The organism is Psychrobacter sp. CX97 (assembly GCF_057396285.1).
The window spans coordinates 1-219,533 of sequence record NZ_JBXYJE010000005.1 but is presented as its reverse complement, the minus strand read 5'-3'; the positions used below and the strand labels follow the sequence as shown (position 1 = coordinate 219,533).

General features: G+C 41.4%; 174 protein-coding genes, 2 tRNA genes, 1 rRNA gene and 2 pseudogenes. 94 read left to right on the top strand and 85 right to left on the bottom strand.

Going from position 1 to position 219,533, the window contains the following annotated elements; genetic code table 11:
• The 3 genes from AC2SLL_RS06055 to AC2SLL_RS06045 form a co-directional block, all read right to left on the bottom strand.
• On the bottom strand, window positions 1–1,046 hold a 1,046-nt coding region (locus AC2SLL_RS06055), incomplete at its 3' end, for a cadherin-like domain-containing protein (RefSeq protein ID WP_486530787.1).
• A 292-nt stretch (window positions 1,047–1,338) separates the two neighbouring features.
• The gene (locus AC2SLL_RS06050; RefSeq protein ID WP_486530786.1) at window positions 1,339–2,433 is read right to left on the bottom strand and encodes an NAD(P)-dependent alcohol dehydrogenase; all 1,095 of its coding nucleotides are present in this window, start codon (window positions 2,431–2,433) and stop codon (window positions 1,339–1,341) included.
• 184 nt (window positions 2,434–2,617) lie between these two features.
• Window positions 2,618–3,487, bottom strand: a complete 870-nt coding sequence (locus AC2SLL_RS06045; RefSeq protein WP_486530785.1) for an NRDE family protein — start codon at window positions 3,485–3,487, stop codon at window positions 2,618–2,620.
• A 677-nt stretch (window positions 3,488–4,164) separates the two neighbouring features.
• On the opposite strand from AC2SLL_RS06045, the gene urtA reads away from it, so the two are divergent.
• The 9 genes from urtA (at window position 4,165) to AC2SLL_RS06000 (ending at window position 15,065) form a co-directional block, all read left to right on the top strand.
• Window positions 4,165–5,520 (top strand): urea ABC transporter substrate-binding protein, encoded by a 1,356-nt coding sequence (gene urtA / locus AC2SLL_RS06040; protein ID WP_486530784.1) that lies wholly within the window; start codon window positions 4,165–4,167, stop codon window positions 5,518–5,520.
• 192 nt (window positions 5,521–5,712) lie between these two features.
• Window positions 5,713–7,695: an urea ABC transporter permease subunit UrtB gene (gene urtB / locus AC2SLL_RS06035; RefSeq protein ID WP_486530783.1), complete on the top strand. Its 1,983-nt coding sequence runs from the start codon at window positions 5,713–5,715 to the stop codon at window positions 7,693–7,695.
• 10 nt (window positions 7,696–7,705) lie between these two features.
• Window positions 7,706–8,773 carry an urea ABC transporter permease subunit UrtC gene (gene urtC, locus AC2SLL_RS06030; RefSeq protein WP_486530782.1) on the top strand — a complete coding sequence of 356 codons (1,068 nt, stop codon included), beginning with the start codon at window positions 7,706–7,708 and terminating at the stop codon, window positions 8,771–8,773.
• Window positions 8,774–8,775: 2 nt separating this feature from the next.
• Complete coding sequence (gene urtD, locus AC2SLL_RS06025; protein WP_486530781.1) at window positions 8,776–9,762, top strand: urea ABC transporter ATP-binding protein UrtD; 987 nt, start codon at window positions 8,776–8,778, stop codon at window positions 9,760–9,762.
• Window positions 9,763–9,873: 111 nt separating this feature from the next.
• Entirely contained in the window at window positions 9,874–10,572 is a 699-nt protein-coding gene (urtE, locus tag AC2SLL_RS06020; protein ID WP_486530780.1) for an urea ABC transporter ATP-binding subunit UrtE, read from the top strand.
• A gap of 215 nt (window positions 10,573–10,787) precedes the next feature.
• On the top strand, window positions 10,788–11,669 hold the full coding sequence (lgt, locus tag AC2SLL_RS06015) for a prolipoprotein diacylglyceryl transferase (RefSeq protein ID WP_486530779.1): 882 nt from the start codon (window positions 10,788–10,790) through the stop codon (window positions 11,667–11,669).
• A 71-nt stretch (window positions 11,670–11,740) separates the two neighbouring features.
• Complete coding sequence (locus tag AC2SLL_RS06010; RefSeq protein ID WP_486530778.1) at window positions 11,741–12,601, top strand: thymidylate synthase; 861 nt, start codon at window positions 11,741–11,743, stop codon at window positions 12,599–12,601.
• A gap of 79 nt (window positions 12,602–12,680) precedes the next feature.
• Window positions 12,681–13,262 carry a dihydrofolate reductase gene (locus tag AC2SLL_RS06005; RefSeq protein ID WP_486530777.1) on the top strand — a complete coding sequence of 194 codons (582 nt, stop codon included), beginning with the start codon at window positions 12,681–12,683 and terminating at the stop codon, window positions 13,260–13,262.
• Window positions 13,263–13,511: 249 nt separating this feature from the next.
• The gene (locus tag AC2SLL_RS06000) at window positions 13,512–15,065 is read left to right on the top strand and encodes a phospholipase D family protein (RefSeq protein ID WP_486530775.1); all 1,554 of its coding nucleotides are present in this window, start codon (window positions 13,512–13,514) and stop codon (window positions 15,063–15,065) included.
• Between the two features lie 119 nt (window positions 15,066–15,184).
• On the opposite strand, the gene AC2SLL_RS05995 is transcribed toward AC2SLL_RS06000, so the two are convergent.
• The gene (locus tag AC2SLL_RS05995) at window positions 15,185–16,198 is read right to left on the bottom strand and encodes a helix-turn-helix transcriptional regulator (RefSeq protein ID WP_486530774.1); all 1,014 of its coding nucleotides are present in this window, start codon (window positions 16,196–16,198) and stop codon (window positions 15,185–15,187) included.
• 245 nt (window positions 16,199–16,443) lie between these two features.
• Between AC2SLL_RS05995 and AC2SLL_RS05990 the strand changes: the two are divergent.
• From AC2SLL_RS05990 to AC2SLL_RS05980, 3 genes and pseudogenes are all read left to right on the top strand, one after another.
• Window positions 16,444–16,948: pseudogene (locus tag AC2SLL_RS05990) on the top strand (iron chelate uptake ABC transporter family permease subunit); the annotation flags it as partial.
• A gap of 12 nt (window positions 16,949–16,960) precedes the next feature.
• Window positions 16,961–17,467 carry a TonB-dependent receptor domain-containing protein gene (locus tag AC2SLL_RS05985; RefSeq protein ID WP_486530792.1) on the top strand — a complete coding sequence of 169 codons (507 nt, stop codon included), beginning with the start codon at window positions 16,961–16,963 and terminating at the stop codon, window positions 17,465–17,467.
• Window positions 17,468–17,544: 77 nt separating this feature from the next.
• Entirely contained in the window at window positions 17,545–17,853 is a 309-nt protein-coding gene (locus AC2SLL_RS05980) for a cupin domain-containing protein (protein ID WP_486530773.1), read from the top strand.
• A 35-nt stretch (window positions 17,854–17,888) separates the two neighbouring features.
• On the opposite strand, the gene AC2SLL_RS05975 is transcribed toward AC2SLL_RS05980, so the two are convergent.
• From AC2SLL_RS05975 to lnt, 4 genes are all read right to left on the bottom strand, one after another.
• Entirely contained in the window at window positions 17,889–18,677 is a 789-nt protein-coding gene (locus AC2SLL_RS05975) for a class I SAM-dependent methyltransferase (RefSeq protein WP_486530772.1), read from the bottom strand.
• Between the two features lie 200 nt (window positions 18,678–18,877).
• Entirely contained in the window at window positions 18,878–20,731 is a 1,854-nt protein-coding gene (locus tag AC2SLL_RS05970; RefSeq protein ID WP_486530771.1) for an aminopeptidase P family protein, read from the bottom strand.
• Between the two features lie 551 nt (window positions 20,732–21,282).
• Entirely contained in the window at window positions 21,283–21,723 is a 441-nt protein-coding gene (locus tag AC2SLL_RS05965; protein ID WP_486530770.1) for a hypothetical protein, read from the bottom strand.
• Between the two features lie 537 nt (window positions 21,724–22,260).
• Window positions 22,261–23,838 carry an apolipoprotein N-acyltransferase gene (lnt, locus tag AC2SLL_RS05960; RefSeq protein ID WP_486530769.1) on the bottom strand — a complete coding sequence of 526 codons (1,578 nt, stop codon included), beginning with the start codon at window positions 23,836–23,838 and terminating at the stop codon, window positions 22,261–22,263.
• Window positions 23,839–24,437: 599 nt separating this feature from the next.
• On the opposite strand from lnt, the gene recG reads away from it, so the two are divergent.
• The 4 genes from recG to AC2SLL_RS05940 all read left to right on the top strand — a co-directional run bounded on the left by recG (window position 24,438) and on the right by AC2SLL_RS05940 (window position 29,255).
• Entirely contained in the window at window positions 24,438–26,651 is a 2,214-nt protein-coding gene (recG, locus tag AC2SLL_RS05955; protein WP_486530768.1) for an ATP-dependent DNA helicase RecG, read from the top strand.
• Between the two features lie 666 nt (window positions 26,652–27,317).
• Window positions 27,318–28,187, top strand: a complete 870-nt coding sequence (locus tag AC2SLL_RS05950) for a bile acid:sodium symporter family protein (protein ID WP_486530767.1) — start codon at window positions 27,318–27,320, stop codon at window positions 28,185–28,187.
• Between the two features lie 251 nt (window positions 28,188–28,438).
• The gene (locus AC2SLL_RS05945; RefSeq protein ID WP_486530766.1) at window positions 28,439–28,660 is read left to right on the top strand and encodes a hypothetical protein; all 222 of its coding nucleotides are present in this window, start codon (window positions 28,439–28,441) and stop codon (window positions 28,658–28,660) included.
• A gap of 331 nt (window positions 28,661–28,991) precedes the next feature.
• Window positions 28,992–29,255, top strand: a complete 264-nt coding sequence (locus AC2SLL_RS05940) for an alkaline phosphatase (RefSeq protein WP_486530791.1) — start codon at window positions 28,992–28,994, stop codon at window positions 29,253–29,255.
• Window positions 29,256–29,441: 186 nt separating this feature from the next.
• On the opposite strand, the gene AC2SLL_RS05935 is transcribed toward AC2SLL_RS05940, so the two are convergent.
• A complete protein-coding gene (locus tag AC2SLL_RS05935) occupies window positions 29,442–30,359 on the bottom strand; it encodes a DJ-1/PfpI family protein (RefSeq protein WP_486530765.1) in 918 nt (305 codons plus the stop codon).
• A 713-nt stretch (window positions 30,360–31,072) separates the two neighbouring features.
• Window positions 31,073–32,167 (bottom strand): PTS sugar transporter subunit IIC, encoded by a 1,095-nt coding sequence (locus AC2SLL_RS05930; protein WP_486530764.1) that lies wholly within the window; start codon window positions 32,165–32,167, stop codon window positions 31,073–31,075.
• A 360-nt stretch (window positions 32,168–32,527) separates the two neighbouring features.
• Between AC2SLL_RS05930 and AC2SLL_RS05925 the strand changes: the two genes are divergently transcribed.
• Window positions 32,528–33,346, top strand: coding sequence for a Cof-type HAD-IIB family hydrolase (locus AC2SLL_RS05925; RefSeq protein ID WP_486530763.1), 819 nt, complete (start codon window positions 32,528–32,530; stop codon window positions 33,344–33,346).
• A 366-nt stretch (window positions 33,347–33,712) separates the two neighbouring features.
• Complete coding sequence (locus AC2SLL_RS05920) at window positions 33,713–34,591, top strand: alpha/beta fold hydrolase (RefSeq protein WP_486530762.1); 879 nt, start codon at window positions 33,713–33,715, stop codon at window positions 34,589–34,591.
• A gap of 164 nt (window positions 34,592–34,755) precedes the next feature.
• Here the strand turns inward: AC2SLL_RS05920 and AC2SLL_RS05915 are convergent, their stop codons facing one another.
• The gene (locus tag AC2SLL_RS05915; RefSeq protein WP_486530761.1) at window positions 34,756–34,920 is read right to left on the bottom strand and encodes a hypothetical protein; all 165 of its coding nucleotides are present in this window, start codon (window positions 34,918–34,920) and stop codon (window positions 34,756–34,758) included.
• 70 nt (window positions 34,921–34,990) lie between these two features.
• Window positions 34,991–35,872, bottom strand: a complete 882-nt coding sequence (locus AC2SLL_RS05910) for a bile acid:sodium symporter family protein (RefSeq protein ID WP_486530760.1) — start codon at window positions 35,870–35,872, stop codon at window positions 34,991–34,993.
• A 3-nt stretch (window positions 35,873–35,875) separates the two neighbouring features.
• Between AC2SLL_RS05910 and AC2SLL_RS05905 the strand changes: the two genes are divergently transcribed.
• Complete coding sequence (locus AC2SLL_RS05905; protein ID WP_486530759.1) at window positions 35,876–36,013, top strand: hypothetical protein; 138 nt, start codon at window positions 35,876–35,878, stop codon at window positions 36,011–36,013.
• Between the two features lie 489 nt (window positions 36,014–36,502).
• Here AC2SLL_RS05905 and AC2SLL_RS05900 read toward each other — a convergent pair whose 3' ends face one another.
• Window positions 36,503–37,186: a hypothetical protein gene (locus AC2SLL_RS05900; protein ID WP_486530758.1), complete on the bottom strand. Its 684-nt coding sequence runs from the start codon at window positions 37,184–37,186 to the stop codon at window positions 36,503–36,505.
• A gap of 605 nt (window positions 37,187–37,791) precedes the next feature.
• Here AC2SLL_RS05900 and AC2SLL_RS05895 point away from each other — a divergent pair.
• The 3 genes from AC2SLL_RS05895 to AC2SLL_RS05885 all read left to right on the top strand — a co-directional run bounded on the left by AC2SLL_RS05895 (window position 37,792) and on the right by AC2SLL_RS05885 (window position 44,322).
• Window positions 37,792–39,132 carry an efflux RND transporter periplasmic adaptor subunit gene (locus AC2SLL_RS05895; RefSeq protein WP_486530757.1) on the top strand — a complete coding sequence of 447 codons (1,341 nt, stop codon included), beginning with the start codon at window positions 37,792–37,794 and terminating at the stop codon, window positions 39,130–39,132.
• A gap of 219 nt (window positions 39,133–39,351) precedes the next feature.
• Window positions 39,352–42,447, top strand: a complete 3,096-nt coding sequence (locus AC2SLL_RS05890; RefSeq protein WP_486530756.1) for an efflux RND transporter permease subunit — start codon at window positions 39,352–39,354, stop codon at window positions 42,445–42,447.
• A gap of 153 nt (window positions 42,448–42,600) precedes the next feature.
• A complete protein-coding gene (locus AC2SLL_RS05885; RefSeq protein WP_486530755.1) occupies window positions 42,601–44,322 on the top strand; it encodes a formate--tetrahydrofolate ligase in 1,722 nt (573 codons plus the stop codon).
• 177 nt (window positions 44,323–44,499) lie between these two features.
• On the opposite strand, the gene AC2SLL_RS05880 is transcribed toward AC2SLL_RS05885, so the two are convergent.
• The 5 genes from AC2SLL_RS05880 to AC2SLL_RS05860 form a co-directional block, all read right to left on the bottom strand.
• Complete coding sequence (locus AC2SLL_RS05880; RefSeq protein ID WP_486530754.1) at window positions 44,500–45,660, bottom strand: MalY/PatB family protein; 1,161 nt, start codon at window positions 45,658–45,660, stop codon at window positions 44,500–44,502.
• A 315-nt stretch (window positions 45,661–45,975) separates the two neighbouring features.
• Window positions 45,976–47,592 (bottom strand): type I restriction-modification system subunit M, encoded by a 1,617-nt coding sequence (locus tag AC2SLL_RS05875; RefSeq protein ID WP_486530753.1) that lies wholly within the window; start codon window positions 47,590–47,592, stop codon window positions 45,976–45,978.
• Window positions 47,593–47,600: 8 nt separating this feature from the next.
• The gene (locus AC2SLL_RS05870; RefSeq protein WP_486530752.1) at window positions 47,601–48,821 is read right to left on the bottom strand and encodes an AAA family ATPase; all 1,221 of its coding nucleotides are present in this window, start codon (window positions 48,819–48,821) and stop codon (window positions 47,601–47,603) included.
• A 9-nt stretch (window positions 48,822–48,830) separates the two neighbouring features.
• Window positions 48,831–50,093: a restriction endonuclease subunit S gene (locus AC2SLL_RS05865; protein ID WP_486530751.1), complete on the bottom strand. Its 1,263-nt coding sequence runs from the start codon at window positions 50,091–50,093 to the stop codon at window positions 48,831–48,833.
• Window positions 50,083–53,094 (bottom strand): type I restriction endonuclease subunit R, encoded by a 3,012-nt coding sequence (locus AC2SLL_RS05860; RefSeq protein ID WP_486530750.1) that lies wholly within the window; start codon window positions 53,092–53,094, stop codon window positions 50,083–50,085. The genes AC2SLL_RS05865 and AC2SLL_RS05860 overlap by 11 nt, the downstream gene beginning before the upstream one ends.
• Before the next feature lie 91 nt (window positions 53,095–53,185).
• On the opposite strand from AC2SLL_RS05860, the gene AC2SLL_RS05855 reads away from it, so the two are divergent.
• Window positions 53,186–53,326 (top strand): hypothetical protein, encoded by a 141-nt coding sequence (locus AC2SLL_RS05855; RefSeq protein ID WP_486530749.1) that lies wholly within the window; start codon window positions 53,186–53,188, stop codon window positions 53,324–53,326.
• 159 nt (window positions 53,327–53,485) lie between these two features.
• Here AC2SLL_RS05855 and AC2SLL_RS05850 read toward each other — a convergent pair whose 3' ends face one another.
• Together AC2SLL_RS05850 and AC2SLL_RS05845 are read right to left on the bottom strand one after the other, a co-directional pair.
• A complete protein-coding gene (locus tag AC2SLL_RS05850) occupies window positions 53,486–53,818 on the bottom strand; it encodes a hypothetical protein (protein WP_486530748.1) in 333 nt (110 codons plus the stop codon).
• A gap of 97 nt (window positions 53,819–53,915) precedes the next feature.
• Window positions 53,916–54,728, bottom strand: coding sequence for a crotonase/enoyl-CoA hydratase family protein (locus AC2SLL_RS05845; RefSeq protein ID WP_486530747.1), 813 nt, complete (start codon window positions 54,726–54,728; stop codon window positions 53,916–53,918).
• Window positions 54,729–55,053: 325 nt separating this feature from the next.
• Between AC2SLL_RS05845 and rlmF the strand changes: the two genes are divergently transcribed.
• Window positions 55,054–56,052, top strand: coding sequence for a 23S rRNA (adenine(1618)-N(6))-methyltransferase RlmF (gene rlmF, locus AC2SLL_RS05840; protein ID WP_486530746.1), 999 nt, complete (start codon window positions 55,054–55,056; stop codon window positions 56,050–56,052).
• A gap of 66 nt (window positions 56,053–56,118) precedes the next feature.
• Here rlmF and AC2SLL_RS05835 read toward each other — a convergent pair whose 3' ends face one another.
• From AC2SLL_RS05835 to dnaA, 5 genes are all read right to left on the bottom strand, one after another.
• On the bottom strand, window positions 56,119–56,754 hold the full coding sequence (locus tag AC2SLL_RS05835) for a manganese efflux pump MntP (protein WP_486530745.1): 636 nt from the start codon (window positions 56,752–56,754) through the stop codon (window positions 56,119–56,121).
• Between the two features lie 154 nt (window positions 56,755–56,908).
• The gene (gene gyrB, locus AC2SLL_RS05830) at window positions 56,909–59,548 is read right to left on the bottom strand and encodes a DNA topoisomerase (ATP-hydrolyzing) subunit B (RefSeq protein WP_486530744.1); all 2,640 of its coding nucleotides are present in this window, start codon (window positions 59,546–59,548) and stop codon (window positions 56,909–56,911) included.
• A gap of 333 nt (window positions 59,549–59,881) precedes the next feature.
• Entirely contained in the window at window positions 59,882–61,312 is a 1,431-nt protein-coding gene (gene recF / locus AC2SLL_RS05825) for a DNA replication/repair protein RecF (RefSeq protein ID WP_486530743.1), read from the bottom strand.
• A gap of 295 nt (window positions 61,313–61,607) precedes the next feature.
• A complete protein-coding gene (gene dnaN, locus AC2SLL_RS05820; protein ID WP_486530742.1) occupies window positions 61,608–62,783 on the bottom strand; it encodes a DNA polymerase III subunit beta in 1,176 nt (391 codons plus the stop codon).
• Window positions 62,784–63,087: 304 nt separating this feature from the next.
• Window positions 63,088–64,518 (bottom strand): chromosomal replication initiator protein DnaA, encoded by a 1,431-nt coding sequence (gene dnaA, locus AC2SLL_RS05815; protein WP_486530741.1) that lies wholly within the window; start codon window positions 64,516–64,518, stop codon window positions 63,088–63,090.
• Between the two features lie 945 nt (window positions 64,519–65,463).
• Here dnaA and rpmH point away from each other — a divergent pair.
• The 16 genes from rpmH (at window position 65,464) to AC2SLL_RS05735 (ending at window position 83,301) form a co-directional block, all read left to right on the top strand.
• On the top strand, window positions 65,464–65,598 hold the full coding sequence (rpmH, locus tag AC2SLL_RS05810) for a 50S ribosomal protein L34 (protein ID WP_007394757.1): 135 nt from the start codon (window positions 65,464–65,466) through the stop codon (window positions 65,596–65,598).
• A 205-nt stretch (window positions 65,599–65,803) separates the two neighbouring features.
• Window positions 65,804–66,187 carry a ribonuclease P protein component gene (gene rnpA, locus AC2SLL_RS05805; RefSeq protein ID WP_486530740.1) on the top strand — a complete coding sequence of 128 codons (384 nt, stop codon included), beginning with the start codon at window positions 65,804–65,806 and terminating at the stop codon, window positions 66,185–66,187.
• A gap of 132 nt (window positions 66,188–66,319) precedes the next feature.
• A complete protein-coding gene (gene yidD / locus AC2SLL_RS05800) occupies window positions 66,320–66,730 on the top strand; it encodes a membrane protein insertion efficiency factor YidD (protein ID WP_486530739.1) in 411 nt (136 codons plus the stop codon).
• Window positions 66,731–67,016: 286 nt separating this feature from the next.
• Entirely contained in the window at window positions 67,017–68,711 is a 1,695-nt protein-coding gene (gene yidC, locus AC2SLL_RS05795) for a membrane protein insertase YidC (RefSeq protein WP_486530738.1), read from the top strand.
• A 600-nt stretch (window positions 68,712–69,311) separates the two neighbouring features.
• Window positions 69,312–70,718, top strand: a complete 1,407-nt coding sequence (gene mnmE / locus AC2SLL_RS05790) for a tRNA uridine-5-carboxymethylaminomethyl(34) synthesis GTPase MnmE (RefSeq protein ID WP_486530737.1) — start codon at window positions 69,312–69,314, stop codon at window positions 70,716–70,718.
• A 114-nt stretch (window positions 70,719–70,832) separates the two neighbouring features.
• The gene (nrdR, locus tag AC2SLL_RS05785) at window positions 70,833–71,291 is read left to right on the top strand and encodes a transcriptional regulator NrdR (protein ID WP_486530736.1); all 459 of its coding nucleotides are present in this window, start codon (window positions 70,833–70,835) and stop codon (window positions 71,289–71,291) included.
• A 159-nt stretch (window positions 71,292–71,450) separates the two neighbouring features.
• The gene (gene ribD, locus AC2SLL_RS05780) at window positions 71,451–72,536 is read left to right on the top strand and encodes a bifunctional diaminohydroxyphosphoribosylaminopyrimidine deaminase/5-amino-6-(5-phosphoribosylamino)uracil reductase RibD (RefSeq protein ID WP_486530735.1); all 1,086 of its coding nucleotides are present in this window, start codon (window positions 71,451–71,453) and stop codon (window positions 72,534–72,536) included.
• Window positions 72,537–72,959: 423 nt separating this feature from the next.
• Window positions 72,960–73,565, top strand: a complete 606-nt coding sequence (locus AC2SLL_RS05775; RefSeq protein WP_486530734.1) for a riboflavin synthase — start codon at window positions 72,960–72,962, stop codon at window positions 73,563–73,565.
• Between the two features lie 309 nt (window positions 73,566–73,874).
• Window positions 73,875–74,924: a methionyl-tRNA formyltransferase gene (gene fmt / locus AC2SLL_RS05770; RefSeq protein ID WP_486530733.1), complete on the top strand. Its 1,050-nt coding sequence runs from the start codon at window positions 73,875–73,877 to the stop codon at window positions 74,922–74,924.
• Window positions 74,925–74,978: 54 nt separating this feature from the next.
• On the top strand, window positions 74,979–76,511 hold the full coding sequence (locus AC2SLL_RS05765) for a transcription antitermination factor NusB (RefSeq protein ID WP_486530732.1): 1,533 nt from the start codon (window positions 74,979–74,981) through the stop codon (window positions 76,509–76,511).
• Window positions 76,501–76,812 carry a hypothetical protein gene (locus AC2SLL_RS05760; protein ID WP_486530731.1) on the top strand — a complete coding sequence of 104 codons (312 nt, stop codon included), beginning with the start codon at window positions 76,501–76,503 and terminating at the stop codon, window positions 76,810–76,812. The genes AC2SLL_RS05765 and AC2SLL_RS05760 overlap by 11 nt, the downstream gene beginning before the upstream one ends.
• Window positions 76,813–77,053: 241 nt before the next feature.
• Window positions 77,054–78,499 carry a threonine synthase gene (thrC, locus tag AC2SLL_RS05755; RefSeq protein ID WP_486530730.1) on the top strand — a complete coding sequence of 482 codons (1,446 nt, stop codon included), beginning with the start codon at window positions 77,054–77,056 and terminating at the stop codon, window positions 78,497–78,499.
• Window positions 78,500–78,547: 48 nt separating this feature from the next.
• Entirely contained in the window at window positions 78,548–79,666 is a 1,119-nt protein-coding gene (locus AC2SLL_RS05750) for a LysM peptidoglycan-binding domain-containing protein (protein ID WP_486530729.1), read from the top strand.
• A 46-nt stretch (window positions 79,667–79,712) separates the two neighbouring features.
• Window positions 79,713–81,047, top strand: coding sequence for a DNA-processing protein DprA (gene dprA, locus AC2SLL_RS05745; RefSeq protein ID WP_486530728.1), 1,335 nt, complete (start codon window positions 79,713–79,715; stop codon window positions 81,045–81,047).
• 113 nt (window positions 81,048–81,160) lie between these two features.
• Window positions 81,161–81,805, top strand: a complete 645-nt coding sequence (locus tag AC2SLL_RS05740) for an L-threonylcarbamoyladenylate synthase (RefSeq protein ID WP_486530727.1) — start codon at window positions 81,161–81,163, stop codon at window positions 81,803–81,805.
• A gap of 521 nt (window positions 81,806–82,326) precedes the next feature.
• Window positions 82,327–83,301: a TIGR01777 family oxidoreductase gene (locus AC2SLL_RS05735; protein ID WP_486530726.1), complete on the top strand. Its 975-nt coding sequence runs from the start codon at window positions 82,327–82,329 to the stop codon at window positions 83,299–83,301.
• Between the two features lie 163 nt (window positions 83,302–83,464).
• Here the strand turns inward: AC2SLL_RS05735 and AC2SLL_RS05730 are convergent, their stop codons facing one another.
• Window positions 83,465–84,844, bottom strand: a complete 1,380-nt coding sequence (locus AC2SLL_RS05730) for an efflux RND transporter periplasmic adaptor subunit (RefSeq protein ID WP_486530725.1) — start codon at window positions 84,842–84,844, stop codon at window positions 83,465–83,467.
• A 375-nt stretch (window positions 84,845–85,219) separates the two neighbouring features.
• Here AC2SLL_RS05730 and grpE point away from each other — a divergent pair, with 375 nt between their 5' ends.
• Both grpE and dnaK read left to right on the top strand, forming a co-directional pair.
• Window positions 85,220–85,825 (top strand): nucleotide exchange factor GrpE, encoded by a 606-nt coding sequence (grpE, locus tag AC2SLL_RS05725; RefSeq protein WP_486530724.1) that lies wholly within the window; start codon window positions 85,220–85,222, stop codon window positions 85,823–85,825.
• A gap of 264 nt (window positions 85,826–86,089) precedes the next feature.
• Window positions 86,090–88,030 carry a molecular chaperone DnaK gene (gene dnaK, locus AC2SLL_RS05720; protein ID WP_486530723.1) on the top strand — a complete coding sequence of 647 codons (1,941 nt, stop codon included), beginning with the start codon at window positions 86,090–86,092 and terminating at the stop codon, window positions 88,028–88,030.
• A gap of 259 nt (window positions 88,031–88,289) precedes the next feature.
• On the opposite strand, the gene AC2SLL_RS05715 is transcribed toward dnaK, so the two are convergent.
• On the bottom strand, window positions 88,290–89,141 hold the full coding sequence (locus AC2SLL_RS05715) for a methyltransferase domain-containing protein (protein WP_486530722.1): 852 nt from the start codon (window positions 89,139–89,141) through the stop codon (window positions 88,290–88,292).
• A 312-nt stretch (window positions 89,142–89,453) separates the two neighbouring features.
• Entirely contained in the window at window positions 89,454–90,671 is a 1,218-nt protein-coding gene (locus tag AC2SLL_RS05710) for an 8-amino-7-oxononanoate synthase (protein ID WP_486530721.1), read from the bottom strand.
• A 310-nt stretch (window positions 90,672–90,981) separates the two neighbouring features.
• On the opposite strand from AC2SLL_RS05710, the gene AC2SLL_RS05705 reads away from it, so the two are divergent.
• From AC2SLL_RS05705 to AC2SLL_RS05680, 6 genes are all read left to right on the top strand, one after another.
• Window positions 90,982–91,563, top strand: a complete 582-nt coding sequence (locus AC2SLL_RS05705) for a porin family protein (RefSeq protein WP_486530720.1) — start codon at window positions 90,982–90,984, stop codon at window positions 91,561–91,563.
• Between the two features lie 351 nt (window positions 91,564–91,914).
• Window positions 91,915–92,466, top strand: coding sequence for a porin family protein (locus AC2SLL_RS05700; protein WP_486530719.1), 552 nt, complete (start codon window positions 91,915–91,917; stop codon window positions 92,464–92,466).
• A gap of 157 nt (window positions 92,467–92,623) precedes the next feature.
• The gene (locus tag AC2SLL_RS05695; RefSeq protein ID WP_486530790.1) at window positions 92,624–93,103 is read left to right on the top strand and encodes an NfeD family protein; all 480 of its coding nucleotides are present in this window, start codon (window positions 92,624–92,626) and stop codon (window positions 93,101–93,103) included.
• Between the two features lie 73 nt (window positions 93,104–93,176).
• On the top strand, window positions 93,177–94,031 hold the full coding sequence (locus AC2SLL_RS05690) for an SPFH domain-containing protein (RefSeq protein ID WP_486530718.1): 855 nt from the start codon (window positions 93,177–93,179) through the stop codon (window positions 94,029–94,031).
• 504 nt (window positions 94,032–94,535) lie between these two features.
• The gene (locus tag AC2SLL_RS05685) at window positions 94,536–96,194 is read left to right on the top strand and encodes an alpha-keto acid decarboxylase family protein (RefSeq protein WP_486530717.1); all 1,659 of its coding nucleotides are present in this window, start codon (window positions 94,536–94,538) and stop codon (window positions 96,192–96,194) included.
• A gap of 296 nt (window positions 96,195–96,490) precedes the next feature.
• Window positions 96,491–98,152: an alpha-keto acid decarboxylase family protein gene (locus AC2SLL_RS05680; protein WP_486530716.1), complete on the top strand. Its 1,662-nt coding sequence runs from the start codon at window positions 96,491–96,493 to the stop codon at window positions 98,150–98,152.
• A gap of 150 nt (window positions 98,153–98,302) precedes the next feature.
• On the opposite strand, the gene hemN is transcribed toward AC2SLL_RS05680, so the two are convergent.
• Window positions 98,303–99,889 (bottom strand): oxygen-independent coproporphyrinogen III oxidase, encoded by a 1,587-nt coding sequence (gene hemN, locus AC2SLL_RS05675; protein WP_486530715.1) that lies wholly within the window; start codon window positions 99,887–99,889, stop codon window positions 98,303–98,305.
• A 261-nt stretch (window positions 99,890–100,150) separates the two neighbouring features.
• Here hemN and AC2SLL_RS05670 point away from each other — a divergent pair, with 261 nt between their 5' ends.
• From AC2SLL_RS05670 to guaA, 3 genes are all read left to right on the top strand, one after another.
• Window positions 100,151–100,573, top strand: a complete 423-nt coding sequence (locus tag AC2SLL_RS05670; RefSeq protein ID WP_486530714.1) for an acyl-CoA thioesterase — start codon at window positions 100,151–100,153, stop codon at window positions 100,571–100,573.
• Between the two features lie 58 nt (window positions 100,574–100,631).
• Window positions 100,632–102,221, top strand: a complete 1,590-nt coding sequence (locus tag AC2SLL_RS05665; protein ID WP_486530713.1) for a YifB family Mg chelatase-like AAA ATPase — start codon at window positions 100,632–100,634, stop codon at window positions 102,219–102,221.
• Between the two features lie 567 nt (window positions 102,222–102,788).
• Complete coding sequence (guaA, locus tag AC2SLL_RS05660) at window positions 102,789–104,396, top strand: glutamine-hydrolyzing GMP synthase (RefSeq protein ID WP_486530712.1); 1,608 nt, start codon at window positions 102,789–102,791, stop codon at window positions 104,394–104,396.
• Between the two features lie 278 nt (window positions 104,397–104,674).
• On the opposite strand, the gene AC2SLL_RS05655 is transcribed toward guaA, so the two are convergent.
• Complete coding sequence (locus AC2SLL_RS05655; RefSeq protein ID WP_486530711.1) at window positions 104,675–104,956, bottom strand: hypothetical protein; 282 nt, start codon at window positions 104,954–104,956, stop codon at window positions 104,675–104,677.
• A gap of 695 nt (window positions 104,957–105,651) precedes the next feature.
• Between AC2SLL_RS05655 and AC2SLL_RS05650 the strand changes: the two genes are divergently transcribed.
• On the top strand, window positions 105,652–106,953 hold the full coding sequence (locus AC2SLL_RS05650) for an acetyl-CoA hydrolase/transferase family protein (RefSeq protein ID WP_486530710.1): 1,302 nt from the start codon (window positions 105,652–105,654) through the stop codon (window positions 106,951–106,953).
• Window positions 106,954–107,180: 227 nt separating this feature from the next.
• Here the strand turns inward: AC2SLL_RS05650 and AC2SLL_RS05645 are convergent, their stop codons facing one another.
• Entirely contained in the window at window positions 107,181–107,510 is a 330-nt protein-coding gene (locus AC2SLL_RS05645; RefSeq protein ID WP_486530709.1) for a hypothetical protein, read from the bottom strand.
• A 391-nt stretch (window positions 107,511–107,901) separates the two neighbouring features.
• On the opposite strand from AC2SLL_RS05645, the gene AC2SLL_RS05640 reads away from it, so the two are divergent.
• Window positions 107,902–109,452, top strand: a complete 1,551-nt coding sequence (locus tag AC2SLL_RS05640) for a helicase HerA-like domain-containing protein (protein WP_486530708.1) — start codon at window positions 107,902–107,904, stop codon at window positions 109,450–109,452.
• A gap of 58 nt (window positions 109,453–109,510) precedes the next feature.
• Here AC2SLL_RS05640 and AC2SLL_RS05635 read toward each other — a convergent pair whose 3' ends face one another.
• From AC2SLL_RS05635 to AC2SLL_RS05625, 3 genes are read right to left on the bottom strand one after another with little or no spacing between them, the layout of a single operon-like run.
• Window positions 109,511–110,110, bottom strand: coding sequence for a GDYXXLXY domain-containing protein (locus AC2SLL_RS05635; protein ID WP_486530707.1), 600 nt, complete (start codon window positions 110,108–110,110; stop codon window positions 109,511–109,513).
• Entirely contained in the window at window positions 110,107–111,366 is a 1,260-nt protein-coding gene (locus AC2SLL_RS05630) for a DUF4401 domain-containing protein (RefSeq protein ID WP_486530706.1), read from the bottom strand. Before AC2SLL_RS05630 ends, AC2SLL_RS05635 begins: the two co-directional genes overlap by 4 nt.
• A complete protein-coding gene (locus AC2SLL_RS05625) occupies window positions 111,359–112,579 on the bottom strand; it encodes a DUF2157 domain-containing protein (protein WP_486530705.1) in 1,221 nt (406 codons plus the stop codon). The genes AC2SLL_RS05630 and AC2SLL_RS05625 overlap by 8 nt, the downstream gene beginning before the upstream one ends.
• 463 nt (window positions 112,580–113,042) lie before the next feature.
• On the opposite strand from AC2SLL_RS05625, the gene AC2SLL_RS05620 reads away from it, so the two are divergent.
• Window positions 113,043–113,810 carry a YidX family protein gene (locus AC2SLL_RS05620; protein ID WP_486530704.1) on the top strand — a complete coding sequence of 256 codons (768 nt, stop codon included), beginning with the start codon at window positions 113,043–113,045 and terminating at the stop codon, window positions 113,808–113,810.
• 362 nt (window positions 113,811–114,172) lie between these two features.
• Window positions 114,173–115,708, top strand: a complete 1,536-nt coding sequence (locus AC2SLL_RS05615) for an alkaline phosphatase D family protein (protein WP_486530703.1) — start codon at window positions 114,173–114,175, stop codon at window positions 115,706–115,708.
• A gap of 14 nt (window positions 115,709–115,722) precedes the next feature.
• Here the strand turns inward: AC2SLL_RS05615 and AC2SLL_RS05610 are convergent, their stop codons facing one another.
• Window positions 115,723–116,007: a DUF2798 domain-containing protein gene (locus tag AC2SLL_RS05610; protein WP_486530702.1), complete on the bottom strand. Its 285-nt coding sequence runs from the start codon at window positions 116,005–116,007 to the stop codon at window positions 115,723–115,725.
• A 460-nt stretch (window positions 116,008–116,467) separates the two neighbouring features.
• On the opposite strand from AC2SLL_RS05610, the gene AC2SLL_RS05605 reads away from it, so the two are divergent.
• Entirely contained in the window at window positions 116,468–117,457 is a 990-nt protein-coding gene (locus AC2SLL_RS05605) for an alpha/beta fold hydrolase (RefSeq protein ID WP_486530701.1), read from the top strand.
• A gap of 158 nt (window positions 117,458–117,615) precedes the next feature.
• Here the strand turns inward: AC2SLL_RS05605 and AC2SLL_RS05600 are convergent, their stop codons facing one another.
• Complete coding sequence (locus tag AC2SLL_RS05600; RefSeq protein ID WP_486530700.1) at window positions 117,616–118,671, bottom strand: NAD(P)H-dependent flavin oxidoreductase; 1,056 nt, start codon at window positions 118,669–118,671, stop codon at window positions 117,616–117,618.
• Window positions 118,672–119,044: 373 nt separating this feature from the next.
• Between AC2SLL_RS05600 and AC2SLL_RS05595 the strand changes: the two genes are divergently transcribed.
• A complete protein-coding gene (locus AC2SLL_RS05595) occupies window positions 119,045–119,395 on the top strand; it encodes an AlbA family DNA-binding domain-containing protein (RefSeq protein WP_486530789.1) in 351 nt (116 codons plus the stop codon).
• Between the two features lie 155 nt (window positions 119,396–119,550).
• Here the strand turns inward: AC2SLL_RS05595 and AC2SLL_RS05590 are convergent, their stop codons facing one another.
• Window positions 119,551–120,420 (bottom strand): LysR family transcriptional regulator, encoded by an 870-nt coding sequence (locus AC2SLL_RS05590; RefSeq protein ID WP_486530699.1) that lies wholly within the window; start codon window positions 120,418–120,420, stop codon window positions 119,551–119,553.
• Between the two features lie 108 nt (window positions 120,421–120,528).
• On the opposite strand from AC2SLL_RS05590, the gene AC2SLL_RS05585 reads away from it, so the two are divergent.
• From AC2SLL_RS05585 to AC2SLL_RS05575, 3 genes are all read left to right on the top strand, one after another.
• The gene (locus tag AC2SLL_RS05585; RefSeq protein WP_114700921.1) at window positions 120,529–121,029 is read left to right on the top strand and encodes a lactoylglutathione lyase family protein; all 501 of its coding nucleotides are present in this window, start codon (window positions 120,529–120,531) and stop codon (window positions 121,027–121,029) included.
• A 424-nt stretch (window positions 121,030–121,453) separates the two neighbouring features.
• Window positions 121,454–122,536: an ATP-binding protein gene (locus tag AC2SLL_RS05580; protein WP_486530698.1), complete on the top strand. Its 1,083-nt coding sequence runs from the start codon at window positions 121,454–121,456 to the stop codon at window positions 122,534–122,536.
• Between the two features lie 431 nt (window positions 122,537–122,967).
• The gene (locus tag AC2SLL_RS05575; protein ID WP_486530697.1) at window positions 122,968–126,894 is read left to right on the top strand and encodes an ExeM/NucH family extracellular endonuclease; all 3,927 of its coding nucleotides are present in this window, start codon (window positions 122,968–122,970) and stop codon (window positions 126,892–126,894) included.
• A 365-nt stretch (window positions 126,895–127,259) separates the two neighbouring features.
• Here the strand turns inward: AC2SLL_RS05575 and AC2SLL_RS05570 are convergent, their stop codons facing one another.
• From AC2SLL_RS05570 to AC2SLL_RS05560, 3 genes are all read right to left on the bottom strand, one after another.
• Window positions 127,260–127,802: an acyl-CoA thioesterase gene (locus AC2SLL_RS05570; RefSeq protein ID WP_486530696.1), complete on the bottom strand. Its 543-nt coding sequence runs from the start codon at window positions 127,800–127,802 to the stop codon at window positions 127,260–127,262.
• Window positions 127,803–128,504: 702 nt separating this feature from the next.
• Window positions 128,505–129,521 carry a YheT family hydrolase gene (locus AC2SLL_RS05565; RefSeq protein WP_486530695.1) on the bottom strand — a complete coding sequence of 339 codons (1,017 nt, stop codon included), beginning with the start codon at window positions 129,519–129,521 and terminating at the stop codon, window positions 128,505–128,507.
• A gap of 196 nt (window positions 129,522–129,717) precedes the next feature.
• Complete coding sequence (locus AC2SLL_RS05560; RefSeq protein ID WP_486530694.1) at window positions 129,718–130,326, bottom strand: YigZ family protein; 609 nt, start codon at window positions 130,324–130,326, stop codon at window positions 129,718–129,720.
• Between the two features lie 274 nt (window positions 130,327–130,600).
• Between AC2SLL_RS05560 and AC2SLL_RS05555 the strand changes: the two genes are divergently transcribed.
• Window positions 130,601–131,305 (top strand): pseudouridine synthase, encoded by a 705-nt coding sequence (locus AC2SLL_RS05555; RefSeq protein WP_486530693.1) that lies wholly within the window; start codon window positions 130,601–130,603, stop codon window positions 131,303–131,305.
• A gap of 622 nt (window positions 131,306–131,927) precedes the next feature.
• Window positions 131,928–133,271: a thioredoxin fold domain-containing protein gene (locus tag AC2SLL_RS05550; RefSeq protein ID WP_486530692.1), complete on the top strand. Its 1,344-nt coding sequence runs from the start codon at window positions 131,928–131,930 to the stop codon at window positions 133,269–133,271.
• A 203-nt stretch (window positions 133,272–133,474) separates the two neighbouring features.
• On the opposite strand, the gene AC2SLL_RS05545 is transcribed toward AC2SLL_RS05550, so the two are convergent.
• Window positions 133,475–134,125, bottom strand: a complete 651-nt coding sequence (locus tag AC2SLL_RS05545; RefSeq protein WP_486530691.1) for a DUF2939 domain-containing protein — start codon at window positions 134,123–134,125, stop codon at window positions 133,475–133,477.
• A 334-nt stretch (window positions 134,126–134,459) separates the two neighbouring features.
• Here AC2SLL_RS05545 and dnaJ point away from each other — a divergent pair, with 334 nt between their 5' ends.
• Window positions 134,460–135,590 carry a molecular chaperone DnaJ gene (gene dnaJ / locus AC2SLL_RS05540; protein WP_486530690.1) on the top strand — a complete coding sequence of 377 codons (1,131 nt, stop codon included), beginning with the start codon at window positions 134,460–134,462 and terminating at the stop codon, window positions 135,588–135,590.
• A gap of 310 nt (window positions 135,591–135,900) precedes the next feature.
• Window positions 135,901–136,725 (top strand): 4-hydroxy-tetrahydrodipicolinate reductase, encoded by an 825-nt coding sequence (dapB, locus tag AC2SLL_RS05535; protein WP_486530689.1) that lies wholly within the window; start codon window positions 135,901–135,903, stop codon window positions 136,723–136,725.
• A gap of 314 nt (window positions 136,726–137,039) precedes the next feature.
• On the opposite strand, the gene def is transcribed toward dapB, so the two are convergent.
• From def to erpA, 6 genes are all read right to left on the bottom strand, one after another.
• A complete protein-coding gene (gene def, locus AC2SLL_RS05530) occupies window positions 137,040–137,570 on the bottom strand; it encodes a peptide deformylase (RefSeq protein ID WP_486530688.1) in 531 nt (176 codons plus the stop codon).
• A 503-nt stretch (window positions 137,571–138,073) separates the two neighbouring features.
• Entirely contained in the window at window positions 138,074–138,316 is a 243-nt protein-coding gene (locus AC2SLL_RS05525; RefSeq protein ID WP_486530687.1) for a GlsB/YeaQ/YmgE family stress response membrane protein, read from the bottom strand.
• A 436-nt stretch (window positions 138,317–138,752) separates the two neighbouring features.
• A complete protein-coding gene (mpl, locus tag AC2SLL_RS05520) occupies window positions 138,753–140,285 on the bottom strand; it encodes a UDP-N-acetylmuramate:L-alanyl-gamma-D-glutamyl-meso-diaminopimelate ligase (RefSeq protein ID WP_486530686.1) in 1,533 nt (510 codons plus the stop codon).
• Window positions 140,286–140,490: 205 nt separating this feature from the next.
• Complete coding sequence (locus AC2SLL_RS05515) at window positions 140,491–141,015, bottom strand: disulfide bond formation protein B (RefSeq protein ID WP_486530685.1); 525 nt, start codon at window positions 141,013–141,015, stop codon at window positions 140,491–140,493.
• A gap of 35 nt (window positions 141,016–141,050) precedes the next feature.
• Complete coding sequence (gene gshA / locus AC2SLL_RS05510) at window positions 141,051–142,628, bottom strand: glutamate--cysteine ligase (RefSeq protein WP_486530684.1); 1,578 nt, start codon at window positions 142,626–142,628, stop codon at window positions 141,051–141,053.
• A 387-nt stretch (window positions 142,629–143,015) separates the two neighbouring features.
• Complete coding sequence (erpA, locus tag AC2SLL_RS05505) at window positions 143,016–143,348, bottom strand: iron-sulfur cluster insertion protein ErpA (RefSeq protein ID WP_486530683.1); 333 nt, start codon at window positions 143,346–143,348, stop codon at window positions 143,016–143,018.
• Window positions 143,349–143,725: 377 nt separating this feature from the next.
• On the opposite strand from erpA, the gene AC2SLL_RS05500 reads away from it, so the two are divergent.
• The 6 genes from AC2SLL_RS05500 (at window position 143,726) to AC2SLL_RS05475 (ending at window position 149,151) form a co-directional block, all read left to right on the top strand.
• A complete protein-coding gene (locus AC2SLL_RS05500; RefSeq protein ID WP_486530682.1) occupies window positions 143,726–145,732 on the top strand; it encodes an ABC-F family ATP-binding cassette domain-containing protein in 2,007 nt (668 codons plus the stop codon).
• A gap of 92 nt (window positions 145,733–145,824) precedes the next feature.
• A complete protein-coding gene (locus AC2SLL_RS05495) occupies window positions 145,825–146,838 on the top strand; it encodes a DnaJ C-terminal domain-containing protein (RefSeq protein ID WP_486530681.1) in 1,014 nt (337 codons plus the stop codon).
• Window positions 146,839–146,923: 85 nt separating this feature from the next.
• Window positions 146,924–147,253: a chaperone modulator CbpM gene (locus AC2SLL_RS05490; RefSeq protein ID WP_486530680.1), complete on the top strand. Its 330-nt coding sequence runs from the start codon at window positions 146,924–146,926 to the stop codon at window positions 147,251–147,253.
• A gap of 186 nt (window positions 147,254–147,439) precedes the next feature.
• A complete protein-coding gene (locus AC2SLL_RS05485) occupies window positions 147,440–147,973 on the top strand; it encodes a DUF2058 domain-containing protein (RefSeq protein ID WP_486530679.1) in 534 nt (177 codons plus the stop codon).
• A 184-nt stretch (window positions 147,974–148,157) separates the two neighbouring features.
• Complete coding sequence (locus tag AC2SLL_RS05480; protein WP_486530788.1) at window positions 148,158–148,802, top strand: AzlC family ABC transporter permease; 645 nt, start codon at window positions 148,158–148,160, stop codon at window positions 148,800–148,802.
• Window positions 148,792–149,151, top strand: a complete 360-nt coding sequence (locus AC2SLL_RS05475) for an AzlD domain-containing protein (RefSeq protein WP_486530678.1) — start codon at window positions 148,792–148,794, stop codon at window positions 149,149–149,151. The genes AC2SLL_RS05480 and AC2SLL_RS05475 overlap by 11 nt, the downstream gene beginning before the upstream one ends.
• A gap of 318 nt (window positions 149,152–149,469) precedes the next feature.
• Here the strand turns inward: AC2SLL_RS05475 and sstT are convergent, their stop codons facing one another.
• The 3 genes from sstT to AC2SLL_RS05460 form a co-directional block, all read right to left on the bottom strand.
• Window positions 149,470–150,678, bottom strand: a complete 1,209-nt coding sequence (gene sstT / locus AC2SLL_RS05470; protein ID WP_486530677.1) for a serine/threonine transporter SstT — start codon at window positions 150,676–150,678, stop codon at window positions 149,470–149,472.
• A gap of 274 nt (window positions 150,679–150,952) precedes the next feature.
• A complete protein-coding gene (locus tag AC2SLL_RS05465) occupies window positions 150,953–151,534 on the bottom strand; it encodes a DNA polymerase III subunit chi (RefSeq protein ID WP_486530676.1) in 582 nt (193 codons plus the stop codon).
• Window positions 151,535–151,769: 235 nt separating this feature from the next.
• On the bottom strand, window positions 151,770–153,425 hold the full coding sequence (locus tag AC2SLL_RS05460; protein ID WP_486530675.1) for a leucyl aminopeptidase: 1,656 nt from the start codon (window positions 153,423–153,425) through the stop codon (window positions 151,770–151,772).
• Window positions 153,426–153,860: 435 nt separating this feature from the next.
• Here AC2SLL_RS05460 and AC2SLL_RS05455 point away from each other — a divergent pair, with 435 nt between their 5' ends.
• Entirely contained in the window at window positions 153,861–155,447 is a 1,587-nt protein-coding gene (locus AC2SLL_RS05455) for an LptF/LptG family permease (RefSeq protein ID WP_486530674.1), read from the top strand.
• Window positions 155,444–156,868 (top strand): LptF/LptG family permease, encoded by a 1,425-nt coding sequence (locus tag AC2SLL_RS05450; RefSeq protein WP_486530673.1) that lies wholly within the window; start codon window positions 155,444–155,446, stop codon window positions 156,866–156,868. The genes AC2SLL_RS05455 and AC2SLL_RS05450 overlap by 4 nt, the downstream gene beginning before the upstream one ends.
• A gap of 215 nt (window positions 156,869–157,083) precedes the next feature.
• On the opposite strand, the gene AC2SLL_RS05445 is transcribed toward AC2SLL_RS05450, so the two are convergent.
• The 5 genes from AC2SLL_RS05445 to AC2SLL_RS05425 all read right to left on the bottom strand — a co-directional run bounded on the left by AC2SLL_RS05445 (window position 157,084) and on the right by AC2SLL_RS05425 (window position 160,047).
• On the bottom strand, window positions 157,084–157,692 hold the full coding sequence (locus AC2SLL_RS05445; protein WP_486530672.1) for a class I SAM-dependent methyltransferase: 609 nt from the start codon (window positions 157,690–157,692) through the stop codon (window positions 157,084–157,086).
• A 45-nt stretch (window positions 157,693–157,737) separates the two neighbouring features.
• Window positions 157,738–158,430: a phosphoglycolate phosphatase gene (locus AC2SLL_RS05440; RefSeq protein ID WP_486530671.1), complete on the bottom strand. Its 693-nt coding sequence runs from the start codon at window positions 158,428–158,430 to the stop codon at window positions 157,738–157,740.
• A gap of 149 nt (window positions 158,431–158,579) precedes the next feature.
• Window positions 158,580–159,080 (bottom strand): DUF4385 domain-containing protein, encoded by a 501-nt coding sequence (locus tag AC2SLL_RS05435; RefSeq protein WP_486530670.1) that lies wholly within the window; start codon window positions 159,078–159,080, stop codon window positions 158,580–158,582.
• Between the two features lie 376 nt (window positions 159,081–159,456).
• A tRNA-Phe gene (locus AC2SLL_RS05430) sits at window positions 159,457–159,532 on the bottom strand.
• Between the two features lie 77 nt (window positions 159,533–159,609).
• Entirely contained in the window at window positions 159,610–160,047 is a 438-nt protein-coding gene (locus tag AC2SLL_RS05425) for a hypothetical protein (protein WP_486530669.1), read from the bottom strand.
• A 229-nt stretch (window positions 160,048–160,276) separates the two neighbouring features.
• On the opposite strand from AC2SLL_RS05425, the gene hisB reads away from it, so the two are divergent.
• The 6 genes from hisB (at window position 160,277) to AC2SLL_RS05395 (ending at window position 164,296) form a co-directional block, all read left to right on the top strand.
• Entirely contained in the window at window positions 160,277–160,903 is a 627-nt protein-coding gene (gene hisB, locus AC2SLL_RS05420; protein WP_486530668.1) for an imidazoleglycerol-phosphate dehydratase HisB, read from the top strand.
• A gap of 1 nt (window position 160,904) precedes the next feature.
• Window positions 160,905–161,540 (top strand): imidazole glycerol phosphate synthase subunit HisH, encoded by a 636-nt coding sequence (hisH, locus tag AC2SLL_RS05415; protein ID WP_486530667.1) that lies wholly within the window; start codon window positions 160,905–160,907, stop codon window positions 161,538–161,540.
• 887 nt (window positions 161,541–162,427) lie between these two features.
• Window positions 162,428–162,754, top strand: a complete 327-nt coding sequence (locus AC2SLL_RS05410; protein WP_486530666.1) for a hypothetical protein — start codon at window positions 162,428–162,430, stop codon at window positions 162,752–162,754.
• Window positions 162,755–162,821: 67 nt separating this feature from the next.
• Entirely contained in the window at window positions 162,822–163,487 is a 666-nt protein-coding gene (locus tag AC2SLL_RS05405; RefSeq protein ID WP_486530665.1) for an FMN-binding negative transcriptional regulator, read from the top strand.
• A 61-nt stretch (window positions 163,488–163,548) separates the two neighbouring features.
• Window positions 163,549–163,962 carry a PACE efflux transporter gene (locus tag AC2SLL_RS05400; protein WP_486530664.1) on the top strand — a complete coding sequence of 138 codons (414 nt, stop codon included), beginning with the start codon at window positions 163,549–163,551 and terminating at the stop codon, window positions 163,960–163,962.
• Between the two features lie 208 nt (window positions 163,963–164,170).
• Window positions 164,171–164,296, top strand: a complete 126-nt coding sequence (locus AC2SLL_RS05395) for a hypothetical protein (RefSeq protein ID WP_486530663.1) — start codon at window positions 164,171–164,173, stop codon at window positions 164,294–164,296.
• 120 nt (window positions 164,297–164,416) lie between these two features.
• Here the strand turns inward: AC2SLL_RS05395 and acnA are convergent, their stop codons facing one another.
• A complete protein-coding gene (acnA, locus tag AC2SLL_RS05390) occupies window positions 164,417–167,239 on the bottom strand; it encodes an aconitate hydratase AcnA (protein ID WP_486530662.1) in 2,823 nt (940 codons plus the stop codon).
• Between the two features lie 438 nt (window positions 167,240–167,677).
• Here acnA and AC2SLL_RS05385 point away from each other — a divergent pair, with 438 nt between their 5' ends.
• On the top strand, window positions 167,678–168,250 hold the full coding sequence (locus AC2SLL_RS05385; protein ID WP_486530661.1) for an O-acetyl-ADP-ribose deacetylase: 573 nt from the start codon (window positions 167,678–167,680) through the stop codon (window positions 168,248–168,250).
• A 190-nt stretch (window positions 168,251–168,440) separates the two neighbouring features.
• Here AC2SLL_RS05385 and AC2SLL_RS05380 read toward each other — a convergent pair whose 3' ends face one another.
• Together AC2SLL_RS05380 and AC2SLL_RS05375 are read right to left on the bottom strand one after the other, a co-directional pair.
• Window positions 168,441–168,803, bottom strand: a complete 363-nt coding sequence (locus AC2SLL_RS05380; RefSeq protein WP_486530660.1) for a DUF1622 domain-containing protein — start codon at window positions 168,801–168,803, stop codon at window positions 168,441–168,443.
• 157 nt (window positions 168,804–168,960) lie between these two features.
• Window positions 168,961–170,817: an amidohydrolase gene (locus AC2SLL_RS05375; protein ID WP_486530659.1), complete on the bottom strand. Its 1,857-nt coding sequence runs from the start codon at window positions 170,815–170,817 to the stop codon at window positions 168,961–168,963.
• Between the two features lie 788 nt (window positions 170,818–171,605).
• Between AC2SLL_RS05375 and AC2SLL_RS05370 the strand changes: the two genes are divergently transcribed.
• Window positions 171,606–173,213, top strand: coding sequence for a GMC oxidoreductase (locus AC2SLL_RS05370; RefSeq protein WP_486530658.1), 1,608 nt, complete (start codon window positions 171,606–171,608; stop codon window positions 173,211–173,213).
• Window positions 173,214–173,392: 179 nt separating this feature from the next.
• On the opposite strand, the gene AC2SLL_RS05365 is transcribed toward AC2SLL_RS05370, so the two are convergent.
• Together AC2SLL_RS05365 and trpB are read right to left on the bottom strand one after the other, a co-directional pair.
• Window positions 173,393–173,839 (bottom strand): hypothetical protein, encoded by a 447-nt coding sequence (locus AC2SLL_RS05365; RefSeq protein WP_486530657.1) that lies wholly within the window; start codon window positions 173,837–173,839, stop codon window positions 173,393–173,395.
• 423 nt (window positions 173,840–174,262) lie between these two features.
• Window positions 174,263–175,489, bottom strand: coding sequence for a tryptophan synthase subunit beta (trpB, locus tag AC2SLL_RS05360; RefSeq protein WP_486530656.1), 1,227 nt, complete (start codon window positions 175,487–175,489; stop codon window positions 174,263–174,265).
• Window positions 175,490–175,763: 274 nt separating this feature from the next.
• On the opposite strand from trpB, the gene AC2SLL_RS05355 reads away from it, so the two are divergent.
• The gene (locus AC2SLL_RS05355) at window positions 175,764–176,714 is read left to right on the top strand and encodes a LysR family transcriptional regulator (protein ID WP_486530655.1); all 951 of its coding nucleotides are present in this window, start codon (window positions 175,764–175,766) and stop codon (window positions 176,712–176,714) included.
• 268 nt (window positions 176,715–176,982) lie between these two features.
• Window positions 176,983–177,366 carry a nuclear transport factor 2 family protein gene (locus AC2SLL_RS05350; RefSeq protein ID WP_486530654.1) on the top strand — a complete coding sequence of 128 codons (384 nt, stop codon included), beginning with the start codon at window positions 176,983–176,985 and terminating at the stop codon, window positions 177,364–177,366.
• Window positions 177,367–177,424: 58 nt separating this feature from the next.
• Here AC2SLL_RS05350 and AC2SLL_RS05345 read toward each other — a convergent pair whose 3' ends face one another.
• The 6 genes from AC2SLL_RS05345 to AC2SLL_RS05320 form a co-directional block, all read right to left on the bottom strand.
• A complete protein-coding gene (locus tag AC2SLL_RS05345) occupies window positions 177,425–177,763 on the bottom strand; it encodes a Rieske (2Fe-2S) protein (protein WP_486530653.1) in 339 nt (112 codons plus the stop codon).
• 2 nt (window positions 177,764–177,765) lie between these two features.
• Window positions 177,766–178,617, bottom strand: a complete 852-nt coding sequence (locus tag AC2SLL_RS05340; RefSeq protein WP_486530652.1) for a dioxygenase family protein — start codon at window positions 178,615–178,617, stop codon at window positions 177,766–177,768.
• Window positions 178,618–178,814: 197 nt separating this feature from the next.
• Window positions 178,815–179,882 carry a maleylacetate reductase gene (locus AC2SLL_RS05335; RefSeq protein WP_486530651.1) on the bottom strand — a complete coding sequence of 356 codons (1,068 nt, stop codon included), beginning with the start codon at window positions 179,880–179,882 and terminating at the stop codon, window positions 178,815–178,817.
• 41 nt (window positions 179,883–179,923) lie between these two features.
• Complete coding sequence (locus tag AC2SLL_RS05330) at window positions 179,924–181,390, bottom strand: aldehyde dehydrogenase family protein (protein WP_486530650.1); 1,467 nt, start codon at window positions 181,388–181,390, stop codon at window positions 179,924–179,926.
• A gap of 60 nt (window positions 181,391–181,450) precedes the next feature.
• Window positions 181,451–182,446 (bottom strand): hydroxyquinol 1,2-dioxygenase, encoded by a 996-nt coding sequence (locus AC2SLL_RS05325; protein WP_486530649.1) that lies wholly within the window; start codon window positions 182,444–182,446, stop codon window positions 181,451–181,453.
• A 126-nt stretch (window positions 182,447–182,572) separates the two neighbouring features.
• The gene (locus AC2SLL_RS05320) at window positions 182,573–183,070 is read right to left on the bottom strand and encodes a cupin domain-containing protein (protein WP_486530648.1); all 498 of its coding nucleotides are present in this window, start codon (window positions 183,068–183,070) and stop codon (window positions 182,573–182,575) included.
• Between the two features lie 308 nt (window positions 183,071–183,378).
• On the opposite strand from AC2SLL_RS05320, the gene AC2SLL_RS05315 reads away from it, so the two are divergent.
• From AC2SLL_RS05315 to AC2SLL_RS05305, 3 genes are all read left to right on the top strand, one after another.
• A complete protein-coding gene (locus AC2SLL_RS05315; RefSeq protein WP_486530647.1) occupies window positions 183,379–184,638 on the top strand; it encodes an MFS transporter in 1,260 nt (419 codons plus the stop codon).
• 112 nt (window positions 184,639–184,750) lie between these two features.
• Entirely contained in the window at window positions 184,751–186,532 is a 1,782-nt protein-coding gene (locus AC2SLL_RS05310) for an arylsulfatase (protein WP_486530646.1), read from the top strand.
• Window positions 186,533–186,686: 154 nt separating this feature from the next.
• Window positions 186,687–187,742, top strand: a complete 1,056-nt coding sequence (locus AC2SLL_RS05305; protein ID WP_486530645.1) for a TRAP transporter substrate-binding protein — start codon at window positions 186,687–186,689, stop codon at window positions 187,740–187,742.
• A 46-nt stretch (window positions 187,743–187,788) separates the two neighbouring features.
• Here the strand turns inward: AC2SLL_RS05305 and AC2SLL_RS05300 are convergent, their stop codons facing one another.
• Together AC2SLL_RS05300 and AC2SLL_RS05295 are read right to left on the bottom strand one after the other, a co-directional pair.
• Window positions 187,789–187,923, bottom strand: coding sequence for a hypothetical protein (locus tag AC2SLL_RS05300; protein ID WP_486530644.1), 135 nt, complete (start codon window positions 187,921–187,923; stop codon window positions 187,789–187,791).
• Window positions 187,924–188,009: 86 nt separating this feature from the next.
• Window positions 188,010–188,207 (bottom strand): hypothetical protein, encoded by a 198-nt coding sequence (locus AC2SLL_RS05295; protein WP_486530643.1) that lies wholly within the window; start codon window positions 188,205–188,207, stop codon window positions 188,010–188,012.
• 277 nt (window positions 188,208–188,484) lie between these two features.
• On the opposite strand from AC2SLL_RS05295, the gene AC2SLL_RS05290 reads away from it, so the two are divergent.
• The 4 genes from AC2SLL_RS05290 to AC2SLL_RS05275 all read left to right on the top strand — a co-directional run bounded on the left by AC2SLL_RS05290 (window position 188,485) and on the right by AC2SLL_RS05275 (window position 191,911).
• Window positions 188,485–189,255: a lysozyme inhibitor LprI family protein gene (locus tag AC2SLL_RS05290; RefSeq protein ID WP_486530642.1), complete on the top strand. Its 771-nt coding sequence runs from the start codon at window positions 188,485–188,487 to the stop codon at window positions 189,253–189,255.
• A gap of 76 nt (window positions 189,256–189,331) precedes the next feature.
• Window positions 189,332–189,529, top strand: coding sequence for a hypothetical protein (locus AC2SLL_RS05285; protein ID WP_486530641.1), 198 nt, complete (start codon window positions 189,332–189,334; stop codon window positions 189,527–189,529).
• A 386-nt stretch (window positions 189,530–189,915) separates the two neighbouring features.
• Window positions 189,916–190,995: a hypothetical protein gene (locus tag AC2SLL_RS05280; RefSeq protein WP_486530640.1), complete on the top strand. Its 1,080-nt coding sequence runs from the start codon at window positions 189,916–189,918 to the stop codon at window positions 190,993–190,995.
• Between the two features lie 328 nt (window positions 190,996–191,323).
• Window positions 191,324–191,911 carry a sce7726 family protein gene (locus tag AC2SLL_RS05275; protein ID WP_486530639.1) on the top strand — a complete coding sequence of 196 codons (588 nt, stop codon included), beginning with the start codon at window positions 191,324–191,326 and terminating at the stop codon, window positions 191,909–191,911.
• On the opposite strand, the gene AC2SLL_RS05270 is transcribed toward AC2SLL_RS05275, so the two are convergent.
• The 3 genes from AC2SLL_RS05270 to AC2SLL_RS05260 form a co-directional block, all read right to left on the bottom strand.
• The gene (locus AC2SLL_RS05270; RefSeq protein ID WP_486530638.1) at window positions 191,874–192,911 is read right to left on the bottom strand and encodes a beta family protein; all 1,038 of its coding nucleotides are present in this window, start codon (window positions 192,909–192,911) and stop codon (window positions 191,874–191,876) included. The two genes, AC2SLL_RS05275 and AC2SLL_RS05270, sit on opposite strands and share 38 nt — an antisense overlap.
• A gap of 111 nt (window positions 192,912–193,022) precedes the next feature.
• A complete protein-coding gene (locus tag AC2SLL_RS05265) occupies window positions 193,023–195,740 on the bottom strand; it encodes an ABC transporter permease (RefSeq protein WP_486530637.1) in 2,718 nt (905 codons plus the stop codon).
• Window positions 195,741–195,830: 90 nt separating this feature from the next.
• Window positions 195,831–196,580: an SDR family oxidoreductase gene (locus AC2SLL_RS05260; protein WP_486530636.1), complete on the bottom strand. Its 750-nt coding sequence runs from the start codon at window positions 196,578–196,580 to the stop codon at window positions 195,831–195,833.
• A gap of 125 nt (window positions 196,581–196,705) precedes the next feature.
• Between AC2SLL_RS05260 and AC2SLL_RS05255 the strand changes: the two genes are divergently transcribed.
• Complete coding sequence (locus AC2SLL_RS05255; RefSeq protein WP_486530635.1) at window positions 196,706–197,065, top strand: VOC family protein; 360 nt, start codon at window positions 196,706–196,708, stop codon at window positions 197,063–197,065.
• A gap of 500 nt (window positions 197,066–197,565) precedes the next feature.
• On the opposite strand, the pseudogene AC2SLL_RS05250 reads toward AC2SLL_RS05255, so the two are convergent.
• The 14 genes and pseudogenes from AC2SLL_RS05250 to AC2SLL_RS05185 all read right to left on the bottom strand — a co-directional run.
• Window positions 197,566–197,919 (bottom strand): annotated as a pseudogene (locus AC2SLL_RS05250) (endonuclease domain-containing protein); the annotation flags it as partial.
• Window positions 197,920–198,254: 335 nt separating this feature from the next.
• Window positions 198,255–198,971, bottom strand: a complete 717-nt coding sequence (locus AC2SLL_RS05245; protein WP_486530634.1) for an ABC transporter ATP-binding protein — start codon at window positions 198,969–198,971, stop codon at window positions 198,255–198,257.
• Window positions 198,968–199,789: an arylesterase gene (locus tag AC2SLL_RS05240; RefSeq protein ID WP_486530633.1), complete on the bottom strand. Its 822-nt coding sequence runs from the start codon at window positions 199,787–199,789 to the stop codon at window positions 198,968–198,970. The genes AC2SLL_RS05245 and AC2SLL_RS05240 overlap by 4 nt, the downstream gene beginning before the upstream one ends.
• A gap of 301 nt (window positions 199,790–200,090) precedes the next feature.
• Window positions 200,091–201,392: a valine--pyruvate transaminase gene (locus AC2SLL_RS05235; RefSeq protein ID WP_486530632.1), complete on the bottom strand. Its 1,302-nt coding sequence runs from the start codon at window positions 201,390–201,392 to the stop codon at window positions 200,091–200,093.
• 160 nt (window positions 201,393–201,552) lie between these two features.
• Window positions 201,553–202,836, bottom strand: a complete 1,284-nt coding sequence (locus AC2SLL_RS05230) for an MFS transporter (RefSeq protein WP_486530631.1) — start codon at window positions 202,834–202,836, stop codon at window positions 201,553–201,555.
• A 464-nt stretch (window positions 202,837–203,300) separates the two neighbouring features.
• Window positions 203,301–203,555, bottom strand: coding sequence for a (Na+)-NQR maturation NqrM (nqrM, locus tag AC2SLL_RS05225; protein ID WP_486530630.1), 255 nt, complete (start codon window positions 203,553–203,555; stop codon window positions 203,301–203,303).
• A 259-nt stretch (window positions 203,556–203,814) separates the two neighbouring features.
• Window positions 203,815–205,320, bottom strand: coding sequence for a sodium:proton antiporter NhaD (gene nhaD / locus AC2SLL_RS05220; protein ID WP_486530629.1), 1,506 nt, complete (start codon window positions 205,318–205,320; stop codon window positions 203,815–203,817).
• 170 nt (window positions 205,321–205,490) lie between these two features.
• Entirely contained in the window at window positions 205,491–206,681 is a 1,191-nt protein-coding gene (locus AC2SLL_RS05215) for an FAD:protein FMN transferase (RefSeq protein WP_486530628.1), read from the bottom strand.
• 264 nt (window positions 206,682–206,945) lie between these two features.
• Complete coding sequence (gene nqrF / locus AC2SLL_RS05210) at window positions 206,946–208,184, bottom strand: NADH:ubiquinone reductase (Na(+)-transporting) subunit F (RefSeq protein ID WP_486530627.1); 1,239 nt, start codon at window positions 208,182–208,184, stop codon at window positions 206,946–206,948.
• A gap of 76 nt (window positions 208,185–208,260) precedes the next feature.
• Entirely contained in the window at window positions 208,261–208,869 is a 609-nt protein-coding gene (gene nqrE / locus AC2SLL_RS05205; RefSeq protein ID WP_486530626.1) for an NADH:ubiquinone reductase (Na(+)-transporting) subunit E, read from the bottom strand.
• Complete coding sequence (locus AC2SLL_RS05200; protein ID WP_486530625.1) at window positions 208,869–209,543, bottom strand: NADH:ubiquinone reductase (Na(+)-transporting) subunit D; 675 nt, start codon at window positions 209,541–209,543, stop codon at window positions 208,869–208,871. Before AC2SLL_RS05200 ends, nqrE begins: the two co-directional genes overlap by 1 nt.
• 1 nt (window position 209,544) lies before the next feature.
• The gene (locus tag AC2SLL_RS05195; RefSeq protein WP_486530624.1) at window positions 209,545–210,423 is read right to left on the bottom strand and encodes a Na(+)-translocating NADH-quinone reductase subunit C; all 879 of its coding nucleotides are present in this window, start codon (window positions 210,421–210,423) and stop codon (window positions 209,545–209,547) included.
• The gene (locus tag AC2SLL_RS05190; RefSeq protein ID WP_486530623.1) at window positions 210,407–211,639 is read right to left on the bottom strand and encodes an NADH:ubiquinone reductase (Na(+)-transporting) subunit B; all 1,233 of its coding nucleotides are present in this window, start codon (window positions 211,637–211,639) and stop codon (window positions 210,407–210,409) included. Before AC2SLL_RS05190 ends, AC2SLL_RS05195 begins: the two co-directional genes overlap by 17 nt.
• Before the next feature lie 5 nt (window positions 211,640–211,644).
• Window positions 211,645–213,009: a Na(+)-translocating NADH-quinone reductase subunit A gene (locus tag AC2SLL_RS05185; RefSeq protein ID WP_486530622.1), complete on the bottom strand. Its 1,365-nt coding sequence runs from the start codon at window positions 213,007–213,009 to the stop codon at window positions 211,645–211,647.
• A 433-nt stretch (window positions 213,010–213,442) separates the two neighbouring features.
• Between AC2SLL_RS05185 and hisA the strand changes: the two genes are divergently transcribed.
• The 4 genes from hisA to AC2SLL_RS05165 all read left to right on the top strand — a co-directional run bounded on the left by hisA (window position 213,443) and on the right by AC2SLL_RS05165 (window position 219,532).
• Window positions 213,443–214,222 carry a 1-(5-phosphoribosyl)-5-[(5-phosphoribosylamino)methylideneamino]imidazole-4-carboxamide isomerase gene (gene hisA / locus AC2SLL_RS05180; protein ID WP_486530621.1) on the top strand — a complete coding sequence of 260 codons (780 nt, stop codon included), beginning with the start codon at window positions 213,443–213,445 and terminating at the stop codon, window positions 214,220–214,222.
• A 322-nt stretch (window positions 214,223–214,544) separates the two neighbouring features.
• Complete coding sequence (locus AC2SLL_RS05175) at window positions 214,545–216,311, top strand: mechanosensitive ion channel domain-containing protein (protein WP_486530620.1); 1,767 nt, start codon at window positions 214,545–214,547, stop codon at window positions 216,309–216,311.
• Window positions 216,312–217,748: 1,437 nt separating this feature from the next.
• Window positions 217,749–219,285 (top strand): 16S ribosomal RNA (locus AC2SLL_RS05170).
• A 170-nt stretch (window positions 219,286–219,455) separates the two neighbouring features.
• Window positions 219,456–219,532 (top strand) — tRNA-Ile (locus tag AC2SLL_RS05165).
• Window position 219,533: the final 1 nt, after the last annotated feature.

Below are 219,533 nucleotides of genomic sequence, written 5' to 3'. Positions count from 1 at the left end.
ACCATGATAGTCGCTGTTTGAGTAATGGTTTCTGTGCCATCCGTGATGGTATAGGTAAAGCTATCGGTGCCATTAAAGTTAGCATTTGGTGTGTATTTGTAGCTACCATCCGCATTGACAACCACTGTACCATTGCTGGTTCCATCTGCTAAAGCAAAGGTAAGCTCATCGCCATCAACATCTGTGGCTGTTGCTAATTGACCTGTCGCGACGGTATCTTCCACCGCTTCAATACTGCTGTCTGCTGATACTGGCGCATCGTTGACACCCTCTATACTCACTGTTGCGGTTTGGGTTATCACGCCGCTTTGACCGTCATCAATGGTATAGGTAAAGCTATCAGTGCCATTAAAATCGGCATTTGGTGTATAAGTATAGCTACCATCCGCTTCAATCACGACGCTACCTTTGCTTGGGGCATCTGCTAGTGCGTAGGTTAGGCTGTCACCATCAGCGTCTGTCGCATCAGACAAACTACCTGTCGCTACGGTGTCCTCGACTGCATCAATGGCAGTGTCAGTTGATTCAGGAAGATTATTGCGAGGTCCACTTGAAGAAGATGAACTATTATTGTCTATTACTATTGCCCCCAAAGCTAAAGCACCTAGGCCACCTAATAAAGTTGTATTGCTAATTCCATTTATAACTATAGGCCCAGCTGTTGCCACACTATCTAACATTTGCGTTACTAAGGGTGTGTATGAGGATTCTGACGTGAGACCTGCTGTTTCTGCTATACCTTCTTCAATGGGAGCAAATTCAACGAAACCTACCCCAGTATCTGTGACTGTGCCAAGTTCAATATTTTCTACTGTATAAAAATCTTCAATAATTAAGAAATCTTCGCCAGTATCACTGGCAACAATTAAATCATTTCCTGACTTTTTGGCTTGCAACTTTGTCTCAGGTTGTCCTGTCTCAGCATTAATTAGAGATACCTGCATATCTTCTATGGCTATAAACTTTGAAGTCTGTTCGTGATTCAGCACAACTGAATAAGATTCTATGCCATTTTTTTTAATCATTAGTTGGGTCTGTTGAGCCATCGTCAGTTCTCTTAGGATTTATTTAATAGGTATTCACATTATGTGATTTTCAGTTAAAGGCTTTATGTAGTTACTGTTAAAGAATTTACTATATATAGTTACTCGAAGCAACATAACTGTAATAATTCTTAACATATATCCCCTATCCCTATCAATAAAAAAAAGACTAAGCAAATATTGATTAGCCTCTTTCGCTTTTATAGTCCCGTCCTGAAATAAGTTTACAAAAAAGGAGCTTATTAACGAACAAGCTTGAGAATAAGAAGGCTAAACGAATTTATTAGCCGTTACATTATGGCTTGATAGCCACTTTTAACACGCCATCTCGTTGATGCATAAATAAATCATAGGCCTCAACAATGTCATCTAACGCATAAGTATGAGTGACCATTTCAGACAAATCAATGCGACCTGATTCAATCACATTCATCAGACGGCGCATACGCTCTTTACCCCCCGGACACAGTGCGGTGCGAATAGTATGATCGCCAAGTCCTGCGGCAAAATGCGCCATAGGAATGGTCAAGTCCTCAGAATAGACGCCTAAGCTTGAAAATGTACCACCCGGCTTGAGTATCTTGAGCCCCTGCTCGAATGTCGACTGTAATCCCAATGCTTCGATACTACTGTCGACGCCGCGCCCCCCTGTTAGCTTCATCACTTCGTCTACGACGTCCACTTCTTTAAAGTTTAAAGTAATATCAGCGCCCATTTTTTTAGCCATTGCCAAGCGATCGTTATTACCATCGATGGCGATAATAGTCGACGCGCCTTTTAATTTAGCACCCGCTGTGGCACATAAGCCAATTGGCCCTTGGGCAAAAATAGCGACGATATCGCCTATTTGAATATTGGCATTTTCAGCGCCTTTAAAGCCCGTGGACATGATGTCAGGGCACATCAATACTTGCTCATCGGTTAAGCCATCAGGGACAGGGGCTAGGTTTGCTTGTGCGTCTGGCACTAGAACATATTCGGCTTGAGTACCATCGATGATATTACCAAAGCGCCAACCCCCAGTGGCCTTATAACCATGACAAGCACACGTACCATCTGGCTGAATATAACCGCCATCTTGAGAAGGAAAGCCATCTTGGCTCGCATAGGAGGTAAAGGTAGGGCAAATTGCACCTGCAACCACCCGTTGCCCCTCTTCGTAGCCCATCACCGCACTACCAAGCTTCTCAATAATGCCTACAGGCTCGTGACCGATGGTCAGACCCTGTGCCACAGGATACTCACCTTTAAAGATATGAATGTCGGTACCGCAAATGGTGGTTGTGGTAATTTTAATTAGAGCATCATTGGGGCCGACGTCTGGTATCTTTTTTTCAGTGATTTCAATTTTACCTGGCTCAACAAATATTAGGGATTTCATCATGCTCATGTGGTACTCCTTGTACTTAGATTGCTGTTTGTCTTATATAGGTTATCTCTCTTATAGAATATACCCTTAAAATATGACAAGCCAGTTTAAAACCATACTATTTTTATGGGTTTTGGTAACTCTATACTTTATCTTTCGCATCCAACAAAGCCATTAGCCCAGTCACGAGATTTAGGTACTATGATTAATTAGTATGATGCGGATATTCACGACTCTCTAACGTTAAGATTGAGGTATTATGAGCGTGTTGTTTATTTGTGTCGAAAGCTAGGTTAAAGCTGGGTACTAAATGTGAGGCTAAACTCATGGTCAGGAGGCTCTGAGTACGTGTACCATAATGACTCAATTCTGGGGTATCAATACAAATCGATGATAATGCTTTTTCAAGCGTCTCGGGCATACCCGTATGAGGTAATTGATCATCTGCGGCTTGCTGCGTATCAGACAGTACATTCCATGCCGCTGGTTTCCAGTAACTTTCCTCGCTATTTTTAAGCTCAAAGCTTTCGGCTATAAGCGGCAGCACTTCTTGGCGCACCCGCCCGCGTAAACGTTCACACTTATACCAACTGCTTTCTGGCTGACCATTTGATAGGATATGTAGTCCACTATAAAGAGAGGTTGGCGGATAACCTCGATTGTTGACCACAACCGCTTGGCGAATGTCCCCGATAATTAAATTAAATCCTGCGTAAGCTTGCAAGTCAATCTGACGAGCAAACTGCATAGGCGATAGCTCAGAGGTAAGAAAACCTGCTACTAATTCGCCCCGTGAGCGTTGGTCCTCAGTCGCCTGTACGCCATCACGAAAATTTAATACTGCGGCCCATCGTCCATTTTGGCTGACAAATTGATTGCCACTACTTTGATTTAGAGTCTGTTGATGATACCCAAGCCAAGTGCCACCACTTTTTTCATCTCGCCCAGCAAATATTGGCGCATCTTCCCATTGATGCGCTGGCGTGGTAGGACGCGCATAAAACTCATCTCGATTTGATAATAGCACCAATGGCATCTCATCAAATAACTGCCATGCTATTGCCACAATACACATGCGATCTCCTTTCTATAACTATTTTATAGCTCTCTCCATAACGTTCTTAGGGGAGACTGTTATTAAATGATCATTACCACAAAACTATTTACACACTCAATAGTATCTAGCTAATAAATAGCACCTACCTAAATAGCACCTACCTAAATAGTGTTCTTTAAAACGACATGATCATATTAAGGGGTATAGTACATATTATGACAACCCTGATTATTAAGACAGTCATCAGTGCTTAAAGCGAGTCCTAAAAGATTCTGTTTATAGTATTTATTTGTGGTATTAGATGCATTTGATAAAGCTGATCCTAATTTTCAAATATTTTTGCAAAATAGCTGTATTACTATTTTAGGAAATGCGCGACTCGGCTTTTTTTCAATAAATAACCAAACCAATGTCATAGTTAGTTACTATTTTTACACCCTAACATGATTAATCCATAGAAATCATAATCCATAAAATGTCCAATTTAGTGCAGATTTACTGTAAATCGTAAAATAAGTAACTATTTTGGTGCATGTTTGGTGCATGAATGCCCCTGTAAATTCTCCAAAGCATACATATTTTCATTAAATTCCACTTTTTTAAGGTTGGCACAGATATTGAACTATTCATAACAGTAAATCACAGCACGTTACATCTGTTTACAAGACCGTTATTTTGAATTTTTGGAGAAATAAATGTTTATATTACCCTCTTCTACTGCTGTAAATGCAGCCGCCACTTCTGACACTCTTTTTACCTCTCGTTTGTCACTACTTGCCGTTGCTATTGTCGGTAGCTTGAGCCTAATTGGTTGCCAAAAACCTGCTGAAACAGCTGCAGAGACCACACCAGCTGAAGCTTCGACAGAAACTACAGAAACCACCACCACACCAGCTGCAGATGGCGACACGATTAAAGTGGGTATCTTGCATTCTTTATCTGGCACCATGGCCATCTCTGAGACGTCTCTGAAAGATACTGCACTGATGACCATTGATGAAATCAATGCCAATGGCGGTGTGTTAGGTAAGCAGCTTGAAGCTGTGGTCGTTGATCCTGCTTCAGACTGGCCTTTATTTGCGGAAAAAGCCCGCCAGCTATTAACCCAAGATAAAGTAGACGTGATATTTGGTGGTTGGACGTCAGTATCTCGTAAGTCTGTGCTACCAGTCGTTGAAGAATTAAATGGCTTAATGTTCTACCCAGTACAATATGAAGGTCAAGAGCAATCTGAAAATATCTTCTATACGGGCGCAGCACCTAACCAGCAGGCAATTCCTGCTGTTGAATACCTAATGAGCCCTGAAGGCGGTAGTGCTGAACGTTTTGTACTTTTGGGTACCGATTATGTGTATCCGCGTACCACCAACCAGATTTTAAGAGCGTTTTTGAAATCTAAAGGTGTGGTAGATGAAGATATCATGGAAGAATATACTCCATTTGGCTTCAGCAACTATCAGACTATTGTCTCGAATGTTAAAAAATTCTCTACCGGTAAAAAGACAGCGGTTATCTCTACCATTAATGGTGATTCAAACGTGCCATTTTATCGTGAACTGGCTAACCAAGGTATCAAGGCTTCTGATATTCCTGTGATGGCATTCTCAGTAGGGGAAGAAGAACTACGTGGTATTGATACCAGCTTATTAGAAGGCCATTTGGCAGCATGGAACTACTTTATGTCTATCAAAAATCCTGTGAATAACGATTTTACCAATAAATATAAAAAGTACGCACTGGATCATAAGCTACCGAATGCGGACAAAGTGGTGACTAACGATCCAATGGAAGCCACTTATGTGGGTATCAACATGTGGAAGCAAGCGGTAGAGAAAGCGGGTACGACTGATGTTGATAAAGTACGTATTAGCATGGGTGGTCAAACGTTCGATGCGCCTTCAGGTTACACTTTGAAGATGGATGAGGAAAATCATCACTTATGGAAGCCGGTTATGATTGGTCAAATCCGTGCTGATGGACAGTTTGATGTGATTAATAAAACGCCAGAGGTAATTCGTGCTGAGCCTTGGAGTCAATACATTCCTAAATAAGGCTGACATAGCTTAGGGTTATTTTATAACCCCACATAAAGAAATATAAAAGATCACCTCCCTGCAGGATACTGCTTATTGGATAAAGGAACTAAAACGGCAACGTTGAGGTCAATATCTGGTAATTAGTATAAAAAGGTTAGACATCATTGCAGGGAATGTCGATTTTAAATCACTTTGGAGCCGTAAAAGATGCCATGCCCACCAATCCGCTCAGTGACCACACAGACAGCCTCTCTTAATACCGATAATATCAATAGCACTATTCAGAAATATAGTACGTTACTGATATCAAATCATGCAGAGACTTATAAACAAGGGTTAATAAAACGTCTTATGAACCTTTGTTTATGGGTGCCCACTGTATTAGTCACGTTAATTACTGCATTGATATTAGCACTTTTACTAGCATTGACGCCTGCTCAAGCTCAAACAGAAGCGACAAAGGCTATGAATACGGTTGCTGTATCCTCTGAGCATGCGACATCGCCTGATTCAACCTTACAAGATCAGAATGAACACTCACTGACTACCCCTGATACTGCCGCCCAAGATGCTTCAAGCACTCAAACGGCGGCGCAGCCAGCTAACTCTCAATCGGTCAATCCGCAATCGGTCAGTTCTCAATCGGTTAACCCTCAATCCGCTGCAGCCAAATCTGGTGATGCCATTGAGCAGTTTGTCGCCGCCGATTTTGCTCAGCGCCAAGCCATGTTAAACAGCTGGCCTGGAACCGCTGAAAGCTTAGATACGTTAGTTGAGCTTATTAGTAAAGATGAGCTGTATCAGGGCAACGGTGGACACACTTATTTGTTAAACAGTGAAGATCAACTGTTTACCTATCCTGACAAACAAGAAACTACTGATTGGCCTAGCGACTTATCCCAAGTGACCTTGACCAATACACTGCGCTCAGCATTGACCTTTGGTCAGGCTAAGGTCAAACTTGCATCTGACGATACCGCTCAGCGTTTAAAGGCAGTAGAGATTTTATCTGTCAATATAGATCAAGTTGACCCTGCGACCATCTCCGCCGCTGCTGCCAAAGAAGATAATGGTAAGGTGCAAGAGGCGCTTGCCGACCTGCAAGCCCGTATCAATTTTAGAGATGGCGATCTACCTACTAAAGTTGCGGCGGTAAATCAGCTTGCAGATAGCGACAGCCCTCAGGTATTGGTCGACCTTCAAGCTGCCCTTGCGGCAGACACTATAGACCCCGCTTTAAAAAGCGCCTTAGTTGCGGCTGAAAGCAGTGTCGCCAATCGCATTAAAATAAGTACTTGGACAGGTCATTTATTTACCGGTATGAGTACTGCCAGTATTTTGCTTTTAGCCGCTCTTGGTCTTGCCATTACCTTTGGGTTACTAGGTGTCATAAATATGGCACATGGTGAGCTTATTATGATTGGCGCTTACGCCACTTATGTGGTGCAAAATCTATTTCAATCCTATCTACCGGGCATGGCAGGCTGGTATTTAGTCGCAGCCATCCCTGTTGCCTTCTTAGTCAGTGCTGTTATTGGCATGATTATCGAGCGTATTGTCATTCGTCCCTTGTACGGCCGAGAGCTCGAAACCTTATTGGCGACCTTCGGTGTCAGTCTCATTCTGATGCAATTAGTGCGTATGGTTTTTGGCGCACAAAACGTGGAAGTGAGTAACGTTGACTGGTTAAGCGGTGCGTATCAGGTGTCCGCAAGCTTATCACTGCCTTATAACCGTATTGCTATTATCGGTTTTACCGTGATTGTATTGGCGCTACTGGTGTATTTGCTGAATAAAACCCGCTTTGGTTTGTTTGTCCGTGCCGTAACTCAAAACCGTCAAATGGCGCGCGCCGTAGGCATCCCTTCTGCCCGCATCGATATGCTCGCTTTTGGACTTGGTTCAGGGCTAGCAGGACTCGCTGGTTGCGCATTGGCACAAGTGGGTAACGTCGGCCCTGACTTAGGTCAGACTTATATAATCGATGCCTTTTTAGTGGTTGTCGTTGGCGGTGTTGGTCAAGTATGGGGCGCTGTATTGGCAGCTCTAGGCCTTGGTGTCAGCGGTACGATGCTTGAAATTGGCATTGGTGCTGTGATGGCTAAGATTGTGTTACTGGTTCTTGTGATTCTGTTTATTCAGAAACGTCCACAAGGTTTATTCGCCCTCAAAGGCCGCTTTGTGGATTAAGGAGAACCTCATGCGTATTACTCAACTGTTATCTGATTCACCACGAAACTCTATTCTTATTGGGCTCTGTTTCCTAGTACTGCTGATACTACCTTGGCTACATTTAATGCCAGAAACGTCAGCGTTGCACCTATCTGCCTACTGGATTACCCTGATTGGTAAGATCATGGCGCTTGCTATGGTAGCCTTAGCCTTAGACTTAGTGTGGGGCTATGCCGGTATCCTAAGCTTAGGTCATGGTCTTTATTTTGCCCTAGGCGGTTATGCCTTTGGGATGTACTTAACAAGGGAAACTGCTGGCGCGGGATTGCCTGACTTTATGCGGTTTTTAAGCTGGACGGAAATGCCGTGGTATTGGGCTGGAACGCAAAACTTCTGGTGGGCGATGGCGCTTGTGGTACTAGTCCCCGGTCTGATCGCTTTTATATTTGGTTTCTTTGCGTTTCGCTCAAAAATCAAAGGCGTTTACTTCTCCATCATTACTCAAGCCATGACCTATGCAGCAGCATTGCTATTCTTCCGTAACGAAACTGGCTTTGGGGGTAATAACGGCTTCACAGGATTTACCACGTTACTTGGCTATGATATTACCGCCGCCTCAACCAGAGCCATGCTTTGCTTTGCGACCGCTTTGGCACTACTGGTCTCATATGTCGGACTTCGCTATTTAATGAATCAACCTTATGGACGTGTACTTGGCGCCATTCGTGATAGTGAAAACCGCTTGCAATATCTGGGCTATCGTACGCTTTGGTACAAGCTATCTGCTTGGGTATTGTCTGCTGTGATTGCGGGTATCGCTGGGGCGCTATACGTCCCACAAGTAGGTATTATTAATCCAGGCGAGATGAACCCAGTTAACTCTATTGAGATGGCTGTTTGGGTTGCTGCTGGTGGTCGTGGAACCTTGATTGGTGCCATTGTTGGTGCTGGCGCTGTGAATGCTATCAAAACTTACTTTACGGTTGCCTACCCTGAATTTTGGTTACTTATCTTAGGTGGGCTATTTGTTGTCGTTACCTTATTTATGCCGAATGGCATTATTGGCCTACTCGACCGCTTTAAGAAGGAAAAATAATAATGCCAAAACAATCAATTGATTCAAACTTAGCGCAGCCTACAGCAACTGAAGGATTAGTCAAAACCCCTATTAAAGGGGCAACAGACTACAGTGAGAATAACCCTGTAGCTGTTAAACCCAATAGTGTAGAGCCTAAATTAACCAACAAGGCGACAACGACTACGCCTGTAACCACTAGCTTAGGTGAGGATTATGGGGATAGCGATGGCTTAGCGCATCCTAAACCTAAGTCAGGGCCTGATATGAGCCATGGTATTGCGCTCTATTTAGAAGAAGTCAGTGTCTGGTTTGACTCGTTTCGTGCTCTAAACAATTTATCGCTTTATATCGAAGAAGGTGAGCTGCGCTGCGTTATTGGACCTAATGGGGCGGGTAAAACCACCCTAATGGATGTCATTACAGGGAAAACTCGTCCCACTGAAGGCACGGCGTTTTTTGGTCAGGTTCATGATTTATCGAAGCTGTCTACCGAGCAAATTGCTGAAGCAGGCATTGGTCGTAAGTTTCAAAAACCAACAGTGTTTGAGAACTTTACCGTACTTGATAATTTAATGCTTGCAGCACCTAAAGACAAACGGGTTTCAAAAAGCTGGTTTACTAAAATTGATGCCGACACACAGAATACCCTTGATTCAACACTTGAACAAATCCGTTTAAAAGACATGCTCCATAAGCCAGCTGGGCTGTTATCTCATGGTCAAAAGCAGTGGCTAGAGATTGGCATGTTACTCATGCAAAGCCCTAAGCTTATCTTACTTGATGAGCCTGTCGCCGGCATGACTGACGCCGAAACGGAGCATACTGCTGAGCTGTGTCTACGTCTTAAGAAAAACCATACTCTTGTGGTGGTTGAACATGACATGACCTTTATTGATGCGATTAGTGAGAAGGTAACCGTACTGGCAAATGGGGCAATTTTAGCAGAAGGCACCTTGGCAGAAGTGCAAAACGATGACGCAGTTATTGAGACCTATCTTGGCAGATAGTCAATAGGGTCAGTGGCAGTAAAAACTATAGCTTAACAAGAGCTAACAATGCTACTGGAAACAATAACGGTATTAAAAAATCAGAATTTACACAAAAATTAGGGTGTTTATATGTTAGAAGTTAATGCCATAAATCAATACTACGGCGGCAGTCATATTCTACGTGATGTGACGCTTGCCGCCCCGATTGGGGAATGTAGTGTGGTACTTGGCCGTAACGGTGTTGGCAAGACCACGTTACTAAAATGCCTAATGGGTATTTTGCCAATAAAATCAGGCCAGATTTTATTAGACGGAAAAGACATCAGTAAGATGACACCTGAGCAGCGTGTGCGTGAGGGATTGGCGTATGTTCCGCAGGGCCGCGATATTTTTTCAACGTTAACGGTTGAGGAAAACATCCTTATTGGCATGGCAAAGTTTTCACAGCGCAAAGCAGGCAAAGTCCCAAAGCATCTATACGATATATTTCCAGTGCTTGATGAGATGAAGCATCGCCGTGGCGGTGATTTGTCCGGTGGTCAGCAGCAGCAGTTGGCTATTGCGCGTGCCCTCGCCTCCGAGCCTCGTATTCTCATTTTAGATGAGCCCACTGAAGGCATCCAGCCCTCTATTATTAAAGATATTGGCCGAGTCATTCGCAGTTTGGCGGATAAAGGCGATATGGCAATCGTCTTAGTTGAGCAGTTCTATGAATTTGCTGAAGAGCTTGCTGATAATTATACTGTGCTATCACGCGGCCAAGTTGTGGCTCAAGGCGCAGGCAATGTGATGGCTGAAAACAATATTCAAGAACTGGTGGCGATTTAAACTTAACTCTAAATCTACTACCTTAGCCGAGTCCTCCACGTACTCGGCTTTTTTGTATCTTGCTCAATCAAATAATAGTTCAGGGTCTGTTTTGATCCTTCAAGCATGGAAGTGGCTAGGACTAATTTGTGAATGATCAAACAGACTGTAATGCTCTATTGATTAAATTTTGCTATTATGACTCTCATCAAATAATACAACTATAGACACTTACTATGATGATTCATCCTCAATTTGATCCTGTCGCATTATCCATAGGTCCAGTACAAGTACATTGGTATGGATTTATGTATTTACTTGCCTTCGCAGCCGCGTATGGGCTTGCTTGGTATCGCAGTACTAAAAGAGAGGGATGGACTAGTGATATGGTGTCAGACCTTGTATTCTATGGCGCACTTGGTGTGATATTAGGGGGCCGTATTGGATATGTGCTGCTGTATCAGTTTGGCGAATTGCTGCAAAACCCGATGTATCTATTCAGAGTATGGGAAGGCGGTATGTCGTTCCATGGGGGCTTTGTGGGTGTGGCACTGGCCATGATATTTTTTGCACGTAAATACAAAAAGCCAATTTTCAACGTATTAGATTTTATTGTGCCTTGCGTACCTACTGGGCTGCTATTTGGCCGCTTTGGTAACTACATCAATGGCGAGCTTTGGGGGCGTGTCTCAGACGGTGGATACAGCTGGCTGACTTATTTTCCTCAAGCCGCTGCCTTTGATGCACAGCTGATTAATACTAACCCTGCCTTGCAATCCTTAATGACGCAAGTGAACGGCATTTATTTATTACCCCGTCATCCCTCACAGTTGTACGAAGCATTTGCGGAAGGCTTATTGACCTTTATTATTGTTTGGTGGTTTTCATCAAAACCTCGCCCGCGCATGGCAATATCGGCATTATTTATGCTTTGTTACGGCATCAGCCGTTTTGTAATTGAGTTTTTCCGCCAGCCAGATGCAGGTTACGAGCTGATATTTGGCTGGATGAGTAAAGGCCAGTTGTATACCTTACCGATGATTATCCTTGGTGTCGTATTAATGATCTTAGCCTATCGCCGTCAAGAATATGACTGGGGCAAATACGCAGCCGCGTAACCGGTATAATTTGCGTCTATTTCAATATCTTCAATACATTCACAACCACACTGATTAATATACTGATAACTATGATAACCTCAAAAAATGAAGCTGCTTACCTTGATTTAATTCGCTATGTGCGTGATCACGGCACCCCTAAAGGAGACAGAACGGGCACGGGTACGCTAAGTCATTTTGGTGCCCAAATTCGTTTTGATTTAAACGATGGCTTTCCTTTGCTGACCACCAAAAAAGTTCATATGAAATCTATTACCTATGAGCTGTTTTGGTTTTTAAATGGCGATACGCACGTTAAGTATTTGCAAGATAACGGTGTGCGTATTTGGAATGAGTGGTCTACCGCTGAGCAAACTGCTCGTTTTGGTCGCCCAGAAGGTGAGCTTGGCCCAATTTATGGTCACCAATGGCGTAATTATGGCGCCACAAAAAATGAGGATGGCCGTTATCGGCAAGATGGGGTTGACCAAATAAAAACGCTTATTGAGCAAATAAAAACCAATCCAAATTCGCGTCGTTTAATCGTTTCAGGCTGGAATCCAGCGGAAGCTAATCAAGTTGCGCTACCCCCTTGCCATACCCTTTTCCAATTTTTTGTGGCTGATGGAAAATTGTCTTGTCAATTATATCAGCGTTCAGCAGATTTATTCCTAGGTGTGCCGTTTAATATTGCGAGCTACTCTCTCCTTACTCATATGATTGCTCAAGTATGTGACTTAAAAGTTGGCGAATTTATTTGGACAGGTGGTGATTGTCACCTCTATCAAAACCATATTACTCAAGTCAACGAGCAGTTATCACGTACCGCTTATGATCTACCTAGCTTATGGTTAAACCCAGACGTGAAAGATATTTTTGACTTTAAATTTGAAGACATTCGAGTTGAAAACTATCAATCACATCCAGCCATTAAAGCACCCGTTGCCGTATAATTTTTAGCACCCTTAACGTTTAAGTATTGACTAAAAACAACTGCTTATAACCGCTTATTTATAATAAAAGGACCTTCTAATGAGCTATGCGCACACCCAAGTTGCCCAAATTGCTGCCATCAGCAATAACCGCTGTATTGGTAAAAACAATCGTCTTCCTTGGCATATTTCAGAGGACTTAAAACACTTTAAAGCGATGACCACAGCAGAAACTGATGCCTATGCCGATAGCGGTGTCAAAGGTATCGTCATTATGGGTCGTAAAACTTTTGAGTCGATGGGTGGCAAGCCTCTGCCAAAAAGGGTTAACTTTATCATCACTACTCAATTAGATTATGCCAAAGAAAACGGCCTAACTGAAAACGATAACTTTATTATTGTACATAATATGGATGATGCTCTCACTCAAGCGGCTAACGTAGCACATGGTTTGAAATTTACAACCATTTGGATCATTGGTGGTGAGAAGATTTTCAAAAACACTATGATGTATACCGACCGCATCGAGCTAACAGTGGTAGATACTGAGATTGAAAATGGAGACGCATTTTACCCAGAAATCCCAGAAGGTTTTGAGCTTGCCTCAGAGTCTGACTCTCATACTGATGACGATAACGGTTTGACTTATAAATTTGTCACTTATATGAAAATAAAATCATAAAGCATAGCTGATAGACTAAGCTGCTTTTTAATAGAGGCTTAATAGACGAATAAAGAAATAGAGCCTGCTGTAAACGTAGGCTTTTTTTGACCGTTTTATCAAACTATCAGGAGCTGGGGTAGCAACTTTTAACCATACTGACTGTTCTAAATACCTGCAAACAACATCCACCTTAACAACAATGACCTTTAAACAGCGTCCACCTATAAGATTCTTGATTCGTCTTTGTTTAGCCATAAAGGGCCCGCTATGTTAGTAAGCGTACTAAAAAAACTGCTGATTATAGTCATAGCTTTGTTAGGACTATTGGTGCTGCTGGCTCTACTGGGCTTAATGACTTATCAAGATCTACCTGATAATACTCAGCGCAAGGCCTCAGTCCACCTTCCTGTCGATCCTAATAGCACCATAGCTAAACAGATTCTGCCTGTCATAAATGAGCATCCTGGGCTAAGTGGTATCTACCTATTGGATAATAGTCATGAAGCCTTTTTGGCTCGGCTAGCACTCACAGCATCGGCTCAAGATACGTTAGATGTGCAATATTATATCTGGCACGACGATACCACTGGCCACCTGCTCATGCAAAGCCTATATCAAGCCGCTGAGCGTGGGGTGCGGGTGCGTCTATTGCTTGATGATAACAACACTGATGGTATGGATGAGTTGCTCTCTAAGGTCAATGCACACCCTAATATTGAAGTGCGTCTGTTCAACCCGTTTATGCAGCGCCGCTTTCGTACACTAGGTTACTTAAGTGACTTTTTTCGCCTAAATCGGCGGATGCATAATAAATCATTTACCGCAGACGGCTTAGTGACCATTGGGGGTGGTCGTAATGTAGGCGATGAATATTTTGGCTTTGGTAGTGGTGTCATGTTTGCTGACTTGGATATTCTGGCCGTTGGACCAGTTGCTAAAGATGTCGAGCAGGACTTTGATCAGTATTGGGTCAGTGAATCCTCTTATCCGGCTGAAAATATTATAAAAGATAAGACATTTGCCGCCTTTGATCCCAAACCTATTAACAATACTGAGACGAACACTTTTTTAAAAGAATTGGGACAATCTACGTTTGTAAAAAAATTGCGCGAGGGCTCACTGCCTCTAATATGGACAGAGACACAGCTGATCAGTGACTCTCCCGCCAAAGTATTACGACAGCCCAAAAAATCCGACTCACTTCTTACCAATATTATCCCTTTGATGCAGCAAACCCAAAATGAGTTGCTGATTATTTCTCCCTACTTTGTCCCCACCAAGCGTGGTAAAGATGTGTTTACTTCGCTGGCTAAAGATGGCAAACGGGTCGCTGTACTTACCAACTCTCTTGCAGCCACTGATGTCGTACCTGTCCATGCCGGTTATGCCAAATATCGAAAACCCTTGCTAGACTCTGGCGTATCGCTTTTTGAGCTAAAGCCGATGGCGACTGTTATTACCAAACACCATGGCGGCATGATCAAAAGTAGCGGTGCCAGCCTACATGCCAAGACCTTTATTATCGATACCAAAACCTTGTTTATTGGATCTTTTAATATCGACCCTCGCTCCGCTTCACTAAACACAGAGATGGGGTTTATATTCGATAGTCCAGATCTGGCAAGTTATCTGGCTGATAATATGAAGAAAAATCAGATGCAGTACAGCTATGTGGTTAGCAAAACCCCCCAAGGAAAACTGCACTGGGAAACTGAAGAGAACCATCAGATTGTTGAGTTTGATGATGAGCCTCACAGCTCTGCATGGTCCCGTATTGGGGTCTGGATATGTTCGTTGCTACCCATTGAGTGGTTATTATGAGGATGATATGAGACGATAAAAATCTAAAAACCGACCCCTTTTTATAATAAAAATAACCGTATAAAAAGACATCTTATGATTGCTATTTTTTTAGAGGGATTGCTTATTAGGTACTGTAACTACTTAGCTATATTAGTTTGACGATAATGGGACGGAGAAATACCATAGGTATCTTTAAATAATTGACTAAAATGCCCTGCTTGATACCCACACAGCTCAGCAACTATTTTTATATTAAGCATAGGCTGTAGTATTAGCAAATTCTGAGCTTGTCTTAAGCGATAATGAGTCAAGTACTCATGAATGCTTTGCCCTGTATAAGACTTAAAATATTGTTTTAGATACGAGGCATTTGTCCCTACCCTTAAAGCCAGCTCCCGGATAGTTAGTGGCTGAGAGTATTCTTTATGAATAATATCAAACGCTAACATCACAAACCTCTTTGATTTATTCGTTAAATCATTGCTCATTAAGACATGATCATTTATAGGCTTATGTGTCGGGTTAGACTCAATCATGCCAGCCAGCCAGTCTAAAGCTTTAGACTCTATACGCAACGAGTCGCTAAGTAACCTTGTTAGTGGCAATTGACTTATCTGCCATGCTAAATGTCTTAAAATAGGCGAGACAGTTATCCGGTCAAGTACATATCCATCTTTATAAGAAGCCAGGCTTAATAGCCATTTTGGTATTGACTGCTGTTCATTTAGCGATTCAATAAAGTAACTATCAAACTGTAAACTAACATAATGTAGAGGCTTATTTATAGCGTATAGAGTCTCTGCTTGATATTGAAAGCCATTCGTAATATTCAAATCTTTATGATAGATATGCTTAAAAGCTAGATTATTCTTATCTATTTCTTCTGGAGCAAACACAAAACATACCCCAATATAATCTGTTCTTTCAAATGGCGGATAGTAGAGGGGAGTGGATGTATAGGTCTGTTCACGAACCAATCGAAACCCTTGGCGAATTTGGTGCGTTTCTTTATTGACAGCAACGGGATTTACAGTAACTGGGGCAGTTCTAACGGCACTTCCCACGTCATTACTGTCATCGTAGGCACTTTCAACGACTGCGTTACCAATACTGTTAGTTACCCATAACAACTTATCATAATTTATAGTCATAATTTGTCACTCACTATCTTCAATTCACTCACTATCTTCAATTTACTCACTATCTTCAATATAGCCATCATCAATACAACCTAATACTCATTAGTATGTAATCTAGCGAAGGTCACTACAATGCAAAGCGAACCACATGCTAAAAACTTTTCCAATTGCGACATTCTTTTTTTCCGATTATTACATAATTAAAAAAAGGATAGTAGATAATAATCATTCTCACAAACCTTAATGCCGAATAATTAATGCTATTCCGATTATTGATTTTATTTTTCGCTCTCTGTGTTATCTCCTTAGTTATCGGTACTAATCAAATTGTATTGCCTGAGCTGTTTAACTTATCGGGTAATACTTGGCTCACGTTGACAGCCAGTAGAATACCCCGTTTAGCTGCCTTGATATTAATAGGCGTTGGGCTTGCGACTAGCGGCGTTATTTTACAGCACATAGTACACAATAAATTCGTAGAGCCTGCTACATCTGGCGGACTAGATGCAGCGAAACTGGGTATTTTAGTAGCTATTACCCAATACCAGTACTTTTAGCAAAATGTTGTTTTCTCTAACTTTTTGCTTTGTAGCTAGCCTACTGTTTATCGCCATCATTAAACGCATCAAGTTTAAAAACTCGGTTTTAATTCCTGTGCTCGGCTTGATGTATGGCAGTGTACTGAGCGCAATAGTAGAATTTTATGCCTATCAACATAATATTCTACAAAGCATGCAAGGGTGGCTGCTCGGTGATTTTTCACACACTTTAAGTGTGTTTGATATTCAAAAACCTTATGCTGATGTCAACCCAATAAGCAAAATATATGCGGTGGAGGGAGAGCAGCAAAACCGAGGTATTGAATGGGGTTTCTTTGGTGCACCATTGCCAAATGTGCGTTTGATGGGGGGTGTTACTTATATTGATGCCAGTCTGAACGGGGGCCTCAATCAAGGTAAACAACCCACAGGTGTACCCAAATGGCAGGCGAAACTAGGCGCAGAATGGGACCAACCTTATATCGACAACCTCACATTAACAGCCAATGTAACCTCTGTCTCTGACCAGTATGCTGCTGATGACAAGACACTATCTATTCCAAACTATACGATAGTTGACTTAGGCACTCGCTACAAAACCTCAGCTTGGCAGTATCCTGTCACCATACGCTCCGAGATTAAAAATGTAGCCGATAAAAATTATTGGACTAAGCCACACTATACTACACTTGGATTGGGTGCGCCGCGAACGGTTATGGTTTCTGCCACTGTCGACTTTTAATTTAAAAATTTTAGAGCGATTCAAAAAATTGCAAATGATCACTGCTACATAAAACACACAATATAAGGAACACCAACATGACGCTTAAGATAACCAATATTGCTAATGAGCTAGAGAGTATTCAAGAATTTTGGCAGCCCAAAACGGCCACTGCCTTTAACCAAATGCAAGTAAAAATGGCGAAGCTGAAAGGCGATTATGACTGGCATAACCATGAATTTGAAGATAAGTTATTTCATGTTGTGGCGGGACAGCTTTTTATAAAACTTAAAGATGAAACTGTCGAAATTAACGCAGGGGAGATGGTAGTCATACCCAAAAACACTGCTCACAAACCCTTTGCACCCATTGAAGCTAGTGTTATATTTTTTGAGCCTTCTAATTAAGTGCCTTATATTGTTTATATAGATAAAATTTTGGTTTAGGCGAGCTTGACTCTAACAGTTAATGTGACCACATCGGTGGTAAATGAGCCATCTGACTGTAGATTATAATACTTTCTTACCTCTTGTCCTATCTGCTGTTGTAAGGCTTGAATAGCTTTTACATAGTTTGTTGGGGTACGCATTCGACTGATCCAACTGTCAAACTCTAATAACAACTTATGAGTTTGCATAGTATTAACGGCTAAGCCTGCTTGACTAAGCATAAGTTGCCACTCAGCTGCTGAATAATCCCTGACATGGCTGTTATCACGCAATATTTCTATGGTTTGTAAAAAGGTATCGCACAAAGGGTTTGCAGGTGCCATGATATCTATGATAATAATGCGACCATTAGGCTGACAAACTCTGCGCATCTCCCTTAAGGCAAGAGGCACATCTTGCCAATGATGTGCTGAAAAACGGCTAATGACTATATCAAAACTATTGTCGGCAAAGGGTAAGGACTCAGCGATACCCTTTACCGTATTTATATTATCCAGTCCTTTTTTTGATGCAGTTATCTCGACGACTTTGAGCATTTCGGCAGATAAATCATAGGCGATGACCGTTTTAGCAACAGGTGCAACACAAAAGCTTATATGCCCTGCTCCGCAGCCTAAATCCAACACATGGGGTTGATCAAATTGACGCAGTTGATTGTCGACAATAGCAAACTCCTGCCCTGTTGCATGTACACTACTGGTTAAATACTTTGCTGCTTGTGAGCTAAATTGGCGGTCGACTACTTGGTTATGGCTTAGATTTTCATTATCTGAGTGAGTCATATAAATTCTCCGAGAATTAAGCTTGCCCTTATAGGACTATCCCTACAATAGATAATTTAACTCATAATGAATACCGACTTATTAAACACTTAAACCAAACTTATTAGAATATATAAATTATATTCCCAAATAAAAACCCTCTTTTAGTCTTCTAAAAGAGGGTTTTTATTTGGGAATAGTCATTATAAGCTTTAAACCTATTAAACCGCCTTCGTACGCTCAGTCAACCAAACTAACGCATGACCTTTAACTCGGTCTTTCAGCTCGTTAAATACTTGCTGGTGATAATTGTTTAACCAGTCTTTTTCATCTGCATTGAGTAAATCAGCTTGAATCAATCGAGTATCAATTGGACATAAGGTCACGGTTTCAAAGTACATATAGTTGCCAAACTCAGACTCGGTAGGATGTGCTACAGGCTGATTCACAACTAAGTTCTCAATACGAATACCCCATTGCCCTTCACGATATAATCCTGGCTCATTACTGGTAATCATGCCAGCTTTCATGGCTCGTTGGGCGGTCGCTGGTGTACTGTAAGAAATGCTTTGCGGACCTTCATGCACATTTAAGAAGTAACCAACGCCATGACCTGTGCCGTGACCAAAGTCGAGTTGCTCTTTCCATAACGGCGCACGGCAAATGGCATCTAATAAAGGCGCAGATAAACCGTCTGGAAAATAAGCTTGGGCGAGCGCAATATGCGCTTTTAATACGAGGGTAAAATCACGTTTTTGCGCCTCGCTTACCTTCCCTATACCGACCACACGGGTAATATCTGTGGTACCGTTTTGATACTGAGCGCCTGAGTCAATCAGTAGCAATCCACCCTTTCCACTGTCCGTTTCTAGGTAGCTAAAGCTGTCTTCTGTCGCACGGTAATGGGGTAGCGCACCATTTTCGTTATAGCCTGCAATGGTGGGAAAGCTTGGCGATACATAGTGTGGTTGCTTACTTCGCGCGGCTATCAACATGGTATCGACATCAAGCTCGCTTAAACGTTCGCCTTGGCTTAGACGGGCTTCAAACTCTGCAAAAAACTCACATAATGCGGCACCGTCTTGACGCATGGCTTCACGTATGTGCTCGATATCCTGAGGTGATTTGACAGATTTGAGTAAAGTACTTGGTGCGATATTTTCAATCATACCAATATCATCCCTTAGCTCATTTAGGGTACCCACAGCCACTTTATTAGGGTCAAGTAGCAATAAATCCGCAGGTGTGAGTTGGCTCAATGCAGATTGAATTTGGTCATATTCTGCAATATCAATCCCTGCCTCATTAAGCAATTGCGCAATGTCGCTATCGACCTTGTTACTATCGACAAAAAGAGTGGCTTGATGTTGGCTGATCAGCATATGTGCCAAGAATACAGGGTTGTAATCGACATCACTACCCCGTAAGTTGGTTAACCAAGCGATATCATCTAAGCTTGAAATCAGGTGATGGCTGGCACCAAGCTCTGTCATATGCTCACGCACATCGGCAAGTTTGGATTTGGCTGATTGAGAGACGAACTGGGCATCATGGGCGAAGAGTTTGGCACTGGGTAACGCTGGACGGTCTGCCCATAGTTGCGTCAGTAAATCTTGTTCAGTGATGAGTCGAATGCCTTCTTCTCGTGTTTCAATATTATCACTATCTTCATTAGCCTCTTCAAAAGCATCCAGCAATCGGTCTTGTTCTGATAGTGAGAGAACGTTGCCATCAATAGCGACATTGTCCCCAGACTTAAGATGTGACGCTAGCCAATCAATATGATTGGGCTGACCTTTTTGCAATTTTTGCATGTCAATACCAGTACCAGCCAATTGGTCTTTCGCTTGTACCCAGTAACGACTGTCCGTCCACATGCCTGCAAAGTCTTGAGTAACAACCAGTGTCCCAACGGAACCTGTAAACCCAGTCAGCCACTCACGACCTTGCCAATACTCTGGTAGGTATTCCGATAAATGAGGGTCGGCAGTCGGCATAATAATGGCAGCAATGTCGTTTTCTTTTAGGACTTGACGCAGTTTGCTAATACGGTCTTGAAATATTTGTTTGGTCATATTTTTTTCTCTTATTTATTGGTACTTTTATTGGTATTTTTATTTTTTAAATCTTGTCAGCTATAGTCGATATCTATGCTCTATGCTTCAGGTTCAAGGCTAAAGAATGTCAATAGTACACGTAGTATCTCTAGGGAGGTCACCACCGTAGCCGTTTATAATGACTCTGACCATAAGTGTTTCGACTATATCTCTTCCAACTGTATACTAATATACTAATTTTCGATAAATTCCCCGTCTCATGCTTTGACTAACTATAGTTAAAGAAGTCTAAAATAGTTACAAGGCAACCGAGTGCAAGTACTACTGGAGTAGGCTTAACGAGGTTAACGCTGTAACCGTTTAGTAGTTCGCTGACTATATATGGGGCGTATCCGATATAAAAAAACGTGCTACCCAATAATAGGATAGCACGTTGATTGATTAACGCTGTAGCAAGCTCTTCAATAGCTATTGTTCAACATAAGAACCTGAGCGGCCAAATGCAATCATCTTGTTGATTGAAAACCTGTCTATTCAAAAAACAGCTATTGGTCTATTTTTACAGTGAGTTATTCAGCTGCTTTTTCTTCTTTCACTTCCGCTGCTGCCTCTTTCAGTTCTTGGGTAGGTTTAGCTTCAGCAGGCTGACCCTCATTAGGTGGCAGAACATTTTCTTCAACCGCAGTATCAGTGGCAACGTCTTCTGCCGAAGCTCCAGCATCCTCTTTACCTTCTGGCGCAGCAGGTGCAGTCTCTGATGTTGCCTTACCTTCTGCTATTGCTGGCTCTGCTAATGGTGCTGTTTCTTCAGCTACCGGTTCCGCATTTGCTTCAGCTGCAACCATTTCTGTCGCGCCTTCCTCAGTAGGGGCTTCCGCTACCACATGATCGCCTGCTGGTCGTAAAAAAGCGGAAATTGCGATTAACAGTATCATCGCCAAAAACAGAATAATACCAAAAATGGCGAATGTGAATTCTTTAATGGGTTTGTTTTGGCTTGCATCTGCCATAAATCACCTATGTATATCAGCTGAGTGTTAAAGATGTCATCATCACATTGGTGCAGTGCACTTTTAATAATGAGGTCGAATAAGAGTAAGTATAACCTTTAAAGTGGTGCTTTATAATTTTGGTAACTGGAATAAATTGGATCTTTAAAATATGACGCCTTTACAAGATGATGCGTTTACAAATAGAATCTTAACCTTAATGCATAAACTTAGCACTTTGAATAAAACACTGTAAATAAAATACTTTGAAACAAACATTTTAAAACCAGCACCTTGCAAAGAGTACCTTCACAAACAATGCGTTGCTTATCTCTTGTAAATAACACACAAAACACGAATTTTTTATTCGTAACCAACAAGTGAACTCATCAATACATCATTCACCATTGGCTTAATTGGCCACTGCCTGCTCATGCCTAAGGTTGCTATGACAACCTGAGCCACACCAATACGGTTGGTTTATCTTGCTATTATATCTTAATTTGCTACCTTATGTAAAAACACCTTAATTTATTTATGGATTAGCAGTGCACTTTTTTATCGAGTTTTTGATACATAATTCCCCATAACACTCAATAGTAGCAATAGAGTAATGATGGCCAATATTGGATAGTTGCCAAATCGAACATAAGGGGTAACCCCTGTACGCGACTGTACCTGACCACGAAGCACCGTACGCTCGAACTGGGGCGCACGTGCCACAATTCTGCCTTTATGGTCAATAATAGCCGTTACACCTGTATTGGTTGCCCGCATAAACCAACGCCCTGTCTCTAATGACCGCATTTGTACCATTTGTAAATGTTGTAATGGGCCGGCAGAGGTACCAAACCAAGCATCATTAGAGATGGTAAGTAGAAAGTCGGTATCAATCGCATTGCGGCGGGTGGTGTCAGGATATGCCACTTCATAACATACAGCTGAGCCTAAGTTACGACCTCGCACTTTTAGTGGCGGTTGGTGTGCTGAACCACGGCTATAACTCAAAACCTCTTGACTGCCCGCTAAGTTGGGAAATAAGTCTAGTGCACCCTCAAAAGGAATATATTCGCCAAACGGCACAAGGCGTTGTTTTTTATACAGACCCTCGGCATCGGCACCCAGTGCAATTACGCCATTATAGAATGGTGCATATTTATCCGTCTCAGGATTAAACGCCGCCTCATCTTTATAAGGTATGCCAGTGACCCATGTGGTATTGTTTTCTTTGGCGAACTTGACCATCTCGGTAATAAAGGGCCATGCTTCGGTTTGAAACATGGGAATAGAGGACTCTGGCCACACTACCAAGTCTCTTCCCCACTCGGTTGCTGTCAGCCCAGCATAGATCTCTAACGTCTGATACTGATATTCCGTCAACCATTTTAGGTCTTGCGGAATGTTGCCTTGAATGAGTGAAACTTTAAGGTCTGGTTTGCCTGCTTTAGGCTGTGTCCAAGCAGGGTTAATTAACCATAACGCCACACTTAATGCCAGCAGTAGCGCCGTGACTACCATGTAACCCGCACGGCGACGGAATATCTCTACCAAGCTTGCCGCCAACAATATGGCAACAAATGATATGGCAAATACACCGCCGACAGGCGCCAGTGAGGATAACCAAGCCTGCTCAGTAAAAGCATATCCCACAAATAACCATGGGAATCCAGTAAATAACCACGTTTTCATCCACTCTTGCAGCACCCACAATGCGGCAAATGCCAAAGGCTGCCTACCGACAAAGCGATTGAATATCACAGCCAACACTGCATGAAATAACCCCATACCGAGACCCATCACTGCGATAGCCAGCAATGCCAGTGGCATAGAGACATCGCCATAGTCGTGAATGGAGGTATATAGCCAAAAAGCACCAACACACCATAGCCCCATGCCATATGCTTCGCCAATAACAAATGCGCGTAGATTAGACATCGGCGCTAACAGTAAGGCGTACAACAAGGCGGGCGATATTAAGGCAATAATCCAGTAACCAAAGGGCGCAAGCGATAGCATAAACATCGCCCCTGCCAACCAGGCGACAATAACGGCAATACCAATTGGCACTGCGCTTTGCTGGGCAGACTCAGCAGGCTGGCTAAGTCTGGTTTGAACGTGTTGGGTTGAGGCACGCATGACGGCTCCAATATCTAATATTAGGGCATGTCTTCATTTAGAAGTCTAGGATAAAAATAAGAGTGCTACTCATTAAAACACGAATGAATTCAAACAATATTGCTATATTAGTGAGAAATCAAACGTAGTTTAACCAGAAGACATCCATTTTTAGCCCCTAACCTGTTAGTTGTTAGAAATGAGGAAGTGCCCTAACTATAAAAACGAATGTAACAGTGTAGACCTGAAGGATGAAACCAAAATAATGGGCGTATCATACCAGTGTCTTGCGAAAAATCCTAAGCCTGATACGCTATAGTCGACATTGTCTAAAATAACCACAAAGCAATCATCAAATAACTACTAAATAGCCACCAAATAACCACCAAATAACCACCAAATAACCACCAAATAACCAAGTTCATATTAAATGCCTACCGAGTACACAGTACAACTCATTTATTCAAGCGGGTAGCACAAGCGAGGTAAACAGAACAATCATCGACCATAACGTTGACTCTAATGAACAATATTAACGGTTAGAGGCGGTTGCACTATACTATAATACAGCCACTATACTGTCAGATTACGATATAACAAACCCAATCAAGGGATAACCAATGCCCGATAGTAAACACAGACCAAGTGCCCAACCACAAATGACGTCCGTTGATTTACCCATTAACGTGCTTGCCGGCGTTGGAGTAAAAATCGAAGGTCAGCTTGAGCAATTGGGTATCTCCCGCTTATTTGATTTATTGCTGCATCTGCCTCGGGATTACGAAGACCGTAGCCGCCTCGTCAATATGAGGGACTTACAAGATGGTCAAGCGGCTTTAGTTGAAGGCGAAGTTACCTACGTGGATAATAAACGTAGTGGCATGACCGTGACTATCGAAGATGAAACAAGCGCCATTCAGCTTCGCTTTTTCAAGGTATATTCTGGGCTTACGCAAACGATGACGCTCGGCACTCGGCTGCGGGTGTTTGGCGAGATTAAAATAAACCGCTATGGCGTACAAATGGCACACCCTGAATACACGATAGTTACAGTGGGTGCCCCTGTCATTAATACTGGGCTACAGCCTATCTACCCGAGTGTTAAGGGATTACACCAGAATAAACTGCGTACCTTAGTTAAACTGGCGCTGCAAACGGTAAGTCAGCAAGGTATGCCCATGACGGTATTTCAAAACTCAGATTGGCAAGCCGTGGCAAATTTACCTGCACCGGTCGCTACTGATTACCATTTTTCTAATAAAAATAAGAGCCAGACATACGCACAACGCGCTCAAACTTGGCAAACGCTTAGCTTATTTGAAGCGTTAACCCTGATCCATATGCCGCCAATGCACACCGATATCAGTCTGCAAGTGGCTCAACTAGAGCAATTAAAGGAACGTACCCACCCAGCTTGCCAGCGCCTAATTGTCGAGGAGTTGACCGCGCATCAACTGAGCATGTTATATCGTCGCAAGCAATTACATCAACATAAAGCACCTAAATGCGACAATAAAAGCCCACTTGCCACCAAACTATTGGCAAACCTGCCCTTTGCATTAACCGACGCTCAAAATCGCGTCATTAAAGAGATTACCAGTGATATGGCGACCTCTATTCCGATGCTGCGCTTAGTGCAAGGCGATGTCGGTGCTGGTAAGACCTTAGTTGCAGCCCTAGCGGCTTGCTATGCACTTGACAGTGGTTGGCAGGTTGCCGTTATGGCACCGACCGAGATTTTAGCCGAGCAGCATTTGATTAACTTTAAGTCTTGGTTTGAACCATTAGGGATTGGGGTCGGTTGGCTGGCAGGAAAACAAACAACCAAACAGCGCCGTGAGGCCTTAGCCGATGTAGCAGAAAACGAGGTGCAAATTGTTGTCGGTACTCATGCCCTATTTCAAGACGCGGTGGTGTTTGCCAAATTGGGGCTTGCTATTATTGATGAACAGCACCGATTTGGGGTTGAACAGCGTATGGCACTGACTAATAAGGGCGTGGCGGGCAGTACGCCGCATCAGCTTATTATGACCGCTACGCCTATTCCACGCACGCTGGCGATGAGTGCCTATGGCGATATGGACACCTCTATTATTGACGAGTTACCCCCTGGCCGTACCCCAATTACCACCGTGACGATTGACCGCAATCGCCGTGATGAGGTTATTGAGCGTATTGCCGCCAACTGTAAAGAGGGCAAACAAGCGTACTGGGTCTGCCCTTTGGTTGAGGACTCCAGTACTCTAAATGCGCAAGCAGCTGAAGCCACATTTGCCGATTTAAGTGCACGCTTGGATATTCGTATCGGCATGGTGCATGGCAAAATGAAGTCTAAAGAAAAGCAAGACATTATGGCGGCGTTTAAAAATGCCGAGCTGGATTTATTGGTCGCGACCACCGTAATTGAGGTGGGCGTTGATGTACCCAATGCCTCGTTAATGGTCATTGAAAATGCGGAACGATTAGGTCTGTCGCAATTGCATCAGCTACGTGGTCGTGTGGGACGTGGTTCGACTAAAAGCTATTGCGTACTGTTGTACCAAACGCCATTATCCGAGACAGGTATTGAACGGTTAAATGTACTCAGAGACAGCAATGACGGCTTTGTAATCGCCCAAAAGGATCTACAACTGCGCGGGCCGGGCGAGTTACTTGGTAAACGCCAAACGGGTAATATTGGCTATTATGTGTCTGATCTTAGCCGTGATGAAAACTTACTGATGATCGCCAGTCACCTTGCCAAACGCTTAATTAATGATGACGCACGCAAGGTTGAGGTCACTCAGCTGATTCACCGCTGGATGCCTGAGGCGAGTCGGTATACTAATGTTTAAATGTACGGCAGTTGGGTTTACGGTGTCTTATGTTTACAGTAACAGATGCGTTGCTGTTGCCTCGATATGAGAAGGGATTAAATGAGCACTGCTTTACCCTTCTCATATCGAGGCAAGAGAAAATCTAAGATTTTCTGACGACTAGCTAAGTCCGCAACACCATTGTCTGCGTCAGAATACCGCTGCAATCGAGGCTAAACTGCGTCCCAAGGCGACTGGGGGTTTGATTGTTAGGGACATTAGAGATAAAGGGGTTCTAAGCCAGCTCCACCTTGTACCTTGAAAAGAGGATTGTTTTAAAAACGGCTTAAAGCTTGTTACAGACTCCTCAATTACCTATACTAAAACCAATCCCCTTTCCCGAAAATTACAATAACGAGTAAAACCATCCTGAAAATGCACCTAACCGCTATTATTAAGCGTTTCTACACGTCGTTAATTATATGAGTATCCTGTTATAGAATTAGCGGATCAAAAACACTAGCAGTTTAACCAAGCTCACAAAGTTATCCTAAATCTGAAAATTAAGATATCAAGGAAAACAAGTGCAAACGCTACAATATAGTAGGGTTAGTGAGTTTGACAAAGATAGGTTGTCTTTAAGAAAAGATATGGCGTTACTGCTCGGGTCTGGAATACTTTTTACCTACTTAAATGGATTTCAGTATGGACGCTCTCTCTGTGGCTTTATTGCCCCTCGTTCTAGGCTTTATTATGTTTGCATTGGGATTATCCATGCAATTGGCGGACATAAAGTACGTTTTTAAAGCGCCCAAACCTTTCTTTATCGGGTTTATTTCACAATTAATCATCCTGCCTCTGGTTACCCTACTATTAATCTTCCTATTTAAACCCAGCCCAGAGTTTGCCTTTGGCTTTATGTTATTGAGTTTTTGTCCGGGCGGGGTTACCAGTAATGTTCTTAGTAAGCTGGTAAATGGTAATGTGGCATTATCGGTGGCATTGACATCAATAATGAGCTTGGTCTCTATTGTCACGGTACCTATCTTAACCACTATTGCCTATAGCCATTACCTAGGCGATGCATCAGGACACGTAAGCTTAGTGAGCATGGGGATGAAAATGTTCCTAATTACCGCCCTACCGGTGGGGCTGGGTATATTGATCAATGAAAAAGCATCAGGCTTTACCAAAAAACACCGTAACAAATTTATGACAGTGGCACTCGTATTGTTTATCTTACTGGTAATATTGGCGATTGCCAGTAACCGCGAGTTACTATTAAACGAAACAGGTACTCTGACCATCATGGTTTTAACCTTACTTATATCGCTGTTTACCATAGGTATTGGCCTACCTAGACTCTTGGGATTGTCTTGGAAACATGCAAAAACCATTGGGGTTGAAGTAGGTATTCAAAACAGTACCATGGCTTTGGCGCTCTCTGGACTGCTAGCGATATCAGCAGGGATGGATACTATGTTGCCGGCTTTTGCGTTACCAGCGGCTATTTATAGCGTGGTCATGTATATTCTGGTTGTACCGTATATATTATTGTTTCGAAGGGTTGAATGACCATTTATCGACCTTGCATACATGAAGCCCTATGCCCTGACCCAACGTGTTAACCACTGAGACACTTATTAACGAATCTGTATATCTCCTACCCTATCTGCTTAGTCGATACTATTATTTATTACCTTACATTTGCGGTAGAATGAAGTGTTGAAACCTTTTCAGCATGGAAGTAACAGGTACTTAAAAATGGGTACTTGAATGAGCACTTCATAAATTTTTGCTTCTGGAATGAATCTAACAAGAAATAAATGATGATGAATCTAAATGATATAACAAGCGCCGTTAAAGGTAATAAAGACACTGACGGAGGTGGGCTATCTGGATTAATGGATATGACGAAAGACTTTGATATGCAAGATATTGAAAAATATAAAAATATGTCAAAGACTGAGCTATTGGAAGAAGTTAAAAACTCTGAACACAGTGCCAAAGTGATCGAATTTTTAAAAGGTTTGATAGCCAGTAAGTAGCGTTTAAAAGAGAAAAATCATAACCACAGAGTGACCTAGCGTATATAAGATTTAGCAGAGCCTATGTCTTTTATGCGTTTTTTTATGCCTTACTTTTCACTCTCATTCGTTACCTTTTATCTTAGCGGTTGAGCAGTTCGCCGGCTATATCATAATGTAGGTGTCCGCATCAGTAAGACGTATAGTCTGTCCGATTTTCACATATAATATTGACATTGATTGAGAGTGTGTATTGGCCTATAAAAAAATAATACTTTTGGCAAGTTTTACAGGAGCGTCATCAATAGCTTTACCGCTATCGTTGCAAATCAGTGTTGCTGATAACTTATAAATAACCAAAGTCGATGCTTCTTATGACTCAGGTCCAGAAGTAGGTCGTCGTGATTTAACTAATATCGATACCACAGATTCAGGGTTTCATCAGGAAGCATTAGTGCCGTTAAACTCTGAAGCCCATGCGGCAGAGGATGTCAGTATATATGCGAGAGGTCCAGGCGCCAGCTTGGTATCTAGCACCAGTGAGCAAAATGAGATTTTCCACATTATGAATTATGCGGGTAACTTATTAAATCTTGCGGAATCTAAACAGCCTTAGACAGGCTATTTTTATTAAGCCTTTCCATTATTAGAGAGTTTCTTTAATAATGGTATAAAAAAGGGGCTAGGCGAAATAATTTTATTTAGCCTAGCCCCTTTTTTTAGCCCTTTGTTTAGCGCCTTTTTTATAGTTTCTATTAGGGTTTCTCTATACTTTTGCTTATATCTATAACTTACTTTAGCCTTATCGAACTGCTTTTAACAATTCTTTGACAGCCAATTTACCAAGGTCATTGGCTGCTAGAGGACCATCGCCTGAAATTAGCTTTCTGTCTTGATGGGTATGACCGGTCGCCAATTTGTTGTTAATACTCATACCTAAGGCTTCTAATTTTTCGCCAAAATACCACGGCATATCTCCAGGTAGATAGCCCAGTTTGGGCATCTGTTTGTCCATCACATCTGGGAATGCAACTATCTCATAACCTTTGAAGATAAAGTCTTGATTCGAAGGCTTCACGTTACCTGTATCGTCCGAATCGGCAGCATCTAAGTTTGCAGACAACAAAGCGGCTGGCCCGTGGCAAAGGGCTATAGTCAATAGATGATTATCGTGCCCCCAACGCAGTAATTTGCCTAAATTTTTATCTTCTGGCAAGCCTAACATCGCACCATGTCCACCGGGTATAAAAATAGCCACATAGTCTTTATTATCCCCCATTTTATCTTTTACGAAGTCTGCTAAACTGTTGGGTTGTTCAAATTTTGATTGATATTCTGCGTAGATTTCTTGAACCTTGTCATCTTCTGTTGGCATCGCCCAATCTTCGATCTTGACCGATTGTCCAGTCGGGGTAAACACGTCGATATCAAACCCAGCCTTTTTGAAGTGTAACATCGGTACCATCATTTCAATGGGCTGATTCCCAGTTGCAAACTTTTTCCCGTTTGCCATGGTCATATACTCTTGTTCCGTACAGACCATAAGGATTTTTTTGTTACCTGTATAAGGGCTATCATAATCTGTATTGTCATAATTACTTTTTTTTGGTGCTGCAAGTTTTAAGGCCGACTGTGCGGGGATAAATACACCGTCGTCTATCTCTTGAGGTTCAAGTCCTAGCGTTTCTTTTATATGTCCTAACGTCTCTTTAATATTCATAATAATCTTTCCTATGTTATCTTTCGTATGTTGTCTTTAGTATGTTATATGGTTAAGTATGTTAGATGATTATCATAGTTATCTGCTATAGGCAGTTGCTTATAGATTATAGATAGCCCATTGTCATCACGTTGTCATCACGGTTAGTGTAAATAGTTTACGGTATTCATGCATTACACCATTTACTTATTATTCTGATGTACTAATATTCTTCTGCGTTAATCATAATGGGGTGTTTATTTATCTATCTAATTTAACAAATCAGCAAGTGATTAAAGTAAGGATACTTTTAATATTTCGTAAGCTTTGTAGGTAAAGCGTAGCCAAGATGATACAAAGCGTAGCTAAAAGGGGAGGCGTTACCAAAATTTAGAATTTAAATACAGCGGTGTGCCATGTGAAAACAATTTGCCATGAGAAGTTTTAGGGCGTGTCCTCATTTTGAAAATGGAGATAAAAATAAGATAAATCGTAGTCAGACAAGGGAAATAATGCCGTAAATATCGAGATATTTACCCGTTATTTGACGCGGTATGACAAGATTTAGCTATTTTTAGCCCATTTAAATACCATTGTACGAATTGAGGACACGCTCCAGCCTGTTAAAAAGGCATCCCTCACTTAAAGCGTATTGCCTAAAAAATATCGCACAATAAATCACCTTCCGTTAGTAGATCAGATAACCCATAGACGTGTTAACTGTGACAGCGCTTTTATGGCAAGGTCATATCGCCCAGCTGAATCCAGCCCATGCGCCTCATCAGCCAAGCGACTAGACCAGCAATGATAGCAGGCAAGACAAACATTAATAAAATGATGCCAAGCCACATAGAACTGCTGGACATGGACTCTGCTGAGGCTTCCAAAATACCAAATACGCCTACCAACCCCGCTGTGCCCATGCCTGACCCACTGGCCGTACACAACAACCCAAAACCTACCGTAGCAATGGGGCCTAATATGGCACTGGCGATAATGGCAGGGAGTAAGATAATTGGCTTTTTAAAGATGTTAGGAATTTGCAGCATACTGGTGCCCAGCCCTTGAGCAATGGCACCGCCCAAGCCATTATCTTTGTAACTGGCAACGGCAAAGCCAATCATATGAGCAGCACACCCGACAACAGCGGCACCCCCTGCCAAACCATCAAGCCCAATAGCGATACAAATGGCGGCACTAGACGTTGGCATGGTCAGTAGTAAGCCCACGACTACGGCGATGACCACACCCATCATAAATGGCTGTAGTTGCGTGGCTATTTGAATGCCCTCGCCAATTGAGTTGACTAAACTAACCACTGGTGGGTTTAACCAAGCACAAACGGCCAAGGCAACAATGCCTACCGCCCAAGGCACCAAGATAATGTCGAGCTTCGTTTTACCCTGTATCCACGTACCCACTCGATAGGCAAATACGGTCGCCAAATAAGCACCAATGGGGTTGCCCGGTACCGCCAAAAAGGTTGGGGGAGCACCTACTTGTGGGGTAAATAATGTGCCCGCCATTAACGCTTCAGAATGCGCCCCCATCATGCCCGCCACTAAACAAGCAAACACCACTAAGGTTGGGGCTTTTAGGTAATAAGCGATCCCGACGCCAATGCCAGCACCCATTAAGACAGATGCCAATTTACCAAGGTCGATAAGCAGTGGCATCTCTAACCCACGTCCTACTTGGGAGAATATTAACCCAGCGATAAGCGTCACAAATAAACCTAATGCCATACCTGTAAAAGCATCAATAAAATATTTGTTAAAAAAGGCCCTGACAGGGGTGGGTATTGCACTGACAGATGATGACTGGGTCATAATCAGATTCCTAAGATACGATGGTTTTATTTATGATAGTTAAGACTTATTTATATCGTTAAGATTGACAGAAGCGCGGTTGAAGCGGCTTTACTCACTTCCCCTATGTAAATTACTATCCATAGCGCTATCTATCGTTCTATAGTTTGACTATACCTTAAGGGCTTATTACTCTTTACTCTGCAATAACCAATTACTCTGCAATAGCCAAACTTTGCAACAACAATGCTGCTTAAATAATTATGATAGAGTAAGTCTATCTGTTTTTGCTATCGGACACTAAAATTTTTGGCTTTGAGGGGCGTACAACCTCTAAAATAATAACGAAATAAGTAACAAAAAACATAAGCGCTATAATCTATGATTAAAAACTCGATTAATGAACATATTGATAGGCAACGCATTCCTAGACCAAAAATTATATTTTTTGATATTGATGACACGCTAAGCCGTGGCGGTGTGATTGCTGAGCACAATAAAGCAACGCTTGAGCAGCTTGCTAAAACAGATATTAAATTGGTCATTGCCACAGGTCGTTCAAAATCAATTTTGCCTAAAGACATTTTAGCGCTACTGGATGCAGATGTGTTTGATGCCATTATTTGCACCAATGGGCAATATAGCTTTGATAAAAACGGTATTATTAGCGACTATCCCTTATCGAGTGTCGAGACAGATACTATCGCAAGGCTTTGTCAAGCCAGCCAGCTTGTCTATAAGTTTGATTCTGCGACACATCTGGCTTGGGCACAGATCGATGAGAGAATACGTGAGTTTCATATGAAACATCCAAACTCCATTATAGACCCTGACTATTACAAGTCTAACGCTGTCTATCAGTGTTCGGTATTCTTCAGCGATACGGGCTATCAGATGCACGACATAAATTTTGCTCAGTATCATTTAAAGCTTGTGCCTTGGCATTCCATGGGTGGCGATATCCTACCGATAGAGGCTTCTAAAGCACGCGGTCTACTCGATGTTTGCCGCTATTTTGATATTGATGTGAAGGATACGATGGCGTGTGGCGATGGTTTGAACGATTTAGAAATGTTTGACTTGGTTGGGTTTGCCGTGGCAATGAGAGATGGTCAGCAAGCGCTAATAGATCGGGCAGATTTAATCACAGGCAGTATTGAAGAATATGGACTGCAAGCCGTGTTAGATCAATTTATATAGGACAGGTTAGCAGCGGTACCACTTAGAAATGGGTACCCTCTAGAAACGTTCAGTGCAGACGCTTAGAAATGTTCAGTGCAGGCGCTTATAAACGAGTAGTGCAAGCAGGGCTAGTGTGAAGTGAGTGCAGTACAGGCAACGATAGTGGAAGGGTTTTAGCGCCACTAATCGCTGGTCAAGCATATTTGAAGCCCCTAATTTTGATAACTAATAGACCTTAATGTAGCATTTAGACTGAATAAAGATCATATATAGTCAACGAACTACTAAACGGTTACAGTGTTAACCTCGTTAAGCCTACTCTAGTAGTACTTGCACTCGGTTGCCTTGTAACCATTTTAGACTTCTTTGACTATTAGAATAGAGATGAAACGTACCATGACCCTATCCCCACCAGATTTTAAAACGGATGATTTATTTAACCTTGAAGACAAATGGATTCAAACAGACACAAGCGAGTTAACGCACTATTTTGAGAGCGGCGACGGCGAGCCGATGCTATTTTTACATGGCTCAGGCATTGGTGTTTCCGCCGCCTCAACTTGGTGGCTAAACCTTCCTGAGCTTAGCAACAGCCTACGCACCATAGCATTTGACTTTATTGGCTATGGAGAGACCATCTGCGCCCCCGATGTGACGTATGGTATTAAAGAGTGGGGGGCGCATACCCTTCGCTTGATGGATGCGCTTAATATCGACAAAGCATGGTTAAATGGCAGCTCTCTTGGCGGTTGGGTGGCGTTGCAATTAGCCATTGATTATCCGGAACGCGTGTTAGGGGTTATATCAATTGGCACTGGTGGGCACAAGCGTGATGAAGCAAAAGCTTATCAGCCTAGCCCTGAGATATCTAAAGAATTTATACGTCAAGGCCTAGAGAGAAAAATCACAGATAGTTCAATAGTTTGTGACACGTTAATTAAAGTGCGTTATGACGCAGCTTTAAAAGACGACTTAGCGGGACGCAGACCTGCTCTTTTAGATGCGCGTGATCGTGACCGTGACGCGCTACCCCTTGATTTAGAGGCGTTAGCTCAGTTGCCGATTCCAGTATTGTTGGTGCATGGTATGAACGATAAAGTGGTACCTTTGTCGCGTACCATAGAGCTTCTGACCGCTACTCCTAGCGCTGATGCCCATATTTTTAGTGGTTGCGGGCATTGGCCACACATTGGTAAAGCCGATGAATTTAATCGGGTAGTGATGAACTATATTATCAGTCGCAATGATCGTCAGTCACAGTGATCCTCAGTCGCAATGACAATGATGCGTAGAGTGACTTTGATAAAACAGTAAAAGAGCCCAGCTTAGCTTTAAAAGAAGCTTTTAATGATCTAAAGAGTTAAAGCGATAAATGCTTAAAGTAGTAATGTTTTAAGATAGCGATGACCCAAATCTGAAGGAGCGTTTTAGCCCCGACAGTAGCGGTATACTGCGTGCTTGGGGGAGCTGCGGTGGCTCGGTTTGGGGTGGCGACGCGGTAGCAAGCGACGCCCCAAGCCATAGCTACCGCCTCGGCCAAGCACGCAGATATAGCGAATGGCGGGAGTGGCTACCTGATTTTCTATTATCATACCTGTTAGCGATTCAGTTGATAGGCTTTAATAGATAAGATTGATTGTTTCACGTGAAACATTGTCCTGTTTAAAGTTTACTGCCTTTGTTCGTTGCCGCGGCTTTTTGACGTTGATAAACATGATAAAAAACAAATGGCAACACCACAGCGTTCATTAATACGCCATATATCGCTGATGGCATAGCAAAGGCAGAAAGTTTGTCAGATTGACTCAACAGACTTGCTAGCGCAATACCCATGGCGCCGTTTTGTAAGCTAGATTCAATAGCGAGCGTTTTTTGTTCTGCAAAGCTCAGGTTGAGTAGACGGGATACAAATTGGCTGACTATCAATAATAATAGTGCCATGAGTAACACTAAAACGCCGATTTGCGCTATTTGCGCTACCATCACATCCCAGCTTTGTAGGGTGGCTGCCAATACCATTAGCGCAAACAAAATATTGGCCAATTGCTGCAAGGGGTTTTGCCATCTCATCACAAATTTAGACCAGTAGTCACGAGCGAGCATTCCCAGCATGACAGGAATAGTGGTAATGACCAGCACTTTGAGTGAGAGTGAAGCTACCGAAAAGTTTACCGGAAGTTGCTCAAAAAATAGAGGATAAAGGATGTGTACCCAAATTGGCACGGTAATGATGGCTATCATGCTGGTAATAGCGGTTAAGGCGATAGATAAAGCAATTTTACCCCCAGCATAAAAGCTCATCATATTACTGGTAATACCACCCGCACAGATACTGAGTAGCATAATCCCAAAGCCCATTTCACTGGGTGGGGAAAATAGGCGCACTAAAAGATAAGCAATGGCGGGTACACCTATTAATTGTAAGGCCAAACCAGTAAGTAAAGCTTTAGGGCGAGAACATATTTCTTTAAAATCAGACAGTTGAGTTTGTAGGCCTAGCGCAAACATAATATAGGCTAAAAATAATGGCAAAAGTTGAAACATTTTATGCCTCACTGGATACAGCTAGATAAAAAAGCGGGTGGATGTGCAGGCAAGCTTCGCTATCAGCAAATGCTGATATGTGAATTGTATACTGCGCCTAGTTTACTCTCATTATTTGAAAGCGATGTGAAAACGGTGTAAAAATATAGTTATCGTTAACTGTTCATTTAAGCCAATGATTTCGCCAATCATTATAGGTTAAGGTCTGTCCTGCCTTCACTAATAGTCTCACTGATAAATGAGGGTAGGCATTTTGGCTTATCCCTACTGTCGCATAACCGCCTATCACACCCAAGACTTGAATAGCAGACTTGACTAAGCATTTTAGAACAAGAGCGTTGAATGAAACATCCAATAAAAAATTATAAGACATAAAGCCGAATATCAGCACAAGTCTGGCAAATAAAAATAAAAAGGCAACTCATATCGAGTTGCCTTTGTTACAGTTACTTTAGAGTTTGAGCACTTATTTTACTATTTCACATAGCGGTTTAAAGTAGCCGTTTCAAATCATAAACATCAAATCGTGATGCTTAAGTGACTGCTATTTTGTTTAGTGCGTATGGTTGCGTATGGTTAAGTGCACCGCTAACGTTCTTATATAAACCTAATTATTGCGTGTCGACCTAATTATTGTGGCAAGATACGGCGGTTTTCCTGTACTTCTACCTGACCTGGTTGAGTGGCCTGTAGTTCCCCTCGTTTATCTTTCACTTTTTCTTGTAGTGTAATTTGGGCTGAATCAGTAGAAGCCACTTCGCCATCTTTAACCTCCCCTTCAATTAATGGACGGTAATCTGGACTATTGTGCTGAAGGTTTAACTGTTGAGGCGCTATGTCTTGTTGTTCAGGTTGCTGTTCAAGCTGTTGCTGCTCTACATTACCCTCTTCTACATCATCCTCAATAGCCTGATCTTGCATCCCATTTTGTAGTTGTTCATCTTGTTGTAACTGTGCATCATCTTGTGCCATTCCTCTTTGAGCTTGATCTGCTTTTAATGCAGCTTCAGCTCTTTGAGCATGCATCATGGCTTCTTGATTGGCCATTTGCATATCGGCTTGTTCTTGCATAATAGCTTGGTTATTCTGTTCGGCTAACGCGTCTTCTGTTTGATCAATACCCTCTTGATTCATTGCATCTTCCGAATTCATTGCTTCTTGCGAATTCATTGCATCTTGCGGATTCATTGCTTCTTGCGGATTAACTGCTTCTTGAGGATTCATTGCTTCTTGTGACGGTACTGCGGAAGCAATTGCTGGCAATGTCAGTAAGCTAGTAATCAATGCCGCTGGTATAATTAAATTATTTTTCATGAGTGACTTCCTTTAATATCATTACTTATGTAATTGATAAACTAGATTAAGTTAGTTAGTAAAAACAGAGGTAATCCATTTCTACTCAATCATTAAGCCAATAAACTTGATTTAATAACCTTTATGCTTAGTTATGCCGATTTATTAAGTGTATTGGTACCTTTTCGCAACCTCTACCTTTTATTAAGGTGCTGGCTTACTAAAGATTCTGAATAGGGATCAGACAGACCTATTCAAAAATACGATATTAATAAAATGACGGATAAAAATATTGAGCTTAGCCTGTCGACTTTAAGATAACGGGTTAATATTTTTAATTTATAAACCTAGTGTAAAGTTATAATTCAAAAATAGTTTTATGTAAGTCTGTCTTACTCAGTGCCAAAAAGTTAGTCTTATAAGTTATAAACAATTACTTGTGTTAAATTTTTGGTTTGTTTTGTTCTTTTTTTTGTTTACATATTCACATTCCATATATTTATCTATAGACCTTATGCATTGGCTTTGTAACTAAAGCTTTACACCAACCGTAAACATGTAGGACATAATTGCCGTATAATTCAAATATTTGACTCTATCCAAACTAAGCCGTTTGCGAGACTGCTATGACTGATCATCCTAATACCCCGAATAGACTTCATGACAATAAAGTGCCTGACGACCTGAACGAAATCCAGCCGCCTTATCCGCTGCACTCAGCATCCAAGTTCAATTGGATGTGGCTACTGCCTATCTTGTTAGTGACGCTAGGGATCGGTTGGTTCGGTGGCAAAATGTGGACAGAAAAACAAGCCGAAAATGCCGAGAAGTCAGTAACACCGCAAATTGCAACTGCAACAGGCATCACAGAGGTCGAAAAGCCGTCGTCGCAAAAGCCCGTTTTAACCGTCGAAACTGTCACTCCGCAACAATCAGTCGTTGAAGATGCCTTAAGTGCCGATGGGACGATTAGTGCTGAAACAACAGCTACGGTTAATGCGAAAGTCAGCGGGGTAACCATTGATAAGGTCTTAGTTAAAGAAGGCGCACAAGTTAAAAAAGGTCAAGTATTGGCAGTGTTTGATACCGATGCCATGCGCCAACAACTAACCCAAGCTCAAGCCGAACTTGCTGAAGCACAAACCAGTTTTGAGCTTGCCAGAAGAGATGTAGAGCGAGTACAGCCCTTACTGGAGATGCAAGCGATTAGCCAACAAGAGCTCGATCGCTATATCGCCACTGCCAATCAAGCAGAAGCCTCTGTTATAGCTTCTAAGGCTCGCCTAAATAATCAAAATCTAAACATGAAAAACGCTAACGTGACAGCCCCTGTTAGCGGTGTCATCAGCAAAAAAACAGCCAATGTGGGCAGTGTTCCTGGCCCTGAGCCCCTGTTTACCATAATAGAAAATGGCAAACTTGAGTGGCAAGCACAAGTCGACCCAAGCAGATTAGGCGACATCAATGTAGGCACGCCTGTTGAAGTTAGCCTACCTAATAATAAGAGCGTGATGGGTAAAGTAAGCCGTATTGCACCGACCACCGAAAAAGGCAGCCGTCAGGTAACGATATACGCTTCTTTAGCTCGTCACCCAAATGCGCGTGCTGGCATGTATCAACGTGGTACTTTTAAACTGGGTAGCAATGCAAAAATGACCATTCCTGTGAGTGCTGTAGTAACTCAAGATGGCTACGATTATGTGATGCAGGTTAAAGCGGTAAAAGATGACAACCGAAAAACCATATATCGTATCAGCCGTATTAAAGTGAAGCTTGGCGAGCGCAGTGGCGATCAGGTTGTGCTCCTTGAACCGTTATCTGGTAATAGCAACATAGTACGCCAAGGCGGTAGCTTTTTGAATGATGGCGATGTGGTACGTATTGCAGACGCCACTAAACAACCTGACGCTAATGGCAAGGCAAGCAATCAGGCAAATAACCAAGCAAGTAATCAAGCAGGCAAGTAACCAAACTGCTCATTAAACGAATAACGGGACTATAGACTACTCGATAGGCAAATAATTAAACACGGTTATAAAGTTTGATTCACTACTAATAAGCCTTATATTGAGTTAATTTTCAACAAGTACTCCTATCACGTCATCCGTATTATTAAGAAATAGCGTCATAATAAAACGACGTCAATCCTATTGAATATTGATGATACATACACGCAGGATTTATCTATGAGCCTTAATGTCTCAGCCTATTCCATTAGAAACCCGCTGGTCGCAATTTTGCTATTTGTGCTGCTCACATTGGGCGGCATCTATGGATTTATGCAAATGAAGGTACAGCAGTTTCCAGATATTGATCTACCTGCTGTGGTGGTAACCGTTACCCTTCCTGGCGCAGCACCCAGTCAATTGGAAAACGATGTCGCCAAAAAGCTTGAAAATAAGCTATCGACCATCGAAGGCATCAAGCACATGCGTACCACCTTGCAAACAGGATCTGCGACGATAGCTTCTGAGTTTGTGCTTGAAAAAGACATTCAAGAAGCAATCGACGATGTGCGCTCCGCAGTCGGAGAAGTACGAGGCGACCTGCCTGCCGCAGCAAATGACCCTATCATATCTAAAGTATCCACTGCTGGCTTACCTGTTGTCACTTATAGCATAACTGCTAAAGATGTGAGTGTTGAAGATCTATCATGGTTTGTTGATGACACTATTAATAAACGCCTCTCTAGTATCAAAGGCGTCAATTCGGTAAGCCGTGTGGGCGGCTTAGAGCGTGAAATTAGCGTGGAAGTTAATCCCTCAAGCCTGAATGCATTACAGTTACCTATTACCCAATTATCGCAACAAATCGCGGGCATTCAGCAAGACAGTTCTGGCGGTGAAGCCAAAGTAGGTAGCAGTACGCAAACCATCCGTGTGCTTGGTGCGGTCGATAATGCCCGCGAGCTAAATGACATACAAATCGCTTTGCCTACGGGCGGTACACAGTCGCTCAGAGCTATGGCAACCATCACAGATGGCGCTGCTGAACCTACCTCACTCGCTAAACTAAATGGCGAAACTGTGGTGGCGTTTAACGTAACGCGTTCACGCGGTGCCAGTGAAGTTGAAGTGGTAGAAATGGTCGATGAAGCGTTAGCACAGCTGCGCGCTGAGATGCCAAACTACATCATTACCAAGGTGTTTGACCGTGCCACACCCGTCGATGAAGACTATAACGCTTCTCTTAAAATGCTCATTGAAGGCGGCCTCTTAGCGGTTGTGGTTGTATTCTTATTTTTGCGTAATGTGCGTGCCACCATTGTGGCGGCTGTTGCGCTTCCTCTCTCAGTCATTCCAACATTTTTGGGCATGTACCTGTTTGATTTTAGCTTGAATATCATTAGCCTCTTGGCATTATCGCTTGTCATTGGGGTATTAGTAGACGATGCTATTGTAGAGGTAGAGAATATCATGCGCCATTTGCGGATGGGTAAGACGCCTTATGAGGCCGCCATGGAGGCGGCAGATGAGATTGGTCTTGCGGTAGTCGCCACTACATTTACCCTAATTGCGGTATTTTTACCTACCGCATTTATGAGTGGTGTGGTTGGTCAGTTCTTCCGCCAGTTTGGTTGGACCGCCGCCATCGCTATTTTTGCCTCTTTACTTGTTGCACGTCTCATTACACCAATGATGGCTGCCTACATATTACGACCAGAAAAAACCTATGTCGAAAAAGAAAGCAAATTGATGCAAACCTATTTGAAAACGGTTGGCTGGACCATACAACATCGGTGGATTACATTAGGTACCACACTCGTGTTATTTTTTGCATCATTGACCCTAGTCAAATTATTACCAACCACATTTATACCCGAAAATGATATTGACCAAACCCGTGTGGGTATTGAACTCACGCCAGATGCCAGCCTAGAGGACACCACGCGTATTGCTAAGTTGGCAGAAGATCGCATTTTGCAAATTGATGGTGTTGCTAGTGTATTGAGTGCCATTGGCGACCCGCAAGCAGCGAGCCTTGATTCACGTTCGCAAGAGGGCAGTGCGGTTAATGCAGCCAGTTTAGATATCGTACTAAAGCCACGTAGCGAGCGAGTGAGTAAAACTGAAATTGAGCGGCAAATTACCGATAGTTTGATGGCAGTCCCTAGTGCCCGCTTTGAAGTGGGTTTATCAAGTGGTGGCGAAAATGGCTATAGCTTTTCTCTGACCAGTACCGATCCTGACTTACTCGAACAAACGGCTCAACAAGTCATGACTGAAATCCGAGCACTTCCTATGGCAGGTAGTGTCACTAGCAATAGAAGCTTGCCTAGACAAGAGCTGTCGATTATACCAAACCGTGTGGCAATGGCAGATCACGGGGTTACCACCCAAGGCATTTCTGATACCCTTCGGGTGGCTACCGTTGGCGATTATGAACAACGTCTGTCTAAGCTCAATCTCGACACCCGTCAAGTGCCTATCGTCGTTCGTTTACCAGAAGATGCCACCAACAATGTCAGTCAACTGGGCGATTTATTTGTGCCTAGCAGCACTGCAAACGGCGCCCGTATTAGTGAAGTCGCAGATTTATCGTTTGGTACTGGCCCTTCAGAGATTCGTCGATTTGACCGTGAACGTGCCATTAACATTAGCGTTCAGATAGGTAATGGCGAGCTTGGTGGGTTAGTTGAGGCGGTCAAAGCAGTTCCTTCATTACAAGCAGGTGCTCTACCGGATGCGATTTCAGTCATCGACCAAGGTCAAGCTGAGAGTATGGCAGAGCTAATGAGTGGCTTTTTGATTGCCATGTCTGTTGGTATTATCTGCATCTTTGGGGTGCTCATTCTGTTGTTTGGTAAAGTGTTACAACCTTTCACTATCTTAATGGCGCTGCCGTTATCGATTGGCGGGGCATTTGTGGGGCTGGTCATCACCAACAGTAGCCTATCTATGCCCTCAATGATTGGCTTTATCATGTTAATGGGCATCGCTACCAAAAACTCAATTCTACTGGTTGACTATGCCATTATTGCAGAAAGAGACCACGGCCTAAACCGCTTCGAGGCGATTTTAGATGCCTGTCGTAAACGGGCACAACCCATTATTATGACAACAATTGCCATGGGGGCTGGTATGTTACCTTTAGTGTTTGGGTGGGGCGAAGCAGATCCAACCTTCCGCCGTCCAATGGCCGCGGCTGTGCTTGGTGGACTGGTTACATCAACCTTTTTGAGCCTCATTGTTATTCCTATGGTTTATACTTTTATGGATGATATTTCAAAATGGTTTGGCAAGTGGCTGCGTCCGCATGGTAAAGCTGAACAAGCCAGTTAAAGCACACTATAGTGTTCATCACTAAACTTTTAGTTATCGGGCTGATGCCATTAGGGTCTGTTGAAGGATCAAACAGCCCCTAGTCTGAAAGGGTATCCCTTTAAAAAATAATAAAAATCAACTCCCAAACTCCTATATACCGAGGACAAGAGCATGGCTGCACTTAGTGATATTGAAATAGCCCAAAATGCCACGTTACAACCGATTAGCGCTATTGCTGAAAAAATTGGCTTAGCATACGATAAGATTGAGCCCTATGGACACCACAAGGCCAAATTAAACCCCATCGATGTTTTCTCCCAGCCAGCCAAATCTAACACTCAATCAAAAAAGGCCAAGCTAATTTTGGTAACCTCTATGAACCCCACACCTGTTGGAGAAGGGAAAACCACAGTGACAATTGGTTTAGCCGATGCTTTAAACCGTTTGCACAAACAGCAACATACTGGAGAGAAAACCATCGTAGCGCTGAGAGAGCCCTCTCTCGGACCTGTATTTGGTATCAAAGGCGGCGCTGCTGGTGGCGGGTATGCTCAAGTAGTACCAATGGAAGATATTAATCTGCACTTTACTGGAGACTTCCACGCTATTGGTGCCGCCAACAACTTACTAGCGGCTATGATCGATAACCATATTTATCAGGGTAACGAATTAAATGTTGATCCTAAACAAGTGCTGTGGCGACGTAGCGTAGACATGAATGATCGACAACTGCGCAACATCATTGGTGGGCTTGGTAAACGAACAGACGGCGTGGCACGTGAAGATGGTTTTGATATTACAGTGGCATCCGAAGTCATGGCTATCTTTTGTTTGGCAAAAGACTTGGCCGATTTAAAAGACCGTCTGGGCAATATATTAGTCGCCTACACCTACGACAACAAACCTGTATATGCCAAAGAGTTAAAGGCCAACGGTGCCATGGCTGCTTTGCTTAAAGAAGCCATCAAACCAAACCTTGTGCAAACTATTGAGGGCACGCCCGCCATCGTGCATGGTGGTCCTTTTGCCAATATTGCTCATGGTTGCAACTCAGTGATTGCGACACGGGTAGCCATGCATTTATCAGATTACACGTTAACCGAAGCAGGCTTTGGGGCTGAACTTGGTGCCGAAAAATTCTGTGATATTAAATGTAACTTAGCAGGGCTGACGCCTGATGCGGCCATCATTGTCGCAACCATTCGAGCATTGAAATACAACGGAGGGATGCCGAAATCTGACCTTACGGAAGAGAATTTAGCAGCGTTAGAAAAAGGCCTGCCCAACCTGCTAAAACACATAGAAAACATGAAAGAAGTGTTTGGTTTACCCATTGTTGTCGCTATTAATCACTTTATCAGTGACACAGATGCCGAAGTTGAGCTGGTGCGTAAAGCCTGTGCTGATAAAGGAGTAAAGGTCGAGCTGTGCCAAGTTTGGGAAAATGGGGGCGCTGGTGGAGAAGCCCTTGCTCAAACACTACTAGACCTACTTGCCAGTCATGAGAATAAACCGAGCAGCTTTAAACTGGCATATGCTAATGAAGACAGCATTATTGATAAGATTAGAGCGGTTACCATTCGAGTCTATGGGGCAGATGATATTGAAATTAGCACCACTGCTATGGCAAAAATTCGCCGCTTAGAAGATATAGGCTTAGATAAAATGCCTATTTGTATCGCTAAAACACAATACTCGTTAACCGATAATGCCAAACTACTTGGGCGCCCTGCTGGTTTTAATATTTATGTGCGAGATGTTAGTGTCTCTGTTGGTGCAGGATTTATTGTGGTCATTTGTGGCAATATCATGAGAATGCCAGGCTTACCCAAACACCCTTCTGCTAAACATATCGATATTGATGCTGAAGGTAATATTTCAGGGTTATCCTAAGTCTAAAATCGCTGTCACTTTGGCTAACTGTCTAAAGGCTATGCCTATATTAGGACTATGCCTATTTAGAGAGTTAGTCCTACTGAGCTACTGAGTTGAGTAACGCTATACAACTTCTACCCTATTTTGTACCTATTCCTTCCTTGCCTTTGCTCGCCAACCAAAGTGATAAGGTAATCAATCCGCAGATAATGCCTGATGAATACGGTTCAAACCTTCACGTAATAACGCTCTCGGACACGCCACATTGAGTCGCACCTTTAAATATCCCTCATTACCATATTTGATGCCTGAGTTTAGCTCCACTTTGGCTTGACGCAACTTGTCATAAAGCCGCTTGTCATCATCCGCATAAGCAGAACAATCCAGCCAAATTAAATATGAGGCCTCAGGATGCATTACCTTAATTTCTGGCAAATGCTCAGCTAAGTAATCGATAGCAAGGTCGATATTTTGCTCAATATACGCCAATGCTTGCGTGAGCCATTGCTCACCCTGTTCATAGGCACTTCGCATCACTGTATACGCTAATAAATTAAGCTCATAATCATCATTTAAGCGCTGTTTTTGCTTAATTTTCTCAATTAATGCCTTATCTTTAGCGAATATCATCGAGCCTTTAATACCCGCTACATTAAAGGTCTTGGTCATTGAGGTCAGACTTACCACGCGGTGTGCATATCCTTTTGCTGCCGCAAGCTTTAAAAAGGGCGTAAAGGCATGACCACTCAAGGTCAAATCTTGATGAATCTCATCACTGACGATCGCCACATCGTGCTTTTGGCACACGTCAAGCAACGCTGATAACTCCTCTGCCGTCCAGACACGCCCGCCCGGATTATGCGGATTACACAGCAGATACAGCGTGACATTATGCTCAATAATTTTCGCCTCAATGTCTGCCAAATCAAGCCTATAGCGACCCTTATCCTCAATCAATGCTGACGGGATATGGCGACGCCCTGTTAATTTGGTTTTGGTCACAAACGGCGTATAAATCGGGTCATTGATCATCACTGCATCGCCGACCTCGGTGAAGATCTCAATCATCATCGCAATGCTTGGTACCACCCCCGGCGAAAACAGTATCTGATCTTTAGTCAGCGCAAGTCCATAACGGCGCTCATGCCACTTAATAATCGCTTGATACACCTCATCCGTCGGTTTGGTATAGCCCAAAATACCATGATCCACCACTTGCTTAATACTGTCCAAAATAGGCGGTGCAGCTTTAAAATCCATATCCGCCACCCATAGTGGAATCGTGTCATCACTATAGTGCCACTTGATTGACCCTGTATTACTTCTGTCGATAATCTCGTCAAAATTGTATGGCATGGTGGTCTCTGGCTTGATGAGCTGGACGATTTATTCTCTACATTATAAACGAGAAAGTGGCATTCATTATGTTAACAGAGTTGGGAAGGTTTATAAGCTCGAGGGGTGGTTTACAACAGAGAAATAGCTTGATTCATTCACAAACCCTAATGATTAACAAGTAGCTGATCCTGCCGTACGCTACTATCTTGGCTCGCATAGGGGCGGGCGCTAATGGCAAGTATATCCACTCAGAAAATTCTATTCAAAAGACTTTCTCTTGCGAACCTAAACCGCATCACTAGACAACTATGGATACCCAAATTTAACTTATGTCTATGGCAACTTTTCCAGTCCTAATTCCTTTAAAAACTCATTATGCGCCGCTTTCGCTGATTGGATACTTTTCTCAATCTCATTCAATTGTTTATGTATCTCTGATAACTCAATTTGCTCTTCAGGTTCAGCGGTACTGATATAACGGCTAATATTAAGATTAAAGTCATTTTCTTCAATCTCATCCATTGATACACGTCGAGAATACCTATCTTCCTCACTACGATATTGATAAGTATCAACAATTTTATCAATATGCTCAGGTTCAAGTATGTTTTGACGTTTACCTTTGGTAAAGTTATCTTCGTGGCTGGCATTAATAAATAAAACATCATCAGACTTTTTGCATTTTTTGAGCACTAAAATACAAACCGGAATGCCTGTTGAATAAAACAGGTTAGCAGGTAAGCCGATGACGGTATCGATATGTCCATCTTTAAGTAGCTTGGTGCGTATTCGCTCCTCAGCACCGCCTCGAAATAATACTCCATGCGGTAAGATGATTGCCATCGTGCCGTTATCCGCAAGATAGTGAAAGCCATGCAATAAAAAGGCAAAATCAGCAGCAGATTTAGGGGCAACACCATAGCCTTTGAATCTAAAGTCGTCGCTGGTGGTGTCGGTCGGTTTCCAGCGCAAGCTAAAGGGCGGATTAGCGACTATGGCATCAAAGACTACCTTTTTAGACGGATTTGGCTCATTGAGTAACGCCCAATCGTTTTTAAGCGTATCGCCATGATAAATATCAAACTCCGTATCTTTTACACCATGCAATAACATATTCATACGGGCAAGGTTATAAGTGGTAATGTTGCTTTCTTGACCATATATCTTACCTATGCCATCTTTTCCCATTTGCTTGCGTACGTTTAATAGCAAAGAGCCTGAACCACAGGCAAAATCCAGCACTTTATTTAGCTTATCTCGTTTACCTAAGTTTGGATCTTGACTGTCTAAAGTGACGATACGGGATAATATGGTGGATATGGGTTGCGGGGTATAAAATTCGCCTGCCTTTTTGCCACTGCCTGCGGCAAATTCGCCAATCAAATACTCGTAAGCGTCGCCCAATATATCGGTATCGGTACTAAACTTGGCGATACCATCGGCTATCTCTTTAATAATAGTGGCGAGCTTTTCATTACGAGATTTATAGTCTTTACCTAATTTTTCAGAGGCTAGATTAATCTCGGAAAACAACCCTTGGAAGTTATTATTAAATGATTCGTTTTCAACGTACTTAAATGCTTTTTGTAAGGTTTTGAGTAGCTCGTCATCTTGGGTACGTGCTAATTCTGCGATGCTACGCCACAGGAATTTTGGCTTTAGCACATAGTGCATCTTACGACGCATCATGTCCTCAAACATATCCGTGTCATCGGGGTTTTGTTCATACCAGACGGATAATGGGGTGCGCTTGTCCTTTTTTTCATCTAACTTGGGATAGTCTGTACCCAGCTCTGCTTCTGCTGTTTCTTCGTAGTTGTCGGATAAATAGCGTAGGAATAGGAAGGACAGCATATAGTCCCGAAAGTCATCGGCATTCATGGAGCCACGCAAGCTATCAGCAATGTCCCAAAGGGTTTTACCGAGGTTGTTTAGTTCTTCTTGGGTCATGATTTATCCTATGAACTGAGGTTTACATTGGGTGTCTCAAACTTTTTGATAGGAAACTTAGTCGTGTAAGCTTCAATAGCTTTTTTAAAGAAAACTTTATCTTCGTCTTTTACACTACTGGGAATATACAATGAATGATTACCATGACTATAGACATTTATTGCTCGAGCCAACTCTTCTTTATTGTCTACATCAATACAATCTACGAAACTTGAGTTTGAGCTTCTTATACCAAAAAATGCACATGTTCTTTCTAATATACTTCTTAACATAGCAAAATGATATACACGTATCTCTTCTGTTTTAGACACCTCTATTAACTCGTTTACGACAGCGACTTGTTCAAAAAATGGCGTATCTCCTGTTTCTTTAAGCTGAAATTGATTACCATCATTAATTTTACTTAGAAAATACTTATCTGTTCTTTTTTCATTTCGAAATTCATTATATAAAATATTAAAAAATAAAGAATGATGTGTCGATATAACCACTTTTAGCTCATTATTTATTTTATCTTTTTCTCTTAAAGCTCTTTCTTCTTTTGTTTCGTTCTCTATTCTTTCCTTGTAAGCGCGTTTTTCGTCGTCAGTCTTTTTCGGTTCTTTTAAGATAAGACCTAAATCTACAGCTAACTTAACTACGTTGTTGTCATCCAATGAGGAAACGGGGTCGTCTATATAAATATATTTTATATATGGATATAACTCTATATCTTTATCCATCGCCAATTCTAATAAGGCTAAAAAAAAGCACCAAATAAATATAATTTCTTCACCACGTGATATTTTTATATTTTCTAAAATAGTTGACTTACCATTAACTAGCACCTCTTTACTAAACCGCACTCTAGTATGATTTTCATCAAACCGAAAACTAAAATCTGCATATTTTTCTAAATGTGCTTGAATTTGAGGAGTTGGTTCAATTTTAGGTACAGCATCAAAAAATCTCGAGCTGGTATTCATTTCCAAATACCTATCTGTGTCACCCTCTAAGTCATTATTCCAAGTGAATAAATCTTCTGTAAATGCATTAAAATAAAGCGTATCAGTACGCCCATCTTTCTTACCAATATCTTTAAACATCATGGATAGACGGGTTTTTCCTGTACCATTGTAGGCAAACAGTAGTATGTTTTTTTTTGGTTTTTTACCTTCAGTTAGCTTTTTACGTAGAGATAAAGCCATATCTTCTAAACTATTTTCGATGGTAGGGACTGATTGACTCATAGCATATCCTTAGTTAATAGAGGGAAACAACTGCTGCATCAATCCTTGTTTATGCTGTTTAAGGGCATCGATTTTTTCAGCTTGAGACTGGATAAGGGTGTCGAGTGAGGATAGGCAGTCGGCTATTTTCTTTTGCTCCGCTATTGTAGGGATTTTTAAAACAAGCTCCTTAATAATACCTATATTGAGGTTTTTTACCCCACTACCTGCCGCTGAACTTAAGAAGTACGACTGACTACCATTTGAAAGTATAAAGTAATATAAGAAGTCACGATTCAAACTTGCTTTAATATCTGTAATAGCTATCCAACCATCATGAATACATGATTCTATCTTTAAAATATAAGGTCTACCAAAACTCATTGAGTTAGACATTATTAGGTCGCCTGGTTTAACTACCCTAGTCTTAGTAAGGGCTTCAGGTATTACTCTTTGATTAGTCCAGTCAATATACTTAGCTTCTTTATCAACATCTCCAATCTTCAACCAATTTAACCCATTAATTTCGTCGGTTAGGTAGCTATCAATAGGTCGAGGAGAACCACCTCGTACTATAGTGGTTAACTCACCTAACTTAACTTCCTCCCAATCACCCTCAAACTCGGCAAACCTAAGCTTAGGCACGGTGTTACCCTCAGCAGGGAAAAGCTGTTGTAATAACCCAGTTTTATGCGACTTTAACGCATCAAGTTGTTCAGACTCTGACGTAATCAAAGTGTCTAAAGAAGATAGGCAGTCGGCTATCTTTTGTTGTTCTAGTATGGAACAAAAAGGAATATTTAAACTATCAACGATCGTTATGTTTAAATTTCTTATTCCACCACCTGAAGCATTATTCAAAAAGTACCGTTGGCTACTATCGGATAAAATCAAATAATAAAGATAGTTTGAATCAACTCTTTTATCAATTTCAGTAATTGCTATCCATCCATCGTGAATACAGGACTGTATCTTAAGAATATAAGGTCTACCAAAACTCATTGAGTTTGACATTATTAAATCATTAGGTTTAACCACTCTAGTTTTATTTAGTGCCGACGTAATTACCTTTTCTTCAGTGTAGGTTATATACTTAGAATCTTTATCAACATCTCCAATTTTTAACCAATTTAAGCCATCTTTATCTTGGGTTAAATAATTACTAATAGGACGAGGTGATCCTCCACGCACTACTACTGCTACATCATTTAAAAGACTTAAATTCCAATCACTTTCATCACTAAACTTAGGAAAACGCAACCTAGGAACAGCTGTAGTTTCATTAGTCTTCATACGCATTTAATCCTGAAATGTCTTGCCCTTCGGCACGTTTCTTAAGTAAGGGGATAAGGTCTTCCATCAATGCCATCTCCGCTTTCATACGAGCCTTCCAACCAAGGTTTAACGGTTTTAATAGCTCAGTCAATGCCTCACCATTAAACACTTTACGCCACACCACTTCATCTACAAATGCGCTTAACGCATCGATATCTAACCCATGCTTAATGGCTATTTTACCTAACGCTTCTGCCGAACGTTTTGCCTTAAATTCACTATAGCCTATTTTAATTTCCGCTTCGCTTAGTGGCTTATCTGTTTCTAACTGATTAATATAATCAGCGATGATATCTCGCTCTTCCATCAGATTTGACTGTGAGGCAAGTAAGTCAATCAGCTCTTGTTTACTCATTTTATGCTTACTAGGCGACTCTTGGGTGTAGCGAGAGATTAGCCCCATGATATAATCATAATCAATCACCGCAGATGAGAACAACACAAACTCAAAATCTAACTCATCCACAGGGTCGTTGGTTTCTTTATCGGTAAGCTTGCCTTGCTTGGCTTTTAAATCTTGCGCCACATCTATATAGACCCCTCTAAATCCTAATAAGGTTTCTTTAGGAATAATGGCCTCAATTGATTCGCTTTGCTCAGGCGTTAAATCGGTATATTGGTCAAGTTGAGTCTTGAGGCGTTGTACTTCTTTAAAGCGATTAACAAAGTCCGCCCGTGCGGTATCGCCTCTTAAGTTCGCCACGGCTTGCGGGGTGCAATCAAGCTCTTGCGACTGCATAAATTGCTCAAGTTGATGCACAGCGTCATTATAGTCACTAATAACCTTTGGCGCAGGGTCAACTAACCATATCTCTTTGGCTCTGTCTTCTTTCTCACCAGAGAATAGCTCTATCGCCTCATTGACCGCCTCATCTTGTAGCCTAAAATCTAATATATTGCCCCAAGGTTTGGTGTCATTGAGTACCCTATTGGTACGTGAGAAGGCTTGAATTAAGCCATGATACTTAAGGTTTTTATCGACATATAGCGTATTAAGGTATTTTGAATCAAACCCTGTTAATAACATATCAACCACGATAGTAATATCTATCTTGTTACGATGCGGATAGTCGCTATTGGGAAATTTTTGGTACTTTATACGTTGCTGGACATCCTGATAATATTGGTCAAACTGGGTAATTTGATGGTTAGTGTTAAATTGATGGTTATAATCTGCAATAATTTCTTTTAACGCCTGTTTTTTCTCTTCTGGGTTGTGTTTGTTGTCCTCTTTTTCTTGCAATAGGTCTTCCTGTAGCTGTTTAATATCTTCAGCGTTTTTATTGTCTTTATCATCATTACTAGCTTTGGCAGGGGGCGAGAAAACACAAGCGATGTTAAGAGATCCCCAGTCTTCCTCTAAGTTTTTACGTTTCGTTTGAGCCTCTTTAAACAGGTTATAGTAAGCAATAGCATCGTTAATAGACGCTGTTGCAAATAGAGCGTTAAAACGTCTGTGGTCAGTGGCACTATCATGCTTTTCCAGTATTGCCTTAACAATGGCTTCTTTCGTCGGTGTGTCTTGGCTAGCTTTTTGGCTACTATTCGAGACAGTTTTTTCAGGCTTATAGTAGTCAATATGGAAACTTAAAACGTTTTTATCTTCAATGGCATGAGTAATGGTATACGCATGTAGCTCTTTCTCAAAAATATCTTTGGTGGTTTTAAAATGACCGACTTTGCCTTCAATTTGTACGTAATTACTATTTTCTTCAAATATAGGTGTGCCTGTAAAGCCAAATAATTGTGCATTGGGGAAAAACGCTTTAATAGCTTTGTGATTATCACCAAACTGCGAACGATGACACTCATCAAAGATAAACACAACACGTTTATCAGCTAAGGGTTGCAATCGTTTTTTGTAGTCATTTTTATTTGTCCCATCAAGTGCCAACCCTAGTTTTTGAATAGTCGTGACGATTACTTTATCAGCGTAATCATCAGACAATAACCGTTCAACTAACGCATGAGTATTAGTATTCTCTTCAACAGCACCTTCTTGAAATTTATTGAACTCTTCACGAGTTTGGCGGTCAAGATCTTTACGGTCTACCACAAACAAGCATTTTTCGATATCTGGATTATCTTTAAGCAAAGTTGAGGCTTTAAAAGAAGTGAGGGTTTTACCACTGCCTGTGGTATGCCAAATATAGCCATTACCCCGATTTTGATGGATACAGTCCACTATTGCTTTGACGGCATAGATTTGATAAGGCCTCATCATCAGCATTTTTTGCTCACTCGCCACGAGCACCATATATCGACTTACCGTTTCCCCTAAGGTGCATTTTTCTAAAAAAGTCTCAGAAAATTCATCAAGTCCCGATATCTTATTATTGTCTTTATCGGCATATTCATATACGGGTAAAAACCGCTCATCCGCATCAAATTCGAAATGGCTATTATCATTATTAGCAAAATAATAGGTTCTGCTTTGATTACTCACGATAAATAACTGCATAAAACACATTAAAGTATTGGTATAGCCATTACCCACATCTTTTTTATAATCAACGATTTGTTGCATGGCACGTCGAGGGCTGACCGCATACGTTTTAAGCTCGATTTGAGCAATGGGCAAGCCATTAATCAAGATGATAACGTCATAACGATGGTAGCTATTATCATGGTTTACACGGGGTTGATTGATAACTTCGTAATCATTTTTACACCAGTCTTTGATATTGACTAAGGTGTAGTTAAGCGGTGTGCCATCGTCCCGTATAAAGCTGTTCCTATTGCGTAAAATCTCAGCGTTTTTAAACACATTGGGACTTATGATAAGCTCTAACAAGCGATCAAATTCATTGTCACTTAAATTGACCTTGTTTAAAGCTTCGAATTTCTGACGAAAGTTATCATGTAACGCTTCTATACTGCGTATGTCTTGACGATAAGTATATTTAAGCGCTTCAAGCTTTCTAATAAATTTTTTTTCAATTGAATTTTCGTAGGACATATTAATGCCTTGGTTATATAATTTAACAGTAGCAATAGAGTACCTTAATTTTCGCATACCATAAACTATAGTTTTAGCTTAAAGGTTTTAAATGCGGTCTTTGCCTAAACAAGGCGGTTTAGCCCCGATTGAAGCGGATATACTGGTGGCTAAAGGCGGTTGCGAGGACTTGGTTTTGGGGTGGCGCGCGAAGCAGGCGACATGCCAAACCTTAGCCCATCGCCCGACTTAAGACGACAGATAGTAGCGAAAAGCGGGATCAGCTCCATAAATACTTATCTCAGTTAAACATTCAACAACCCACTCTAAAACCCAATCGTCATCTTCCAATAAATCAGCACTGCACTGAGACTAAAAAACGAGCCAATAGTCGAGAGGTTGATGATAGTAGTTAATGCTTATCTTCATCCACCTTACTTTCAATTTCAATATGACGCACTATGTAGGTAATCATCATAAGCAGTAGCGTTAGAACACCCCATATCTTAGCGCTCAGACCAAAATCTGAAAGTGCCATAACAGAGAGGTTTTGGTCTATAAAGTAATGCTTGAGAGTGAGAAAAATATAAACAACCAGCGCCACCATAAAACCGCGATAATAACAGGTAATATAAGGATGCCCCTTAATACGCCAAGTTATGAGGTTAAATACGCCTTCAAGGACGACTGGACCGACTATTTCGAATACCACTCGTGCTAAAAATCGTACCGCATCATCTAACATTATTGCTACCTATGACTATTGTCTACCTTGCCCATCACGCTTGACCTAAATGCAGTATCGATTCAAGTCTTTATGAGTCATATAGATTAATCGCCCTCTAGCGGCCCTTAAAATCAGCCTCACGTCGTTCAACCATAGACATGACGCCCTCTTTGGCATCTTCTGAATGAAACAACGAGGGTAAGAAGCTATGGATATTGGTCAAGGCACTGCTAGCACCATTGAGAACGCCATCTTGCGCGGAGGCCAATACGCCTTGCACGCCAAGAGGGGCGGCTTTACTGATCTGTTGTGCCCACTCAAGTGCTTTATCATACTGGCTACCTGATTCGACAACTTCGCTAACAAGACTTAAACGCTCAGCTGTAATGGCATCAAACGGCTTGCCAGTTAATAGGTACGGCATGGCTTTTTGCCACCCTGCGGCCGCTACAAATCGAACGGTTGCGCCGCCAAATGGCATGATGCCTCGCTGTACTTCCATTTGCGCAAAGTTGCAGTCGCTACTGGCTACCACCACATCGGCATTTAGCATCAGCTCAATACCGGCGGTAAAACAAGTGCCTTGGACAGCGACTACTATCGGCTTTGTGCGCTGTTTGCCTGAGATGCCCCACGGGTCAATTTGGCTGTCATCAAAATTAAACACACCTTTATCGAGTTTGTCTTGTAGTTCCATCAAATCTAGCCCCGCGGTAAAGTGCTCGCCATGGGCAAAAATTAGCGCACAACGTAGCTCACTATCAGCTTCATAACGGGTTAGGGCATCAGATAGCTGTGCAATCATATGACTGTCAAAGGCGTTGCGTTTGTTGGCTCTGTTCAACCCTATGAGGCAAATATAGCCATCGGTTTGGTAGGTGATGCGGCTGTCTGAAAGGAGGTCTTTATCCGTTTGTTTGGAGCTCATGGGGCATACCTTTTACTGTTGTTGTGGTCATTATTTGTTATTAATAATTATATTCAACTTTAGCCCTATGACATAAATGTAGCAAATACCTGATCTTTAATAACGCTTAATTTTTGACCGTACCCAGCTAAAAACACTATTAAAACGCTAGGATTTAAACAATAAGCATCACATTCAAGATTTAGAATATGAAGACTAGTGCTTACCTTAATAGGTTTTTAGGTTAAGAGGGTGGTGATAGGAGGGCGTTTTGAGCTCGATGTTACTTGACCAAATCTGTTAAACTAGCATTCATCCATCCACATTTGATAAGTTTTTGTACTCTATGACACAGCCTGTAAATAAGTCTAATCAACAAACGCCTCCCCCTAAATCTAGCAGCTTACACCCACGCAATCCGCATCAAGGTCGTTATGATTTTGATAAACTAACTAAGGCATTGCCTGAATTAGCAAAGCACACCATTACTAACCCTAGCGGTGATCCGACGATTAATTTTTCAGATGCTGAAGCAGTGCTGACGCTTAATAAAGCCTTGTTGGCCTTGCATTACGGCATTAAGTATTGGGATTTACCTAAAGGTTATTTGTGTCCGCCTATTCCTGGCCGTGCTGATTACATTCATCAAGTGGCGGATTTATTAGCAAATAACAACACCAAAAATGCTAACGAATTAGAAAATAAAAAACCACGTGTGTTAGATATCGGTACTGGGGCGAGTTGCATTTATCCTATTATCGGTAGTCAAAGCTATGGCTGGTACTTTACCGCCACTGATATTGACCAGATGGCCTTTAATACGGCGAAAACTATTTGCGAGCTTAATCCTAATCTTAAAAAACTAGTAACTGTAAAGCTTCAACCCAATCCTAAAAATATATTTAAAGGCGTTATCGGTGAGCATGACTACTTCGATATCACGGTATGTAATCCGCCCTTTCATGGGTCAATGGAAGATGTATTAGATGCCAACCAACGTAAGCAGTCAAAGTTGCAAAAAAACCGTGCCCGCCGTAACCCAAATAGTCAGCTCGGTAGTAGTGCTGCAAGCAAACAGGCCAATGCAACCAATAACCTTAACTTTGGTGGGCAGAATTCTGAATTATGGACTAAAGGCGGTGAGCATGGTTTTATCAGTCAGATGATTAAAGAAAGTGTACAATATGCCAATCAAGTCAATTGGTTTACTACTTTAGTTTCTAGAGCTGAGAATCTAAAAGCACTTGATGCGCTATTAAGAGAAGGGGGCGCCAGACAAATTAAAACCATTAACATGCAACACGGTCAAAAAGCGACACGTATATTGGCATGGCGGTTTAAATAAGCTGATAGTGTGTATTGATGGATAAAACGACTAAACACACCTGCTTTTAAGCAGGTGTGTTTTTGTCTACACAACCATATTAACCCCAATGCCAATTAAGACAATGCCACCAAGTATCTCTGCCTTGTCTTCCAGCCATGTACCTGTCTGACGCCCTAAATAAACACCAGTAAGGCTAAACACAGCAGTTATTAATGCAATAATAAGGCAAGCAAGCCAAGCATTAATGGGTAGTAAATTTAGTGTAAAGCCTGCGGCTAGTGCATCAATACTGGTGGCAATTGCCAGAGATATCATTTGCTTATGATCAGTTGTTTTGACGCTTATATTGCTATCAACGTTATGTGTTGATTTGTCACTAAGTTCCTTATCAGAACTGTTTGAGAACGCTTCATAAAGCATTTTTAGGCCTAAACCTACCAAAATAAGACACCCAATCCACGGTGCAGCAGAGGCTAACCAGCCAATTATCGCTGAGCCTAATAAATAGCCAATTAAAGGCATAACGCCTTGAGCAAACCCAAAATATAGTCCAGCCAGTAATGCCAGTTTCAGGACTATTTGCTTATTTTTTGGCTTAAAATTAATGCCATTCCCATTAGCACTGCTAGCGATCGTACTAGACTGTTTAGCCCCTAAACCAATCGAGACGGCAAAGGCATCCATAGCTAGGGCAATCGCTAATAGAATGACTTCAAGCACATCGTTTACTCCTTTATTCAACGTCTATTTAATCATAAATAAGTTTCACGTGAAACAAAAAAAGCCACCTTACAAGTAAGATGACTTTTAATTTAGAAGTGACTAGCAAAGTTATTGAGCCAATAAAAAGGTATTGAGCCAATAAATTGATACTTTAGATATCTAAATTAGTCACAGTTAAAGCATTTTCTTCAATAAATTGACGACGTGGTTCGACATCATCCCCCATTAAACACATAAACAGATGGTCAGCAGCAATAGCATCTTCAATCGTTACTTTCAACATACGGCGATTTTCAGGATCCATCGTTGTGTCCCAAAGCTGGTCTGCATTCATCTCGCCTAGACCTTTATAACGCTGTACAGCTAAGCCACGACGGGCATCTTGCATGACCTGTTGCCATAAATGGTCAAAATCACGTAGTAGGGTATCTTTTTCGCCACGACGGATAAATGCCGTATCACTCAAGAGCGTGTTCCATTCTTTTGATAAACGCATCAAACGCGCATATTCGCCTGAGTTAAAGAAGCCGGCATCTAGCAAATAATGCTGGGCAAGATTATGCACATAAATAGTAATACGAGGTAGCCACTGTGACTTGGTCGATAGCATTTCGCTATCTTTGCCTTCAATTATTTGAGCCTCTTCAATATTGTCATTCGGGTTATCTACTTTAGCCCCAACTTTAAATTTAAATTGATTATTAGCATCTTTTACCGCTTCTGACAGTTCGTCTTTTTTCGGTGCGTGGATATCATCAAGCTCAATCTCAGGGCTTAAATCTTTGCCAAATCGTTCAAGCTGCAGTTGAAGTTGCGTTTTCCAATGGTTCATCGCCTCAAAATCATACGTCATTTCAGTAGTAAGTTTAGGCACATGCGTTAATGCATCAAGTAATACGGCAGGATAGCGGATTTGTAATCGTGCTTTTACCAATTGGGTTTGGTTATAATCATTTAAAAGAGTTTCAAGGGCTTGACCGGTTATAGCAGGAGCATCCTCACTGACATGAAGCTTCATTTCATCAATAGTCGATGACAACAAATAGGCTTTGAGCGCTTCATCATCTTTCAAATAAAGCTCTTGACGGCCTTTCTTAACTTTATACAAAGGTGGCTGAGCAATATAAATATAACCCCGTTCAATAAGCTCAGGCGTTTGACGGAAAAAGAAGGTCAATAAGAGGGTGCGAATATGTGAGCCATCAACATCAGCATCGGTCATGATGATGATTTTGTGATAACGCACTTTATCTGGATTGTATTCATCGGGGCCAATACCACACCCTAAAGCCGTAATTAACGTACCGACTTCAGCAGACGATAGCATTTTATCAAATCGCGCCCGCTCCACATTAAGAATTTTACCTTTAAGCGGTAATATGGCTTGGTTTTTTCGGCTACGACCTTGCTTAGCAGAACCACCTGCCGAGTCGCCCTCCACAATATAAAGCTCAGACAATGCGGGGTCTTTTTCTTGGCAGTCGGCTAATTTACCCGGTAGGCCAGCGATATCAAGGGTGGTTTTACGACGGGTTAACTCGCGCGCTTTACGGGCAGCATCACGCGCTCGAGCAGCGTCTATAATTTTATTAGCAATAGATTTGGCAGCGCCCGGATGCTCAAGCAGATAGTCGTTAAACTTATCATGCATAGCCGATTCAACAGCTGATTTTACTTCACTAGACACCAACTTATCTTTAGTTTGGCTTGAGAACTTAGGATCAGGTACTTTTACTGAAACGATAGCGGTAAGGCCTTCACGTGCATCATCGCCTGTTGTATTGACCTTTTCCTTTTTCATTAGTTTTTCATTGTCCATATAGCTATTTAGACAACGGGTTAAAGCAGATCGGAAGCCAGACAAGTGAGTGCCGCCATCCTTTTGAGGAATATTGTTAGTAAAGCACAATACTTTTTCATTGTAGGTATCTGTCCACTGTAGTGCCGCTTCAACCACAATGCCATCATCTTGTTCACTGACAAAATGAAACACGTCATTTAAGCCTTCTTTACCCGAATTGATATAAGCCACAAACTCAGATAGACCGCCTTTATGTTCAAACACATGCTTTTTATCTGTACGTTCATCCGTTAGAACAATACGTACTCCTGAGTTCAAAAACGACAGCTCACGTAAGCGTTTTGCTAAGATCTCATACTCAAACACAGTGCCAGTAAACACGTCTGAACTCGGATAAAAGCGAATCTGAGTACCTGTTTTATCAGTCTTTTCTAATTCTTGGATATCACTATCTGGTACCCCATCACTATAGGTTTGCTGATAATGATAACCTTCGCGCCAAATGTTCATTTCAAGCTTTTTAGATAGGGCATTGACTACCGATACACCCACCCCATGCAAACCACCAGATACTTTGTAGCTATTGTCATCGAATTTACCACCCGCATGCAATACCGTCATAATGACCTGAGCAGCGGATACCCCTTCTTCAGGGTGGACATCGATAGGAATACCTCGGCCATTATCCATGACACTAACTGACTCATCTTCATGAATAATAATATCAATCTGGTCACAATGGCCGGCCAAGGCTTCATCAATTGAGTTATCGACTACCTCAAATACCATATGATGCAGACCTGTACCATCGTCCGTATCCCCAATATACATACCAGGACGTACACGCACGGCTTCAAGACCTCTCAGTACCCGAATATTTTTTGAACTATATTCTTCTGGCAAGGTATCTGCAGGTAAATCAGCTAAATTAGTACCCTCTGCAAGACTTTCTATTAGTTCATTTTCGGTTACGGGGTTTGACTCACTCATGACACATCCTTTACAAAAACAGCAATACTGAACTTTCAGCAATTTATATGAAATATTAAGCAGTGTACTAATGCCTTCTCGCCTATTTTAGATTACTGTTAACTCGCTTCCAATTGCGAAAAGTAAGAGCAACTTCAATAATTCAAGCTTAAGCTTTAGTTTTCTAAATTCGGTTAACAGCTTTTAATACACCAATAAAATCAATAAAAAATCTATCGTTTATTATAGCATTTTTTGCTTTTAAAAGCATATTTGTAATGGGATGCACCAATAATCGATAGGAATCAATTAAATTAAAATTTAGATAACTTTTTGAGACTAAAATTCTGATTTTTAGTACCTTGTTATAGCTTTCAAATTGCCATGTTTCACATGAAACATATTAACATCTGACCAATAATGTTTCACTTGATCGATCAAAGAGTTATCGAGACTGGTAATAAAAACCTGACAGGATAAGGCAGCTAAAGTTTGTAGAAGTATATCTAAAGCTCTCTTATCAAGCTCTGCAGTGATGTCGTCTAATAGCACTAATGGTAAAACACTCTGATCGTTGTTAGGGGACATATCTTGAGTGGAATGGCGAGTAGATACTGACGACCCATAAAAATTATAAGCAGGTAGGTTATGGGTTGGTTGTTTCCCATACGTGGTTAAATTTTGCGCGCCAAGCTTTAACTGTTTAAAGGACAATTGATTTTCCCCCGCTAATAAAGGGAGTTGTGACAGTCTTAAGGCAGTAATGAGTAGTTTTTTCTCTCCACGTGACAATACATTTGCTGCTTGCTCACGCACTGTGCCAACTGTGGCATCAAAAAAATCAGTCTCATCATCCGTATGCTGATCCTCTTGATTCAACTCGCATCCTTGTGGATCTAAGCCTTGTGAATCTAAGCTCACATCATTAGAAAATGGCTTATAATTATCAGAATCAGTGCTTTGCTCATGCACTTCTTGCCGAGCCTCAGCGTTATCAACCCACAGTACCTGAATATCGGCTCTATGGCATCCAATCCGTGTATACCCCATTTGAATATCTTGTTGTAAACGCCGTTGTAACAATTCGTCTAAAGGGACGTCTGTATTGTAGCCAGGCATAAAACGTAATTTAATATACGGAGCATAGTCAGGTAGCAGCTGCTTGACCATGCCATCAAATAGAGGTTGCCACGTCTCAAAAACTTGTTGACGGTAATGTGTAATTAGGGCGGCGTGATTGGCCAAGCCTTTATCCCATGATGCCAACTCTTGTTTTTGGAGACCCGACAAGTTGTGAGACTTTTTAAGCAATGCATTACGCTGTTTTAACAATCGCTGATAAGCTACCCACTGTGGATGAAAGCCCTGTTTCACGTGAAACGTTATCCAATCTAACAACTGGCGCCTACTGCTGCTTCCTACTTCTAAAATATCCATAGATGAGGGATCAATAAGCAGTGTTGGTAATTGCCGTGTCAATTCGCTTTGCACATAAACCGGTTGCTGACCAAGACGCATGATGGTACTCGCATCTTGCGATTTTTGAATTGCCATACTCTCGCCATTTGAAAGTATCGCATGTACTGTAGTATGAGGTTGATGATGAGAAATATAACGTTTTGGTTGATGATGGCGAAAACTCTTACCACGCGATAAAAGATATAAAGACTCTAAAAGAGAGGTTTTACCGCTTCCGTTAGCACCAATAAACACATTACATATTCCCGCTTTAAAGCTCACTGATTGCAAGTTACGTAAATGATAGATGCTAAGTTGAGTTAGCATATAGACACGCCTTAGCCATTAAAGTTAACAACGATAATTATAGATTAAAAGGTAAGTTATCCAATAATGTCAACATAAGTCGAACATATTATTTAACATAATATAGAGTATATTTATATCAATATCTCTTATTTTGAGAGATCAGCTTTTGAAGTATCCCTAGGTATTGAATAAAATAAAACCCAGTGAGAGTTATTCACTAGGTCTTATAAAACGTTCATCATTCAAGTGTAAAGATAACGATTAACACGATCAGAAAACAATAGCACTGTTGGCCAAATCCAATATAGGCTTATTATATACGCATTGGCATAATCACATACTGATGCTGCACATCATTTAGCTGATTGACCAATACCGAGCTATTGGCTTGACTCATATGAATCTGTACATCGCCATTTAAAACATCCAATACATCCTGCAAATACGCTGCATTAAAGGACAACTCAATGGATTCGCCTTGATACTGCACTTGTAACGCTTCGACCGCTTCATCCTGCTCAGCATTATTGGCACGAACCTCAACATCGCCATCGTCTGAAAACTTAAAAATAACACCGCGCGACTTCTCATTACTTAAAATAGCGACCCGTCTTAGAACATCCGTCATTTTTTCTTTGTTTGCAAGCGCTACTTTATCAGTATTGGCAGGCATTACACGGCGATAATCTGGGAATTTACCATCAATCAAACGGGCGTTAAAGGTCACTTTCACTGAATCATCTATCATACCAGCGCTGTCAACATTGCCAAAAGGCAAACTTACTTTCAAAAATTCGCGACCAAAGCTTAAGGTTAAGTTACCGTCTTTATCACCCAATAGCTTACCCAGTTCTGCCATTAAACGCTCAAGTTCAATGACCGCCTTGCGGGGTAAAATAGCTTGCATTTCAAGATCATCACCGACCTCAATGGCACTTCGAGCTAAGGCTAATCGATGTCCGTCTGTGGCAACCGTCGTCAGCTGACGCTGTGCTACCTCAAACAGCATACCTGTTAAATAATAGCGCACATCTTGAATGGCCATTGCAAACTGTGTTTTGGTCATTAAGTCCAAAAGCATTTCACGGCTGAGGGTAAGCGGTATAATATTTGCAGGCTCACCAAGTAGAGGAAAATCCTCCGCTGGCAAAGTACCTAATACAAATCGACTTTTACCACTAACAATAACGCATCGCTCATTTGTCTCAGCCTTGATATCAATCATGGCATTTTTTGGCAAAAGCTTACAAATGTCTTGTAGCTTGGAGGCTGGTAAGGTCGTTGCACCAACTTGGCCACTGGCCCCATTCCCGAGCTTCACTTGTGCTGTTAACTCGACTTCAAGATCTGATGCAGTTAACGTTAATAATTGCTCAGAAACCTCTACTTTTATATTACCAAGTACTACCATATTGTGGCGCTTGTCAGCAGCTTTAGCAATCAAGTTTATGGCTTTTAGAAGCAGCTCACGGTTTATCGACAGTTGCATAATAAAACTCTTTAATTGGGTTTTAATAACTGGAAAATAGATAGAGTATCTTAAAGAGCATTCATTATTTTTATTTTAAAATATCTATCCACTTAAATTTGGGTTTTTATTTGATACTGATCATACAGCTACCCAGCTAGTATACCCAAATGTTAGGGTATCTGCATAGCCATACCGCTAAATAGCCATATCCCTAAGGTTAACTTGTTGTTAATCTCTTATTGAACATAAGCTATTGAAGCCTGATAGTTATTTTTTGCTAATAACCTGCGTCATCTATCCTATGTTAGTCAGCTTGTAGTTGTTAGCCAGCTTGTAGTGTCATTGATAACGCTTTGTATTCTTTATCTAAAACTGGATCTTCCTTACGTAACTGCGCCACTTTATCACAAGCATGCATTACCGTGGTGTGATCACGCCCACCGAAGGACTGACCAATATCTGGGTAGCTATCCTTAGTAAGTTCACGGGCGAGCGACATGGCTATCTGACGGGGACGAGCAATGCTACGAGTGCGCTTCTTACTCATTAAATCTTTGACAGACACATCATAATACTCGGCAACTACTTTACGAATATTATCCATACTCACGGCCTGTGAACGAATGGCAATAATGTCCTTTAACGCATATTGAACCATTTCCAAATCAATTGGGTTGCCTGTTAAGTTGGCATTGGCCACAACTTGATTTAAAGCACCCTCTAGCCGACGCACGTTTGAAACCACATTCTGAGCAATAAATAGCGCACATTCTTTCGGTAAATCAACACCAGATAAGTTAGCTTTTTTTTGCAAAATCTGCATGCGAGTTTCCATTTCAGGCGGTTCAATCGCAACTGCCAAGCCAGAGGAAAACCGTGAGCGAAACCTTTCATCAAACTCCGTCATTTGTGAAGGGTGGCGGTCTGAAGCTAAAATCACTTGCTTGCCTTCAACCATAAAATCAGCAAATAACGATAAAAACTCACTGCTTGATTTATTTTTACCTGCCAATACGTGAACATCATCAATAATCAGTAAATCAACCCGTTTTATCTTTTTCTTAAACTGTTCAATTTTTTGGTTACGCAGCGCATAAACCAACTGATTGATAAATTTTTCAGATGAAAAATAGTAAAACGTTTTGTCGATTTTGAGGTAGCGATGAGCCACCGAGTGCATTAAGTGGGTTTTACCAAGTCCTGACGCCCCATATATAAATAAAGGGTTATGACGATTTTGAGACTGCTTTTTACCTAACTCATAGCAGGCCTTATACGCAAGCATATTGGTCTTACCACTAACAAATGTGTCAAAAGTAAACTTAGGATTAATATAACTTAGCGATTTATCAGATGCTATCTGATTAGCCCTTTGTGAAGCCTCTAAATCACTTGTAGAGTTAATGGCACTGTTGCCTTGTAAATCATAACCATTATTACGGTTACCACCCAACACAGTTGCTTGGCTTTGGTTATGACTAATATCATCACTATTGCTTTGATTATTAGCTTCTACCTGAATAACGACTTGCGTAATGCTACCTTGGCTATGCAGTTTAGCCAGTGCTTCTATATCAGCAAAATGATACTGACGCACGTGCGACACAAAATACTGATTTGGTGCCAGTAACATCAACGTATTATCAACAACTCTTGCAGATAAGGGACGTAACCACATCGTAAATTCATTTTCTTTGAGCTGGTACTTAAGCTCATTAAGACACTTATCCCACACCGATAGACTATCTGACATGACGCATTGTTCCCGCTTTACACACTAAGGTTTTATGAATAAGTCTTTAAAAATAGCAGCAATAATTTATGTGGCTATGCTTATTGCGAGGTTTAGTTCAAGGTGTGGTACTTTAGCATAAAAAAATATAATTAACATCAAAATTATCTGTGGATAACTTTGTTATAAAGTCTGTGGATAAATAATTTTATGAAGTTATACAGAGTTTGTAAACAGTTTATGAACAATAATAACCACAGTTTAACATACTGTTTTTGTTATATTTTTTTGGGTTATACACAGAAAAAAACCTTACTAATAATAACAAAAGAGAGTATATATATATAGTTATGGGCAAAGGTAGTAACTGTGGATAACTTAAAACTAAATTTAAAGTAAAGGCTATAAGAAAAAATATAATTTAACCTATGAATCTATTTTATTATCAGGTTTTGCAATGCTTCTGAACCTGCTCTAACTTAATTTAATAGATTTCTTATAGAACCCTGATTAGGGATTAATTGACTGAGTATGATAAAAAAGGTATTTAAAATGCATCAATCAAAAGCATTTTAAACTATAAAATTGTGTCTATAGATATCTTCTACCCTGTCCAATAGAAAACAGAGCGAATAAAAATAAATAGCATTGGGTCTTAAAAACGGTAAGGCTTTATAGTTTTTATTAAACTTTGAAAAATTAAGATTTGAGGAGTTAAAGATTGAGGGATAAAGAAACGATAAAGGATGTTTTTTTAGAGGGTTTTAAAGTGGTTTTAGACAGTTACTCCATTCATGTTTTGACTCAAAGACGGTTGTTTTTTAATAAAAGCTGTCTCAATCTGCTTTAACAACAAGAAGGTGCTTATAATATTGACATTAACCATTTAGACTGGCATAATCTCACGTTACTACAAATTATTAGTGCAGTTTTTCTTTTTAAACTTATTCCTGTCATAGGTGATTTATGAAACGTACATTTCAGCCAAGCGTTATCAAGCGCAAGCGCACACACGGTTTCCGTGCTCGTATGGCGACTAAAAAAGGTCGTCAAGTTTTAGCGCGTCGTCGTGCTAAGGGTCGTCATCGTCTAACTGTGTAATTGAAATTCTTAAATGAATGGATATTCTCAAGTAAAACAATTACCCCTTCTCTGACTTATTTATGGCGATATTTTGATAGGCATAAATAGAAACAGTACAAAATATTTGACATAAAAAAGCACCTTGATCAGGTGCTTTTTTTATTATCTTAACGCTATATTGCAATTCAATTCTTATATTCTATAACTTCATGTTGACCTAATCATGACCGATTTTGGCTATCCAAAGAGTAATCGACTTTTAAAAGCTGCTGAATTTAAAGCAGTATTCAATAACCCAATTTTTAAAGTACATCAGCCTCATTTAATGGTTTTTGTTTCTGAGTCTGAGACAAACCAAGCACGTTTAGGAATGGCCATTACCAAAAAAAAAGTGCCTACTGCGGTGGCTCGTAATCGTATCAAGCGTATTATCAAAGAGCAGTTTAGGCTTACATATGCCGTAATACCTGCTTTAGATATTGTTTTTATAATTAAAAAATCGCCCCAGCAGCTAAGCAATAAGCAATTAAGGGATGAAATAACAGCTATATTGCGTAAAACTATGCATAAAGCGAGTTCTGGAGATAAACAACGACATGAGTCATAAGATAAACTAATAAGCGGCTCAGCGTTGTTTATTTTTAATCTTTATGTAGAGTTCACTTTCTCTTTATTTAAATTTTATTTAAATAGTGTGGTCGTTAATCAAAGTATGAAGGGGTAGAGTAAGGCGAATGAAATGATGGCAATAATTTCTAGCTTTAGTTCCAGTATACTCATGGGCATTATCAAGTTTTATCAAAAAATAATTAGTCCAGTTTTACCTGCTCGATGTCGCTATTATCCCACTTGTTCCGAATATGGATTGACAGCCATTAAGTGGCACGGGCCAAGTCGAGGTGGGTTGTTAGCCTTAAAACGCATTTGCAGTTGTCATCCGCTTGGGGGCCATGGTATTGATTTTGTTCCCTTACCTTTATATAAAGACATCTATTATCCTTTTATAAGCTCCGCTACTTCGGGCCCTGTTAATTATAGGGATAACTATCTATATGATAGTAGTGATGTTTCACGTGAAACTTTTATTGTTGAACGCGGAGTATATAAAGATAGCTCTAGTTACCGAGCGAGACTAAACCAGAGTCTCTAGAGTTGGGCATAGTTTATAACTATGCTTGTTACAAACAGGGAACTTTAAAATTAGGCCATTTTAAAAGTTCCTAGAATCAGGGGCTTTAAAAGTTTGGATTTAGTCTGTCATGTAATAAATATGTACTGTATTTAGGTTACTCTAGGCTCTATATCTTTTAGCGCTGTTTTTTAGTAAAATATCTGGCATTTTATAATCGTTTTTAGGTTATATACCAACGTTTATTCGGTTTATCCGCTTATTATTTTATTTATTTCATTTATTTTGAGTTGTTTAGGACAATCTTATGCAAAAGATACTACGGGTGCTCATCATTATTGCAATGCTGATTACCGCTTATTTGTTGGTGCTTGCTTGGCAAAAAGACTATGCCAATGTACCAGATTCATCAACAGACGCAGTAACCCCTTCTGTATCCACTACATCGGGCTCTGATATACCAAACAGTACTGGCGCCAGTGATATCCCTACTGGGATAGTAACAGACATCCCGTCTACTGAGACTGAAGTAACGACTGCAAAAGTGTCCTCTAAACTGATAAATGTAACAACAGATCTCTATCAAGTTAAAATTGATCCTGTAGGTGGTGACGTTGTTTATGCAGCGCTACGTGACTATGATGCAACTTTAGATAGCGAAGAGCCATTTGTGTTGCTTGAAAACAGTAGTAAACGAGTATATGTGGCTCAATCAGGCTTAGTTGGTGCGAATGGTATTGATACTGCTGCTGGACGCGCAAAATATAGCTATGAGTCTGATAATTATGTGATGGATGTTAACCATAATACCCTTGAAGTCCCTTTAACCTATAAACAAGATGGTGTGACCATTACTAAAACTTTTACCTTCACTCAAGGTAAATACCCTATTACTGTTAATTATAATATCAATAATACCAGTGCCCAGCCTTGGAATGGTCAACTATTTGCACAGTTAAAGCGTGATGGTAGTAAAGATCCAGGCATGGCAGATAAAGGTGCCTTAAGTATGGCTACTTATCTGGGTGGTGCTTGGGGTACACCAGATGACGAATATAGTAAGCTTAAATTTAAAGATTTCAATGATGGCGAATTAACAGCATCTAGTGACAAGGGTTGGGTAGGCATTATCCAGCATTATTTTGTTTCAGCATGGACACCAGAGAACTTTACAGGACAATTCTTTAGCCGTGAGGCAGGCGGTGATTATTTTATTGGTATGAACAGCCAGCCAATCGCTGTCCCTGCAAATAAACAAATAGACTTAACCGCTACCCTGTATTCAGGTCCTAAGGTTCAAGAAATCTTAAGAGACGTTGCACCAGGCTTAGATAAGACTGTGGATTATGGGTTGCTATGGCCTATCTCGAAAGTTTTATTTGCCATTCTTGAAGGTATTCATAAGGTTATTGGTAACTGGGGTTGGTCGATTATCGCTTTAACGGTACTGGTTAAGATTGCCCTATTTTGGTTTTCGAACAAAAGCTATTACTCAATGGCTAAAATGCGTGCCTTACAACCCCGTCTCGCTGCTTTAAAAGAAGAGCATGGCGATGATCGTATGAAAATGTCACAAGAGATGATGGCCATTTACAAAGAAGAAAAGGTAAACCCTATGGCTGGGTGTTTACCAATTTTACTACAGATGCCTATTTTCTTAGCATTGTACTGGGTATTGGTCGAGAGTGTGGAGCTACGTCACGCCCCGTGGATTCTATGGATTCAAGATTTATCGGCCATGGATCCTTGGTTTATTATGCCAATATTGATGGGTGCCAGCATGTTTGCAATGCAACTGTTTAGCCCGCAACCAACCGACCCAATGCAAGCTAAAGTGATGAAGTTTTTGCCAATAATCTTTACCGCATTCATGTTGTTCTTCCCTGCTGGTCTTGTATTATATTGGACAGTAAATAACTTATTTACTATGGGTCAACAGTATTTGGTAAACAAAAGAGTTGAAAGAGAACAAAAAGAAAAGTCCGCTCAAGTTATAGGTTAGCAATAAATGAATAACCAACGCTCTGTCCTATAGCTATTTGGTTATTTAGCTGATAAAAGCACCTTATTTAATAAGGTGCTTTTTTAATAATCTATTTTTATCTTCCTATATATAAGACCTGCTATATAAGGCCTGCTTAAACGGTTCCGGTAGTAAATTTAGACTGCGAAAATAATGTAGCATATAGATAAACTGTGTGAATAAGGGTAGAAAATTAGAGTTAATATTAAAAACAGACCATCGGGTTGTAAGCTTGACAGGGCGTTTATTCGACTTCCGATATACTAATACTATGCTAAGATATCAGCCCATTTGTAATATAGTTACAGTAATTCTAAGGGTTAAAGTGTTAATCTCGTTTGCAACGTTTGCTTAAATATATCAGCTACTGGCTGAGCTCTTTGCCTTATAGGCCTTTTAGACTACTTAAATGACACCGTTAATACTGTATCAACTGAATACATTGTCAGTTTCGTTAAATGTATAATTTGTATTTTTTCACTTGGATTTTTGCTAGCAAAAGTACATTAAATTAGCATCAAAGCTGTATAAAGATACTATATAAATAAGTAAACATTACTAGAATTATTAGAGCAAAATATGACTTCTGCTGTTAATCACGACGCGTCTCATTCGAGTACCATAGCTGCGATTGCAACCCCAATCGGTCGAGGCGGTGTGGGTATCATCCGCTTGTCAGGACCTAAGGCACATGCTATTGCGTGTCAACTTACTGGTAAGCACGAGTTCACACCACGTTTGGCCTCCTTTTGTCGATTTTACGATGAGCATAAAAACGTACTAGATGAAGGGCTGGTGTTGTATTTTAAAGCCCCCCATTCTTTTACAGGTGAAGATGTGATTGAGCTACAAGGGCATGGGGGAATGATATTACAGAACCTGCTGTTGTCTCGAGTGTTTGAACTTGGTGCAAAGCAGGCTCAAGCAGGTGAGTTTTCCTATCGAGCTTTTGATAATGATAAGCTCGATTTGGTTCAAGCAGAAGCGATTGCAGATGCCATAGATGCCACCAGTGTAGCAGCCGCTAATAGTGCCATACGTTCACTTACAGGCGAATTTTCAGAGAAAATAAACCTTGTTTTAGAAGCGTTAATACATTTACGTCTGTATGTGGAAGCCTCCATTGATTTCCCTGATGAAGAGGATGTTGACTTTCTGGCTGATGGGGTTATTGAGGGGAAGCTTGATGCGATAACAGATAAAGTGGCCGCTATTTTAGCGACTGCGCAACAAGGTCAGTTATTGCGAGATGGTGTACATGTTGTCTTAGCAGGTCGACCAAATGCAGGTAAATCAAGTTTATTGAATTGTTTGGCGGGACAAGAGCGTGCCATCGTAACAGAGGTTGCGGGAACGACTCGAGATGTTTTACAAGAGACCATTGTGTTGAATGGGTTAACCATTCATCTTACAGATACTGCAGGACTTCGCGATACAACAGATACGGTAGAGCGTGTTGGTATTGAGCGTGCGCGCACCGCCATCAACCAAGCGGACTTACTGCTTTTGGTGTATGATTTATCAAAAGATGCCGATCCAGTGCAATTAGCGCAAGAGTTATTTAAAACCGAAGATGGCAATTCGCTGCCAAATTTTGATAATTCAAGGATGTTATTTATAGGTAACAAGCGAGATTTAATCAAGCGGCAAGTGGCAGATCAAGCTACTATTTCTGGATATGATCAAGTTAATGTTTCATGTGAAACATCACAAGGAATAGATAAATTAATTGAGCTATTATGCGAAAAAGTTGGTTTTCATCCGCCTGAAAACAGTCTTATAGCACGGGTACGCCATTTAGATGCCTTAAAACGTACTCAGCAATACCTTAAAGAAGCGCATGAACAGTTGGTAGATTATCAAGCGGGAGAATTGGTTGCGGAAAGTCTACGCCAAGCGCAACATAGTTTGGGAGAAATTACTGGTGAGTTTAGTGCAGATGATTTATTAGGTCAGATCTTTGGTAGCTTTTGTATTGGTAAATAACTTTATAATGTTCTGCTTTCACAGTGCTTTAAGTGTAGATTGTGTTCCACCTATCAAACTCGTTCAGCCGTATTAGCTTTGTGGCTTTTATTAAACTTTACTGAGAATCTAATCATGCAATGCCCCTACTGTAACGCGGACGACACTAAAGTCATTGACTCACGCCTTGCGGCTGAGGGCGCGCAGGTACGCCGCCGCCGTCAATGTAATCAGTGTCAGGAGCGCTTCACGACGTTCGAAGTTGTTGAAGTCGTGATGCCCAGAGTGATTAAATCAAGTGGTCGTATAGAGCCATATGATGCCGAAAAATTAAGGCGTTCGATTCAATTACCTTTGCAAAAACGCCCGGTAACGATTGACGAGCAGGATGCGTTAATTAGCCGTATTGAAAAGCGAATACGCCAATTAGGAGAGAGGGAAGTAAGCAGTAAAAAACTAGGTGAGGTGGTTATGAGTGAACTCAAGGAAGTGGATGATGTGGCCTATGTACGCTTTGCTAGTGTATATCGTGACTTTCAAGATATTGAGGCATTTCGTCAAGAGTTACAAAACATACGTCCCTCTGAGAGTTAATGAAGCTTAAATAGTAGGGTTTTAGGTAAATATTTCTATCATTTAAACCGTTACTTTCTTAAAGTGAGCCCTATTTGAGCCCTATTTGAGCCCTATTTGAGCCCTATTTGAGCCATTCCTTTTAAACTATCAATACCAAATAAATCATTCAGGTTTGTTATGCCCACTTCTCATGTTAGTACTCATGGTATTACCCCTCCACAGCCGCAAGACGCCTATTTTATGACGTTAGCAATTGAGCAGGCAAAAAGAGGGATTTATACCACTCGCCCGAATCCCGCTGTCGGATGTATAGTAGTAAAAGATAACCATATTATAGGCAGTGGCTTTCATCCAAAGGCAGGCAAGCCTCATGCTGAGGTTTTTGCATTACGTGAGGCCGGCAGGCAAGCGCAAGGTGCAACTGCTTACGTGACACTCGAACCCTGTAGCCACACAGGGCGTACACCACCTTGTGCAATGGCTTTAATTGAAGCGGGTATAAATCGTGTAGTTATTGCTGGATTAGATCCAAACCCTAAGGTTGCCGGACGAGGTGTGACTATGTTAGTTGAGGCAGGCATAGAAGTATCCATTGGCGTGGGCAAACAACAAGCTGAACAATTAAATTTAGGGTTTTTAAAGGCGATGCGATCTAGTATGCCTTATGTACGCCTAAAAATAGCCACTAGCCTTGATGGACGCACGGCAATGGCATCAGGTGAGTCTAAGTGGATTACTGGCAATGCTGCTCGTGAAGATGTACAAAAGCTTCGGGCATTAAGTGGGGCTATTATTACTGGTAGTCAGACGATTATTGATGATAACCCAAGCTTGAATGTGCGCTCAACCCTGCTGGGTGTACCATTATCTGAGGTTCCACAACCTCAAATTGTGGTACTTGATAGACGAAGACGTTTAGTAAATGTGAGCGATAGATATAACGTGTTTAAACAACAAAGCACACTATTACATGTAAAATCTGATTTGAAACACCTGCTATATAACCTAGTTGCGGACTATCAAATATACGATGTTTTAATAGAGGCTGGGGCTCAGGTCTCTGGTAGTTTTATTAAAGAAGGTTTGGTTGATGAGCTTATTATTTATCAGGCGCCTTGTATTCTCGGCCAAAGTGCCAAACCAATGTTGTCTATGACTATAGATGAATTGGCTAATCAAAAACGATTTAGAGTAAATAGTTTGAGCCAAATTGGCAGTGACATAAAGATTAGTTTATTACCTTTTGATCGTTATTTTATGTAGTACTTAATAACACTTAAATCCTCGATCAATTTTTAAGTTCTATTTATGTCAAATTCATATAACGTATCAATTATTAGTATTGATAACTGGTGCGTATATTAGCAGATATATTGAGGTTTAAATTAGGTTGCAGAAAAGTTATCCACAGGTTGTTTTTTTATTCCTTTAAAAAAGAGTAAATTTTACGGTTTTTATATCAGATTGTGGATTACTTAGGTTTCATGTGGAACTGTCTAATCTTAGTTTTTTTATCAATGCTTTATAATCAAAGGTTTCACATGGAACCAGCTATAAATGGATTTAAAATTATAGTTTTTTATTGGGCTGTGGATAACTTTATATTAAGAGGCTTGTTATTAAAGGGTTATAACCGTTATCTATAAGTTATCCACAGGTTTTAGTGATTGTATATTGGATGAAAATATGTTTACAGGTATTATAGAAAGTACGGGTACGTTAGCTGCAATAGATAGTATTGGTGGTGATGTGCGATTGGTTATCCAGTCTGATAATCTGGATTTAAATGACGTCAGTCTTGGCGATTCCATCGCGTGTAATGGCATTTGTTTGACGGTTATTGACATGACTGAGACAAGTTATTCAGTTGATGTTTCACGTGAAACTTTAACAAAAACAGCGATGGAGAAATGGCAAGTTGGCGATACCCTTAATTTGGAAAAAGCAATGCTACCAACAACTCGCTTTGGCGGGCATATGGTGTCAGGGCATGTAGATGGTGTTGGTACGATCAAAAAGATGGTTGAGGATGCGCGTTCAATCTATATTGAAGTTGCTATCCCCAATGAATTAAAGAAATATGTAGCAACTAAAGGCTCTATAACAGTAGACGGTATTAGCCTGACCACAAATCTGGTTAAAGATAACCTAGTGTGCTTGAATATTATTCCTCACACGGCGCAAGTAACCAATATAGCCAAACACTGGCACATAGATGGACAGGTTAATATTGAAGTTGATTTAATTGCCCGTTATTTGGAACGTCTGGTATACGTTGAGACTGAAAGCTAGTGTTAGAGGGTATCAAGGTCTAAGTATTAGGAAAAGTTCTAGTCCACTAGATGGATTCTACTAGTGTAGCGTCTTAATATCTTAATATTTCAATTGCTAACATTTAATATTTAAGAGGGTTATGCAAGAGGTTTTTCTCATAAACGATTAACCAATGGCATAATCAATTTAGCTTTAAACAGTACTCAATTAACTAACTAACCTAACCCTATGGATTGGCTGACTGCATTTCATGACGAATGAGCGTTATCCTGCTGATTAACTACAAATGATTTTATCCATCAACCTACCTTGTGATTTAATAAATATATGACTGTAACTGACGCTTCAAAATGCTTACCAAAACTAAGACTCATATTCGCAGGCACACCAGAATTTGCAGCAATCAGCTTGCAGGCACTTATTGAGCAACAAGATGCGCTAAATATCGAGATAGTCGCTGTTTATACGCAGCCAGATCGTAAAGCTGGACGCGGACAAAAGGTGACAGCCTCAGCGGTTAAACAATTAGCATTAGATCATGGCATTCCAGTTGAGCAACCTCTAACTTTTAGAAAATCAGCAGAGGAAGGTCAGGTTTCACGTGAAACATTAGCCAATTATAAGCCTGATATTATGGTTGTGGCTGCCTATGGTCTTATTTTGCCCATAGGGGTGTTAAAGACACCGACATATGGCTGTTTAAATATTCATGCCTCTTTACTACCCCGTTGGCGCGGGGCCGCACCTATTCATCGTGCCTTGTTAGCAGGAGATGACAAGACGGGAATTACCATTATGCAAATGGATAAAGGGTTAGATACAGGCGATATGCTTTATAAAGTTGAGTATGATATAAAGTCTGATGAAACGACTGAAACTTTGCATGACAAAATGGCACAATTAGGCGCTGAAGCAATTATTACCGTATTAAAGGACCTACCCCATTACCAAGCCCAAGCGGAAAAACAAGACGATAGCTTGGCAACTTATGCTGAAAAATTAAGTAAAGCAGAGGGTGAAATCGACTGGAACCAGTCAGCAAAAGTTATTGAACGTCAGATACGTGGCATGCATCCTTATCCGGGTGCTTATACCTTTTTGGGAGATTCTCAAGGGCAAGCACCAAAGCGCGTCAAAGTATTAGAAGCATTACCCTTCAATGCCACTCAAACCACAGTAGCAGACCCAGGTACAATTATTAGTGTCGGTAAGAATGCGATTTTAGTGGCCTGTGGTAAAAACAGCCCAGATGATGACGTGTCAACTACCCTACGCCTAACCAAGCTGCAATTTGCAGGCAGCAAGCCTGTCACTGCTGAGCAAGTGTGTCATGGCAGTCAACTTGAAGATGGCGATCGTTTTGTATCGCAAAATTAAGTTCAATCAAGCAACCCTATATTAACCCGACCAAATTATTAAATTAGGCATTAAATGAACCATAATCGGCATAGTCCTTCTAAATCATCATCCAAACCTATCAACGTTCGCGTTGCCGTTATAAATACTTTATTGTCTATTCAACAAGGTCAATCATTAACCAGTTTATTAGACCCATTGCTAAATAGCTTAAATGGCGATGACAAAGGCTTTGCCCACGCGTTGTTATTAACCACATTACGTCACTGGCATGCCACGGCTCGGTTGCTAGACAGTCTAGCGGATAACCCTATTGATGAAATTGAAGTACGTACTACCCTTCAATTAGGGATGACTCAGCTGCTGTATTTAAATGTTGCTGACCATGCCGCTATCCATGAAACGGTAGAAGCGGTCAAGCAGATCAAATTTGATCGGGCATCAGGTCTGGTCAATGCGGTACTGCGTAAAGTGGCAAAGAATCCGAATAAATTTCGCAAAAAAGCCAATAAAAATCATAGTCTACCAAACTGGCTAGCTCAGCAGTTAAAAGCAGATTGGCGAGATCAGTATGATGAGTTGACCCAAAGCCTGCGCCAGTCAGCACCGATGTTTTTACGAGTAAATAGCTTGCAAACCGATTGTGAAAGCTATTTGTCACAACTGAACGAGGCCGAGATAGCAGCAGAATTGGTAACCCTCAAAACCACTATCAATACTGATGACGCTAAAGATACAGTTAAGATTGAACAACAGGCAATCGAGCTTATCGATAGCATGCCGGTCAGTCAATTACCTGAGTTTGAAGAGGGTATTGCTAGCGTACAAGATGCGCATGCACAATTGGCGGCACCTATTATTGATGCGCTACTTCAAAAGTTGGTCATCGCTAATTCAACCGAGACGGTACGATTACTGGATGCCTGTGCTGCGCCAGGGGGAAAGTTGGCACATTGGCTCGAATTACTAGGTGAGCAGGAAGAGCAGAACACAGGTTTGTTTCACGTGAAACAATCAGAAGATTCGACAACTACCATTAATAAAGTCGAGCTAACGGCTATCGATAATGAAGCGCCTCGTATTACGCGTATTTTTGAGAACTTAGAGCGGTTACGACTGCCCGCGCCTATTGTGAATAGTAAATTGCATTTGGACATCGAATGCGTGGATGCAACTAATTGGCAAGCGAAAGATGCTACTGAACAATCAACTGGATTTGATGCCATATTACTCGATGCGCCTTGTACTGCAACTGGCGTGATTCGTCGTCATCCAGATATTACCTTACTGCGTACCGAGGAAGATGTACAACATACGGCGCAGTTACAAGAGCAAATCTTAGATAACTTATGGTCGCAACTAAAGTCTGGTGGTTACTTTTTGTATGTAACCTGTTCGATTTTAAAGCAAGAAAACGTGGAACAGATGCAGGCGTTTCTTGAACGTCATAATGATGCGGTGGCTGTGGCGTTTGACGATGACGAAACCAATTGGGGTATTGAGCAAGAGATTGGGCGTCAATGTTTGCCGTTAAATGAACAAAACCAATCAGGTGGTGATGGGTTTTATTATGCGGTGTTGAGGAAGGAAAGTAGTAATGACATCTAAAGCGCGATTGGTTTTAAGTGATTTGATTAAAGCCCATTCCATGCTGGAAAAAGAAAGCGACTTAGATAATTACCGAGTTCTTTGGGTTTCCGCTATTTCCTTAGCTAGAGCAATTGGACATGTATTGGATAAAGTTGATTCAAAAGAATCCCCATCAGCAAAAAAAGTTATCGAGAGTAAATGGCATAAGCTCATTCATGACAAGGAAAGTATAGATAATACAATATTCCATAAATTTATTAAAAGTGAGAGAAAATGTGCTTTGTATAAAGCGACTTACTTTTTCTTAGGAGCGGTTTAGCCCAGATTGCAGCGGATATACTTGGTGTAGCATAAGGTTGCGGGCGCTTAGCAAGAGGCATTATCGTGGTAGCAGGAATGCAACTTGCTATTAGCGCCCGCCCTTATGACAACCAAGATAGTAGTGGAAAGCTGGATTAGCTACAAAAACCAATCATACCTCTATTTAATATGGCTTATCGTCAAAAATATGCTACTCTTTTTATAATCTAATATTATAAGACTTGTAGATAGGACAAAACATGAAATATATCAGTACCCGTGGTCAAACTGAGCCAATGAATTTTAGCGATGTGTTGTTGATGGGGCTTGCGCCAGACGGTGGTTTAATGTTGCCTGAAAGCTATCCGCACATTGATGGTGCGACATTAGATAAATGGCGTGAGCTGAGCTATCCAGAGTTGGCATTTGAAATCATGCGCCTGTATGCTACCGATATTAATGACGCAGATTTAAAAGATATTATCGAGCGCACGTATACGGCTAAGGTTTTTGGTAGCGAAGAGATTGTGCCAGTACGTAAATTAGAAGATGATTTATATATTTTAGGGTTGTCTAATGGTCCGACGTTGGCGTTTAAAGACGTGGCAATGCAGTTTTTGGGTAATGCCTTTGAATATGTGCTGAAAAAGAAAAATAAACGGTTGACCATCATTGGTGCGACCAGTGGTGACACCGGTAGTGCCGCCGAATATGCGCTACGGGGCAAAGACAACATCGAAGTGTTTATGATGTCGCCACATGGCAAAATGAGCGAGTTTCAACGGGCGCAAATGTACAGCTTGACCGATGCCAATATTCATAATATCGCTATTAAAGGCATGTTTGATGACTGTCAGGATATCGTCAAAGCCTTGCAGCAAGATGCGGATTTTAAAGCCAAATATAGCTTAGGTACGGTGAACTCAATTAACTGGGGGCGTATCTTAGCGCAAATCGTATATTATTTTAAAGCCTACTTTAATGTGACTAATAAAGAGGCTAACAACGATGCTAACAAGGCTAATAACGATAAGAAAATTAGCTTCTGCGTGCCATCTGGTAACTTTGGTAACATCTGCGCCGGTCATATTGCCCGTGAGATGGGTCTGCCAATTGAGCGTTTAATCGTCGCTACCAACGAAAACGATGTGCTAAACGATTTCTTTAATCAAGGCAGTTATAGCCCTCGCCCTGCGGAACAAACGTATGTGACCTCTAGCCCGTCTATGGATATTTCCAAAGCATCTAACTTTGAGCGCTTCATTTATCTATTATTGGAAAAAGACAGTAAGCGGGTGCATGAGTTGTTCGATGGGGTGAAAGAAGGTCAAGGCTTTGATTTGTCGGATGTGTTAGAGGCGGTGAATACTCGCTATGGCTTTGCATCTGGCAAATCAACGCATCAAGACCGTCTCAATACTATCAAAGCCGTGTATGACAATTATAATGATTTGATTGATCCGCACACCGCCGATGGTGTTAAGGTTGCGCGAGAATTGCAACGAGATGGTGAAGTGATTATCTGTGCTGAAACGGCGTTACCCGTGAAGTTTTCTGAAACTATCTTTGAGGCAGTGGGACAAATTGATATTAAGCGACCAGAGCATACTAAAGATATTGAAAGTCTGGAACAGCACGTCACGGTTTTGGACAACGATGCCAGCTTAGTCGCTGATGAGATTAAAAAGGTAGTGAAACCTTTATAACGCACTATTTTCCAAACATTATAGTTTCCAAACATTATGGATAGACGAATGAAAAAGAGTATGGGTAACTGGTTTAGAAACTCAATGGCAAAGACAGCAATTCTGAGTGTTTTCTCAGTGGTCATGCTCATGGGTGCGTCAACAGCTGGCGCGAATAATCCACCACCAACCTTAAAAGCAGATGCACCAAACCGTTATGTGGTAAAAAAGGGTGATACGCTTTGGGATATATCTGGACGATATTTGAACAATCCGCTGCAATGGCGTCAGATTTGGGCGACAAATAAACAGGTTAAAAACCCCCATCTCATCTATCCAGGTGATATTTTATTGATGTGTGTGATTAGGGGTGAGACTTTGGTTGGTATTGATACAGGTGAAGGGTGTGCGGGTATTGAACGCAATATGATAGCACCCGCAGCAGCAACGCAGAATGTAACTATAACCCCTTTGAATAATAGTATCCCTGCCATACCCTTATCTGCTATTGAATATTGGCTTGATAGGGTGTTGATTGTTAACCCGACTGATTTTCAAGCAACGCCGTATGTGTTGGCGTCAAAAACAGGCAACCTTATTACTGCTGAAGGTGATAAAATTTATGCTAAGGGTGCACCGCTTATTGTGGGACAACGCTACGGTATTTACCGTGAAGGTAAGCCCTATATTGACCAGCAAAAAAATCAAGTGGTTGGTTTAGAAGTACAACAAGTTGCCACAGGAATCGTGACCAATGTAACAAGCAATAATATATCTAGTATTGATCTGATAAAGTCATACGATACTGAAGTACGTGAAGGTGATAGAGTGTTTATTGAAATAACAAATGATCTATCGCCTATTTTTAACCTTAAAGCTGCCAATGTGAATCGTGGTGGTCAAGTTATTCGGATAATGGGCTCTATCAATAGCGCAGGCAAAGGCAGTGTGGTGGCGGTTAACTTAGGCCTAGAAAATGGCGCTAATGTTGGTGATGTCCTAACCGTCTTTAAAAAAGGGGCATTAGTACGTGATATTAGAGATAACGATATCCCTGTTCGTTTACCAAGTGAGCAAGCGGGTCATCTCATGCTGTTTAAAACCTTTGACAAAATTAGCTACGCTTATGTCTTAGATACGGAATTGCCTTTAAATATGGGTGATAGGGTATTACCACTTAGGTTTTAAAGGTTTTAAAACCTAATCAACGGTTAACCATGCTTTGGATATTAATATGAGTTTAAATGTACCGAATTTGATACCAGAGCAGCGCGCAACGTTACTACTATGGCAGCGAGTTAACACCTCGCTGTCTGCCTTTTACAAGTTACTTAAGCATTATCAGTCAGCAGGTATCGCCCTGCAAAAATCTGCTAGTGATTGGGCCATGCTTAGTATTCACGCCAAACACATTGGTAGGCATACCGAGGCTAATGATGTGACAGATAAGGCGTTTATACAGGCAATAGAGCAGCAGATTCGTGCCGGCCATTATAACCTATTGTTTTTGGATGATGAGGCGTATCCAAATCAACTGAAACAACTGTTTGATCCTCCACCAGTGTTGTTTTATCGGGGCAATGTATGCCGTTTGGCTCAAGCACAAATCGCTATGGTTGGTAGTCGAAAACCCTCAACGGCAGCACAGAAAATCACCTTCGACATGGCACAATATCTTGCACAAGCGGGTTATGTGATTACCAGCGGCCTAGCACAAGGTGTCGATGCTCAGTCTCATTTGGGTGCCTTATCCCAGCAGCCAGATCAAGTGGGTCGTACAGTTGGGGTCATGGGTACAGGCATCGATGTGTGTTATCCGAAGCAACATCAGGTGCTGTTTGATAGAATTATTAATGAAGGCGGGTGTATTATATCGGAGTTGCTGCCTGGTACTCCGCCTAATAAACATACCTTTCCAAGGCGAAATCGTATTGTAGCAGGGCTGAGTTTGGGTACTATTGTCACAGAAGCTGCCGTAAAAAGCGGTTCGTTGATTACAGCGAGGCTAACCTCGGAGCAAGGCAAACAGGTATTTGCGATACCTAGCAGTATAGATAACGTTAATGCTCAAGGGTGTCTTTATTTGATTCGTGAAGGAGCGACACTGATTTACCATCCTGACCATGTTATTAGTGACCTAGCCACTCAGTTCAGCACGCCTATAGGTCAATCTTTAAACTCTATTCAATCGCAAGATTCCAACTCTATTCAATCACAAAAACAGGAAGCACCGATTGCAAAACCCTCACTATTTGTAAATCATAAGTTATTAGGTTCTAATGAGAAAGATGGTGTTAAATTAGCTAAAACCGTTCAATTTGAACCAAGCCCAACCAATATCTCAAATGGTCACAAACCTAATAGACAATCCACTCCCTCGGTCAATCCTGTCATTGATATCCCCGAGCACTTGCAGTCTGTTTGTGTCCATGTTGATTGGGATGGTCAAGATTTGGATGCGCTCGTTAACAAAACTGGTTTAGATACTCCCTCTTTATTAAGTCAGCTTATGGAGCTGGAGTTATTGGGCGTTATTGTTCAAGTAAGTGGGCGTTATAAAAGAGCTTAAATAGAAGTCACTTTGCCTATATTCCTGATAACACACTATCACTACTAATACAGGGTTTTTAAAAAAAGACGACCCTCTATCTGCTCTATAACAGTCATTCGAAGTACCAAATTATGAATTCTAAACCCTCACAGATAACTCACAACACCCAGCAAGCAACCCAATGGTTACATCAAGGAAAACTGCTAGCTTACCCGACAGAAAGTGTTTGGGGTATCGGTTGTGATCCTTTTAATGAAGTGTCAGTTCGGCACATTTTGGCTATTAAAGATAGACCTATTGAGAAAGGGATGATTGTGGTTACTGACAGTATCGATCGTATTAAACCTTTGTTGCTAGGCTTATCCGAAGCCAGCCTTCAGTCAGTAATAGACAGTTGGCAACCGCCTGATAGTGCTCATTCTCTATCGAAACGCCAAGCACATACTTGGTTACTGCCCTTGCCAAAAACAGATTTGGATACTGATGCTCTTATGAGTATCCCAAGTTGGATTACTGGCAATCATGAATCAGTTGCGGTTCGTGTTATTTCACATCCTTTAGTCCGTGAGCTTTGCAAGCAGATGGTAAGCGAGAATAATCCTTATGGATTTATAGTTTCAACCAGCTGCAACCCTTCAGGTAAAACGCCTGCCACTACTTTTAAACAAGCGTATAATTATTTTGAAGAGGGTATTTGTTATCTTCAAGGAGAAACGCTGGGGTATACCTTACCCAGTCAGATAAGAGATGCTGTTTCTGGATCAGCCATCAGGTAAATCTTTGCACTTTTTATCTGCCATAGTTTTACCTTACCTCTTCTTAATACTGTCATGGTGGTTTGCTTTGCCGTCATTGTATGTCTTTTTCTGACAACCTATTGCCAAGTTTTGACTACTTGATCTATACAGTTTTTGTTCAAATTGCGGTTTATCATTTAACAGTGATGATGTGAGCCAATGCTACTATCGGTATGTTTGCTGTTTGGGAAGTCGATCACTTGTTTCCAGTAATATCAAACAATCATTTACCAAACATTAATCTACCAAAATTAGCACAGCGCTTTGACTTCGCAATCCCTTACCTCAGTGACAAGCGAATTGTGCCTGCCAAACAAAGTGCGACGGTTTGTATAGCGATGGCCTCTATAAATGGCCTCCATAAATGGACTCTATAAAAATTAGCTTGAAAAACTTGAAACTGTTTGGCAATAAGTATGAGCACAAAACTTGTCCTATACTTGGGCTATGCGCATAACTATATAAAGTGATAATAGTTGTTTTGAAACCAAGGAATAATAATGAATATTTTAATTAGCGGTGGTTCAGGGTTTTTAGGCAAAGCGTTAAGTGAGTGGGTACACAAAAACGTTAAGCAAACCGTAAATATCACATGGTTAAGCCGTGATACGTCACAGTCGCACCCTGATTACATAAAAATGATGAGTTATGAAGAGTTACAACTCACTCAGCAACATTATGATGTCATTATCAACCTTGCAGGTGCTGGAATTGCTGACCAAAGGTGGAGCGATGAGCGTAAGCGCATATTATATGAAAGTCGTTTAAAACCTACCCAGTCAATTATCGACTATATTGCCAGAGTCAATAGTAAACCAAAGCTACTGCTAAGCGGTTCGGCAATTGGCTGGTACGGGGCACAGGGCAGCAAACCACTTGATGAAAGCAGCCCGCATGTAGCAAATGGCGAACATGCAGAAAGTGACGATGAAGATTTTGCCCACCAATTGTGTGAGCGATGGGAAAAAGAAGCAACCGGTGCCCAGAGCTTGGGAGTTGACGTCGCCCTGCTACGAACAGGGGTCGTTATTCATCCAGAGGGTGGAATGATAGAGCGTTTGCTAACACCCTTTAAGATGGGAGCAGGTGGTAAGCTTGGCAATGGTCAGCAAATCATGAGTTGGATAAGCCGAGAAGACTGGGTACGCGCCACTTGGTTTATCATCTCGCATCATTTAGCTCAATCAGGAGATAAAGACTCGCAGATTAGTGGTAAGTCACCAAACAAACCAGCGCTGTATAACTTAACCGCACCAAATCCTGTTACCAATGCTGAGTTTACAAAAGCGCTAGGGCTCTGGCTTAATCGTCCAACTTTTATGACCCTACCTGAGTTTGTTTTAAAAACAATGTTTGGTGAGATGGCCACTTTACTTGTAGATGGCCAAAGAGTACTGCCCAAAGCTTTGTTAGGTCTTGGCTTTGAGTTTAATCAGCCTACATTAAAGCAGGCACTGGAAGATCAAGATTTATAGACTCTTATAAGTTGAAGTTTCACGTGAAACAGTGCTCATATTGAAGATCGTTTCATATCTATAGACAATGAATGACGGAATTTTTCCATCTGAGATATGGCTTTTATCTTTGCATCGTCTACCCTTTAAATAAAGATAATTTCTATTGTCCACAACGCCCTATTTAATCAATTGATATTTTTTTACCATCAGAGTCTTTTGGTAGGTCTGCTAAACATACTAGGCTGTCGTTATTAACTCCGTGCACTAAAAAATGATCAGACTCTGGAAAGTACTTGACGACCTCAACAGGTGTGTAAGCAAGCGTTTGGTTTTGTAGAATGACCCACACAAAGCCGTGAATGGGGCTAGTGGGTCTAGTGTGCTTACCGTTTAGCTCGCTTAAGTCTGCTTCAAAAATTGCGCTACGCGGCATACGAACGCCAAGCTGGACTTGACCATATTCAATAGTCATAGTGGCACGCATACCTGCTTTTAGAAGGGATTCATTTTTAGTGTCTGGAATAACGGGGGCTCTGACCATTAAATGCTCTTGTTCAGGATAAGGGGTAATATGACTAATCTGCCCAGTAAATTCACGATTCACATCATAAATTGTAAAATTGACCGTTTGTCCGACAGACAATTGAGGTTCCGCTGAAAGCGGTAGTTTACCAACAAGCTGCAAATGACGTGTGTCGGCAACGCGCATAAACGGTTCGTTAGCGGAGATACTGCTGGTTATATTGTCATCAATCTTATTCTCTATCATTTCAAGGTGGGTTACCTCTCCTTCTAAAGGAGATTTAAATATGAGAGTAACCGGTAGCAGGGTATTATCAGCTGTAGCCTTTTCTTCTGTATTTTTAGTTAATGTTGGCTGTTCTTGATCGGTAATCCGGTTTAATTGTTTGGTAAGGGTCGATGATTCCGTTTTATGTTTGATAGCGTCAACCGTGTTTTGTATAGCAGACTCTGTTGATTCGAAGGTATCTCTTAAGTTACTTGAATGGCTTGGGTTATTTGTATTTTCAGAAGCTGCTTGCTTAGGATCATTCTTATTAGAAGGGTTGTCATTAGAAATCTTGGTATTAGAGGATATGGAGCTAATGTCTGAAGCCTCCTGTTCGTCACTTTTATTGTTTTTATTGTTATTCACTTCAATATCCAAAAACTCAAAGTTAGCTTTTTCAATATCTTTTGCGCTCATCATACTATGCATTCGAGCAATGACTTGATTTTTTTTAACCTTATCCCCTTCTCTCACTAAGTATTCAGGGCTATTAGCATGATAAGGCGAGCTTATTTTCATAATATCGACAGGAATTAGGGCCCCTTCTAAGTTAAAACTAGGCTGATAACGTTCAGGGTTGTTGGTACGAATTAACGATTTATCAATAATAATTTCATCATGATGAATCTGGACTTTAGGTGCCAGATTTGAATCATTGCAGCCGATTATTAAAATAGAAGCAACGAAAAAGATAACGGCTGCCAGTATCAATCTATTCCTTAAAAAGGGTATAGAAGTTGAGCTTTGGTTTTTTACTATATGGGATGCCATCTTAGCAGTTATCCTATTTGCTATTAGCTTTTTTATGAGTGACGACCATACGCAGTCTTAACAATGCTAACGCTGAAAGTATCAGTCAGGACAGTCAAATTAACAAAAGTGATTGTGTTAAGTTTGTGCCTAAAGCTTGAAATTTTACTGTACGACCTTTATCAAGCTGTTAGCATTGAAGAAAATAACAAAGAAGTGTGTCTTAACAGTACAGATATTTTATAGATTAAGGGGTATTTGCGAATATAGAACATGCCCCCATATAAATATAAGTAAGTATAATTGTACGTTAATTTAACGCTTTTTTGGTAGCATCCCTATATATAAACTTTGTACATCAACCAAGCCCGCTAATAAGGCTGTTTAGGAGACATTATGAATAATGATAATCAGAATGATGAAACTACATCTGCTACCCATGATGCAGAGCAAGCAACTAGCACTGTATTAGAGCAAACGATGAAGGAGTTTGACCCAGCAAATAATGATGGCGAAAACGAAGTGATACACAGTGAATTTGATTTAAAAGTGTATGAAGATCGTATTGCAGAACTAGAAAGTGAAGTTAAAGCGGCTAAAGAAGGTCAAGCTCGTGCGAACGCGGATGCTTACAATGCACAAAAGCGTATGGAGCAAGAGACAGAAAAAAGTCGCAAATTTGCTCTGCAAAAATTTATCAAAGAGCTCTTAGAAGTCGTCGATAATTTAGAGCGTGCCATTGTGAGCGTTGAAAATGATGACGATGCTGATGACGCTATTATGAAAGGGGTTAAATTGACCCATAAAACATTTTTATCAGTATTAAGTAAACAGGGTGTGGAAGTGGTTAATCCTGATAATGATAAGTTTAATCCTGAGTTTCATGAAGCAGTTGGTATTGATCCAGATGCTCCAGCAGACACAGTTGGCGAGGTCTTGCAAAAAGGATATACACTAAATGGTCGCCTATTGCGCCCTGCTATGGTTAAAGTAGGTCAATAAATAACGTAAACCAGCCTTTAATGTCTATCAAAACATAAAAAGTAAGTTTTTTAGACGTCTGTATGGGTAGGGCATACAAAAATTCACATTAAAAATGAGTTTCTAGCAGAATTTAGCTTGAAAAACTGACCAACTAAACCGATATAAATATACAAGAAGCGAGACTTATTAAGAAGTTAATCTATTTTTAGATTAATAACTATTGCAAAGTCATCGCTAGTATTGAAACAAACCTTAAAAATAAAACTTTCGGAGCTTTATAACATGGCTAAAACAATTGGTATTGATTTAGGTACAACAAACTCTTGCGTAGCAGTAATGGAAGGTGACAGTGTTAAAGTCATTGAAAATTCTGAAGGGACTCGCACGACACCATCAATCATTGCATATAAAGATGGTGAGACACTCGTTGGTCAATCTGCTAAGCGTCAGGCAGTGACAAACCCTCATAACACCTTATTTGCTATTAAACGTCTTATTGGGCGTCGTTTTGATGACAAAGTGGTGCAAAAAGATATCGGCATGGTTCCTTATAAAATTGTCAAAGCGGACAATGGTGATGCTTGGGTAGAAGTAAATGGTAAGAAAATGGCGCCCCCACAAATCTCTGCAGAAGTTCTACAGAAGATGAAAAAGACGGCCGAGGATTATTTAGGCGAGAAAGTAACAGATGCGGTCGTTACTGTTCCTGCTTATTTTAATGATTCACAGCGTCAAGCAACTAAAGATGCTGGTAAAATTGCTGGCCTTAACGTTAAGCGTATTATCAATGAACCAACCGCTGCTGCCCTTGCTTATGGTATGGATAAAAAGGAAGGCGACCGTACTATTGCTGTATATGACTTAGGCGGTGGTACATTTGACGTATCAATTATTGAAATTGCTGACGTTGATGGCGAGCAACAGTTTGAGGTATTGTCTACTAATGGTGATACATTCTTAGGTGGTGAAGATTTTGACTTAGCTTTAATTGACTATTTAGTTGACGAGTTCAAAAAAGAACAAGATTTCAACTTAAAAGGTGACGCGTTAGCAATGCAACGTCTTAAAGAAGCGGCGGAAAAAGCTAAAATTGAGCTATCAAGTGCCCAAAGTACAGAGGTAAACTTGCCTTATATCACAGCAGATGCCACTGGTCCTAAGCATTTAGTAGTTACTATTAGTCGCTCTAAGCTTGAAGCCCTGACTGAAGACTTAGTAAAACGCACCATTGCCCCTTGCAAAATGGCATTAGAAGATGCCGATCTTAAGGCCAGTGAAATCGATGATGTCATCTTAGTTGGTGGTCAGACTCGTATGCCTTTAGTACAAAAAACAGTAGAAGACTTCTTTGGTCAAGAGCCTCGTAAAGATGTGAACCCAGATGAAGCGGTAGCCGTTGGTGCAGCAATTCAAGGTGCTGTACTATCTGGTGACAAGACTGACGTACTATTGCTTGACGTAACACCATTAACGCTGGGTATCGAAACCATGGGCGGTGTAATGACGGGTATTATTGAGAAAAACACTATGATTCCGACCAAGAAATCACAGGTATTCTCAACCGCTGAAGATAACCAGCCTGCGGTAACGATCAAAGTGTTCCAAGGTGAACGTAAAGTAGCTGCACAAAACAAGCTACTTGGCGAATTCAATCTAACCGATATTCCGCCAGCACCACGTGGTATGCCACAAATCGAAGTTACTTTTGACATTAATGCTGATGGTATCATGAATATTTCAGCAAAAGACAAAGGTACGGGTAAAGAGCAAAGCATCCAAATTAAAGCAGACTCTGGTTTGACGGATGAAGAGATCGAACAAATGGTACAAGATGCCGAAGCGAATGCGGCAGAAGATGAGAAATTTGCTGCTCTTGCTCAAGTTCGTAACGAAGCAGATGGCCGTATACATGCTGTTCAAAAAGCTCTTAAAGAAGCAGAAGATAAAGTAACGGACGAAGAGAAGTCTACCGTTGAAGCTGCTATTTCTGAACTAGAGCTTGCAGCGAAGGAAGATGATCATGATGACATCAAAGCGAAACTTGAAGCATTAGACAACGCCTTCCTGCCAATCAGCCAGAAAATTTATGCTGCTGGAGCGGAAGGTGGCGCAGAAGGTGTGGATCCAAGCCAGTTCCAGCAGGCTGATGGCGCTGATGCAAAAGCCGATGATGATGTTGTTGATGCAGAGTTTACCGAAGTTAATGAAGACGACAAGAAATAAGTATGCTTTTTCAAAAATTAATTAGCATTGTCAAACTCGCTTAGCTTACTATTTTTAGTATTTGAGCTTGTTTGCTAATCTACTATAATTCTTGGATTTGGCATTGATATTAGTCTTTATGTAACATTATGAGTATAGTTCTCATCATTAAAAAGACCGCACTGTAGAGTGCGGTCTTTTTGTTGCTAATCAGGCTTTTAGGCATAAGTAATTGATAAAACAGCTGGCTGGCCAAGTAACAAAATTGTTTAGGTGTGCTTTAGGCTTTGAAAGCGTTAATAATAAGGACACTGTAGGTTAAAGTAACACAGCGCTTACCGGCTATATTGACCGTTGAGAAATTTTGCCAATACGATGTTTCAAACGCTTTTAATTTTGATTTTGTCCACATAAACGGTTGTGGTTTATTAGCTGATGTCAATGATGATGACATTTGAGCTTGATTGGTGGATACACCTGTTAGTTTCATGTGTTTTAGGACATCGTAAGGACCGGGAAACTGTAGATCGTATTGATATGTCTCTAAAGATATGCCTTTGTAGGCTAAATTTTCTAAAGCATGCTGCCAGTCAGAATTCGAGGGATAGGTTAACCCTTGCCCTGTTAGCGTCTTGATTTGCAAAAAATTATCGGGTGTAAAGGTGTTAAATAACAACTGGCCAGCAGGCGCTAATCTTTTGTATGATTGTTCAACAAAGCGTAGCGGATTATCAAACCATTGTATCGCATTGGCACTGATAATAAGGCTATGTTTAGTGTTATTATTCAGACTCAAGGGTATTGTTTCGGCATCGCCAATAGCCAAGTTGGCATGGGGTAAAATAGACAGCAACACCTCTGCTTGACTCTCACATAGCTCATTAATCAGCCAATGTTTACTTGTAATGTTTTCAGCAAGCAAACGTGTCAGCTGTCCCCTCCCAGCTCCCACCTCTAATACGCTATCTTGATTACCTGCTACAATTTTGTCACATAGCTGTTGGCAAATTTTCTGCTGTATACGAGCATGCTGATTGTAATGACTTGCACGAGAAAAATGTTTAGCAATGATTTGCTTTCTCGGGCTTAAATCAGCTGAATTAGGAGGACTTAAAAGGTCGTTATTATCCATAACTAGGGTAATGTCCTGTTAGATAGGGTTTTATAAACGAGCGCTTATACATAAGTAGACTTTATATGTTTATTGATCATATTGCTATTTACATTACAGTGAAAGGCGTTTTAAATAGATTAACCATGCTAACGATTGCTGTAGCAGATTTGATAAATCAACTGCTGTTTACTTGTTACCCTTTTAGACTAAATGGATGATTATATAGTGGATGATTATATAAGGGTTTCAAATATAAGAATATAAGGTCTGCAGATATAAAGTCATCGTAAGTATTATTGAGCTTTGTCTATATATTGAACGGTAAGCTAACTACAGATGCCTTATTAGGCGCTCACAGTCGTCAGTAGTTAGCCTTGCATTCATTACCAGTCTAATGCGCGCCGTATTCACAGGTACCGTTGGTGGCCTAATTGGAAGGGCATAAAATCCAGCCTTTTGTAATTGCTCTGCTTTGGCCACGGCACTGGCATTATCGCCTACTATATACGGTATGATGGGAGAGTGGTATGAAGTGTAAGACGGATTAATGCTTTGGCCAACTTTAAGAGATATCTGTGATAAATAATCGCGCAGGGGATTAAGTTCAGGCATTTTTGCCAAAATAAAACGGGTCCAGCTATGGTTAATGGGGGGGAGCGATGTGCTAAAAATAAACGAACGGGTTTGGTTAATCAGCCATTCTCTGACATCTGCATCGCAAAATATATACGCCCCCATCGACGCAAAAGCCTTACCAAATGTACCAATCAAATAGTCAATATTTGCCAATGTTCCTGTTGCCTCTGCTAGCCCTAACCCATTACATCCAAGTACTCCAACGGCATGTGCTTCATCAACATATAATTCAATGCGTGAATCCAGTGCTTTAAGGTTTACTAAAGTAAGTAGGTCAGCACGATCCCCATCCATACTAAATATGCTTTCAGTAACAATAATAATGCGTTCAACTTGTGCATCTGTGCGTTCAATCAATGAGGCTAATTGGTTATAATCGTTATGCCTGTATCTCTTAAAAGTACAATGCTTGCTTTGGCTTAAGCGGATACCATCGATAATACTGGCATGCACCAGCTTATCAGCCAATATAACCGTTTTAATAGGTAGCACTGTCAGGGCTGGCAATAAGCCTATATTGGCATGATAACCACTGTTCATTACTAGAGCAGATTTGCTGAACACGGATTGTTCAGATGTCCCATTTGCTAGTTGATACCACTCTTCTAATTCTGTTTCTAGTGCCTGTAGCTGATAGTCATTGCCTGTCAACAGGCGTGAGGAAGTGGAACCCATTTTTGGTAGGTGTGAGTGGGTTTGTGAACAAGATTGCAGATATTCAATAAATTCCGCTTGTAGCTGAGTGTCGCTGCCTAACCCAAGATAATCATTACTAGCAATATTCAGCAGAGTGGTGTTGTTAGTTTCAACATGTCGCCCCTTATGTTTAAGTGCCGGCAACTGACGATATTGCTGATGGTGTTTGAGAGCCAGTAGTGCTTTTTTTAAATGTATTTGGGTAGGGCTAACCATTATTAACTCAATCCTTTAATCAATCTTTTTTATCCAAAGCCTATTTAAATAAAATAAAACAACTTTAAATGTATCCGAAGTATGGCAAAAAACAGTAATTGTAACAAATAGTTTCATAACTAGGGTTTTGTAACAGCGGCCATAATAACTACTTGCAAAAATTAACCTCGGAGCTATTAAACACCGACAGAAAAAAATAATTCTTTTGATATTATGTCGTTATCGATATCAAGCACACTTTTTATTACCACTTATTTGAAAGCTTGTATCGCAACTGTCTATGTAATAGACATATTATTAGGAGAAACATATGAACACTCTACAAAAAACTTTAATGGTTCTAACTGCAAGTTCACTAATGACCGCTGGCGCCCAAGCAGCTGTGAACTATGGCAACATGTCAGCACAGCCATATATTGGAGCTAAGGTTGGTCAGTATGACTTAGATGACGCTGATGAAAAAGCAACATCTTATGGTGTTTATGGTGGTGCTAAATTTACCCCAAATTTTGGTGTTGAAGCTGAATATTTAACCACCGGTGATGAAGACTTTAAAACAGGAACCTTAACTAAGTCTGAGTACAATGGCGAAGTATATGGTTTATATGGTACTTATGACTATGCAATTCCGAATACTGGTGGTTTGTATGCTAAAGGTCGTTTAGGTGTTGCTAAAAATGAAGTAGAGATTGAGTCTAAGGTAGCAAATAGTAAGGTAAATAGTTTAAGCAAATCTGAGACAGGGATTGCGGGTGGTTTAGGATTGGGTTATAACATTGCACCTAACGCAGCTGTTGAAGTTGCCTATGACTGGTATCCTACTGTAGATGATGTAAATGGTAAAGACTTAGATGCTACTGGTATTACTCTAGGTGCTAACTTTAAATTCTAAATCCGTTTAGCATCAGTTAAAATAATGATGTATTCAAATACTATAAAACGATCGCTTTAGCGGTCGTTTTTTTATGATATTTACAGACATATTTTGCAAAAATCACATCACATCCTATTAAATAAAATACAACAAGTGTTATTGAAATATTTTGTTACTATAGCTTTAAGGCTCTTATTTGCAAGATACTTTGGCTAAAAGCTTAGATTTAAGGGCTAGGCTGATATGATTAGCTAATTTAGGTTCAAGCCTAAAACTTAAGCCTCAGCGTTTGGTAATGTACTGACATGTTTTCACTCATTAAATAAGCATTTTTAGCTTACTTTATAAACACTTCAATAGGAGAAGATAATGACAATCTTTCAAAAAACGTTAATGGGTTTAGCTGTGGGCTCTCTTTTAAGCGTTGGAGCACAAGCAGCTGTTAACTTAAACTTTGCTGGACAGCCCTATATTGGGGTAAAAGCAGGACAAGTTGACGTAGATATCGATAATGCTAGTACAGATAAGGCCACTACTTTTGGTGTATACGGTGGCTATAACTTTGATCCCTACTTTGGTGTTGAGCTTGAATATTTAACCTCAAATGATGAGGATGCGACAATTGATGGTGTAAAAGGCGAGTATGATATGTCTACTTTTGGTGCATATGGTACTTATCGTTATCCTCTGCCAGTTAATGGTCTATATGCTAAAGGTAAATTAGGAATTGCTAAAACGGATATTGATGCGTCTGCAGGTAGAAACGGCAGATCGCTAAGCTCAAGCTCAGATGAAACAAGTCTTGCTGGTGGTCTCGGTTTAGGCTTTGATGTTTCGCCAAACCTGAGTGTTGAAGGTGAATACTCTATGTTAGGTAGTGATGCAGACTTGATGTCAATTGGTGCCCATGTTAAGTTTTAATGAGTCATTTTAATATTGGTCAGTATTAAATGGCTAAAACGATCGCTTAGGCGGTCGTTTTTTTATTTACACTTATAATATATGTAAATAGTAAGAAGAGCCTTTTAAAGTGATATGATAAATAGGATTCTGAGTATAAAAATAGGGAAAGGATAACATCATGTTTGCAATAGAACCTTGGCATTGGTTAGTACTCGGTGTGATATTAATGATCTCTGAGATGTTTTTGACCACGTTTGCTACGTTATGGTTTGGTGTTGCTGCAGTAATGATTGCTTTATTAGCGTGGCTATTACCAATATCTGGAGTAGTACAAATTATTTTGTGGTTGGTATTTTCCATTATTATGGTAATAGCGTGGTTTAAATATATTAAACCGTTATCTGTAGATCGAACCAAAGCGGGATTAGGTGGAAGCATCATCATTGGCGAAGTAGGTATGATAACTGTGAAGCCATTACCTAATCGTGTTGGAACGGTACGTTTTAGCGTTCCTATAGTCGGTGCAACAGAGTGGATGTGTCGTACTCGTGGTAGCGTAGTAGAGGTGGGCGATAGAGTAGAGGTTATAGATATTGCCGGCAATGAGTTAATTGTTGAGCTGCTTAATTCGTCTACTAAGATGAATGAGGTGTAATCTGTTGTTTATCAGGTTATAGTAAAGTTTAAATAGAAATGAAATAAAAATATTATAAATAGGGAGAATTTGGGTGAATAGTTTTAGTATTGTATTGATTGCATTAGTAGCGCTGGTTGTTTTTACCATTTTTAAAGGGGTAAGGATTGTACCGCAAGGGTATAAGTGGATTGTACAGCGTCTTGGTAAATATCAGCAAACGCTAGAGCCAGGGTTAAATATCATCATTCCTTACGTTGATGATGTGGCTTATAAGTTAACCACTAAAGATATTGTTCTAGATATCCCTTCGCAGGAAGTAATTACACGAGATAACGTGGTTATCATTGCCAATGCAGTTGCGTATATCAGCATTACTCAACCAGAAAAAGCAGTGTATGGTATCGAGGACTACGAATATGGTATTCGCAATTTAGTCCAAACTTCCCTGCGTTCAATTATTGGTGAGATGGATTTGGACAGTGCTTTGTCAAGTCGAGACCAAATTAAAGCGCATCTTAAACAAGCCATCTCAGAAGATATTGCTGATTGGGGAATTACCCTTAAAACGGTTGAAATTCAGGATATTAACCCCTCTCAAACTATGCAGGCTTCGATGGAAGAACAAGCAGCGGCAGAGCGCTTACGCCGTGCTACGGTTACTCGTGCAGATGGTCAAAAACAGGCGGCTATTCTAGAGGCAGATGGCCGCTTAGAAGCTTCTCGTCGCGATGCTGAAGCTCAAGTGGTATTGGCTAAAGGGTCTGAAGAGTCAATACGACTTATTACTAGTGCAATGGGGGAAGAGGAAATGCCAGTGGTTTATTTACTAGGTGAGCAGTACATTAAAGCTATGCGAGAGTTAGCAGAGTCAGATAATGCCAAAACGGTGGTATTACCTGCTGATATTATCAACACAGTAAAAGGTATGGTGGGTAATAAACTTTAGGGTTAATGAAGTTGAATTTATTGATCAGAAATTTTTATTACATATTTTTAAGGTCCTGAATTGATTAAAGTTATTCTAAATCCAACCTGTTGATAAGGAAGTGATGGTTTAATGGGTAGACGCTTTACTAATGGCTGCCCATTAAACCATGTGTTTGAATAACTTTAATAAGTGATGTATACACTTTTTCAACCATTGATTACATTTTAATTGTTTTTAATCATTCCATTTAATTATTAAATATAATTTGAGATTCGCCTATCTATCTTATGGTTATCTCAAACACAAATCATAAGAGTGTTATGGTAATAATTAATAATAGGTTTTGTATCCGTTACTTCCCGACTCTCTCATCTTAGAATGACTGCTTTTGAGAGCCGCATCTATAAGAGATGGCAATAAACCTTTTCTAAAGGCTGTTATCTTTCTTCGTTTAAACCTACAAAACTTTACGAGTACAAAAGCTTTTAACTATAAATTCTAATAAATTATAGGAATATTATGATGAGCAAAGATAATTATACTATTGCAGATTACTTATTTGACCGTATAGCTGAAGTGGGTGCCACAGAAATATTTGGGGTGCCAGGAGATTATAACTTATTGTTTCTAGATAATATTATTGAGTCTGATAAGCTACGTTGGGTAGGTAATACAAACGAGTTAAATGCAGGTTATGCCGCTGACGGGTATGCACGGGAACGTGGATTTTCTGCTATGGTAACGACATTTGGGGTGGGCGAATTATCTGCCTTAAATGCAATAGCTGGCTCGTATGCTGAATATGCACCGGTATTACATATTGCGGGTGCACCAAAGTTGAATTACCAAGAAAGAAAGCTAATCCTGCATCATAGTTTAGGTGAAGGCGAGTTCGATGACTTTATGGCGATGAGTGAGCCTGTAAGTGTGGCGCAAGCTTTAATTACTCCTGAAAAAGCTGCTTCACAGATTGATCATGTTATCTGCCAAGTGATTAAGAAGCAGCGTCCAGGTTATCTGGTACTGCCAGCTGATGTGGCTCAAATGCCTATTTATCGCCCGACTACTAAACTGAATCTGGAAAGAGATAATGTGACCAGCCAAGAGGCTTTAGCTAACTTTAAGCAAGCATTGAGTGAACATATTAATGGAAAAGAAACCACATTGTTTGCAGACGCCATTGTCAAACGTTTAGGGTTACAAGCAGAGTTGAAAGCGCTGGTAGCGGATACGAAAATCCCTTATGCAACTCAGTCGTGGGGTAAGACACTGCTTAATGAAGATAATGACCGCTGGGCAGGTGTATATTACGGAGGATTATCGCATCCAGTGGTTAAGGATGCTGTCGAAAATGCAGAGTGTTTAATTATTGTGGGTGTGACATTTACGGACACAACCAGCTCAGGCTTTAGCCATAAAATTGAGCAAGATAGGACGGTAGATATCCGTGAGGAAGGCTCAATGATAGGCGGTAAGACATTTGCACCTATCAGTATGAAAGATGCGCTGCAAGCTTTACATGAGGTGCTAACCTCAGGGATTAATGTCATTCCTAAACCGCTAAAAGGTAGGATTGAGGCGCATAAGCAAGTAGGTAAAGATGACGAGCCATTGTTACAAGATGATTTGTGGCATATAGTGACAGACAGCTTAGATAATACCAGTTTAGTATTTGCTGAGCAGGGAACAGCTTACACGGGTATGGGTCCAATTCGCTTGCCTGAAGGCGTAACCTTTCACGGCCAACCGCTTTGGGGCTCCATCGGTTATACCTTACCAGCCAGTTTAGGTGCAGGCCTTGCTTCACCTTCTAAAAGAACCACTTTATTAATTGGTGATGGTTCAGCGCTTTTAACCATTCAAGACATCGCTGTCATGTTGCGTGAAAAACTAAACCCAATCATTTTGCTCGTAAACAATGCGGGTTACACCATAGAACGCGCCATTCATGGCGAGGACGAGCTGTATAATGACATTCCGAAATGTGATTGGCAATTAATGCCTAGAGCATTTGGCGCAAATGATGACAATTGTTTAATGCTAACCGCTAAGACACCTAGTGAACTTAAGTCTGCCTTAACAAAAGCGCATGATACTCAAGATAAGATGGTATTCATTGAAGTGTTTACTGCTAAAATGGATATGCCGCCGTTATTAGAAAAGATGGCTGCATTATTTTAGAGCGTTAGGATGTATGAATACGTTTAGGTCTAACGAGTGTTAAATTTTAGACTCCTTTAGCTATCAAGACCCCACAAACTGTAAAGCGTTGTGGGGTCTTTTTACTGGAGATTGTCGGTACATCAAGATTGTCTTCAAGTATTAAATTTAAAGTTATGGATTATTTTTTGTTTAATTACTTTTTTTATGTTTGTTGATAACTTTTTGTTTTAAGTTATCGTTTTAATGTATTATGACTGAGTAGATTTTCTACCAATACATTCACTATCAACGTAATGGATTATGAGGCAGTAAATATGGAAGACAGAAGCTATACGATTGCGGACTATTTATTTGAACGCGTAGCAGAAGCAGGCGCTACCGAAATATTTGGTGTACCAGGGGACTACAACCTAACTTTTTTAGATAACGTGATTGCTTCAGATAAGCTGCGCTGGGTAGGTAATACCAATGAGCTAAATGCAGGATATGCTGCCGACGGTTATGCGCGTGAACGTCGCTTTGCTGCCATGGTAACCACCTTCGGGGTGGGAGAATTGTCTGCCATTAATGCGACGGCAGGCTCCTATGCAGAATATGCACCGGTTCTGCATATTGTTGGTGCGCCTGCCACCAAACATATTGAAGGTCAGCGCCGTGTGCATCACAGTTTAGGTGATGGGGTATTTAATCACTTTATAAAAATGGTCGAAGCGGTAACGGTTGCACGCGCTGAAATCACGCCTGAAAATGCAGCATCTGAGATAGATAGAGTCATTCGTTTGGTATTAAAGAAGCAGCGCCCAGGCTATTTACTGTTATCACCAGATGTGGCAAAAATGCCGATTTACCCGCCTACCACGCAGTTAAAAGACAGCGAAGAAGATATTACCAGTCAATCAGCTCTCGAAGACTTTAAAACAGCATTGATGGGCTATATTGAAGGCAAAGAGACGACATTGATCGCTGATTTAATGGTGCATCGTTTGGGTCTACAAACGCAGCTGAGAGCCTTAATAGCGGATACAAATATTCCTTATGCTACGCTTTCATGGGGTAAAACACTGCTTGATGAGCAAAGTGAACGTTGGGCGGGTGTGTACGTCGGTAAGCCATCGCAAAAAGTGGTTAAAGATGCGGTTGAAAACGCAGAATGTCTTATCAAAATCGGCGTTAATTACACCGATACGACGACGGCTGGATTTACTCAAAATATTGAAACCTCTCGTGTGGTCGATATTCATCAAGAGCGTGCTACAGTCGCCGGTAAAACTTTTGCGCCGATCGCCATGAAAGATGCGCTACGAGTGCTACATGACGTGTTGACTTCAGGCATAAACATTGTGCCTAAACAGTTAGTGGGTAAAGTGGATTCGTTTAAACAACAAGGTAGTGATGATGCTCAGTTATTACAAAAAGATTTGTGGCATATCATTGCTGAACGGTTACACGAAAATAATATAGTATTTGCTGACCAAGGCACATCGTATTTTGGTATGAGCGAAGTTCGTTTGCCAGAGGGTGTTACTTTTTATGGACAGCCACTTTGGGGATCAATCGGCTATACGTTACCAGCAAGTTTGGGAGCAGCAGTTGCCGCACCGCACAAGCGTGGCGTACTACTCATTGGTGATGGGTCAGCTTTATTAACCATTCAAGATATTGCTGTCATGTTCCGTGAAAAGATAAATCCGGTTATCGTCATTGTGAATAATAATGGCTACACGGTTGAGCGTGCCATTCATGGAGAAGAGCAACCGTATAATGATATTCCAATATGCGACTGGCCATCACTATTTAAAGGTTTTGGGGGCACGGAGCACAACTGCTTAATGCTAAAAGCAAGCACGCCAGCACAGTTGAAATCAGCTTTGGATGATGCAAAAGATAATCAAGATAAGCTGGTATTTTTAGAGGTTATGACCGAGGTAATGGACATACCGCCGTTATTAAAAGCCGTTACCGATTCATTAAAGTAACTAACCTTAAAGTAACTAGCATTAAAGTAACTAGCATTAAAGTAACTAGCATTAAAATAACCAGTTTTAAAGTAATGAGCCTTACCTGTTTAACAATAAAAACCAACTTTTAAGTCGGTTTTTATTGTGTAATAAGTCATTAAAAGGGGTTTAAATAACTTTAGAGAAACGGCCTTTTTCTTTACTGGCTAAATAGGTATCAAACACCATTGCCACATTACGGGCAAGCAAGCGTCCTTTAGGTAGGATGCGAATACCCGCCACATCCATATCAATGAGCTTGTCTTGTTGCATCTCTCCCAATTGCTCAATTTCAGTAATGAAATAAGGAATAGCATCAATTCCAAACTTTTGATTTAAGTCTTTGAAGTCAATATAGTCGTGACATAGCAAATTAGAGATGACATACCCACGCAACCGATCCTGTATGGTCGTTTTAATGTGCTTAACCGCAGGCAATTTTCCTGTATCAATGGTCGCTTGATAGGCATCAATATCGGTGTTATTTTGCAACATATGGCTGGCAGAGTTGCCCTTATTGGCATACAGGGTGCTATTGATTTGGCTAATAGATGACACGCCAAAACCTAGCAAATCACAATCGCCAAGTATCGTATAGCCTTGGAAGTTTCGATGCAGTTTGCCCTCACGTTGGGCGATAGCCAACTCGTCATCAGGCTTTGCAAAGTGATCGATACCAATATACTGATAGCCTGCATTGCTTAACGTTTTGATGGTATCACTAAACATATCCAGCTTCTGGGCAGAGCTGGGTAAGTCGTCGTCTTTTATTTGGCGCTGTGCTTTGAAGCGAGAGGGAAGATGAGCATAGTTAAAAATAGATAGTCGATCGGGCGACATCTCAATAATTCGAGATACGGTATGCGCAAAGGTGGCAGGGGTTTGATGGGGAAGACCATAGATTAAATCAATGTTAATCGAATGATAGCCAAGCGCGCGGGCTTCCTGCATAACTTTGCGGATCAGGGCTTCTGATTGTACACGGTTTACCGCAATTTGCACTTTATCTTCTAAATCCTGTACCCCAAAGCTGATACGATTGAAGCCTAATTGTCTCAGTGTTTTTAAAGTTGAATCACTAAGCTCACGTGGGTCAATTTCTATTGAATAGTCGCCAAACTCTGTGCTTGTATCAGATGAAGGGATATCATTGGTTGTGGTTGGCGCAAACTCAAATTGGGTTTGTAAAAATTCCCACAATTCAACCAACTCATCATCACTGAAAAACGTTGGTGTCCCTCCACCTAAATGTAGCTGTTTCACATAGGGTTTTTTGCCAGCTTCAGGTGAGCTTAACAGCGCACGTTTCTGCTTAATTTCACGCTTTAAATAATCAAGGTAATCGCCTGCATCACTGTTCTTTTTAGAAATAATTTTATTACAAGCACAGTAGTAGCAAAGGTGACGGCAAAAAGGAATATGAAAATACAAAGACAGTGAGGTATTCGGGTCACGAGAAGTTAAGACGTCTAGTTCTACTCCAGACTGAATGGGTTTGAATTCAAGCGCAGTTGGGTACGAGGTGTAGCGTGGCCCTGAGCGGTTGTATTTATGGATAAGCGTTTCATCGTACACAAGTGGTGGCATGGTAGAGGTGGCGTCGTCAAACTGTTTTTTAGCATACGGGTTTGGTGGCGAAAAATCAGGGCGCTGCGTTGTAGGTGGTAAGTCTGCTTGATCGGTAAAAAGATAAGAGGGTTTTTGTGGTGTGGTCATAGGGCTAGCCCTTATCGGTTAGCTGACGTGTGTCGGTTTAAGGTTTTCTTTTAGTGTTGTTTGACGAGAGAGTTTTAAAGCAATGACACTCTTTGTGTTTGATTATAGCAAATCAAACGTGATTTATATCTTCTAACGTCATCGTAACGGATAAATACAGGTTATAAAGTCTGACTGTTAAATACGTTAGCGTCAGTAGATAATACTTAGAATAAATGCTATAACGGTCAGTGTCTAACCGTTTTGTAAGAGGAGGATATCGTGGATGATAAGAGTTTTGTCACAGGACGTGGCACCGTACATAACTGGCAATGCGACCACATGGGTCATGTGAATATTCGTGCTTACAATGAGCTCTTTGAGCAGTCAATATGGCATGTGTTTAATCACATGGGTGTCACGCCTAGCGTATTGCGTCAGGGCGAGATAGCCATGGCAACAGTGGCACAAGATTTGCGCTATCTAAAAGAGCTAAAGGGTGGCGATGTGGTTTATATTAGGTCGCATATTACTCAAATAACGGCAAAAAAAGTAGTTGTGGTAAACGAGTTATATAACGCTGAAACAAACGACTTGTGTGCGACTTGCCATATTACAGCTGTTTGCCTAGATCCCATCTTACGTAAGTCACGGGCTTTTCCTGAAGATATTTATGAGAAAGGGTCAGCGCTTGTATATACTTAACACAGTTTGCTAAAGTCTTACATTAATCCACAGATTCTTTACTATTTTAAGGCCTTATATGTCGTTTGCCCAAGTTAATACTCGTTCCGTTGTTGGGCTACATGCGCCTGAGGTTATGGTAGAAGTACATTTATCGCAAGGGTTGCCCGCATTGACTATAGTGGGTTTGCCAGAAGCGGCAGTGCGTGAGAGTAAGGACAGGGTTCGATCAGCCATCATTAATTCAAATTTTCAGTTTCCTAATAGACGTTTGACGATTAATCTTGCGCCCGCAGATTTACCTAAAGAAGGGGCCCGTTTGGATCTGCCTATTGCTATGGGTATCTTGGCGGCAAGTGGTCAAATAGAACCAGACTGGTTAGAGCATTATGAATTTATTGGAGAGCTGGCGTTAAATGGTAATCTGCGGCCTGTTGCAGGCAGTTTGGCCGTTGCACGAGCGATAAAAACAGACGGTAATAAGTCTCAGAATAGCAAAGAAAATCTGCAAGAAAGTAATGCAGATAAGGCATTAAAGAAAACTCTAAAGTTGATTGTGCCAGAAGCAAGTGGGGCAGAGGCAAGCCGAGTGGCTGGCGTAGAGGTATATGGTGCAGCAACGCTTAAAGCCGTGTGTGAACATTTAAGAGCTGAAAACAGTATCCGTTTTAATGCCAATAGTGAGGCAGCGTGTGAGGGTTTATTAACCCCTGTGGTCAGTAAAGCGCCTGTTTTGAATGCGACTTACAAGGTGGACTTGGCAGATGTTAAAGGTCAGCATCATGCACGTCGAGCACTTGAAATTGCAGCAGCAGGCGGGCATTCGCTACTGTTTACGGGGCCTCCTGGATCTGGTAAGACCCTGATGGCGTCTCGATTACCAACGATATTGCCAGATTTAACCGATGAAGAAGCGCTAGAGGTCGCCAGTACGTATTCAGTTGCCAATACCGAATATCAATATGGCACCCGTCCATTTCGTGAAGTGCATCACACCATATCAGCAGTGGCTTTGGTTGGGGGTGGTTCACGTCCCAAACCTGGAGAGATTACATTGGCTGATAAAGGCGTTTTGTTTCTTGATGAGATGCCAGAGTTCGATCGAAAAGTGTTAGAGGTGTTACGTCAACCTTTAGAGTCCAAACAAATTACCATCAGCCGTGCCAATCAGCAAGCCACTTTTCCGGCTAATTTTCAATTAGTAGCAGCGATGAATCCTTGCCCATGTGGTTATCATGGCGACCCATCAGGGCGTTGCCATTGTCGTCCTGAACAAATTCAGCGTTATCAAGATAAGATATCTGGCCCTTTATTAGATCGAATCGATTTGCATGTGACTGTGCCGGCACTGCCCATTAGTGATTTGCAAAATGTCAATACAGGAGAGCAGTCGCAAGCGGTACGGGCGAGAGTGACTCAGGCGAGCAAGCGACAGTATGAGCGCCAAAACAAATCCAACAGCGATTTAACCCCGAGTGAATTAGACAGTCACACCCAACTTGGCGAAGGCGAAAAGCAACTATTAGCGATGGCACAAACCAAGTTAAATCTATCTGCTCGCGGTTATCATCGAGTATTGCGTATTGCCCGTACGATTGCAGACTTATCAAACAGTGTGGATATCCAAACACCGCATCTCACTGAGGCGTTAAGCTATCGGGGAAGTTGAGAGAAAATGTCAAAATCCTAGAGGTAATCAGAAATATATTAGTTTATTTGCGCCATTTATGACGCATGAACATCAAAAAATAAAACAGTGCAGTACTGATAACGCTAAGTAGCAATACATAAGGTAGACTTTGACCCAGTGACATAAATATGTTGAGTAACCAATTAATGGCGAAGACCACTAAGAAAAATATGAATATCGGTTTTATTCTCATTGGTGTTCCTTTTATGGGAGACAGTCTTACTGACTATGACTGTTATTAGATTAAAAGAGACTGGATTATGCACGATTCGATTAGACATCATTGAATGCATGAGCCTTGTTTCAATAGCTGTTTCAATATGAAAGGCGTTTGGTTCATCGTAGCTATGATGTGTTGTCTCAAATTGAGTTGAAACACTATAGCAGTTAAAGGTATATGTTGACCATAGTAGGACAATTAACTGGCGCATCGTATTATGTCCAATCTTTTGCCCAATTTAATAACCCTCTTCTGAGCTAAACTTGTTAAAATAGGCGTCAAATTTTACAACGCTTTTGCCACTCATTATTGGATTGGATGACACTATGACTACTGCCACGCCTGCACTGCCTACCATTAAAGAAGACCGCATATTAATTATCGATTTTGGCTCACAATATAGCCAGCTTATTGCTAGACGGGTACGTGAGGCAGGCGTATTTTGTGAGATGTATCCCTATGATATTGATAGCGATCGCATAAAAGACTTCGGTGCTAAAGGTGTCATTCTGTCAGGTGGTCCAGAAAGTGTCCATGATACCAATAGCCCTAGAATCAACCAAGCCCTATTTGATTTAGACGTGCCTATTTTGGGTATTTGCTATGGTATGCAAGCTATGGCGGACCACTTTGGTGGCAAAGTGCAAGCGAGTGATGTACATGAGTTTGGCGCCGCAGTCATTGATATCACAGGGTCAAGCACCTTACTTGATGGCGTTGAAGATGAGCATAAAGACAATAGCCGTCTACATGTGTGGATGAGCCATGGCGATAAAGTCGTCGAAGCCCCGAAAGGCTTCGAAGTGGTTGCCAGTACCCCAAGCTGCCCAATCGCAGTCATGGTCAATGAAGACAAAGGCTATTATGGTCTACAGTTCCATCCTGAAGTGACTCATACTTTGCAAGGCGATGTGTTGCTATCCCGCTTTGTGCATCAAGTATGCGGCTGTGCTGGCGACTGGACGCCTGATAATATTATCGATATGCGTGTTGAGCAGCTTAAAAAACAGATTGGCGACAAGCAAGTTCTATTAGGCTTATCAGGCGGTGTGGATAGCTCAGTGGTCGCTGCATTATTACACAAGGCGATTGGTGATCAGCTGACTTGCGTATTCGTTGATAATGGACTATTGCGTTTGCACGAAGGCGATCAAGTGATGCAAGTTTTCGCTGAAAATATGGGTGTTAAAGTGGTGCGTGTCGATGCCGAAGCCCGCTTCTTAGAGGCGCTGGCGGGCGAGGCGGATCCTGAAGCCAAACGCAAAATCATCGGTAAAACCTTTATCGATGTGTTCGCCGATGCCGCACGTGATGTGAGTCAAGGCAGCGATGGCAAACCTGTTGAGTTCTTGGCGCAAGGGACGATTTACCCTGATGTTATTGAATCTGCCAAGTCGCACCAAGGCAAAGCACATGTGATTAAGAGCCATCATAACGTCGGCGGACTACCTGACGATTTGGCGTTTGAATTGGTCGAACCGCTGCGTGATTTGTTCAAAGATGAAGTACGTAAACTGGGTATTGCGCTTGGATTGCCGCCAAAAATGATTAATCGCCACCCGTTTCCAGGTCCAGGGCTTGGCGTACGTATCTTGGGCGAAGTCAAAAAGGAATATGCCGATATTCTGCGTCAAGCCGATGCTATATTTATGCAGGAATTAGAGCGTTCGGGTTGGTATGAGAAGACGGCTCAGGCGTTTGCAGTGTTTACCCCAGTGAAATCGGTTGGCGTGGTCGGTGATGGTCGCCGTTATGCGTGGGTCATTGCCCTACGAGCGGTTGAAACGGTTGACTTTATGACCGCCCGCTTTGCCCACCTGCCTTATGAGCTCATCGAAACGGTCAGTAACCGTATCATGAACGAAATCGCAGACGTGTCCCGTGTGACTTATGATGTGTCGAGCAAGCCACCTGCAACGATTGAGTGGGAATAATTTTGATTTAAAGGCTGTCTTCCCAAAGTTACGAGTAGCTTCTTCTAACTCGTTCAGCCTACTTAATGTAGCGCTTTCACTGGTTATTACCGAGCTTACTGTCTAGAATGCAGAAAATTTTGGAATAGATACTAAAGGTTTTCGATTTAGTCTAGATTTTTAGAAGAGAGCATCCGAGAAGGTGCTTTTTTTGGGTTGAGAGGCAGAGTAAGTAGCCAATTCCGCTTTTCACTACTATCTGCCTGTCTGTGCAAAGCGATGGCTAATGGGGTTAGCTGTCACTTGCTTCGCGCGCCATCTAACACCAAACCATCGCAATTTGCCCAACCAAGCAGGATATCCGCTACAATCGGGGCTAAACCGCATCTCAAGGCTAAGTTTAAGGCGGAAAAACGGAAAAAGGCGTAGGTCAGGGCTTTAGCCCAGTTTTGACGAGAAGCGTAGGCAGATATGAAGGGACGACCCCCTACATCACTTATAAATGGATGTGAATTAATAGTATAAATAGTGACATAGAAAAAGCACTTTATTCTTTCTATATTTATTTTTAATTCTGTCAAATAGGCTCACTCTCTGAACCTCCTGATCCTTTATTCAAAATCGACAAATACATAAATCCAATCATAGCTAAAGTAATAATCATAGGTGTTAAGTGAAAGGTTAGCACTTTCCGGATGCTCTTATCCCGTCTATAACGCGAATGAAATATTACTCTGATAATCAATAAAGCAATGTTTAAAGTTAATCTATTTTATTTTTTACACATAATCTAAAAGGGGAACGCCCTAGTAAAGTTGATCATAGCCGCATATATTCTTAAATTGATTAAGATTTTAATAGAGCTGTCATATTGGTTATATATGCTAATTATAGTAGAGGAGAGGTATTACCTCACTAATCGATGTCATTAGACTTACTTTTTTATTGTTTATAATTTTGGCAATTAGTTTTAACATTTTTAGTCTTTCTCAATGATTGCTGCAAGCTATGATATAAAAAACTCTAATAGAAGGCACTCTTTTGGGTGCCTTTTTTTATGAAAAATCGTAAAGATCATTACGTAAAGGTCATTTATTAAATAATACAAAACCTTAAATGAAAGGTGCGCATGAAACCAATCTAAGTACCATAATAATCAAGCCTCTCATTGGTAACGCAAACATAAGTATCACTCTACATTCTGGATATCTCTCTGTTATCGTAATAGGTTTTAATAAGCGTATTGACATTATTGAGCATCTAGGAGCTAGCACTCATGACGATAAGTAAAAAAATAATTAGCGTGACTGAAGCCCTAAAGTTAGTAAAAAGTGGTGACCATATTGTTACTGGGTTGGCAGCAGGTGAAGCAAAACTATTTATGGAAAACTTGCATACCATAGCCGAAGATGTTGAAAATGTGACCATTACCAATTGCCTTTCTATGCTTCAACCCGACTTTTTTGACAAGAAATACAAAGATACCTTTAATATTGATGGTCTGTTTTTCTCTCCAGTGATGCGAAAAGCCTATAAAAACGGCAACGTACATTTTATCCCCAATCACTTGCATTTAGCGGGTACAGACCGACTCAAACACATAACGCCTGATCTTTTTGTCGGCTCAGCAACGCCCCCAGACAAACATGGTTTTATGTCTTTGTCATTATCAAACGTCTATGAAAAACAGATGATGGAAAAGGCAAAGCTGGTTATCTTAGAGGTTAATAAAAACTACCCGAGAACCTTTGGCGACAATGAGGTTCATATCAATGATGTGGATTATTTGATTGAAGCCGATTACCAACCACCGGTGTTGCCCGATATTGAACCTAATGAGAAAGATCTTAAAATCGGCGAACTGATCGCAGAACACATCCAAGATGGCGATACCGTTCAGCTTGGTATTGGGGGCATCCCCAATGCGGTTGCCGTGTGTTTAAGAGATAAAAAGGATCTGGGCATTCATACAGAAATGATGACGTCAGGTATGCTGGATTTGATAGAACGGGGCGTGGTTAATGGCAAGAAAAAAACATTACACCCAGGCAAAGTGGTATTCTCATTTGCTTTGGGCAACCAAAGATTGTATGAGTATTTGGATGATAACCCATCCATTATGGTCGGCAGAGGCTCTTATGTTATCGACCCATACGTGATTAGCAAAAATGACAATATGGTATCTATCAATACCGCAATACAAGTGGACTTAACAGGGCAGGTTAGCTCGGAATCTATCGGACATAACCAGTTTAGTGGCTCTGGCGGCCAGTTTGATACGGCTATGGGGGCACAAATGACAAAAAATGGCCGTAGCATTATCGCGTTATATTCCACCGTAATGGCAAAAAATGAGCAAGGCGAGAGGGTAGAAACCTCAAAAATTGTACCGACATTAACACCGGGTTCAATAGTCACGCTATCTCGCAACAATATTAATATGATAGCAACAGAATATGGCATTGTCCGCTTAAAGGGTGCCAACGTGAAAGAGCGTATGGAGCGTTTAATCTCTATTGCACATCCAAAATTTAGGGATGAGCTACGTGCCGAAGCCGTCAAGTTGGGAATGATATAGTCTGCGAGGCACTAAACCTTTACGGTGTTAAGCTTTCTAAAGTAAACTAGGGTCAGTTTAAATAAAAAGTGCTCTCCATTCATATCTTATTAGCTTGATCATTCTTAGCTTAATATATGATGGAGAGCGCTTTTTTTATCGTATTTCTTAAGAATTTGGCTTATGCTTATACTCAATCATGGCTATTTTGTATCATAATATAGATTTGTTCATTAATTCAAAGTGCATTAATTCATTAATAGCGCAGATATAAAAAAAGTCATAGATATGAAAAGAGTAAAAACCGTACTATAAAGTAATGACTTGAAATGTTCTCTTTTCCTATCTCGTAACATTTCATACAATGTAATAACATTGACCATTCCTGAAAAAAATAACATACCAGCAAGTAATAAAATATAATTTTCTGGTAAAGGAAAATCACTCTTTAACGCTGATATAGAAACTAAAATCACTCTAATGCCTAAAAGTATTGAAATTGCTCTAATAGTAAGCTTTAAGAAAAATAGCCCTTTGTTTTTTCTATAGTCCTCTCCAATTCTCTCAGTCAATTGCATTGATTAAACCTCCTTAAAGTATAAAACTAAGCTTTTTGAGTCCAAATCTATCCCATACTATATTGATTGCTTCAGCTAGTATACAAGGCGACTATTGAATAATTGTTTGGGTGTTTTTCAATATATAGTCAGCGAACTACTAAACGGTTACAGTGTTAACCTCGTTAAGCCTACTCTAGTAGTACTTACACTCGGTTGCCTTGTAACCATTTTAGACTTCTTTGACTATAGTAAGTTGTCGTATTGATTAGATGACACCGTATTAGGCAATAAGGTTAATGTTAAAAGTGTTTTTACATTTCACTTAACACTTAATTTTTAGCAAATATATTGAAATCCCTCCATGCAGTGCTATATTAAAGGTACTAAAAAACTTCTATCGAGCTAAACTATGGCAAATCTTACCATTGCATATCCTACCTTGACCTCCGATTCGGAACACAGCCCCCTCTTTATACGCTCAAATATGGCCAATCGTCATGGACTAATTGCAGGCGCAACCGGCACCGGCAAGACGGTATCTCTCAAAGTACTGGCTGAGCAGTTTGCCGATCAAGGCGTACCGGTATTTATGGCCGATGTAAAGGGTGATATCTCAGGACTGGCACACGCCGGCGAGATAAGTAGTAAGCTGCAACAAAGGTTGGATGAACTACAGCTACCCACGCCTAGTTTCAAGGCTTATCGCTGTGTATTTTGGGATGTTTTTGGGGAGCAAGGGCATCCGATTCGTACTACCATTAGCGAGATGGGGCCCTTGATCTTAGCGCAACTGCTAAACTTAAACGACACTCAGACCGGTGTGTTGACCGTCGCCTTTCGAGTGGCAGATGACGAGGGGCTGTTACTGCTAGACATGAAGGATCTGCGTCAGATGCTACAGTTTATTGCGGATAATGCGTCAGATCTGCGCAATCGTTATGGCAATATATCAGCGGCTAGTGTCGGTGCGATACAGCGTCGATTATTGACCTTAGAGGATCAGGGGGCGGCACAGTTTTTCGGTGAGCCTGCGCTCAATCTTGAGGATTTAATCCAGACGGACGAGCACGGGCGCGGGATCATCAATATATTAGCCGCCGATAAACTCATGCTTAGCCCGCAGTTATACAGTTGCTTATTACTGTGGTTGATATCCGAGCTATATGAGACCCTGCCTGAAGTGGGCGATATGGAAAAACCGAAAATGGTATTTTTCTTCGATGAGGCGCATTTGCTATTTCAAAATGCCAATGATGCGTTATCACAGAAGATTGAACAAGTGGTGCGTCTGATTCGCTCAAAAGGGGTGGGACTGTATTTTATTACTCAAAATCCAACCGACATTCCAGATGATATTTTGGGTCAGCTTGGTCATCGTATTCAACATGCGCTACGTGCTTTTACCCCAAAAGATCAAAAAGCCATTCGTGCCGCTGCGCAAACCTTTAGATCCAATCCCAAGGTCGATGTAGAAGCTGCATTAACGACGCTTGGGGTGGGTGAGGCGTTAGTCAGTGTTCTCGATGAGTCAGGGACACCGACGCCAGTAGAGCGAGTGTGGATGTTAGCCCCTAATAGCCAGTTTGAACCGCTTAGTGCTGGCGAGCGTTTGGATATTATGAATAACAGCGATCTAGCTGGTGTCTATGAAGAGGCAATTGACCGCGAAAGCGCGTACGAGCTATTAAATAAACGTGCTGAGCAAGCAATGATTGATGAAGCAAAGCAAGCAGAATTAGAAATAGCTCAGAAGGAAGCGGAGAAAGCGGCTAAAGAAGCAGAAAAATTAGAAGCGAAACAAGTTGCAGCCACACTTAAAGAGCAAGAAAGAGAAGAGCGTGACAGAGTCCGAGTGAAACAAAAACTGATTGGAACACTTGCAACTGAGGTAGCACGCAAAGTTGCTGGGCCAACGGGTGGCCGCTTAATGAGAGGTATTTTGGGGTCTTTATTTAGATAGTTTTGATATATATAAAGGTATGAACCATGACTCCCGAAAGCTAAGTAGCCTTTACAGATTATTTGGGGTTAATCACTTCAAACTCATTGTCTACCATATCGGTTAGTAAAGGTTCGCCACTTTCATTCACTCTAAACTTGCCATATTCTGCTGCTTCATAAGCTTCAGCATGACCTTCTTGAAAAAAGAAAGCATTGGTGGCAAACCTTATCTGATTATGACGCAATCTGAAATGAAGCGGTGTTTCATTGATTTCTAAATCTTTTGCCTTGATGGTTTTGTCATCTGTCAAACGTACGAAATGTCCTACCCCATTCTCATCTTTTTTGATGATGGCAATGCCATCGTAAGTACGCCACGTATATTCCTTATTGATCGCCTTTAAGGCTTCTAGGATGTCCTCTTCTATAGCAAAGCGTAAAGCCATATAATCGCCCTGCATAAACCCACGTGGATCAACCGGCGCTAGTTCTAATAGAACCGTATCGCCTGTCGCAAGGTGCGCTTCATATTTAGCAATCGTTAAGTTGATTCCTGTTAAGGTTAATAGCATACCAATAAGGGCAATAGCAATTTTGACGGTGTTATTTAACCGATCCAGTTGCCACCAAGGTGTCTTTTTTGATGCACGGGTTGAAGCAGTGCTGGGCTGAGTCATTCGTCTGACTCCTTATTGTCGCGCTTATGGTTTGAGTTTAATTCAGTCGTGCTAGTGAGTGGACGGTTGCTGATGTTGAATTTGGGAAATATTTTTTGTACCAATATCCAGCGTATGATTAGAACGCTCAGCCCTACTGCTAACAGAGATAATGACTTAACCAATAGCGTGGTGTCGAGCTGATAATAATACCAAAAAATATAGCTAACCATGGCAATGATAGCGAGTGACAGCAGCACCCGTTGCCTATTAGCAACAGCAATCACACAAACAATGCTAGCCGCTAAAAGTCCTGATGCGTAGACGGATAATATGCCGAGTAGCGTTATGGATGCCACCACAATCATGCCTACTTTGTTTCTATCAGCAAACAGCGATAACCGATACCGCCGCATAATAATATAAGCGGTATATACAGCTACCAATATCAATAGCCCCTGAGCTAGGGGGTAGTTATAAAAAAACAAATCGTTACTGCCCGATCGTACCACCCCAGTAATGATATTATTGCCGTATTCAGCAGTTATGAAATACACTGAGACAATAAGCAACATAATAGCGCTGGCATACGCCAATGACCGACTCATTTGCAAGATGGCAGTCCGTTTATTAGCAGAGACAATATTCAATAGCTCATAACGCTGTAAGCCAAACACAGCTGTGATTAGCGCTAATACGGCAGCGACAGCTTCAGGCGCACCAAAGTAACTCATTAGCCAGACCAAGCACGCCAGTGTTATCAAACTACTCAAAAGGCGATGTAAAAAGTCAGGTATGAGTATAAACAACACCATTTGTATGAGCATAAATAAGCCAACATCCACAGGCTCAAATAGCGAATAACGAAATATGGCGACTGCTAAAAATATCTGCCCAGCAATGCTGATTGCGAAAGCTAGGCTACTAAAAAAAGTATGGGTTTTTTTATGCGTCTGTTTAAATAGCCCAAAACTTACGCAAAGTAATATAACGCCTATGATAGATAAGACAAGGCTACTGTCTAAAGTATCGCCAAATAATAAAGCCAGAAAGCCAATTAACGACAAGCCAGAAAGTAGACCACTTACGCTCAAAAACAGTTGTATAAACCAAGGGCTATCGTCTTTAGAGTTAAGCGCCAATTTTTGCTGTATTTTTACATCGATAGATTGCGTATCGGATGATGTCAGTAAATTTTGTTTCGCAAGCGAATTTATTGCCGAAAAAGAGGGGCTTGAGCGGTTATTTGTTTGCGCATTTAAGGAGTTATCATTCATTGTCATTACCTCGCGTATTGTGAGGTAAAGCTGTGCTATTAGCGTCAGCAGGTTTGAATAAGGCTGTATGATCTAATTTACGTAGTTTATTCAGCCAGCTTACGGCAGCAGAGCTTGTGCCTACCAGCGTCAAGGTTAGTATTAAAAAGCCAAAGGTAGATAAATCGTCTATTAAATATTCAAATACCCAAAACATAATCACAATAATGAGTGAGCCACAAAGGGCAGTCAGCATTAATAAATCAATTTGCTTCTTACGAAAGCGCCAATATATAAAGCCACAAAAGCCCAACCACATCATCAATGCCAATAAAGATATCCAAGAGCTGCCGGTTTCCACGGTATGAAATGCGCCTAGAGATGTTGCATAGTAGGTGGCGATTAGACCAACCACGTAAGTGCTCCAGTTCAACTTGAGCCTATCGGTAGGACTGTTGTCAGTAAAGCTTCGTCGTGTATTATTTGTATAAGCTTGTGAGCCGGGCATAGACAGGTTTGTTTTTGTTGGGTTTGTCTTTGAGGTACATACAAGCCATAAATTAAAAGCCGTGGCATTGAAGACAAACAAGATGCCTAGATAAATAAACTTGCTGATGGCATAAACAGGGGTAAACCAGCCAAAAACATCAAAAAACTGGGCGAAACTGATATTAATCACACCAAGCCACATCAGCCATAGGGCTGGCATACGGGCAATGAGAACCCAAGGCGTGATGAACAATGCCCAGCTTGCAAACAGTTGCCAAGTATCAGCCCCTGTTTGATACACCTGTCCAAATAACGCCAACAAACTGCCCGTTATGATGCTTGCTATGAGTAAAAGCAGTTGTTGAGCGAACGCGTATTCTTCTTTGTACGCCAACACAGCATAACTGACCACACTGATGACTAACGCACTCTCAACCAATGCAAATTTGCTCAGAGTGCCCATGTTTATCCAGTTATAGGCAATAAAAAACACCAAAGCTAAGGTAAGAGAGACAGACCCTAATATAAGTAATGTCTTATCAAAAAATGCTAGCCAGTCCTGTTTAGACGGGTAAGTGCCCAGTATTCTTGCAGAAGAATCAGCATGTTTAACAGGCACATGACCTTCTATAAGCAGCTGCTCTAAAATGTGCTTATTCTGTTGTTGCTCATGATTCTGCGAGTCTTGCTCGCCTGTTTGGTCATGGTTGTGATGACGATTTCCATCATCGTATCTTTGAGTCATTAACTTGTCCGTGCATTTGGGTTTATATCTCGGCTAGTTGAAGAATACTACAATGGCAAAGGTCAACCAAGTCTATATAGTTAAGGTTATACAGAGAGTCAGTGTTAAGTGGTAAAAAATTATTTATACTTGACGTTTAAATATTCAAAAGATAAGCCGAATAATGTAAATAGTAATTTTCTGTTTGTTAGTATGATTTTATTATTCGAGCGCTTTTATTTATAATAATTTAAACTATTGATAAAGATGAATTTTTTCATTAGTACTATCAACTGAAGGAGTGAATAGCAATATTTTGCTAGCTAATAGCTCTTATCGTCGGACTTATTTGCGGTAAATATAACCCAGCTAATCTAGTAAACGAGCTACAAACTTGCTACGCTATCAGACGTTGGTTAACGCACTACATGTACAAATTTTTGTCGACCATAGCTCATTAAATGAATATTAACAAGGAAGTATTATGCAAAAACATAGCAAGATTCGGTCAATCGCTGTAAAGTCTACCTTTTTAAAGCCTGCGCTAATCAAAACAGTAGTGGGCAGTGCATCTCTAGTCGCCATGTTATTTGCTTCAGGATGTGCTACCTCTGACTTACTGGATTCAGGGCATCAAACAACCCGTACGACAACTACAAAGCAAATACTGGTAGAAGATCAGTTGGTGGCTTTTGGTCGTCCTGCCCAAGCGTTACCTAATATGCCTGCTAGTAGCGTGGTCATTGTTGGCGAAAAAAACAGTTATGTACTCAGTCAAGGTGGTGTAGAGATGGTCAATATATTGACCAATCTTACCCCTAAAAATATCCAAGTCGACAGTGATATGACCTTTTATTCGCCTAATAATGACGGCTACTTCCAAGGTGAGATGAAGATGTCATATGCGAAGCTAAGAGATGAGTTTAAGCGCAATGACTATCAGTTCTTCTTACAAAATGGGGGTAAAGAGTGTACCAATGCCAGTGATGAGCGTATTGGGGCACAGCGCTTTTGCTTTAATGTACCTATTAAAGGTGGCGTGTATCCTGCGGTAAGCAATTTAAGTCTCATTCAGTCAAAATACAACGCACTGACCAAACCGTATCCTGTCGTTATTTACACCCAATCTAATAGTCAAAAGACCACTCGAAATGACAAAAATGCGGGTGAAAAATTAGTACTATTGCCGTTCGCCTTGGCCTTCGATGTGGTTACTTTACCGTTCCAATTATTGGACGCTATTGCCAATTAAGGATGAGTTAATAAGCCAGTCACAGATCCTATTTTAAAAAGACCGCTGTATTGGCAGCGGTTTTTTTACGTCATAACTATTTTATTTACGTCGAAATTATTTTACGTCGAAATTATACCCTTCTAAAAAAAATACCTTTTCTATACAGCCCCTAATTTCTAGATTGGGGTTGACTTGTTATATCTATCACTAACTCTTAATAAATTTAACATAAAGCCTTCATAAATCCTGCTTATTATGATATTGAGCATTGCTATATCAATTTCATGAGAATAAGAAATGATATAGCAAATAACTAATAACTAATAATAAAGCCCGTTCATAATCTAACGAATTATGACACCAGCCATTAAGGATGAACCATGTCTGTTAATCGTCGAGATTTTTTGAAGTTATCCACAGTTACCAGTGCCGCCGCAGTCAGTTCAACGCCAGTATTTGCTATTGGTACAGACCGTCCGCTTATCCCATACGGCGTGCAATCTGGAGATATCATGAATGGCCGCGGGGTGGTGTGGAGCCGTACTAACCGCCCTGCGCGGATGATCGTTGAATGGTCGACAACCCCTAAGTTTAAACAAGTGAAAAGAGTATTGGGGCCTGCCGCCCTGCCCGAAAATGACTTTACCACCACGGTAGATCTGCAAGGTTTGCCTAGTGGACAGCATATTTTCTATCGGGTAAGTTACGCTGATTTAGGTTGTGCTAAAAATGTCAGTCATCCCGTTAAGGGGCATTTTAAAACCGCACCTAACCAAAAACAGGACATTCGCTTTCAGTGGTCGGGGGATACAGGTGGACAAGGATGGGGTATCAATGAAGATTTTGGCGGTATGAAAATTTATCATACTATGGCAGAAAGTCGTCCAGACTTTTTTATTCACAGTGGTGATAATATTTATGCTGATGGGGTAATTAAAGACAAAGTTGAATTGGCGGATGGGAGTATCTGGCGCAATGTCGTGACTGAGGCAAAAAGTAAGGTGGCAGAAACGATGGATGAATTCCGGGGTAATTATATCTATAACTTAATGGATAAAAACGTGCGTCGTTTTAACTCTGAAGTGCCTATTATCTCGCAGTGGGATGACCACGAAACCGTCAACAACTGGTATCCGAATGAAATCTTGGACGATGATCGCTATACCGAAAAGAGTGTGGCACTGTTATCCGCCCGCTCTAAAAAAGCCTTTATGGAATACATGCCGATGCGACTGTCGGCGGATGAAAAAGAGCGTATCTATCGTAAAATTCCTTATGGCCCCTCGCTTGATGTGTTCGTGATTGATATGCGCACTTACCGCGGCGATAACTCTGCCAATCGCCAAGCTCAGCCTAGTGAGGCCACCGCTTATATAGGACGTGAGCAAATTGCGTGGTTAAAGCAAGGATTGAAAGACTCGAAAGCCACTTGGAAGGTGATTGCCTCAGACATGCCTATCGGGCTGATGGTCAAAGATGGTGATAACTTTGAAAATTCGTCAAACGGTGATGGTCCAGTGTTAGGGCGTGAGCATGAAATTGCCGATCTATTGCGATTTATTAAACACAATAATATCAATAATACCGTCTGGTTAACTGCAGATGTGCATTACACTGCTGCTCATTATTACAATCCTGATAAAGCACAGTTTCAGGACTTCAACGGATTTTGGGAATTTGTGTCAGGCCCACTAAATGCGGGTACTTTTGGGCCTAATGAGCTGGATAATACCTTTGGCCCTGAGCTTAAGTATGTCAAAGCGCCGAAAGAGGGCGAGTCAAACTTGCCACCGAGTGCCGGTATGCAGTTCTTTGGGGAGGTGGTTATTGATGGTAAAACGGAGAATATGACGGTGATGCTAAAAGACCTGTACGGTCGTACGTTATACACTCAAAATCTTGAGCCACTGGTGTAAGGGAGTTATTTGTCTTATTGGTCTTGGTCAGTGTAAAAATCAATACGACTTAAAATATGTGTTTGTATGATATAGGCACATACATAGGCACTTGGCCATGCAAAGACGAACGCCAACCCCCACGAACTCATAAGATGAGAAAAGAAAACATCACTATAGCCCTCTTTAATCAGTATTAAAGCTGCTGAAATGATTATTGACATTAGTAAGGCCATAAGTCCTGTAAATATGAGACGATAATATTTACTGCTGATGCGTATTTTTGATGAGGACGTTTGGCGATGAGAAGATTCGGTCACGGGTTTATGTTACTCCATAAGGCGTATTAAACTCATATAATATCATTTATAAGACTTAACCGACCTGTGTCAAGCTCATTTTTCTGGATAGATTAACTCTCATAACATAGTATAAATTAGATTGTTATCTTTCACTCAAAAAGCCTCTCTTGTTTAGGAGAGGCTTTTGCTTTTTAGAAAGCGCTTGCCATTTAGCAGAAAAGTGATATTTTTCTATTTAAATTATCATAACCAGTTGTCGTTATCAGCTCTGTAAGATTTTTGCATAAAAATGTCAGAATAGGGCAGGCACTTTGTTGTTACGTTAAGCACTTTGGTTATTATTGACAGCATTTAATTATAGGATGGGTTAGTTGAATAGTTAATTTAAGTGTATTATTGATTTAACTTATCCAAATGACCTACACACTTAATACATCCCATTTCATCATCATTCACACTCTATAAAAGAGGGGCTTAAATGACCGCGATAACCAAAGGTTTGCGTAATGCGCTTGTCGCCCTGCTTGCTGTATGTGTCATCGGCTGTACAACCCCCAATGCCGTAACGGTTGTCACCACTCAAAAGCTGTTACAGCATGAACGTACTAAATCAGGTTTAGAGGTTAAGTCTTTTGTGTTGTCTACAGGAGAGACATTGGTTTATGCTGACAATAACAACGTTACTGCCGAACCGTTATTACTGATTCATGGCTTTGGCGGTAATATGGATAACTTTGTGCGTATTGCTGATGAGTTCAAGGATTACCACGTGATTATCCCAGATTTATTGGGCTTTGGAGAGTCTGACAAACCGATGTTGGCAGATTACCGTGCCGATGCCCAAGCCAAGCGCTTACATGAGTTAATGCAAGCCAAAGGTATGGCGTCTAATTTGCATGTGGGCGGTAACTCAATGGGTGGTGCGATTACAGTGGCTTACGGCGCGATGTATCCACAGGAAGTTGACAGCCTATGGCTCGTTGACAGTGCCGGATTTTGGTCAGTGGGTATGTCTGAGTCCTTTGAAGGTACGACGCTTGAGAACAACCCTCTATTGATTAAGGATTATGAAGGTTTTTATAATCTGTTAGATTTAGTCATGAATAAACCGCCCTATATTCCCAAAACATTAAAAGCAGTGTTGGCTCAAGAAAGGATTGATAACCAAAAACTTGAGGCTGTCATCCTGCAACAAATTGTTGAAGATAATGTTGAGGAGCGCGCTAAAACTATCGCCCAATATAATATCCCAACCTTGGTAGTTTGGGGCAATAAAGATCGAGTGCTTAAGCCTGAAACCGCCTCTCGCATTGTTGAGATCATACCGCAAGCCAAAGTCATTATGATGCCAGACATTGGGCATGTGCCTATGTTAGAAGCAGTGGAGCAAACGGCAGATGATTATAAAGCATTCCGCCAACAGTTAGAGCAAAAACCAAATCAACAGCCGAATAAAGCAAGTCAATAGGTAGATTTATTTAAATACTGTGTGGATAGCGCTCTAAAAATAAAAAATGGCTAAAAAGAAACAGGCTAAGAGAATTTCTCTTAGCCTGTTTCTTTTTGATGATAGGTTTGTGAGGTTAGATCTAACATTAACACCTCAACTGTTTAGCACGTTACTGATTATAGCGCTGAAGTTAATCGGTGCATCAATGCTTCAGCCGATTCATCTCGAACTCGGTTGACCCCTTGTCCTGCCCATAGTGACAAATACTCACTATTACCAAGTTTGCCCGCATTGGCTCGCATAGGCTTTGTCATGGCATTTAACTGCGGATAAGGTGGCAAAGCATGATCGTTATCATATTCAGCATAACGAGTTAAATACTCATTTACTAACCCTCGTGCTGGTTTGCCTGAAAACAGACGGGTTAAACGAGTGATGTTTTCTCTTTTAGCTTGCGCCACTTTTAATAGTTCTGCTTTATAGGTTGGGCTAATACCACTCTCATGGGTGGTTAAAAATGCCGTACCCAACTGTGCCATCTGGGCGCCAGCAGTTTGTACCGCTTTGATGTCTTGACCTGTCATTATGCCACCTGCGGCAATCATTGGAATGTCAGTGATAGCTTTAGTTTGACTAATTAAAGTCAGTAGACCGAGTGGGTCTAGCTCGCTTGCATCAAGCCAACCGCCTCGATGTCCGCCTGCCTCAACGCCTTGTACACATACCGCATCTGCACCGATATCTGCCCATGCTTTGGCTTCTAGCGGATGGTTTACCGTTCCGACAACCTTTGTACCGACCTGATGCAAGGCGTCTATCTGATCCTGACTGATAATGCCAAAGGTAAAACTTGCCACAGGCACAGGGTTGTCTTGCAATACTTGCAATTGTGCACCAAAGGACTGCGCTGGCGTGTCGGGTAACGCTAACTCTGTCCCTTGCTCATCGTAATAGGCTTGTAGCCAGTCGGGTATTGAGCTATCAAAGCTACTTGATTCTGATTCACTTAATACCATCAGGTTAACCGCAAAAGGCTTGTCAGTTAACGCTTTAATCTGATTGATTTGCTCATGTAGTGTATCGGGCGCTGTCATCCCTGCGCCAAGGCTACCGAGTCCGCCAAAATTACTGACGGCTGAGATTAGCTCAGGTGTGGTGGCTCCGCCTGCCATTGGCGCTTGCACGATGGGGTAGGTTAAATTTAGGGTAGTTAGTAGATTATTGGTGCTCATAATCCCTCCGCTGGTTATGTGGGCGAGTGATTTAGCCTAGCGTTTATGTGTTTTAGTATTTGCTTGGCTAAAGCACCAGCCTTATCGTTGTTTGCTATAAAATACTTTAGCAGAGATTGAGTTTTTAGAGGGGAATGGTGTGTATTTAGTTGGTGAATGGAAGCTTTGGTTATAACTGTAAGCGCATTATTGAGTGCTTTAACTCATTAAGAAGAAAGGCTAAAGAGTCATAATGAAAGTTTTTTCTCTTAAAGACTAAAAGGTATTAGAACACAACAACTATATATAAACTATTTAGAGATGCTATATGGAAAGCCAAGCAATTGAATATAAGTCTGATATTCCTAAAAAAACGAATCAGTTAAAAGCTTAAATAGTTTCTTTTCTTAACTCAAATAACGGCGTTATTTATCTTGGTGTCGATGATGATGGCAATCTTATTCCTAATAAAAAGAATGAGTTTAAGAAATGGGAGTTATTGATTAGCGATTGGGTAAATAGTGCTTTTAACACCTCTGTTCATGAATTAGTTGAAATAAAGGTGACAGATGAGAGTTTTTTGATTTATATCAAAAAAGGTGACAAACCACCTTACTATTATAAAGACGGTCAAGGTTTTAATCCGAAAGGTATTTATATTCGTGTCGGGAGTAGTAAGCGCCGAGCAAACGATGATGAAGTTCGACGTATGGATATTCCTAATCAAATGGTCGTCTATTCCTAAATTTACAAGCTCACTTGTTATTGAAGATAGTGGACAGTTAATTTACCATTTCATGTTCGAATGCGTCTTGTCTATTTTGATTAGTCCCATTACATCAGTTTATTTAAAGTGGTCTATTACTTAGTTATAGGTAGCACTTGGATGGTTCTGATAGGCTATAACCGTTTCTTCATCTCATTAATGACTGTCTGCACTCGATTGGGCAGCAAGAGATCTCTCCTTGTAGCTAGATATAGTGTCTCACTAATCGGTGTCGTTAGATGATGGATTCTAATTAGCTCAGGCTTTTGAAATGCTGCCACCGCATACGCTGGTAATACCGTAAAGCCTAACCCTCTACTAACTGGCTCTAGAATTAACCCTATTTGATTAGAGAAACCTTTTTGCTCAAAGTCATTGCTATGCTGAAATTCAGGAAAATTTGCACTAAGTAGCGCACTGGCATGATATAAACCGTCAGGATGATTGATAAAGCCAAGCCCTTTTAAGGTCTGCCAGCTTGGTTCATCAACCTTAACAGGCGTTATTAATAATAACTCCTCATTAGCAATAGGAATACAGCTTATCGTCTCTAGTGCTGAGATAGCTGTCATAAGCCCGATGTCAACCTCATGCTTTATAAGCGCACCCTCAATATCATTATTAGGTGCAAATCGATAATCAATGATGAGTTTAGGGTGCTGTAGTTGTAGTTCTAAAAGCTGTGGATATAGCTTGAGTCCTACGCTTCCTGGTGACATTAATCGCACTATCCCCTCAAAGGCTGGATCTTCTCCAATACGCTGTTCTAAGCGTGATAAGCGCTGTAATATATCTTCGGCTTCTTGATAAAGCTGCGTACCCGCATGTGTCAACGAAAACTTTTTGCCTTGACGAATAAGTAAGTCCATATTTAACTGACTTTCTAGCTTACTAATATGCTGACTGACTCCGGACTGAGTCATATGCAGGCGCTCAGCGGTACGTGTGAAATGACCAACTTCAACAAGCGTGCAAAAGGTACGTAGCCATGTAGTATTTATCATTACAATATATTATCATTTTTATAATATATAATAATTTTACATGATTATTACCTATTTGTATACTGACTCCACGTTAAACAAAGAGCACATCAAACAGGAGTACTAATAATGAATAACGTTTATCCAAGAAGCTTTTCACACATCGGTCTTTCAGTTCCTGACTTAGATGCGGCTGTGAAATTCTACACAGAAGTGATGGGTTGGTATACCATTATGGAACCCACTGAGATTGTCGAAGATGATAGTGCCATTGGTGAAATGTGTACCGAAGTATTTGGTGCTGGTTGGGGAAGTTTCCGTATTGCTCACCTATCTACTGGTGATCGCATCGGTGTCGAGATATTCGAATTTAAGAACCAAGAAGATCCTGAAAATAATTTTGAATACTGGAAAACAGGTATTTTTCACTTCTGTGTTCAAGATCCTAATGTCGAAGAACTGGCTGAGCGAATGGTTGCAGCAGGCGGTAAAAAGCGTATGGAAAAACCACGGTATTACTACCCTGGTGAAAAGCCATACCGTATGATTTATATGGAAGATCCGTTTGGTAATATCGTTGAGATTTATAGCCACAGCTATGAGCTTATCTATAGCGAAGGGGCATACTAAAATAAGTTTTGGTTGGTTGAATACTAGGTAATAGTAATATATATAATTACTATTACCTAGCTTAGAAACATATTTTAGTATTTCTGTCTACTTTGCTTTAACTAGCACCATAAAAATTTTGAGAAGATCATTATTCCACCTAATCTCAACTGTCATAATTTTGGGCATAGACTTGATCGATCTATTCTGAAGAAATCTTATGAATAAACTTGGTAAACCAACGACTGGATAATAAGAATACATCCTAAAGTACACTGTAAGTACTTTAGGATGTAAAGCCATTGATAGTATTGACCTACAGCCAGATATTCAAGTCCACACTAGGGACTTGAATCTTCGCCAAACACACTGAGACTATTTTATTCACTCAAACTATTGGAGCTACTAGACCAAATATCTAAACGTCCATTTTGAAGGAGAATGAGTGCTCCCGAAAGGCAGTATTTTCCAACGTATGTTAAAAGCGCAAGTTGCGGATGAATTTGATAGCCAGCCTATTATTAATGAGAAGACACTTACTTTTCAATATTTAAAAGATAAGTTGTCAGAGTCTGATATTGAGTTTGATGAAAGTGGACTAAGACTACTTAGTGCCAATAGACAATATAATAATAATGCTCTATTACTTAGTGACCAAAACCCTTTTTATATCAAAATAGCCGTTATTGATGGTTTGGATATGGCATCTGATTTTTTGGCTAAAAAAGAGTTTAATGGCTCTCTTATTAAACAAATTGATATGACACTGGAGTACATATCCCTATTAAATGATAAAAAAGTATCCTTTACAGGTGCTCCTGCAAGATTTGAGTACGAAGGCTATCCTTCTAAAGCCGTTAGGGAGGCAGTCATAAACGCATACGCTCATCGAGACTATTGTTTATCAGCAGATATCAAAGTTGAAATTTATGATGATAGAATGGAAGTATTTTCAGCAGGTGGGATTCCTGATGGTTTAAGTATATCAGATATTAAAAAAGGTATCAGTGCACGCAGAAATCCCAGCATCGTTCATGTATTAGATAAAATAAAATATATAGAAAACTTTGCAACAGGCATTAGACGAATTCTTGCCAGTTATAAAGATTTTGAAAAAGAACCTGAGTTTGTCGTTACCCCTAATCAATTCATGGTCATTTTATATAATAGGCACTATGCTGAAAATGATATCGTTCAAGAAAGCCCGCAAAGTAACATTTGGAAGGATAGTCTTAGCAATGGAGAACAGTTTGAATTAGGGTTTATTAATTCTGATATAAAAGCCGTTAATGAGAAAAATCAACAAGCTCACATTTCAGAACCTAGTCTTGACTCAAAAGACGAAAAAATCATTAAATTATTAAAATTAAATAAAGAGCTTTCACGTAAGGAAATTCAAGAATATATTAAGGAGGGTAGAAGTAAGACGCATCAAAGGTTATCTAAATTAATAGAACTTGGTCTTATACATAAGAAAGGACAGAGTAGAGCCGTTGTTTATTTCTTATCGAGTGTCGATAAAAACTAAGTAAAAAAAAGACGCAAATGGACGCAAATTGTCGATAACTCCACCCTTGAGGAGCGGTTTAGCCTTGACAGCAGCGGTATCCTACTGGTTTGAGCGAGTTGCGGTGGCTAAGGATGAGGGGATGTCGAGGTAACAGCAACGACTCATCTTGTGTCACCGCCTCGCTCACATCAGTAGATACAAGCTAATGGCGAGATTGGCTACTCAGTCAACTCATCTAATTTTCAACTCAAATTCACTAATAATCTCCCATCCAAAGCCACTTATAGTTAACCACTTGAATCTATATGATTTCTTTGATGAGTTTTGTCATCAAAGTGTTATTTAGGCTTCATTGGCTTGTCATTTATTCTCCATATTATGACAAGGCTTACCTAGCTTAGTCTTATTTACCTTGATTTTTATCTTGATACCCGACCTTGGAGCACATCATGACACCCTCTTTAAATGCAGGCGATATCGCTATTATTGGTATTAACTCAGACAATCCTGATCAAGTTAGTTTTGTCGCATTAATAGATTTAAGTAAAGATACTGAAATTAAATTTACTGATAATGGTGTGACCAGCACAGGTGCATTTAGAGCTAACGAGGGCAGCTGGATATGGACAGCCGATCAGCACATTTCTGCGGGTAGTATTATCACATTGACTAATGATGGTGGCGTTGTTGCCTCATTAGGTACAGTGGCAAGCAAAGGTAACTTAGCCTTATCCGCAAGTGGTGATCAGGTCATTGCTTATCAGGGCGACGATACAGCCCCTAATTTTATATATGCTGTTAATTTAGAAGGGTCAGACTGGCAAGAAGATGCCACGAGCTCAAATACATCTGCATTACCTACGGGTCTTGAAGTTGGCAAAACAGCAGTCGCCATTGCAGAGGTAGATAATGCCGTGTATCAAGGCACAACCACTGCCTCTAAAGAGGAACTGCTAGCTGCGATAAGTAATCCAGATAATTGGCAAGGCGACAACAGCACTGGATTTGCTCAACCTACGGGCAGCTTTACCTTAGAAGGCGCTGCACTAGATACAACAGCACCTACTTTGGTTTCTGCCAATCCCGCTGATAATGACAGCGAACTTGCTGCAAGTAGTGATATCACGCTGACATTTGATGAGGTTATCCAGACGGGTAGTGGCAATATCACAATCAAAGACGCAAACGGCAATGTGGTTGAAACCTTTGATGTTGCTCTAAGCGATCGCATTAGCGTGGCTGGTAATACGCTAACCATCGATCCAACGAGCGACCTTGAGGCAGACGCGTCTTATCAATTAAGCATTGATGACACCGCCATTACTGACATTGCAGGCAATGCATGGGCCGTTAATTTCGGCGATACCACACCCAACACCCTTGATTTTACGACATCAACATCAGTGCCTCAACCTACCGATTACACACTCATCCATGACATTCAGGGTGTGGGCAATGATGGCTCGCAGGCGTATCTGGGTCATGAAGTGACTATCAATGCTATTGTGACGGCTTATGTGCCCGGCCTTAAAGGATTTTATGTACAAGAGCAAGCGACCGATTATGATGTGAATGAGGCAACGTCGGAAGGCATCTTTGTTTATTATGGTTCTAATAATCCTGGTGTGATGATGGCGAGTATTGGCGATACGGTCACGCTATCGGGCCTTGTTAACGAGTATTATAACAATACCCAAATTAATTATACGCAAGGGTTTACCGTTACCAATGACGGTACAGTGAATGATCTACCTGAGCCAACCACCATCACTCTCCCCACTAGCGACAGCTTTGACTTCGAAACCGTTGAGGGCATGTATGTCAACATTAAGTCTGGGACAGACAATGGCAGCTTAGTGGTTACTGAAACCTACAATTTAGGACGATATGGCGAAGTGGTTCTAACCTCAGATGACGTTCAAGTACAATATACAGAAATCAATAAACCGGATGTTGAGGGTAATCAGAATTATCTTGAAGCCTTAGCGCGTGACCGCATCATTATCGAAGATGCCAGCACTGTGCAAAATCCTGACACGGTTATTTTTGGTAGAAATGGCGAGCCGTTATCAGACACCAATATTCTAAGAGGTGGCGATAGCGTTGCAGAAGTAAATGGGGTGGTTAACTACTCATTCGGTAACTACAAGATTCAACCAATTGATGGTAAAGGTTATAACTTTACTGGTGAAGATAGACCAACTGCTGAAGACTTACATGCCAAAATTGGTGATGCTGAAGTAACAGTGGCTTCTGCCAACGTACTCAACTTCTTTACCACCTTTGGCAATTCAAAGTTTGAAACCCCTTATGGCAATGAGCAGTCTAGCCGCGGCGCAGATAATCTTGAAGAGTATAGCCGTCAACTGGACAAATTAGTGTCTATGATTGAAGGGTTAGATGCCGATGTGGTTGGTTTGATGGAAATTCAAAACAATGGCTATGGCGAAGACAGCGCTATCAAAGCATTTGTCGATGCTATTAATGCAAAAATGGGCGCAAATACTTATGACTATATCAAAGGCCCATTTAACAGTAGCACCGAAGCCACAGCAGGCACTGAACCTACAGCAGGCGATGACGCCATTATGGTAGGTATGATTTATAAGCCTGCTAACGTGACCCCAGTTGGTTCGGCTGCGGTGCCAGATACTGACGCATACCCTGCCTTTGATAATGGCAACCGTGTACCGTTAGCGCAAGCTTTTAAAGCAAACGCAGATGGCGAGCAATTTAGTGTAGTCGTGAATCATTTTAAATCAAAAGGTAGTGTCATTGATCCAGACCAACAAGACGGCCAAGGTAATAACCCGATCACTCGTTTAGAGGCTGCCCAGCAGCTTAAAAAATGGATGGATACGGATCCAACTGGCACAGGCGACACAGATAATGTACTGATTGGCGATTTTAACTCATACAGTATGGAAGACTCCTTACAGTATCTGGAAAACAATGGTTACGATATCCAAAAAGAGGGCTACTCTTATGTATTTAAAGGCGTATGGGGGTCACTCGATCATATTATTACCAGCGACTCGTTGAGTAATCAAATTACTGGTGTGGCAACTTGGGGCATCAATGCAGAGGAAGCAACCGCCTTTGACTATGATACAAGCTTTAAGAGTGATGGACAGAAACAGTTATATACCCCAGATGCTTATCGAGCCAGTGATCACAACCCAGTATTAATTGGGCTTAACTTAAATCAAAATGAAGTCGTTAATACCGCGCCAGAAGTAAACGAGATCATTGCCGATCAAGTCGCTACGGTAGATGAGACGTTTGAATTGGTTTTGACTGATAGTTTGTTTACTGACAGGGATGGCGACGAGCTCACTTATAGTGTCACGCTTGCGGATGGCAGCTATTTACCTGAGTGGTTAAGCTTTGATGCCACCTCGAATACCTTATCAGGTATTGCCCCACAAGGTAAAGACATAGCCATTAAGGTAATCGCAACGGATCCAAGCGGTGCACAAGCTGAACAATTATTTGATTTAATAAGCAATGCACGTCCGCAAGTGAATCAAGCTATAAGCCCTGTACAGTATATATCTGCTTCAGACAATGATTGGCAATATGACTTACCACAAAATGCCTTTACTGATGCTGATGGCGATGCGTTAACCTATCAAGTTAGCATGGCAGATGGTAGTGAGGTGCCAACGGGTATCCGTATTGATGCTAATACTGGCGAATTAAATGCTGATGCAACTCAGCTAGCGGCGCAAAACCATAATCAATCAGCGGTTTATGATATTCAAATTACCGCGACAGATGCTTATGGTGCCCAAGTTAGCAGTGCTACGCAGCTGGTCGTTAGTCACTCTGTTATTGAGGCTGATGCAGGCAAAACCAAAGGCACTTGGTGTGATGATATTATCGTCGCCCAAGATGATGCGTCGCACAGAATCTATGGCCTATTTGGTGACGATATTCTGTTCGGTGGCAATGGTAAAGATAGCCTTATTGGTGGTCTAGGAGATGATGAACTGTTCGGACAGGGTGGCAATGATTATCTATCTGGAGGTATCGGTGCTGATGTCTTAACTGGTGGAGCGGGTAATGATTGCCTTAAAGGTGGGATTGGTGATGACACTTATGTCTTCTCTAGAGGCGATGGCAACGATGTTATTAAAGATTGGTCTGGTAACGACACGCTTGATTTAACCAGCTTTAGCTTATCCGATTTAGTGGTCGATCTACAAGGTTGTAATTTAGTGATAGAGTTTGATGGTCAGCAGGACAATGTTAATGACAGTGTTACCATTCAAAAATGGAATGCGCCAAGCTTTGGCGGTTATTTCCATATTGAAACGATACAACTGGCTGATGCCGTATTAACCGATGATCAGCTAACAGCGATGATTGGTTAGTCATAAAATATAGTTGGCGAACTACTAAGTCGTTATGGCGTGACTCTCCCTAGATGTACTATTTGTATTCTCTGCGGCCGAGTGCCTTGTCACGTTTTAGAGTTCTTTTACCATAACCATCTAATCAGTTTATGAGTGGCTGTTTAAATGGGCCAGTTAAAAACCCGCTGAAGTTATGCTTCAGCGGGTTTTTACTTTGATCGGTGGATATAGTTGGAGGCATATAAATGAGTGACAAGGCAACTAAGTGCAAAGCAACTAAGTGCAAGGCCTATTGTAGTAGGCTCAATGAGGGTAACGTCGCTTTATTAAGCCTATGATTCTTCATTAAGCCTATGACTATTTATTAATCCTATGACTATAAATTAACCTTTAGGTGGCCACGGTCTATCAGTTTCACTCTCAATCCATTCCGCCACATAACCGGTGGGGGGCATTTTCCAATCAGGCTTACCTAACGCATCTAGTACCTTTTGGGTTTCAATGACTCGGCCGCCTTTAGTAATACCCGTGCGCAATAAAGCCGTTGAACACGGCTTGCCTTTTACCCACATCGACTGTTCGACATAAATCCAGCGTTCATCAATGGCGGCAATATGCGTCTTAATAGTCACTAAGTCAAAAGGACGAATACGCTTGCGGTATTGTATGGTACTGCCTGCTACCACCAATCCCCAACGCTTTTGTAGCAACTTCTTACCCAGTCCAGAGCGGATGGCAAAGTCAGTACGGCCAAAGTCGTATAAGGTAAAGACGCGTCCATTGTTCATTTCAATAAAATTATCGATATCCGTTAGACTACAGCGGATTTGAATCTCTGCTGAGTCTTCAAGGTTAATGGTATGGCCCTTAGTCGTGGCAACAATCGATTTTACGATAGTTTTGCTATAACGATAAAACGGATACATAAAAGAGTCTCAACATAGAATTAGGCTTTCAATTATGCTTAAAACAAAGTGTCTTGCAAAGTGGTAGACGTGTCTCAGCCGTCATAAATACCGTCTATGGCAATATAGTCTGTATCAATATAGTCTGTGTCAATATCGGCTGTTTCAAGATAATTCGCTCTGGGGTTGAGCTTCCTGAATCTACGACTTGTACTATTTCGGTTTTTAGCAAAAATATGTGAGTTCAACGGTTCTATAGTCAAAGTAACTGTTAACGGTAATATTGAATGATAACGCGGAACGAAAATACTAAATGGTAATTGAAAAGGGCACACGGCTATCGGGTTAAACTCACTTGCTGTCCCTGATTTTGAAAATCCGTGTTATTAGTTATCAGGCATGTTTATCAGTGCATGTTTGCCAGTAACTCTTTTAGTTTATGGAAACTATCATAATCATAATTGTCATCAGCATAAAGGTTAGAGCGGTTTAGCCTTGACGGCAGCGGATATCCTGACGACGACAATGGTGCTGCTGACGGTTACACTGGTAGTGGTCGCTCGGCCAGATGGAACGCTACCAGTTACTGTAGTCAGCACGCCATTGACTAGGCAGATAGTAGCGAACGGCGAGATTAGCTCCGCATTCTAATTGTTACATATTGTGAGGAGTGTATCAGTATAAGTGTATCAGTATAAAAGTATGACAGCGTGATAGGAGCGCTTAAAGCTGTTTAAAAAAGTTCATAGAGGCTTCAGGCATCCAGTTTGAGTTGAACTTTTTATTGTGCCACGTCATAAAGCCAATATGCCCGCCATGTTTGGTTTCACACAATATGACATCATCTGAAACATCGCCACTGGTAGGCATGATGCCAATAAAGGGGTCATCCAACGCAGTGATTATCATGGTAGGTTTAGTAATACCGAGCAAATGCGGTAGGGCGGACGCTTTGGTATAGTAGTCATTTTTTGAGCGGTAGCCATGGCGAGGTGCGGTAAAAGCCTCGTCGAATTCGCTGAGGCGGCGGCTGGCTTTAATGGCTTGAAGCTCTGCATCGGTTAATGTATATTCCATGGCTTTAGTCACAATGGGGTTGAGCAAATAGGGCGTATAGACACGGCGACCAAGGAGTCTGTCTAGAGCAACAGAAGAAGATGCTAAATCGAGCGGTGCAGATATAATGCTGGCGGCAATACACAAGGCATCGTCGCCATATTCGCCCATATATTTTGCCAATACACTACCGCCAAGCGAGGTGCCAATCGCATATATAGACTCATATCGTTTGTTCAAATACTGTAGAGAGTGATGAACTTCAAGCGTATCGCCTGCGTCATAGAATACTTGGCCATTGACACGAGTGCCACCACAGCTACGAAAATGAGCCACAACGAAGTGCCACCCTTGCGCGTGTACATAGTGTGCTAAGGTACGCGCATAATGACTTTGGCTACTGCCTTCCATCCCATGAAATAAGACCACTAAAGGGGTTTTGTAGCGTTCTCCCTCTGCTGGTATTGGTTCATTGACATCATGAAAGTCGTAAGCTACTTCACTCTCGTTTAACGAGTCGAGGGTCAGTGCACGCCGATAGGGGGGTGCATCTGGCATGGTAAACTTAGGTAAGATGGTTTGTAGATGTGGGTTAGCAAGCCAAACCGGTGGCTTAAATGGGGTAAGGTTGAAGGCATCGTTATTTAAAACGTGGGTAAAAATCTTCTTCTTTGGCTTAATCATATGGCTTTTTGTATCAATGTGAGAGTTGAGTGTACGTATTACATTCGGTATGCAAAGTCGGTGTAGATTAAGCAATATGATACCTACTATGTGTGACAAAACCAATAGTTTTAGTGTACAAATGATTACTGAGCTTTGGAAAGACAGTCAAAAAACAGTAAAAGAGGGGTGGTATGCCCTTTATTAGTGCTCCTCGTTATGGTTCTTTAATCACTCTACCGTACATGCCTAACCGCTCTTTTAGAGTTTCTATGTCGCTTTCAGCCAAGGTAGCTGTTAGCATAACCACCTTACTATAATGAACCGCATTAACTTTGCCCTTCATATCTTCAACCACATAGCGCACTTGCGACTCATTAGCGAAATCTGCTTCAATTTTCAGGGTGGTCATCGCTACAAAAGGCGTTAGTCCATTCTTACTCATCGCTTCATCAACTGCTGATTGGGCCGCTCCCGCGTAAGCACGTGTTAATCCGCCTGCACCTAGTTTTATACCGCCAAAATAGCGAACGACGATAATGATGATATTACCGATGTTTTTATGTTGCAGTACATTGAGTATGGGTCGCCCAGCAGTACCATTAGGTTCGCCATCATCGTCGAACCCTGCACTAGTGGTATTATTCGGATCGCCAATAATGTATGCCCAACAGTGATGACGAGCATCGGGATATTTGTTGCGTAGCTGTTCCACGTGAAACATAGCTTGCTCACGCGTAGGGGCAGGATAGGCATAGGCGATAAACTCAGACTTTTTAATGTCAAGTCGGGCGGTAACAGGCTTGGCTAAGGTTTGATAGGTCATGAGCGTTTCAAATGAATAGTTTTAAATAGATTTTCAGAGAAAAAGAAATGGTTGTTATAAACTGGTATAACCTAGTTGCCTAATTAAACCTAGCTGTCTAATTGAATAAGTTAAACAAACACGTGGCCTAATTAGGGTGCATGAATAAAGGCGACAACCAAGTTGAATGACCCAGCAACAAAGCTATCGCTTTGTACAGGTATTGCTATGGTAAACTTGCAATAACTAATTATCTAATTTTATAACCTTAAAATAAACCCAAAGGATAGCACATATGCGTTTAGACAAATTTATCAGTAAAGCCACAGGGCTATCACGTAAAGAGGCCAAAAAAGTGCTTCATGCCAGTGAAATTACTGTGAATGACGACATCGTGAAAGATGGTAGCTTGCATGTTGATGAGTTAAATGATGAGGTCATGTGGGTGGGCGAATCACTGTCCGTCGCCACAGGCAATCGCTATATTTTATTGTATAAACCTGAAGGCTTCGAGTGTACGCTGAAGCCGAAAGAATATCCTATTGTGACCGAGCTGATTGCCATACCAGAGCTTGATACATTACGTATTGCAGGGCGTTTGGATGTTGATACCACAGGGGCGCTGATTTTAAGTGATGATGGCAGCTGGCTACACCGAGTGACTAGCCCAAAGCATCAGCATGAAAAAGTATATGAACTGACCTTAGCAAGCCCGATGGACGAAAACGAGCAAGCCAATGCCACTGCTAAAGTAGCCAAGGGAATTTTACTGGAGGGCGACCATGAGCCTACCAAACCAGCAACACTATCGTTTATTGATGAGACCCATGCCCGTTTAATTTTAACGGAAGGCAAATACCATCAAGTGAAACGTATGATGGGTTATTTTGGGAATAGAGTGATTGAGCTGCATCGATCCAGTATTGGTGGTATTACTCTAGAAGGTTTGGAGAAGGGTGACAGTCGTTTTTTAACAGAGGAAGAAGTCGCTAGTTTTTAGCAGTGCTATTTAGCCGTGCTGTATTGCTATTTGTCAGTGCTATATTGCTATTTAGTTAACAATACCTTGCCCTCCTGTGACTCTTAAAACCTATAACCCTGCAATATAACAAGGGAATAAGCGATTCACATGCTTGATTGAAATGCTGATAGCATCGCTGTTTTATATAATATGATATATCAAATCATAGGGCAGGGTTAACCTGTGCTTCAAGTATAACTATGCATGGTTGAGAGAAAACTTAAACGATTCAAATTATTAGAATTACGTTTACTATAAAAAAGTCACATTTATAAGCGTTCTCAACCAAACAGTCGCTTACCAAAAAGCGGCTCTCAATATCATGCTTCTTTTAACAAAAAAAACCTTAGCAAAAAAACCTTAGCAAAAAAACCTTAGCAAAAAAACCTTAGCAAAAAAACTTTAGAGAGTGATGTGGGTAAGATTGATGCGCTATGCTTTGCCTAATGCTTTTTTAGACTTGGTTATTGATATGAATTATTAAGACACTCTTGCAGGCAAAGCAATACGATGCACGTAAAGCAGTGCGCCTAAAACTATGCGCCTAAAACTATGTACGCAAACAGACAAGCTCTATACAAATAATTTGAAAGGATAAGCAATGAGGAAAGAGTTTTGCAAACAGTCCATACCTAAGTCTATCAATAGATCCATAAACCGCTCGACAAGCCCCTCAACAAACAGAATGATAAGCAAATCATTAAACACGGCTATTATCTCAATCAAACAATGCAAGTTAACCGTACTCTTAGTCTGTGCTGTATCAAGCGTGGTAGCTATACCCATTCCAGTCAATGCTGCGTCGTCCTCAACCAGTGCCAACGACTCAACCCAGCACATCAAGGCGTTTAATCAAACGCTTAACCAAGCACCTAGTCACGCTCAAGTCGCTGACCAAGTATCCAGTCAAGCCATTCATACAGTCACTGGTATTGAAGCGGCAGATAGCCATCATAATGAAACAGAGAAAAATAAAGAGAAAAATAAAACAGAGCAAATAAAAGATCTTAGCGCACTAACAAAACAGCGCTTACTAAATACCTTACAACAGGCAGGTATCAAGCAGCCAATTCGCTCAATTGAGCCATCACCGCTGCCCTCCATGTATCAAGTAACACTGGTGGGTAGAGATAGTCCGCCCTTACATATTACCGCTGATGGAAAATATGTACTGCAAGGGGTGCTACACTCAAATCCAAGCCCTAAAGTATCGACGCCCCCCAATGAGCCTACTAGTGCAACCAAAAGTGGCATGCCAGTAAGCCCTGTCCTGAGAGCTTCTATACTGAATAATTCGAAAATGCTAAAACATCTGTCACCTGACGTGCCCTTATATTATACGGCTGTTCCGGGTGTGATTTGGGGGACTACCTTGCAAGGTCAGCCTTTTATAACAACGAAATACGCAGACGTGTTTACCGATAGCGAAATATCCGTGATTGAGGATGGGCGCTTTATGGGGCTTGACGCAGAGTTTGAAAAACAAAAAAACCGCTATATATTCTCTCAGTTAGATGAAAAAGAGCTGATTGAATACTCTGCCTCTACTAAAGAGCGTGCTATTGTCTATGTAGCAACAGATGTGAACTGCCCTTATTGCCGTGTACTACATAAAGAAATAGCCAAGATTAACGCCCAAGGCATTACGATAAAAGTGATTGGTTTTCCAGTGTACGCAGAGTCGTCAGAGCAGATGCGCCAAATCTGGTGTGAAACAGATGAGAGGGCGCGAAAAATGGCACTGGATGTGGCAATGAATGGCATCTTACAAAAAGGTAAGTCGAAGTGTCGTCACGATCAAAATCCACTCTATACGAATCAAGTCTTAGCAGCAGGGCTTGCTGTATTTGCGACTCCTGCCATATACCGTACAGATGGCGTTATGTATGATCGTGCTTATGATCAAGATGCCTTTTTGACGTTTTTAGGTCTTAAACCTCTTTAATTCCTATAGACAATTAAGTTAAGTCAGTTGAGCAAACAGCATATGAGGCTCAAAGCGCAACGCTTTGAGTCTTTATTTATCTAAGTAAAGTAGCTTATATTAAGTAGCTTATATTAAGTAGCCCGTATCAAGTAGCCTTTTCGACTATCAACTTTTAAAGCTAGGAAGCAACCTGCAGATAATGTCTTTTGAGCTAGTGGTATTTAGGGTAGCTCAATATCAACAATCTTCCAGTCAATAAGCCCTTGGCGCTGCATATATATGGTAATGGGATAGCCCTTAACCATGCCTGAAATGGTAAAGCAGTTAATTCCGCAATAGCTTAGCTTAGGTTTGGCACTATCCTCTCCTGTTTGAACGTGTGTCGTCAGCTCTTCGGTTTGTTTTTCCATCATGATATTAATTTGATTTTTCACTACGGAGTTTACATCGCCACGCTGAGCAATCATATCTTGGATCAGGTTTTGTAGATTTACTTTATTACTGGCAATGGCCCACGCAGCAGCCAGCTCTTTGCTAGCCGCATTCGCTTGCCCTTGGGTAGCAATCAAATGGCTGATGTTGTCAGCAGTCACTGCCTTATTAACAGACCCCGTAATAAACTCATCTGCCGCTTGGGTAAGCGCTGTACCGCCCAGTTGTTCTACCAAAGGATACTGCGATAAGGTATTGGCAAATTTATGGGATAATTGAGCTTGGATATTGGGCTGTAGCTGGGTAAAGTCAATATGACTCACGAGTGCTATGCCATCTTTAGCATCATAGGCCTTCTTTAATTGATAGGCCGTGTAATAAGGAGAGCCTATAAATACGACAATAGCAATCAATAGGATAAAAATAAGGAATTTTTTCATAAAATAGAGACTAATCAAATGAGGTAAGGGACAAGATAGTCTAATTTTATCATGTCTGCTTGATAATTGAGATGTTTGCCACCATAAATGGGTCAAAGTATTATTTTTATATTAGTTAACTTCATTGTGATAGATTTATTGACATAGCGCGATGTTTCTTTCGTGATGTTTATTTTATATTATCCATATCCATTACTAAAAATTTGAGTATTAAAAAATATCACCCGTTGTGAGTTTTACGCTGTGAATGTCATTTCTGCATAGTATTCATTTGAATAAAATTATTTTGCATGGTTTCACGTGAAACACAATAGGGCAATTGAGAGGAGCTTTCATGAGCAAGCGAGATTTTTACGAAGTACTAGGCGTCAGCAAAAACGCCGATGAACGTGAAATAAAAAAGGCCTACCGTAAACTGGCAATGAAATACCATCCAGACCGTAACTCAGACGACCCTGAAGCAGAAGAAAAATTTAAAGAAGCCTCTCTAGCTTACGAAGTATTAAGCGATAGTGATAAGCGATCAGCATACGACCGTATGGGGCATGCAGCGTTTGAAAATGGTATGGGTAGTGGCGGTTTTGGCGGTGCTGGTGCTGGCAATTTCCAAGACATCTTTGGCGATATTTTCGGTAACTTTGGCGATATATTTGGTCAATCGCGTGGGGGTGGACGTGCACGGCGTGGGTCAGATTTACGTTACGTCATCGAGCTTACGTTAGAAGAGGCGGTGCGGGGCTGTAAAAAAGAAATTAGCTTTACTGCGCCAGCGCCATGCGATACTTGTGACGGAAAAGGCGCAAAAGATCCTTCAGATATTGTTACCTGTCAGACTTGTGGTGGTCAAGGGCAAGTCCGAATGCAACAAGGTTTCTTTGCGGTACAGCAAACCTGTCCAAACTGTGGCGGTTCAGGTAAACAAATCAAGAACCCGTGCAGTGACTGTCATGGTAGTGGCGTTAAAGATAAAGCACGAACGCTTGAAGTGTCTATCCCTGCGGGTGTTGATGATGGCGACAGAGTTCGCTTAGCCGGTGAAGGTGAGGCCGGTGGTGCAGGCGTGCAAAATGGTGATCTTTATGTTGAGGTTCGTGTTAAAGAGCACCCTGTCTTTAAGCGTCAAGGTGCAGATCTATATATGGATGTACCGATTAGCATTACAGATGCAGCTTTAGGTAAAGAAGTTGAAATTCCAACACTTGATGGCAAAGTAAAAATCAAGGTGGCTGAAGGGACACAAAGTGGCAAATTATTACGGGTGCGCGGTAAAGGAGTTACCCCAGTGCGCACCACCATGAAAGGGGATATGATTTGCCGTATTATGGTTGAAACCCCTGTAAACCTTAACCGTGAACAAAAAGAGTTACTCCGCCAGTTTCAAGACACCCTTGATGGCGATGAGAAGCACCATCAATCGCCTAAGAAAAAGTCGTTTTTTGAAAAGTTAGGCGATCTTTTTGATTAATTTTTTTGACTGATTCGTGATCAATAAGCAATTGATAGTAAATCAGTAGCACTAATATAGCAGAACTAATATAGCAGCACTGAGATAGAACTATTAGAGCACCGTCTCTGCATTCTTGCAGCATTAATTAAATATTAACTCATAAGTTTCACGTGGAACTTATGAGTTTTTTTATAAGTAGAAGTTTGGCTTATGACAAGGCGGAGCATGGTTTAGTAATATAGCCGTGTTTAGAATCGTGCTATTATTAAAGGGAGTTGTATAAAAATAATCTAATCACACATTTTATAGGCAGTGTATCAGGAGTATTATGACAAAAACGGCAGATAGAACAGTTAATATTGCCATCATCGGAGCTGGCGGTCGTATGGGGCGAATGCTTATTGAAGCCGTCATAAACCACCCCCAAACCATACTGAAAGCAGCCATTGATCGTAGTGGCTCAAGCTTAATTGGCGTCGATGCTGGCGAGCTTGTGGGACTGGATAAAAATGGCATTGTTTTGAGCGACAATTTAGAGGCTGAACTGAGTAAGATAGATGTGCTGATTGACTTTAGTTTGCCAGATGCGACAGAGAAGAATCTACAACTGTGTGCTGAGCATCAGGTAGCCATGGTTATTGGGACGACGGGTCTAAGCGAGGCTCAAGAAGCAGTGCTAGATAATGCGAGTACGCAGATTCCCATCGTATATGCAGGCAACTATTCAACAGGGGTTAATGTCTCGCTAAAACTGATTGAGATGGCAGCCAAAGCCTTCGGTAATACTGCTGATATTGAGATTATTGAAGCTCATCATAAGCACAAAGTAGATGCGCCATCGGGTACCGCTTATATGATGGCCAATGCGGCAGCAACTGCTCGCGGTCAGATTCTAAAGGACGTGGTATTGTATGGGCGTGAAGGTCAAACAGGTGAGCGTAAACAGGGCAGTATTGGTATTCATGCCATTCGAGGTGGCGAAATAATTGGTGATCACAGTGTTATGTTCATCGCTGATGGCGAAATGGTGGAGATTAAACATCATGCGCGCGAGCGTATGACTTTTGCTGCTGGTGCTGTACGTGCTTCTACTTGGATTGTTGAACAAGCAGCCGGTCGTTATGATATGCAAGATGTGCTGGGTTTGAAGTAAAGATTATATTAACTGCTTGAGCAGCCGTTTACCTAAGTGCTATATCTTGAATTAAAGGATTTGGACTATAGTCAGCGAACTACTAAACGGTTACGACGTTAACCTCGTTAAGCCTACTCCAGTAGTACTTGCACTCGGTTGCCTTGTAACCATTTTAGACTTCTTTGACTATATCTATTGTAAGCGTCAAACAGTAAGCACAAAACGAGCTGTTCTAAGCAAAAAAAACACCCTTTAACGATTGGTTAAAGGGTGTTTTTGACATCTAGCTTTCTCATGATGTTATGCAGGAAAAAGTTAGGGTAGCTGGTTCATTATACCTTAACTGACCCAGTCTCTTTCTCACGCATTTTAAGCGCTTTACGCACTTTATCGCGAGCACGAGTCTGCTTTAAGCGGGATAAATAATCAACAAAAAGAACCCCGTTGAGATGATCCATTTCATGCTGAATACAAATGGCAAGTAGGCCTTCCGCTTCTTCCTCAAAGGCATTACCGTCTCTATCTAATGCCTCAATTTTTACTTTTGTGGGGCGCTCAACGGAATCATAAACATCGGGTACTGATAGACAGCCTTCTTCATACGGTTTTTTATCTTCGACAAGCGGGGTTACTTTGGGGTTAATAAACACCCGAGGATTATCATTATTTTCTGATAGATCCATGACAATCAACTGAATATGACGATCCACTTGCGTTGCTGCCAAACCGATGCCCTTGGCATCATACATGGTCTCAATCATGTCTTCGATAAGCGTCTTAATATCATCATCAACCTTCTTAACAGGCTTGGCGATGGTACGCAAACGAGGATCGGGATAACTTAAAATTGGTAATAAAGCCATAATGAATCACATAATTATTAAAAATGAGTAAGAAACACCGTTTTTTAATGATAATAAATTTATTGAGTTAAGGGCATTCTTAAGCCTAGTACCTTATTATAAATCATACCAAGAGATAGTGCTAAACGAAACTGGTAATCTAACTTAGTGACTTGTTAAGTGATAAATGTCACTGAAAAAAGTAACTTGACAGACAGCGTGGCTATCACACTTACACTGCGCGAAGTTTAACGCGAATTTAATAAGAAGTTTAATCACTTAGACTATAATTGACGCTTAATAAGTGGTGTTTGGTAAAAACGTTAGTCTGACATAAATAACAAAAACGGACCTAATTACTTAAGTCCGCTTTTACTGAAAGCGTTTATTAGACGTGATAGCCTGTCATTACCTTATCGTTGCAATACCTTAGAGCTATATAGACACTATCGATATCTCTAAATAAGTAAACACTAAACATAGTTAACAATCGCTAACCATAAATCTAACCATAAATAAAGATATTAACGTTTGCTCATCAATAACTCATATATAAACAATAGAATAATCGCACCAATTACTGAAAAAGCCAGGCCCATGAAGCCGCCATCCGCATTGAAACCAAGGGCGCTTGCAATGAAACCACCGACAAAAGCCCCTGCAATACCAAGAATGATGGTCATAATCCATCCCATTGCATCGTTACCAGGTTTAATCGCTCGAGCTAATAAACCTGCAACCAATCCTACAATAACTGTCCAAATCATGTCGTATCCTTATTTATATAATTTATATATGTTATCACTTAAATATATTCATTTATATCAATGTTTATAGTATGCAATATTATCATCAAGAGATAAGCCTTAATTGTTATTCATGTACATCGTATGTGATAAAATAAAAAAAATCGATACCAATTGGCTAATTTTGTTTATTGGAATGTATACTTTGTATTAAATTGTGTACATTGACACTTTGATTGATACTTTGAAATACAGATAAAATAAGTTTATTTTTTTAAATTATTAAGATGTGTTAACTACCCCTTAATTTATCAGCTATTTTGATCTCTTTAGTCTAACTTAGGAGAATTGACAGCTTATCATAGGGTGGACTGTGTTATTAACATGAGCCTATCTCCATAAGACGAGTATAAGACGGATAACAACAGTTAATCGCTATTGGGCATCTTCTGAATAGTTAACCCTTAAAAGCTTCTATCATTCTTTGATGGATATTTTCAAAACCACCATTAGACATGATAATAATCGCCTCATCTTGCCCTGATGTACCAACTTTAGCTGTAAGGTAGTCTATAATCTGCTGCGTATCATTCATAACATGTTGTATATTGTTTATACCAGACGCCATGTTGATAACGTTTTTTAATCCCCACTCTAAGCCAGCAGGCTCATACCATATAACCTCATCAGCAAGCATAGCAGATGCTGCTAAACTATCTTTGTGCACACCAAGTTTCATGGTATTACTTCTCGGCTCTATAATGGCCCATATTTTTGAAAGTTTTAGCTTCTTTTTTGCACCATCTAACGTGGTGGTAATGGCTGTCGGATGATGGGCAAAGTCATCATAGATGCGAACTTGTGTTGAAGGCGTTTGAGAATCATGAGTTACCTCAAAGTCGCCAATCAACTCCATACGCCGCTTAATACCTGCAAACTGTGATAAAGCATGGCACGCATCTTCAACAGAAATACCGACATCCACTGCTGCTGCCACCGCAACCATAGCATTTTCAACATTATGGCGTCCGCTCATACCCCAGTTAACGTCGCCACTGGCCATACTGCCCTCTGCTGGGTTAAACGTGATTTTAAATTGGCTACCATCATCACGAATTAAATCAGCTTGCCACTGGCTAATGGGGCTATCATTACTAACTGTGTTAACTGAGCTATCAGGTGAGTTAGTGCTATCCACAATTTGAGTACGCCAGATCGGCGTCCAACATCCTTTATCAATAGTCGCTTCTAGGCTTGGCGTTGCAGCGGGCATAATAATTTGGCCATCACTTGGTATCATGCGAATCATGTGATGAAATTGAGTTTGAATGGCGTCTAAATCTTTAAAAATATCGGCATGGTCAAACTCAAGGTTGTTTAAAATCGCAGTACGGGGGCGATAGTGAACAAACTTAGAGCGCTTATCGAAAAAAGCAGAGTCATATTCATCCGCCTCGATCACGAAATAGCCACGCTTACTATCAGTATTGTCTGTGCCTAAACTTTCTGCGCCTAAATAGCTACTATGCGCAAATGCTCTAGACAGCCTTTCGTCATCGCTATCGACTAAGGGCACACCACCAATTAAGAAGCCTGTATCAATGCCACAATATTGTAATATCCAAGCCAACATTGTGGTTGTGGTGGTTTTCCCGTGCGTACCAGCAACGGCTAATACATGGCGTTTTTGTAGCACATGCTCAGACAGAAATTGTGGGCCTGAGGTATAAGGAATGCCCGCATTAAGCATATACTCAACCACCTCAATGCCGCGTTTCATAGCATTTCCAACAATCACAAGATCTGGTGCTGGCTGTAGATGGGTAGCAGGATAGCCTTCTTGAATGGTCACCCCGGCACGCTCAAGTTGGGTGGACATTGGTGGGTAAATACCAGTATCTGAGCCGGTTACAGTATGCCCCAAGTCACGGGCTAGTAATGCCAGTGAACCCATGAATGTGCCACAAATGCCTAAAATATGAACGTGCATGAAACCTCTTATGTGCTAAATTTAATGATAGCCAAAGGCAAGATAAACAGTAACGCTGTTAACCTCGTTAAGCCTACGATAGTAGTACTTATCGTCGGTTGCCTTGTACCTTTTTTATCTGGCTTCGACTATATATATCGATATCGTTAAGGGTGGTGTTAAAAAATTTTCGGTCTTATCGTAATTAGTATTACTCGTATCAGGATTAGGAAAAAGAAAAGGGGCGATTTTGTAAAATACGCTTTAGTACCAATAAGTTAATAATAAGCAGAAAGCTGAAGAAAATCAGAGATTGCTCAGGAATACTCATCCCTAGGAACTGCCAATCAATGGTAGCGCATTCGCCAGAGCCTGATAGGACTTGGTTAATAACTTCTTGCATAGGCAGGGCGTCTAGCCAATAATCTAAACCTGGACCGCATGATGGCACTTGATCAGGGGGTAGGTGCTGGAGCCAGACATGACGAGCGGCTACACCTGTTGACCACAAAATACCTGCCATAGAGCCTATCCAAAGTAATATACGTAGCCCTATTCTTTTTGGATTTAAAGTGAACGCTATAAGGGCAAAAAGACCCATTACCATAAGACCAATACGCTGAAATATACAAAGAGGGCAGGGCGCTAAACCTTTGAAGTTTTGTAAGAAGACAATGGCAAACGCCATGCCTATACAGGCAAAAAATACTAAAGTAAAATTTAGACCTCGATAGGATAAAAGACGCTGCATACTAAGTATTCCTAATAGTTAAAAGCCAATAGCGCTTAGCGATACTGTTGAATATAGTCATAAAAGGACTGTGTGTCACTTTGCTCGATATCTCGCTGTTGTATCCAAGATTTCTCAGCCAGCACCTCGTAGTTCGCACGGGTTTTTGGACTCAATGTTTTATCCATCAGGGTATCACGGTGCTGTTGAGCGAGGAGTCGACCCAACTTCCACGTACTCCCCAGCTCTTTAGTATCCGCAATAACCTGCGCTGATAGCGTGGCCTTTGGATAGGCAGCTTTACCCAGCATCAGGGTCACTGCAACACGGTAATTATTACCACCATATTGCGTATCTAGCAGGGAGGCATACGGTAGCATGGCTTCTAAGTGATCTTGCATCCACGAATGGAAGCTTATTTCGCCTTCTATCGTGTTAATTTTTAAATCTGGCTGACGGCCATGATTAACAACCAGCTCTTGGTTATCCGCTAGCAAAGCGTTTTCATCAGGCATCAATTCTGGAGAATCTGATAGCAGACAGTATAGAGCCAACACCTCTAAGAAGCATGCCGTTGATAAACGAATACCAATATTGCTATAAGGATCTAAATCAACTGCTCTAAACTCCACATAGGCGATGCCACGAGTTTGTAAGGCATGACTTGGGGTTTCTCCAGACTCAGTAATTTGTTTTGGCCTGATTGGGCTGTAGTATTCGTTTTCAATTTGTAAAATGTGATCATTAATTTGAATCGGATTGCCATCTTTGTCATCAATACCAAGATTGCTAAAGCCTTTAAATGGCGTATTGACAGCACTTTGTAGACCTTTGACATACTCAGGCAATGAGTTGTAACGGATATCTAATTGGTCTTGCACACTGTTGGTATAGCCAAGCTTACCCATACGCAAACTTGTCGCATGAGGTTTATAATAAGTGGCTTTATTTAATAGCGTTAAGTCGTGGTCACGTCCTGCCAAAAAACAAGGACACACTGAAGGGCTGGCACCTGTCAAATAGAGCACTAGGCTGCTCATCCGTTTAAAGTTACGAATAAGCCCTAAATATTTTGTGTTTTTAAAGTCAGTTAGCGAGGTTTGCTGCTCTATATTAGGCGAATTATTTCGCCAAGCAGAAAATAAGTCATCGCTAAAGGATAGATTATAATGTAGCCCTGCTATGGTTTGCATACGGCGACCATAACGCACGCCAAGCCCATTGCGATAGAGAGTTTTTAATTTGCCGACATTTGAGCTACCATAATCAGCTAGGGGAATGTCATCGTCATCTGAGGAAAGCATGCAGGGCATAGATAATGGCCACATCAGCTCACCTTCTTCTAGAGATTGATATACCAGAACATGCAAATCACTCAACATCTTTAGTGTTTCTGTAACGGTAGATTTGGGCGATGTAATTAGCTCAAGTAGGCTTTCAGAATAGTCGGTAGTGATGTGTGGATGGGTCAGCTTAGAGCCTAGAGACTTAGGATGAGGCGTTTGTGCAAGATAACCATCGGGTTGCATCCGTAAACCTTCTTTTTCAATGCCTCGTAACATCCCGGCCAGATGTTGGCTGGTTAACCAAGAAGGCAGAGGGCATTGGTTTTTTGGGCTTTTTACGTCACTCATACAATAATCTCAAAGTCGTTTTAACACATCGGTTTGGGGATGTTTTTTTAATCTCTTTTTTTTGGCTATTTCGGTATAGAGATGTCTTTTTATGATCTTAAATAGGGTCTTTAAATGATTAAATTAGTGTAGCTCAAACCCCTAAAAAAATCATGCGCATTTACCAAAGTCCGTCAAATCATTGTAAGATAGGCAATACTAGAGATAAAATAGCCCCTACAAAATATTAAATAGGATGTGTAGTGGCTATTTTATACAGAGTTGTTTAGGAATGAAAGTTAGACGTCACATTAGGTTAGGTAGATGGATGATATAATGAACTTGAGGTTTATATTGGACTTAATGCCAGTGCTATGATTTTTATTGACACTTTTTAACTTAAATCGGTTAAATTGAGAAAGATGACCCACAACCACACGTCGTGGTAGCATTTGGATTACTAACGATAAAGCGCGCTCCTTCAAGGCCTTCAGTATAATCCACTGTTGATCCTTCTAAATACTGATAACTTAAAGAGTCAACCAGTAAGGTAACATCCTCATTTTCAAAGCTGGCATCATCTTCTCCCACCTCATCTGCAAAGTTAAACCCATAAGAGAAGCCAGAGCAACCGCCACCAGTGACGTACACTCGTAGCATTAAATTATTGTCGCCTTCTTCATCACGTAATTTACGCACTTTTTTTGCAGCACTGTCTGTTAATGTAATCGTTGGTGTCATATTATCCTCGCGAAGCGTAAAACTTGCACTTAAGGTTAAATGAAGTTATGCATCATTTTACGTAAATTCCATACTATTAGTAAGGTTTAATACCTTAAGCCATATGGACTTAACAACTTCTAAACCTATTTAATTCTGAGTTACTCAGTATAGCATAATGAGGCATAATGCTTGATTTTCAACAGCACGTTAACAACTAACTCGATATACTGTTACCTAAAATGACAGTATTGTAGGGCTTTATCAATAATGTTCAGCAAAAAATTGTTAGGCAAATAAATAGAAGTTACCTAGCGCAGCCAAGTCTTAGCAAAATTACCCTTATTATCCTTTACCCTTAATATTCACCAATAAAACGATTAAAGCGATTTATAAACATGATTGAGTTTAACCAAGTTAGTGTCCGCCGAGACGGTCGAGTTTTATTTTCAGATGCCACATTTCAAATTCACCCAGGTCAAAAAGTAGGATTGACGGGCAATAATGGAACAGGAAAGTCTACCTTATTTGGTGTATTGTTAACCTATATGGGCGAGCATAGTGAAGATGAGCTAACTGTAGATGCTGGTAATGTTAGCATTCCAAGTGGTTGGGATGTGGCGCATATGGCGCAAGAAGTTGAAGGCAGTGATCAGCCAGCCATCGATTACGTCTTAAGTGGCGATAGAGAGTGGTACGAGTTAAATGGCAAGATGATGAGTCCTGATACTCTTAGCGATAATGAGTTGGCACATTTATACCAACGCTTTGACGATATTGATGGCTATCGCACGCCTACTACAGCTGCCCAAATTATGTCTGGCCTTGGTTTCAAGACCAATCAGCACAACTTGCCTGTTAATGACTTCTCTGGTGGCTGGCGTATGCGGCTTAATTTAGCAAAAACACTGATGAGCCGTGCGGATTTATTATTGCTTGATGAGCCAACCAACCATTTAGATTTAGATGCGATTTTATGGTTAGAGGAGTGGATTGCAAAGTTTGATGGCACGGTGCTGCTTATCTCACATGATCAGACGTTTTTGGATGCCACTATTGGATTTATATTACACGTCGAAAATCAGAAAATAACGCTCTATACAGGTAACTACTCTCAGTTTATAAGAACGCGTAGTGAGCGTTTGGCCCAGCAGCAACAAGCCTTTGAGAAGCAAGAAACCACCCGAGCCCACCTTGAGGACTTTGTGCGCCGTTTTCGGGCAAAAGCGTCAAAAGCTAAGCAAGCACAAAGTCGATTGAAACAGTTAGAACGTATGGCTGATTTATCGCCTGTTATGGCGGATAACCCATTTAGCTTTCAATTTTATGAGCCTCGTCATATGAGCTCACCACTCATCTCACTAAAATCAGTGGATATTGGCTATGGTGGTAAACCCCTGCTTAAAAATGTGAATTTACAAATTACACCAGACACTCGCCTTGGGCTATTGGGGATGAATGGTGCCGGTAAATCCACCCTTATTAAAGCGTTAGTGGGAGATTTAGAGCCCTTAACAGGAACCTACAAAACGTCTGATACCCTAGATATTGGCTACTTTAACCAGCATCAAATGGATAGTTTGGACGCTGAAGCTACCCCAATGATTATGTTGCGCCGTTTGGCAGGTAAAACGCCTGATCCAAAGTTGCGCTCATTTTTGGGTAGCTTTGATTTTAAGGGAGACCGCATTGATACGCCTAGCAAGCTGTTTTCAGGTGGTGAGCGTGCACGCTTAACCTTGGCGCTTATTGTTTGGCAAAAGCCGAATGTTCTGGTGTTGGATGAGCCAACCAACCATTTAGATTTACAGATGCGCCAAGCATTAACCCTTGCTCTACAGGGTTTTGCTGGCGCTGTAGTACTGGTATCGCATGATCGTGAGTTGATTGCAAATGTGTGTGATGAGCTATATTTGGTGCATGATGGTAAGCTTAATGAGTTTACCGGTGATGTATCTGACTATGGGAAATGGCTATCTGAACAGCGAAAGTCTGAAGCCAAAGAGGCGTCAAAAGAGATAAAGAATGCCAAAGCTGCCACCGCTGCTGAAGATCTAGCGGCAAAAATTGCCTCAGAAAAAAGGGCTAAGGACGCAAAAAAAGAAAGTGATTCTGGCGCTAGTCCGCTAACTAAAGAAGAAAAACGAAAGCTTGCTGCTGAGCAAAGAAAGCTGACGGCGCCTATTCGCAAACGCATTGAGGCGGCCGAACAAGAATTAGAGAAAATAGCCAATGGTTTAGTAGCGTTAGAGGAAAAACTGGCCGATACTGGGCTATATGATGATGCTCGTAAGGACGAACTTTTAATTCTGTTGGATGAACAGAAAACCTTACAACAACAGCAGGATACCTTTGAAGAAGCGTTACTGATTGCAATGAGCGAGCTTGAAGAGAAGGAAGGCTGAGCAGTGGGCGGGTAAAATAACTTTAATTTCGCCCAGAAGCCCTAATAATAAAGTTACTAGAGAATAAGTATTCGTCGATAAAGGACATAACTATGGCAGAAAAAAGCTATTACGATATTTTAGGCGTCAGCAAAGATGCAGATGAAAAAGAAATCAAAAAGGCCTATCGTAAACTGGTACGCAAGTATCATCCTGATGTCAGTGACTTGCCTGATGCTGATGAGAAAATTGCTGAAATTAATAACGCCTATGAAACGTTAACGGATAAGGAAAAGCGTGCTGAATATGATGCCCTCGAGTCAAGTCCATTTGGCGGTCACGGCGGCTTCTCAGGTGGGTTTGGAAGCACGGGCGATGCAAGTCAAGGTGGTTTTAGGTGGGAAGATATTAAAGATCAGTTTGGCGAAGGTGCTCCTTTTGGTAGTGGCAGCTTTCGATTTGACGATATTTTTTCAGCGTTCGGTGGGGGCGCCTCTCAATCATCTAATAGAAACGCTCGTCAGTCAGGTTTTGATTATTTTGGAGATGGGTTTGAGGATGCCAGTGCAGCATCTGGGCAAGATCAGCATGCAGAAATTACCGTCACGCTCGACTCTGTCTATAGTGGAGATGACTATAGTATTAAGCTCAATGTACCCAGACGCCAAGCAAACGGTAGCGTGACTCAAGAACAAAAAACCTTAAAAATAAAAATCCCCAAAGGTATTACTGAAGGTAAGCAGATTCGACTGAGTGGTCAAGGGGCGGCTAGCCTTGGTGGTGGCAAAAATGGAGACCTTTTCTTAAAAGTAACCATAGATCATCCAGATAATATTCGATTAGAAGGTGCTGATGTGTATCAAACCGTGAACATAACTCCGTGGGAAGCCGCATTAGGCGAAAAGATAAACGTGGAGACGCCAGCAGGCACGCTGGGAGTATCCATTCCAGAAAATAGTAAGTCAGGAAGTCATTTACGTATAAAAGGCAAAGGCATACCTGCAAAACAAGCAGGAGACTTATATTTGACCTTAAACATCGTCAACCCTCCCATTACTACTGAAGGCCAAAAAGAGATGTTTAAAGCGTTAAAAACAAGCTTTGCCGGTACAACAATAAAACGTTAATGAGGCGTTCTTAGTCGTTTTAGATGAGTAAATAGACTGCATCACGAACTAAGCTAAGACCTGTAAGAATAAAAGGATATGCACTATGCAAAATTCTACTGAATTTACCGATATTATCTTAACGTTAGATGAGCTCATTGCTGCTTGTGGTCAGGAGCCAAAGTGGGTTATGGAGCTAATTGAAGAAAACGTCATTGAATATGATGTACCAAATGTAAAAAAATTCACAGGATATCAGCTTGCTACGGTGCGCCGTGCGTCACGTTTAAGCCGAGACTTTGATGCCAGTGTCCCTGCTATTGGATTGATACTAGATTTATTAAATGAAGTTGAACAGTTAAGGCAGTTTAAACGTCAATGGGAAGCACAAAACCAGATGACTGACATCATTGATGCAGACTGGGATAAAAAATAACAGTTGCAGAATCATAGCTTCCCAACAGGTAAATAAATGTTAAGGACTTGAAAAGGTTATGAGCTAGTTTTTAGCTTCGTTCAAAAGTAATTCTTAGTAAACTGATTCTTATACATTAACTCTTAACACACTCACTCTTAATCAATTGATAGTTAGTTATTAAGGGGTTATTTAGGTAATTTGATTATGGCAAAAAATGCCCTACAGGCGCAGCTGCTAAAAGCGGGATTGGTCGATAGTAAAAAAGCCAAAAAACTAAGTAAACAAACTCAACATGCGAAACGTACAGGTGATGCTTCAGTGACTGCGGCAAAAAAAGCAGTGGCAGACGCTCAAGCCAAAAAACTTGAGAAAGACCAGCGGCTAAATGAACAAAGACAACAAGCCTTAGAGCAGAAAACGCTCAGAGCGAATGTGGTACAGATGATAAAACAGCATCAGATTACTGAAACCCAAGGCGACGTTGAATATCAGTTTGTTGATGACTCAAAAATTAAGAAAATTTATATTACCCAAAAGTTATATGATCAAATCGTAGCGGGACATGTGGCTATTGCACGTATGGAGTCAGGTTATGCTCTCTTGCCAAGACCGTTAGCAGAGCGTATCAATACAAAAATGGAAGGCTTTATTGTTGTGTCTAATGACAAGTCAGATGAGACGCTTGCCGATGATGATCCTTATGCGAGCTATGTCATTCCAGATGACTTAATGTGGTAGTTTGCCATGGCAATGGCATCACTCTTTTATTGCTATAGTAACTCGTGTACATGATACCCCTCACTTGTTTCAAATATCTTAAAAATATCGAATACTGTCAAGGAACCACGTGGATACGGACTCTGATCAACAATACTCTGAGCATAAGTGGGTAGAGGGCTTCACAAAAAGCATGCCAGTGGCAATGGGCTATCTGCCTGCTGGTATTGCGTTTGGCGTACTCGCACAGGTTGCAGGTGTTCCTATATGGGCGACCATCGTGCTGAGCGTTGTGCTTTATGCAGGTGCAGCGCAATATGCCTGCTTACCTATGCTAAGTGCCGGCTTGCCTATTGGCAACATTGCCACCAATATTGCCGCAATTAATCTGCGTCATGTCTTTTATGGTATGCCCCTTTTAAAATATTTGCCGACCAATACATTCGCCAAAACTTACTGTTTATTTGCGCTCACTGATGAAACATTTTCACTGCTGACCAGCTTACCTGCGGAGCAACGCCGCGCATTAATATTACCTGTGAGTTTTTTTAATCAGAGTTGGTGGGTGCTCGCATCGGCAATTGGGGTCATGATAGGCAGTACGCTTAATGACCTTATTCCCCACTTAGATTTTGCCTTGGTATGCTTATTTGCCATTTTGGCTTATGAGCAGTTTCAAAGTATCAAGCGTTATTTCCCAATTGTCATTGCTGTGGTTGCCTTAGCAATAGCGTCAATTTTTACGAGTAAATGGGTGTTATTAGTGGCAATCACATTCTGTATGTTAGTGATTTTAGCACGTGGCCTAATGACACAGCATAGCGGGTTAGGAGACAATAATGACCAATAGTTATCTGCTATTTGCCACCCTTGCAATGGCTGCCGTAACCTTTATTATTCGTGCTACCCCTGCATTGATACCCAAAAAAATACTCGATACACCGTGGTTGCATCGCCTCAATGAAAGCCTACCGCTCTCGGTCATGACGCTACTCATTTTGACCAGCCTCTCTTACCAAGACTTGTCTATAGGAACCCGACTTGGGAGTGCCGAGCTGCAGTTATTGCTGGCACAAATTGGTGCGTTGTTGATCGTGTTATTGATTTACCATGTTAGCCGCCAGTTATTAGTCAGCATGGTGGCTGGCATTGCCACAATTAATGGTTTTCTTTGGTTGTTTGGTACTTTTTTTACTTAAATGGCTCGTCTTTTCCAAGCTCAAGTATTATATTCTCCCACTCTTTTAAAGCACGATTATTAGGACTAAAACTTTCCCAATACTCTTAGCTTTGTAGCTTTATGCACCCAAACACCGACCAAACATACTTAATGATAAGTATGGAACTCATCTATACTCAATCAATCTTAAAAGTGGTACAAGGCAAGCAAGCGCAATTACTACAGTTGTAGGCTTAGTGAGGTTAACGCTGTAGCTTTCAAAGATAACCATGCCAGTAACAAAAAGGCAATGTCATATCGACATTGCCTTTTTTATGGTCAAACAAGTATTAGTAAGCTAGGCGTTGCGGGCATATTTCGGATCAGCAGCTGCGGTAAATAAGATATCCGTTGATGAGTTTAATGCGGTTTCAGCTGAATCTTGTACCACACCAATAATAAAGCCAATAGCAACCACTTGCATAGCGGTGTCGTTTGGAATGCTAAATAAGCTACACGCCAGAGGAATCAGTAGTAATGAACCACCGGGTACGCCAGAAGCCCCGCAAGCACTGACCGTTGCTACAATGCTTAACAATAAAGCAGAGCCAAAGCTGACCTCGATACCCATGGTATGTGCTGCTGCCAAGGTTAATACATTAATGGTAATAGCTGCACCTGCCATATTGATGGTAGCACCCAAAGGCAGGGTTACTGAATAGGTGTCTTCATGTAAACCAAGTTTTTTAGCTAAGTTCATGTTAACAGGAATATTGGCCGCCGAACTGCGAGTAAAGAAGGCCGTAATACCAGACTCACGTAGGCAAGTAAACACCAGCGGGTAAGGGTTTTTACCCGTCTTGACGGCCACAATAATGGGGTTAACAACCAAAGCAATAAATAGCATAGAGACGACCAACACACCGAGTACACCTGCATAACCTTCTAAAGCCTCAAATCCTGTTTCGGCAACGGTATTTGCAACCAAGCCTAAAATACCCAGCGGTGCAAAGGCAATCACTATTTTAACCACTTTAGAAATGGCATCAGCTAAATCACCAACCATTGTGATGGTACTGGCAGAGGCTTGACGTAGGGCAAATCCAATAACCAATGCCCACGCCAAAATACCCATATAGTTGGCGTTAGCAATAGCGTTAACTGGGTTGGCAACCAAGTTCATGAGTAGTGTAGTGAGTACCTCTTTCAAACTAGCAGGTGGCACTTGTTCAATAGTACTTTGAATTAATACCAACTCGGTAGGGAATATAAAGCTGGCAGTAACGGCTGTGAGCGCGGCCAAAAATGTGCCAAAAATATACATAATAAGTACTGGCTTGACGTAAACTTTGCCACCTATTTGATGTTGAGAGATGGCAGCCATAACCAATATAAATACTAAGATAGGTGCCACCGCTTTTAACGCACCGACAAACAAGGTGCCAAGCAGCCCAAGAGATAGTGCTAAAGAAGGCAGTAACCACCCGATCAAGATACCGAGCACCAGCCCAATAATAATCAGGGGTACAAGCCCAATGCGTTGATACATAGTAATGATTGCTTTCATTAGCGCTCCGAAAACTTGATAGGTCAACAACAAAGCTGTTGGTGAGTAATGTCGAGGTTAGTGGTTGGGTTAAACCTTGCAAAAAATGTAAACGTTATTAAAATAATAGCATGCTGCTTAAAGGGCCAGTGACAACAAGCGAGGTTAACAGGGTATCGGTTTAGAGTTACCTTGCCCTATACTGGTATGGCCGCTAAAAGTCTCACTAATAGCCAATTAAGTGCGTTGATTATACAAATCTTGAGCCTTAGGGCAAGCTAAAAATATAATGGGTTTAATCAATGGGGTAATAAATTAGCTCATAACCAAGGTTACGATAGTATCTGTATTTGTCTCGACCTTGTTGTTTGCTGGTGTCATCTGGGGTAATGATTTCTAGAATGCGTTCAGGTATAACGCCATCATTATTTGGTAAGGATAACGCTGTTGCTGCAAGATTAAGCACCACACCATCAAAGCCCTGAGGCAATGTTGATACAAGACTGACGGGCGCTGTCAACATTGAGGCCTGCAATGTCTTTGTAGTAGTAGCTTTAGGGTCTACAGGGTGCGTGCTATCCTCTGTTTTGGAAGATAAAGAGGGATTGGCTGGGTCTGATTGTGATTGTGATTGAATTAAGTGATGCGGAATAAAGCCAGTAGGATCAAATTCCCAGAGTTGTTTATCGAGTTGCTGTAGGCGCTCGCTGTTGTCATCAACAATGACCATACTGTGTTCGCTTTTTTTGAGTATGGTTTGGGTAAGTTTACATACAAAATTAAGCACTGCCTCAGCATTCACAGCTGAAGCAGTGGACTTAGCAGCGTCGTCATGAACAACATAACGCTCGCCTAAAACATAAAAGCTAATTTGCATAATTTTTTACTCAATGCTTACTCAATATAGGCCTTTCTTTTGTATATCTAATTAAGGCGTGCCCTCATTGGCAACAACCAACATTTAGGGGTAAAAATGGCTATATTCCCATCAAACTGCGTCTAATTTATAGCTAATCTGGTTATATTTTCTTCAAAGTCATTCGTGTTTGATGAGAATATATTTTATTTTTAGCCTAATAATCTAAATGAGGACACTTCTAAAGAAAGGTCAGTTATTTAGTAGCCTTGTTTTTAAGATACTGCATGAATAATGGTACAGGCCGACCTGTTGCCGCTTTTTCTTTACCAGATTTCCACGCGGTGCCTGCTACGTCGAGATGTGCCCAAGCTTGACCCTCCTCAATAAAACGAGATAAGAAGCAAGCGGCAGTAATTGAGCCAGCGGGACGACCGCCAATGTTTTGTATATCTGCAAATGGCGAATCAAGTTGAGACTGATAGTCATCATCCATAGGCATATGCCAAATTAAATCACCTGATTGAGCACTGGCATTATCAAGGTCAAATAGGACATCTTCATCATTGCTATAGACGGCTGAGCGCACATGACCTAAGGCAATAACACACGCTCCTGTTAATGTCGCTACATCAATAATAGCGCTTGGATTGTAGCGCTGCACGTAGCACAGCGTATCGCACAGTACCAAGCGGCCTTCGGCATCGGTATTTAGAATTTCAACCGTTTTACCATTCATGGCAGTGACAATGTCGCCTGGACGAGTGGCATTACCTGCGGGCATATTTTCGGCACAGGCAAGCGCACCAACGACATTGACTGGCAATCGGGCTTCACAAAGTGCCTTGATTGTGCCAATTACGGATGCGGCACCGCCCATATCAAATTTCATTTCATCCATACCAGCGCCCGGCTTGAGTGAGATGCCGCCAGTATCAAAAGTCACGCCTTTGCCCACCAATACGATAGGTGCATCTGTATCATTAGTTAATTCAGCTTTGCTTGTTGCTTTTTTAGATTTTGCTTTAGCAGATTTAGTTGGTAATTTATCAGCCACAACTTTTAGGTTAGTGGTTAAGGTATTAGCTAGGCTTGAACTCCGGCTTGAGTCAGTATCAAGCTTGGATTTACCTTGATATTCTAAAATAACCAACTGTCCTTCACGCTCTGACCCTTTAGACACAGCTAAAAAACAATTCATACCTAGCTTGTCCATCTCGCTTTCGCCAAGTACGGTTACTTTTAATAAGTCAGGATATGCCTTAGCCAACTCTTGCGCTTGCTCAGCGATGTAAACAGGGAAGCAGATATTGCCTGGCTCGTTTGCTAGATCACGAGTTAAAGACTGACCATGGTATACAGCGGTGGCATAATCTAATGTGGTTTGCTCTATACTATTAGACACCAGTGTCACTTCGGTTAGCTTTGATTCTGTTTTTTCAGATTTATACTTATCAAAGCGGTAACTTGCGTTTAATAGCTCTAGCGCAAATTGCTGTGATTGATCTTCTGTTAAAGCATTACCTAGAGCAATCGTTAAGCTACTAAAACGTTTATGCGTATTGTTATAAACGGCACTGGCTACTTTTTGTATATTGCTAGTACTTAATTTCTCAAGTTTGCCCATACCAACCAGCAATAGCTGTAATGGTGCATTTTTAGCATCAGAACCTAATGCAAAGTCGGCCACCGTATCGCCCAGTTTGCCTTTAAAGCCTGAAGCTGCTATTAAATCTGTAATGCGACTTTGGTAAGCATCAAGAATGCCCTTATCACTGCCAAGTATTTGAGTATTCTCGTCAACAAAGACAACCAAACATTGTGAGTGTGTGTCAACCGATACGGATTTTTTTAAACGTTTCTTTGTTGTAGCTTTGGGTAAAGTGTTAGTTAAAGATAATGTTAAGCTCATAATTATTCCTTATTGTTTATTTACTAAATGTTAAATGAGGGCGTTATACGTTCTATATACAATAATTGACTGTTGTTTATCTTATTAGGTTTGCTTACTTATTGTTTAGTTTATGTTTACTTAGCCGTTTGCTACTGAATGCTTATTAGTGACTAACTATTTACTACTGATTATATGCGATTTAATGGCTACCAGAAGGTTACTTAAAGTATGTCATCTGGCATATCTCTTAGGTTGCTTAGTTTAACATATTGAGATAGGCCTTGTTGAGGCTCAGCCATCATTGTGGACTGCACTATCACAATAAAAACGTGCTAGGATAAGCACCTATATTGATATCATGCTACTGTTCAGCAGCTATATTTAGTTTATATTATCTACTTTAAATGATTGTTTATTTATGATTCGAGTGTTCCTGTGATTTTACGCCGATATATGACCCAACAAATTGCCTCAACGACCGCACTGGTGCTAGGGTTTTTAGTGGTGCTCTTACTTGGCGGGCGTATGATTCGCTATTTTGGTATTGCCGCTGAGGGACGTCTTGACGTTGGCTTGTTGTTTGCCATTATTGGTTACAATCTGCCCTATTTTCTTGAACTGATACTGCCATTATCCTTTTTTATTGGTTTAATGTTGGTGTTTGGTAGACTTTACGTTGATCACGAAATGGCAGTGCTAAATGCAAGTGGCGTATCACGTGGGCGGCTTGCCAGATTAACCACACCGCTTATTATTTGTTTATTTGTCTTGGAAGCAGGTCTGTCCTTATATGGTAAGCCTTGGGGTGTCAAGCAATCCGAAACGATCTGGCAGCAGCAAGCACTTACCAGTGCTTTTGATTTAATTCGTCCGCAGACATTTATCAATAGTGATGACTATCATCTGTATGTAGGCGGTATGAATGAAGACAGAACCGAGCTGCGAGATGTGATACTGATACAAACGGCCGACGAGGCTCAAAATGCCGGCTCGGAAGCCAGCCGTACCCAAGACGCTAATCAGAATGCAGCAATATCAGCATCAGTATCAAAGGTTACTGCTGCTAAAAGCATTGTAGAAGAGGGAGATAACGCAACGAGTAATACTGCAACTGCCACATCGCAGGAGGAAGTGGATAATGCCATTTCGGCTATTCCTAACCCTGTCACATCCGTTGAAGAACAACTAAACGGTGCGACACTCGATGATACTAAATTAAAGGTGCCTCAATCAGACGTTGCCAATACAAAACTAACCAATAAGACGAATAAGGCGGGTACGAGAGATACGATTGTATTAGCCAAGCGCGCTAAGCAAGTACAAGGCGCAGATGACAGTAGTAAAACTCAGCTTGATCTGTATCAAGGCCGACGTTATGAGATTGGTGCAGATAGTTTGGTTTATAACCAAGTGAGTTTTGAGCGTTATCGGATTAGTCTCAATAAGCCGCCCTCAGATACAGTTACTGATGATAATGTGGCTACGCAGTCGCTTCCAGTGTTATGGAAAGCAGCAACTGGTCAAGCCTCCTTGCCACTAATAGCGCCTGCCGATGAGACGACAGCTGCTGAGGCTGGTCGACAAGATCGAAGAAGTTCACAGCAGCAAATGCTCCCTGCTCAAGCGGAGTTGGGTTATCGTTTATCTCTGCCTTGGCTGATAATTATTGCCCCTATGTTGGCGGTGCCTTTGGCGCAAGTAAGGCCAAGACAGGGGCGCTGGTTGCGTTTATTACCTTCTATCATCATTTATACCAGCTGCGCTTTGGTCATTATGTCTCTTAAAACGTCGGTGGCTAAAGGCAGTCTTTCCGTGTGGATGTATCCTTTGGTCATTGTTGCCTTTATGATTTTGGCGCTTTACCTCAACTGGGCCAGTCGTATTCATCATAGGGTGCGTTTTGGTTTAGGTCAAAGAACCTATCGCCACAACCTATCCGACAAGCTACCCAAGCATAAAAATGATAACGACGAACAAATCAATGACACCATGAATAATGACATCACGAATAATGACGAGACGACGGGAGGGCAGTCATGAGTGCAACTAGTCGTGTTACACGACACACTGCAAAGGCTGGCTCAGCAAAGCCTAGCAAAATACTGTCTCGCTACGTCAAAAAAAATGCCTTATTTGCCATGTTGTTTGCGGTTTTAGGCCTTTGGGGCTTGCAGGTGGTTTTCTCTTATTTAGCAGAGCTTGAGAATTTTTCTGACACTTATACTTATATCGATGCATTAAAATACATCCTCTATCGTTCGCCATATTTTTTAGAGCAATTTATACCCACCGGTGCGTTATTAGGGGCAGTAGTGGGGTTAGGATTACTTGCAAATAACTCTGAACTTATAGTCATGCGGGCAGCGGGCGTCAGTATTTATCGTATCGTGGCATGGGTGTTACAACCAGCATTTATATTTGTGGTAGTGGCACTCGCAGTAAACCAGTATGTCTTACCGCACACCAATCTAATGGCTAATAAGATTCATGAGCCTGATACAAAGCTATTAGCGTCTGTGAATGGCTATTGGACCTTACAAACAGACTTTTTACAGACTGACACGCCTAATACTGACACGCCTAATAAGGAAGCAGAGGACAAGGTTGAGCCATCAACTGGCGACGCCTTAGCTGGCAGGGCATTGGGTAGTACTATCGTATTTATAGGTTATGCGGATGCTAATGGTAATATTGGCGAAGTAAAGCGCTGGCATTTAGATGGCAATAATAATCTAACCTTTGTCTCTAAAGCCAGTGGTGGCACTTACTTACCTAATGTTAAAAACAATGCTATAGAGAATTCTGAAAAACAGTCAAAACAGTCTAATGATGCTAATAGAGAATTGGCTCAATATCAATGGCAACTCAATGATGTCTCGACGCTTGAGCTTGCCGACAGAGCAGCGATTAAGTCGCCAGAAACACTTGAAGCAGTCGATAGCTCAGTTCAGCCTAATATAGCGAATACGGACACAGCTCGTACAATTAGCAATGCAAAACAGTCTGCAGCAATTGTGCTAAATAAAGAGCCTCTAGTCGCTCAGAAAAATGCGCTAAGCGATATTATTTCGCTACCAATTGCACCAAGCTCAGTGTACTTGCTGACTCGCCGTGCTGAGGACTTATCCCTAACGCAGCTTTATGCACACAAGCGTTTTAATGCCTCGCAAGGCACCCGCTCGCTTGAACATGAGTTGGCATTTTGGCAAAAACTTTTGTCGCCTTTTGCTATTCTCTCGCTAGTGATTGTTGCTTGTTCTTTCGTATTTGGATCACTACGCACGCACAGTCTCGGGTTACGCATTGTGGTGGCGTTATTATTCGGGTTGCTGTTTAGCTATATACAAGATCTAACAGGATTTATCTCATTGGCGACAGGGGTATCACCCTTGCTTATGGTCATACTTCCTATAATAGGCAGTACTTTATTAGGCTTTTATCTGATTAAACGGCAGCAATAACGTTATATAGTCAGCGAACTACTAAACGGTTACGGCGTTTACCTCGTTAAGCCTACTCCAGTAGTACTTGCACTCGGTTGCCTTGTAACCATTTCAGACTTCTTTGACTATAGTAAAGCTCACTCAACCAAAATACTTAAATCAAAGCCGACAAAGCCCTCCTTTGGATTGAAATGAGGGCTTTTGTTGTTCTTGGAAAGGATTTACTTCTTAATTTACTCCTTAATGGCGCGACTAATGGTATATGTCTTGCCTTGCTTTACTTTATCAGCGTTACCAAATACTTCGGTAAATGCACGCTTCATAAATTGACGTAAACCATTAATAGTGACCACATAGAAGCGCCCACCTGTGCGCAATTTGCTGTAGGCGTCTAGTAAGTATAAATAATGTTGCTCTTTACCAACTTTGGCGGGCAGGTTAGACAGGACTAGGCTAAAGTCTTTGTTCGGGTCAACGTGGTTAAAACCATTGGATAAGTGAACGTCAACATTGTTAAGGCCATTCTTTACACAGTTACGGCGTGCATAGTCTACCGCCATAAAGTCTTTGTCTATAAGGGTGTGTTGACCTTGTGGGCATTCTCTGGCTGCTGTCATCCCTAACACGCCATACCCACAGCCCAAATCAATTGAGTCGTCATCGGTTTGAAAGTCCACATAGTCAAGTAGCATTAAGCTGCCTGCATCAAGTTTTTCGGGCGAAAATATGCCCCACGTGGTGGTAAAGTGCATAGGTGTACCCAGTACATCTTGAGTAAATGCAATGTCTTCACGCCATGTCTGGGCTTTATCTAACAGGTCGGCAGGGGGTCTGTGAGTCATAATGTGGCCTAAAGGGTTTGTTTTAAAAGGAGGCTATAACCAAAGTTAAGAATAGTGTCTAATTATCCAATCTACCAAGCTTTGAAAGTCATTAAATGCCTCAGTTGGGTTAAAGTCACGAATATCTTGACCATAATTATACCCGTAAGACAGTCCCAAAGTATCAATGTTGGCGTTTTGCCCTGCTAATATATCGTTTTTTGAGTCGCCAATCATTACTGTTTGCTCAGCTCCGACGTTTAAGGATTTACAGACATGTAGCAAGGGGGCGGGGTCAGGCTTCTTAGTGGATAGACTATCGCCACCCAATACCTCATCAAATAGCATTTGCCACCCAAAAGACTGCAAGATTTTAGGCACAAAGCGAATGGGCTTATTGGTTACTAAAGCCAATATAAATCCAGCCTCTTTTAACTGTTTAAGTCCTGAGTCTACATCAGGATAGGCGACTGTTTTGCGACCACTAATTTTGGCATAAGCCTCAAAGAAAACAGACTCAGCATAGGAAGCCTCATCTTCAGCTAATTGCCCTTCGGCGACGTTAACATCGCCGATTAATGCACGTTCTACCAGTAGACGTGAGCCATTACCGACCCAATTGCGGATAGCGTCTATGGAGTAGGTCTCTTTGCCAAGTGTGGCCAGCATATCATTTACGGCATCCGCCAAATCAGGCACGCTATCTATCAAAGTACCATCAAAGTCAAAGATAAGGAGTTGTTTTTTTAAAGGGGTCATAAATGCCTCAAAGGGTTATTATTTTTTAAGGATGTCTTTATATAAATCAGCTTTTTATACAGGGCCTCCTGTATAAAGTCATTTTTATAGCATGATTTTCGAGACATATTTTTTGGTAAAAAGGGTGGGGTGCTGTTAGTTCTCGAAAACTATTCAATGTCTTTATACTTATCACGGTGTGCTTTTTTCATAGCAAGATAGGTTTTATTCTCTCGGCATAAATCCCATTTTTCCTTAAAGATACGTGCGGATTCAGCCTTAACGGAATCCTCCTCTTGACGCGGTAACTCTTCTCGGCCATGCGCACCGCTTTGGCCTTTTTTATCGTCAGGCACTGGGCCTTTATATTTCTTACCGCCTTTGTGATTGGCATAACGGCGTGCCCGAGTATAGCCCATTTGGATAAACTTGCGTGCCATATCTGCACCCACAAAGTCGTTATTGGCTAAGTAATCCAAAAACATCTGATAAATTATATTACTGCTTTCTCGCGCCACATCAGGGGTCGCAAAACGCCAATGCGGTAGAATTTCTGATTTATACGGCTCAACGAGTAGCACTCCTTGTTCACCACGGCCCACACGGTAAAGTTCGGGATGTTCACGAAGGTTTAGGTTCTTATAATCTAGGCTGTAGTCAAATTCACGCATAGGCATAGGATAAGTAAGATAGGAGTTAAGTTTAGAATTTAACGCCAGTATAAACGTTATTAAAACACAGCAACATATCGACTCTGTAACGTTATGAGTAGTATTAAGATAAGCTTAATTATTACAAAATAATAAGACTGACGAGTGAATGGATACACTGGTATTTTCTTCAACGATTGACTGGTGGTTAGATGCAATACAGCAATGTGAGCCGTGATTAGAGTTTAATGGCAACAAAACAAACTGAACCTGAACCCAAGCCCACTGAACTCAAGCAAACTGGATAATAAGTAAACTAACACTCAAACCATAAAAAAACCCTCAAACTAAATTTAGCTTGAGGGTTTTTCGTATAACATAATATTCGGCATAAAGGTGGTGGCTCGAGGCAGAATCGAACTGCCGACACAAGGATTTTCAATCCTTTGCTCTACCAACTGAGCTATCGAGCCGTCTTTATGAGGTCGCTATTAAACTAAATATTTTCTATTGTGTCAAGTGTTATTTAGAATATAGTCAAAATAAGTGTTTAACTTTTGACTCGCAATAATTCATAATCACTCATGATGCGATGGATGGTTTCATCAACAGGCATAAACTGGCGCACACCCTTTTTTACCTCTTTGTCATAAACCAGTTTAATAAATTTTGCATCAATGCCACGATTCACATTTTCAGGGTGAATGGCCATATATTGCAGTCGTTTGGTATCGGTTTGCCCGTCGTCAAAGCAGCCAACCACCGCAATGGGCTTGTCATTAAACATGCCTACATACATCAGCCCACCCCGTTTGAAAGCATTTTCAAATACCTGCATTATGTCGTCAGGGTAGTTTTGAGTAGAACGACTATTGTTATTTTTCGAGGCATATAAATTAGTAATACGCTCACGTAATTCGCCCTCGTGCTTGGTTTCACGCATAAGGGTGGCATCAAATGAATGAATTGCAATGGCTTCTAATGGCATTTTTTCTCTCGACTTATAGCGACAGGGATCACTAGATAATTAGTTTTCATACTTGCTGTTCGTTTCATTAAATGAATAGCAATATTTTAGCAAACATTACTATTGGGTAGTGTGTGAATATGGCTTAAATTCAGTACCTTTGCTATTATCATGACATTGCTGTTAAAAACAGACTCTTTATTGTTATAAACTTCGATAAATAAGCCAATTATTAGTGAGCCAATACGCCATGACTACTCCAATCAGTCCGAACCCAGCCGAGCGTCCAGCACGCATAGCCAGTGTTACCCGTGATACCGCCGAGACTAAAATCAGTGTAACGGTTAATCTTGATGGCACGGGTCAAGGCAATATTGATACGGGTGTCCCTTTTTTAGACCATATGCTAGAGCAAATTAAGCGTCACGGATTATTTGATTTAGACATCACTTGCAGAGGCGATGTCGATATTGATGACCATCATAGTGTAGAAGATACGGGCATTACCCTTGGTCAAGCCTTTGCTAAGGCGCTGGGTGATAAAAAAGGCATTCGTCGTTACGGACACTTTTATGCGCCACTTGATGAGTCTTTATCACGTGCAGTGGTTGATATCTCAGGACGTCCGGGTCTGCATATGGATATCCCTTTTACCCGTGCGTATGTGGGTAAGTTCGATGTGGATTTATTCAGTGAATTCTTCTTTGGTTTTGTTAATCACGCTTGGATGACGGTACATCTAGACAATCTTAAAGGCGTCAACAGTCATCACCAAATCGAAAGTACGTTTAAGGCGTTCGCCCGTGCACTACGCATGGCCTGTGAATATGATGAACGGGCGTTGAATACGTTACCATCAACCAAAGAAGCGTTGTAATATGACCAAAATTGCATTACTAGATTATGGTATGGGCAACCTACATTCAGCCAGTAAAGCTTTAGCAGCCGTCGGCGCAGAGGTGTCCATCACCAATGACCATGATGTTATCCAATCCGCTGACAAGATTGTCTTCCCAGGGGTTGGTGCTATGCGAGATTGTATGGCCGAAATGCGAGCGCAGGGTATTGATGACGTGGTACGTGACGCAGTGTTTAACAAGCCTGTTATGGCGATTTGCGTCGGTATGCAAGCCTTGTTTACTGAATCGTTAGAGTTTGAACGCACCCAATGTCTCGATATTATCTCAGGTCAAGTCAAGAAGTTTGATGCCAACTGGACGGACGAGCAAGGCGCAACCATTAAAATCCCGCACATGGGCTGGAACACCATATCAGGCATGGATTTATCACACCCATTATGGCAAGGTATAGATGAGCACGCTCATTTTTACTTCGTGCACAGCTATTACTGCGCCCCTGAAGATACTTCGGTCGTCTCCGCTGTTTGCGATTATGGTCAACCATTTTGTGCCAGCGTCATTAAAGACAACCTGTTTGCGACCCAGTTTCACCCCGAAAAAAGCCACAACGACGGATTACAACTGCTCAAGAACTTTGTTGAGTGGGATGTTTAAATTATTTTTAATCCACTAGGCCACTAGGGGACGCTTTGCTTATGAAAGATATGTATTTACATATTGCACTTGCCATATTACAGATTATTTTTATATTTTCCCCAATCCCAAAGAGGCGTGACCACAAGCAATATGCCACTGTAATAATACGCATTATCTTCTTTTCTGGTATAGCTTATAGCGCCTTCTTTGATAGGTTAGAACCTACCCCGTATGACATTTACGTCAACATTCCCTGCTTTTTAATCATATTTATATTACCCAGCTTTAGGGGCTTTAAATAAAAAAGGCGCTAAGTAACGATTAGTGTAAAAAGGCGTTTACGTAGTATTTACGTGGCATTTGAATAGCATTTTAAGATACCGCTTCAATCAGGGCTAGCGGTTACAGAGTCTTCTTGCTGCCACTTATCGTGGTTTAAATAAAATAAATTTTTGAATAAGACAGTGGACAGCTTAAGCTATCGTGAAGCACCTCTAGTCAAATCGCTGTTAAAAGTTTGGTTCTGTATTTTTATAAGGTCTCTAAATACGCTATAACGGTTACTCTGAATGCACCTAGTCGTTTGTGAGCTAACTTAAGAAGGGTCAAATCCATCTAAAATTCACATCAGCCTAACGGTTTATCGTATATGATTGAAGGAATAGTTATAAAGAAGGGACAGTTATAAACAAGCATTGAACAAATGATCTAACCCGTTATCTAACAAATCATCACTTACTTTATTAGGTTTTATTATATAGGGTCAAACTTAAAAGATTTTGCTCCAAGGCGACCGACCTCGCATATGACAAGGATTATATTAAGTGCGATCAAAAGCGTAGCGAATTTATTTCAGACAGACTATAGCAGAAACGTTACTGCTATTCGGATATCGGAAGACTAATGTGAATTTTCAACACTTCAAAATGTATCTTGTTTATATAACAGGGCTTGAGAAAGATGCCTTACACATCTACACAGGTATAGGCATCTATCTAATATGTTTGGCCGTCTCTCAGCCCATATTGCGTAAGCAGTCTACTAGACAGCTGCTGGCACTACTGGCAGTAACCAGTGCCGCTATGTTAGGCGAAGTACTAGACTTGGGCTATAGCTATCCAAATATTGGGCGTGCACAGTTAGGTGCCAGTATTCACGATATAATAAATACCTGCTTTTGGCCATACGTGTTATACGCTATAAATCGCTGGACAACCCTATTGAAATCTTAAAAATAATGTACAAGATACCCTAACGCGGCAATGCTGCGCCATCACCTCGTATCAGGCTCAATTATTTATGTTTACTCCTAAATCTTTCCAAGAAACCAGTCTTGACGCTATCAAGACATTTATTGCTAACCATCCGTTGGCGACTGTTATTGTACAGACTGAAAGTGGCTTAGAAGCGTGTCATATTCCCATGTATTGGCAAGATTCTGAATCACAAGACTCTGAATTAGAGTTACCTTCTGAGAATAAACAAGGGTTTCTAATGGGGCATATTGCCAAAGTAAACCCATTAAACAATGCGTCTTATTTAAAGTCGCCTTGGTTAATCATCTTTCAACAGGCAGGACATTACATCAGCCCCAACTGGTATCCTAGCAAGGTTATGACGCACAAAGAAGTGCCAACGTGGAACTATCAAAGTGTACATATTAGTGGCCAAGCCAAGATACTAAATGAACCAGAAGAATTAGTACAGATATTGACCCACCTAACCGCAGAGTTTGAAAGTACTCAGCCAGTACCTTGGACGTTAAACGATGCCCCAGAATCCTATATTCAAGCAATGTGCCGAGGCATAGTTGGTATTCAGATTGACATCTCTGATATCCAAGCGCAATTTAAGCTAAGTCAAAACAAATCATTAGAGAATAGAGTCGGCGTTGTGAGAGGATTAACAGAAGTGGGCACTGCTCAGGCAGCGGCGATGGTAGAGTTGATTGATGTGCAAAGTTAAATGACATGAAAAGTTAATAGCTGTGTTGAATATTATGTTTTTTTAGCACTAGGTATAGGTAATGCGTAGTAGAAACGACCGTATTCGGCATGCCTTTGCTTTTGAAATAATTGGGCTACTGCTAATTGCACCGCTGGCAAGTTGGACGTTTAGTTATGAGATTTATAACATTGGCGTGATAGCAGTTACCGCCTCAATTGTCGCTACGGTATGGAACTATTGCTATAACATATTATTTGACAAAGCCTTATTAGAGCTCCGCAATGATGTGCATAAAACGGTACCGATACGCGTGCTACACGCTGTACTATTTGAAGGTGGGTTATTATTAATGTTTATGCCAATCATTGCGTGGTATCTAGGTATTACTCTATGGGAAGCCTTTGTTATGGATATTGCAATGGCACTCTTTTATCTAGTATATGCCTTTTTCTATAATATCGCTTATGATACCCTCTTTCCGATACCTGAGTGAGGCTTTTAAAAGGGGCTAAAAGGCGTTAAACGTTGCTCAAAGATAAAAAATGTTAAGAGCCACATTTACCGCAACCCGGACACTTTGATTTCTTTTTAAACAAAACCCTTGTCCAGACATAGTAAGGTATAGCATTAGGGTATGTTGAATATTCGAACATGTCACTGGCGTAGACTGTTTTTTAGTCAACCCTGAGCAGCATTAAGATTTGTTATTGAGCCTAAATGCCAAGCTAAACGCTTTGTTGGATCAAGAGGTGACGGGGGAAGATGATGGCTGTCATTTACCAACAGATAAAAGCAAGTGGACGGCAGATGACTTTGGTTGGCATTAAGTGGAGAAGGTGCAGTAGCTGCCTGGAATTACTAAATACCAAACAAACTCTCAATAAAATGCCCGACCAATTTTGGTCGGGCATTTCTAATTTATATGCATATTAAGTGACGAAATGAAGTTAAGCTTGGTTTTCTGTTGCCAATTCACGAAGTACGTAATGTAATACACCGCCATGACGCACATATTCACGCTCTTTTGGCGTTTGTAGCATCACGTTAACCTCAAAGGTCTCAGTACTACCATCAGCGCGGGTTGCAGTAACAGTGGCGGTTTTACTTTCGCCATTATCTAAACCAGTGATGCTGAGCACTTCAGAACCATCTAAGTTATGCGACTGGATGCTTTCTCCTTCTTTAAAGGTTAATGGTAGGACACCCATACCCACTAAGTTTGAACGGTGGATACGTTCAAAAGAGCCTGCCAATACCGCTTTTACACCCAGTAGGATGGTGCCTTTGGCAGCCCAGTCACGGCTTGAGCCAGTACCATATTGCTCGCCACCTAGGACAACAAGCGTACGGCCATCTTCTTTATATTTCATGGCTGCATCATAGATTGCCATTTTTTCGCCATCTTGTAGTGTCGCTTTATCGTCTTTGAAGTAGTAGGTATAACCGCCCTCGACGCCGTCCATCATCAAGTTTTTGATACGGATATTGGCAAATGTACCCCGCGTCATTACTGCATCGTTACCACGACGTGAACCATAGCTATTAAAGTCAGCTTCTAACACACCACGCTCTTGTAGGTATTTACCTGCTGGCGAATCAGCATCGATATTACCGGCTGGCGAGATGTGATCGGTAGTGATTGAGTCGCCAAATAAGCCTAAGATACGCGCATTTTCGATATCTTTAATACCTTCTGGCTCCATCGTCATACCTTCAAAGAAAGGTGGGTTTTTGATGTAGGTTGACGCCTCATTCCATGGGTATATCTGACTAGACGCAGAGCTAATGGCATTCCATTCTGAGCTACCATCAAAGACTTCCCCATAGTTTTTGTGGAACATCTCTGCATTGATATTTTCAGCAATCAATCCATCAATTTGAGCTGTCGTTGGCCAGATGTCTTTTAAGAAGACGTCATTGCCGTCTTGGTCTTGACCCAATGGATGTTTAGTTAAGTCGATATCTACAGTACCTGCTATCGCATAGGCCACAACCAATGGTGGAGAAGCGAGATAATTAGTCTTCACATGAGAGTGAATACGACCCTCGAAGTTACGGTTACCTGATAGGACTGAGGCGACCACCAGATCGTTTTCTTCAATACCTTTTTCAATCACATCAGGCAGAGGACCTGAGTTACCGATACAGGTTGTACAGCCGTAGCCAACCAAGTAGAAGCCGATTTTTTCAAGCTCACTCATTAAGTTGGTTTTCTCGAGGTAGTCAGTAACAACTTTCGAGCCTGGCGCTAAAGAGGTTTTGACCCAAGGCTTGGCTTTTAGCCCTTTGGCTGCCGCATTTTTAGCCACTAAACCGGCACCAATCATGACCGCAGGGTTTGATGTATTGGTACAAGACGTGATGGCGGCAATGACGACAGAGCCATCATTCAAGTGATGCTCTTTATCATCAATGCATACAGTTGAGTAAATACTGTTGGCAGTGGGCTGTCTATCAGTGGTTGACACTTCGATATCAGGTTTAGCTGCTAATTCTTCTGCTTGTTCTTGTTCACCACCCTCTTGATCGAAGCGAACTTTATCCACAACTTCTGTCTTACGGTCTTTTGTCATCTCGGTCAAAGTATTACCGAAACTTTTGTACATGTCCGATAAGGAAATACGTTGATGGGGTAGTTTTGGACCCGCAAGTGACGGTTCAACAGTATTTAAATCAAGCGTCAAGTTGCTTGAGTAAGTCGCATTTGGTGTGTCAACATCATGCCATAGACCCTGAGCCTTAGCGTATTTCTCTACCAGTTCAATTTGTGTCTCATTTCGGCCTGACAAGCGTAGATAGTCAATCGCTACTTGGTCGATTGGGAAAATACCACAAGTTGCGCCGTATTCAGGCGCCATATTCGCAATAGTCGCACGATCAGCGAGAGGTAAACTGTGTAGGCCTTGACCATAGAATTCAACAAACTTACCGACCACACCATGAGCACGCAACATTTCAACAACGCGTAATACTAAATCAGTTGCAGTAACCCCTTCAGACAGTTTGCCCGTTAGCTCAAAACCTACCACTTGGGGGATAAGCATAGATGAAGGCTGGCCGAGCATCGCAGCTTCTGCTTCAATACCACCCACACCCCAGCCTAATACCCCAACACCGTTAATCATGGTGGTGTGGCTATCGGTACCAAATACGGTATCTGGATAAGCGGTCAGCTCGCCATTTTGCTCGCTTGCCATGACAACACGGGCAAGGTATTCAAGGTTTACTTGGTGTACGATACCAGTTGCAGGGGGGACAACGACAAAGTTTTCAAACGCTTGTTTACCCCAATGCAGAAACTCATAACGCTCATTATTACGCTTAAATTCAATTTTTTTATTCAAATCGAGGGCGTCTTCACGGCCATAAACATCTACTTGAACTGAGTGGTCAACGACAAGCTCACTTGGGATAAATGGGTTGATTTGTTCCGCATTACCTCCCAATTTGACGATAGCATCACGCATGGCAGCTAAGTCAACAACGGAAGGCACCCCTGTAAAGTCTTGTAATACTACACGGGCTGGCATAAAAGCGATTTCTTGCGAAGGTACTGCTTGGGCATCCCACTCTGCTACGGCTTCAATATGGTTTTTGCCAACAGACAGTCCACCATCTTCGTTACGTAGTAAGTTTTCCAATACAATCTTCATGCTATAGGGCAGAGTGTTTATGTTGTTATAAGTTTCGGCAAGTTTTGGTAAGCTATAATAGGCATGCTTTTTGCCAGCTACCGTTAAGCTGTCTTTAACATTAAATATATCGCTCATAGTGGCTTCCTTCTCTAGTTGGTGATGTTAAGTAAGGTGGCTATCTGATACGTACACAGGTTGGTATTGAGCATAACAGGCTCAACGTTTTCTTTTTTTAAGTAGAAAACTGAACTTTTTTTAGTTTGGCAATTCAGTTTTGGTGGCTAATTAAGCAATATTTAGTAATTAATAATCTTAGTACTTAATGATAAGTTTGATAATCAGTCCCTTTGTATATTTATCTCAACATAATGAATACTCCATATTCAATATATCCAATATCTATATATTACCTATATATAATAACATAACAAAATTTATATGACTTATTAAGGACTAGAAGTCGTTGCATCGTGGCAAATTCGTAACAATGCCATAAGCTATTTAACGACATGGTTTATATCAACAATTCTTTTTTTGATCTGTCTGAAAATAACATAAAATAAGGTAAAAATTATGACTAAAGAGCTAACATTTGTTAATAAATTAGGAGAGGCACAGGATATTAGACTATCGGTTGTACAGGGCGATATTACTAAACTTTTGGTAGATGCTATTGTTAATGCTGCTAACTCAAGTTTGCTAGGCGGCGGCGGTGTTGATGGAGCTATCCACCGAGTTGCTGGGCCTGAGTTGTTAGCCTATTGTCGTACCTTAAATGGCTGCCAAACTGGAGAAGCGAAGATAACGCCAGCATTTAATTTGCCAAGTCAGTACGTTATTCATACTGTAGGACCTGTTTGGCAGGGAGGCAATCATAATGAGTCTGAGTTATTGGCAAACTGCTATCGCAACTCTCTTCAATTGGCGCTAGATAACGGCGTGCAAAGCATAGCTTTCCCAGCCATTAGTACGGGTGTGTATGGCTATCCTATAGAGCAGGCAACCAAAATAGCGATTGCCACTGTTCAAGGTTATCTCATGAATGAAATAGCCTCTACTTCTGATCTTTCAGTCAAAGAAGTGATTTTCTGCTGCTTTTCTAAATCCGATGAACAAGTTTACCAACAGGTTTTGGAAACCCGTTAGAACAGGTCCGTTAAAATAGGTCATTAAAAATAGTATATAGGTAGGGCAGTGTAGTGTAGGAGTTACCCATCATCTATATCAACTCAATAAGCGATATAAATAGAATAATCAGGGTTTATAGGTTGTATTTCTTATTCTAACGATTCTAACGTTTTTTAACTCGAGTCTATTTTTACCAGAGTTGGTTTACTCATTCTTTATTGTTAATAGCCTGCTTTTTTTGCCAAGGGAAACGTCCTTCAAGCTCTACTTGTAGTGATAAGCTCAAAAAAGTACGGATAAGTACAATGACACCCAATACTAAGACACTGCGTAAGGTAGGTTCAGTGACCACAGTAGCCATAATGTCTGCTGCGATTAAAACCTCTAAACCTAATAAGATAGATTTACCAACGCCTTGTCGAATATCGAAATAAGTATCTTGACTAAACTTTTTTGCGGCGACAGCGGCTTTATAAAAAGCCATTACCAGCCCTAAAAACATAATCATTACCCCTACAAACTCCACTATTTTGGCGATTATATCGATAGTGTGAACCAGTTGTTCTGTCATTATAATTCTCCGCTATACTTAAAAACCTTCATCGATACAGTTTGTTGATTAATGGCTTAATGCTGTCGTTATCATATAATAAAAAAATCGGTCTGATATAACAGACCGATTTTTAATATCCAAATGTTAACGCCGCCCGTAGTCGTTAAACTATCCGTTAATTAGCGGCAGGTTTGCTAGGGTTTTGGTATCCACCATAGTATTTTACTGGCGACCAGCTTGGAATAACTTCAGGCAGTTGAGGATTAAGCTTATTGTATTCGCCAGCACCATATACAACATCGCCACCAACCACTGTCAACACAGATTCGATGGTTTTAATTTTCTCTTCAGGTACTGTGAAGTAGTCGTCTGATAACAACACAAAGTCTGCATATTTACCAGGCTCAAGAGTCCCTTTCACATCCTCCTCACTTGAGAACCATGCACTGCCACTGGTATAGACTTCAAGCGCATCAGCGCGTGATAAGGTGTTATCTTTACCATAAAGCTGAGTACCGCCGACTGTCTTACCTGTGGTCATCCAGTACAAAGAAATCCATGGGTTGTAGCTTGCCACACGGGTGCCATCCGTACCAGACCCTAAAGGAATACCCATATCAAAGATTTTCTTAAATGGGGGGCTGGTTTTTGCCGCCTCAGCACCATATCTTTCGACAAAGTACTCACCTGCATATGCCATACGATCTTGAACGGATATACCGCCATTTAAGCGTTTGATTTCACGTAGGGTTTCATCACTAACGGTTTCAGCATGGTCAATTGCCCAGCGCATATCATTCTTGATCTTACCGTTATTTTCACGGTCAATCTCGTCCACCAAATCTACGATTAGCTTGGTATTTTCGCCGTAAGTCGAGTGCTGTCTAAATGGCCAGCCCTTATCCACGTGCATTTGGATAACTTCTTTGGTACTTTCACGCCACCCTTTATTATTTTTAATAAATGGCTTAGGCGCTAAGAAGTTTTCAAAGTCGCCCGCTGCCCAAGTCATGTACTCACCACCACCTTCTAACTCATAGCCGTGTTCATGCTCTACATCTTCATTGACAGAAGCGGTGTTATTAGCCATCCATTTCTCAAAGGCTTTACGCTCCTCACCTGCTTTTTGAGGGAACAAGTAGTAAGAGATACGTAGTGATGAATCGCCGCTGGTTGCTAATGCTTTAGAGGCGTCATAATCTTCTGGGAAGGTATGACCACCACCACCAGCGTCAATCGCGCTGGTTAGACCAAAACGGTTTAATTCGTGGTTGAAGTGTTTGCTGGAGTTAATCATCTCCTTCTCTGATAAAGGAGGAAGCTTACCAATAACCTGATATAAAATCATGGCATTTGGTTCTGCCAACAAAACACCTGTTGGGTCGCCGTTTTTATCTTTCTCATAACGACTTTGGTCGTTAGGTGGCTGAGTATTTCTATCAATATTTAATGCTTTTAATCCGGCTTTATTTAACCAACCACGGCTATATAGATACAAGACAAAAGCGGGGGTATCACCAGTCGCTTCATTGATTTCTTCAATGGTTGGCAGTCTTTTTTCTTCAAACTGGTAAGGTGACCACCCACCAATCACTCGTACCCATTGCCCTTTAGGGGTTCTATCTGCCTGCTCTTTTAGCATGCGTAGTGCTTCTTTTAATGAGGTTACCCCATCCCAGCGTAGTTCAGTATTGTAAAAACGGCCACCACGAGTAACATGAAGATGTGAGTCATTCAGACCAGGGATAAGCGTTCTACCATGCCCATCAATGACTTTGGTACTGGCATTTCGTAAGCGCAGAATATCTTCATCACTACCAGTGCTTAATACTTTACCGTCTTTAATAGCAATGGCTTCAGCTGTGGTTCTCTTGTCATCCATAACCGCAACTTTGGCATTGGTAACAATCATATCAGCTGACTGAAGCGTTGAAGTGGGGCTTTGTGATGAGCTTTGCGTTGCGCAAGCAGATAAAACAGTTGCTGCCCCCGCAAGTAGAATTAGGTTTTTCTTTTGCATATTTCTTTTCATAGTATTTTCCTAATAACTATTAATTTTCTTCCTACTAACCATTAATATTCCTAATAATTATGAATAAAGGCTAAAGGAATAAAGACTAAACCGGAAGAAAGACAAAGACATTGTTGCGAGAGATAATTTAGCACAGAAATATAATACAGAATCGGTTCTGTAAACTTTTATAAACAAGAGAAACAAAAAGTAACATTGTTAAACTAAGCTTTACCAGTAAGTTTTATAATAAAGCTTATCTTCACAGCTTATTTTCTAGAGTTATTAGAGTTATTTAGAACGGGGTAGGAGCTACCGCCTTAAAGCAAATAGCTCTTTTCAAACAAGTGTCGGTTATAGATCAGGTCAGTATGTGCGTTCAGGTGGTTTATAACCATTTTATATTTACAGGATTTGATAATTTGATAATTTGAAGTATTGCTGCGTAATATGAAATAGAGCAACGTATGAAGGATTTTTATCTAATCCGTTACGTAAGCTAAAGTATAGAGAAAGCCAATCTTGCTACAATCAATCTATGCCAGTAGCGTAATAAGAACCTGTATTCACAACTTATAGTTGGCTGTTTTCGCCTAGAATAAGCCGCTACTTGGTTAAAATTAGGATTAAACAGAATGACTATTCAACCCGAGCTTTTAACTTATAACTTAGTGGAGCCTTATATTAATGGTGCCTTGTATGGTCTTATTTAATTCTAAAAAGCTCCGGACTGTAGCTTATGAATACAGTTTCTAATTTATTAGCATATAGCACTCTTGCGCTGTTTACTTAAATACATTGGGAATCAAATGAAACGACGTAAATTTATTAAGTCAATGAGCCTAGGCCTAGGCACTGTCGGGACATCGGCAACTGTAACCGGGTGTCAAACGCTTGGCAAAGTTAGCACAACTGCCGCGCAGCCTAAGATCATTAAGCAGGCGGGAGACTTTACGAACATTATTGTCGGTAGTGGTTATGGCGGAGCAGTCTGCGCATTACGCTTGAGCGAGCAAGGTCATAGAGTTTTGATTTTAGAAATGGGTATGCGTTGGGATAGAACGCCTGAGCATGATACTTTTTGCAAAATGATTAATGCCGATGAGCGTTCAAGTTGGTTTAGCCACCGGCCCAATGCCCCCATACTCATTCCTAGAGTGATTAGAAAGTACCCTGGCGTATTAGATTTAATCAAATACGATGATATGAAAGTGTATGCGGGTCGAGCTTATGGTGGTGGCTCCATCGTCAATGGCGCCATCGCCATCCAGCCAAGACGTTCTGATTTTGAGAAGACCTTTGCATGGATAGATAGTAATGAGATGTACGATGTATTTTTCCCTCGTGCTCTGCGGTCATTGAAGGTAAGCCAGATTCCTAAAGACTTTTTTAATAATTCTGAACACTACGAATTTACACGCGCTGCAGAACGTCAAGCGACAAAAGCGGGGTTGAAAACTGAATTTTTTGGTAACAGTTATGACTTTGACTATATGCAAAAAGAAGCCAAAGGTGAGGTGTATCAATCAGGGCTAGGTGGCGAGGTTATTTATGGTAACAATGCGGGCAAGTTTTCGCTGGATTTAACCTATCTCAAAGATGCAGAGGCGACGGGTAATGTCGAGGTTAAGACGTTGCGTAAAGTAGCATCTATAGAGTCTTTAGACGATGACAAACTTGCGTTAGAAGTTCATGTATTAAACAAACGAGGTGGCGTGGATGCCATTGAGCGCTATACGTGTGATAAGTTATTTCTAAATGCGGGTAGTACAGGGACCTCTGAGCTATTATTAAAGAGCCAAGCTGAAGGTAAGCTTACCAACTTAAATGAACACATAGGTCAACACTGGGGGCCCAATGGCAATATTATGACAGGGCGAAATTTTGTGCATGCCGCTGGCAAGATTCAGTCCACGATACCTGTAAAAGGTATCAATATGTGGGATGGAGATAGAGGCGGATCGCCTTATAAAATTTTTGCTGAGATTGCACCGCTTCCATTAGGTTTGGAGACATGGACGACTTTATATCTTGCCATCACTGATAATCCAGAGAGAGGTAATTACTATTATGATAAAACCTCAAAAACGGTTAAGCTAAACTGGAAGCGCTCACAAAATGAATACTCGGTAAAGGCCGCTAAAGCGCTGATTGAAAAATTAGCTGAATCGAATGGTGGTACTACGTCGAGTCTATTATTTAACGAAGGTTTTGGGGATGATTTTTGCTATCATCCATTGGGCGGCTGTGTCTTAGGTCTGGCTACTGATGAGTTTGGACGTGTTAAAGGTCATGAAAATATCTATGTGCAAGATGGGGCCTTGATTCCCGGTAGTGCGGGTGTGAATCCATACGTGTTTATTACGGGGCTTGCTGAACGCAACATGAGTTATATTTTGCAGCAGGATTTTGCTTAAATCATTTCAATAGTATAGCACCAGCCGAGGTAGCTTAAAGAGGCAGTCTAAATCAGGTAAGCCGTTTTTTTCTGCCTCTGTAAAACTGTGAGTAAAATGACAAAAACCACCTAAGCTCTGGGTTTTAGCTCAGATTAGGCGGTTTTTTATTCGATAAGTAGGACTAAACACGTCATAATCTAGTCGTCATCGTCATCGTCATCGTCATCGTCATCGTCTTCCTCAATGTCGTCGTAAAAATCCTCAACAAGTTCATAGTCGTATTCTGTCATACCAAGCAGCTCTTGTTGCGCCAGTAACTCACTGAGCAACTCTAACAAAGACAAAGGGTCTTCAACAAAAACTAAGCTGACCGAATCATAGTTACGTACCTCAATGACCGCATGATAATTGGTGTAACCGTGATCATAGCTTTTTGTTTTATCAGAAACGGTCTTCACAGCAATTGAATAGTCTTGAGCATCATAGTCGATGCTTTCATCTAAAACAAAGATATCCTGCACAGCATCAAAACCTATGGCTTCTGCTAAGCTTTGGTGCTTTTGTTTATCATAGAAAGTTTTTAAAAATTTAACTTGCTCTAACGGTATTTTCTCAAGACCAGTTTCTGCATTGTAATGATACATAAAAACTCCATTTAGTTGGTTTATTTAAACGGTTAACTTTATTTCAGCGCATGCTAGAGCAAAAAGTAATCAATCCCTTAGTAACTTAGGATATCTTTGACTGTAACGCTTTGACTATAGCAAAGAATGTTGACAGTTTAAGGTAAAAAAGTGACAAAAAAACAAATACAAACCTTTTTACGCTATCTAAAACGCCATGTATTATTGTATAGATGCCCGCTAACTGTCTTCCCAGTTGCTATTTGCTACGCTAATTCTGCTTGCTTGTTTATGGTTAGGGTATTTCAGAGCAGAATCAATATCACATTCAGGCTGCATAGTCTTCATGCTCCATAGATAGAAAAACTGAGCACATCGGACAACTTATATTTTATAAAACTATGGGATAAAGCTATGGGATAAAACCCGCCAAACAAGACACGCTTATAACTCAACTTTATCCAAAATATAATCAATATCTTTATCGCCACGGCCTGATAGATTGACTAAGATAGTCTCATCAGGAGACATGTCTTTAGCTACTTTCATCGCATAAGCAATGGCATGGGCAGATTCTAGGGCAGGGATAATACCCTCTTGGCGAGACAATGCCATAAACGCATCCAAGCATTCTTTATCGGTCACGCTGGTATAAGTGGCTAAGTTAGCATCTTTTAAATAAGAATGCTGTGGGCCGATACCTGGGTAATCAAGTCCTGACGCAATGGAATGCACAGGTGCAGGCTCGCCATTCTCATCTAGCAAGACATAGCATTTAAAACCATGAATCTCGCCTTTAACGCCTAACGTCATCGTTGCAGCGTGGTTTGGCGTGTCTAGACCTTCGCCAGCGGGTTCAACCCCAACTTTAGCCACATCTTTATCGTCTAAGAAGCCACTAAATATGCCAAGAGCATTAGAGCCACCCCCCACACAAGCCACTACCTTATTTGGCAATTTACCCGTCGTGTCTAAAAATTGCTGGCGTGCTTCATGACCAACCACAGACTGAAAATAAGCCACAATTTCAGGGTAGGGCGCAGGGCCAACCACTGAGCCAATGGCAAACATGCTGGTATCTAACTGTTCAAGGTAGGCTTCAAAAGCACTGTCTACCGCTTCTTTAAGCGTACCTGCACCACGCGATACTGGGACGATTTTAGCACCTAAAATTTTCATACGGCTAACATTCGGGTGTTCTTTTTTAATATCCACAACACCCATATGAATTTCACACTCAATACCCATGAGTGCCGCTGCGGTCGCTAATGCCACACCATGTTGCCCCGCCCCCGTTTCGGCAATGACTTTGGTTTTGCCCAGCTTTTTAGCCAGCAAAACTTCACCCAAACAATGGTTAATTTTGTGAGCGCCAGTGTGGTTCAAGTCTTCACGTTTAAAGTATATCTGTGCGCCACCGCAATACTTGCTCAAACGCTGGGCATGATACACAGGGCTAGGTCTACCGATATAGGTTTTACGTAGGCGTTGCATTTCAGCGATGAAGTCTTCATTTTTGATGATGTCCCGAAAGCCTACCGCTATTTCGTCCATCGCTTTAGCCAATTCAGGATGACCAATCTTACCTCCAAACTCGCCAAATAAACCGTCGTCATCAGGAAGCGTTGATTGGTGTAGGCCATACCTATCGCTATGGTTTGCTGTTGTCATAGTAATTCCTCAAATCTTAGAACGGTTATAGAATATTTTTTATTTAACAGTGGGCGCAATGTGTTTAAATATAAGCATTATTTGTATCAACGTTCTAGTACGATGATACTACATTAACAAATTGTAAAGGAGTTTATATTCGAGGTCAAGATAGATTGAAAAGTAGTTTTTACGAATCACTCGGGCATGAAATAAATCTAAATTGGAAACTCAGGGTAGTGATGAATGATGCTATATTAAGATAATGAAAGTTTAAGTATAGGAATAACTCATCATGGACAAGTTAAAATGCATGGAAGCATTTGTCAGAGTGGCTCAAAGTGGTAGTTTTATAAAGGCAGCAAAACAATTAGGTGTCACACGCTCTGTCGTGACTACTCGCATTCAACAACTTGAGACTTTTATTAATGCCCCTCTTTTTCATCGCAGTACCCGTTCAGTTAGGCTCTCAGAAATTGGCGAGAAATACTATCAAGAGTGCGTTGAACTCATTGATCGTTTTGAGCAGTTAGTAGGCGATATGTCACTGGCGAAAAGTGACATGCACGGCAGTTTAAGAGTGTATATGGCACCAGGTTTCGCTTTAAGTTTCTTTAATGAAATCTTGTCTGATTTTACTCGGAAATATAAAAATATTCAGCTAGAGATAGAAACCAACGATCGCGTCATTGACCCTGTGACCTCTGGATTTGATATTGTATTTCAAATTTTCCCACCAAATGGGATCAGTTTAATTGAGCGTAAAATATTCCAAATAAATAGGGTGTTTTGTGCCTCGCCAGCTTTTATTGAACAGCATGGACAACCACAACATCCTAGCGAGCTACATAAATACGAACTTGGTTATTATTCCAACTATCCTGAAAGAAATAAAATCAAGTTTTTAGTTAATAGCGAGTTTAAAGAGTACTCAATTAATGCCAGAGTCTCTTCTAGCTCCATTCACCTGCTTCATGATTTTGCTTTAACAGGTGGGGCTATTGTTTGTTTACCCACTCTTGTTGCCAGGAATAGTCTATTAAATCAAAAGCTCATACCGTTATTGGTGGACTATCCTATGCCTAGATATAGCCTTAGAGCAGTATTTCCTTCCAATTCAAGAAATTTAATCAAAATTCGCAGTGTTTTGGACTTTCTCATTGAAAGAGTGTCGCCGTTACCTGAATGGGATGAGGCGCTCATTGAACGGGGCTATCTGTCTCCTGTGATCAAGTCTTTTCTTTAACTAATTTTGCTTTAACTAAGTAAAGCTTTTTGCTTTGACTAAATAAAGCGATATCTTGACCACAAGTTATATACTTTAAGCACCCAATAGCCGCCTGTTATACTATTATTTATGTGTATTTATGAGTGCCTAACATCAATTCATCTACTGTATGGGCTTTTAAGCTCTGTTGTAATAAACACAGTGTTTTACTATTTAAAACAATCAACGCACTGAAAATCAAATACACTTAATGAGACAATAAATGAATTAGGGAAATAGGATAGCTATGCCAACCCAAGACATTCAAACTCAAATTAGAGCACTTGAAAAACATCGCTTTGATTGTTTAATTCAGAAGCGCTTTGATGAATTTAGTACCCTGTGTGATAACAATTTACGCTACGTGCATACGAGTGGCACAGTGGAAGATTTAACGGTGTTTATAACCAAGTTACGAGTAGGGTATTATGATTATAAAAGCATTGACTATGACATCGTAGATATCATTGATATGAAAGATTGCGTGATTGTGATCGCTAATCTTTATGCAGAATTATTGGTAAATAACCAACCACGTACCTTGCAAAATCGCGCCTTGTCCATTTGGAATAAAGACAACGATCAGTTAAAACTAATGATGTATCAATCTACTGCCTTTGGTGATGAATAACAGCAATGATTATAAGTAGGTAGGCTCATGTTTACATCATTGATTCTCTTACTTATCATTAAACAAAATCTGTTAAAAATACTACGCCATCTTTAACATCGATGGGTACGGGAGTAAGTGAGTGACCTTGACAAGGGCCGTCAACACATTCGCCCGTAGTGATGGTAAACATAGCAGAATGATGAGCGCACATTACTTGATCCCGATAGGTATGGAACTTACCTTTTTTGTAATCAAGAGGTATTGAGAAGTGTGGACATACATTTTCATAAGCGTATAAACGATTGTCTTTTTCAATAATTAGGATACTTTTTTTACTATCGTGCGGATGGGTAACTCGCAGACAGCTTTCTTCTGCAAAATCTACCTGCTCACACAGTTTGATTAATTGGGTCATTATTACCCCCCTGACAGTACAAAATCATATTCGATTTGGTAATAGTCCTTATCAAGTCCATATACGGTTTTACTATATTCGTCGGCATGCTCAAGTGTTGGCTGCACGATTAAACGCTCTTTCACGCCAAAAACGGCGTCATTTTGCAGATAGTCATCATTTTCTATAAACAAATGGGTGACTAACGATTGATACCCCTGAGCTACTATTTTGAAATGGATGTGAGCAGGTCGCCAAAAGGTGCGTTTGGCATAATTGAGCAGCCGTCCCACTGTGCCGTCTGACGGAATCTGATAACTGACAGGTAAGGTTGACTTAAAGGCATAGCGACCATCAGACTTACTAATGAATAAGCCGCGCAAATTGTCGATTTGTTGCTCAGGATCTTGTCCAGAATACATCCCATTATCCGCAGTTTGCCAGACATCGATATAGGCCTCGCTAATGGAATCGCCTTTTGTATTGCGAATCTGACCTTTCACTAGCAAAGGAATAGCAGGCTGATTACCCTCGACCACAATACTGTCCGCAAACTTGCGTATTGGCATTTTATCCACAAAGAATGGCCCAAACACGGTGGAAGGGGTTTGGGTGTCATCCTTTTGATTGTTAATTTCATCGACCAGCATAGACACCCCAAGCACATCAGATAATAAAATGTACTCTTGGCGCTGTTCATGACACATTTGCCCAGTTTCGGTCAGGAAGTTAATCGCATACAGCCACTCTTCTTCCGTTAACTGCACCTCTTGAACGTAGTCGTGCAGCTTTTGTACCAGAGTGGTAATGAGCTGTTTGTGTCGCGGGTTTTCAATTTGCTGAAAGCTGGCAACGGCTTGTGAGGTTACGTCCATGTTTTACTCCCTATTCCCTGTCACTTATCTTGATAATCCATCATATAGTCAATGGTTTATAAAACGGCTCATAAAGCGGCTCATAAAATGGCTCATAACTTTAAGTCATTTGACGAGTTATTGATGACGACACCAAGGTAAGTGATTGTAATATCAGTTTTAAGCTGCGTACTCATCCTGAGCAGGCAGTATTGCGCTTAAACAGGGGGTAAACCCCGATAGGCTCTAGTTAATAAGTCCTTTAACTCAGCGTACTCATAGTCACGAGGGTTATAATACGGACTATCACAGACAATCTGTGCCACTTTAGCAGGCCCTTCCTCAGGCAAGCCTATGTCTTTTAGCGCTAGCGGAATATTTAACGATTCGTTTAGGCGATAAATGGCGACACCCAGATCTTCACGGCTGTTTACACCCAAGGCCTCGGCCAGTTTATCCATCGCCTCGATATCTGCATTGCGATTGTAGTGAACGGAGTAGGCTAAGGTAATGGCATGCGCCTGTGCATGGGGTAGGTTGTAGGTGCCCCCTAAGGTATGGCATATCTTATGATGAATGGCCATGCCAACTGAGCCAAGACATACCCCTGCAAGCCAAGCACCATAAGTTGCTTGTTGACGGGCAGTAATATCGGTTAAGTCTTTTACAATCACAGGTAAAGCCGCTGCCAACGACTTGATGGATTCAATGGCTAATAGACTGATGATAGGATTTTTATCTTGAGCATATAATGCCTCAACGGCATGCGCCATCGCATTCATCCCTGAGCAAGCGGAGACCTGTGCGGGCAAGGTCAAGGTAAGCTCAGGGTCGTAAATAGTAATTTTAGGCAGAACACGAATGTCCTTGCCCGTTGTTTTTAAGTTGTCTTCCGTATACCCATACACGGATGTCATCTCACTACCGGCATAAGTCGTCGGTATGGCAACGATCGGAATCTCAGTCTTAAGAGCAATCATTTTAGCCAGCCCGATGGTTGAACCACCACCTAGGGCAACGCAGCAATCAATCTGGTTGGATTGAGTAAATTCTACTGCCTTATTAGCGACGTCCATCGGAACATGCATCACTGCATGCGGGTAGACGCCTGCACAAATACCTTGCAGTTCTTTGGCGAGCTTCTCTCCAGACGCTTGCTGATCGGGTGTGGTAAGAACCAATACATTTTTATAGCCGTTATCAACTAATATTTGTTTGGCTTGTGATGATTTACCAATGCCAAAATGTACATTAAGCGGTAAGGCTTTATAGTGAAAGTCATCCATGAGCAAGTTCTCCATTTGTGTGTTTTCCCGCTAATTAAGCGTTAGCCTCTATCAAAATGTGGAGGAATTTTCGCATCAACATTGACCCAGACAGACTTGGCTTCGGTGTAATCATGAATGGCTTCAAAACCCATTTCACGTCCATAACCTGATTTACCAACCCCACCAAATGGGCTGCCTGGATTGACTCTTTTATAGCAATTAATCCAGCACATACCAGCATTGATCTTTTTGGCAAATTGATGGGCGCGCTGAATGTCTTTGGTCCACAGTCCGCTGCCTAACCCATATTCGGTACAGTTGGCAATCTCTAATGCTTCTTCATCTGTTTTAAATCTTAACACCGTAATGAATGGGCCGAATACCTCTTCCTGAGCAACACGGTCTTTGGGATTAGCATCGACAATAGTAGGCAGTAGATAGAACCCATTCTTAAGCGCTTCATCCTCAGGAGATTTACCCCCAGAGAGAATTTTACCGCCTTCTTCTTCAGCGATTTTTACATAAGAGAGCACTTTATCGCGGTGAGCCTCAGAGGTAAGTGGGCCCATTTCTGTTTCAGGATCTAATGGGTCGCCCAGCTTAATAGACTCAGCAAGCTTGATAAATTTATCCAAAAACTCATCGGCAATTGCCTCATGTAATAGCAAACGTGACCCTGCAATACAGGCCTGTCCTTGGTTATGGAAAATTGCCCATGCAGACCCATTGACTGCCGCATCAATATTGGCATCTTCAAAGACAATATTTGCCCCTTTGCCACCTAATTCTAACTGAACGCGTTTTAAGTTACCTGCTGAAGAGTGGACAATGCTACGCCCTGTCGCTGTTGAACCGGTAAAGGCAATTTTGCCGACATCTTCATGATCGGCAAGGCGTTGTCCCGCTGTTTTGCCATAGCCCGCGACCACATTAACTACCCCATCAGGGAAGCCAGCTTCTTTGATCAGCTCGGCTATCTTTATAGTCGATAATGGGGTTAATTCAGAAGGTTTTAATACCACGGTGTTACCTGCCGCTAGAGCTGGGCCTAGTTTCCAACTGGTAAACATCAGTGGAAAATTCCACGGTACAATTTGACCAACTACGCCAATGGGTTCACGTAATACATAGTTTAAAAACCCAGGCTCAACAGGAATAACTGAGCCCTCTATCTTATCGGCAATACCGCCAAAGTATCGAAAACAGCCTGCAGTACGAGGCACATCCAGACGGCGTGAATCTCGAATAGGATGACCCGTATCTAATGACTCGAGCTGTGCTAATTCTTCTAAATTGTCCTCGATAAGGTCTGCTAATTTTAATAACAGCCTACCACGCTCAGACGCACCCATAGCAGACCATGCTGGAAATGCTCGCTTAGCCGCGGCAACAGCCAAATCGACATCTTCGGCTTCAGCAGCCGCAATCTTTGTGATGAGTTCGCCGTTGTATGGATTGATCACGTCAATCGTGCCACCATTTTTAGCAGGGACAAATTGACCATCAATAAATAACTGAGTATTCATAACTTAACCTATAAATTCGAATGAAAGGGTAAAAGGGCAAGAGGCCCTTTAATTGAGTTGTCAAAAGTCTATTGGATAGGGCGACAACTCACCTGATGCATATTTCTCTGGAATATTCGGTGTGGCGTTTTCCCAAACGAGTAACATAGAGCGTTTGGTAGAAGAGCCTTGATGACGAATATTAGCTGGCATGGCAGCGATATCACCTGCTTTCATGATGACTCTAGCAATCGGACTACCATCTACTTTGTCGCCAATATCCCAAGTGATCTCATCTGAAATTTGTAAAAACCATTCGACGCGATCGTTGCCATGGAACACGGGTAAGATATACTCTTCTGTGGTCGGGCAGAATAGGCTTTCTTTACACACCGAAGTGACCGATGGGTTCCATGTCACATCAGAGCGAGAGAGATACTTAAAGAGATTAAAGCCGCTAAGCTGACCTTCAAATCCCGGCTCACAATGTACAACAGGCTCATCTTGTGCAATATCTTTAAAATGACGATTGACTGGTAAATCGTCGCGTAACGGTGAGTCTCCCTCTAAGCCCGGCATGCGTTTTGTCGCAATTCGATAGCGGTCAATCGCTTCACTGTTGTTTCCGTTCTTACGACCAAAGGCACTGCCCGTTTCTTCGGGGGCGGCAAATGGATCGAAACTTTCATTAACCCAGTCATGTAAAATGGCTTTAAAGGTCTGCATAATGACAGGCGTCTCAAAGTTCTCAACATAATCTACGCCGGCTTCTCTAAACACACCATTAAAAGTGCCTGCATAAAGATCTACACTGCCATAATGGTTTTGGGTGCCGATGACATGATCAAAGTTGACCCAGCCATAAAAGAAACCCCATGCCACATCGCGCATTAATGCTCTTAGAAAAGCGTCGGCAGACATAAGATGAGAGTATTCTTCGTTCTTAGCCTCCCACGTGATTTTTACAAAATACTCATCTCTACTGAAGGTAAATTTACCCAGTTGAAAAGAAGCATAGCCAGTAATGTCATCACGGGCGATAACGGTAACGCCAGTATCTTCAAAAGTGACGGTCATTTTCTCTCTCCTTGAATGTTATGTAATTCCCTTGGTGGATTGTCAGAAACTCTCAAGGTTTCTGAGAACCTAGTTATTAAAAGTTATCTCTTAAAAGCTAATAAACTAAAAAAAGCTAATAAAAAATTATGTAAAACAAATCTCATTCCATTTCTCGATTGATAGGGGGCCTTGGATAGTCTGAATCAGTAGCACTGAAGGCTTAGAGGTCTCAAAACGATAAGCAGTGCCCGCAGGTAGGATAGCCTGATGACCTTGCTTTAATAGGACATAACCCATTGCTTCTCCACTGGGTTGCTCGCCTGCTAGATGGGTGCCTTCTTGCTCGTCAGATACCACAGAATCCTCATTGAGTTTCAGAAAATCCACTCTTACCGCACCATCCATAGCGATGACGAACTCATCATGTGAGGCGGTGTACCATGGCGATTGACCCTCTGCACGTACACTCTCAATGACGAACTTTAGGTTCTTACCGACAATAGTTTTTTCATAAGGCTGGGCATTAGACGCTACTTCAAAAATATTTGAAAAAGCATAATTGGATTTTTTACCTTTAATAATTTGAATAGATCCTTTCTCGTAGTTTTCCAAGCTACCTAACTTAGTGGTATAGACATCCATATCTGTCTCCTTTACGACTGCGTACTTCAATGTTGTGAGTATCATCCCTTAGTATCAAGCTCAAAATAGCTCTCTTGACTTTTACAACATACGCCAATAATTCACTGCAAACAATGTGCGAAATGGCAACATGACTGTTTGCCGCTTTCGAACAATTAATGTGCTTATAATCATAAGTATCGGAACAAGGAAGTTCTTGAATACTATGAAAAAGAACTCTAACCAAATCAGTGATATCCAAGCGCTGTCTAAGTGTTGAACACATTGATTCATTTTCTTTTTCTAAATTCACTTAAAAGGATATTAAGATGAAAACTTTAAAATGGGATACCGCCTACGAATGGAAGGTAGTGGTACTACTGACGTTGGCTTTCGGATTGGTTGGCTTAGATCGTTGGATTATTGCGCCATTACTACCCTCAATCATGCGTGACTTGTCTCTAAACTATCAAGATGTCGGCTTAATATTCGGTGCGCTAGGGATTGCATGGGGGGTATTTGCGATTTTCTCAGGCAGCTTGTCGGATAAAATTGGACATCGTAAAATTTTGATTGCCTCACTAGTGATGTTCTCATTAGCGTCAGGACTTTCTGGTGCGGCCATGGGGTTAACCAGCTTAATTCTCATTCGATCATTGATGGGGGTCTCCGAAGGGGCGTTTTGTCCTACCAGTTTTGCGGCGACGGCTGTTGCGGCCAAACCATCACGCCGAGGCGCGTTACAAGGCTTACAACAAAGTGGCTTTGCACTGTTTGGTCTGGGTTTAGGTCCCATTATTGCCACACAATTAATGCTGGTTGTGCCCTCATGGCGCGAAGTGTTTTGGGTGGTAGCGATTCCCGGTTTTATCTTAGCGGTATTACTGTTTTTCGTCTTACGCGAACCGGAACAAACACAAGGCGGTCAGATACTCATCGCTGAGAAAAAGGCAATGGTGTCACAAGAGAAGATAAGCTGGTTTGAGTTGCTTAAAAACCGCAATATCTTGCTAAGTATGGTTGGTCTGTGCTGTACCATGTCTTGTGTGTTTGTCATCAGTGCTATGTTGCCTTTATATCTTGAAAACTTTCTAAAATTAACCCCACAAGACATGGGTATCATCGTCTCTGCTATTGGCTTTGGTGGGTTTGTAGGTCAGTTCTTAGTACCTGCTATATCCGATTGGATTGGCCGCCGTATGGCCTCTATCTTAGGATTTTTAGGCTCTGCTATATTCATCTATATCTTAGCCAACACCTCTGCTTCCGTGCCCCAGTTATTCGGTGTGCTATTTGTACTATCTTTTTTTAGTTTAGGCTTAATTGCGCTATTATCAGGACCGTTAGCCGCTGAGTCTGCACCAGCAGGACTGGTTGCTTCATCGATCGGCTTAGTGGTTGGGGCTGGCGAGATATTTGGTGGCGGTATCGCACCCGTATTGTCAGGCGTTATCGCTGAGAACTATGGGATTGAGAATATATTTTACCTAAGTTTGGTGGGCGTCATCATTGGTATGATAGCCAGTTTCTTTATCAAAGAGACAGCACCTCGCAAAGTCGCGGAATCGATAGTAGCAGTAAGACCTTAAGGTTAACTGTATAAGGTGCAGCAAATGACATCCTTCTCGGAAAATTCATCAGAGTAAAATGCTGCGGACCATATTTCAACTGGATTAAATTAACCCAAGGAAGGGGGATAAAATGGTTATCAGTCGAAGAGATACTCTTAAAACAATGATTGGATTTAGTTCTATGGCAATGATTAATACAGGTTTTAGTGCGTCTACAGGCTTTAGTACGTCTACAGTCTTAAAGGGCGATAAAGCACTACAGAATAATTCAAAACCAAAAACACCTAATATATTAGTGGTCGTGGTTGATGATATGGGCTTTAGTGATGCTACCCCTTATGGTGGCGAAGCTAAAATGCCCTATCTTTCCCAGCTGTGTAATACGGGTGTAAGATTTCGTCACTCCTATATGTCATCACTATGTGCGCCAACTCGGGCAATGTTATTAACAGGTGTTGACAATCACTTATGTGGTCTTGGCAATATGCCGCCTTTTCACACTACCAATCAATTTAATCAACCTGGCTATGAGGGCTGGCTTAATGACCGTGTGACTACCATTGCAGAGGTATTACAGTCTAATGGCTATCATACTTATATGTCAGGTAAGTGGCATCTAGGCTTCCGTCAAGATAAATACCCAAGCCAGCAAGGTTTTGATAAATCTTTTGCTTTTATGGGGGGTGGTTCCAGTCACTGGGCGGATATGCGTCCTTTGTCACGTACAGAGAGGGGTACTAATTTTTATGTGGAAAATGATACTCGCTTGGATCGTTTACCAGAGGATTTTTACTCATCGATTAACTTTGCCGATAAAATGATTCAGTACTTGGGGGAGCAAACAGATGACAATCCTTTTTTTGCTTATCTAGCCTTTACTGCACCGCATGACCCGATTCAGGTTCCTGACAAATGGATCGATAATTATAAAGGTATGTATGATGTTGGCTATGAAGTCACCAAGTCACGCCGATTAAAGAAAATGAAAGAATTGGGTTTATTAGCACCCAATACACCGTTAAACCCTGGCGATAGTAACATACCTAATTGGGATAGCTTACCCAAAGAACAACAGCGTATGGAAGCACGAGCCATGGAGGTTTATAGCGCAATGCTTGAATGTATGGATGCGCAGATGGGCCGTGTCATCAATAAAATTAAAGACATGAATCAATGGGATAACACTATCGTATTTTTTATGTCGGATAACGGTGCCAACCCCAAACAGCCTTGGTTTTATGCGCCTAATACCAAAGAGCAAATCGAAAAAGAGTTTGATAATAGTTACGACAATATAGGACGTCCTAACTCTTTTATATCTATTGGGGCAGGATGGGCTCAAGTAGCTAATACGCCACTGTCCTATTTCAAACTGACGTCATATGAGGGCGGTACCAAAACACCGCTTGTCGTTTCTGGACGTGGCATTAAAGCAAGGGGTATTGATACGCAAAATCGTATTCATGTCACCGACTTGTTTCCTACCATACTTGAATTGACCAACAGTACCCGCCCGACTAGCATTAACGGACAGCCTTTAGCCCCTTTATATGGCAAATCGTATGCCAAAATACTCACAGAGGCAAGCACAGCTAAGCATCGGGGTGATAATGATGTCATTGGCTTTGAAATTATGGAAAACAAATCCTTAACCAAAGGAGACTGGAAGGTGTTATTCCAGCCACCCCCTTATGGTGACGGCAAGCATTGGCATCTTTATAACTTAAAAGAGGATGAGCTTGAGTTAGTAGATTTAGCAAACGTATACCCTAAAAAGACGCAGGAGCTTGTGCTCGAATGGGAGCGTTATGCCAAACAAGTAGGATATATTAAATCTAATGGTCAGCTACAGATGAAAACTTATAGGAATCCTGAGGAGTTTTATTTACATATGGGCGAAGACGCTATTTGAATGTGATTAAGACAGTACTAAATCTAGCCAGTAACTCTAATGTAGTAGGGTGTCTGTGCTGAAATATTTTTGAATGAATCAAGGATGTATTCATTAAAACACTAGATATTAAAGCTTATTTAATATCGATGTTTATTTTTAAAAGGAGTTTATGATGAAAAAATTAAGCTATTCAACTATCGCTCTAGCCGTATTACTCACTTTAAGTGGTTGTAGTAATACGGATAATGCTACCGATGCCACTGGTGATAAAGCAACAGAACAAACCGTATTACGTTTTTCGCATTTATGGCCCGCCACTGGGGTCATCCACAAAGAGCTATTCGAACCTTGGGCTAAGCAAATAGAGGAAGATTCGAATGGCAGACTAAAAGTAGAAATATATCCTTCTAGTACTTTAAGTAAGCCTGATAATACCTATGATGCCACTGTGAAAGGTGTTGTCGATATTGGTGTGCAAATTCCCGGTTATGTTAATGGTCGCTTTCCACTCACTGAAATAACCCAGCTTCCAGGACTATCCACTTCCTCAAGTCAATTAAATTGTATTTTACAAACGTTGTATGATGACAAGGTAATATCAAGTGAGTATGACGATACTCATCAATTATTTATGATGGCAGCCGGTCCAGGCGTTTTGCACTCTGTGGATAAGGTCATTGAGAAGCCAGAAGATATGGTGGGTTTACGTATGAGAGGTCCCTCTATCATAGCCATCAATATTATTGAAGCAGCAGGCGGTACGCCAGTGGGTCTACCGGCACCTGATCAATATAATTCACTGCAACGTGGTGTTATTGATGGGGTCAGTTTTACTTGGGATGGCGTCGGCGCATTTCGGTTAAATGAACTTCTCAATACGCATACCGATATCCCGCTGTACAGTCCTGCTATCTTTGCCACCATGAATAAAGACAAATACGAGAGTTTACCCGACGATCTAAAAAAAGTAATCGATGATAATTCTGGAGCTGCAATGTCTCGCCGTGCAGGTGAAGTCTTTGATAGTGAAGATGCTAAGTACAAAGAGGAAGCGATTGCAAAAGGCGATACTATTGTTGAAATACCAGATCCCTTAAATGATCCTAGATGGAAGGATTTGCTCAAGTCTGAAACTGAAAAGTATCTAAGCGAATTAAAAGAAAAAGGCGTGGATGCGGATAGTGTGTACCAAAAGGCACAAGCAGCAAGCAAAACGTGCAAGAGTTGAAGGTCTAACAGACCAGTGGCTATGACTGTAGCCACTGTGTCTTCTTCTAGTGGTCATTCATCCAACCCCCATGCGCCATCCCTATCACATCATCAATACCCACATCATCCTTAAAACCGTATCGAGCAATACGCTGTGTCAGATCACTATCTGGTGTCGCATACTTATTAAGCTTACCCATGTCAGAAAGATGCCGTTTAGCTTTATAGGCAGTATAGTTTAGTTAATAAGTGAGCAAGGTTAGTCATAGCTGGGTCAAGCTCATTATCAGCATCCTTCCTCACCATCTTCACAATCTGTCGACTCACTTTGCTGATCCACTGCCTCATTAATGTCTTGAATAACACGATCACAAGAGTCGTATGCTCTATCAGTATCGCTATACTTTCCCATATCTTTATCTTGATTGCCATCAGTCCAATCTTTACTGACACGCTTTGCCGTATTTTTATTACTATGTTCCATCACAGTATTCTCCTTGTTTGTGCTCTGCTAGCTGTTCCTATTGTACTAGCCTTTCTTACCGTACTAGCCATTAGTATTGTTGCCGTGACCCATAAAATGACATCAGAGCCAATAAGTGCCACACTTTTAGTATACGCCTGTAAACTTAGGTGTTTATGTTTATTTCTAGTAAATATAATAATTATCATCACAAATGTTCATAAAGGGTATGGAATAATCTCAAATACACGTCTTATCTGTCGTATCCGTCTTATCCGTCATTATTAAGAGAAACGCTATGAAAAAATGGACATTAACTTCTATTGCCGTCTCTACCTTGCTAAGCGCGAGCCTATATTCTCTGCCCGCACACTCAGCTAGTTTCGACTGCCATAAAGCCAGTACCACTGTTGAACACCTAATCTGTGCCAATCCCGAATTATCAAAACTGGATGATGAGTTGGCAGTGCAATACTCAGACGATATGGAGGAGGCTAAAGACAATGAGTACGACTATACAGAGCAAACACGTGCTGAACAAATCCAGTGGCTGATCTTTCAGCGCAATACTTGTAAAGATACAGCCTGTCTAATTCGTGAATATCGAGAGCACCTAGGTGGCACGACTAAATTAGGTGTGGCGATTGACTACCTTGAAGACATTGCGCCAGCAAATCTACCCAAGTCTAATGCCTTTGGTCGATTTAGCACGACAACACAGATATCTGTCTATAATCCTGACGCTAAAAAAGAGTACGATATATTCAACGAAACCAATAGCATTGATATTTTAAGCGTTACCAAAAAGCCTTATCTCGCCGTTATCGACAGCACTATGATATTTAGTAATGCACATATGTGCTCAATCTCGGATCAATTAGCTCAATGGTCTGAGAACCACTGGACACTAACCAGTTATGAATTAGACGACCCTGCTGAACTGAGATTGTATCCTGCTGTTTATCAGGGTAAATCGCAGGTTTTAGTAAAAGATATTGACCAACAATACCGTAGAGTAAACTGCGGTATGCGAGGTTATTTTGATGGGCTAGTGTTTGAGAAGCAGTAGGGAAGTGTGTTATCAAACGTACATTATAATAGGCAAAAAGATAGCGTGCAGTGTAGCTAAACATGGGGTTTAATATTTGACGATAAATGGCTTTAATTTCTTAGCGCGTCATTTTGTATTAGTGATGGAGACTATTGCCGTTTGGGTTGCCGATAATGTGATTGATAACGACCTGTTGGCTAAGCTTATTCATTCTATTTTGTATGAAGACGACTATTCGCAGTCTTTAAAATTAGAGTTGCTTAGAGCGATACAAATTTCGCAGGGTTTGTAGCTAATCGCGCCATTCGCTACTATCTTGGTTACCCACTGGGGCGGTTACTAATAGCCAGTTGCGTTCCTGTTGTCTCGATACCGCTCCTAGCTAAGTCACCGCAACCCAGTGGTCAACCAAGTATATCCGCTACTGACACGGCTAAACCGCTCCTCCAATTGACGTTTGCAGTGTTAGGCAGGGTTGCATACACGAAGCAAGTTTAAAAAAATTGGTAGTATGGATGATAACCTGTGTGAATTTAACCTTCGTGGGTTCCACTTCGTTACACCCACGCTACTTACTTAAAACTATTTTCAACCCATAGCCATCAATCAGATTGGATACATTTAATGAAGGCCCATCTAATGAACCGATACCTCATCACCTCGCTATTATTGATCAGTATGAGCGCCTGTGATACACAGTCCGACGCACTGGATCAAGCTAAACCAACGCCTACAAATGCGAGCCAAGCTGAGTCAAAACCTATAGAAACTGCTGATGATGCAGAGAGTATTGAAAAAGAAGACATGGTAGAAAAAGGCACGGTAACAGCGATAAACGTCGATACAACTAAGGCGAACTGCGATGCCGAGAGTGCCATGATGGCACAAGTCGGTAATAACAGTAAGATAGAAGCTATTAAAAGTGTTAATGAAGTGCTTCCTGCTTGTCTAAAAAAAACGGACAGTAAAACTGCGCTCAAGCTACTCACACAATACGATAAGATGTATAACCGCTTTTTAGACAACGGCTTACGGGATGAGGATGACATCGGAGTTTTTAGTAATCTAGCATACAAGGTAGACTCTGGCGAAACCCTCTCAAAGACTGAACAGGCAACGCTAAATCCACATCTTAAATATTTACTCACATTATCACAGAGTGATGAAGACGTTTATCTTAAGTATTTGGGCGAGGGCTACTATACGTTTAGCCATGATTTATCAGCAATGATGTCTCGGTTTTCACCATATTTAGCCAAAGAAGACCGTGCCTTCTTTGAGCGTATGGCAAAGGACAATCAGGAAATTTTTTGGAATGATGCGGCCATTGTCGTTTCTTTAGAAAACCTTATAGAGCGCGCTTTGTTTTGGGAAGATTATTTAAAGCGCTATCCAAATGGACGCCATAAACAAGAAGCCCAGCAACTTTATAACATCTACCGGTTCTCTTTATTCTATGGTTCTGATAACACAGAATGGACAGACGATGCCATACATTACTTCTACGAGCCGGAAGATAATTTGGCAATGATTGAGTTGTCGCATCAGCCCAACAGTCAGTTGGCAAAAGACGCTGAGAAATTCTTAAAGTTTATGCAAACCTCAGACGCTGAGCGCCGTGGTGACATCGAACCCAATGGTGATGACTATCAAGATATTTCTATTGCCAGACAGCGGGTTGATGAAGTGTTGCAAATCCCTAATCCTTGGCAAGAGGAAACCTGGATAGATTGCTTTACAGGTATATTCTGCCGATAGGATTTTGAAGCTATTTCCTGCTTTTCGCTACTATCTTGCTTTACATAGGGGCAGGCGCTAATGGCAAGAGTCGTTCCTGACTCAGCGATACCTCCTCTAGCCAAGTGCCTGCATCCCTGTGTTTTACCAGGTATATCTGCTTCAATCAGGGCTAAACTTCTCCTCCGATGCAAGGTTTATTACTGGAATGAGAAAACACGATAATGTTCATACGTGTTTAATATAAAATTAATTATTGTAAACACATTAATAGAGTTCTCTAAAAATCATGTTAATGTATAAGACCTGCATTAAAAAGGTTATAAGTTAATCATTAGGTTCTATATTTATGTCAATTAATAAAATGCTTGATAAAGACGTACGAAACGCTGTTAAGAAAAGAGTTATTAAAAACCATATTAGTGACCCATCAACGCTAGTTGTGGAAGAGATGGGTCTAAATTATGGTCGTAATCGTATAGATATAGCTGTTGTAAATGGTAAACTTCATGGTTTTGAGCTTAAGAGCGATTCGGATAATCTGTTGAGGTTACCTAGTCAGATTGAAGCGTATTCTGCGGTAATGGATAAAGTCACTTTGGTTGTAGGATCTAAGCATGCTGATAGAGCAATAGAAATCATTCCTGAATGGTGGGGAGTTAAAATAGCTACACAGGGTAAAAGAGGAGCGATAAAGCTAAAAACCGAACGTCGGGAGAAAGAAAATAAAAATATAGATTCATTTGAGTTAGTTAAACTAGCTTGGAAGGATGAAATATTAAATTTACTGGCTCAAAGAATAGAAGTTGATTGGAGAATTAGAAAGCTAAAGAAACAAGAAATCCACCAACTAGTGGTGGATAACTTCAGTTTAAATGAAATTAGAGATAATATCAGAGCTATATTGAAATCCCGTAGTGACTGGCGTTCTGTCTAGCGACAAATGTTATGTGATGATTGTGTCCTACTTTTACCCAAGTTTCCATATTGCCACAAGTGGCAGTTTTGTTAGCGCATTCACTCAAATATTTATCTCCCCATGAATAAGAAGCACCTAAGAAGTGAGGAGAGCTAACAATTATATGTGATATATCATGATACTGATTAAAACCATCGACATGGGTGTTTACTTGATAACCAACTGCAAATAAATAATGATCAGATAATGTGTATTTAATCTTAGCATTTGGATTAACGTATGTTATAGGCTCCAATTCATCGGGATGTACTACAGAATAGTCTGAGAAAATTGGATGTTTAGACTCTTGAGTAAGCCCTTGTAAAAATTCTTGAAAGCCTAACCAGTGCATGCGAGGAGCATGCCCATAAGGATTATAATCTTCCCTTAACAATTCTTTTGGTGCTGAAGAACCAGCTATAATTATTTGATTGACACTATCTACAAAATTATTGACGATGTAATCGTAAAAGGTCTGAATATGATGAGATTGAGCTTCTTCATTAGACTTAATATTTGACCTAAAATCAATTAGAATATCTACGATACACTCATCGTCCGTTAATTGATCAATAAGTTTCTGTAAACTTAAAATAGTGGTATTATCAAATAATTGAATGTTTATTTTTAAGCAGCATTGTAATTTATGCTGTAACACATGATTAATAATTGATAAATTAGGATTATGTATGTTAATAACTGGATGATAATTTAAATTCCTATTATGAAATTCGTTTAAAATAAAATCTATATGATTAACGCCTTGAATAGAAACATTAGAGGGGTCGTTTAAATCTATATAAATTGGATTGCTTCCCCATTTATGTTCTACATTTTTGGCTAATGATTGTCCTCTAGAGTCCGCTTTCTCTTTTGTTAATGTGATAACTGGTTTAATATGAGATTTAATTGGTGCATCTAATTCTAACAGTGCATTAAACTCTCCTCTTTTGGACTTGAGTATTGGTACGTATAACACTTTAACCTCCATTGAAAACATCCTTATTGTCTGTAATTGTAATTATTTGTTATTAATGCCTTACTTATATAGGGGTATTTGATTTTATTTCAAGTGTTGTTTGAAAGAAACCTAAACCATCCCTCTCACTCTTGCCATAATCCCACGTCCAATCACCAATCTCACATACCCAATCGCAATAACCAACAACACCGCTACCAACAACACCGCACCCAAGGCAAAGCGATCCCAAGGAATGCTAAAGCGTAAATTAAACCACTGGGTAATTAGTACATATGCCGTAGCACTGGCGAGCAACACCGCAAACGCTCCCGCACTGATGCCAAGTAAGCCAATCTCAAGCATATTAATTTTATATAAATCCCGCTTTTGCATACCGAGCAATCGAAACGAGGCACTATCCCGTAAGCGGTCTTGTGAAGTAGACAGCAAGGAAGTAATCAGCACCATAATCCCCGTAATCATCGCAAGTAGAGTAAACACCTGCACCAGTCGGCTCATCTGACTCACAAAGCCTTGAACTTGCTTGGCAATCGCCCCGCCATCAATAGTGGTAATCGCTGGGAACGCACGCACAAGGTCAGTTTGTAATTGGGGAATTTGAGTGGCATCTACTTTGGTGGTGGCAAACTGAATTTGTGGTGCATCCGCCAACACCTCAGGCTCAAATAAGAAATAGAAAAACGGACTAGGGCCACGCTCATAACGCTCACGGATACTAGTGATTTGTCCGACAATTTCAATACCCTGAATGTTAAAGCGTACTTGATCACCCATACCCACATTGAGTAGTTCAGCCGCACTGTCTAAGATGGATAACGGGACTATCTCATCTTCACTGCCTACTTTATTATTAGCCTGAGAGTCAGCCGTAATCGGTGCATAAAGCTGGTCAGGCGCAACCGACTCTTTAATAAACTCGGTATCCATCACGCTATCGGCATAGCTGAGATTAAACACCCGAGTCGGGTCATCACCCTCACTTTGTGGCACCACAATTTTATCAGCAGCAACACCGCCTGCCTCAGTCACTCTTGCTCGTACTACTGGATAATAAGTAATCGGCGAGTCAATCATCGTGTTTAATGTATCATGCTGATCGCTTTGTACATCGAGCAAAAACAAATTCGGCGCATCTTCAGGATACGCTTGCACAAATTGTTTATTGAGGCTATGGTTTAAGAGCGTAATCATAGTCAATACTGCCACCGATAAGGCGAGGGTCACAAAAAACAGCCCCGATTGATTGCCTTTACGGGATAAATTATGCACGGCAATTCGTGCCATCCAGCCCGACTGTTTACCCACAAGCCTCTTACCAAACAAGCCACGCTCAATCAATTTCGCTAACAGCCACAGCCAACCCTTACCGAGTAACCAAAAACTGCCTGCCAGTACCAGCATTCCGCCCAATACCTGCAAACCTGTCAGCAGCGAACCAAACTCATAGGCGAGTAGCCCATAACTTGCCAGCAATACTAACCCATACCAATATAAGGGCGGATGCTGGCGGGTATTGCTTGTAGACTGTTTTAGCACCGCTGACGGCTTGGTATGGGTCACCGCATATAAGCTTTGTTGCACCACTAATAGGGTTATCACCAGCGCCACGATACTTATTTTGACTAAACTTACTAGCTTAATAGACAGCTGAATATCAGGGGGCAAAATAGCGGTTAAATACTGAGCACCAACATTCAGCATTGCCAAACTTAACAACCCTGAGGCAATACATGCCAGCACCGCCATCCCCAAAAATAGCAGATAATAACTGTGCTTAATTGAACGCACCGACTCACCGAGCGCACGGCGAATGGCATTTGAGTTTTGTTGCAACCCAACAAACGCCTTTACCACGCTCAAGAGTGCCACTGCTGATAAAAACAACACCGCAATCACCAGCAGTTTTAAGAACATCAGTACATTATCCGATACCTCAGTTACCGACGTATCTGACTCATCCGCCGTGGTCATTTTCACATCTTGCGAGGCGGGCAGGGCGTCAATAATTTGCTTAAGCTTGGTGTATAAATTGGCAATGGCATCCGCTTTTGTATCAGTATTCCCCGCCAACTCAATGCGATAATTGACTCGGCTACGTTGTCCCAGCAAATTGGTCGCTGCCAAATCGCTATCCGCCATTAATACTCGTGCGCCAAATCCAAAGGCGGTCAACGGACGATCGGGTTCAGTGACCAGCTCATCGGCTATGGTAAACACCGCATCACCAATCTTGACTTTATCGCCGACCGCCAACTCTAGCCCTGTCAGCACTTGAGTTTCCACTACTACCGTATTGGGCGCAAGCTGTTGCCAAAGTGGTTTGCCTGATGCTAGAACCACCTTTCCATATAGCGGATATTGGTTCGATACTGCCTTTACACGGGCGAGGAGGGTTGTTGCATCTGAATCATTGCCAACATTACCATTAGGATTGACGCTAGACACCATCGCATTAAACTGATAATCGTAGACCACGCCTGTTGACTCGACATTACCTGTATTGGAATCAACGGATTTTGAATCTGTTAGTGACCCAAACGCTTCTACAGCATCTAACACATCGGGCGTCCACGCCTGTTTACTGCTTAAAATCAAATCACCACCGACCAGTGCCCGCTGATTATCAGTCACATAATCCCGTACCGACTGCTGAATCGAATCCAGCGTCAAATAGGTCGATAACGACAGCACCATCGCCAACAAAAATAACAACGGATACACCCAATGCCGCCACCAACTGCGCTGTAGCGATTTACTACCTAGATTGGAATACGAAGATTGAGCGGGTATGATATTCGTCGTGTTGTTGGTCTTATCTGTGTTCATAGGGGTGCAACTGTTTATCGATTGTAGATGGTATATTTAGTGGGATTTATTAAGACTCGTTAAGACTTAACTAGGTTGGCAATTAGCCTACTACCAGTCTATTGGTTTTCCTGCCCAGTCTATAAAGCTGTCTGTACTTTCTGTGGTCAACTCGCCCAATACTTTCAGTAGATTGTCCGCACACTGTTCGGGCTTAAATAATTTGTTCTGAGGCACATTCGCCTGAAAAGGTTTAGATAGTGGTGTATCTACCGTTCCAGGTTGTATCACTATCACACAGACATTTTTTAAAGATCGACTCCATTCGATTGAGAGTGTTTTCATACCCATATTTAGAGCCGCTTTACTCATTCGGTAGCTGTACCAACCGCCTAATTTATTATCACTGATACTGCCAACACGAGCGGAAATGGTCGCATAAATAGCAGGCGCCGCGTCACTGGGTTTACTGGCTTTTAACAGTGGCTTTATATACTTAGCAATCAGTAAGCTCGGTAAGGCATTTACTGTCATGTTCTCAATAAAGAAGTCTGGATCAAGTTGTCTGATTGTTTTTTCAGGTTGGTGGGTGTCATTGTGCAATAGTCCTACCGCATTGATGACCCAGTCAATATAGTCAACCTTGTGGCTAATATGCTCAATCGCCTGTTTAATACTTGGCTCAGAGGTCACATCCATTGCCAGCCAGACAACTTTATCACTGCTTTGTTTTGGGGGTTGACGCAGGTGATACGTTGCAAATATTTGTATTATTTCATTATCATCACTCATACGTTCTAGTAGCGCCTTGCCAATGCCACCGGTGCCACCGATAAGTAATATTGTTTTCTTAGATTGCATATTATTCCATTTATAAGTTCAAGATAGCCGCTAAGCTTTTTTATGTGTTAGTGCTATAGAACAGTTAGGGAATGTTTATTCAAGGCACCCTATCAGTATCAGACTACCTACAAAAGGACTTAATTATGAACCATCATGAAAAGTTAAACTACGTAGAGTTTACCTCAACAGACTTGGCAGCAACCAAAGCATTCTTTACTGCTGTTTTTGATTGGCAGTTTACCGATTATGGTGACCAATATACGGCATTTGAAAACCAAGGTTTAGACGGTGGGTTTTACCACTCCGATAAAGTGAACTTGACTGATAACGGGGGTGCTTTATTGGTATTTTACAGTGACAGTCTGACATCGACCTATGATAAAATTGTAGCAAATGGCGGCAATATCCTAAAAGACACCTTTAAATTTCCCGGCGGTTATCGCTTTCATTTTACCGAGCCAGGTGGTAATGAGCTTGCAGTGTGGTCTGAAAGTAATGAGTAGTAAAAGAGTGTAGTAGCATAATAATACCAAATCTAGAAATTAACCTATCGAGAAAGGCGAGTGCAAACGCTATAAATAGTAGGTTCAATGAGCCTGACAAAGATAGGTTATTTTATAGGAAAGGTATAAACTTACAAAATCCCATCCTAGCCTTCCCTTTAAAAAAGGGAAGGGGCGACTTTAATAACTTATTTCAAAGTATCAAAATTCTCATTTTTAGCAGTGCTCATCATCTTTGAGTACAACAAAAACTTATCTTAAAGCTAAGTATATTAATGATTAAAAATCTTTAACTCTAAATTTAAAAAATGAACCTATTAAGATTGCCCCCTTCCTTTGGCAAAGGAAGGGCTGGGGATGGATTATCTAGACCAATTCACGATATATATCTATTAAGATGACGCCCTATGAAGCATAGCTTAACTCTTGCGAATCTAAAAAGGTCTCCCAGAGCTTTTATTAACGCTTCTCAGGACAGGGGATGGATTTATTAGACCAAGTCAAAACTCCAATAACCGACCCTTAACAACCTCATCAACAACAGCATGTATTTGCGTCAATATCTGTCTATTATCATATCGTAAAACCATTATCCCAAATTCAGCTAAGCAACTATCACGAATGTTATCTTTTTCAAACCCTTGAGTTGTATAATGTTGGCTACCATCACACCCAATAACCAACTTCGCTTTTGGACAGTAAAAATCAACAATATAATTCAGCAGGGGACGTTGACGGTAAAACTGTACGTCTGCAATTTGCTTTCTACGTATTTTAGACCACAATAGTAGTTCTGCTTCGGTTTGATTACTGCGTAGATGACGGGCAGGCTCTTTTAAATTCGGGTTTGCAGGTAGCGTCTAAGTCCTTATTTATTTAAGCGTAAAGTCAGGTTCGTATAATCCCGCCAACCCCCCTTTGAGAAAGGGGGCTAAAACCTTAGAAATTCACGTAAGGATTGTCGTCTTTAAATTTTAAAAAGTTTGCCTAGAGCGGTTATATTAAGCTGAATGTCAAAAGATTGCCCCCTTCCTTTTCCAAAGGAAGGGCTGGGGATGGATTTTCTAGACTAAACCACATTTTATAAGAATAAATTTCCGCCTTTTAAAAGAGGGGCTTTTTGGTTATCTGAAATCCTAGATTGTAGTGACATAATAGGTTATGAAAGTTAACTTAACTACAATCCTTATCATCCCAACACCCGCCCATCATGAATAGTAATTACCTGATCTGCATTTTCCGTTAAGGCAGGGTCATGCGTGACCACCACCAAAGCCGTCCCCGACTGTTGTTGTAGCTCAAGTAGTAAATTCATTACCTGCTGCGCATTTTGCTCATCTAAGTTACCTGTCGGCTCATCGGCAAAAATAATTTTTGGCTTAGCGACCAATGCCCGAGCCAATGCGGTGCGTTGTTGTTCACCGCCTGAGAGTTGATGCGGTAAGCTGTCACGACGATGGGTTAATCCAACGGCAACGAGCAGTTCTTCGACACGATTGGCATCAGGCTGGCGGGCAATATCGAGTGGAAACGCAATGTTTTCGGCAACGGTTAACGTCGGCAACAAATGAAAGGACTGGAACACAAAGCCCATATCTTGCTGACGTTTTTGTGCCAGTTCATCCTCGCTCAAGCTCGTTAAATTCTGACCATTTAACCAAACCTCTCCGGTATCAGGGTAGTCCAGTCCTGCAAGAAGCCCAAGCAAAGTAGATTTGCCCGAACCTGATTTACCCATGATTACCGCAAACTTACCTGCACCAATACTCACATTAACGTCTTTGATAATGTCAGTTTTGGTGTCGCCAATCAGCACACTTTTACTTAAATTACTGGCATACAATAGAGGTTTGTTAGTCTTACTTGAATTAGCGTCACTTACCGTTTTACTCATCGACTTACTCATTGGGCTGTCTCATTTGGCTCAGCCTCTTTACTCTCTACAAATGCTTCAAGTGTCGGCTTAAGTACGGGCAAAATATTATTATTAACAATACGACTATAGCCTTCTGCTGTGGGATGAATAGCATCAGATTGGTTTAACTCTGCCACACCCCCAACCCCTTCTAAAAAGAACGGGATAAAAGCAAGGTTATACTCTTTGGCAAGTTTGGGGTAAATAGCAGAAAAATCTTTGACATAGTCATTACCTAAGTTGTCATAAATTTGCATACCACCTAGTACCACAACACTACCGTCACTTTGCAAACGCTCAATAGCGGTACGAATGTTTTGCTCTATTGTTGCCACGTCAATACCGCGCATCGCATCATTAGCACCAATAGTTAAAATAGTAATATCAGGCTTGGTTTTAAGTGCCCAATCAAGGCGATTTACGAGACCCGTACTGGTCTCACCGCTCAGGCCAGAATTAACTACTTTTGCATTAACATAGCCTGCATTCTTAAGCGCTTTTTCTAATTGGGCAGGATAAGCATTTTCCTCAGCCAACCCTAACCCTTCTGTGAGAGAATCACCTAATGCCAAAATGGTAATGGGTTGTTCTATTCGTTGAATATCGGAATATTTTGATATGCCATTTTGATTAGTATCTGAAGTTTCATGTGGAACAGAATCAGTTGCATTCTTAAAAGATTCTAATTGGGCAGTATTATCTACAGGCGCATTGCTATTCGCTTCTTTATTTGGCGCTTGGCTACAAGCCAATAGGCTAACAGTAGTTACAAGTGCCAAACTTAATGATTTTACTAAAGATTTATTCAAGTGGGGTTTTCTTGAGGAGAAAAGCATCAGGACTCCATGATGATGTCTAATTTTAGGGTGCTGGTTTTTATAAGGGAGTATTTTTATAAGGTGACTATAGTCATGGTAACAAGTTTGACTGTTTTAGGCTGTTTTGAATTGGTTACATAAACTATTTGCATTAAGCGCAATAAAAAAGCCTCAAATCATAGCCTAGCTTAAAGCCATGATTTGCAGCGCTTTTAGGATGGTTCACTTATACAGTTATGAAGTTTCAAAGAGTTAGAGGGTTCAAAGTTATTGTCTGGCTTAAAAGTACCAATTACTGATTATCATATAAGTCACGAACAACCTTACCAATTACCTCAATACCTGCCTTTAATGTTTCATCACTTGCCGCAATACTCATGCGAATACATTCATGCGCATGGCGGAAATCGGTAACATCTAAGCCTGGATAAAAATGCTCGCTTGGTACTACTAAAGTGGCTTCGGTTTTGAGACGCTGATATAAATCGCCAGTGGTAATCGGCAAGTCTTTAAACCATACCCACAAGAAAATTGCCCCTTCAGGTTTATGAATCGCCATAGGATAATCGCCTAGCTCACTTTTTAGTAGACCAATGGCTCGTTTGGCTTTCTTGGCGTAAAAGGGTTTGATGGTATCATCACACAGGTGCTTTAACTCATCCGTTTTAAACAGAGGCGCTGCTATGGCAGCACCAAAACGAGTGGGGGCTAAATTCACTACCGCATTCATGGCACTGACTGTTTTTATAATCTTTTGATTGCCTATCACAATACCAGTACGCACACCAGGTAGGCCTACTTTTGATAGGCTAAAACATAGCACTATGTTGTCATTCCAGTTCAGTTTCACTTTTGGATATATAATGTTTGGAAAAGGTTCGCCATAGGCATTATCAATGATGAGCGGTATGTTGTACTTTTCAGCAATTTTAGACAGATGAGCCATTTCTTCATCGGTCAATACATTACCAGTTGGATTGGTTGGCCGTGAACAGCAAATAGCGCCGATCTCGCCATTTTGTAATGCCGGTAGCTCTTCTATTGTTTTAAAATCAACCTTATATTTAAAGAATCCATCTTTACCTTCGTGCGTGACCTTTTCAATGTCAGGTTTAATCGCTATGAAGTGTTGACCATCAATATGTACATCGCCATAGCCCAAGTATTCCGGTGCCAATGGTAATAAAATGGACTTGGTAGTATCCACGCCATTCTCTTCAAATGCCCCGCCAAATAGGTTAAACAGATAGAAAAAAGCATTTTGTGATCCATTGGTTAGAGCAATATTATTACGAGTTAGCCCCCAGCTATAGTGACGATTAAAAAAATCAACGAGGGTATCAATAAATTTCGCATCGCCTTGAGGGTTTGAGTAGTTGCCCATTGAATCCATTGCGGGGCTGTTAAGACCACCATCTTCAAGTGATTTATAAGTGCGTAGATAAGCGTCATTAACCTTATCAATGCGAGCGGGATTACCACCACCGAGCATATTGACAGGCGTTTCGCTTTGCAAGGCATTGCCTAAATCATCCATAAGCTGTGAGATAGAACTAGGTTGGATGAACTTTTGACCAAATTTAGAAAACTTCATAAGCATGCCAGTTATAAAACTAAGTTGAGTTAATATTGAGTAAATAGTGTCTTGTGTATCTTCGTACCATGTGAAGTATGAGTGAAGTATGATGCTATCTTCATTAAACTGCTATGCCAATTAACATATTATGCCGATTAAGTTTCGACAGTGAGATATTTTAATGAGCGGGGCGTCCATCAACCATGATAGGTCGAGTCGCAAACCACGCCATGACAACGTTAAGTGCGGTAAGTATCAATATAAACATCAAAGGCGTATCCCATCCGTGAGTTTGTTCATGTAACCAACCAGCACCATAGGGACCAGTAAAAGCCACCAAATACGCAATTGTTTGTGCCATGCCAGATAGCTTGCTGGCTTGAATAGGCGTATAGCTACGTATAGAAAATAATATCATCATTAGCGTAAAAATTCCCGCACATCCAATCCCCATAAAAATACTCCATAACCATGCTAGGGAAGCTGAGAGATAGGTCATACCGAAGACGCCAATAACATTTAAGAGAGCCGATATCACGGCAATTTTTTGTATTGAATGACCACTGCGAATAAACCAAGTTATACCAATAACAGTAGCGGGAGCTACCAGTTGGAATATTGACCCCATGTTACCCCCTTCAACTTGAGATAACCCCTTACTAATCCATATCGAGGGCATGAAGCTGGCAACCACATAAAACAACAAAGACTGTAAGCCCATAAATATCGCTATTTGCCATGCTAATGGTAAACGCCATACTGAAATTTCATCTGCTATTTCGCTGCTCGACGCGTCCATTGATGAAGGCAATTGATGTGAAGAGCCTAGTTCTAAACGTAGAATAACCCAAGCTATGATTGCTGCTATACCTAAGATAGCCCAGCTACCTAAAGCCCATTGCCAGCCCACTCTTTCACTCATGGGATAAACAACTGCTGCTGCAATACCGGCCATTACCGCCATGGTTAAACTAAATAAACCTGTAATAAGAGGGATGTTGTTGGGGGTTCTTTGCTTAATAACAGGGGCCGCCAAGGTGTTGGCAAAACCGATGGCAAATGACAGTAGTAAAGTTCCCGTTAAGAAGCCAGACCAGCTTACCCAAACTGTGCGTAATATTAGCCCAAATGTCAGTACGATAAGCGCCATGATTAACGTGTTTTCAATACCGAAACGTTTGGCAATGCTGGGCGAAAGAAGTGCGCCCAACGCGAACATAATCATGGGTACAGAGCCTAACCATCCTATATGCCATTCACTAATATTCAAAGCATCTTGGACGACAGGCGCAATTGATCCTAGTGCGACAAATGGAGATCTCATATTGGCAGAGAGCAATACTATAGCAATTAGAACCAACCAAAAGATAGTACGAGACGTATTAGGGTTTGAATGGGACTTGCGTATGTGAGTGGGGCTTGATTTTAAGCTAACAGGTTGGTTGGGAGTAGTATGTGACATAGCTAATCAATTAGCCTTTATCTTCAGTTAACATTAGTTTTTTTTACTGGTTAGGGCGTGTCCTCTTTTTAAGCAACTTACATACAGTAACTGACATAAATTAACTTACATACAGTAACTTGAATCTCATGGTTCACAAACGGCCAAATTATCGCAAACTGGCTATGATTTCTAGTTAATATGCAATTATGTCCTTCAAAACCATTTGTGTTTGATGATGATTTATCTTATTTTGTCCCTCATAAGCTAAATGAGGATACACCTTACTAACATACATTCTAATAAGCATAGTAAAAACCACCGCAATGAGGCGATGGTTAGTGATAGAAGCATCACTGAGTGTCTATTCATTCAGCAAGCTTTTTTCTATTTTCTATCTTACTATTCTAATGAATGAAATAAAGCAAAGCCAATACTAATTGAGTAAAATTAATAGTTAATGGCTTTATTGTGTCAGTTTTAATCTAGGTAATAGATTTACCGAGCTGCTTTGCTTTTTCGACATTGAATCTTAATTTTTCTTCCCCAGAGCTTTTATCACATTTATTGGGATCATCGCCACAAAACTGGCAAGTTTCATCACCCATTAAGTTCGCCACACGCCCGCACGAGCCACGCAGTGGCTCTTTTTTTATCATATAGCCGATACCCATAAATAAGAAAAAAAGCACAAATATAGTGAAGGTAACTGCAAAGATAGGGAGTAATTGAGCGAGCATACATACCTCGACATGTTTGAGTGAGAGTTGGCGCGACCGTATAAAAAGAGCCCTATAACAAGCGCTCTGAAAGATGCAGACAACTCTTAGATATAAAGCTAGTAAGCCAACAGATTTATTATATAAATGTCAGTTTATATATAGACATTTTAACACAGTGCATTTATAACAACAGTGGGCTTACCTTATCGTATAAATACTCAAAAGAATTGTATTAAATACGCAAATGAATGCGGTAATCCGAGTGATGAATTAAACGTTAGATCACGTGAATGCCGATATAAGTGACGGCGCCCGCTAAGTAACCGATTAGGGCAAGCCAACTGATGCGTTTTAAATACCACATAAATGGAATTTTCTCCATACCCATGGCCGCGACTCCAGCTGCAGAACCAATAATTAAGCAGCTACCGCCAGTACCCGCACAGTAAGCTAAAAAGTGCCAAAACGCACCATCTTGTAAAAACTGACCTTGACGGGCAAGCTCATCACCTGTTAAACCTGCGATAGTTGAGTCGGTCAGAAGAGGGTACATTTTCATTGCACCAGCGACTAAGGGGACGTTATCGACCAAAGAGGATAACAAGCCAATAAATACGTTGATAATGTATAAATTGCCAATAGACTGGTCAAGCCACAGCGCCACATCCGTTAAATGACCTGCCGTAGCCAGACCTGCCACCGCAAGTAAAATACCTAAGAAGAATAAAATACTTGGCATATCAACACGGGATAAGACCCCAACAACAGTGACATGCTTTTTAACGTACCAATCCTCATGGCGATGGGCAATTTCAGTGAATACCCAAAGTACACCAACCCCAAATAAAATACCCATATAAGGCGGCAGATGAGTAATGGTTTTAAAAACCGGCACAAAAGCAAGTGCGCCTAAACCAAGCAGCAGCACACTAAGACGCATTCGACTGCTAACATGCTGCTGCGCTGCCGTCAATTCAAGGTTGGAATCATCGGCAAGTTCATGGGAGCTGGCTGGTATCCCTGCCATTACCATAGCGGGTGTTTGAACCTCCCCTGAGTCATCTCCTAGATAGTTACTGCTTGTGGATTGCACCGCGGCTTTAATGGGTTTGGGACGATTTACTTCTTTGCCCCTGAATAGCAGACTTAGCAGTATTAAAGGTACAATAGCGGCCACTAAGCTTGGTACAAGAAGATCGACGATAATACGGCTAGCGGTCACTTGGTTACCAATCCATAACATGGTGGTGGTCACATCCCCAATAGGAGACCATGCTCCGCCTGCATTTGCACAGACAACAACAATACCCGCATACCACCAGCGCAGCTCTTTATCCTCTACCAATTTACGCAGTAGCGATACCATCACAATGGTCGTGGTTAGATTGTCTAGAAGTGCTGAGAAGAAAAAGGTAAGTGTACCAATTGTCCATAAAAGCTTAATGGCACTAGAGGTGCGAATACGGTTGGTAATGGCAGCAAAGCCATCATGCGCATCCACTAATTCTACGATGACCATAGCACCCATTAAGAAAAATAAAATTTCAGCAATCTCGGCTAAATGATGCTTAAGCTCGGTGTTTAATAACTGCGAGACGTTATGGCTATCTGCTGGGCTGGTTAGATGATCGGCAAGTAAAGTGTCTGCACCAAATACAAGCAGTGTCCAAATAATGGTTGCAGTAAGGAGAGCCGATGCCGCTTTATCTATATGAAAGTTATGTTCTAGAGCAATAGCGATGTAGCCTAGTACAAATACTAGCGCCATCAATGAATAAATCATTGTATGTATGTCCTTACTGTAAACGTCTCGTTAATATATAAATCCAGACTATTCTAAACCATTTACAAAAATTAATATATGTAACGATTTCACTATTGGAATGGTTTGCCCAGTTGGATTTAGCATAACAGACGCTTCAGTGGATAATGGGTAATGAAATTTAAAAAACACTAGTTAGCTTTTCCAGCTCGTAGTGCTTTCATCACAGGGGTTTCCACTATTTCCCACTTATCGAGCAAACGACCTGTCTCTACATTTTGAGTACCTGATTGGTTTTGGTTGGCGGTATCAATAGGCGTGTCATTTGTTGTAGAAAACGTTCCTTCCATATTGCCATCTTTAGGAATGATAAACATTGCCGCTAGATTGTTCTCTGTTGCCGTCTTTAATGCTTTCTCATACGTCATCGCTGTGAGTGCGGTTGCCCAAGCATCGGCTAGTGATACTGATTCAGCAACGACGGATACAGATGGCGCTCCGCCACTGATAGGTTGCCCAGTGGTCGGGTCAATAGTATGGCTATAACGCTTATTATCAAATACAACAGAATTTCGGTAGTTGCCTGAAGTGGCTAAATGTAATTTATTTTGAGGGCTAGGCTGACGAATACCTGCAATGGTTTGACGTTCGGTTACACTACTGTCAATGACAGGCGCATCGATGGCAATCTGCCATGGGTTTGTTTGCGCATTCACTCCTGACGTTGCCACTTCTCCGCCAATCTCAACCATGTAGTTATTGATTTTATAGCGATTAGATAAAACATTTGCGATAGCATCCACAGCGTAGCCTTTTGCCACAGCAGAAAAATCCAACGCCACCCCTTTTTTTGTTTTGGTTAGAGTATTGCCCGATAAGACAATGTCATCAAAACCCATAAGCGATTTAGTCGCCTTAATATCATCGAGGCTCGGGGGATTTTGCAACCGATCGACCGTTCTGACACTACCAAAGCCCCAAAGATTAATTAAGGGCATGACAGTAGGGTCAAATGCGCCACCAGATTGCTCATAGACCTGCTTAGAGTCTTGTAAGACTTTGATAAAATCGTCATCAACCGTTATTGACGTATCCGCAGCCAGTCTATTGAACTTTGAGATTGTTGAGTCATCTTGGTAAGTCGACATGCTGTCGTTTATCTCAATTAAACGCGCATCAACTGCCTGACTTATGTCTGCAATATCTATATTGTCAGGTTGTTGATAACGAATATGATAACTGGTGCCCATCGTCTCGCCTTCAATATAGTCATATTGAGGGGCTTGTTGACAGGCGCTTAGGCTTATAGCAGAAGCAAGAAAGAGGCTACTACTTGATGCGCCAGTAATCCATAGGGTTGGTTTTTTAAACTGTCTTCTCATAAGCGTCTTTTCTTATTAATTCTGTCTTGTTAAATAAGTTGTGTGACATATCCAATTATTCATTCCCTTCAAGTCAAGAATGAAACACAGATAGGGGAGGGGCGAGTGTTTCTAAATTTAAGAGCCATTTAATAGAGAGATGTTGGCTGAATTAACAGAAGGCTCAACATAAAAGACACTGTATAAAAAAAGAGCCTCCTTAGAGACTCTTAATTTAGCATATATTATTCTGTGTTAGGGTAACTGTTGATTAACCACCCAGCATTAACCACCAAAATCATCAAGTAAGATGTTTTCGTCTTCTACGCCTAAGCCGTGTAGCATATCAATCACTGCCGCATTCATAACCGGTGGCCCACACATATAATATTCACAGTCTTCAGGGTTTGGATGATCTTTAAGGTACTCTTCATAAAGTACATTATGGATAAATCCAGTGTAACCTTCCCAGTTATCTTCTGGCTGTGGATCTGATAGGGCAACGTGCCATTCAAAGTTATCAAACTCCTCAGCAAGGGTGTCGTAGTCTTCAACGTAAAACATTTCACGTACAGATCGCGCCCCATACCAGAAAGTAATTTTACGCTTAGAGTGTAGCCGCTTAAGCTGATCGAAAATGTGTGAGCGCATTGGTGCCATACCTGCACCACCACCAACAAACACCATTTCTGCCTCAGTGTCTTTAGCAAAGAACTCACCATATGGCCCTGAAACGGTTATTTTATCACCTGGTTTTAGACTAAATACATAGGAAGACATTTTGCCTGGTGGAATCCCGTCTGGACCACGAGGCGGTGGACTTGCAATACGAATATTGAACTTAATAATACCTTTCTCATCTGGGTAGTTAGCCATTGAGTAAGCACGGATAACGGGTTCATCCACTTTAGATACGTATTTATATAAGCCAAATTTCTCCCAATCGCCACGATACTCTTCATCGACGTCAAAGTCTTTGTAGTGGACTTCATGCGGTGGCGCTTCGAGCTGAACATAACCGCCAGCACGGAAGTTAACTTCTTCACCGTCAGGAATTTTCAACACCAGCTCTTTAATGAACGTTGCCACGTTGTTGTTAGACACAACTTCACATTCCCATTTCTGCACATCAAAGAACTCGGGATCAATCTCAATTTTCATATCTTGCTTGACAGCAACCTGACAAGCCAGACGCATGTTATCGCGGATTTCGCCTTGAGTAAAATGACCTTCTTCGGTTGGTAGGATTGACCCGCCACCTTCGAGAACTTTACATGTACACTGACCGCATGTACCACCACCACCACAAGCAGAAGATAAGAAAATACCTTCACTTGCTAGGGTTTGTAGTAATTTGCCACCAGCAGGTGTCACCACATCATTGTCAGGATCGTCATTAATATGAATGGTGACATCCCCTGAGCTGACTAATCTTGAGCGAGCTACCAAAATAATAGCTACCAAACTCATGATAATCAGGGTAAACATGGCGACGCCGCCAATGGCGGTACCAAATAACTCCATGATTCTTGTCCTTATTTAAATATTAAAAATCGCTTGTTCATCATCATTTAGGCATGATTTAGGATAGGCAAATCGTTTAAATTGACATGCCACCAAATGACATGAATCCTAGCGACATCAATCCGACAGTAATAAAGGTAATACCTAGGCCGCGTAAGGGGGCAGGTACGTCCGAATACTTTAGCTTTTCACGGATACCAGCCAGTAATGCAATCGCTAAAGCCCAGCCAAAGCCTGCACCAATACCATAAGTAACAGATTCAGTAAAGTTATAGTCACGCTCAACCATGAATAAGACACCGCCTAAGATAGCGCAGTTCACAGTGATTAGCGGTAAAAATACCCCAAGGGCGTTATAAAGCGATGGGACAAATTTATCCAAAAACATCTCTAGAATCTGAACGGTTGCTGCGATAAGTGCAATATAGCTTAGTAACCCTAAGAAGCTGAGATCCATATTCGGAAAGCCTGCCCAATCCAGTGCGCCACTCTTTAAAATAAACTGGTATAACAGGTTATTTAAAGGAACAGTAATGGTCATCACGGCGATGACAGCAATACCAAGCCCTAGTGCGGTGGAGACCTTTTTTGAGACAGCTAGAAAGGTACACATCCCCAAGAAATAGGCCAAAGCCATGTTTTCAATAAAAACAGACGTAATAAATAGACTAGTATAGTGTCCCATTAGTGTCCTCCTCCATGAGCTAGGCCTTTAGATTGGGGTTTCATGACAAACTCAGGTTCCTCAACTTGCTCAGGCTTCCATATACGAATAATAGTAATGAACAACCCAATAATAAAAAACGCTGAGGGAGGTAGTAATAACAAGCCATTAGGCACATACCAACCGCCATCAGTCACTGGATTTAAAAGGGTAATACCTAAGAGACTACCGCTACCTAATAATTCACGAATTACGGCGACAAATAATAAAACAGCTGAGTAGCCAAGGCCATTACCAATGCCATCTAAAAAGCTTGGTACAGGAGGGTTGCTCATTGCAAACGCTTCAGCCCGACCCATAACAATACAGTTTGTAATAATTAGCCCGACGAATACAGAAAGTGATTTGCTCACATCGTAAGCCACTGCTTTTAGAATTTGGTCAACCACGATAACCAGAGAGGCAATAATGGTCATTTGCACGATGATACGGATGCTAGATGGAATGCGGTTACGAATTGTTGAGATAAAGAAACTTGAGAATGCAGTCACAAGGGTTAATGCAATACACATAACCAGTGCGTTTTTAACACTTGTGGTTACTGCTAGCGCCGAACAGATACCCAAGATTTGTAGGGCAATTGGGTTATTATCAAATATCGGCGTAGTTAAGATTTTTTTTGTATCTGTAGCCATGTTATGCCTCCTCGCCCGCAGTGGTTACTGCTTGAGCAGCTAAATCTTCTTTAGTATCTGCTTTATCATTACCGCCTGCGCTGCCACCACGTAAATTATCTAAAAATGGTTTATAGCCTTGATCGCCAAGCCAAAATTGCACTAGGTTGTTAACCCCTTTACTGGTTAGTGTCGCACCACTAATGCCATCAATAGGTTTACCCTTACCCACGCCAACTTCGACTTCGCCTTGCTCACTATAAGCATTGACCCCTTGCCATTGATCGCGCCATTTTTTCTCTTCAATACGCGCGCCCAGACCCGGTGTTTCTTTATGAGAGTACCAGCTGATACCTTTAATGGTGTTTAAGTCGCTCTCTAGGGTTAAGAAGCCATAAATAGTACCCCAAAGGCCATATCCATGAATGGGTAAGACCATCAGTTCAGGATTGCCCTTGGCATCGTTTTTAACAAATACTTTTGCAAATTTGGGGGTTGCACCGATGCTAGCAGGGTCATTGTTACCAAGATCTGTACTTAAAGCAGCATTTTTTGCGGCTTGATTCGCATCGTAACTATTAACATCGGTAATACCTACTTCTGAGAGTTGATCTTCAGTCGCGTACTTCCCACTTTGTAAATCAACAAGCTTAACGTCAAAATCTTCAAAACGTTCAGCAACATCTTCGTTAGTATCTGTTATAGGATCAAAGAGACCTGCTGCAACCAAGATGTTTTTATTAAGATCCAACATTTGGTTTTTGACTTGCGCTGGCTTTAAGCCTACGGCTACGGCTGATACCAAGACGGAACACACCAAGCACAAGACTAGTGCCACCATGATGGTAGTCATGTTTGAGTTTGAGCTTTTCTTAGCTTTTTGATCAGTCTGCTGGGACATGACGCATCCTCCGAGCGGTTTGACGTTTGATGTTTGCTTGAGTGACAAAGTAGTCAAATAAAGGCGCAAACAAGTTAGCGAATAAGATAGCCAGCATAATACCTTCGGGGAAGGCAGGGTTAACAACACGGATTAACACAGTCATAAAACCAATGAGTATCCCGTATGCCCAGCGCCCTTTATTGGTATGAGCAGCAGACACTGGGTCAGTTGCCATAAATACCGCACCAAAAGCAAAGCCACCTAATACCAGATGCCAGTGGAATGGCAAACTCATCATAAGATTGCTTTCTGACCCAACGATGTTGAATACAAGCGACGTAGCAACTAAGCCAACCACACAGCCCGCCATAATGCGCCAAGATGCGATACGCGTCCAAAGCAGGAATACGGCACCAATTAAAATGGCTAGGGTTGATACCTCGCCGATACTGCCTTGCATATTGCCTAAGAAGGCATCCATCCAAGTGATGGCATTGCCATACGCATCAACAAACTGATCAGGGCTAATGCCAATCGCCGCAAGACCTAGGGGCGTTGCTCCTGAAAAGCCATCAACTGCCGTCCATACCGTTTCGCCTGACATGTAAGCAGGATAAGCGAAGTAGAGGAAAGCACGACCAGCTAGCGCAGGGTTCAAGAAGTTCTTACCCGTACCACCAAACACCTCTTTTGCAACCACAACGCCAAAGGAGATCCCTAAGGCCACTTGCCATAATGGAATATCTGGGGGTAAACAAAGCGCAAACAGTACAGAGGTTACAAAGAACCCTTCGTTAACTTCGTGACCACGCACCACCGCAAAAATTATCTCCCATGCAATACCAACCGCAAAGGTAACGATATAGATGGGTAGAAACTGCATGGCGCCGTATACGAAAGCTGCCCAAATACTGTTGGGGTCATAGCCTGCCATATTAGTAATGACAGTGCGCCATCCTTCAGGCTGTAGACCAAGTTGTTGAATAGCTGTTAGTGCCTGAAACCCGACATTGTACATACCCCAGAACATAGCAGGAAAGGTACATAACCAAACCACGATCATGATACGTTTTAAGTCAATACCGTCACGCACATGCGAGGCTGAATGCGTAGTACTACTAGGCTGACGTAAGAAGGTATCAAACATCTCAAATACAGCGTAGTACTTTTCAAATTTGCCGCCTTTAGTAAAGGAAGGCTCTAGGCGGTCAAACATATTATGTATAAATTTCATTAGCGTTAGCCCTCCAGCTCAATGCGAGTTAAGTTATCACGCAAGATATCGCCAAATTCATACTTACCTGGCGATACAAAGGTGCACAGTGCCAAGTCTTCTTCATCAAGCTCTAAAGCACCAAGGTCTACTGCTGAGACAATATCTTCAACAATCAAAGCTCGCAACAACTGCGTTGGCAGGTAATCTTGCGGCATAACTTTTTCATAGACACCAATAGGCACCATCGCACGAGGTGAGCCGTTGGTAGTTGTTGTAAAGTTGTATTTTTTGCCACTAAAAAACTGAGAAATATATATAGGCAGTTTGGAGAAACGGTTTGAACCCAACCTAAAGAAGTGAAAGGCTGGACGCTCGTGACCTTCTGCCAACACACTCACTTGATTGTGGAAGCGTCCAAGATAGCAGGTGGTGGGAATCGTCTTACGACCTGACAATACTGAGCCAGATATGATGCGGTTATCGTTACCGACAAGCTCTCCATGAGTGAGCTCTGTCACGTCAGCACCGCGCTCTGTCAGTACAAGACGTGGTTTAGCAACTCCGGGTCCGGCCAAGCTGACCAAACGACGCGTATATAATTGTCCCGTGGTAAAAAGCTTACCAATGGCAATTACATCTTGGTAACCTATGGTCCAAACGGTAACATTGCGACTGACCGGATGCAAAAAGTGAATGTGCGTGCCGGCATTACCGGCTGGATGTACACCACTAAATGCATGATATTCAGTAGCGTTACCAGCTGCAATACTAGTTGCTGTGTCAGTCACTTTCGGGAAGCTTGAGTTACCATCATAACAAACATATGTTTTTGGCGATAGTACTGACAGTACTGCTAGACCATCATTAAAAGCTTGAGCTTCTTCACTAATTAGCACCATAGGGTCAAACGCTAATGGATTGGTATCCATAGCAGTAACAAATATGGCCTGAGGGCGAGCGCCGATTTCTGGACTGCGGCTGTAAGGGCGGGTACGAAAAGCGACCCATTCGCCTGACTTGATTAGCTGAGCTTCAACCGCTTCTGGATCAAGTCGTGCCAATTCAGCTGAGTCATATTTATTAAACTCTACCTCGCCACCAGAGGGATCAACCTTAATGACTAGGCTTTCGAATATACGACGCTCGCCACGATTTATCTGGACTACCTTACCTGAAGCGGGTGCGGTATAAATGACACCAGCCCGTTTTTTATCTTCATAAACAGGCTGGCCTTTGGTGACGATATCACCAACTTTAACGTTCATTGTAGGCTTCATGCCGACATAATCGTAGCCGACAAGAGCAACGTGCTTTGGCGAATGCTGGGTGATTTCACTGCTAGGTGCGCCAGCAATGGGCAAATCAAGCCCCTTTTTGATGGTAATCATAAGCGAACTTATTCCATAAGCGAAGAAGAGCCAGACGTCCTGTTCAGCATTAGCAAGCCACAAGTGGTGCTGTGGAACTAAAAGTGTGGCATCACGAAGATAAGAGGTGGTTTTAATGTGTTGTGAAAATAATGCGTAACAGACTTAAACATGCGCATAAAACCTATAAAAACTGGCGTGTACACCCGTCCTTACCTCTTAAAATTGAAGACAGTGGCGACTGGCTACCAAAATACATATACAATTTAACCTAGGATTATACGTCAAATTACCATAAAATTGCCAGTCTGTTTACGAATTATTGCTAGCCTTAACGCTTATTTTCTTGCAATTATAGATAATATAGTTAAGGCTTTAGCCGTTCTCAACTGTATTTAGATATGAAACAAATATAGAAATCTACTCACTTATGTAACTAAGCTTGAGGCTTTGTATGAATAATCCCGATAAAACCAATGTATTAGACAAACCATTCGCTCCAGTATCACCATTAATCATTCCCGCAATAGATTTAAAAGATGGCAAATGTGTGCGTCTCAAACAAGGACGTATGGAAGATGACACCGTTTTTTCAGACGATCCTGTGGCAATGGCAACCCGTTGGGTTAACGAAGGCGCCCGCAGGTTACATTTAGTGGATTTAAACGGAGCATTCGATGGCGTACCCGTACACAAAGATGTGGTTACAGAGATTGCCAAGGCGTATCCTAAGCTACCCGTTCAATTAGGGGGAGGCGTGCGTAGCCTACACACCATCGAACAGTATATAACCGCAGGACTGACCTATATCATTATTGGCACCAAAGCCGTTGAAAATCCTGAATTTGTTGAAGAAGCCTGCCGTGAATTTGGCGGTCACATTATTGTCGGAATTGATGCCAAAGAGGGTATGGTTGCGACGCACGGCTGGGCGAATGTGACGGATGTAAAAGCCACAGAACTTGCCAAACGCTTCGCAGATGCTGGCGTCTCCTCCATTGTGTATACCGATATCGCCCGAGACGGCATGATGCAAGGCGTAAACGTTGAACAAACGGTCAATCTTGCCCGCACAGGTGGCATTCCCGTTATCGCCTCAGGTGGCGTAACTGACATGAAGGATATTGAACTCCTTAAACCTTACGGCGACTGTATTGAAGGCATTATTACAGGACGTGCTATTTATGAAGGCACTTTAGATTTAGGCGAAGCTCAGTATTATTTAGACAAATAGCTTATCTAGATAGCTTAGGTCGTCAGCAGAATTTTAGCTATTGTGACAAGACAATATATATAGCTATAGTCAATCAATCTGAAAAGTTGGCCGACTATAGTAATCGCCTGTATGGTTTGTATCCTCTATGTTCTGTATAGAGTTAATCCTATGAATAGCTGGTGCAAGAACGAGTAAAGCTAAAAACAACCAACAGCATAAAAGTGAAGAGATAATGACTGGATAATAGGGATAAGTTGTGGCCTCTATTGACATTTATTCAACCCAAATTTAATCCATAGCAAGCTCATAATAGCAACCCCATAAAAAGGACTGGTAGATAATGACACCGCCTGTTAACTTGCCGTGTACCGATAAAGCAACCGCTTACGTTACACCACATCCTATTAAAAACCCGCTTATTAAAAGACGTTTGATTGAAAATGGCTCGCTACGCTTTTTACCCCTGTGGTTTGGGATTTGGGCGTTTTGCCTGTCTATCCTATCTGCGCAAGCGGTAGAGGGAGTGCATCCTGATCAACACGAGCAGTCGTCTACACAACAGACAACGGTTTCAGACACTCAGCCAACAGCATTGCCGCAAACAGAATCAGAAACAGATTTGAGCGATAACGTCAATGATACTAAGCCTTTTGAGGCGCTAAAGCCACATACCCCAAACACTGGCAATGTGCCTGCGGCAGGCAATTTAACAGAAAAAGACACCGTCATTGCGACCAAACCAGATCAGGTCAATGACAGCGATATAAAGCAACGCATTACCGGTATTTTTTCAGAAATTGAAGGGTTGAAAGCCATTACCATCAGAGTCAATCAGGGGGTGGTAAGCTTATCGGGCAACGTGCCAAATGAGAAAAAAGCGCAACAGGCCATCAATTTAGCCAATCGAGTCAGCGATGTGGTGGCAGTGGAAGATCGCATCAGCCGTACCCTAGATGTGCAAGACAACGTGACCCCAGTGATTACAGGGTTAAAGCAGCAGGCACAAAGCTTTATTCAAGCATTGCCATTATTATTGGTAGCTATTTTGGTATTTGTTGCCGTCGTATGGTTCGGCTCTTGGTTGTCTCGCCGTGGTTCACTTTGGCAACGCATTACCCCCAATCCCTTTGTGGCCGAACTATTATCACAATCTGTTAAGGTCGTTTTTATCGTGATTGGGTTGATATTGGCGCTCAGCTTAATAGGCGCCGAAGCGATTATTGGTACCCTGTTAGGTGGGGCTGGCGTTATTGGTATTGCAGTCGGCTTTGCGGTAAAAGATACCATTGAAAACTACATCGCCTCCCTCATGCTCAGTGTTCGTCAGCCCTTTAGAGCGCGAGACTTCGTCGACATTAATGGTCAAGAAGGTATCGTCGTGCGTTTAACCAGTAGGGCTACCATTTTGATGACATCAGATGGCAATCAGCTGCGTATACCGAACTCCGAGGTATTTAAAGCCACTATCTTAAACTACACCAAGAACCCAGAACGCCGTTTCAGTTTTAAGCTGGGCGTAGATGCTAATGATGACCCGCTTGCTGCGATTAAAGTAAGTATAGATGCCATTAATGAGCTGGACTTTATACTTAAAGACCCCAAAGCAATTGCTATCATTGACGAAGTTGGCGACTCCAATATCGTATTAGAGTTTCAAGTATGGGTAGACCAAACCGACACAGATTTTTTAAAGGCACGTAGTATCGCCATCCGTGAAGCCAAACATGCCCTGGAAGAAAAAGGCTTCAGCTTACCAGAACCTATTTATCGTATGCGTTTTAATGGCGATCTAGAAGACGCCATTAAGCACTTAACTAGTGCGACGGTACATAGTGCAACCGTGGTTGCTGATGGCGATTACCCTGACAATGATAGGCCTCAACAACCCGCGACAGACGCTCCTCGCTTACCGAATGAGGCGGAGAAAGTTGACTTACGAGAGAAACAAAAAGCGAAGCAACGTGCCAAGCAAATATTAGGAAATCAACAGTCAGATGACATGCTCGATGCCCGACCAGACCCCAAACTCATGCAAAAAGTAGAGGAAGAGATTCAGGATGGCTCAGGGGACAAAGACCTATTAGACAGTAACAGCCCACAGGAATGACCCCCTTTCATGCCCTAATCCGCGCATAACAGGTCATGACATCATAACAAGTCATCAAACCGCTGTACTGTAGCCGATCCTGCTTTACACTACTATCTGCCAGCCTGAACAGGGCAGTGGTATCAGCTTAGGTTGTCGCCTGCTTCGCGCGCCACCCCAAGTCTGACCACCGCATCCTGCCCAATCTGTCAGTATATCCGCTTCAATCAGGGCTAGCGGTCACATCAAATTCTTATCACTATCAGACGATATAAAACACCCGCTTTATAATACCCTCAAATCAATGGGCTTGTTTATCAGTGAGTTTCAATCCTTTTAACACAATAGCAATAGCAAGAGAAAAGACTAAGGAATCAACCAGCGTTTTGTTTTCATTATCATAATAAGAAAGAATGTTATTTGAAATTGTACTACTAATACTATTCTCTAGCGTTATCTTGGACACACAAAATAACAAGAAGAGAAGCAACGCTAATAACTAATAACTTATAAGAAGGTCAGTAAATTTCTAATATACATAGTTAATAAGGAGAGAAATACACTATGACTGGCTGATCTTTTAGTAGGCTTTTCTTCTAGATTACAGAAACTGGTCACTACCAAGCAATACTTATATTGAAAAACGCAGACCCTTATAAAAGCTAGAAATTATGAATGTTGTATACGCTAACAAAAGTATTTAAGACGGTTACTATGCGCTCATACCAAACACTCTTATAACGTCAGTATCCAATTACAAAGACACCTTTAAAATCAGATTTTTTTAAAAGGGCAAAAAAACACAAAAACCGCTTGACCGCATTAAAAAAGAGTATATACTACGCCACCTGTTGATAAGAAAGCGAACCTAGCAAGCAGTATTGATCACTTTGAAGAGAAGGGATCAGGGCGGTTGAAAGAGGGAAGCGAAGAAGGATTAAGTGTTAATTGTCAGAAGGCAGGAAGCACTTAAAACTAGGATAAAAAAACTTCTTGACACACAAAAAAAAGCGTCTATAATACGCACCTCATTAAAGGAAACGAAGTAAACAACCTGACTTGAAAGAGAAGGTTTAGAGCTTTAGGAACCTAAATGAAGAATAAATAAAAGCTTGACAGATATATAGTTAGACCATATACTAGACGGCTCACTAAGTAAGAACGGCAGATAGCTTATTATTACATTATTAGTGAATAACTTACCTCGGACGACGAGATAAGTCAACTATTTAAAAACTAGAATCAAAGAACAACTTGTGTGGATTTTTGTTGACATAGAATGCTGAGAAATTAAAGTTGGGGCTATCTCTTATCGGGGTAGTGACTAACTATAAAAATTATCATTCTTAACAGCAAGAAAACTCGAAGTTAATTCATTTATGAAAGAACGGAAAGAAGAACGCCAGAAAGAATGAGCCAAGTTTTAGTAACCTCTTTAAAGGGTTACATAGCAAGATTAAACTGAAGAGTTTGATCATGGCTCAGATTGAACGCTGGCGGCAGGCTTAACACATGCAAGTCGAGCGGAAACGATGATAGCTTGCTATCAGGCGTCGAGCGGCGGACGGGTGAGTAATACTTAGGAATCTGCCCAGTAGTGGGGGATAGCACGGGGAAACTCGTATTAATACCGCATACACCCTACGGGGAAAAGGGGGCGCTTGCGCTCTCGCTATTGGATGAGCCTAAGTCGGATTAGCTAGTTGGTGGGGTAAAGGCCTACCAAGGCGACGATCTGTAGCTGGTCTGAGAGGATGATCAGCCACACCGGAACTGAGACACGGTCCGGACTCCTACGGGAGGCAGCAGTGGGGAATATTGGACAATGGGGGCAACCCTGATCCAGCCATGCCGCGTGTGTGAAGAAGGCCTTTTGGTTGTAAAGCACTTTAAGCAGTGAAGAAGACCATACGGTTAATACCCGTATGCGATGACATTAGCTGCAGAATAAGCACCGGCTAACTCTGTGCCAGCAGCCGCGGTAATACAGAGGGTGCAAGCGTTAATCGGAATTACTGGGCGTAAAGCGAGCGTAGGTGGCTTAATAAGTTAGATGTGAAATCCCCGGGCTTAACCTGGGAACTGCATCTAAAACTGTTGGGCTAGAGTAGGTGAGAGGGAGGTAGAATTTCAGGTGTAGCGGTGAAATGCGTAGAGATCTGAAGGAATACCGATGGCGAAGGCAGCCTCCTGGCATCATACTGACACTGAGGTTCGAAAGCGTGGGTAGCAAACAGGATTAGATACCCTGGTAGTCCACGCCGTAAACGATGTCTACTAGTCGTTGGGGGACTTGATCCCTTAGTGACGCAGCTAACGCAATAAGTAGACCGCCTGGGGAGTACGGCCGCAAGGTTAAAACTCAAATGAATTGACGGGGGCCCGCACAAGCGGTGGAGCATGTGGTTTAATTCGATGCAACGCGAAGAACCTTACCTGGTCTTGACATATCTAGAATCTTGTAGAGATACGAGAGTGCCTTCGGGAATTAGAATACAGGTGCTGCATGGCTGTCGTCAGCTCGTGTCGTGAGATGTTGGGTTAAGTCCCGCAACGAGCGCAACCCTTTTCCTTAGTTACCAGCGGGTTATGCCGGGGACTCTAAGGATACTGCCAGTGACAAACTGGAGGAAGGCGGGGACGACGTCAAGTCATCATGGCCCTTACGACCAGGGCTACACACGTGCTACAATGGTAGGTACAGAGGGCAGCTACACAGCGATGTGATGCGAATCTCAAAAAGCCTATCGTAGTCCAGATTGGAGTCTGCAACTCGACTCCATGAAGTCGGAATCGCTAGTAATCGCGGATCAGAATGCCGCGGTGAATACGTTCCCGGGCCTTGTACACACCGCCCGTCACACCATGGGAGTTGATTGCACCAGAAGTGGGTAGCCTAACCTTCGGGGAGGCGCTTACCACGGTGTGGTCGATGACTGGGGTGAAGTCGTAACAAGGTAGCCGTAGGGGAACCTGCGGCTGGATCACCTCCTTATTGACGCATTCGGTCAGCAAGAATTCACAACAAGTTGTTCTTTGATTTTAGTAGATAAAAGCTTTAATAAGCTTTAGAAGATTGTGCAATAGCATAGCTTTTTGAAAATCCTATTTAAAGGATTTTCCTTGCGAAGCTAAAATTGCAATGCAATTTTTTAACGCTTCTCAGGGTCTATAGCTCAGCTGGTTAGAGCACCGTGTTGATAACGCGGGGGTCGGTGGTTCAAGTCCACCTAGACCCACCAT

What these genes read in the sequence shown, in the direction of transcription:
- nhaD (WP_486530629.1), bottom strand. Translation starts at nt 205,320, where the DNA reads ATGATTTATTCATTGATGGCGCTAGTATTTGTACTAGGCTACATCGCT.
- rpmH (WP_007394757.1), top strand. Translation starts at nt 65,464, where the DNA reads ATGAAACGTACATTTCAGCCAAGCGTTATCAAGCGCAAGCGCACACAC.
- AC2SLL_RS05900 (WP_486530758.1), bottom strand. Translation starts at nt 37,186, where the DNA reads ATGAAAAATAATTTAATTATACCAGCGGCATTGATTACTAGCTTACTG.
- AC2SLL_RS05735 (WP_486530726.1), top strand. Translation starts at nt 82,327, where the DNA reads ATGAATATTTTAATTAGCGGTGGTTCAGGGTTTTTAGGCAAAGCGTTA.
- AC2SLL_RS05550 (WP_486530692.1), top strand. Translation starts at nt 131,928, where the DNA reads ATGAGGAAAGAGTTTTGCAAACAGTCCATACCTAAGTCTATCAATAGA.
- mpl (WP_486530686.1), bottom strand. Translation starts at nt 140,285, where the DNA reads ATGCACGTTCATATTTTAGGCATTTGTGGCACATTCATGGGTTCACTG.
- AC2SLL_RS05880 (WP_486530754.1), bottom strand. Translation starts at nt 45,660, where the DNA reads ATGCCATACAATTTTGACGAGATTATCGACAGAAGTAATACAGGGTCA.
- AC2SLL_RS05215 (WP_486530628.1), bottom strand. Translation starts at nt 206,681, where the DNA reads ATGAGAAGACAGTTTAAAAAACCAACCCTATGGATTACTGGCGCATCA.
- AC2SLL_RS05525 (WP_486530687.1), bottom strand. Translation starts at nt 138,316, where the DNA reads ATGATTTGGACAGTTATTGTAGGATTGGTTGCAGGTTTATTAGCTCGA.
- AC2SLL_RS05965 (WP_486530770.1), bottom strand. Translation starts at nt 21,723, where the DNA reads ATGGCAGATGCAAGCCAAAACAAACCCATTAAAGAATTCACATTCGCC.
- AC2SLL_RS06050 (WP_486530786.1), bottom strand. Translation starts at nt 2,433, where the DNA reads ATGAGCATGATGAAATCCCTAATATTTGTTGAGCCAGGTAAAATTGAA.
- AC2SLL_RS05765 (WP_486530732.1), top strand. Translation starts at nt 74,979, where the DNA reads ATGAACCATAATCGGCATAGTCCTTCTAAATCATCATCCAAACCTATC.
- hemN (WP_486530715.1), bottom strand. Translation starts at nt 99,889, where the DNA reads ATGACCACACCACAAAAACCCTCTTATCTTTTTACCGATCAAGCAGAC.
- nrdR (WP_486530736.1), top strand. Translation starts at nt 70,833, where the DNA reads ATGCAATGCCCCTACTGTAACGCGGACGACACTAAAGTCATTGACTCA.
- AC2SLL_RS05710 (WP_486530721.1), bottom strand. Translation starts at nt 90,671, where the DNA reads ATGGTTAGCCCTACCCAAATACATTTAAAAAAAGCACTACTGGCTCTC.
- nqrE (WP_486530626.1), bottom strand. Translation starts at nt 208,869, where the DNA reads ATGGGACACTATACTAGTCTATTTATTACGTCTGTTTTTATTGAAAAC.
- AC2SLL_RS05350 (WP_486530654.1), top strand. Translation starts at nt 176,983, where the DNA reads ATGCCAACCCAAGACATTCAAACTCAAATTAGAGCACTTGAAAAACAT.
- AC2SLL_RS05615 (WP_486530703.1), top strand. Translation starts at nt 114,173, where the DNA reads ATGTCTGTTAATCGTCGAGATTTTTTGAAGTTATCCACAGTTACCAGT.
- AC2SLL_RS05935 (WP_486530765.1), bottom strand. Translation starts at nt 30,359, where the DNA reads ATGAATATTAAAGAGACGTTAGGACATATAAAAGAAACGCTAGGACTT.
- AC2SLL_RS05345 (WP_486530653.1), bottom strand. Translation starts at nt 177,763, where the DNA reads ATGACCCAATTAATCAAACTGTGTGAGCAGGTAGATTTTGCAGAAGAA.
- AC2SLL_RS05425 (WP_486530669.1), bottom strand. Translation starts at nt 160,047, where the DNA reads ATGCCATTAGAAGCCATTGCAATTCATTCATTTGATGCCACCCTTATG.
- AC2SLL_RS06000 (WP_486530775.1), top strand. Translation starts at nt 13,512, where the DNA reads ATGTTAGTAAGCGTACTAAAAAAACTGCTGATTATAGTCATAGCTTTG.
- AC2SLL_RS05265 (WP_486530637.1), bottom strand. Translation starts at nt 195,740, where the DNA reads ATGAACACAGATAAGACCAACAACACGACGAATATCATACCCGCTCAA.
- AC2SLL_RS05305 (WP_486530645.1), top strand. Translation starts at nt 186,687, where the DNA reads ATGAAAAAATTAAGCTATTCAACTATCGCTCTAGCCGTATTACTCACT.
- AC2SLL_RS05680 (WP_486530716.1), top strand. Translation starts at nt 96,491, where the DNA reads ATGGAAGACAGAAGCTATACGATTGCGGACTATTTATTTGAACGCGTA.
- AC2SLL_RS05970 (WP_486530771.1), bottom strand. Translation starts at nt 20,731, where the DNA reads ATGACCAAACAAATATTTCAAGACCGTATTAGCAAACTGCGTCAAGTC.
- AC2SLL_RS05295 (WP_486530643.1), bottom strand. Translation starts at nt 188,207, where the DNA reads ATGGAACATAGTAATAAAAATACGGCAAAGCGTGTCAGTAAAGATTGG.
- urtD (WP_486530781.1), top strand. Translation starts at nt 8,776, where the DNA reads ATGCCAAAACAATCAATTGATTCAAACTTAGCGCAGCCTACAGCAACT.
- AC2SLL_RS05260 (WP_486530636.1), bottom strand. Translation starts at nt 196,580, where the DNA reads ATGCAATCTAAGAAAACAATATTACTTATCGGTGGCACCGGTGGCATT.
- AC2SLL_RS05950 (WP_486530767.1), top strand. Translation starts at nt 27,318, where the DNA reads ATGGACGCTCTCTCTGTGGCTTTATTGCCCCTCGTTCTAGGCTTTATT.
- AC2SLL_RS05320 (WP_486530648.1), bottom strand. Translation starts at nt 183,070, where the DNA reads ATGGATGTCTATACCACTAAGTTAGGTAGCTTGGAAAACTACGAGAAA.
- yidC (WP_486530738.1), top strand. Translation starts at nt 67,017, where the DNA reads ATGCAAAAGATACTACGGGTGCTCATCATTATTGCAATGCTGATTACC.
- AC2SLL_RS05600 (WP_486530700.1), bottom strand. Translation starts at nt 118,671, where the DNA reads ATGAGCACCAATAATCTACTAACTACCCTAAATTTAACCTACCCCATC.
- AC2SLL_RS05640 (WP_486530708.1), top strand. Translation starts at nt 107,902, where the DNA reads ATGGCAAATCTTACCATTGCATATCCTACCTTGACCTCCGATTCGGAA.
- AC2SLL_RS05925 (WP_486530763.1), top strand. Translation starts at nt 32,528, where the DNA reads ATGATTAAAAACTCGATTAATGAACATATTGATAGGCAACGCATTCCT.
- AC2SLL_RS05300 (WP_486530644.1), bottom strand. Translation starts at nt 187,923, where the DNA reads ATGGGTAAGCTTAATAAGTATGCGACACCAGATAGTGATCTGACACAG.
- AC2SLL_RS05905 (WP_486530759.1), top strand. Translation starts at nt 35,876, where the DNA reads ATGCCTCACTGGATACAGCTAGATAAAAAAGCGGGTGGATGTGCAGGC.
- mnmE (WP_486530737.1), top strand. Translation starts at nt 69,312, where the DNA reads ATGACTTCTGCTGTTAATCACGACGCGTCTCATTCGAGTACCATAGCT.
- AC2SLL_RS05590 (WP_486530699.1), bottom strand. Translation starts at nt 120,420, where the DNA reads ATGATAAATACTACATGGCTACGTACCTTTTGCACGCTTGTTGAAGTT.
- AC2SLL_RS05560 (WP_486530694.1), bottom strand. Translation starts at nt 130,326, where the DNA reads ATGACCTATCAAACCTTAGCCAAGCCTGTTACCGCCCGACTTGACATT.
- AC2SLL_RS05995 (WP_486530774.1), bottom strand. Translation starts at nt 16,198, where the DNA reads ATGACTATAAATTATGATAAGTTGTTATGGGTAACTAACAGTATTGGT.
- AC2SLL_RS05605 (WP_486530701.1), top strand. Translation starts at nt 116,468, where the DNA reads ATGACCGCGATAACCAAAGGTTTGCGTAATGCGCTTGTCGCCCTGCTT.
- AC2SLL_RS05230 (WP_486530631.1), bottom strand. Translation starts at nt 202,836, where the DNA reads ATGTCACATACTACTCCCAACCAACCTGTTAGCTTAAAATCAAGCCCC.
- AC2SLL_RS05845 (WP_486530747.1), bottom strand. Translation starts at nt 54,728, where the DNA reads ATGAGCTCCAAACAAACGGATAAAGACCTCCTTTCAGACAGCCGCATC.
- AC2SLL_RS05375 (WP_486530659.1), bottom strand. Translation starts at nt 170,817, where the DNA reads ATGAAAAGAAATATGCAAAAGAAAAACCTAATTCTACTTGCGGGGGCA.
- AC2SLL_RS06010 (WP_486530778.1), top strand. Translation starts at nt 11,741, where the DNA reads ATGATAACCTCAAAAAATGAAGCTGCTTACCTTGATTTAATTCGCTAT.
- AC2SLL_RS05380 (WP_486530660.1), bottom strand. Translation starts at nt 168,803, where the DNA reads ATGACAGAACAACTGGTTCACACTATCGATATAATCGCCAAAATAGTG.
- AC2SLL_RS05705 (WP_486530720.1), top strand. Translation starts at nt 90,982, where the DNA reads ATGAACACTCTACAAAAAACTTTAATGGTTCTAACTGCAAGTTCACTA.
- AC2SLL_RS05715 (WP_486530722.1), bottom strand. Translation starts at nt 89,141, where the DNA reads ATGGATAATAACGACCTTTTAAGTCCTCCTAATTCAGCTGATTTAAGC.
- AC2SLL_RS05440 (WP_486530671.1), bottom strand. Translation starts at nt 158,430, where the DNA reads ATGACCCCTTTAAAAAAACAACTCCTTATCTTTGACTTTGATGGTACT.
- AC2SLL_RS05915 (WP_486530761.1), bottom strand. Translation starts at nt 34,920, where the DNA reads ATGATAATAGAAAATCAGGTAGCCACTCCCGCCATTCGCTATATCTGC.
- AC2SLL_RS06005 (WP_486530777.1), top strand. Translation starts at nt 12,681, where the DNA reads ATGAGCTATGCGCACACCCAAGTTGCCCAAATTGCTGCCATCAGCAAT.
- dapB (WP_486530689.1), top strand. Translation starts at nt 135,901, where the DNA reads ATGACAAAAACGGCAGATAGAACAGTTAATATTGCCATCATCGGAGCT.
- AC2SLL_RS05465 (WP_486530676.1), bottom strand. Translation starts at nt 151,534, where the DNA reads ATGCAAATTAGCTTTTATGTTTTAGGCGAGCGTTATGTTGTTCATGAC.
- thrC (WP_486530730.1), top strand. Translation starts at nt 77,054, where the DNA reads ATGAAATATATCAGTACCCGTGGTCAAACTGAGCCAATGAATTTTAGC.
- nqrF (WP_486530627.1), bottom strand. Translation starts at nt 208,184, where the DNA reads ATGGAGTTATTTGGTACCGCCATTGGCGGCGTCGCCATGTTTACCCTG.
- dprA (WP_486530728.1), top strand. Translation starts at nt 79,713, where the DNA reads ATGAGTTTAAATGTACCGAATTTGATACCAGAGCAGCGCGCAACGTTA.
- AC2SLL_RS05190 (WP_486530623.1), bottom strand. Translation starts at nt 211,639, where the DNA reads ATGAAATTTATACATAATATGTTTGACCGCCTAGAGCCTTCCTTTACT.
- nqrM (WP_486530630.1), bottom strand. Translation starts at nt 203,555, where the DNA reads ATGCTCGCTCAATTACTCCCTATCTTTGCAGTTACCTTCACTATATTT.
- AC2SLL_RS05315 (WP_486530647.1), top strand. Translation starts at nt 183,379, where the DNA reads ATGAAAACTTTAAAATGGGATACCGCCTACGAATGGAAGGTAGTGGTA.
- AC2SLL_RS05475 (WP_486530678.1), top strand. Translation starts at nt 148,792, where the DNA reads ATGACCAATAGTTATCTGCTATTTGCCACCCTTGCAATGGCTGCCGTA.
- AC2SLL_RS05495 (WP_486530681.1), top strand. Translation starts at nt 145,825, where the DNA reads ATGGCAGAAAAAAGCTATTACGATATTTTAGGCGTCAGCAAAGATGCA.
- AC2SLL_RS05750 (WP_486530729.1), top strand. Translation starts at nt 78,548, where the DNA reads ATGAAAAAGAGTATGGGTAACTGGTTTAGAAACTCAATGGCAAAGACA.
- AC2SLL_RS05405 (WP_486530665.1), top strand. Translation starts at nt 162,822, where the DNA reads ATGTTTACTCCTAAATCTTTCCAAGAAACCAGTCTTGACGCTATCAAG.
- gyrB (WP_486530744.1), bottom strand. Translation starts at nt 59,548, where the DNA reads ATGAGTGAGTCAAACCCCGTAACCGAAAATGAACTAATAGAAAGTCTT.
- AC2SLL_RS05490 (WP_486530680.1), top strand. Translation starts at nt 146,924, where the DNA reads ATGCAAAATTCTACTGAATTTACCGATATTATCTTAACGTTAGATGAG.
- AC2SLL_RS05870 (WP_486530752.1), bottom strand. Translation starts at nt 48,821, where the DNA reads ATGAGTCAATCAGTCCCTACCATCGAAAATAGTTTAGAAGATATGGCT.
- AC2SLL_RS05460 (WP_486530675.1), bottom strand. Translation starts at nt 153,425, where the DNA reads ATGAGCTTAACATTATCTTTAACTAACACTTTACCCAAAGCTACAACA.
- hisB (WP_486530668.1), top strand. Translation starts at nt 160,277, where the DNA reads ATGACTACTCCAATCAGTCCGAACCCAGCCGAGCGTCCAGCACGCATA.
- yidD (WP_486530739.1), top strand. Translation starts at nt 66,320, where the DNA reads ATGATGGCAATAATTTCTAGCTTTAGTTCCAGTATACTCATGGGCATT.
- AC2SLL_RS05335 (WP_486530651.1), bottom strand. Translation starts at nt 179,882, where the DNA reads ATGGATGACTTTCACTATAAAGCCTTACCGCTTAATGTACATTTTGGC.
- dnaJ (WP_486530690.1), top strand. Translation starts at nt 134,460, where the DNA reads ATGAGCAAGCGAGATTTTTACGAAGTACTAGGCGTCAGCAAAAACGCC.
- AC2SLL_RS05685 (WP_486530717.1), top strand. Translation starts at nt 94,536, where the DNA reads ATGAGCAAAGATAATTATACTATTGCAGATTACTTATTTGACCGTATA.
- AC2SLL_RS05435 (WP_486530670.1), bottom strand. Translation starts at nt 159,080, where the DNA reads ATGCGTGAATTTGACTACAGCCTAGATTATAAGAACCTAAACCTTCGT.
- AC2SLL_RS05450 (WP_486530673.1), top strand. Translation starts at nt 155,444, where the DNA reads ATGAGTGCAACTAGTCGTGTTACACGACACACTGCAAAGGCTGGCTCA.
- AC2SLL_RS05760 (WP_486530731.1), top strand. Translation starts at nt 76,501, where the DNA reads ATGACATCTAAAGCGCGATTGGTTTTAAGTGATTTGATTAAAGCCCAT.
- dnaN (WP_486530742.1), bottom strand. Translation starts at nt 62,783, where the DNA reads ATGCAACTGTCGATAAACCGTGAGCTGCTTCTAAAAGCCATAAACTTG.
- sstT (WP_486530677.1), bottom strand. Translation starts at nt 150,678, where the DNA reads ATGAAAGCAATCATTACTATGTATCAACGCATTGGGCTTGTACCCCTG.
- urtE (WP_486530780.1), top strand. Translation starts at nt 9,874, where the DNA reads ATGTTAGAAGTTAATGCCATAAATCAATACTACGGCGGCAGTCATATT.
- AC2SLL_RS05575 (WP_486530697.1), top strand. Translation starts at nt 122,968, where the DNA reads ATGACACCCTCTTTAAATGCAGGCGATATCGCTATTATTGGTATTAAC.
- AC2SLL_RS05775 (WP_486530734.1), top strand. Translation starts at nt 72,960, where the DNA reads ATGTTTACAGGTATTATAGAAAGTACGGGTACGTTAGCTGCAATAGAT.
- AC2SLL_RS05930 (WP_486530764.1), bottom strand. Translation starts at nt 32,167, where the DNA reads ATGACCCAGTCATCATCTGTCAGTGCAATACCCACCCCTGTCAGGGCC.
- AC2SLL_RS05630 (WP_486530706.1), bottom strand. Translation starts at nt 111,366, where the DNA reads ATGAATGATAACTCCTTAAATGCGCAAACAAATAACCGCTCAAGCCCC.
- AC2SLL_RS05310 (WP_486530646.1), top strand. Translation starts at nt 184,751, where the DNA reads ATGGTTATCAGTCGAAGAGATACTCTTAAAACAATGATTGGATTTAGT.
- AC2SLL_RS05890 (WP_486530756.1), top strand. Translation starts at nt 39,352, where the DNA reads ATGAGCCTTAATGTCTCAGCCTATTCCATTAGAAACCCGCTGGTCGCA.
- AC2SLL_RS05340 (WP_486530652.1), bottom strand. Translation starts at nt 178,617, where the DNA reads ATGGACGTAACCTCACAAGCCGTTGCCAGCTTTCAGCAAATTGAAAAC.
- AC2SLL_RS05650 (WP_486530710.1), top strand. Translation starts at nt 105,652, where the DNA reads ATGACGATAAGTAAAAAAATAATTAGCGTGACTGAAGCCCTAAAGTTA.
- urtC (WP_486530782.1), top strand. Translation starts at nt 7,706, where the DNA reads ATGCGTATTACTCAACTGTTATCTGATTCACCACGAAACTCTATTCTT.
- AC2SLL_RS05480 (WP_486530788.1), top strand. Translation starts at nt 148,158, where the DNA reads ATGGGCTATCTGCCTGCTGGTATTGCGTTTGGCGTACTCGCACAGGTT.
- AC2SLL_RS05980 (WP_486530773.1), top strand. Translation starts at nt 17,545, where the DNA reads ATGACGCTTAAGATAACCAATATTGCTAATGAGCTAGAGAGTATTCAA.
- hisH (WP_486530667.1), top strand. Translation starts at nt 160,905, where the DNA reads ATGACCAAAATTGCATTACTAGATTATGGTATGGGCAACCTACATTCA.
- AC2SLL_RS05635 (WP_486530707.1), bottom strand. Translation starts at nt 110,110, where the DNA reads ATGACTCAGCCCAGCACTGCTTCAACCCGTGCATCAAAAAAGACACCT.
- AC2SLL_RS05200 (WP_486530625.1), bottom strand. Translation starts at nt 209,543, where the DNA reads ATGGCTACAGATACAAAAAAAATCTTAACTACGCCGATATTTGATAAT.
- AC2SLL_RS05860 (WP_486530750.1), bottom strand. Translation starts at nt 53,094, where the DNA reads ATGTCCTACGAAAATTCAATTGAAAAAAAATTTATTAGAAAGCTTGAA.
- recF (WP_486530743.1), bottom strand. Translation starts at nt 61,312, where the DNA reads ATGCTAACTCAACTTAGCATCTATCATTTACGTAACTTGCAATCAGTG.
- gshA (WP_486530684.1), bottom strand. Translation starts at nt 142,628, where the DNA reads ATGAGTGACGTAAAAAGCCCAAAAAACCAATGCCCTCTGCCTTCTTGG.
- AC2SLL_RS05975 (WP_486530772.1), bottom strand. Translation starts at nt 18,677, where the DNA reads ATGACTCACTCAGATAATGAAAATCTAAGCCATAACCAAGTAGTCGAC.
- AC2SLL_RS05850 (WP_486530748.1), bottom strand. Translation starts at nt 53,818, where the DNA reads ATGTTAGATGATGCGGTACGATTTTTAGCACGAGTGGTATTCGAAATA.
- AC2SLL_RS05245 (WP_486530634.1), bottom strand. Translation starts at nt 198,971, where the DNA reads ATGAGTAAGTCGATGAGTAAAACGGTAAGTGACGCTAATTCAAGTAAG.
- AC2SLL_RS05175 (WP_486530620.1), top strand. Translation starts at nt 214,545, where the DNA reads ATGACACCGCCTGTTAACTTGCCGTGTACCGATAAAGCAACCGCTTAC.
- AC2SLL_RS05235 (WP_486530632.1), bottom strand. Translation starts at nt 201,392, where the DNA reads ATGAAGTTTTCTAAATTTGGTCAAAAGTTCATCCAACCTAGTTCTATC.
- AC2SLL_RS05665 (WP_486530713.1), top strand. Translation starts at nt 100,632, where the DNA reads ATGTCGTTTGCCCAAGTTAATACTCGTTCCGTTGTTGGGCTACATGCG.
- AC2SLL_RS05875 (WP_486530753.1), bottom strand. Translation starts at nt 47,592, where the DNA reads ATGACCCAAGAAGAACTAAACAACCTCGGTAAAACCCTTTGGGACATT.
- grpE (WP_486530724.1), top strand. Translation starts at nt 85,220, where the DNA reads ATGAATAATGATAATCAGAATGATGAAACTACATCTGCTACCCATGAT.
- AC2SLL_RS05455 (WP_486530674.1), top strand. Translation starts at nt 153,861, where the DNA reads ATGACCCAACAAATTGCCTCAACGACCGCACTGGTGCTAGGGTTTTTA.
- AC2SLL_RS05865 (WP_486530751.1), bottom strand. Translation starts at nt 50,093, where the DNA reads ATGAAGACTAATGAAACTACAGCTGTTCCTAGGTTGCGTTTTCCTAAG.
- AC2SLL_RS05385 (WP_486530661.1), top strand. Translation starts at nt 167,678, where the DNA reads ATGACTAAAGAGCTAACATTTGTTAATAAATTAGGAGAGGCACAGGAT.
- AC2SLL_RS05515 (WP_486530685.1), bottom strand. Translation starts at nt 141,015, where the DNA reads ATGCAGCGTCTTTTATCCTATCGAGGTCTAAATTTTACTTTAGTATTT.
- AC2SLL_RS05895 (WP_486530757.1), top strand. Translation starts at nt 37,792, where the DNA reads ATGACTGATCATCCTAATACCCCGAATAGACTTCATGACAATAAAGTG.
- dnaK (WP_486530723.1), top strand. Translation starts at nt 86,090, where the DNA reads ATGGCTAAAACAATTGGTATTGATTTAGGTACAACAAACTCTTGCGTA.
- lnt (WP_486530769.1), bottom strand. Translation starts at nt 23,838, where the DNA reads ATGCGTGCCTCAACCCAACACGTTCAAACCAGACTTAGCCAGCCTGCT.
- rlmF (WP_486530746.1), top strand. Translation starts at nt 55,054, where the DNA reads ATGACACAGCCTGTAAATAAGTCTAATCAACAAACGCCTCCCCCTAAA.
- AC2SLL_RS05545 (WP_486530691.1), bottom strand. Translation starts at nt 134,125, where the DNA reads ATGAAAAAATTCCTTATTTTTATCCTATTGATTGCTATTGTCGTATTT.
- AC2SLL_RS05920 (WP_486530762.1), top strand. Translation starts at nt 33,713, where the DNA reads ATGAAACGTACCATGACCCTATCCCCACCAGATTTTAAAACGGATGAT.
- acnA (WP_486530662.1), bottom strand. Translation starts at nt 167,239, where the DNA reads ATGAGCGATATATTTAATGTTAAAGACAGCTTAACGGTAGCTGGCAAA.
- guaA (WP_486530712.1), top strand. Translation starts at nt 102,789, where the DNA reads ATGACTACTGCCACGCCTGCACTGCCTACCATTAAAGAAGACCGCATA.
- AC2SLL_RS05740 (WP_486530727.1), top strand. Translation starts at nt 81,161, where the DNA reads ATGAATTCTAAACCCTCACAGATAACTCACAACACCCAGCAAGCAACC.
- AC2SLL_RS05570 (WP_486530696.1), bottom strand. Translation starts at nt 127,802, where the DNA reads ATGTATCCGTTTTATCGTTATAGCAAAACTATCGTAAAATCGATTGTT.
- AC2SLL_RS05645 (WP_486530709.1), bottom strand. Translation starts at nt 107,510, where the DNA reads ATGCAATTGACTGAGAGAATTGGAGAGGACTATAGAAAAAACAAAGGG.
- def (WP_486530688.1), bottom strand. Translation starts at nt 137,570, where the DNA reads ATGGCTTTATTACCAATTTTAAGTTATCCCGATCCTCGTTTGCGTACC.
- AC2SLL_RS05885 (WP_486530755.1), top strand. Translation starts at nt 42,601, where the DNA reads ATGGCTGCACTTAGTGATATTGAAATAGCCCAAAATGCCACGTTACAA.
- AC2SLL_RS05355 (WP_486530655.1), top strand. Translation starts at nt 175,764, where the DNA reads ATGGACAAGTTAAAATGCATGGAAGCATTTGTCAGAGTGGCTCAAAGT.
- AC2SLL_RS05620 (WP_486530704.1), top strand. Translation starts at nt 113,043, where the DNA reads ATGCAAAAACATAGCAAGATTCGGTCAATCGCTGTAAAGTCTACCTTT.
- AC2SLL_RS05325 (WP_486530649.1), bottom strand. Translation starts at nt 182,446, where the DNA reads ATGACCGTCACTTTTGAAGATACTGGCGTTACCGTTATCGCCCGTGAT.
- AC2SLL_RS05195 (WP_486530624.1), bottom strand. Translation starts at nt 210,423, where the DNA reads ATGTCCCAGCAGACTGATCAAAAAGCTAAGAAAAGCTCAAACTCAAAC.
- AC2SLL_RS06045 (WP_486530785.1), bottom strand. Translation starts at nt 3,487, where the DNA reads ATGTGTATTGTGGCAATAGCATGGCAGTTATTTGATGAGATGCCATTG.
- AC2SLL_RS05565 (WP_486530695.1), bottom strand. Translation starts at nt 129,521, where the DNA reads ATGATTAAGCCAAAGAAGAAGATTTTTACCCACGTTTTAAATAACGAT.
- AC2SLL_RS05255 (WP_486530635.1), top strand. Translation starts at nt 196,706, where the DNA reads ATGAACCATCATGAAAAGTTAAACTACGTAGAGTTTACCTCAACAGAC.
- AC2SLL_RS05290 (WP_486530642.1), top strand. Translation starts at nt 188,485, where the DNA reads ATGAAAAAATGGACATTAACTTCTATTGCCGTCTCTACCTTGCTAAGC.
- AC2SLL_RS05445 (WP_486530672.1), bottom strand. Translation starts at nt 157,692, where the DNA reads ATGACTCACAGACCCCCTGCCGACCTGTTAGATAAAGCCCAGACATGG.
- lgt (WP_486530779.1), top strand. Translation starts at nt 10,788, where the DNA reads ATGATGATTCATCCTCAATTTGATCCTGTCGCATTATCCATAGGTCCA.
- AC2SLL_RS05275 (WP_486530639.1), top strand. Translation starts at nt 191,324, where the DNA reads ATGTCAATTAATAAAATGCTTGATAAAGACGTACGAAACGCTGTTAAG.
- AC2SLL_RS05700 (WP_486530719.1), top strand. Translation starts at nt 91,915, where the DNA reads ATGACAATCTTTCAAAAAACGTTAATGGGTTTAGCTGTGGGCTCTCTT.
- AC2SLL_RS05485 (WP_486530679.1), top strand. Translation starts at nt 147,440, where the DNA reads ATGGCAAAAAATGCCCTACAGGCGCAGCTGCTAAAAGCGGGATTGGTC.
- AC2SLL_RS05910 (WP_486530760.1), bottom strand. Translation starts at nt 35,872, where the DNA reads ATGTTTCAACTTTTGCCATTATTTTTAGCCTATATTATGTTTGCGCTA.
- AC2SLL_RS05625 (WP_486530705.1), bottom strand. Translation starts at nt 112,579, where the DNA reads ATGACTCAAAGATACGATGATGGAAATCGTCATCACAACCATGACCAA.
- urtA (WP_486530784.1), top strand. Translation starts at nt 4,165, where the DNA reads ATGTTTATATTACCCTCTTCTACTGCTGTAAATGCAGCCGCCACTTCT.
- AC2SLL_RS05280 (WP_486530640.1), top strand. Translation starts at nt 189,916, where the DNA reads ATGAGCGCCTGTGATACACAGTCCGACGCACTGGATCAAGCTAAACCA.
- AC2SLL_RS05400 (WP_486530664.1), top strand. Translation starts at nt 163,549, where the DNA reads ATGCGTAGTAGAAACGACCGTATTCGGCATGCCTTTGCTTTTGAAATA.
- AC2SLL_RS05855 (WP_486530749.1), top strand. Translation starts at nt 53,186, where the DNA reads ATGCGGTCTTTGCCTAAACAAGGCGGTTTAGCCCCGATTGAAGCGGAT.
- AC2SLL_RS05730 (WP_486530725.1), bottom strand. Translation starts at nt 84,844, where the DNA reads ATGGCATCCCATATAGTAAAAAACCAAAGCTCAACTTCTATACCCTTT.
- AC2SLL_RS05370 (WP_486530658.1), top strand. Translation starts at nt 171,606, where the DNA reads ATGAAACGACGTAAATTTATTAAGTCAATGAGCCTAGGCCTAGGCACT.
- urtB (WP_486530783.1), top strand. Translation starts at nt 5,713, where the DNA reads ATGCCATGCCCACCAATCCGCTCAGTGACCACACAGACAGCCTCTCTT.
- AC2SLL_RS05555 (WP_486530693.1), top strand. Translation starts at nt 130,601, where the DNA reads ATGCGTTTAGACAAATTTATCAGTAAAGCCACAGGGCTATCACGTAAA.
- ribD (WP_486530735.1), top strand. Translation starts at nt 71,451, where the DNA reads ATGCCCACTTCTCATGTTAGTACTCATGGTATTACCCCTCCACAGCCG.
- AC2SLL_RS05945 (WP_486530766.1), top strand. Translation starts at nt 28,439, where the DNA reads ATGATGATGAATCTAAATGATATAACAAGCGCCGTTAAAGGTAATAAA.
- AC2SLL_RS05500 (WP_486530682.1), top strand. Translation starts at nt 143,726, where the DNA reads ATGATTGAGTTTAACCAAGTTAGTGTCCGCCGAGACGGTCGAGTTTTA.
- fmt (WP_486530733.1), top strand. Translation starts at nt 73,875, where the DNA reads ATGACTGTAACTGACGCTTCAAAATGCTTACCAAAACTAAGACTCATA.
- AC2SLL_RS05365 (WP_486530657.1), bottom strand. Translation starts at nt 173,839, where the DNA reads ATGTATCATTACAATGCAGAAACTGGTCTTGAGAAAATACCGTTAGAG.
- rnpA (WP_486530740.1), top strand. Translation starts at nt 65,804, where the DNA reads ATGACCGATTTTGGCTATCCAAAGAGTAATCGACTTTTAAAAGCTGCT.
- AC2SLL_RS05185 (WP_486530622.1), bottom strand. Translation starts at nt 213,009, where the DNA reads ATGATTACCATCAAAAAGGGGCTTGATTTGCCCATTGCTGGCGCACCT.
- hisA (WP_486530621.1), top strand. Translation starts at nt 213,443, where the DNA reads ATGAATAATCCCGATAAAACCAATGTATTAGACAAACCATTCGCTCCA.
- erpA (WP_486530683.1), bottom strand. Translation starts at nt 143,348, where the DNA reads ATGACACCAACGATTACATTAACAGACAGTGCTGCAAAAAAAGTGCGT.
- AC2SLL_RS05330 (WP_486530650.1), bottom strand. Translation starts at nt 181,390, where the DNA reads ATGAATACTCAGTTATTTATTGATGGTCAATTTGTCCCTGCTAAAAAT.
- trpB (WP_486530656.1), bottom strand. Translation starts at nt 175,489, where the DNA reads ATGACAACAGCAAACCATAGCGATAGGTATGGCCTACACCAATCAACG.
- dnaA (WP_486530741.1), bottom strand. Translation starts at nt 64,518, where the DNA reads ATGTCAGATAGTCTATCGGTGTGGGATAAGTGTCTTAATGAGCTTAAG.
- recG (WP_486530768.1), top strand. Translation starts at nt 24,438, where the DNA reads ATGCCCGATAGTAAACACAGACCAAGTGCCCAACCACAAATGACGTCC.
- AC2SLL_RS05585 (WP_114700921.1), top strand. Translation starts at nt 120,529, where the DNA reads ATGAATAACGTTTATCCAAGAAGCTTTTCACACATCGGTCTTTCAGTT.